Annotated in this window: 156 protein-coding genes, 4 tRNA genes, 2 rRNA genes, 17 pseudogenes, 1 riboswitch and 1 other annotated feature (2 of these 181 only partly in view); of the genes and pseudogenes, 107 read left to right on the top strand and 72 right to left on the bottom strand. The window is 65.9% G+C overall.

The features are described from left to right. From JHW48_RS12190 to JHW48_RS12175, 4 genes are all read left to right on the top strand, one after another. Positions 1-808 (top strand): 23S ribosomal RNA (locus JHW48_RS12190) (it extends 2,028 nt beyond the left edge of the window). Between the two features lie 96 nt (positions 809-904). Then, a 5S ribosomal RNA gene (gene rrf, locus JHW48_RS12185) occupies positions 905-1,019 on the top strand. Positions 1,020-1,078: 59 nt separating this feature from the next. Continuing rightward, positions 1,079-1,155, top strand: a tRNA-Met gene (locus tag JHW48_RS12180). 73 nt (positions 1,156-1,228) lie between these two features. Beyond that, positions 1,229-1,492, top strand: a complete 264-nt coding sequence (locus tag JHW48_RS12175; RefSeq protein WP_240637797.1) for a hypothetical protein — start codon at positions 1,229-1,231, stop codon at positions 1,490-1,492. Between the two features lie 300 nt (positions 1,493-1,792). Here JHW48_RS12175 and JHW48_RS12170 read toward each other — a convergent pair. The 11 genes and pseudogenes from JHW48_RS12170 to arsB form a co-directional block, all read right to left on the bottom strand. Then, a pseudogene (locus JHW48_RS12170) lies at positions 1,793-2,827 on the bottom strand (recombinase family protein); the annotation flags it as partial. Positions 2,828-3,376: 549 nt separating this feature from the next. Then, positions 3,377-5,587, bottom strand: coding sequence for an AAA family ATPase (locus JHW48_RS12165; protein WP_119885811.1), 2,211 nt, complete (start codon positions 5,585-5,587; stop codon positions 3,377-3,379). Positions 5,588-5,711: 124 nt separating this feature from the next. Further along, positions 5,712-6,254, bottom strand: coding sequence for a group I intron-associated PD-(D/E)XK endonuclease (locus JHW48_RS12160; RefSeq protein WP_147388073.1), 543 nt, complete (start codon positions 6,252-6,254; stop codon positions 5,712-5,714). 243 nt (positions 6,255-6,497) lie between these two features. Beyond that, on the bottom strand, positions 6,498-7,010 hold the full coding sequence (locus tag JHW48_RS12155) for a hypothetical protein (protein ID WP_272835605.1): 513 nt from the start codon (positions 7,008-7,010) through the stop codon (positions 6,498-6,500). Further along, entirely contained in the window at positions 7,000-7,371 is a 372-nt protein-coding gene (locus JHW48_RS18740; RefSeq protein WP_473093024.1) for a hypothetical protein, read from the bottom strand. Before JHW48_RS18740 ends, JHW48_RS12155 begins: the two co-directional genes overlap by 11 nt. Before the next feature lie 106 nt (positions 7,372-7,477). Further along, positions 7,478-9,490 carry a DUF927 domain-containing protein gene (locus JHW48_RS12145; protein ID WP_119885815.1) on the bottom strand — a complete coding sequence of 671 codons (2,013 nt, stop codon included), beginning with the start codon at positions 9,488-9,490 and terminating at the stop codon, positions 7,478-7,480. Positions 9,491-9,666: 176 nt separating this feature from the next. Then, complete coding sequence (locus JHW48_RS12140) at positions 9,667-11,502, bottom strand: relaxase/mobilization nuclease domain-containing protein (RefSeq protein ID WP_119885816.1); 1,836 nt, start codon at positions 11,500-11,502, stop codon at positions 9,667-9,669. Continuing rightward, positions 11,456-11,842 (bottom strand): plasmid mobilization protein, encoded by a 387-nt coding sequence (locus JHW48_RS12135; protein WP_119885817.1) that lies wholly within the window; start codon positions 11,840-11,842, stop codon positions 11,456-11,458. Before JHW48_RS12135 ends, JHW48_RS12140 begins: the two co-directional genes overlap by 47 nt. Next, complete coding sequence (locus JHW48_RS12130; protein WP_119885818.1) at positions 11,835-12,269, bottom strand: hypothetical protein; 435 nt, start codon at positions 12,267-12,269, stop codon at positions 11,835-11,837. Before JHW48_RS12130 ends, JHW48_RS12135 begins: the two co-directional genes overlap by 8 nt. Before the next feature lie 695 nt (positions 12,270-12,964). Then, a pseudogene (locus JHW48_RS12125) lies at positions 12,965-13,393 on the bottom strand (NAD(P)H-dependent oxidoreductase); the annotation flags it as partial. A 2-nt stretch (positions 13,394-13,395) separates the two neighbouring features. Beyond that, positions 13,396-14,368, bottom strand: a pseudogene (gene arsB / locus JHW48_RS12120) (ACR3 family arsenite efflux transporter); the annotation flags it as partial. Positions 14,369-14,428: 60 nt separating this feature from the next. On the opposite strand from arsB, the gene JHW48_RS12115 reads away from it, so the two are divergent. The 3 genes and pseudogenes from JHW48_RS12115 (at position 14,429) to JHW48_RS12105 (ending at position 16,928) form a co-directional block, all read left to right on the top strand. Further along, positions 14,429-15,097 (top strand): SDR family oxidoreductase, encoded by a 669-nt coding sequence (locus JHW48_RS12115; protein ID WP_119885819.1) that lies wholly within the window; start codon positions 14,429-14,431, stop codon positions 15,095-15,097. Between the two features lie 306 nt (positions 15,098-15,403). Beyond that, positions 15,404-15,847 (top strand): annotated as a pseudogene (locus JHW48_RS12110) (IS91 family transposase); the annotation flags it as partial. Between the two features lie 293 nt (positions 15,848-16,140). Then, positions 16,141-16,928 (top strand): IS5 family transposase gene (locus JHW48_RS12105; RefSeq protein ID WP_119885820.1). Its coding sequence is split into 2 segments (ribosomal slippage): positions 16,141-16,477 and positions 16,477-16,928, totalling 789 coding nucleotides; the frame shifts between segments, so codons are not numbered across the junction. Positions 16,929-17,077: 149 nt separating this feature from the next. On the opposite strand, the gene JHW48_RS12100 is transcribed toward JHW48_RS12105, so the two are convergent. Both JHW48_RS12100 and JHW48_RS12095 read right to left on the bottom strand, forming a co-directional pair. Then, positions 17,078-18,267 (bottom strand): IS3 family transposase gene (locus JHW48_RS12100; protein ID WP_119885821.1). Its coding sequence is split into 2 segments (ribosomal slippage): positions 17,078-18,009 and positions 18,009-18,267, totalling 1,191 coding nucleotides; the frame shifts between segments, so codons are not numbered across the junction. Between the two features lie 44 nt (positions 18,268-18,311). Next, positions 18,312-19,540, bottom strand: a protein-coding gene (locus JHW48_RS12095; RefSeq protein ID WP_119885822.1) for an IS3 family transposase whose coding sequence is annotated in 2 segments (ribosomal slippage) — positions 18,312-19,252 and positions 19,252-19,540 — 1,230 coding nt in all. Because the reading frame shifts where the segments join, the coding sequence is not laid out codon by codon here. Continuing rightward, positions 19,143-19,259, bottom strand: a sequence feature (AL1L pseudoknot). It overlaps the preceding gene by 117 nt. Positions 19,541-19,785: 245 nt before the next feature. Here JHW48_RS12095 and JHW48_RS12090 point away from each other — a divergent pair. The 6 genes from JHW48_RS12090 to JHW48_RS12065 all read left to right on the top strand — a co-directional run bounded on the left by JHW48_RS12090 (position 19,786) and on the right by JHW48_RS12065 (position 25,671). Beyond that, a complete protein-coding gene (locus JHW48_RS12090; protein ID WP_205961882.1) occupies positions 19,786-20,568 on the top strand; it encodes an ABC transporter ATP-binding protein in 783 nt (260 codons plus the stop codon). Beyond that, positions 20,565-21,332, top strand: a complete 768-nt coding sequence (locus JHW48_RS12085; protein ID WP_119885823.1) for an ABC transporter ATP-binding protein — start codon at positions 20,565-20,567, stop codon at positions 21,330-21,332. Before JHW48_RS12090 ends, JHW48_RS12085 begins: the two co-directional genes overlap by 4 nt. Beyond that, entirely contained in the window at positions 21,271-22,197 is a 927-nt protein-coding gene (locus JHW48_RS12080) for a branched-chain amino acid ABC transporter permease (protein WP_272835604.1), read from the top strand. Before JHW48_RS12085 ends, JHW48_RS12080 begins: the two co-directional genes overlap by 62 nt. Position 22,198: 1 nt before the next feature. Then, positions 22,199-23,209 (top strand): branched-chain amino acid ABC transporter permease, encoded by a 1,011-nt coding sequence (locus JHW48_RS12075; RefSeq protein ID WP_119885825.1) that lies wholly within the window; start codon positions 22,199-22,201, stop codon positions 23,207-23,209. Between the two features lie 38 nt (positions 23,210-23,247). Next, entirely contained in the window at positions 23,248-24,435 is a 1,188-nt protein-coding gene (locus JHW48_RS12070) for an ABC transporter substrate-binding protein (protein WP_119885826.1), read from the top strand. Between the two features lie 96 nt (positions 24,436-24,531). Beyond that, complete coding sequence (locus JHW48_RS12065; RefSeq protein WP_119885827.1) at positions 24,532-25,671, top strand: iron-containing alcohol dehydrogenase; 1,140 nt, start codon at positions 24,532-24,534, stop codon at positions 25,669-25,671. A gap of 16 nt (positions 25,672-25,687) precedes the next feature. Here JHW48_RS12065 and JHW48_RS12060 read toward each other — a convergent pair whose 3' ends face one another. Together JHW48_RS12060 and JHW48_RS12055 are read right to left on the bottom strand one after the other, a co-directional pair. Then, positions 25,688-26,431 carry a FadR/GntR family transcriptional regulator gene (locus JHW48_RS12060; RefSeq protein ID WP_119885828.1) on the bottom strand — a complete coding sequence of 248 codons (744 nt, stop codon included), beginning with the start codon at positions 26,429-26,431 and terminating at the stop codon, positions 25,688-25,690. A 68-nt stretch (positions 26,432-26,499) separates the two neighbouring features. Then, entirely contained in the window at positions 26,500-27,582 is a 1,083-nt protein-coding gene (locus tag JHW48_RS12055; protein WP_240637800.1) for an AraC family transcriptional regulator, read from the bottom strand. 31 nt (positions 27,583-27,613) lie between these two features. Between JHW48_RS12055 and JHW48_RS12050 the strand changes: the two genes are divergently transcribed. From JHW48_RS12050 to JHW48_RS12030, 5 genes are read left to right on the top strand one after another with little or no spacing between them, the layout of a single operon-like run. After that, positions 27,614-28,381, top strand: a complete 768-nt coding sequence (locus JHW48_RS12050) for an SDR family NAD(P)-dependent oxidoreductase (protein WP_119885830.1) — start codon at positions 27,614-27,616, stop codon at positions 28,379-28,381. A 13-nt stretch (positions 28,382-28,394) separates the two neighbouring features. After that, positions 28,395-29,621, top strand: coding sequence for an acetyl-CoA C-acetyltransferase (locus JHW48_RS12045; protein ID WP_119885831.1), 1,227 nt, complete (start codon positions 28,395-28,397; stop codon positions 29,619-29,621). Then, positions 29,618-30,505 (top strand): enoyl-CoA hydratase/isomerase family protein, encoded by an 888-nt coding sequence (locus JHW48_RS12040; protein ID WP_119885832.1) that lies wholly within the window; start codon positions 29,618-29,620, stop codon positions 30,503-30,505. Before JHW48_RS12045 ends, JHW48_RS12040 begins: the two co-directional genes overlap by 4 nt. Before the next feature lie 10 nt (positions 30,506-30,515). Continuing rightward, a complete protein-coding gene (locus JHW48_RS12035; RefSeq protein ID WP_119885833.1) occupies positions 30,516-31,280 on the top strand; it encodes an SDR family NAD(P)-dependent oxidoreductase in 765 nt (254 codons plus the stop codon). Positions 31,281-31,282: 2 nt separating this feature from the next. After that, positions 31,283-32,407 carry a CaiB/BaiF CoA transferase family protein gene (locus JHW48_RS12030; RefSeq protein WP_119885834.1) on the top strand — a complete coding sequence of 375 codons (1,125 nt, stop codon included), beginning with the start codon at positions 31,283-31,285 and terminating at the stop codon, positions 32,405-32,407. A gap of 14 nt (positions 32,408-32,421) precedes the next feature. Here JHW48_RS12030 and JHW48_RS12025 read toward each other — a convergent pair whose 3' ends face one another. From JHW48_RS12025 to JHW48_RS12010, 4 genes are read right to left on the bottom strand one after another with little or no spacing between them, the layout of a single operon-like run. Continuing rightward, positions 32,422-33,102: a nitroreductase gene (locus JHW48_RS12025; RefSeq protein WP_119885835.1), complete on the bottom strand. Its 681-nt coding sequence runs from the start codon at positions 33,100-33,102 to the stop codon at positions 32,422-32,424. 11 nt (positions 33,103-33,113) lie between these two features. Further along, entirely contained in the window at positions 33,114-34,787 is a 1,674-nt protein-coding gene (locus JHW48_RS12020) for an acetate--CoA ligase (RefSeq protein WP_205961883.1), read from the bottom strand. Next, positions 34,751-35,926 (bottom strand): acyl-CoA dehydrogenase family protein, encoded by a 1,176-nt coding sequence (locus tag JHW48_RS12015; RefSeq protein WP_119885836.1) that lies wholly within the window; start codon positions 35,924-35,926, stop codon positions 34,751-34,753. The genes JHW48_RS12020 and JHW48_RS12015 overlap by 37 nt, the downstream gene beginning before the upstream one ends. Positions 35,927-35,943: 17 nt before the next feature. Beyond that, positions 35,944-37,023, bottom strand: coding sequence for a phosphotransferase family protein (locus JHW48_RS12010; protein ID WP_147388076.1), 1,080 nt, complete (start codon positions 37,021-37,023; stop codon positions 35,944-35,946). A 219-nt stretch (positions 37,024-37,242) separates the two neighbouring features. Between JHW48_RS12010 and JHW48_RS12005 the strand changes: the two are divergent. Then, positions 37,243-38,413 (top strand): annotated as a pseudogene (locus JHW48_RS12005) (IS5 family transposase); the annotation flags it as partial. A 246-nt stretch (positions 38,414-38,659) separates the two neighbouring features. Here JHW48_RS12005 and JHW48_RS12000 read toward each other — a convergent pair. Together JHW48_RS12000 and JHW48_RS11995 are read right to left on the bottom strand one after the other, a co-directional pair. Continuing rightward, positions 38,660-39,154, bottom strand: a complete 495-nt coding sequence (locus tag JHW48_RS12000) for an RES family NAD+ phosphorylase (RefSeq protein ID WP_119885838.1) — start codon at positions 39,152-39,154, stop codon at positions 38,660-38,662. Between the two features lie 6 nt (positions 39,155-39,160). Next, positions 39,161-39,511: an antitoxin Xre/MbcA/ParS toxin-binding domain-containing protein gene (locus JHW48_RS11995; protein ID WP_119885842.1), complete on the bottom strand. Its 351-nt coding sequence runs from the start codon at positions 39,509-39,511 to the stop codon at positions 39,161-39,163. 142 nt (positions 39,512-39,653) lie between these two features. Between JHW48_RS11995 and JHW48_RS18695 the strand changes: the two genes are divergently transcribed. Further along, positions 39,654-39,959: a phage integrase N-terminal SAM-like domain-containing protein gene (locus JHW48_RS18695; protein WP_240637799.1), complete on the top strand. Its 306-nt coding sequence runs from the start codon at positions 39,654-39,656 to the stop codon at positions 39,957-39,959. Here JHW48_RS18695 and JHW48_RS11990 read toward each other — a convergent pair. Next, positions 39,928-40,919: pseudogene (locus tag JHW48_RS11990) on the bottom strand (IS481 family transposase); the annotation flags it as partial. The gene JHW48_RS18695 and the pseudogene JHW48_RS11990 overlap by 32 nt on opposite strands. After that, positions 40,862-41,143, bottom strand: a complete 282-nt coding sequence (locus tag JHW48_RS11985; RefSeq protein WP_170152243.1) for a hypothetical protein — start codon at positions 41,141-41,143, stop codon at positions 40,862-40,864. The gene JHW48_RS11985 and the pseudogene JHW48_RS11990, both read right to left, overlap by 58 nt. 34 nt (positions 41,144-41,177) lie before the next feature. Here JHW48_RS11985 and JHW48_RS11980 point away from each other — a divergent pair, with 34 nt between their 5' ends. The 27 genes from JHW48_RS11980 (at position 41,178) to JHW48_RS11850 (ending at position 68,080) form a co-directional block, all read left to right on the top strand. Continuing rightward, positions 41,178-41,750: a histidine phosphatase family protein gene (locus JHW48_RS11980; protein WP_119885577.1), complete on the top strand. Its 573-nt coding sequence runs from the start codon at positions 41,178-41,180 to the stop codon at positions 41,748-41,750. A gap of 63 nt (positions 41,751-41,813) precedes the next feature. Then, a complete protein-coding gene (locus JHW48_RS11975; protein WP_119885578.1) occupies positions 41,814-42,401 on the top strand; it encodes a LysR family transcriptional regulator in 588 nt (195 codons plus the stop codon). Positions 42,402-42,434: 33 nt separating this feature from the next. Beyond that, positions 42,435-43,571: a TRAP transporter large permease gene (locus JHW48_RS11970; protein WP_119885579.1), complete on the top strand. Its 1,137-nt coding sequence runs from the start codon at positions 42,435-42,437 to the stop codon at positions 43,569-43,571. 217 nt (positions 43,572-43,788) lie between these two features. After that, positions 43,789-45,042 (top strand): flavin-containing monooxygenase, encoded by a 1,254-nt coding sequence (locus JHW48_RS11965; RefSeq protein ID WP_119885580.1) that lies wholly within the window; start codon positions 43,789-43,791, stop codon positions 45,040-45,042. Further along, positions 45,039-45,485 carry a type II 3-dehydroquinate dehydratase gene (locus tag JHW48_RS11960; RefSeq protein ID WP_119885581.1) on the top strand — a complete coding sequence of 149 codons (447 nt, stop codon included), beginning with the start codon at positions 45,039-45,041 and terminating at the stop codon, positions 45,483-45,485. The genes JHW48_RS11965 and JHW48_RS11960 overlap by 4 nt, the downstream gene beginning before the upstream one ends. After that, positions 45,482-46,417, top strand: a complete 936-nt coding sequence (locus JHW48_RS11955; protein ID WP_119885582.1) for a 2-hydroxyacid dehydrogenase — start codon at positions 45,482-45,484, stop codon at positions 46,415-46,417. The genes JHW48_RS11960 and JHW48_RS11955 overlap by 4 nt, the downstream gene beginning before the upstream one ends. Before the next feature lie 238 nt (positions 46,418-46,655). Beyond that, the gene (locus JHW48_RS11950; protein WP_119885583.1) at positions 46,656-47,678 is read left to right on the top strand and encodes an ABC transporter substrate-binding protein; all 1,023 of its coding nucleotides are present in this window, start codon (positions 46,656-46,658) and stop codon (positions 47,676-47,678) included. Between the two features lie 55 nt (positions 47,679-47,733). Continuing rightward, on the top strand, positions 47,734-48,585 hold the full coding sequence (locus tag JHW48_RS11945) for an ABC transporter permease (protein ID WP_119885584.1): 852 nt from the start codon (positions 47,734-47,736) through the stop codon (positions 48,583-48,585). Continuing rightward, complete coding sequence (locus JHW48_RS11940; RefSeq protein ID WP_119885585.1) at positions 48,585-49,394, top strand: ABC transporter permease; 810 nt, start codon at positions 48,585-48,587, stop codon at positions 49,392-49,394. The genes JHW48_RS11945 and JHW48_RS11940 overlap by 1 nt, the downstream gene beginning before the upstream one ends. Continuing rightward, on the top strand, positions 49,384-50,493 hold the full coding sequence (locus tag JHW48_RS11935) for an ABC transporter ATP-binding protein (protein ID WP_119885586.1): 1,110 nt from the start codon (positions 49,384-49,386) through the stop codon (positions 50,491-50,493). Before JHW48_RS11940 ends, JHW48_RS11935 begins: the two co-directional genes overlap by 11 nt. After that, a complete protein-coding gene (locus JHW48_RS11930; protein ID WP_119885587.1) occupies positions 50,490-51,488 on the top strand; it encodes an NAD(P)H-quinone oxidoreductase in 999 nt (332 codons plus the stop codon). The genes JHW48_RS11935 and JHW48_RS11930 overlap by 4 nt, the downstream gene beginning before the upstream one ends. Continuing rightward, positions 51,485-52,090 (top strand): glutathione S-transferase, encoded by a 606-nt coding sequence (locus JHW48_RS11925; RefSeq protein ID WP_119885588.1) that lies wholly within the window; start codon positions 51,485-51,487, stop codon positions 52,088-52,090. Before JHW48_RS11930 ends, JHW48_RS11925 begins: the two co-directional genes overlap by 4 nt. A 28-nt stretch (positions 52,091-52,118) precedes the next feature. Then, a complete protein-coding gene (locus tag JHW48_RS11920; RefSeq protein WP_119885589.1) occupies positions 52,119-52,556 on the top strand; it encodes a RidA family protein in 438 nt (145 codons plus the stop codon). Then, a complete protein-coding gene (locus JHW48_RS11915; RefSeq protein ID WP_119885590.1) occupies positions 52,553-53,227 on the top strand; it encodes a DUF1028 domain-containing protein in 675 nt (224 codons plus the stop codon). Before JHW48_RS11920 ends, JHW48_RS11915 begins: the two co-directional genes overlap by 4 nt. Positions 53,228-53,241: 14 nt before the next feature. Then, positions 53,242-54,168 (top strand): LysR family transcriptional regulator, encoded by a 927-nt coding sequence (locus JHW48_RS11910; protein ID WP_119885591.1) that lies wholly within the window; start codon positions 53,242-53,244, stop codon positions 54,166-54,168. Positions 54,169-54,181: 13 nt separating this feature from the next. Beyond that, positions 54,182-55,372, top strand: a complete 1,191-nt coding sequence (gene argE, locus JHW48_RS11905) for an acetylornithine deacetylase (RefSeq protein WP_119885592.1) — start codon at positions 54,182-54,184, stop codon at positions 55,370-55,372. Between the two features lie 311 nt (positions 55,373-55,683). Further along, positions 55,684-56,010 carry a hypothetical protein gene (locus tag JHW48_RS11900; RefSeq protein WP_119885593.1) on the top strand — a complete coding sequence of 109 codons (327 nt, stop codon included), beginning with the start codon at positions 55,684-55,686 and terminating at the stop codon, positions 56,008-56,010. 93 nt (positions 56,011-56,103) lie between these two features. Further along, entirely contained in the window at positions 56,104-57,267 is a 1,164-nt protein-coding gene (gene pip / locus JHW48_RS11895) for a prolyl aminopeptidase (RefSeq protein WP_119885594.1), read from the top strand. After that, positions 57,254-59,038, top strand: a complete 1,785-nt coding sequence (locus JHW48_RS11890) for a S9 family peptidase (protein WP_170152246.1) — start codon at positions 57,254-57,256, stop codon at positions 59,036-59,038. The genes pip and JHW48_RS11890 overlap by 14 nt, the downstream gene beginning before the upstream one ends. A gap of 9 nt (positions 59,039-59,047) precedes the next feature. Beyond that, positions 59,048-60,472 (top strand): M20 family metallopeptidase, encoded by a 1,425-nt coding sequence (locus tag JHW48_RS11885; RefSeq protein ID WP_119885596.1) that lies wholly within the window; start codon positions 59,048-59,050, stop codon positions 60,470-60,472. A gap of 32 nt (positions 60,473-60,504) precedes the next feature. After that, positions 60,505-62,109, top strand: a complete 1,605-nt coding sequence (locus tag JHW48_RS11880) for an ABC transporter substrate-binding protein (protein WP_119885597.1) — start codon at positions 60,505-60,507, stop codon at positions 62,107-62,109. A 63-nt stretch (positions 62,110-62,172) separates the two neighbouring features. Then, a complete protein-coding gene (locus JHW48_RS11875; RefSeq protein ID WP_119885598.1) occupies positions 62,173-63,228 on the top strand; it encodes an ABC transporter permease in 1,056 nt (351 codons plus the stop codon). 7 nt (positions 63,229-63,235) lie between these two features. Next, a complete protein-coding gene (gene nikC / locus JHW48_RS11870) occupies positions 63,236-64,147 on the top strand; it encodes a nickel transporter permease (protein WP_119885599.1) in 912 nt (303 codons plus the stop codon). Then, complete coding sequence (locus JHW48_RS11865) at positions 64,140-65,003, top strand: ABC transporter ATP-binding protein (protein WP_119885600.1); 864 nt, start codon at positions 64,140-64,142, stop codon at positions 65,001-65,003. The genes nikC and JHW48_RS11865 overlap by 8 nt, the downstream gene beginning before the upstream one ends. Continuing rightward, positions 65,003-65,785 (top strand): ABC transporter ATP-binding protein, encoded by a 783-nt coding sequence (locus JHW48_RS11860; RefSeq protein WP_119885601.1) that lies wholly within the window; start codon positions 65,003-65,005, stop codon positions 65,783-65,785. The genes JHW48_RS11865 and JHW48_RS11860 overlap by 1 nt, the downstream gene beginning before the upstream one ends. Next, a complete protein-coding gene (locus JHW48_RS11855) occupies positions 65,782-66,696 on the top strand; it encodes a serine hydrolase domain-containing protein (RefSeq protein ID WP_119885602.1) in 915 nt (304 codons plus the stop codon). Before JHW48_RS11860 ends, JHW48_RS11855 begins: the two co-directional genes overlap by 4 nt. 1 nt (position 66,697) lies before the next feature. Continuing rightward, positions 66,698-68,080, top strand: a complete 1,383-nt coding sequence (locus JHW48_RS11850; RefSeq protein ID WP_272835603.1) for an MmgE/PrpD family protein — start codon at positions 66,698-66,700, stop codon at positions 68,078-68,080. On the opposite strand, the gene JHW48_RS11845 is transcribed toward JHW48_RS11850, so the two are convergent. Together JHW48_RS11845 and JHW48_RS11840 are read right to left on the bottom strand one after the other, a co-directional pair. After that, entirely contained in the window at positions 68,034-68,954 is a 921-nt protein-coding gene (locus tag JHW48_RS11845) for a LysR family transcriptional regulator (RefSeq protein WP_170152247.1), read from the bottom strand. The genes JHW48_RS11850 and JHW48_RS11845 overlap by 47 nt on opposite strands. A gap of 267 nt (positions 68,955-69,221) precedes the next feature. Then, a protein-coding gene (locus JHW48_RS11840; RefSeq protein WP_119885604.1) for an IS3 family transposase occupies positions 69,222-70,309 on the bottom strand; the annotation gives its coding sequence in 2 pieces (ribosomal slippage) (positions 69,222-70,048 and positions 70,048-70,309; 1,089 coding nt in all). 327 nt (positions 70,310-70,636) lie between these two features. Between JHW48_RS11840 and JHW48_RS11835 the strand changes: the two genes are divergently transcribed. Next, positions 70,637-71,059 carry a type II toxin-antitoxin system RelE/ParE family toxin gene (locus JHW48_RS11835; RefSeq protein ID WP_119885605.1) on the top strand — a complete coding sequence of 141 codons (423 nt, stop codon included), beginning with the start codon at positions 70,637-70,639 and terminating at the stop codon, positions 71,057-71,059. Here JHW48_RS11835 and JHW48_RS11830 read toward each other — a convergent pair. Both JHW48_RS11830 and JHW48_RS11825 read right to left on the bottom strand, forming a co-directional pair. After that, complete coding sequence (locus tag JHW48_RS11830) at positions 70,964-72,685, bottom strand: recombinase family protein (protein ID WP_170152249.1); 1,722 nt, start codon at positions 72,683-72,685, stop codon at positions 70,964-70,966. The genes JHW48_RS11835 and JHW48_RS11830 overlap by 96 nt on opposite strands. Before the next feature lie 32 nt (positions 72,686-72,717). Then, a complete protein-coding gene (locus JHW48_RS11825; protein WP_170152250.1) occupies positions 72,718-72,918 on the bottom strand; it encodes a hypothetical protein in 201 nt (66 codons plus the stop codon). Between the two features lie 442 nt (positions 72,919-73,360). Here JHW48_RS11825 and JHW48_RS11820 point away from each other — a divergent pair, with 442 nt between their 5' ends. From JHW48_RS11820 to JHW48_RS11805, 4 genes are all read left to right on the top strand, one after another. Continuing rightward, positions 73,361-73,975, top strand: a complete 615-nt coding sequence (locus JHW48_RS11820) for a DUF262 domain-containing protein (protein WP_119885607.1) — start codon at positions 73,361-73,363, stop codon at positions 73,973-73,975. Between the two features lie 27 nt (positions 73,976-74,002). Next, positions 74,003-74,760 (top strand): IS5-like element ISPaes2 family transposase gene (locus JHW48_RS11815; RefSeq protein ID WP_119885608.1). Its coding sequence is split into 2 segments (ribosomal slippage): positions 74,003-74,327 and positions 74,327-74,760, totalling 759 coding nucleotides; the frame shifts between segments, so codons are not numbered across the junction. Between the two features lie 52 nt (positions 74,761-74,812). Then, the gene (locus tag JHW48_RS11810; RefSeq protein WP_147388066.1) at positions 74,813-75,262 is read left to right on the top strand and encodes a hypothetical protein; all 450 of its coding nucleotides are present in this window, start codon (positions 74,813-74,815) and stop codon (positions 75,260-75,262) included. Further along, entirely contained in the window at positions 75,255-76,178 is a 924-nt protein-coding gene (locus tag JHW48_RS11805) for a HEPN domain-containing protein (protein WP_147388067.1), read from the top strand. The genes JHW48_RS11810 and JHW48_RS11805 overlap by 8 nt, the downstream gene beginning before the upstream one ends. Positions 76,179-76,553: 375 nt before the next feature. On the opposite strand, the gene JHW48_RS11800 is transcribed toward JHW48_RS11805, so the two are convergent. Both JHW48_RS11800 and JHW48_RS11795 read right to left on the bottom strand, forming a co-directional pair. Next, positions 76,554-76,979 carry a hypothetical protein gene (locus JHW48_RS11800; protein ID WP_119885609.1) on the bottom strand — a complete coding sequence of 142 codons (426 nt, stop codon included), beginning with the start codon at positions 76,977-76,979 and terminating at the stop codon, positions 76,554-76,556. Continuing rightward, positions 76,979-77,536 carry a hypothetical protein gene (locus JHW48_RS11795; protein WP_119885610.1) on the bottom strand — a complete coding sequence of 186 codons (558 nt, stop codon included), beginning with the start codon at positions 77,534-77,536 and terminating at the stop codon, positions 76,979-76,981. Before JHW48_RS11795 ends, JHW48_RS11800 begins: the two co-directional genes overlap by 1 nt. Positions 77,537-78,197: 661 nt before the next feature. Here JHW48_RS11795 and JHW48_RS11790 point away from each other — a divergent pair. The 5 genes from JHW48_RS11790 to JHW48_RS11770 all read left to right on the top strand — a co-directional run bounded on the left by JHW48_RS11790 (position 78,198) and on the right by JHW48_RS11770 (position 85,236). Beyond that, the gene (locus JHW48_RS11790; protein WP_119885611.1) at positions 78,198-79,685 is read left to right on the top strand and encodes a plasmid recombination protein; all 1,488 of its coding nucleotides are present in this window, start codon (positions 78,198-78,200) and stop codon (positions 79,683-79,685) included. 80 nt (positions 79,686-79,765) lie between these two features. Beyond that, positions 79,766-81,352 carry a site-specific DNA-methyltransferase gene (locus JHW48_RS11785; RefSeq protein WP_119885612.1) on the top strand — a complete coding sequence of 529 codons (1,587 nt, stop codon included), beginning with the start codon at positions 79,766-79,768 and terminating at the stop codon, positions 81,350-81,352. Further along, positions 81,352-83,589 carry a DEAD/DEAH box helicase gene (locus JHW48_RS11780; RefSeq protein ID WP_119885613.1) on the top strand — a complete coding sequence of 746 codons (2,238 nt, stop codon included), beginning with the start codon at positions 81,352-81,354 and terminating at the stop codon, positions 83,587-83,589. The genes JHW48_RS11785 and JHW48_RS11780 overlap by 1 nt, the downstream gene beginning before the upstream one ends. 36 nt (positions 83,590-83,625) lie before the next feature. Then, a complete protein-coding gene (locus JHW48_RS11775) occupies positions 83,626-84,585 on the top strand; it encodes an IS481 family transposase (RefSeq protein WP_272835848.1) in 960 nt (319 codons plus the stop codon). Positions 84,586-84,891: 306 nt separating this feature from the next. Then, positions 84,892-85,236 carry a hypothetical protein gene (locus JHW48_RS11770; protein ID WP_205961935.1) on the top strand — a complete coding sequence of 115 codons (345 nt, stop codon included), beginning with the start codon at positions 84,892-84,894 and terminating at the stop codon, positions 85,234-85,236. 208 nt (positions 85,237-85,444) lie between these two features. On the opposite strand, the gene JHW48_RS11765 is transcribed toward JHW48_RS11770, so the two are convergent. From JHW48_RS11765 to JHW48_RS11750, 4 genes are all read right to left on the bottom strand, one after another. After that, a complete protein-coding gene (locus JHW48_RS11765; RefSeq protein ID WP_272835602.1) occupies positions 85,445-86,473 on the bottom strand; it encodes a 2,3-butanediol dehydrogenase in 1,029 nt (342 codons plus the stop codon). Positions 86,474-86,559: 86 nt separating this feature from the next. Next, complete coding sequence (locus JHW48_RS11760; protein ID WP_119886761.1) at positions 86,560-88,356, bottom strand: NAD(P)/FAD-dependent oxidoreductase; 1,797 nt, start codon at positions 88,354-88,356, stop codon at positions 86,560-86,562. A 131-nt stretch (positions 88,357-88,487) separates the two neighbouring features. Then, entirely contained in the window at positions 88,488-90,215 is a 1,728-nt protein-coding gene (locus JHW48_RS11755) for a sigma-54-dependent Fis family transcriptional regulator (protein ID WP_119886762.1), read from the bottom strand. A 277-nt stretch (positions 90,216-90,492) separates the two neighbouring features. Continuing rightward, positions 90,493-91,797, bottom strand: coding sequence for a voltage-gated chloride channel family protein (locus JHW48_RS11750; RefSeq protein ID WP_119886763.1), 1,305 nt, complete (start codon positions 91,795-91,797; stop codon positions 90,493-90,495). Positions 91,798-91,869: 72 nt separating this feature from the next. Here JHW48_RS11750 and JHW48_RS11745 point away from each other — a divergent pair. Next, a tRNA-Arg gene (locus JHW48_RS11745) sits at positions 91,870-91,946 on the top strand. Positions 91,947-91,954: 8 nt separating this feature from the next. Here the strand turns inward: JHW48_RS11745 and JHW48_RS11740 are convergent. Beyond that, positions 91,955-92,695, bottom strand: a complete 741-nt coding sequence (locus JHW48_RS11740; protein ID WP_119886764.1) for an N-formylglutamate amidohydrolase — start codon at positions 92,693-92,695, stop codon at positions 91,955-91,957. 120 nt (positions 92,696-92,815) lie between these two features. Here JHW48_RS11740 and pyk point away from each other — a divergent pair, with 120 nt between their 5' ends. From pyk to JHW48_RS11710, 6 genes are all read left to right on the top strand, one after another. Further along, positions 92,816-94,261, top strand: coding sequence for a pyruvate kinase (pyk, locus tag JHW48_RS11735; protein ID WP_119886765.1), 1,446 nt, complete (start codon positions 92,816-92,818; stop codon positions 94,259-94,261). Positions 94,262-94,293: 32 nt separating this feature from the next. Beyond that, positions 94,294-94,518: a hypothetical protein gene (locus JHW48_RS11730; protein ID WP_119886766.1), complete on the top strand. Its 225-nt coding sequence runs from the start codon at positions 94,294-94,296 to the stop codon at positions 94,516-94,518. A 112-nt stretch (positions 94,519-94,630) separates the two neighbouring features. Next, positions 94,631-94,831, top strand: coding sequence for a 50S ribosomal protein L35 (gene rpmI / locus JHW48_RS11725; protein WP_119886767.1), 201 nt, complete (start codon positions 94,631-94,633; stop codon positions 94,829-94,831). 15 nt (positions 94,832-94,846) lie between these two features. Further along, positions 94,847-95,206: a 50S ribosomal protein L20 gene (gene rplT / locus JHW48_RS11720; protein WP_119886768.1), complete on the top strand. Its 360-nt coding sequence runs from the start codon at positions 94,847-94,849 to the stop codon at positions 95,204-95,206. Positions 95,207-95,326: 120 nt separating this feature from the next. Further along, positions 95,327-95,686, top strand: a complete 360-nt coding sequence (locus JHW48_RS11715) for a DUF4440 domain-containing protein (RefSeq protein ID WP_119886769.1) — start codon at positions 95,327-95,329, stop codon at positions 95,684-95,686. A gap of 85 nt (positions 95,687-95,771) precedes the next feature. Further along, positions 95,772-97,124 carry a cytochrome P450 gene (locus JHW48_RS11710; protein WP_119886770.1) on the top strand — a complete coding sequence of 451 codons (1,353 nt, stop codon included), beginning with the start codon at positions 95,772-95,774 and terminating at the stop codon, positions 97,122-97,124. A gap of 139 nt (positions 97,125-97,263) precedes the next feature. On the opposite strand, the pseudogene JHW48_RS11705 reads toward JHW48_RS11710, so the two are convergent. Further along, a pseudogene (locus tag JHW48_RS11705) lies at positions 97,264-98,020 on the bottom strand (IS5 family transposase). Positions 98,021-98,098: 78 nt separating this feature from the next. Between JHW48_RS11705 and JHW48_RS11700 the strand changes: the two are divergent. Beyond that, complete coding sequence (locus tag JHW48_RS11700; protein WP_240637888.1) at positions 98,099-99,436, top strand: alanine/glycine:cation symporter family protein; 1,338 nt, start codon at positions 98,099-98,101, stop codon at positions 99,434-99,436. Between the two features lie 73 nt (positions 99,437-99,509). Next, positions 99,510-100,592: a phenylalanine--tRNA ligase subunit alpha gene (pheS, locus tag JHW48_RS11695; RefSeq protein ID WP_119886772.1), complete on the top strand. Its 1,083-nt coding sequence runs from the start codon at positions 99,510-99,512 to the stop codon at positions 100,590-100,592. Positions 100,593-100,648: 56 nt separating this feature from the next. On the opposite strand, the gene lon is transcribed toward pheS, so the two are convergent. Continuing rightward, on the bottom strand, positions 100,649-103,066 hold the full coding sequence (gene lon / locus JHW48_RS11690) for an endopeptidase La (RefSeq protein ID WP_119886773.1): 2,418 nt from the start codon (positions 103,064-103,066) through the stop codon (positions 100,649-100,651). A 234-nt stretch (positions 103,067-103,300) separates the two neighbouring features. On the opposite strand from lon, the pseudogene JHW48_RS11685 reads away from it, so the two are divergent. From JHW48_RS11685 to JHW48_RS11665, 5 genes and pseudogenes are all read left to right on the top strand, one after another. Continuing rightward, positions 103,301-103,998: pseudogene (locus JHW48_RS11685) on the top strand (transposase family protein); the annotation flags it as partial. A gap of 78 nt (positions 103,999-104,076) precedes the next feature. Next, a pseudogene (locus JHW48_RS11680) lies at positions 104,077-104,520 on the top strand (transposase); the annotation flags it as partial. 63 nt (positions 104,521-104,583) lie between these two features. After that, positions 104,584-105,341 (top strand): IS5-like element ISPaes2 family transposase gene (locus JHW48_RS11675; protein WP_119884594.1). Its coding sequence is split into 2 segments (ribosomal slippage): positions 104,584-104,908 and positions 104,908-105,341, totalling 759 coding nucleotides; the frame shifts between segments, so codons are not numbered across the junction. A 37-nt stretch (positions 105,342-105,378) separates the two neighbouring features. Then, positions 105,379-106,087 (top strand): annotated as a pseudogene (locus tag JHW48_RS11670) (IS3 family transposase); the annotation flags it as partial. A 182-nt stretch (positions 106,088-106,269) separates the two neighbouring features. Further along, a pseudogene (locus JHW48_RS11665) lies at positions 106,270-106,551 on the top strand (integrase core domain-containing protein); the annotation flags it as partial. Positions 106,552-106,735: 184 nt separating this feature from the next. Here JHW48_RS11665 and JHW48_RS11660 read toward each other — a convergent pair. From JHW48_RS11660 to JHW48_RS11645, 4 genes are all read right to left on the bottom strand, one after another. Continuing rightward, positions 106,736-106,812 (bottom strand) — tRNA-Arg (locus tag JHW48_RS11660). A 51-nt stretch (positions 106,813-106,863) separates the two neighbouring features. Beyond that, positions 106,864-107,610 (bottom strand): triose-phosphate isomerase, encoded by a 747-nt coding sequence (tpiA, locus tag JHW48_RS11655; protein WP_119886663.1) that lies wholly within the window; start codon positions 107,608-107,610, stop codon positions 106,864-106,866. A 66-nt stretch (positions 107,611-107,676) separates the two neighbouring features. Continuing rightward, positions 107,677-108,048, bottom strand: coding sequence for a HesB/IscA family protein (locus tag JHW48_RS11650; RefSeq protein ID WP_119886664.1), 372 nt, complete (start codon positions 108,046-108,048; stop codon positions 107,677-107,679). 64 nt (positions 108,049-108,112) lie between these two features. Continuing rightward, the gene (locus JHW48_RS11645; RefSeq protein WP_042250045.1) at positions 108,113-108,469 is read right to left on the bottom strand and encodes an SUF system Fe-S cluster assembly protein; all 357 of its coding nucleotides are present in this window, start codon (positions 108,467-108,469) and stop codon (positions 108,113-108,115) included. Positions 108,470-108,595: 126 nt separating this feature from the next. Between JHW48_RS11645 and tgt the strand changes: the two genes are divergently transcribed. The 3 genes from tgt (at position 108,596) to JHW48_RS11630 (ending at position 111,600) form a co-directional block, all read left to right on the top strand. Beyond that, a complete protein-coding gene (tgt, locus tag JHW48_RS11640) occupies positions 108,596-109,726 on the top strand; it encodes a tRNA guanosine(34) transglycosylase Tgt (protein ID WP_119886665.1) in 1,131 nt (376 codons plus the stop codon). A 56-nt stretch (positions 109,727-109,782) separates the two neighbouring features. Then, positions 109,783-109,914: riboswitch (FMN riboswitch) on the top strand. A gap of 72 nt (positions 109,915-109,986) precedes the next feature. After that, on the top strand, positions 109,987-110,457 hold the full coding sequence (locus tag JHW48_RS11635) for a 6,7-dimethyl-8-ribityllumazine synthase (RefSeq protein ID WP_119886666.1): 471 nt from the start codon (positions 109,987-109,989) through the stop codon (positions 110,455-110,457). A gap of 12 nt (positions 110,458-110,469) precedes the next feature. Further along, positions 110,470-111,600 carry an iron-containing alcohol dehydrogenase gene (locus JHW48_RS11630; protein ID WP_119886667.1) on the top strand — a complete coding sequence of 377 codons (1,131 nt, stop codon included), beginning with the start codon at positions 110,470-110,472 and terminating at the stop codon, positions 111,598-111,600. Positions 111,601-111,607: 7 nt separating this feature from the next. On the opposite strand, the gene JHW48_RS11625 is transcribed toward JHW48_RS11630, so the two are convergent. Then, on the bottom strand, positions 111,608-112,339 hold the full coding sequence (locus JHW48_RS11625) for an arylesterase (RefSeq protein WP_336390886.1): 732 nt from the start codon (positions 112,337-112,339) through the stop codon (positions 111,608-111,610). On the opposite strand from JHW48_RS11625, the gene JHW48_RS11620 reads away from it, so the two are divergent. Together JHW48_RS11620 and JHW48_RS11615 are read left to right on the top strand one after the other, a co-directional pair. Further along, the gene (locus tag JHW48_RS11620; protein WP_119886668.1) at positions 112,338-113,018 is read left to right on the top strand and encodes an ABC transporter ATP-binding protein; all 681 of its coding nucleotides are present in this window, start codon (positions 112,338-112,340) and stop codon (positions 113,016-113,018) included. The genes JHW48_RS11625 and JHW48_RS11620 overlap by 2 nt on opposite strands. Beyond that, positions 113,015-115,549: an ABC transporter permease gene (locus JHW48_RS11615; RefSeq protein ID WP_119886669.1), complete on the top strand. Its 2,535-nt coding sequence runs from the start codon at positions 113,015-113,017 to the stop codon at positions 115,547-115,549. The genes JHW48_RS11620 and JHW48_RS11615 overlap by 4 nt, the downstream gene beginning before the upstream one ends. A gap of 12 nt (positions 115,550-115,561) precedes the next feature. Here JHW48_RS11615 and JHW48_RS11610 read toward each other — a convergent pair whose 3' ends face one another. Continuing rightward, positions 115,562-115,783: a small membrane protein YohP gene (locus JHW48_RS11610; RefSeq protein ID WP_147388113.1), complete on the bottom strand. Its 222-nt coding sequence runs from the start codon at positions 115,781-115,783 to the stop codon at positions 115,562-115,564. Between the two features lie 176 nt (positions 115,784-115,959). Between JHW48_RS11610 and copM the strand changes: the two genes are divergently transcribed. Together copM and JHW48_RS11600 are read left to right on the top strand one after the other, a co-directional pair. Beyond that, positions 115,960-116,361 (top strand): CopM family metallochaperone, encoded by a 402-nt coding sequence (gene copM / locus JHW48_RS11605; RefSeq protein WP_119886670.1) that lies wholly within the window; start codon positions 115,960-115,962, stop codon positions 116,359-116,361. Between the two features lie 238 nt (positions 116,362-116,599). After that, a protein-coding gene (locus JHW48_RS11600) for an IS5-like element ISPaes2 family transposase (RefSeq protein WP_119886671.1) occupies positions 116,600-117,357 on the top strand; the annotation gives its coding sequence in 2 pieces (ribosomal slippage) (positions 116,600-116,924 and positions 116,924-117,357; 759 coding nt in all). 19 nt (positions 117,358-117,376) lie between these two features. Here JHW48_RS11600 and JHW48_RS11595 read toward each other — a convergent pair. From JHW48_RS11595 to JHW48_RS11585, 3 genes are all read right to left on the bottom strand, one after another. Next, positions 117,377-117,580, bottom strand: coding sequence for a hypothetical protein (locus JHW48_RS11595; protein WP_119886672.1), 204 nt, complete (start codon positions 117,578-117,580; stop codon positions 117,377-117,379). 1,129 nt (positions 117,581-118,709) lie between these two features. Then, positions 118,710-118,783, bottom strand: a tRNA-Gly gene (locus tag JHW48_RS11590). A 35-nt stretch (positions 118,784-118,818) separates the two neighbouring features. Then, positions 118,819-119,283, bottom strand: a complete 465-nt coding sequence (locus JHW48_RS11585; protein ID WP_119886674.1) for a nucleoside deaminase — start codon at positions 119,281-119,283, stop codon at positions 118,819-118,821. Positions 119,284-119,395: 112 nt separating this feature from the next. On the opposite strand from JHW48_RS11585, the gene JHW48_RS11580 reads away from it, so the two are divergent. Beyond that, entirely contained in the window at positions 119,396-120,832 is a 1,437-nt protein-coding gene (locus JHW48_RS11580) for a pseudouridine synthase (RefSeq protein ID WP_119886675.1), read from the top strand. Positions 120,833-120,888: 56 nt separating this feature from the next. Here JHW48_RS11580 and hemP read toward each other — a convergent pair whose 3' ends face one another. After that, complete coding sequence (gene hemP / locus JHW48_RS11575) at positions 120,889-121,065, bottom strand: hemin uptake protein HemP (protein WP_119886676.1); 177 nt, start codon at positions 121,063-121,065, stop codon at positions 120,889-120,891. Between the two features lie 165 nt (positions 121,066-121,230). Continuing rightward, positions 121,231-122,286 (bottom strand): zinc ABC transporter substrate-binding protein, encoded by a 1,056-nt coding sequence (locus JHW48_RS11570; protein WP_119886677.1) that lies wholly within the window; start codon positions 122,284-122,286, stop codon positions 121,231-121,233. 113 nt (positions 122,287-122,399) lie between these two features. On the opposite strand from JHW48_RS11570, the gene JHW48_RS11565 reads away from it, so the two are divergent. The 4 genes from JHW48_RS11565 (at position 122,400) to JHW48_RS11550 (ending at position 124,891) form a co-directional block, all read left to right on the top strand. Then, positions 122,400-122,912 (top strand): Fur family transcriptional regulator, encoded by a 513-nt coding sequence (locus JHW48_RS11565; RefSeq protein ID WP_419182387.1) that lies wholly within the window; start codon positions 122,400-122,402, stop codon positions 122,910-122,912. Further along, complete coding sequence (locus JHW48_RS11560; protein WP_119886678.1) at positions 122,909-123,697, top strand: metal ABC transporter ATP-binding protein; 789 nt, start codon at positions 122,909-122,911, stop codon at positions 123,695-123,697. Before JHW48_RS11565 ends, JHW48_RS11560 begins: the two co-directional genes overlap by 4 nt. Before the next feature lie 9 nt (positions 123,698-123,706). Further along, entirely contained in the window at positions 123,707-124,489 is a 783-nt protein-coding gene (locus JHW48_RS11555; RefSeq protein WP_119886679.1) for a metal ABC transporter permease, read from the top strand. Positions 124,490-124,687: 198 nt separating this feature from the next. After that, positions 124,688-124,891: a hypothetical protein gene (locus JHW48_RS11550; protein ID WP_419182386.1), complete on the top strand. Its 204-nt coding sequence runs from the start codon at positions 124,688-124,690 to the stop codon at positions 124,889-124,891. 161 nt (positions 124,892-125,052) lie between these two features. On the opposite strand, the gene JHW48_RS11545 is transcribed toward JHW48_RS11550, so the two are convergent. The 3 genes from JHW48_RS11545 to JHW48_RS11535 all read right to left on the bottom strand — a co-directional run bounded on the left by JHW48_RS11545 (position 125,053) and on the right by JHW48_RS11535 (position 128,605). Next, positions 125,053-125,721, bottom strand: coding sequence for a YjbF family lipoprotein (locus tag JHW48_RS11545; RefSeq protein ID WP_240637880.1), 669 nt, complete (start codon positions 125,719-125,721; stop codon positions 125,053-125,055). Then, positions 125,718-127,898, bottom strand: a complete 2,181-nt coding sequence (locus JHW48_RS11540; RefSeq protein ID WP_272835601.1) for a YjbH domain-containing protein — start codon at positions 127,896-127,898, stop codon at positions 125,718-125,720. The genes JHW48_RS11545 and JHW48_RS11540 overlap by 4 nt, the downstream gene beginning before the upstream one ends. Before the next feature lie 98 nt (positions 127,899-127,996). After that, positions 127,997-128,605, bottom strand: a complete 609-nt coding sequence (locus tag JHW48_RS11535; RefSeq protein ID WP_170152366.1) for a COG3650 family protein — start codon at positions 128,603-128,605, stop codon at positions 127,997-127,999. A 249-nt stretch (positions 128,606-128,854) separates the two neighbouring features. Between JHW48_RS11535 and JHW48_RS11530 the strand changes: the two genes are divergently transcribed. After that, positions 128,855-129,943 carry a sensor histidine kinase gene (locus tag JHW48_RS11530; RefSeq protein WP_205961984.1) on the top strand — a complete coding sequence of 363 codons (1,089 nt, stop codon included), beginning with the start codon at positions 128,855-128,857 and terminating at the stop codon, positions 129,941-129,943. Here JHW48_RS11530 and JHW48_RS11525 read toward each other — a convergent pair. Further along, the gene (locus tag JHW48_RS11525; protein WP_119887605.1) at positions 129,940-131,322 is read right to left on the bottom strand and encodes an L-serine ammonia-lyase; all 1,383 of its coding nucleotides are present in this window, start codon (positions 131,320-131,322) and stop codon (positions 129,940-129,942) included. The two genes, JHW48_RS11530 and JHW48_RS11525, sit on opposite strands and share 4 nt — an antisense overlap. 244 nt (positions 131,323-131,566) lie before the next feature. On the opposite strand from JHW48_RS11525, the gene dusB reads away from it, so the two are divergent. The 9 genes from dusB to hflX all read left to right on the top strand — a co-directional run bounded on the left by dusB (position 131,567) and on the right by hflX (position 143,682). After that, positions 131,567-132,568, top strand: coding sequence for a tRNA dihydrouridine synthase DusB (gene dusB, locus JHW48_RS11520; RefSeq protein WP_119887604.1), 1,002 nt, complete (start codon positions 131,567-131,569; stop codon positions 132,566-132,568). Further along, positions 132,565-133,674 carry a two-component system sensor histidine kinase NtrB gene (locus tag JHW48_RS11515; RefSeq protein ID WP_119887603.1) on the top strand — a complete coding sequence of 370 codons (1,110 nt, stop codon included), beginning with the start codon at positions 132,565-132,567 and terminating at the stop codon, positions 133,672-133,674. The genes dusB and JHW48_RS11515 overlap by 4 nt, the downstream gene beginning before the upstream one ends. Positions 133,675-133,686: 12 nt before the next feature. Continuing rightward, a complete protein-coding gene (locus JHW48_RS11510; RefSeq protein ID WP_272835600.1) occupies positions 133,687-135,132 on the top strand; it encodes a response regulator in 1,446 nt (481 codons plus the stop codon). 73 nt (positions 135,133-135,205) lie between these two features. Next, entirely contained in the window at positions 135,206-137,467 is a 2,262-nt protein-coding gene (locus JHW48_RS11505; RefSeq protein WP_119887756.1) for a sensor histidine kinase NtrY-like, read from the top strand. Next, positions 137,464-138,855: a nitrogen assimilation response regulator NtrX gene (ntrX, locus tag JHW48_RS11500; protein ID WP_119887757.1), complete on the top strand. Its 1,392-nt coding sequence runs from the start codon at positions 137,464-137,466 to the stop codon at positions 138,853-138,855. Before JHW48_RS11505 ends, ntrX begins: the two co-directional genes overlap by 4 nt. A gap of 64 nt (positions 138,856-138,919) precedes the next feature. Next, positions 138,920-140,296 (top strand): Trk system potassium transporter TrkA, encoded by a 1,377-nt coding sequence (trkA, locus tag JHW48_RS11495; RefSeq protein WP_119887758.1) that lies wholly within the window; start codon positions 138,920-138,922, stop codon positions 140,294-140,296. A 10-nt stretch (positions 140,297-140,306) separates the two neighbouring features. Next, entirely contained in the window at positions 140,307-141,929 is a 1,623-nt protein-coding gene (locus JHW48_RS11490) for a TrkH family potassium uptake protein (protein ID WP_272835599.1), read from the top strand. Between the two features lie 121 nt (positions 141,930-142,050). Then, positions 142,051-142,284 (top strand): RNA chaperone Hfq, encoded by a 234-nt coding sequence (gene hfq, locus JHW48_RS11485; RefSeq protein ID WP_119885907.1) that lies wholly within the window; start codon positions 142,051-142,053, stop codon positions 142,282-142,284. Next, on the top strand, positions 142,285-143,682 hold the full coding sequence (gene hflX, locus JHW48_RS11480; RefSeq protein ID WP_119885908.1) for a GTPase HflX: 1,398 nt from the start codon (positions 142,285-142,287) through the stop codon (positions 143,680-143,682). It abuts the gene before it with no gap. An 18-nt stretch (positions 143,683-143,700) separates the two neighbouring features. Here the strand turns inward: hflX and JHW48_RS11475 are convergent, their stop codons facing one another. From JHW48_RS11475 to JHW48_RS11430, 10 genes and pseudogenes are all read right to left on the bottom strand, one after another. Next, positions 143,701-144,612: a carbohydrate kinase family protein gene (locus JHW48_RS11475; protein WP_119885909.1), complete on the bottom strand. Its 912-nt coding sequence runs from the start codon at positions 144,610-144,612 to the stop codon at positions 143,701-143,703. Between the two features lie 1,035 nt (positions 144,613-145,647). Continuing rightward, positions 145,648-146,598, bottom strand: a pseudogene (locus JHW48_RS11470) (SPFH domain-containing protein); the annotation flags it as partial. 50 nt (positions 146,599-146,648) lie between these two features. After that, entirely contained in the window at positions 146,649-147,668 is a 1,020-nt protein-coding gene (locus JHW48_RS11465; protein WP_272835598.1) for a DUF2927 domain-containing protein, read from the bottom strand. Further along, positions 147,668-148,840 carry a toxic anion resistance protein gene (locus JHW48_RS11460; RefSeq protein WP_119886723.1) on the bottom strand — a complete coding sequence of 391 codons (1,173 nt, stop codon included), beginning with the start codon at positions 148,838-148,840 and terminating at the stop codon, positions 147,668-147,670. The genes JHW48_RS11465 and JHW48_RS11460 overlap by 1 nt, the downstream gene beginning before the upstream one ends. Positions 148,841-149,011: 171 nt before the next feature. After that, positions 149,012-151,180 (bottom strand): 3-hydroxyacyl-CoA dehydrogenase NAD-binding domain-containing protein, encoded by a 2,169-nt coding sequence (locus JHW48_RS11455; protein ID WP_119886724.1) that lies wholly within the window; start codon positions 151,178-151,180, stop codon positions 149,012-149,014. Between the two features lie 11 nt (positions 151,181-151,191). Then, positions 151,192-152,403, bottom strand: coding sequence for an acetyl-CoA C-acetyltransferase (locus JHW48_RS11450; RefSeq protein ID WP_119886725.1), 1,212 nt, complete (start codon positions 152,401-152,403; stop codon positions 151,192-151,194). After that, a complete protein-coding gene (locus tag JHW48_RS11445; protein WP_119886726.1) occupies positions 152,400-153,041 on the bottom strand; it encodes a glutathione S-transferase family protein in 642 nt (213 codons plus the stop codon). Before JHW48_RS11445 ends, JHW48_RS11450 begins: the two co-directional genes overlap by 4 nt. Before the next feature lie 275 nt (positions 153,042-153,316). Continuing rightward, positions 153,317-155,092: an acyl-CoA dehydrogenase C-terminal domain-containing protein gene (locus JHW48_RS11440; RefSeq protein ID WP_119886727.1), complete on the bottom strand. Its 1,776-nt coding sequence runs from the start codon at positions 155,090-155,092 to the stop codon at positions 153,317-153,319. 11 nt (positions 155,093-155,103) lie between these two features. After that, positions 155,104-155,496 carry a MerR family transcriptional regulator gene (locus JHW48_RS11435; RefSeq protein ID WP_119886728.1) on the bottom strand — a complete coding sequence of 131 codons (393 nt, stop codon included), beginning with the start codon at positions 155,494-155,496 and terminating at the stop codon, positions 155,104-155,106. Positions 155,497-155,616: 120 nt separating this feature from the next. Beyond that, positions 155,617-155,994, bottom strand: a complete 378-nt coding sequence (locus JHW48_RS11430) for a MerR family transcriptional regulator (protein WP_119886729.1) — start codon at positions 155,992-155,994, stop codon at positions 155,617-155,619. A gap of 81 nt (positions 155,995-156,075) precedes the next feature. Here JHW48_RS11430 and JHW48_RS11425 point away from each other — a divergent pair, with 81 nt between their 5' ends. The 3 genes and pseudogenes from JHW48_RS11425 to JHW48_RS11415 all read left to right on the top strand — a co-directional run bounded on the left by JHW48_RS11425 (position 156,076) and on the right by JHW48_RS11415 (position 158,318). Continuing rightward, positions 156,076-156,501, top strand: coding sequence for a PaaI family thioesterase (locus JHW48_RS11425; RefSeq protein WP_119886730.1), 426 nt, complete (start codon positions 156,076-156,078; stop codon positions 156,499-156,501). Positions 156,502-156,504: 3 nt separating this feature from the next. Then, on the top strand, positions 156,505-157,002 hold the full coding sequence (locus tag JHW48_RS11420) for a PaaI family thioesterase (RefSeq protein ID WP_119886731.1): 498 nt from the start codon (positions 156,505-156,507) through the stop codon (positions 157,000-157,002). Then, positions 156,999-158,318, top strand: a pseudogene (locus JHW48_RS11415) (MATE family efflux transporter). Before JHW48_RS11420 ends, JHW48_RS11415 begins: the two are co-directional and overlap by 4 nt. Here the strand turns inward: JHW48_RS11415 and JHW48_RS11410 are convergent. After that, positions 158,302-158,616, bottom strand: coding sequence for a DUF1476 domain-containing protein (locus JHW48_RS11410; RefSeq protein WP_119886733.1), 315 nt, complete (start codon positions 158,614-158,616; stop codon positions 158,302-158,304). The pseudogene JHW48_RS11415 and the gene JHW48_RS11410 sit on opposite strands and share 17 nt — an antisense overlap. Positions 158,617-158,753: 137 nt before the next feature. Here JHW48_RS11410 and purC point away from each other — a divergent pair, with 137 nt between their 5' ends. The 8 genes from purC to JHW48_RS11370 all read left to right on the top strand — a co-directional run bounded on the left by purC (position 158,754) and on the right by JHW48_RS11370 (position 165,858). Then, positions 158,754-159,515 (top strand): phosphoribosylaminoimidazolesuccinocarboxamide synthase, encoded by a 762-nt coding sequence (gene purC, locus JHW48_RS11405; RefSeq protein WP_119886734.1) that lies wholly within the window; start codon positions 158,754-158,756, stop codon positions 159,513-159,515. Positions 159,516-159,528: 13 nt separating this feature from the next. Beyond that, positions 159,529-159,768, top strand: a complete 240-nt coding sequence (gene purS, locus JHW48_RS11400; protein WP_119886735.1) for a phosphoribosylformylglycinamidine synthase subunit PurS — start codon at positions 159,529-159,531, stop codon at positions 159,766-159,768. Positions 159,769-159,849: 81 nt separating this feature from the next. After that, entirely contained in the window at positions 159,850-160,647 is a 798-nt protein-coding gene (locus tag JHW48_RS11395) for an ABC transporter ATP-binding protein (RefSeq protein WP_119886736.1), read from the top strand. Positions 160,648-160,672: 25 nt separating this feature from the next. Beyond that, positions 160,673-161,407, top strand: coding sequence for a transporter substrate-binding domain-containing protein (locus tag JHW48_RS11390; protein WP_119886737.1), 735 nt, complete (start codon positions 160,673-160,675; stop codon positions 161,405-161,407). A gap of 51 nt (positions 161,408-161,458) precedes the next feature. Then, complete coding sequence (locus JHW48_RS11385; RefSeq protein ID WP_119886738.1) at positions 161,459-162,340, top strand: ABC transporter permease; 882 nt, start codon at positions 161,459-161,461, stop codon at positions 162,338-162,340. Beyond that, entirely contained in the window at positions 162,337-163,161 is an 825-nt protein-coding gene (locus tag JHW48_RS11380) for an ABC transporter permease (RefSeq protein WP_119886739.1), read from the top strand. The genes JHW48_RS11385 and JHW48_RS11380 overlap by 4 nt, the downstream gene beginning before the upstream one ends. Before the next feature lie 4 nt (positions 163,162-163,165). Then, positions 163,166-164,497 carry a glutamine synthetase family protein gene (locus tag JHW48_RS11375; RefSeq protein ID WP_119886740.1) on the top strand — a complete coding sequence of 444 codons (1,332 nt, stop codon included), beginning with the start codon at positions 163,166-163,168 and terminating at the stop codon, positions 164,495-164,497. A 71-nt stretch (positions 164,498-164,568) separates the two neighbouring features. Beyond that, positions 164,569-165,858 (top strand): PQQ-dependent sugar dehydrogenase, encoded by a 1,290-nt coding sequence (locus JHW48_RS11370; protein ID WP_119886741.1) that lies wholly within the window; start codon positions 164,569-164,571, stop codon positions 165,856-165,858. 31 nt (positions 165,859-165,889) lie between these two features. On the opposite strand, the gene JHW48_RS11365 is transcribed toward JHW48_RS11370, so the two are convergent. From JHW48_RS11365 to JHW48_RS11355, 3 genes and pseudogenes are all read right to left on the bottom strand, one after another. After that, the gene (locus JHW48_RS11365) at positions 165,890-166,105 is read right to left on the bottom strand and encodes an acyl-CoA dehydrogenase family protein (protein ID WP_272835855.1); all 216 of its coding nucleotides are present in this window, start codon (positions 166,103-166,105) and stop codon (positions 165,890-165,892) included. 21 nt (positions 166,106-166,126) lie between these two features. Then, entirely contained in the window at positions 166,127-166,264 is a 138-nt protein-coding gene (locus JHW48_RS11360) for an acyl-CoA dehydrogenase family protein (RefSeq protein ID WP_240637887.1), read from the bottom strand. Between the two features lies 1 nt (position 166,265). Further along, a pseudogene (locus JHW48_RS11355) lies at positions 166,266-166,427 on the bottom strand (IS3 family transposase); the annotation flags it as partial. Positions 166,428-166,491: 64 nt separating this feature from the next. Here JHW48_RS11355 and JHW48_RS11350 point away from each other — a divergent pair. Further along, positions 166,492-167,249, top strand: a protein-coding gene (locus tag JHW48_RS11350; RefSeq protein ID WP_119886742.1) for an IS5 family transposase whose coding sequence is annotated in 2 segments (ribosomal slippage) — positions 166,492-166,816 and positions 166,816-167,249 — 759 coding nt in all. Because the reading frame shifts where the segments join, the coding sequence is not laid out codon by codon here. A gap of 8 nt (positions 167,250-167,257) precedes the next feature. Here the strand turns inward: JHW48_RS11350 and JHW48_RS11345 are convergent. The 5 genes and pseudogenes from JHW48_RS11345 to JHW48_RS11325 all read right to left on the bottom strand — a co-directional run. Next, positions 167,258-167,521, bottom strand: a pseudogene (locus tag JHW48_RS11345) (DDE-type integrase/transposase/recombinase); the annotation flags it as partial. Between the two features lie 112 nt (positions 167,522-167,633). Next, on the bottom strand, positions 167,634-168,593 hold the full coding sequence (locus JHW48_RS11340; RefSeq protein WP_272835848.1) for an IS481 family transposase: 960 nt from the start codon (positions 168,591-168,593) through the stop codon (positions 167,634-167,636). 264 nt (positions 168,594-168,857) lie between these two features. After that, positions 168,858-169,451: pseudogene (locus JHW48_RS11335) on the bottom strand (transposase); the annotation flags it as partial. 440 nt (positions 169,452-169,891) lie between these two features. After that, the gene (locus tag JHW48_RS11330) at positions 169,892-170,668 is read right to left on the bottom strand and encodes an alpha/beta fold hydrolase (RefSeq protein ID WP_119887658.1); all 777 of its coding nucleotides are present in this window, start codon (positions 170,666-170,668) and stop codon (positions 169,892-169,894) included. Then, the gene (locus tag JHW48_RS11325; protein ID WP_119887659.1) at positions 170,665-171,261 is read right to left on the bottom strand and encodes a 2-hydroxychromene-2-carboxylate isomerase; all 597 of its coding nucleotides are present in this window, start codon (positions 171,259-171,261) and stop codon (positions 170,665-170,667) included. Before JHW48_RS11325 ends, JHW48_RS11330 begins: the two co-directional genes overlap by 4 nt. Before the next feature lie 87 nt (positions 171,262-171,348). Between JHW48_RS11325 and JHW48_RS11320 the strand changes: the two genes are divergently transcribed. After that, the gene (locus tag JHW48_RS11320) at positions 171,349-172,368 is read left to right on the top strand and encodes a ribose-phosphate pyrophosphokinase (RefSeq protein WP_119887660.1); all 1,020 of its coding nucleotides are present in this window, start codon (positions 171,349-171,351) and stop codon (positions 172,366-172,368) included. Between the two features lie 69 nt (positions 172,369-172,437). Here the strand turns inward: JHW48_RS11320 and purD are convergent, their stop codons facing one another. After that, positions 172,438-173,694 (bottom strand): phosphoribosylamine--glycine ligase, encoded by a 1,257-nt coding sequence (purD, locus tag JHW48_RS11315; RefSeq protein ID WP_119887661.1) that lies wholly within the window; start codon positions 173,692-173,694, stop codon positions 172,438-172,440. A 62-nt stretch (positions 173,695-173,756) separates the two neighbouring features. Between purD and xseA the strand changes: the two genes are divergently transcribed. Then, positions 173,757-175,325 carry an exodeoxyribonuclease VII large subunit gene (gene xseA / locus JHW48_RS11310; protein WP_119887662.1) on the top strand — a complete coding sequence of 523 codons (1,569 nt, stop codon included), beginning with the start codon at positions 173,757-173,759 and terminating at the stop codon, positions 175,323-175,325. A gap of 6 nt (positions 175,326-175,331) precedes the next feature. Here the strand turns inward: xseA and JHW48_RS11305 are convergent. Beyond that, a pseudogene (locus tag JHW48_RS11305) lies at positions 175,332-175,492 on the bottom strand (MFS transporter) (it continues 1,038 nt past the right edge of the window).

Raw genomic sequence — 175,492 nt, 5'->3', positions numbered from 1 at the left:
ACAACTTCGCACTGGCATCAGGATTGCGATGTGCAGGATAGGCGGTAGGCTTTGAAGCGGGGACGCCAGTTCCCGTGGAGCCACCCTTGAGATACCGCCCTTCGCACTCTTGATGTCTAACCGCGGCCCGTTATCCGGGTCCGGGACCCTGCGTGGTGGGTAGTTTGACTGGGGCGGTCGCCTCCCAAACAGTAACGGAGGCGCGCGAAGGTTGGCTCAGAGCGGTCGGAAATCGCTCGTTGAGTGCAATGGCAGAAGCCAGCCTGACTGCAAGACTGACAAGTCGAGCAGAGTCGAAAGACGGCCATAGTGATCCGGTGGTCCCGAGTGGAAGGGCCATCGCTCAACGGATAAAAGGTACGCTGGGGATAACAGGCTGATGATGCCCAAGAGTCCATATCGACGGCATCGTTTGGCACCTCGATGTCGGCTCATCTCATCCTGGGGCTGGAGCAGGTCCCAAGGGTACGGCTGTTCGCCGTTTAAAGAGGTACGTGAGCTGGGTTTAGAACGTCGTGAGACAGTTCGGTCCCTATCTGCCGTGGGTGTTGGAGACTTGAGAGGAGTTGCCCCTAGTACGAGAGGACCGGGGTGAACGTTCCACTGGTGGACCTGTTGTCGTGCCAACGGCAGTGCAGGGTAGCTATGAACGGACAGGATAAACGCTGAAGGCATCTAAGCGTGAAGCCCCCCTCAAAACAAGGTCTCCCTTGAGAGCCGTGGAAGACCACCACGTCGATAGGCCGGAGATGTAAGTGCAGCAATGCATTCAGTTGACCGGTACTAATGGCTCGATAGGCTTGATTTGATCCGGAAGAAGCAGGATTACCCCCGCTTCCTCCAAAGCATCCTTGGACAATATCAGATCCCGCAAGGGATCCGACGCTGAGCGTTTCTTTCCTGGTCTGGTGGCCCTAGCGCGAGCAAAACACCCGATCCCATCCCGAACTCGGCCGTTAAGTGCCGCTGCGCCGATGGTACTGCGTCTCAAGACGTGGGAGAGTAGGTCACCGCCAGACCTGGAAAGAAACGCATATCTCTCTGAAACGATCAAAACACCCGATCAGGACAAAATTGGCGCGGGGTAGAGCAGCCCGGTAGCTCGTCAGGCTCATAACCTGAAGGTCGTAGGTTCAAATCCTACCCCCGCAACCAAAACTATTTCTTCAATGATATCAGTGCTATGAGAATCCGCTGCGGCGGATTTTTTGTCGTTTCCGGACCGTGCATGCGATATGCCGGCCCGGGCAAGCGGTTGGCCGATGGCCAGGCGCAACAGGCTCGCCAGGGCGCCATGCAGGTCGATCGCCAGGCCCTCGCCATCGGGCCCTGGGGTCAGCACGATCTTTTCGACCAGCGCCCGGAGCGCTTCCTTTGCTTCCTCTTGGCCCTCGGCGTCGGAGAGGCCGCGGATCAGCTGGCCGACGCGGTCGCGATAGGTCTTCGCCATGCTGGGATGAAACCGGACCGGGTCCGGGGCAGGGGAGGATGACAGCTGTCGCTCCAGGTCCTTGCGGCGCGCGTCCAGCTCGATCATCCGGTCCTTGACCTGCTCGGCCGGAACACCGGCGATGATGGCGTCGACCAGCTTCTTGTGGTCGCCCGTGACCTGACGCAGCTCCTTTTCCAATCCCGAGCGACCGGCATTGGCCTGGGCCTGCAGCCGGTTGCGCTCCGCCGCGTATTCCTCGCAGAAGATCTGCACCACCTCCGGGTCCATCAGGTGATGTTCGAGGGCGTTCAGCACCACACCATCCAGATCTTCGCGACGGATCACCGCCATGTTCGTGCAGACCGCCGGGCCCTTCTTGCGCGCCGCCGAGCAGCCGAAGGAATCCTTGTTGACCTTGGAGAAGCCCGAGCCGCAGCAGCCGCAACGCATCAACCCGGAAAACAGGAATCTGGGCCGGCGCCGGTCCCAGACCGGCACGTTGGTGTTCTTGGACTTCAGTGCACCTTGGCGGTTGCGTGCAGCCTCCCAGAGTTCGTCGTTGAGAATGCGCAGTTCCGGGACCTCGGTGATGACCCAGTCCGATTCCGGATTGAGCCGGGAGATGCGCTTGCCGGTGCTCGGATCCTTGACATATTTGAGCCGGTTCCAGACCTGGCGGCCGATATAGAGCTCGTTGTTCAGGATGCCGGTTCCGCGTTCGCGGTTGCCATGGATCGTCGAGCTGCCCCAATAGCCGTCCCGCGGTCCGGGGATCTTCTCGCGGTTCAACTGCTCGGCGATCTTCTTGGGGGACAGGCCCCTGGCGTAATCCTCGAAGATCCGCCGGACCACCTTGGCCTGGCCCGTGTCGATCTCGCGATCGCCGCGGATCGGTTCGCCATTCTCGGCATAGCGGATGATCGCCTTGTAGCCATAGGTCAGCCCGCCGGCGGACTTGCCTTCCAGCGCGCGTCCCTTGAGGCCGCGATGGGTCTTGGTGGCCAGATCCTTCAGAAACAGCGCGTTCATCGTGCCCTTGAGCCCGATATGCATCTCCGAGATCTGGCCCTCGCTGATGGTCTCGATCGCGATGTCCTGAAACTGCAGCCGCTGATAGATGGTGGCGATGTCGGCCTGATTGCGCGACAGCCGATCCAGCGCCTCGGCGATCACCACATCGAAACCGCCCGCCTGGCCATCGCGCAGCAGCTTTTGCAGGCCGGACCGCATCATGCTGGCACCGGAGACAGCGCGGTCGGAATAAACCTCGATGACCTCCAGCCCCTGGCGGGCCGCATAATCGCGGCAGGAGCGGATCTGGTCCTCGATCGAGGCGTCGCGCTGGAGGTCCGAGGAAAAGCGCGCATAGATCGCGGCGCGCAGAGCTTGGGTCATGGCGTGGTCTCCTCGTGGTGTCGGTCAGTTCAGGCGGCCCTCCCGCTCATGATCCGCCCGGGCGGCTTGGCGCGCAAGTGCGCGGATGAAGTCGAGATAGGCGTGCCGATCCTCGGGCACAGGGGAAGGCTTGGCATGACAGCGCGTGGGTGCGGCCGCTGCGGTCGCAGCATCCTGCCCTTCGGTCCTGCCGCCCTGCCTCTTCGCCACGTGATGTGCCTCTCCGGTCCGCGCGGAGGGGGCTCCGGCGGCTGATCTCGATATTGCGGTGATCGGACATGGGTCCGCTGCTCTTCGGATCAGTATACGTGGCGCAATGAGCGGTGAGCGGCTGAACAGGCCTGCTTCCGGTGCAAGACGGGGTTTGCGAGCGGTTCATTGTGGACAACTCAGCTGTTTGGGGGCTTTTGATGCGCGGAACCTGCCATGCGGCCATGGGTAAGGTCTTCGACGACGGCGAGGACCGGTGCCGGGGCCGAAAGACCCTCGTGAAATAGAATTGCGCATCCCCGTCGAGGATGCGCAGGGTTCGTGTGAGGCAAAGCCCCTTCACGGGCTGCCACTGCCGTCCGCGCCAGGGAACGTTCCGGCCGGGTTCATCCTGCCGGAGGCTGTGAATGCCGCGGCAGCAGGCCGCGGCTTCAGCAGCGCCAGCCGCCCCGCGAGCTCATCCTCGCCGATGAAGCCCCGCGCTTCGAGATCCGTGGCCAGTTCTTCCAGCAACTCGTGATGCTGGCAGAGAATCTCCTGCGCGTCGTGGCACGCGCGGTCGAGACGGCGCTGGAGGCCCGCGCGGGTGGCGGCAGGCAGGGTCGGGATCAGCCCAAGGTCGGGCATCGCCCCGATCGACAGATGCCCCTGTTCTCCGAGCCCGAGGCTCAGCTCGCAGGCGAGCAGCAGCCGACTGGCGCGTGCCAGATCGCTGTCGGGATGCCCACCGGCGCCGCCACCAGCATCGCCCAGCATCAAGAGTTCCGCAGCCCGACCGCTGAGATAGACGACGCAATGGCGGTGAACTTCAGCGGGGGTCAGATCGCCAGGGCGCCATTCCGACAGGGTCTCCCCGCCGGCGGGACCGAGCCGCAAGGCCTTCACCGCACCGAGCTTGAGCACCGCGGTGACGATGGCATGGCCGGCCTCGTGGATTGCCGCACGCTGGCGCATGGCGGGCGGCAGTTCCAGGTGATCGGGTGAGAGCGCGGAGATCAGGTCCTGATGCGTCATCGGGCGCCTGGCTCGCCGGGCCTTTGCCCGGGCCGCCCGAACCGCTGCGGCGCAGTCGGCGCCTGAGCGGCCACGGGCGAGCTGGCTGAGTGCCTGCAGGTCTGCCCCCGGCAGATTCTCTCCGAGATGCTGGCGTAAGATCCGCGCGAGATCGCGGGCGTCCGGCAGCCCGATCTGGACCAGCGCATCGAAGCGGCCGGCCCGGCGGATTGCCGGATCGATCTGGCCGGGATGGTTGCATGCCCCGATCACGGTAACGCCTTCGCGCCCAGCCAGGCCGTCAAGCTGTTCCAGCAGGCCGCTGATGACTTTGGTGTCGTAGCTGCGGATCCGATCGGACGACCCGCCGACTCGGCTGCCGAAGGCGTCGATCTCGTCGATGAACAGAACACTCGGGGCGTTCTTCGCTGCGTTGCGAAAGCTTGCCTGCATCGCCTTCAGCATGTCTCCCAAATGGCCCGCGGCCTGCCATCCGGCATAGCTCCCGGCCTCGAGATGAATGCCCGCCTCGCGCGCCATAGCCCGCGCAAGCTCCGTCTTCCCGCAGCCCGGCGGCCCTGCGATCAGCAGCCCACGATGAACGTCGCTCCAGTCCAGATCGCCTGCAGCCCAGGCCCGCAGATCCTCGGTGATGCCAAGCGCGATCTCGCGCGCAAGCCCAAGGCCTGCGAGCTCGGCGAGGGGGATGCCAGAGCCGTTTGCCGGGACCGTCCTGGAGGCCTTCGTCCTTTGCGTCCCGTCTGATGATGTCCGGAAGGACGGTCTGTCCGGCCAGTCGGCCTGCGCCAAAAGCCTTGCCCCCTCTTCCGCACTGCCGCTGCGCAAGGCAAGGGCGAAAGGCAGCAGCGCCATCTCTGCCAGGCGATCATCCGGCGGCAGCAGAGCACGAAGAGCCTCCGGGTCCGTCTCTGCCCAGGACAGGCGGAAGAACTCCACGATGATCTCGCGATCCACAGGATGGAACGGCCACGCCGTCACCTTCGCGGGGCCCAGAACGCTGTTGGGCTCCACCCCCTCGGGGAGAATCACGACGACGGGCGCGCGCCAGCGAAGTGCCGCAGTCAGTTCGCTTTCCAGTTCCTCCTCGGCGTGAAACTGCGAGACGCCCGGCTCTACGATGAACACAACGCCTGGTCTCTGAAGGCTCAACTTGGGCCGGGCGGTGATCCAGCCCGCTGGCATCGCTGCCGGCAGAAGCGTCACGAGGTCGCGGACGAGATCATAAGGCACTCCCGTAATCGCAGTGATTGCCCCCTGCGAAAAGCCCTCGGCCAGGCGGGCCTCACCGCCCTGCAGCGTGGCAGCCAGTTGCAGGGTGATCAGTTGCTGTCGATGTGACAGAACCGGAGCGGGGCGGTCGGGGTGGCGTGCATCGCCATCGAGCGCGGCGGAATTTGCGTTCTGGTCCTTTCCGGGGGGCAGGATCTTCTCGAGCTGAAGGGCAAGGGCTGCATTGCGGATCCGGGCTGCATAGGCCCGCCAATCCATGTCCTGGGGGGTGGGGGAAGTCGTGTCGATCATGGTGATCTCCAGCATGGGAATGAGAGGAGGGGATCAAAGCAAGACGCTGTGTCGGGCGGGCAGGTCGGCAGACCAGCCGGCACGGCGGTGCTCCGCACGGAAAAGGACGGAAATGAGAGACGCGGCCCGATGCTGCGGGTCAGTGCGCCGGCGTGAAGGCGCAGGCCTCATGGGAAAGGCCCAACGCTGAAAATGCCGCATGCAGGCTTTGCCGGGGCGCGACCTGAAAAGCTGCGATCTGGTGCAGGGCGATCCGGTGCGAGGCCAGCTTCCTCGCCGTGAAGATGACCAGATCCAGGGGCAGGATCACCAGCGCGGCGATGTCGTAGTCCTCCGGGCGATAGAGGCGAGTGCCTTGCGGATTGTTGCGATACCCTTTCCGCATCTCGAAGCGATAGAAGCCGTTCTGCGGTGATGTCGTGGTCTTCACCTGGACGCGCACGGTCATCTCGAGGCGCGGCATGAGCACGTCATAGGGCAGGCCGTCGCCGGCCTGGAAAACCGTTTCGCCCAGCCGCGTGAGCTTGGAGAGCACCAGCAGTTCACCGGCATGTCCTAGGGCCTTGGCCCGAAGGCAGAGGATACGAGGGTCGACGTCCGGATAGCTCGCGAGGCTTGCCGCCTCGGTCGCCTCTCGTTGGGGCCCATGGTTGAGGCCGGGCAGGGGAAGCTGAACGATCACTGGGTGCTTCCCCTGATCGATCCGCAAAAGGCGCCTGGGGCTGCATCGGGTGCAGCATGCGGGATGTTGCCCGCGCGTGTCGGGATGTGGTGGCGGAGATGGGCCATGGGATGCCCTCCTGTCGATATGCAACTGACCGGAAGCCGCGACCGACTGCGCCACAGGTGGAGGGCAAGGCATGTCAGCCCACAGCCCAGCCGGTAAAATGGAGCAGTCAGTCGGCGCGGTCAGGATGTGATGAGATCAGGCTGCGATCAGCTCGGGCACGGAGGCGGCGCCTTGGGTGCGATAGCAGGACAGCCGGGCCATCAACGAGATCCGTTTGTCGGCCGCCGCCAGCATGTCCCGGTGCCGCGCCGCGATGGGATCGTCGCCATGGACATGAAGGAAGGGCGCAAGATCTTCACGCAGTGCAGCATAGCGCGCAAAGGCAGAGGCACGCTCTCCGCGGATCAGGGTGGCGATCAGCAGGCTCATCCGGCGCAGGGGCGCATCCGGCTCGGTGGCACGCATCTGCAGATTGTCCAGGAGGATGTCGTAAAGCTTCTCGCGTTCAGTCTCGGCCTTCTCAAGGCGATCCGCATAGCCCGCATCGGAGAGGTCCGTCCGGTCGAGGTCGCCCTGGGCATGGATGTGATAAACGAGCGCGTTCAGCAGCACGATGAAATGCCGGGCATAAGGGCTCAGTGCGTGGAAGGGCGCTTTCACCGCGCCGGAACGGGTGGTAAGGCTAGCAGCAGCCATGTCAGTCTCCATCCAGATTGGCAGGGTTAGAGCCTTGGCGGGGAGGTGAGATGCCCTGCCAGGCTCGTCGAGGGTCAATCTCGACAACTGCATCATGGCTGTATAGAATTACGATGTCAACATCATAATTCGAAAGTTTGTTATGGCTCCCCCCAAAAAAGACACTGAGGCGCTTACGGTTCGCCTTCCCCGCGAGTTGATCGAGGCCCTTGATGATCGGCGACGCCTTGAGAAGGATCTGCCCACGAGACCCGAGATGATCCGGCGGGCGCTGGTCGAGTGGCTGGAGCTGACCGGCAGCAGGTAGGGTCTCAGGACTGTGCCTGCTTCTACCGGCGAGGCGTTCGAAGCCCTCAAGCTCGTCGATGAGCATTCTCGCGGAAAGTCATCATTCCGATAATCGCTGAATCTGGAGTCTTGGAACAATGCTGCCGACCGGGTGTCGGTCGGCAGGAGGATGTCCTCGGACCCCCCGGACCTCACTCGAGCGCAGATCTGTCGAAGCGATAGACGCGGGGCCTCTCCGTCACCTTCGCGGCCGGCATGCGATATTGCCGCGACCGGGCTTCGCCTCCGGGAACAAGAATATCGTCGATGGCTGCGAGCATCTCATCGAGTTCGGCAAGCTCGTCGCGCATCGGATCGCCGCGCAGATAGAGATGATCGCGGTCCTGCCAGCCGACCGGCGCCGCCTCTCCCGCCGGTGCGGCTTCGGCTTCGAGATCGATGATTTGTTCGCTCTTCTGCGCGATGAAGCGGCGAAGCTCTGCACGGGCGCGGGTCTGGTCCCAGCCCGAGGCCGGCGCGGCATGGTGAGCCAGTGACGCCATGCGCAAGGCGGCCTCCTGCGCCGTTCCGGTCTTCCAGGGCAGAAGGTCAAAGCCGATCGCCAGCTCGCCCGCGTAGCCGACCAGCGCAAACCGCTCTGCACCGGCAGTCTCCGCAGCGGGCGAAAGCGCCGCCGCCCGCAGGCAGTCGTCCTGCACCCGCCTGGTGAACTGCGGCAGCTTCGCCCGCAGCGATTCCGTATGGATATCAAAGCTGGCGACCAACTGATCCAGGAATGCCGGAAGGAGGTGGCCGTGATGCCGGTGCAGCGCGAGCTCCATGCCGCGGGCGAAGCTGGCACCGTCTGACTCCCCGTGGAGCTCTTCGATCACCCCATAGGTGCCAACCTCTGCAGGGAGGTCCATCATGCGCCGGAGCAAGGGGGCAGGGGCGTCCTGCTTGCCGCGCTGCAGGCTGTGGCTGACCGGGATCTCGGAGCTCGACAAGATCATCCGCCGCCACCGCTGTCCTCCATCGGGATCGCGATCAGAATGGGGCCGCCCGGCGCCAGCATCGTTGCCGAGGGCGAGGAGCGTCTTGGCCTGCCGCCCGTCTGGTTGCAAAGGGAAGCCGTCAAGCGCCAGCAGACCGTCCTGGGCTTCAGCACTGAGCCGCTGCAGCCCTGTCGTTGCTGCAGCCCAGGGATTGACCCGGTGCGGGTGGTCGAGGCAGCTCATCGCCACGTGCAGCAGCAGAGACTTTCCGCTGGCTTCCGAGCCGTAGAAGTTGAAGCCCGCCGTCTGGATTCCGGCAAGGCAGAGCAGCGGTCCTGCAAGTGATGCCGAAATCGCGAAGACCAGCGCCGGGTTGCCCAACGCACGGGCGGCGACCTCGGCGCGCCAGCCGTCGAAGCTGCCAGCCCGGCTGACCGAGCAGCGCGGCGAGCCGGCAAGGAACACCTCTTCCGCGGCCCTCGCCGGCGCAAAGCGCGTGCCGTCGGGACGCAGATAGCAGGAGGCGCCGGCAGGGCTCTCGAACCAGCCGGGATGATCGGCCCGCCAGCTGCGCGGGACGTGATCCCAGAGCCGCAGAAACACGGGCACGTCCTCTGGAAAGGAATGGATGCGAAAGCCGCGATCGGCAAACAAGGGCAGCAGCAGGCGCGGCTTGCACTCGAGGTCCGCCCGCGCGACCGACAGGCGCTGGAGCTGCAGGTCACCATCGAGGAACTCGATCTCGAGCATCCAGCCGGTGCCGTCCGCGCGCCTGGCATGCGACGCCACCCGGATAGGCGCCCAGAGCCTGTTGCCTTTGGCATCGCAGATGCAGGGGATCTCCTCGTCGAGCAGGAAGGGCTCCGGCAACGTGCGGTGGAGATCATCGTAGAACCGGCGCAGCGCGGCACCAAGCGCGTTCTGCGAGCCGCCCTGCGCGGCCCCATCGGCGCCCGCCCGAGGATCCGGATGCTCCGCGGCGGCCTGACCATGGACCGGCGGAGCAGGGTATGCCGCCGGCGTCACGGCCTCGCCCGCGCCAGAAGCGGTCGGACCGTTGGACTGTTGGACCGGGCAGGGGGAGGTGGAGAACTCCGCCCGGATACCGGACGCGGCGCTTGCCTGCTGGTTGTCCGCACCGGGCAGGAGGCTCGCCACGGACGTGCAGCACACTGCCTCGTGCTGCCGGCGCCTTTCGCGGAGAACCTTGACCGGGTCGTTGATCGTCATCTTGAGGCCATTCCTTTCCACGCCCGGTGGCCGGGCATCATCACGCTGTTCGGGGAGAGGGACCGGAATTCTTTCCGTGCTGGGGGTATTCTATGCCGGACGGCTCTGCATTTCAGGGAAAGATTGCCTGTTTCGGGCTCGGCTGCGCAGTTTTATGTGGACAACCAGGTCGAGACCTAGGGCTCCAGACCGTCCATGCCGGACTCAGGGGGCTGCACCGCATCATCACCGGGAGGAAGAGGGGGCGGAACGGTGGTTATCCCCACGGCATGATTGTCGGCCAGGTCGGAAACTGCGTGCTCGCTGGACTCCAGCAGGATCGCATGCGGCAGGAGCGCCATCACCTGGGCAACGAAGTCGCCTTCCGCTTCTTTTGGGCAGACAACATGGAGGGGCCGCTGGCCGATCACCGTCTGGAGGTGCTGGCCTGTCCAGGCCGTCAGGCTGGGCCCGGCGGCGATGACCAGGAGCTCGGGGTATTCGGTCGACAGGGTCGCGGCCGTGGCGGCGTCGGTCGTCACCATGCAACGGGGCGCGTCGCGCGGGCCGATCATGCTGAGCGCCAGATCCCGGCCGGAGATCGGGCGGGCAACGAGGCCATTCACCCCTTCCGTCAGCAGATCATAGCCGAGGATCGAGCCGCGCGGATCAAGACGCGGCAGAAGCCGGCGCTTCGGCCCAACGCGAAGCATGGCGGGCGTCGCGTCCGCCTCGGGTTCAGCCGCCACCGCACGCGCCGCCGCCTGCCGCCAGAGCTGCCGCGCCCGGGTATGGTCCAGCGCGCTGGCTGCGATTCGTCCGCCGGCTTTCCTGACGCTATCCTCGCGCCACAGATGCCGATGACGCCGACGCTCCTGTGCGCCCGGCGGGAGGGCATCAACCGCAGGCGGCGTCAGCCCGTAATCCGCAAGCCGGGGCAGGGGCGTCGCGCGAAACGCCTGTCGTTCCGCGCGCTGGTCCTTTGCAAGCACCAGCCGGAAGGCTGCGGCGACCTTGCGATCCAGGCCCCGCAGCTTGGCGCCAAGTTCTGCCGCCTGGTGCTTCTGTCTTTGGCGCAATTCCGCATACCGGCCGCGCCGACGGCTGCGGTCCGTCGCGTGCTGCCGCCGCGCGTTCACCATGGCGAGATCGGCCGCGTTCGGCGCATCCGGGCCCTGCGGTGGTCCGGGCCGGAATGCGCCGAGCAGGGCACAAAGCCGATGCAGTCCGAACGCGGATCCGAGATGACAGGCCGGCATCCAGCCGCCGCCTGCCACCTCCGCGATCCGGGCACCGGGGCCATGGCGCAGATAGCGCAGACCGAGGCCGAACAGCCCGGCATGGAGCGCGGCCCAGCCGGCTGCCTTCGCGATCACCCTGCGTGCCTGCCTGATCACGCCTGCAGAAAGGCGATCGCGCAGGGGTGCCTCGCCGCTGCGACGTTCGTCGCCCCGCACCCCGCGCGGATCGGGGCGCAAACCTTCGGCGCGGGCCACACGCCGGGCGTCCCAGTGGGCCTTCGGCCGGGGCACCAGCACCAGTTCACCGTCCACCAGCCGCGGCAGGAAGCGGCCGCGATCCGGCGGCCAGCCGAACTTCCGTTCGATCACCCGGCAGGCCCGCTCCAGCCGCGCATAGTCGTGACTGATCGAGCATGTCTTGCCGGTGAGCGGATCCACGCGGTTGAGCACGACATGGACATGGACGTTACGACGGTCGCGATGCACAGCAAGCACATACTGATACCGGAGCCATCCCATCTCGCGCAGCACCCCCCATGCTGCGGCAAGCGCTGCCTTGTCGCCGGGGTTTTCTCCGTCACCCCAGGACAGCACCATATGGTAGCACCGCCGCCGCAGGCGCTGATTCATGCCAGCCACGGCCACCATCTGGAACGCGGCATCCGTCCACAGGCCCGCCAGATTACCGAGCATGATCGAGCTCGCCTTGCCGCAGACATAAGCGATCCGCTTCGCGAAGCGGGACTCAGCGCCCGCGGCGCGGCGCCGGGGCGCGATGACCTTCGCCAGCATCCTCGTCCTCCATCAGCAGACGCTGCAGCCGGGCGATGCGCTGCGACGCTTTGCTACAGCGCAGCGACTCCTCATCCTCCCCTACGTGCTGCAGCAGGGCCGAAGCCTCCGTCATGATCGCGCCGAGGATCCCCAGCTCGCCGATCACCGATGCCGGCACGCGCGTTCCAGGCGTATCCTCGAGCGCGCGCTCCCGCATGTAATCCGCCGCGCTGCGATGGCCGCGACTGCGCGCCGCGGCCCGGATCCGGCTTTCCTCGTCGGGCGTGACCCGTGCCCGCATGATGCGGGTGCGCTGGCGCGTCGCGGAACGGGGCAGGCCGTCGCCCGCCTTACCCACGCCCCGGCTCCACCCTGCGCGGGCGGATGTCGTGGCCTTCATCCGTCAGGTCCGGCAGGTCCCCCCACACGATGTTCCCGGAGTTGCCCCGGGTGGAAGCCGCAGCCGGTGCGCTGCGCTTGGTCCGCGCCCGGCGCGGTGGCTGAGCGGCCGTCGCCGCCTGTGCATCATCGGCCTCCTTCTCGATCTTACGCAGGTAGCCCCGCAGCGTGCTCGGCCGGATCGCGAGGCCGTGGGGCTGCAGGATCTCGGCCAGCTCCTCGAGGCTGTAGCCCAACTCGGCGCGGGCGCGGCGGATCTCCTGCGCCATCGCGGTGATTGCCTCGCGGCTGGTGTAATCGGCCTTGGGCTTCGGCTTCAGCGTTTCCATCGCATGGCGCATCGCCTCGAGCTGCGCCGCGCTGATCTTCGGGGTAGGGGTCGACATCGTCGCTCTTCTCCTGTGAGACTATCGCGACAGGTAAAATATACACCGATCCTGAAAAGTCGGAAGAATTCGTTCGCTTGTCCACAATGACCTGTGCGGGCCAAGCGAAAGCCCGGCGCAGGGTCATCGGAGACGGGCAGTCACACCGAGGGGGAGTATGGCGATCACCCCAAAGGGTAAAATGCGAGTCACACTGAGGGATAAAGTGTTTTTGCCGTCTCTTTCCCGTTTTCCATGCTTCGGCAGTGACCCTGATACTGAATTGGCAGGGTATGTGCTTGCGGCCACCGTCCCGAGAGGCGTGAATGGACCGAACCGTGGACGGCTCCCGAGACCACCCGCCTTGGCCGGCAGCGCATCCTCCGGTGCAGGGGCGGTCCCGATCACGCTCAGCTGACCAATGCGCTGCCGAGGATCGGTGCCATGGGCGTGGGTCAGAATCGTGCCCTGCGCGGCCTGCAGACCCAGCGCATGGGTGTCGGTCACAGGCGTTGCGCGTCGCTGCGATAAACCGGGTCGAGAGCCGACTTTTTCAGCGGCCTGTTAGCGATACTGCTGTCACCTGATCAAAGGAGGTGACAGTGCTGGACGGAGAGGTTCCGGAAGAAGATGAGACGATCTGGGGCTTTGCCGTCCCGACCATGCCCAACGGGCGTCGCTCCTCAGGCGCTTCGAGCCATGGCAGTCGAGCGGATCTGGGACCCGCCCGACACCTGCATGACCGCCAGCACCCGCCCCTGGGTCGGCCTGATCGCGCCGAGCGCCAGCGGGATCCAGTCGATCTGCGATTTCATCACGCCCGACATCGCTCCATGCCGCTCGGGGCTGGTCCAGACCTGCCCTTCGGACCATTGGCACAACTCGCGCAGTTCCTGCACCTTCGGATGTCTTTCGTCCTCCCCATCCGGCAAGGGCAGGCCATGCGGATCGAACACCCGTGTTTCCGCCCCGAAATGGCGCAACAGGCGTTCCGCTTCCAGCGTCAGCAACCGGCAGTAGGAGCGTGCGCGCAGCGAGCCATAGAGCAGCAGGATGCGGGGTGGATGCGTGGCTCGCGGCAACGCGATATGCTGAAGGGTGGGGCTTTCGACCGAGTTGGGAAGAAGGTTCGGCAGATCCGGCAGGGTCATGCTTTCATCTCCCGGGCAGTAGCATCATGGGAAAACCATCGCCGCCCGAGCCGCAGCGCGACATGGACCAGCAGGATCAGCGCGGGCACCTCGACCAGCGGGCCGATCACCGCGGCGAAGGCCACGGGCGAGGCCAGACCGAAGGCTGCGATGGCAACCGCGATCGCCAGCTCGAAATTGTTGCCAGCCGCCGTGAAGGCGATGGCGGTGGTGCGCGGATAATCGGCCTCGATCAGCCGTCCCATGGCAAAGCTGACGCGGAACTGGATCACGAAATAGAGCGCCAGCGGCACCGCGATCCTGACGGTGTCGAGCGGCAGGCGCACGACATCGCCACCCTTCAGGCTGAACATCGCCACGATGGTGAAGAGCAGCGCGGCCAGCGTGATCGTGCTGATCTTCGGCAGGAACAGCTTTTGATACCACTCCTCTCCCCCTGCGCCGGATCAGCACATGCCGGGTCAGGAAACCGGCGGCGAAGGGAATGCCCAGATAGATCAGCACCGCCTCCGTCACGGTCCGGAAGCCCACCTCGATCACGCTGCCCTCCAGCTCGAACAGGGGTGGCAGCACGGTCAGGAACAGCCAGGCATAGGTCGAGAAGAACAGGATCTGGAAGATCGAGTTGAAGGCCACCAGCCCGGCGACATACTGCCCGTCGCCGCGCGCCAGCTGGTTCCAGACCAGCACCATGGCGATACAGCGCGCCAGCCCGATCAGGATCAGGCCGGTCATGTATTCCGGATAATCGCGCAGGAAGATCTCCGCCAGCGCGAACATCAGCACCGGGCCGATGATCCAGTTCTGGACCAGCGACAGGACCAGCACCCGCCGGTCGGCAAAGACGCGGGGCAGTTCCTCGTAGCGCACCTCTGCCAGCGGCGGATACATCATCAGGATCAGGCCGATGGCGACGGGAATATTCGTCGTGCCCACCGAGAGCGCGTCCAGCGCACCCGGCAGCCCGGTCGATCTGCGCTATGCCTTCGCCCTTGAGGGCGACCTGATCGCCGGGCTGGAGATTACGCCATGAGCTTCGATCTCGGTCTGGCGGGCAAGCGCGCTCTGGTTACCGGCGGAACGAAAGGCATCGGGGCCGCCGTCGTCGGAACCCTGATGAGCGCTGGCGCGCACGTGGTCACGACCGCCCGCAGCCTGCCGGCCGCTCCCATTCCAAGGGTTCATTTCGTCGCGGCCGACATCACCACAGCCGGGGGATGCGCCGCCATCGCCCAACGCGTTCTTGATCATCTGGGCGGTGTCGATCTGATCATCCATGCCGTCGGCGGATCGTCCGCCCCGCCCGGCGGCTTCGCTGCTCTGGACGATGCCGAATGGCTAAAGGAACTGAACCTCAATCTGATGCCCGCCGTTCGTCTCGACCAGGCCTTGCTGCCCGGCATGGTTGAACAGGGGTCGGGTGTCATCGTGCATGTCACCTCGATCCAGGGGCGCCTGCCGCTGCCGGAATCGACCACCGTCTATGCCGCGGCGAAGGTCGCGCGGTCCACCTACAGCAAGAGCCTGTCGAAGGAAGTTTCGCCCAAAGGCGTGCGGGTCCTGCGCGTCTCCCCCAGCTGGGTCGAGACCGAGGCGGCGGTCGCCTTGGCCGAGCGACTCGCGGCGGATGCGGGCACTCGTCATCGACGGCGGCACGGTGCCCACGGCATAGGGGCACCACGCCGGGCGGCGGGTTGAGGGAAGACGCGGCCCTTGGATGAAGCCGCTCGCGCGGCAATGGCGCCCGTGGCTGGTGTTCAGGGTTGTTGTGATCGTGGTGCATTTGGCGCCGGCCGCTTCTGTCTGTCGATTGAGGCCTCTCAATCGACAGACAGGAGGTTCTCATGGACGAAGAGAGGATTTCGCCGCTGCGCCAGCGGATGATCGAAGATATGCGCATTCGGGGGATTGGCGAGGAGGCGCAGGTCGCCCAGCCCGTATGAGATGCTGGCGCAGCTGCAGGATCAGACCGTGCAGCGAAGCCTGGAGTGATCGGCGCCGGCCGTGACCCGGTTGCGGCTGGAGATCTCTGACATCATCCGCACCCATGGCCCTGCGTGGCGACGGGCCAATGCCGGACATGTCAGCCTGACCCAGCTGAAGGTGATGTCGGCGATCGAGGCCTGCCGGACCGAAGCGCTCGGCGGGCATGTGGTTGCTTGCGGCAAGTGCGGCCATCACCACATTGCCTATAACAGCTGCAAGAACCGGCATTGCCCGAAGTGCCAGGGGCCGGCGGCACGCGACTGGATAGCGGCACGGGCCGAGGACCTGCTGCTGGTCGAATATTTCCACCTCGTCTTCACCCTGCCGGCCGGGATCGCGCAGATCGCTTTCTGGAATAAGAGGGTGGTATATGGGCTGCTGTTCAAGGGTGAGGGCATGACTGCCATCGGTCCAAAGGAATGCCCGAACGCGGAAACGGTGATAGCCATCGCCACCGGCCCAGTCAGCTCACAGCGCGATCATGGGGTCTAAGGCTGCACGGCGCCCAGAGCAGGGATGCCAACTGGAGCAGATCGAGCCGAAGCTGAATAAGGTCGTCTGGCGCGGTTGTTACACCGACGCTCCAGGCCGTCCGAGGGATAGCGCCTTCGTGAGGCCGAAGATGCGGGAAACCACAAGATGGACGATCCTGCCTTCTCCCGTCGGTGATGCAATGGAGCCAAGTTGCCTCCTAGGCCGTGTTGACAAAAGGGATTCACAGGGGGCGCTGCTCGTGATTCAAGCTGGTATCTACGATGGAGACCAGCTTGGCACGAGACCTGATGTCGGACGAGGAGTGGGCGTTCCATGAACGCTTCATCTTGGCTCTCCGCGCCCCGAACGGACGCAAACCCCTGAACCATCGCCTTGTTCTGGATGGCATTTTCTGGATCGCGCGGACGGGATCGCCTTGGCGTGACCTTCCCGATGAGTTCGGGAAGTGGTCATCCGTTTACCGCCAGTTCCGACGCTGGACGCTGGCGGGACTGTGGGAGCAGATCTTGGAAGCCCTGAACGAAAGCAGGTTGGTTCCGGATGCCCTGCAGATGATCGACAGCACCGTGGTTCGCGCCCATCATCAGGCAGCGGGCGCAAAAGGGGGACTCCGCGACAGGGTTTCGGCCGCTCGCGCGGTGGCTTCACGACCAAGATCCACCTCCGCATCAACGGCGCAGGCCTTCCCATGAGATCGGACATCACACCTGGGCAGACCTCGGATTATCTGGGCTTCGATCTGGTCATGGACGACAACCTGCCCGAGCCCTCAGTCCTGCTGGCGGATCGGGGCTATGACTCTGGCAAGGTTCGTAAAACCATGGAAGCGCGCAACGTCGTGCCCGTGATCCCGATGCGAAAATCCCGCAAGCTGCGCGTGGCCGTTGACCGCACGCTATACCGGCTCCGCAACCTCGTCGAGCGCTGCTTCAACAAACTGAAGAATGCCCGCCGCGTCGCCACTCGTTACGACAAGACCGCCGAGAGCTTCCTGGGCTTCATCGACATCACATCGATCCGCCTCTGGCTCCGCCATTTGTCAACATGACCTAACGACTAACCTTCTACCAGGCCGCTGAATTAGTCGCCGATCAGGGACGGTGTTCCTTGGGGTCTTTGGAACTGACCTGCCCCTTCCTCGGCAAAAACCGTCGATGTCGTCGAAAGTCTCGTCATCGATGACGTTGCCCCCGACTTTTATCCAGCGTGAGCGAGACTCGGGGTTTGAGTTTTGCCAATTTTGGCGGGTTGGGCAACGGGGGCTGGCGCGGAGCTTTGCGGACTGCGCAGCGACAGGCCCCGTTGCGGGGCGAAGGTTTGGGCAAACTCGGCTGGGGTCTGCCAGCCGAGACGGGAGTGGGGCCGTTCGGTGTTATAGTCCGTGCGCCAGGCCGCGAGCTTGGCGCGGGCATGGTTCAGTGACGGGAACAGCGTTTCGTTCAAAAGCTCATCGCGCAGGCGGCCGTTGAAGCTCTCGATGAAGGCGTTCTGTGTCGGCTTTCCTGGCGCGATGTAGTGCCAGTCGATCTTGCGGTCATCGGCGAAGGTCAGGATCGCGTTCGAGGTGAACTCGGTGCCGTTGTCACTGACTACCGTCGTCGGTTTGCCGCGCAGATCGAACAGCGTTGCCAATTCACGTGCCACCCTTGCGCCTGACAATGATGTGTCGGCGATCAGGGCCAGGCATTCCCGCGTGCAGTCATCCACCACGGTCATGATCCGGAAGCGACGACCATCCGTCAGTTGATCGGATACGAAGTCCAACGACCAGCGCTGGTTCGGCCTCAAAGGCAATGTCATCGGTGCCCGCGTGCCGATGGCCCGCTTCCGCCCGCCACGACGGCGCACGTGCAGCCGTTCCTCGCGGTAGATGCGGAACAGGCGCTTGTGGTTCACCACATGGCCCTCACGCCGCAGGAACACATGCAGGCGACGGTAGCCGAACCGGCGGCGCACCCGCGCCAACTCCTTCAGCCGCTCGCGCAGCACAGGGTCGTCCTGCCGGATCGCCTCGTAGCGCATGGTCATACGGCAGCAGCCGATCACCCGACACGCCCGCCGTTCGCTCATCCCGTGGCCCGCCACCAGATGCGCGACCGCTTGCCGCTTCGCGGCGGGCGTCACCACTTTTTTCCACGGAGATCCTTGAGCGCCGCATTGTCGAGCATCGAATCCGCAAGAAGTCGCTTCAGGCGCGCGTTCTCGTCCTCGAGCCCCTTTAGGCGCTTGGCCTCGCTGACATCCATGCCGCCATATTTGGCTTTCCATTTGTAGACGGTCGCATCGCTGACACCGTGCTTCCGGCACAGATCCGCAACGGAAACCCCGGCCTCGTGCTCTTTCAAAATGCCGATGATCTGATCTTCGGTAAACCTGCTGCGCTTCATCTCTGTGAACCGCGCCGGGTTTGCCGGAGGCTGATTTCGGTTAGTTACGCGGCCATGGCGTCAGTTTCCAGAGCGGCGTAGAAGTTGACCTCGGCTTCTGCGGGCGGGATGTTCCCGATCGGCTCGAGCAGGCGGCGGTTGTTGAACCAGTCCACCCATTCGAGGGTCGCATATTCGACGGCCTCGAAGCTGCGCCAAGGTCCGCGTCGGTGGATGACCTCGGCCTTGAACAGGCCTTTGATCGTCTCGGCCAGCGCGTTGTCGTAACTGTCGCCCACGCTGCCAACCGAAGGTTCGATGCCTGCTTCTGCGAGGCGCTCGGTGTAGCGGATGGACAGGTATTGGGAGCCGCGGTCGCTGTGATGAACCAGTCCCATGCCCTTGGCTGGCCGGCGTTCGTGGACCGCCTGTTCCAAGGCATCGAGGACGAACCCCGCATGCGCCGAGGTGCTGACACGCCAGCCGACGATCTTGCGGGCATAGGCGTCGATGACGAAAGCCACATAGGCGAACCCCTTCCAGGTTGCGACATAGGTGAAATCACTGACCCAGAGCATGTTGGGTGCCGGCACCCGGAACTGGCGGTTCACCTTGTCCAGCGGACAGGCTGCCTTCTTGTCGGGGATCGTCGTCCTGTGCGGCTTGCCCCGGACAATGCCTTGAATACCCATGACCTTCATCAGCCGTGCCACCGTGCATCGGGCAACGTCGAAGCCCTCGCGGCGAAGCTGCCGCCAGATCTTCCGGACGCCGTAGACGCGCCAGTTCTCCTCGAATACCCGCAGGATCTCGGGGCGCAGCGCCTCATCCCGGCGCGCCCGTTCCGACAGCCGGGACGGATCGGCCCGCTTTGCCAGATGTTCATAGTAGGTGGACGGGGCGATCGGCAGAACCGCGCAGATCGGCTCGACCCCGTGCGCATCCCGGTGCGCGTCGATGAAACCCACCATCACTTCGACCGGCGGTCGAGCTCCGCCATCGCAAAATATGCGCTCGCCTTCCTGAGGATCTCGTTGGCCTGGCGCAACTCGCGGTTCTCCCGCTCAAGCGCCTTCATCTTCTCGGCCAAATCACTCGGGATGCCCGCGCGCCGACCGCTGTCGACCTCGGCCTTCTTGACCCAGTCGTTCAGGGTCTGTGGCGTGCAGCCGATCTTCGCCGCGATCGACATCACCGCCTGCCAGCGTGACGCATGCTGACCCTCGTTGTCGAGAACCAGTCGCACGGCACGTTCGCGGACCTCAGGGGAAAACTTGTTCGTCGTCTTGCTCATGATGCTCCATCCTACTCAAGAGTTGGAGCCTCCGGCAAACCCGGCGCGGTTCAGTGTCATCTGCAGCGTCACGTTTAAGTCGGTCACTAACTGGGGCTTATGCGCCTCATCGACGATTTCATGCAGAAGTTCGGACGTTACTCTGGCAGCTCGCCGCAATAATTCCTTGACCGACGAAAAATCCGCGCTTATTGTCGGACAGTAATTCCTATTGTTCAGTGGCGCAGTGTAACGCGGGGGGAGCGGTGAACACGAAAAGGGGCCAGCTTTTGCGCGCCGACGGCATCACGATCCGCTTTGGCGGTCTGGTGGCGCTCGACAGAATATCCATGGAAATCGGCGAACGGGAAATCCTGGGGCTGATAGGGCCGAACGGGGCGGGAAAGACCACGCTGTTCAACTGCCTGAGCCGTCTCTACCGGCATTGCTCGGGCGATATCACCGTGCGCGGCGAGAATGTGAACATGCTCGGCCCGGAGGATATGGTCTCGCGCGGGGTTGGCCGAACCTTCCAGAATATCGCGCTTTTTGAAAGCATGACGGTGTTTGAAAACGTGATGACCGGGGCGCAGTTCGCCCTGGATTGCGGGCTTGTGGCGGATATTTTCCGCCCGGGCCGGGTCAGGCGAGAACGGGCTGAGACCCGGGACCGGATCATGCATCTCTTGTCGCTGTTGGATCTGGCCGACATCGCCCATCATGCCATCTCCGATCAGAATTTCGGTGTCCGCAAGCGGATCGAATTCGCGCGCGCATTGGCTGCCAATCCGGCCTTGCTGATGCTGGACGAACCGGCCGGGGGGCTGAATCGCGAAGAAGTGGCGCATCTGATGGACCTGATCCGCCAGGTCCGGGACGAGTTCGATGTCGCGATCCTGCTGGTCGAGCACCACCTGAATCTCGTGATGAAAGTCTCTGACCGCGTGGTGGCGATGGATTTCGGGCGGAAGATCGCGGATGGCCGCCCCGACGAGGTGCGGTCCCATCCCGAGGTGCTGCGCGCCTATCTGGGGGAGGAATCCGTATGACTGCCGCCCTCGAACTGAAACAGGTCACGGCCTCTTACGGGCATGGATCCGTTCTTCATGATGTGGATCTGGAGGTCGTCTCGGGCAAGGTCACCGCGCTTCTGGGCGCGAACGGAGCGGGCAAGACGACCGCTCTGCGCGCGATTTGCGGCATGATCCGCACCAGTGGCGATGTCCGGCTGTTCGGCGAAAAGATCACCGGGAAAAGCCCCGAAGCCATCGTTCGGATGGGGCTGGCCCATGTGCCGGACGGGCGCGGCACCTTTGCCGGGCTTACCGTCATGGAAAATCTGCGGCTGGGCGCCTTTACCGCGAAACGAAGCGATTTCCGGCGCACGCTCGATCAGGTCTTCGGCTATTTTCCCCGCCTGAAAGAGCGGATGAACCAGCAAGCGGGCACCCTTTCGGGCGGTGAACAGCAGATGCTGGCGCTTGGCCGTGCGCTGATGGCGACGCCGCGGCTGATCCTGCTCGACGAGCCTTCGATCGGCCTCGCGCCGGTCATTGTGAAGCAATTGTTCGGAATCCTGGAAGACATCGCCCGCAACGAAGGCGTTTCGATGCTTCTGGTCGAGCAGAACTCGAACCTCGCGCTGAAGCTTGCCGAAAATGCGGCGCTGCTGGAGGTCGGCCATGTCGTTGCGCGGGGCAGCGCGCGCGAGCTTGCCGAGAACAAGGAGATCGCGCGGGCCTATCTCGGCCATGACTCGGCCGATGAAGGTGGCAAGGCAGGGAGGGCGCCGCGGTATGATTTTCTTCTTTGAGCAGCTGTTCATCGGGCTGTCGCTTGGGGGTATCTATGCCATCCTCGCGCTGTCGCTGGTGGTGATCTACAAATCGACCGGCCATGTGAACCTCGCGCAGGGCGAAATGGCGGTGTTCTCGACCTTCTTGGCCTGGACGCTGGTTCATGCCGGCGTGCCGGTCTGGGCCGCCATCCCGATGACGATGGTTGCTTCGTTCTTCGGGGCCATCGCGCTGGAACGCCTCGTGGTGCGCCCGTTCAACGGTGCCAATGACCTGGTTGTCGTTGCGGTGTTCGTGGGCCTGTTTCTCGGCATCCACAGCATCGTCGGGGCCATCTGGAAATACGACGTGAAACCCTTCCCGAGCGCCTTTCCCAATGGGGCGGTCGATCTGATGGGCGGGCTGACCATCCGCATTCATACGTTGGGATCGCTGTTGACGACGTTTCTGGTTCTGGCCGCGACCTGGTTCTTCTTCAAGTATACGAGGACCGGACTCGCCTTGCGCGCCGTGGCCGACAATCACCAGAGCAGCCGCCTTTCGGGCGTCAATGTCTCGTTGATGCTGGCGCTTGGCTGGGGGCTGGCGGCGGCGATCGGGGCGGTTGCGGGCGTGATGATCGCGCCGGTGACCTTCCTCGACCCCTCGATCGGGCTCGCCCCGCTGATCTTCGCATTGGCCGGCGCGTTGCTGGGCGGGATCACCAGCCCGTTTGGCGCGGCCTTTGGCGGTCTGATCGTCGGCGTGCTGGAGGCGATGATCTCGGCCTATGTCCCTTACGGGGTCGAGTTCCGCGAGTTGCTGGCGCTGGGGCTGATCCTGTCGGTGCTGCTGGTAAAGCCTGCCGGCCTGTTCGGCGTCGTCGTGACCCGGAGGGTGTGAGATGAGCATGCATGATATCGAAATGACGCGGGAAGCCGGCCGCATTCCCCCGACGGCGGTGAAGCGGCGGATCGCCCAAGCGGCATTTGTGCTTGCCGTGCTTGCGGTCGCCGGCCTTTTCGAGGGGTATCACCTTTTCCTCGCCAGTTCGATCCTCGCCTATGCGATTGCGGCGATGGGGCTGAATGTGCTGATGGGCTATAATGGGCAGATCTCGCTTGGCCATGGGGCCTTTTTCGCCATCGGCGCCTATACGGCGGCAATCGGCATGGACCGTTTCGGCATCCCCTATATGCTTGCGCCGGTTATGGCCGGGATCGTGGGAATGGGGGCGGGCTGGCTGATCGGCAAGCCGGCGTTGCGCCTTGAAGGGGTCTATCTGGCGCTCGCCACTTTCGGGCTGGCGATTGCCATGCCGACGGTGCTGCGCTCGGATCTGTTCTCGCAATGGACCGGCGGCGTGCAGGGCCTATTCCTGTCGGTGGATGCGGCCCCGTCCTGGACCGGACTCGATCTCGATCAGACCATCTACCTGCTGGCCGCGCTCTATTTCCTGCTTTTCGTTTTCATCACCCTGCGGCTGGTTGGCGGGCTGAATGGCAAGGCCTGGATCGCCACCCGCGACAACCCGATCGCCGCGCGCGCCATGGGGTTCAACGTGACCCGCGCCAAGACCCGTGCCTTTGTCTTTTCGGTGCTTGCCTGCTCGGTCGGAGGGGCGTTGCAGGGAATTGCGGTGCAGTTCGTCGCACCCGACAGCTTTCCGTTCTTCCTGTCCATCTCGCTTTTCACGGCGGTGCTGGTGGGGGGGCTGTCCTCGCCTTTGCTCGGCCCAATTCTGGGCGCGATCTTCATCGTCGTGATCCCCAGCATCACGGAAGATATCTGGCAGGGAGGCAGCTGGGCTGTCTATGGCGCGATGATCATCGCCATCGTGGCCGTGCAGCCTCGTGGCCTGGCCGGGATGGTGGCCTGGGCAGGAGAGAAGATCGGAGCCCTGCCGCGCAGCTGAGCAGGGAAACTTCAAGACAGCAAGATGGGAGGAATGAAATGCTGAAATCCACGACCGCTTTCGTGCTGGGGCTTGGGCTTGCCTCGGCCGCCTTGGGCCAAAGCTACGATACCGGCGCCTCGGACGACGAGATCAAGTTCGGTGTGATCCTGCCGCTGAGCGGCCCGGCGTCGGCCTATGGATCGGCTGGCGCCTGCTTCGAGGGCTATTTCAACCGGGTCAACGACAATGGCGGTATCAATGGCCGCAAGGTGAGCGTCATTGTCCGGGATGACGGCTACAATCCCGCCAGAACGCTGGAACAGGCCCGTCGCCTTGTTGAACGCGACGGCGTTCTTTTCATCGCGGGCAATATCGGCACGCCGGGAAACTCGGCCATCCATTCCTATATGAACCAGCGCAAGGTGCCGCATATCTTCCTGATCACCGGCGCATCCAAATGGGATGACCCCGAGAACTATCCCTGGACCATGGCCTTCACCCCGAGCTATGCGGCCGAGGCGCTGATCTATGCTCAATATATCAAGGAGAACTTCCCGCAGGGCAAGGTTGGCATCCTCTATCAGAACGACGATTTCGGTCGCGATTACCTGGAGCCCTTCCTGCAGGAACTGGGCGAGGACATGGTGGTTTCCCAAGTCAGTTTTGACACCACGGCCGCGACCGTCGACAGCCAGATGTCGGCGCTCAAGGACAGCGGGGCGGACATCTTCTTCAATGTCGCCTCGCCGAAATTCGCGGCCCAGGCAATCCGGCGTGCCGGCGAGATCGGCTGGGCCCCGACCCAGTTCCTCGTTTCGGTGTCGAATGCGAAATCGGCGGTTCTGGAGCCGGCGGGGCTTGCCTTCTCGGATGGCATCATCACCACACAATATCTGAAAGAGCCGTCCAGCCCCGCCTATGCCGAAGACGCGGATGTTGCCGCTTGGCATGATTTCCGGGACAATTACTTCAGGGCCGGGTCCGAGGGGAACTGGTGGGACTGGTCCTGCTATTCGGCTTCCTTCGCGATCGAGCATGTGCTGAACGAGGCGGGCGATGATCTGACGCGGACCAATCTCATGGCCGTCGCATCGGGGCTGAAGGACCTCGAAACGCCGATGCTGCTGGACGGGATCACGTTGACCACCGGGCCGGATGACTTCGCGCCCATCGAGGCGATGTCGCTGATGCGTTTCAACGGCGATAGCTGGGAGCTGTTCGGCGACGTGATGAACGTCGACTGACGATTCCGAGGGTCGCGCGCCGGGAAGGCGCGCGACCGCCTTGACATGGCGGGCAGCAGCCGGGGGGAGATGATGGCAAGGGCCGGGCTTACGAATATGGAGGCGGTGATCTGGGGCGAGCCCGCGGCCGAGGCGCTTGCAGCCGAAGCCGCGAGACTTGACGCGCATAATGTGTTCGTGATTGCCAGTGCGACCCTCAATCGCAGGACGGATGAGGTCAGCCGGATCGCGGCAGCCCTGGGGCGTCGTTTTGCCGGGCTGTTCGACGGCGTCAGGCCGCATGTGCCGCGCGGGGATGTCGTCCGCGCCACTCTGGCCGCGCGTGATCTCCGTGCCGATCTGATCGTGACGGTCGGTGGAGGCTCTCCGACGGATGCCGCCAAGGCGGTCGCGCTCTGCCTTGCCAACCGGATCGACGATGTCGCGGCAATAGACGCCCTGCTGCCGGCCAGGGATATCCAGGGCCGGTCTCTGCCGCCCGTGATCGCCGCGCCCCGGGTGCCGCAGATCTCGATCCCCACTACGCTTTCCGCCGGAGAATTCAGCGCGATAGCTGGCGTCACCAATGAAATGACCGGCGTGAAGGATATTCTGCGCCACCCCGGCTTGATGCCCCGCGTCGTCATCCTCGATCCCGCGGTCGCGCGGCATACGCCTGAAGACCTGTTCCTGTCGACAGGGATGCGCGCCGTCGATCACTGTGTCGAGGGGGTCTGTTCGGCAGAGGCCAATCCGCTTGGCGATGCGCAGGCGCTGCATGGGCTGGCCTTGCTGGCCGGGGGCATGGAGGCGGTGAAAGCGGATCCGGGCAATCTGGCCGCGCGGCTGGACTGCCTGCTGGGGGCCTGGATGTCGATGGGGCCGCTGGCCAGTGGCGTGCCGATGGGCGCAAGCCACGGGATCGGGTATGTCCTTGGCGCGAAATACGCAATCCCGCATGGCCATACATCTTGCCTGATGCTGCCTGCGGTGCTGGAATGGAATGCGCATCGGACCGCCGAGCGCCAGCGCAGGATCTCGGCCATTCTGGGCGATGAGCGCGCGTCTGCCGCCGTTCTGGTGGACCGTTTGATCCGCAGGCTGGACCTGCCGCGAGGCCTTGTCGCCGCCGGGATCGCCGCCGAAGACTTCCCCGCCATTGCCGAAGCCGCGCTTGCAACCCCCTGGGTGCCCAGAAACCCCCGACCGATCTCAGGGGTGGGGGACCTGCTGGAGATCTTGCGGCTTGCGGGCTGATCTGGCGGTTGCCGCTTCAGGCTTCGCTGGCCTGAAGCGCGGCGGGTTGGCGGATGTCGAGGCTGGCAAGCTCATAGCCTTTGTGGAAATCGTTCAGGTGCCGGATCATCCATTCCCGCGCCTCGTCGGCTTCGCCCCATTTGATCGCCTGCAGGATCTTCTCATGCGCGGTCAGCAGCCTTTCGCCGGCATTCAGGCTGATCATGACCGCCTGGAAAGAGGGGTAGAACAGGTCGCTGATCGGTAGGCGCAGCGCCTGGATGACGCGGTTGTTCGCCGCCAGGGCAATCAGCTCATGGAACTCGATATCCAGCCGGACCAGCGCATCCGTGTCGCCCAGTGCCGCACGGGTGCGTTCGAGGTTTTCTTCCAGCGCCTGCAGGTTGGCGGTATTGCGGCGATGGGCGGCGGCCTCGGCCACGACAGGATCAAGGGCACGGATCGTTTCCCAGATCTCCTCGAAGGTGATCCCCTCCATGATCATGGGGGTGACCAGCTTGCGCGACAATGTGGCGGTGCTGGGCGTCGAGACGAAAAGCTTGCGCTTGCCCTCTTCGCGATAGAGCAGGCCCTGCTGTTCAAGCGAGCGGATGGCCTCGCGCACACTGGAGCGGTGGATGCCGTTTTCGCTGGCAAGCGCGGTCTCCGCTGGCATCCGCTGGCCGGGTTGCAGCTCTCCGGTCAGGATCTTCTTCCGCAATGCCTGGGCGACCTGGCGAAAGACCGGGATATCTTCATTTGCATCGAGGCTCAACTTCATCTGTCGACCCCTCACCGTCCAGATCCGCTTTATGCGATAGTAGGCGGCGAGGGGCGGAATGGCCAGAGCTATCCGGGGATTTGGCGATTTCTGTCCGACACTGTTGGGGGTCTTCGCAGGTTTTGCCTGTAGCGGGCCGGCGTCGTGCCGGTCGCGATGCGGAAGGCGCGAAAAAACGCGCTTGGTTCGGCATAGTTCAGGGCCTCGGCTATCGCGGCGACAGAGAGCTGCCCTTCCCCCAGCATCCGCTTTGCGCGGGCAAGTTGCAGGGCTGCGGCAATGTCGCGGTAACTGCTGCCTTCGGCCCTGAGCTGGCGGCGCAGGGTGCTGACGGACATGCCGTAGAGCGCCGCCATATCCTCGAAATCGGGCCAGTCGCCGGTCGGTCGGGCGGCGAGCATTGCGCGGATCCGCCCGGTCAGGTCATCCGTGCCGTGATAGCCGACCAGAAGATTGGCGGGCGCCTGTTTCAGATAGCGTTTCAGCGCCGCCTCGCTGCGATTGACCGGCAGGTCGAGATATGTCGCGGCAAAGCTGACCTGAAGCGCCCGGGCCTGAAAGCTGACGGGGGTGCCAAAGAGGCGTGAATAGGCGTTCGCCTTGGCCGGTTGCGCGCATGGGAAAGCCACCTCGGTCAGCGGGATCGGACGGCGCGCCAGCCAGCAAACCGGCCCCAGCAGGACAATCAGCAGCGTCCGGCAGGCAAAGGCGCTGACCGGCCCCGGGACGGTAACGGTCGCCATGTCGTTGCGGGTCGAGAGCGCGGCCTCCGGCAATCCGGTGACGACATGCATGAACCAAAGCGCCCGGCGCAGGGCTGTCCTCAGCTCGGGCGCGGCAAGGATCGTATGGCACATCAGTGCGAAACCGCCGGGGCGCAGCGGATAAGGCATGGTGCCGATCATCTCGTCCCCCATCATGCGCGCGAGTGAGAACCAGACCTGGCCATATTGGTTCAATGTAAGCGGCCCGGCCGCCGGCTGCACGTCGCGGATGATCTGCGCAACATCCAGACCTGCGCGTCCGGCGCAATCGGATATTTCCTCCACAAACAGCGGATCAATGGCCGAATCCAGATTTCCCATGCGGTGAATATGGCAAATCCGGTCACGGATTAAAACTGTAATGTCATTGCCGGATTCCAGAATCACCAATAAAAATCAATGAAACTAGGGGGAAGACATGGATATTGAGGGCAAGACGATCCTCGTGACGGGTGCCGCTTCCGGCTTGGGGGCTGCGGTGGCCGCACGGCTGGCCGCAGGCGGTGCGAATATTGTCGGGCTGGACGTCAATGCTGCGGCATCCGCCGACGGTCGGACGCAGCCCGGCGGGAAAATCCAGCTGATCGAGGCCGACGTCACCTCGGCAGAGGAGGGCGCGAGGGCCTTGGATGCGGCGCTGGTGCGTTTTGGTGCCGTGCATGGACTGGTGAATTGTGCGGGGATCGCCCCTGGCCGCAGGATCACGGGCCGGGAAGGGCCGCATGATCTGGATCTTTTTGCGCGCGCCGTAGCGGTCAACCTCACCGGCACCTTCAACATGCTGCGCCTTGCGGCTGCCGCGATGGAACGCAATGAACCCGGCAGCACCGGCGAGCGGGGCGTTGTCGTGAACACGGCCTCGGTTGCGGCCTTCGATGGCCAGGTGGGTCAGGCGGCCTATGCGGCCTCGAAAGGCGGGGTGGTCAGCCTGACATTGCCTGCGGCGCGGGAACTGGCGCGTTCGGGGATAAGGGTGATGGCCGTGGCGCCAGGCCTCTTTGCGACCCCGATGATGACAGGGATGCCGCAGGAGGTGCAGGATTCCCTCGGCGCGACAGTCCCGTTCCCGCCACGGCTGGGCAGGCCGGAGGAATTCGCCGATCTGGTCGCGGCAATCTTCGACAACCCGATGCTCAATGGCGAGGTCATCCGTCTCGACGGCGCGCTGCGCATGGCGCCGAGATAGGGGGGGCAAGCACATGACCTCGGTGCAGATATTCGATGCCGTTCGGACCCCGAGGGGGCGCGGCAAGGCCTCGGTCGGGGCATTGGCTGAACTGAGCCCGACCGAACTGGCCGCCATACCGCTGCGCGCGCTGCAACAGCGCTCGGGCCTGGATACGGCGGCCATCGGTGATGTCGTCCTCGGTTGCGTCGATCCGGTCGGAGGGCAGGGGGGCGACATCGCCCGCACGGCGGCATTGGTCGCCGGCTATGATCAAGGCGTTCCGGGCGTGCAGATCAACCGTTTCTGTGCCTCCGGGCTTGAAGCCTGTGCGATTGCCGCGGGCAAGGTCGCCAGCGGCGAAGCCGGGCTGGTGGTCGCGGGTGGTGTCGAGATGATGTCGCGGATCCCGATGCTGTCTTCGGGTATGCCGGTGCTGGCCGATCCGGCGATTGCCATTGCGCAGAAATCCATTCCCCAGGGGGTTGCGGCGGATCTGATCGCGACGCTGCGCGGCTACAGCCGCCACGATGTCGATATGCTGGCCGTCACGAGCCAGACGCGTGCCGCGCGGGCCTGGGCGGAAGGGCGTTTTGCGCGCGGTATCGTGCCGGTCACGGATCGCAACGGCTTGCTTGTTCTGGATCGTGACGAGGCGATCCGGCCGGACGCGGATCTTGCATCGATCGCGACGCTTAAGCCCTCTTTTGCAAGCTTTGCCGCGCAGATGGGGTATGACGCGGTCGCGGCGCAGAAATATCCCGGCCTTGATGCGATGAATTACGTCCACCACGCCGGCAATTCCTCGCAGATCGTCGACGGGGCCGCGGCTCTTTTGCTTGGATCAAGGGAGGCGGGCGCGGCCCAGGGTCTTTTGCCGCGCGCCAGGATAAGGGGGCTGGCGTCGGTCGGCTCGGAGCCCACGATCATGCTGACCGGCCCGAAAGCTGCCTGCGAACGCGCGCTGAAACAGGCCGGCCTCGGCTTCGGCGATATCGATCTGTGGGAGTTGAACGAGGCTTTCGCGGCGGTTGTGCTGTATTTCCTGGAACAGACCGGGCTTGATGCTGCCCGGGTCAATGTGAACGGCGGGGCGATCGCAATGGGGCATCCGCTGGGGGCGACCGGGGCGATGATCCTTGGCACGCTTCTCGATGAACTGGAACGGGCCGACCGGCAATTCGGCTGCGCAACACTTTGTGCGGCCACGGGCCAGGCTATCGCCATGGTGATCGAACGTCTTGACGGAGGCAGGAAATGAGCGAGGCAATTTCGGTTTCGGTCGATGCGGAGGGCATCGCCGAACTGCGCTGGGATGATCCCGCACGCAAGGTCAATGTCTTCTCGGCGGCGGAGATTGCCGAATTCGCCGCAATCGTCACCCGGATCCGCGATGACAATGCCATTCGCGGGGTGCTGATCACGTCGGGCAAGGGCTCGTTCCATGCGGGGGCCGACCTGAACATGGTGTCCGGCTTCTTCGATATGTCCGCAGCCGATCTGTGGGAGATCATGTCGCTGGTCATGACCAGCTTTTACCGGCTGGAAACATGCGGCAAGCCGGTGGTCGCGGCGCTGAACGGCCATTGCCTTGGCGGCGGGTTCGAAATGGCTCTGGCGGCTCATGCCCGCTTTGTCGCCGATGATCCGAGAATTCGCATCGGCCTGCCCGAGGCCGGGCTGGGGCTGATGCCGGGCTTCGGCGGCACTCAGCGTATGGCCAGGATCGCGCCATGGAAACAGGCTGCCGAGGATATCATGGAGGGCCGGTGCCATGACCCGCAGACCGCCCTATCGCTGGGGCTGGTCGGCGGAGTGGTCCCCGCCGACGGGTTGGAGGCTGCGGCGCGCGACTGGTTGTGGTGCACCTGCGAGGCAAAGCAGCCCTGGGCGGTGCGTGGCTATCGCCCGCCCGGGGCCGCCGCCGATTTCGAACAATATTTCACGGCGCTCAACGCCGCGTTGATACGCGATGGCGCCGCAGACCGGCCCGAACGCAGGCTGATCGCCGAGACGCTTTATCACGGCCTGCAACTGCCTATTGAACCGGCATTGCGTCATGAGGTGAGGTGCTTCATCGAACTGGCGGGCATGCCGGACGTGCGCAGCACCATGCGGCAGCGATTTTTCGGTGAGGCGGCTTAGGACTATGGGAATGGAGGAGGCCGTGATGCTTTCGGGAAAAACAGCTTTGGTGACAGGCGCATCGTCCGGTCTGGGGTGGCAATTTGCCAGGGTGCTTGCCGCGCAGGGGGCGAGGGTCGCCGTCGCGGCGCGTCGCGTGGACAAGCTGTCCGCACTGGTTGAGGAAATCGCCCGCTCGGGCGGCGAGGCCCGGGCTTTTTCCTTTGACGCGCTGGATCCGGCGGCACCGGATCAACTGATTGCGGCGATCGATGCCGCACTCGGCACGCCCGATATCCTGGTCAACAATGCCGGTATCAGCTTGCCAGCACGCGCGCACAAGGCCTCGCTCGACCAGTTCGAGCAGACGATGGCGGTGAATGTGCGCGCGCCTTGGCGACTGTCGCAGCTTTGTGCCGGGCGGTGGATCGATGCGGGCCGCGAGGGCGTTATCGTCAATGTCGCCTCCATGCTGTCGACCCGGGTGGCGAAAGGCGTCTCGCTGTATACGATGTCGAAAGCCGCGATCCGCCATATGACTGCGGGGCACGCGCTGGAATGGGCAAAGCACGGAATCCGCGTCAATGCGCTTTGCCCGGGCTATATCAGGACCTCGATCAATGAAGCGTTCTGGGAAAGCGATCAGGGCCGGGCGGAACTGGGGCGGTTGCCGCGGCCGCGAACCGGAATACCCTCGGACCTCGACTCGGCGCTGCTGTTTCTTGTCGATCCGCGAAGCCGTTTCGTGAACGGCGAATCCGTAACCGTCGATGATGCGCAAAGCTGGGCGATCTGAACATGACAGTTTCTTTTCCGAATCCGGCCGATCTCAAGCCAGGTGCCCTGAAGGGCCTCAAGGTCGTTTCCATGGCCGAGCAATATCCAGGCCCGTTCTGCACCTTGATCCTTTCGGACATGGGGGCCGATGTCATTCAGGTCGAGCGTCCTGAAACGGGCGATCCCTCGCGGTTTCTGGCAAGTTTCTATGAAAGCCTGAACCGCAACAAGCGCTCGGTGGCGGTGGATGCGCGGGTGCCGGAACAGAAAGAGGCCTTGCTGGACCTGATCCGCGAGGCCGATGTTTTCCTTGAGGGCTTCCGGCCGGGCAAGCTGGCGAAGCTGGGCCTTGGATATGAGGCGCTGGCGGCGATCAATCCCCGGCTGATCTATGCCTCGATCTCGGGTTTCGGACAGACGGGGCCCTACCGGATGCGCCCCGCCCATGACCTGAGCTTCAGCGGCCTCGGGGGGGCGCTGGACGAACGTATCCGGGGAGATGTCCAGGGCCGGCCTCCCGCGTTGCTGCTTGGGGATGCCACAGCGGGGCTTTACGCGGTGATCGGGGTGCTTGCGGCACTGCATGGCCGTCAGAGCAGTGGCGAAGGCAGCCATATCGACATCGCGATGAGCGATGCGGTCATGTCGTTGCAGTTGCCCTTTATCGGCACGGATCGCACGGATCAGGGCGCGGTCCCGCAGGCGGATCCGGGCTATGGGCTCTATGAAACCGCTGACGGGCGCTGGCTGACCACCTCGATCGCGCATGAGGATGCCTATTGGGATATGCTTTGCAGGGATACCGGGGTGACAGCGGGGATCGGGCTGAAGCGGGCCGAGCGGGTTGCGCGGCACGATGAAATGGTGGCGCAGATCGGCGCGAAAATCCGCGAGAAACCCTTCAGCCACTGGGAGGAGGTTTTCGAAGCTTCCGGGCAGATGTGGGGACCGGCCTTGACCCGCGAGGGGCTGGTGGATGATCCGCATCTTGCCGCGCGCGGCCTTTTCGGGAAACTGACCCGTCAGGACGGGGCGCAGCAGAGCGTTCTGCGCCAGCCGGTGAAGTTCTCGGCCTATGACAATGTCGCGCTTTCCCCGGCGCCGCAGGTCGGCCAGCATGATGGCGAAGGGTTCGGGGATACTTGACCGCGCCCTCCTGCCTATTTGTCGTGGAAGCGGGCGAAATCCTCCAGCGCCATGCGTTCTGTCTCCAGCGCGTTGGCGGGCATGTCGGGATCGGCCTCGCCAAGCGCCATGCCGCAGACCACCCTGCGGTTTTCCGGCAGCCCCAGTTCCTCGATGATCTGCGGCTCCCAAGCGGCGAGGGCCTGGATCGGGCAGGTGTGCAGACCGAAGGCCCGCGCCGCGATCATGATATTCTGCGCGAACATGCCTGAATCGAGCCAGCTGCCGATCCCCATGTCGCGCTCGATCGACAGGATCAGCCCGACCGGCGCATCGAAGAACAGGAAATTGCGGCGGTGCTGCGCCGCCAGTTTTTCCTTCTCATGCCGCTTGATGCCCAGCATGCCATACAGATCCCAGCCCAGCTTGCGCCGCCGTCCCAGATAGGGTTCGCGCCAGGTGTCGGGATAATAGGGATAGCTTTTCGTTCCGCGCTCGCCGGCGTCGAACAAGGCCGTGATATGCGAGGTCAGTCGCGCGAGGGCGAGATCCGTCACCACATCGACGAACCAGGGCTGGATATTCGATCCACTGGGCGCGCGGCCCGCCGCCGCAAGGATCCGCCTGATGGTTTCGGGCGCGACATCCGTGGGGCGGAACCCCCGTATCGCGCGGCGCGAGGTGATCGCATCGAGAATGATTTCGCTATCTTGCATCTCTGCCTCGATCAGGTGCTTGCGGCGGCGAATTCGCGCAGCTTCAGCACCCGGCGCTGGATCTTTCCGGTATTGGTTTTCGGCAGGTCCTGAACAAAGGCGATCCGGCGTGGATATTTATAAGGAGCGGTCAGGGCCTTGGAGAAATCCTGAAGCTCTTTGGCCAATGCCTTGCTGGGGATGATCCCGGGCTTGAGGATGACGAAAGCCTTGACCACCTCGCCCCGCGTCTCATCCGGGCTGGCGACGGCGGCACATTCCAGCACCGCCGGATGTTCCATCAGGGCATTCTCCACCTCCATCGGACCGATCCGGTAGCCCGAGGAATTGATGACGTCATCATCGCGCCCGGCAAAGAACAGATAGCCGTCCTCGTCCATCGACGCCGTATCGCCAGTGAGAAACCAGTTCGTGCCATCGGCAGCCCGCAGGTAACACTCGGCCGTTTTGGCCGGGTTGTTCCAGTAGCCCAGCATGATCTGCGGATGAGGGCAGCGAATGGCAAGCTGGCCCGGCTCGCCCGCTGCGGCTCGTTCGCCCGCTTCGGACAGGATCGCGGCTTCGGTGCCTGGCAGCGCCTTCCCCATCGAGCCGGGCTTCACCGGCAGGGGGGCATAGTTCAGCACCGTCATCAACGTCTCGGTCTGGCCATAGCCATCGAGCAAGGGCGCGCCGGACATCGCCGACCATGCGCGCACGATCTCGGGGTTCACCGTTTCCCCCGCCGAGACGGAAAGGCGCAGTGCGGAAAGGTCGCGCCCCGCGGTATCGAGCTGCACCAGCTGGCGGATCTCGGTCGCGGCGGCGCAATAGACGGTGACGCGGTGTTTCTCCAGCAGGTCAAGACGGGTTTCCGGGTCGAACGGCCCGTCGTAGAACAGGACCGTCGCCCCGCAGCTCCAGGGGCCATAAAGGATCGAGGTGCCGGCTTTCGACCAGCCGGTATCGGCGGTGCACCACATCACATCCGTCTCGGTCAGCGATAGCCAGTACCAGGCCGAGACCCGCCATGCGAAAAGCGCGCGGCTGCCGTGAAGCACCCCCTTGGGCATCCCGGTCGAGCCGGAGGTGTAGAACATGATCGCCGGATCGTCCGCCGCCATGCCGGCCGCGGTGTAATCAGGGCTGTGCCGCGCCATTTCGGCCTCGAAACTGTCCCAGCCCTCGACCTCGCCCACCGAAAGCCTGACCGGAAGATCCGTCGGGAATTTGCCGACCTCGTGGCGGGTGGTGACCGCGGCCACCGCACCGGAATGCTCCAGGCGATAACCGATATCCTTCGCGGTCAGCATGGTGACGCAGGGGATGGGGACCGCGCCGATCTTGTTGCAGCCGATCATCGCGATCTGCCATTCCGGCACGCGGGGCAGCATGATTAGCACCCGGTCGCCTTTCTTCACCCCCTTCGCGGTCAGGTAATTGGCAAGGCGATTGGTCAGGTCGCGTATATCGGCATAGGTGAAGCGGCGTTCCTCGCCCGCGCCGTTCACCCAGATCAGCGCCATTCGCGCGGGATCCTCGGCCCAGGCATCGACCACGTCCCTGCCATAGTTGAAATCCTCGGGAATTTTCCAGGCGAAGTTGTCGCGGGCGGCCTCGTATGTGACCATCTCAACGCGTTCCATGGCTGTCTCCTCCCCTGCAAATCTTAGCTGTTTTTCAGGATTTTGCGCGATATCGCCCATTTATGCACCTCGGAGGGGCCATCATACAGCCGGAAGGCACGGGTCTCGCGGAAGATCTGGGCAACCACCGTGTCCGAGGTCACGCCCATGCCGCCAAGGATCTGGACGCAGCGGTCAGCAACCCGGTATAGGGCCTCCGATACCATGGTCTTGACCATGGAGCTTTCATGGCGGGCATGGTCCCCCTTGTCGAGAAGCTTGGCCGCCCACCAGATCATCAGGCGGCATTGTTGCAGCTCCAGTTCATTATCGGCGAGCATGGCGCCGATTTCGCCATGTTGTCCAATGGGGCGGCCAAAGGCTTCGCGGCGGCGTGCATAGTCGAGTGCAATGCGATGCGCGCGCACGGCCCCGCCCAGCCAGCGCATGCAATGGGTCAGTCTCGCCGGCGCCAGCCGCACCTGGACATAGCGGAAGCCCTCGCCGATCTGGCCCAGCACATTCCCGATGGGCACACGGAGACCTGCGAAAGTGACCTCCCAATGGCCATTCGTGAACGAGCTGTCCAGCGTATCCAGCTCACGCGTAAGCTCGATGCCGGGCGCGTCCATATCCGAGATCAGCATGGTCGGGCCGCCGGGCCTGCCTTCCGAGGCTTCGACATGGCAGAAGATGATGGTGAAGCCCGCGCCCCGCGCCCCGGTGATCAACCATTTGACGCCGTGCACCACCAGGTCATCGCCATCATAGACGGCGCTGGTCTTCATCTTGGAAGGATCGGCCCCCGCGCCCCAGGGTTCCGTCATCGAAAAGCACGAGCGGATCCGGCCGGCGGCAAAGGGTTTCAGCCAGCGTTCCTTCTGTTCTTCCGTCGCGACCTTGTCGAGCAGATTCATGTTGCCCTCATCGGGCGCGGCGCAATGCATCGCAATGGGACCGAGCGGCGACAGCCCCGCCGCCTCGAAGACGATGGCCGTGGTGACATGGTCGAAGCCCATGCCCCCCCACCGCCGCGGCAGGTGCGGCGCAAAAAGACCAGCCTCGCGGGCCAGCCTGTTCAATTCGATCCTGAGCTCATCTGTCGGGCCGTGTGGCGTATTGCGGGGATCTTTCTCGTAAGGCGCTACGATATCCATCGTGAAGCCTTCAACGCGGCGCTTCAGTTCTTCCTGGGCGGGGGTCAGATCAAAGGAGATCATGGCTTGGGTTGTCCTTTTCAAAAATACCGGCCGCGCGCGATCTGCATTCCGAAGGCAAGCAGGTCGAGGGCGAGCTGGTTGAAACCGGCGGCGCGCGGATCCTTGTTTTCCGTGAGGCAGTTGCGCTGATAGAGTTGCTGGAAGACTACGGCGATGCGCAGCGTCGCAAGCACGCGGAAGAAGACGAAATTGCCAAGGTCGCGCCCGCTCAGCGCGACGTACAGGTCGGCGGCTTCGGCGCGGCTGGCAAAGCCATGCCCGGCGGTCGGCATCTGGCGCAGGGCATGCATGACCGCTGGATCGCCGCTTTCCGGCCAATAGCTCAGCAATACCGCAAGATCGTAGAGCGGATCTCCGAGCGTTCCCATATCCCAGTCTATCAGGGTGCGCGGGCGTAGCGTTGCGGGGTCAAGAATTATGTTGTCCAGCTTGAAGTCGTTGTGAATCAGTGTGGCACCGTCGGTCTCGGGCGGCAGGTTCGTCTGCAACCAGTCGAGCAGTGCCGGCAGAAGGGTGTTCGGGCTGTCCTTCCAGCTCAGCGCGGCCCGTTTGCTCCATCCCCGCAGGGTGCGGGTCAGAAAGCCTGCCGGCCGACCAAGATCTTCAAGACCGCAGGCCCGCACATCGACCTGATGCAGGCTGTTCAGCACCCGTATGACCTCGCCGCCAAGATGCTGGCCGATCGGTTCCGGTCTGTTCCAATTGGAAATAGTGTCCGACGTAATTTTGGCACCGACGACCAGCCCCGGCCGATATTCCATCAGTTGAAAAGGGGCTCCGATCACTTGCGGATCGCTGCAGAAGAGATGCGCCCGGGGGACCAGCGGGAAAACGGGATGAAGATGGGAAAGGATCCTGAATTCACGCGCCATATCATTGGCGCCGGGAGGGATCGGCCCCTCCGGAGGCCTCCGAAGAACAAAGAGTTGCCCGCCTGCCGAGATCAGGAAGTTCATATTTCCAAACCCAGAGGAAAATCGTTCCGGAACACGGCCGGGGTCGAGCTTCAGGCCGCGCGGGGACAGGTAGGCGTCCAGATTCGGCAGGTCAAGCCCGGCTACGGAGGTCCGGAATGCGCTCTGTTGCGAAGGTGTCAACTCGCTTCCTTACGTATTTAGTGTCGGACAATAATTATCTCACTCCTTCATTGTGGTCAATATGCTTATTATTGCCGGATCGAACCGTGGCTCGATTAGCATCCATCTCACCCGTGACGATTGTTGCGATGAGGGGCTAACAGGTCGCTGAAAAAGTCAGCCCTCGACCTGCCGCGCGGAACATGATTCACCCTGCGCAGGTCGATGGGGGCGATAAAGATGCGCGGGACGGACGAGGCGAGCGGATCGCTGTTCAACTATGTCGACCTTGAGGCCCGCATCCCCGCGGGCCACCCGCTGCGGCCGATCCGGCAGGTGGTGAACGAGGCGCTGGCCAGCCTGGATGCCGCGTTCGATGAGCTCTACACCGACTTTGGTCGCCCCTCGATCCCACCGGAGCGGCTGATCCGGGCGAGCCTGCTGCAACTCCTCTATTCGGTCCGGTCCGAGCGCCAGCTGATGGAGCAGATGAACTACAATCTGCTGTTCCGCTGGTTTGTCGGCCTCGGCATTGATGATCCCGTGTGGGTGCCGACCGTCTTCACCAAGAACCGCGACCGGCTGCTGAGCACCGAGATGTCGCGCAAGATCATGGCCGCGATCCTGGCGCACCGCCTGGTGGCGCCGCTGCTGTCTGACGACCACTTCTCGGTCGACGGCACGCTGGTGAAGGCCTGGGCCTCGATGAAGAGCGTCCAGCCGCGGACGAGCGAGACCCCGCCGGATGACGAAGCTGGCGATCCTCCCGGACTCGGGATCCCCGCCACCGATCCATCCGCCTTGACCGTAGCAGCCAAGACCGATCCGATGCCCCGCAACCAACGCCACAGCCGCAATGCCGAGGTCGATTTCCGGGGCCAGAGGCGGACGAATGCTACCCATGGCTCGATCACCGATCCGGATGCGCGCCTCTACAGGAAGTCTCCCGGCACCGGGGCAACGCTGTGCTTCATCGGGCATGCGCTGATGGAGAACCGGTCGGGCCTCATCGTGCAGGGCGATCTTACCCGTGCCGATGGCCGAGCCGAACGGCGCGCGGCGCTCGACATGATCCACCGCCACTCCCCGGGTTCGACCCGGAGGCTGACGCTGGGTGCTGACCGCGGCTTCGATGCCGCGGGGCTTTGTCGCCAACCTGCGCGAGGCATGCGTCACGCCCCATGTCGCGCAGAGATCACGATATTCGGCGATAGACGGGCGAACCACCCGACACGACGGCTACGCCAAATCCCAGCGTCATCGCAAACGCATCGAAGAGGCTTTCGGCTGGGCCAAGACCGTCGGCGGCATGGCCCAGACCGTCTATCGCGGCCTCGAGAAGGTGCGATCCCGCTTCATCCTCACCATGGCCGCCAACAATCGCGCCCGGCTCCCGAGGCTGCTTGCCGCCTGGCCATGGGAGCCGGCAGAACGCCGCTCGTCCGCTGAAACAGCCGCAAGGCGCCAAGCTCCTGAAGGCCTGAAGAGGAAAACATCCCGGCGGCGCGACTATTTCAGCGACCTGCTAGGTCCCGCATCGCTACCACAGCTGTCCGAGCTTTGCTGCGGCAACTTCCGAACTGCGACTTTGAAGCATGCTGCCGCGCAGCATCCCGGTCAGCTGAGCGGCGGTTAAGGGCCGAGTTTCCTGCGCGTGTCAGCGTAACCTTCCTTCATCATCCACGAGGGAGAGTTGGCTGGGCAGGGTATCGCGCCAGTTCCACAGGACCAGATTGCGATCAGCCTCTGTTGCGCCCTTGACGAAGCTGCGGACAAGCATGCCGCAATAGGCTTTCCGGATCAGTTGCTCCGCGAAGATCTGCGTCGGCGCCTTGCCATCCTCGCGCATCCGGATCCGCCACTCTTCAGCGGCCAGATCGGTCGTTCTCATGTCGTAGTCCTTCAGGGCTTCGGCATCGGTTGCGTCGAAGACTGGTTCCAGATCAGCGCGATACGCTACCAGCGTTGTGGGCTGGAGGGTGCCGATCTGGTTCGCCTCGCGGATCGCGGTCATGATCGACAGGGATGTATAGAGCGCCGGGGTGCCTTTCGGATTGAACCGTCCGCCGAAACGTCGCGCGCCTTCGCCCGACAGCGGTTCGCGTGCCCATACCGGATTGAGGGCGCGATAGAGAAGGCCGCGATAATGCATGATGCTTCAGGCGTGGATGCCGGCCTCGACCGCGTCGATATAGTCCATGACGTCTGCCGCATGGCCGTCACGCACCAGCTGCATCGCCGTCAGCCCTCCGAAACCTGCCAGCGGCTCGGAACGATACCAGGCATAGGCAATCAGCGAGGAGCCGAAACGGGGCTCGACCCTGTTCAGGATCTCGACCATTTCGCGCAGGCGTTTCTGGGTCTTGGCGCTGGCTACGCGATCAGGACGCATGACGGCGTCGCGACCGAGGCCAACCGTGCGAGCGACCTCGTCCTTGGTCGTGCGCAGGATCTCGGCGATCCGGCCGGGTGCAAACTGCCCACCCTCTGCAAGTGCTTCGATACGCATCGACATCTCCATTCTGACTGACATTATATGATGCCAGTATGCATGGCAAACAAGTACTGGATCACGCTGCGGCGGATTCTTCTTCGCCCTCGCTGACCGGTCGCGCCAGCGCCCGCGCCACGGCACTGAGGCCATAGAACTGATGGCCCGCGGGGCTTTCCTGAGGTCCACTCTCTTCCGGACCGCTACAGGCTACCTTCATGCCGTCACAAAGTTCAGCCGGTATTTCGACCGCTCGCCGGATCAATTGGGGCTGGAGGAGGTCCGCGCCTTCCAAGTCTATCTTGTATCGCAGGGCATTTCCTGGCCGGCGCTGAACCAGACGGTCTGCGCCCTGCGCTTTTTCTATGGGGTGACGCTGAACCTCGTCGATGACGATCGGTTTGCCGCTGCCTTTGTTTCTCTGGGCGTAATCTGTTCAGTCCCGGCATCTGGTGGATCGGATTGACGATGAATCTGTCTGGCTCTGAAGTCCAGACCTTGCAGATGTATTCGTAGGGTGTGACACCGCTCAGCGTCTTGAGCCTGCGTGCGAAATTGTAGGCGGCGATGAAATCGGCGAGGTGCGTGCGCAGCTGGCTGTGGCTGTCGTAGTGGTAGCGCTTGACGGTCGCGTCCTTGATCGTCCTGTTCATCCGCTCGACTTGGCCATTCGTCCACGGGTGGTTGGGCTTGGTCAGCCGATGCTCGATCCCGTTTGCCTCGCAAATCATGTCGAACCGCATTTGCCGAGAGTAAGGAGTGTTACGGTTTCGAGGCTGCTCTGCGAACTGGATGCCATTATCGGTCAGGATCGTGTGGATGCGGTAGGGCACGACGTCCAGAAGGTGCTCCAGGAACTCCCAAGCGGTTTTCCTGTTGGCCTTTTCCGCCAATTGAACGACAGCAAATTTGCTGGTGCGATCAATGGCTACGAAGAGGAAGAGCTTGCCTTCGGCCGTCTGCACCTCGGCGATGTCGATATGGAAGAAACCTATCGGGTAGCGCTTGAACTTCGCACGCTTGGGCTTGTCCCCGCCCACGTCCGGCAGTCGCGAAATGCCATTCCGCTGCAGGCATCGGTGCAGCGCCGAGCGCGTCAGATGTGGGATAGAGGGCTGAAGAGCGTAGAGGCAGTCGTCCAGCGGCAGCAGCGTATGGCGCCGAAACGCGACGATTGTTGCTTCCTCGGCCTCACTCAAGACCGTGGAGCGTGGCTCCTTCGGCCCAGTCTTACGGTCCTCAACTGTCTCGCGCTTGCGCCACTTCGCGACAGTCTTTGGGTTGATGCCGAGCTCCCGGCTCAGCTGCGCGAGCGAAGCTTGCGATCATTCGGGCGAGGCCCTCGGACCGATGGCGAGCCGGCCCTCATTATTGCAGCTCTGACAGCGTGCGTGGTCGTGGCGCTCCCGTGACGAACTTGTCCCATAATGCTTCCTTCCATTCCTGCGAAAGGATTGCACCATCAAACCATGGGATCAAACACCTAGTCGACAGCTCGCGCAGGGTCAGGGGCACGCCGCTGCTCAAAGGTGAAGTGTCCTCGACTTGATAGAAAGCCCATTGGAGGTTTAAAATAAAAGCTGTTCGCATCTGTGGCTGAAATGCGCTCCCCAAGCGCGTTTGATAGCGCAGCTCTGCCTCAATCGACAAGCGTTTGGTCAGACGGGCCGCAAGAGTTATTATCATGGTGATGGAGCAAAGTTTTCCCAACTCATATATTCTTCGTCATGGAGAAACGACTTGGAACAAAATGGGTTTGTATCAAGGCAGAAAGGATGCGCCTCTTACACAAAGGGGTGTATGCCAGGCAGTGCGGCAAGGGCATATACTTAAATCTCTAGAGGACAGGCCCGGAGTGGTGTTTTCAAGCCCCCAAGGCCGTGCGCTTCGAACCGCGCAGCTCGCTTTGGGCGACAGTGCTGACATCCGGCAAGATGAGCGCTTGTGCGAGATCGACTTCGGCGCGTGGGAAGGCGTGTCCAAGAATGAGGTGAAGCAGCAGGTTGGTGATGCCTTTGCCACTGGTGAGTGGAACTTCGAGAGCCCCGGTGGAGAAAGTTTTGCAGCGATCATCGGCCGGGTGTCATCATTCCTGGCTGACCTTGAAGAGCCTGCTGTGATCTTTACACATGGGACGACATCGGCTGTCATGCGGGGCTTGTGCATGGGCTTGGATAAAGCTGGAATGCTGCAGCTCGAGAAGGAGCAGGGCGTCGTATACAGGATGGCACATGGGAAAGAAACGATCCTCAGGTAGAAAGGTAACGCTTCACGCGCCGCTTTTGCGCGACATCACTACATTGTCTTCCAAGAACAGTCGGTGATAGATCTTCCGGTCTCGCTGCGGACGCTGCGCTATATCGTCGAGGTTGCCGATTGCGGCAGCGTCACCGATGCCGCAAGGCATCTGGCCGTTTCGCAGCCTTCGGTGTCTGCGGCGCTGTCTCAGGCCGAGCGCGATCTGGGCGTGCAGATCTTCGTGCGTCAGCATGCGCGCGGCATGAAACTTTCTGTGCCGGGGCGGGTGCTGGTCGATCAGGCACGAGAGCTTTTGCGGGCCGCCGGCGAGCTTGCCGACACGGCAAGGTCCCTTGGAGATCCGCTGAGCGGAGAGATCGTCGTCGGCAGCTTTCCGACCCTCGCCATGCGCTACATGCCCCGGATCATCGCAAGCTTCCGGAGATCCCTGCCGAACATCACCGTCCGCCTTGTCGAGGGCGATCATGCCGAACTCGTCGCGGGGCTCGAGAATGCCAGCATCGAGATTGCCCTAGGCTATGATTTTGCGCGGCCCGAGCACCTGTCCGCCGAGGAATTGGCGTCGTGTTCGGTCTGGCGACCATGGCGGTGCTGGCATGGTTCGCATGGCAGTATCTCGGGCTGTTCGGCGGCGATCGCTCGCCACTGATCGGGATGCCGAAGTCCGTGCCGATCAGCGGTCCTGGCGGGGGTGGGGGATAACCTGCTGATCACCCTGCCGCTGTTCATCCTTGCGGGCGGTCTGATGAACGCCACCGGCATCGCCGACCGCCTGTTCGCCTTCGGGGCGGCGCTTGTCGGCTGGATGCGGGGCGGGCTGGCCCATGTGAACGTCGCCTCCAGCCTGATGTTCGGGGGCATGATCGGCACCTCGGTCGCCGATCTTGCGGGCACCGGGTCGGTGATGATCCCGAAGATGAAGGCTAATGGCTATGCGGGGTCGTTCTCGGCGGCGCTGACCGCGACCTCTTCGGGGGTCGGAGTGCTGATCCCGCCCAGCTCGCCGATGATCCTCTATTCCGTGGTCACGGGAACCTCGCTCGGGGCGCTTTTCTTGGCAGGGGTCGTCCCCGGTCTGCTGATGGCGGGCATCATGATGGTGACGATCTCGATCCTGGCGCGGCGGAACGGGTGGCAGCCGATGAACAGCTTCGAATGGTCGCGCGTCCTGCACACCGGACGCCATGCGATCCTGCCGCTCGGGATGCCGGCGATGATCCTCGGCGGTCTGATCTTCGGCATCTTCACCGCGACCGAGGCCGGCGCGTTTGCGGTCGCCTATGCGCTGGCCCTGTCGCTGCTGGTCTATCGGACGCTGACAATCGCCAAGCTGCGGCAGGCGCTGGTGGATGCCGCGATCCTGACCGGCGAGGTTCTGATGGTCGTCGGCTTCTCGACCGCCCTGGGATGGGCCTTGTCGCAAGCGGGCGTGCCCTTGGCCTTGTCCGCCGGAGTCGACGGTCTGTTTCCGTCCGACAACGTGACCATCCGCATCTTCGCGCTGCTGCTGCTGGCGCTGATCGCGGGGATGGTTCTGGACCCGCTGATCCCGATGATCATGCCGGTGCTTCTGCCGACGCTGATCGGTCTGGACGTCGATCTGGTCCATTTCGGCGTCCTGATCGTGATGACGGTGGTCATCGGGCAGGTAACTCCGCCAGTGGCCGTCGCGCTTCTGGTCGCGGCCAAGATCGGGCGGGACGATGTCTGGGCGGTGACCCGCGCGAACATGCCTTTTCTTTGGGCATTGGTCGTCGCGCTGGTGATACTCACCTTGTTTCCCGCGCTGTCCCTGACGCTTCCCGGCCTGATGAACTGACGGCTCGGGCAGGGAAAACATGCCGTTCCGCCCGCCCCTGCGGGAGGAATGCGCAACAGCGCGGATCCCGGCGAATGTGGCAGTGGCTCAGCCTGATCCTTGCCTCGGAACTTACTTCTTTCATCTCGGGGCCGCTCCACGCACGTCTTGAGACATCAACACGACGGCGCAGGCACCACGGCGGGCCACGCGCCGCACAAACAGCAAAGACACGAACATGACAGAAAAAATCGACACCGTTGTCGTCGGAGCCGGCCAGGCCGGCATCGCCATGAGTGAGCATCTTCGCGACATGGGCGTTCCCCATCTGGTGCTGGAACGCAACCGCATCGCAGAGCGGTGGCGGTCTGAGCGGTGGGATTCGCTGGTCGCCAACGGCCCGGCGTGGCACGATCGCTTCCCGGGACTGGAATTCGACGACGTCACGCCCGAAACCTTCCCGCCCAAAGAGCGGATGGCCAGCTATTTCGAGGAATATGCCCGCCTGATCGACGCGCCCGTGCGCACCGGGGTCGAGGTGCAATCGGTGCGCCGCGCGCCCGGCCGGCCCGGCTTCATCGTGTCGACCTCGCAGGGCGAGATCGAGGCGCTGCGCGTCGTGGCCGCCACCGGGCCGTTCCAGGTGCCGGCGTTCCCGCAGATCGTGCCCGAGGATGCGGGCATCACGCAGATCCATTCCACGGCCTACAAGAACCCGGACCAGCTGGCGGACTGTGCGGTTCTGGTTGTCGGCGGCGGGGCCTCTGGCTCGCAGATCGCCGAGGAACTGCAACGCTCGGGCCGCAAGGTGTTCCTGTCCATCGGCGAGCATTACCGCCCTCCGCGGTCCTACCGTCAGCGCGATTACGTCTGGTGGCTGGGCGTTCTGGGCAAGTGGGACGAGATCACCATCCAGGCCAAGAAAAAGCACGTCGCCTTCGCGGTCAGCGGCTATGACGGCGGCAAGACGGTCGATTTCCGCCGGATGGGCAATGCCGGCGTGACCGTGCTGGGGATGACCCAATCCTATGAGAGCGGCAAGCTGCACATCGCGGACGATCTGGTCGCCAACATCGCCGCCGGCGACGAGGCCTATCTGGACGTCCTGCGCGAGGCCGACGCTTATGTGGAACGCAACGGCATCGACCTTCCGCCCGAGCCCGAGGCCTGGCAGATGCAGCCCGACCCCGACTGCGTAACCCATCCCGTCCGCGAACTGGATCTGGCCGCCGAAGGGATCGGCACGATCATCTGGGCGACCGGCTTCCGCTTCGATTTCAGCTGGCTGCAGGTGAACGCCTTCCACGAGGACGGCACGCCCTTCCACAAGCGTGGCATCTCGGCCGAGCAGGGGATCTATTTCCTTGGCCTGCCCGAACTGACCAACCGCGCCTCGTCCTTCATCTATGGCTGCTGGTATGACGCGAAGTACATCGCGACCCATATCGGCGTTCAGCGCAACTACGTTGCCTATGAGAAGGCAGACACATGACGCAGGTGATGTTTCTGAATGGCCCGAACGCCAATCTCTACGGTCTTGATCCCTCGGGAACCTACGGCACCGACAGCTTTCCGCAGATCGAGGCGGCGTGCATGGCCCGCGCCGCCGATCTCGGCCTGACGCTGGACTTCCGCCAGTCGAACCACGAGGGCGTCCTGATCGACTGGATCCAGGAGGCACGGCAGTCCTGTGACGGGCTGCTGATCAACGCGGCGGGGCTGACCTATACCTCGATCCCGATCCTGGATGCGCTGCTGGCATTCGACGGGCCGATCATCGAATGCCATATGAGCAATATCTGGAAACGAGAGCCGTTCCGCCATCACTCTTTCATCTCGAAAGCCGCCACCGGCGTCATTGCGGGGCTTGGAGTGCGCGGCTATTTGCTGGGGCTCGGCGCGATGGCGGACCTGATCGCCGAACGGTCCACATGACCGATACTCTGGTTTTCTACAGCGGCCCCGACCCGTTCCAGCCGTGGCGCGACGCCCTTTCGCCCCTGCTGGGGGACCGGGTCCGGATCGAGCGGGCCGATGCGGTGACGGACCCCGACACCGTGCGCTATGCGCTGGTCTGGATGCCGCCCGAGGGGTTCTTTGCCCGCTTCCCCAACCTTGAGCTGGTGATCAACCTTGGCGCGGGCGTGGACCGTCTGGTCGCGCGCAGCGATCTTCCCGATGTGCCGATCACCCGGCTGTCGGACCCGCAGATGGGCCGGATGATGGCGGGATATGTGCTGTTCTCGGTGCTGCGCCATGCCCGCGACATCCCTCATTTCGAGGCCGCGCAGGCACGGCGCGAATGGGCCTATCGCCATCCCCGCGCCGCATCCGAGGTCACCGTCGCCGTCCTGGGCCTGGGTGAGCTGGGCGCGATGGCCGCGGCCGAGATCGCGCGGATGGGATATGACACCCATGGCTGGGCCACGCGGCCGAGGGACCTGCCGGGGGTGACGGTGCATTGTGGCGATCAGGCGCTGGCAGGGCTGCTTGCCCGCGCGGACATCACGGTCTGCATGCTGCCGCTGACCCCTGCGACGCGGCGTCGGCTTGGGACCGAGGCGTTCGGGGCGATGAAGCCCGGCGCCGCGTTCGTCAACGTCTCGCGAGGAGAGGTCGTGGATCAGGACGCGCTGGTCGAGGCCTTGCGCAGCGGTCATCTGTCCGGTGCCACGCTCGACGTGTTCGACGGCGAGCCGTTGAGCCCCGATCATCCGCTCTGGACGCTGCCGGGGGTGCTGATCACGCCGCACCTCGCCTCGGTCGCGTTGCCCAAAAGCGCGGCGCCTCAGATCGCGGACAACATTCTGGCGATCCAGTCGGGCGCGCAGGTGGGGCAGCAGGTCTCCCGTCTGCGCGGCTATTAGGCAGAATGCCCGGGCATTCGCCAGTCAGGAGATGAAACGGCAACCCCGCCTGATTCTAAACCAAGCCTTATCAACTGGTTAGCCTGGTCGTTGGGCGAGCCTTCCTAGTGCATAGGCATTTACAGTGAGGTTACCCGAGGCTCGGTGACGCATGATCCCCTCAGACGGGCCGAATAACCACGGACCGATAAAAGCGGCGAGAAACGCCGCGTCACGACAACAGATGGAGTGCTTTGAAATGAAAAGACTTTTCCTGACATCCGTCGCGATCGGCCTGATCGCTGCCTCCGCTCAGGCGGAAACGCTGGTCGTCAGCAGCTGGGGCGGCAGCTTCCGCGACCTGATCGACGAGACGATCGCCGCCAAGTTCACCGAGGAAACCGGCGTCGAGGTCGAGTTCATCACCGGCGGCACGATCGACCGCTTGAACCAGGCCAATCTGTCCAAGGACAATCCCGAAAGCGACGTGACCTTCACCACCTCGCATATCGGCTGGCTCTATCGCAATCAGGGCCTGTTCGAGGAACTGGACATGTCCCGGATCCCGAATGCCGAGAACCTTGTCGATCAGGCGCGCATCAGCCCGTCGCATATCGGCGCATGGGCCTATGTCTACACCATCGGTTTCCTGCCCAACATGCTGCCCGAAGGCGTCACCTTCGACAGCTGGGAGGATCTGTGGTCGCCCGAGCTGGCCGGCATGATCGCGCTGCCCGATTTCGATCCCTCGCATATCATCGCCGCCGCCGCGACGCTTGAAGGTGTCGGGGTCGAGAACTGGCGCGATGCGACCGACAAGCTTCTGGCGCTGCGGCCGAACATCCGTGCCCTCTATACGAATGACGCCAATTCGCAGCAGCTTCTGTCGACGGGCGAGACGCCGGTTCAAGTCATCTTGTCGATGAATGCCTATCACATCCAGTCGCAAGGTCTGGACGTCGAGCTGGCCATTCCCGCCGAGGGGGCGGTTCTGGGCGTCGATACCATGGGCATCACCGCCGGCAGCGACAAGATCGACCTGGCCTATCAGTTCCTGAACGCGGCGCTTGACCCCGAGGTGCAGGCCCAGATCGCCGAGATCAAGAAGGGCAGCCCCGTCGTCTCGAATGTCGAGCTTCCCGAGGAACTGGCCGCGCTGCCGGGCATCTTCACCACGCCCGAGGAATGGGCCGAGCAGACGCTGGTCATCCCGGACGAGTTCCGCGCCGAGACGATCGGCGAATGGAGGCAGTGGTTCTCGGAAAACATGACCGCGAACTGATGACATTGCGCCCCGGAAGCGGGGCGCAACCCGAACCAAGGAGCAGACGTCCGCGATGACGAAGCGCCCATTTCTCGGCTGGTTTGCCTCGCCCTCGATCCTGATCGCCTTCGGGATCGCGGCGTCTTTCCTTGCCATCGTCCAATACAGCTTCCGCGCCAACATCCCTGGCGCGCTGGACCCCGGCGGTTTCACGCTGGAGAATTTCACGACCCTGTGGAAGGCCGTCTATGGCGAGGCCTTCCTGAACACCGTCCTTCTGTGCCTGTGGACCGCCCTGTTCACCCTGCTGATCGGCTATCCGCTGGCCTATGCGATGGTGCGCGCCCGGTCCGCCCGGCTGCGCAGCGCGATCCTGCTGATTTCCCTGACCCCGCTGTTTCTGGGCGAGATCGTGCGGACCTATTCCTGGATGATCGTTCTGGGCAATCGCGGCTTTCTGAACGCGGCGCTGATGCAGATGGGGCTGATCGACCGGCCCATTCCTTTCATGTTCACCATGACCGGGGTGGTGATCGCGCTGGTGCATTTCACGCTGCCGATCGTCGTGGTGATGCTGGCGGCCGCCCTTTCCCATATCGACCGGAACCTTGAGCGGGCGGCCACGTCGCTTGGCGCGGGGCGCGTGCGGGCGTTCCTAACCGTGACGCTGCCCCTGTCGATCCCCGGCATCGTGGCGGCGTCCTCGACGGCCTTCGCATGGACGTTTTCGGCCTTTGCCACGCCCCAGATGATCGGCGGCGGGCAGGTGCAGACGATCTCGACGCTGGTCTATCAGGTGGGCTTTGCCTCGTTCAACTTTCCGCTGGCGGCTTCGCTGTCGCTGACCGGGCTTTTGTTCACCGTGGCCGTGCTGGCCATTTTCAACACCGGCATCCGCCGTCTTGAGCGGATCGGAGGTCACTGATGCGCAAATCCCTGCTGGATCATCTTCTGGACTGGACCGGCCGAATCCTGCTGACCGCCATCCTGGGCTTTGTCCTGCTGCCGTTCTTCGTGGTCGCCATCGCGTCCTTCAACGACGGCGCGATCCTGTCCTTTCCGCCGCGCGAGTGGTCGCTGCGCTGGTATGCGAATGCGTTCCAGTATCGCGACTTCGGCGCCGGGCTGGTCAATTCGCTGAAGATCGCCGCGTTCGGTGCCACCATCGCGCTGATTGCGGGGGCGGGGTTCGCCTATGTCCTGAACCGCTATGATTTCAGGCTGAAGGGGGTGCTGAACGGCATCCTCATGTCGCCGCTGATCATTCCCAACTTCACCATCGGGCTTGGGCTTCTGATCCTGTCGGCCGCCGCGTCCCTGCCGCGCAACCTGTGGCTGGTCGTGGCGACGCATGTCATCATCGTGCTGCCCTTCGTCGTCCGCTCGGTCTATGTGTCGCTGCAGAACTTCGAGCGGCGCTACGAGCAGGCAGCCGAAAGCCTCGGCGGCTCGCCCTGGCATGTGCTGCGCACCGTTACGCTGCCGCTGCTGGTGCCGGGGCTTGCCTCGGGCGGGCTGTTCGCCGCGATCCTGTCCTTCAACGAATTCACCGCGTCCCTGTTCGTGGTGAACCAGAGCACGCAGACCCTGCCGGTCGCCATGTACAACTATGTCCGTGAATACGCCGACCCCACGCTGGCCGCCGTGTCGGTCCTTTACGTGCTGGCGGTCGCGGTGATCCTGCTGGTCGTCCACAAGTTCTTCCGACTAGAAAAGGTTCTCAATGTCGAGTGAAAGCCGCAACGATGCCGCCGTTCAGATCGACGGTGTCTCGAAATCCTTCGCAGGCACGGTCGCGCTGGAGCCGATCTGGCTCAAGATCCGGCGGGGCGAGTTTCTGACCTTGCTTGGACCCTCGGGCTGCGGGAAAACCACGCTTCTCAACCTGATCGCCGGCTTTCTGGAGGCCGATGAGGGCGAGCTGTTCATCGACCGCGAACTGGTCACGCAGGTCCCCCCGCACCAGCGCGAGATCGGGATCGTGTTTCAGAACTACGCGCTGTTTCCCCACATGACCGTCGCGCAGAACGTGGCCTATGGCCTTCGCACGCGCCGCGTGTCCAAGGCCGAGACAGCGCAGCGCGTGGCCGAGGCGCTGGCGCTGGTCAAGCTGCAGGATTTCGCGGATCGCCGCCCCAAACAGCTGTCCGGCGGCCAGCAGCAGCGCGTCGCCCTGGCGCGCGCGCTGGTGATCCGCCCGCGTGTCCTGCTTCTGGACGAGCCGTTTTCCGCGCTGGACCGGAACCTCCGCACCGCCATGCAGGTCGAGCTGCGCGAGATCCAGACGCGGCTTGGCCTGACCACGGTTTTCGTGACCCATGACCAGAACGAGGCGCTGTCCATGTCCGACCGGATCGCCGTGATGTCGCGCGGCCGCGTCCGCCAGATCGGCGCGCCCGCCGACATCTATGACCGGCCCCGGAACCTGTTCGTCTCGACCTTCGTCGGGGATGCGAACCTGTTCGACGCGACATTGCAGGGCGCAGAGGGCAGCGCGCTCGATCTGAGCGTGGGCGGCGCCCGCCTGTCACTGACCAGCTATCAGGACGACCTGCCGCAGCCCGGTCCCGTCACTCTGTTCGTCCGCCCTGAACAGTGCCGGCTGACCGACACGAACGAGCCCGGCGCCGTCCCCGCGACCGTGGCGCTGTCGGTCTATCAGGGCAGCTATGCCGAGCTGCATCTGGACTGCGCGGCCGCGCAGGGTGGCCGGGTCATGCTACGCGTTCCCGCAGCCGAGGCCTTGCCGGCGGGGGCGGCCGTGGGCATCGCGCTGCCGCAGACCGGACCGGCGATCTACGCCGCCGACGAAGCGAACAAGGAGGTGGCATGATGGACATGCAGGCAATCGTCGCGGAACGTCCGGGCGGACCCGAGGTGCTGTCGCTGGTGACCCGGCCCGTTCCCCGGCCCGCCGCCGGCGAGGTTCTGATCCGGGTGGCCGCGGCCGGCGTGAACCGGCCCGATATCATGCAACGCTCGGGTGCGCTGCCGGCGCCGGCGGATGTCTCGGACATCCTGGGGCTGGAGGTGGCAGGCGAGATCGTCGAAGTGGGCGAGGGAGTGGATGCCGCCTTGATCGGCACGCAGGCCATGGCACTGCTGAAGGCCGGCGGCTATGCTGGCCATGCGACCGCCTGCGCCGATCACTGCCTGCCTGTCCCGGCCGGCCTGTCGCTGGAACAGGCCGCCGTCCTGCCCGAGGGGCTGTTCACGATCTGGCACAACCTCTTTGACCGGGGCGCGCTGAAACCGGGCGAGACGGTCCTGATCCAGGGCGGCGCCAGCGGCATCGGCACGCTTGCCCTGCAACTGGCGCTGGCCTGGGGCGCAAAGGTCATCGTCACCGCCGGCGGTCCCGAGAAGTGCGGGCGCCTCACCGAAATGGGCGCCGCAGCAATCGACTATCGCAGCGGTGATCTGGTGGCCGAGGTTCAGTCCCTGACCGGGGGACGCGGTGTCGATGTGGTTCTGGACATTCTGGGCGGCGAGATGGTCGGCCGGCACCTGGAATGCATGGCCCCCGGCGGGCGGCATGTCGGGCTTTCCTTCATGGCGGGGGTCGAGGCGACCGTCAATCTGGGCCTTGTGATGCGCAAGGGGCTGTGGCTGACCTCGTCCACGCTTCGCCCCAAACCTGATGACGAAAAGGCCGCCATCGCGGCCGCCATCCGCACGCATCTGATCCCCCTGATCGGACCGGGCCGGGTGATGCCGGTGATCGCGCAAGCCCTGCCGCTGGCGCAGGCCGGGAAGGCCCATGCCGATCTGGAGGGCGGGCAGAATTTCGGAAAGATCGTCCTGACCGTCGCGGAGGACCGGACATGAGGCTTTATTGGGGCTCGGCCTCGCCCTTCGTGCGCAAGGTCATGGTGACGGCGCACGAGTTGGGCGTTCAGGACAGCATCGAGCGGCTGGACAGCGCCGCCCATCCCGTCCAGCGCGACAATCGGATCGCGGCCTTCAACCCGCTGGCCAAGGTGCCGGCCGCGATGACGGCCGATGGCATCGCGCTCTATGACAGCCGCGTCATCTGCGAATATCTGGATGCGCAGGCGGGTGGCGGGCTGTTCCCCGCGCCCGGTCCCCTGCGCTGGACCGCGCTGCGCCGGCAGGCGCTGGCGGACGGCGTTCTGGATGCCGCGCTGCTGATCCGTTACGAGCGGCTGGCCCGGCCCGAGGCGCAGCAATCGCCCGGCTGGATCGAGGCGCAGTCCGCCAAGATCGCGGACGGGCTGGATGCCATGGCCGCCGACCTGCCGGCGTCGGGCTGCGCTGATATCGGCGCGATCTCATATGGTTGCGCGCTCGGCTGGCTGGACTTCCGCTTTCCCGATCTGGACTGGCGGGACGGTCGGGGCGGGCTGGCCGCGTGGCAGGCCGAGTTCGACCAACGTCCCGCAATGGCCGCAACGCGGCCCTTCGCCTGAACGATCCCTTCAAGGAAAGACGACACCCATGGCCCATTACCGCCATCGCAAGTTCAACACCCGCGACACTTATCCCGAACAGAACCTGGACAACGACCTGTGCCAGGCCGTCGTGACCAAAGGCGGCACGACGATCTTCCTGCGCGGCCAGTGCCCGCAGGATCTGGACACCGCCGTCAACCTGCCCAGCCACGACCCGGTCGAGCAGACGCACAAGGTCATGCAGAACATCCGCCAGCTGGTCGAAGAATGCGGCGGCCGGATGGAGCATGTGACCAAGCTGGTCGTCTATCTGACCGATGTGCGCCACCGCGAGGCGGTCTATCGCACCATGGGCGAATATATCAAAGGCGTCTTCCCGGTCTGCACCGGCCTGACCGTCGTCGCGCTGGCCCGTCCCGACTGGCTGGTCGAGATCGACGCGACCGCCGTCATTCCCGACGATGCGGCGCAGGGGGCGGCATGACCTTTTCCATCATCGGCCATTGCCCCGACAGCGGCATGTTCGGGGTCGCGATCTCGTCCTCCTCACCCGCGGTCGCGGCGCGCTGTTCCTTCGCGCGGGCAGGCGTGGGCGCGGTGGCGACACAGAACGTCACCGATCCGCGCCTCGGGCCGCATGCGCTGGACCTGATGGCGCGCGGCGCCGCCCCGGCCGAGGCGCTGGCGATCCTGGAACGCGCGGGCGCGCACATGGCCTATCGCCAGGTGCTGGCCGTGGGGCGCAGCGGCGAAAGCGCGATCTATTCCGGCACGCAGGTTCTGGGCATGTGGTCCGAGGCGCAGGGTCGCGACACCGCCGCCGCCGGCAACCTTCTGGCCGATGCGGGCGTGCCCGAGGTGATGGTCCAGCATTTCGGCGCCTCGACCGGGCATCTGGGCGCCCGGCTGGTCGGCGCGCTGCGGGCGGGTCTGGATGCCGGCGGCGAGGCGGGGCCGGTCCACTCCGCGGGCCTGCTGCTGGTGGACCGCCAGAGCTGGCCCTTGGCCGAGCTGCGCATCGACTGGTCGGACGATTGTCCAATAGCCGCGCTTGAACGCGCGTGGGAGGTCTTTCACCCCCAGATGGACGACTATGTCACCCGCGCGCTTGATCCGCAGGCCGCGCCGTCCTACGGCGTGCCGGGCGACGAATAGGCCGGAGACACGCGATGCCGCTCAGGTTCACTCTGCGACAGCTTGAATATTTCATTGCCGTGGGCGAGGCGGGCAGCATCGCGCTGGCCGCTGAGAAGGTGAACGTGACGGCGCCCTCGATGTCGTCCGCCATCGCCCAGCTCGAGGCGGGCTTTGGCGTGCAGCTGTTCACCCGGCGGCACGCCCAAGGTTCGGCGCTGACACCGGTGGGCCAGCAATTCATGGAACAGGCGAGGATCGTGCTGGCCAGCGCGGCCAAGCTGAACGATCTGGCCCATATCCACACCGGCAGCGTCCTGGGATCGCTGCGCGTGGGGTGCCTGCGCACCTTCGTGCAGTTGATGGTGCCGCAGCTGCGGCGCAGCTTCGAGACGCGCTATCCGAATGTCGAGTTCAGTCAGCTGGAGCTGGATCAGGCGCAGATCTTCGACGCACTCGGCGCGTCTCGTATCGACCTTGCGCTGACCTATGACATGTCCATCCCGAGCGATATCGACTTTCACCCCCTGCGGGACCTGCCGCCCTTCGCGATCTTCGACGTGGATCATCCGCTGGCCGACAAGACCTCGGTCACGGCCGGTGACCTGCTGGAGCATGACATGGTGATGCTGGATATGCCGCACAGCTCGGACTACTTCCTGTCGCTGTTCCGAACCCTGGGCCGTCGCCCCCGCATCGCCGAGCGCACGAATGAGATCTCGATCCAGCGTGGCCTGATTGCAAACGGGTATGGATTCGGGATCGCCAATCTGCGGACGGTGTCGGAGTCTTCGATGGACGGCAAGCCGCTGAAATTCGTTCCGCTGAAGACCGATGTACCTCACTTGCGCCTTGGAATCGCCCTGTCGCGCGCAGCCCATGTCTCGCGCACGATTCAGGCCTTCATCGACCACTGCCACGAGATTTCCGACGCCGGTGCCTTACCGGGCATGAAAAGCTGAGACGAGGACACCGATGACGGCTGAAATCCTCAAGATCCTCGAACGTCTGATCGCATTTCCGACGATCTCGCGGCAGTCCAACCTGGCCTTGCTGGACTATGTCGAGGGACTGCTGCGTCCGGTGGGTGTGCGCCTGACCCGCTATCCCGACCAAAGCGGCACCTGCGCGAACCTGTGGGCCAGCACCGGCCCAGCCATTGCCGGAGGCGTGGTGCTGTCGGGCCATAGCGACGTCGTTCCGACTGAGGGGCAGCAATGGACGACCGATCCCTTCACGCTGCACGAACGGGACGGTCTGCTCTACGGGCGTGGGGCGGCCGACATGAAGGGCTTTCTTGCGGTGGCTATTCACGCCATGTTGCGCGCGGCCGAACGCCCGCTGAAGCGTCCTTTGCATCTTGCCATATCCTACGACGAGGAAATCGGCTGCGTCGGGGTGCGGTCCATGCTGGAGGCGCGCCGCGCGCATCCGGAACGTCCCGCCCTGTGCCTGATCGGAGAGCCAACCGGAATGCGGATCGCATCCGGCCACAAGGGCAAGCGGGCGCTCACCGCCAGCTGCCACGGCCAGGAGGCGCATTCAGCCTTGGCGCCGACCGCCCTGAATGCCCTGCATCTGGGCGCGGCGTTCATCGGCCGGATGCAGGCGCGTCAGGACGCGCTGCGGGCCGAAGGGGCTCGGGACCCTGCCTACGACATTCCGTATTCGACGATCCATGTCGGCACGATGCATGGCGGAACGGCGCTGAACATCGTTCCAAAGCGCTGCGACATGGAGCTGGAGCTGCGCAATGTCGCGGCGGACGATCCCGACGCGATCCTGCAGGCGATCCGCATGGACGCCGAGGCGGTTGCAGCCCCCCATCGCAAGCTTTTTCCCGAGGTGTGGATCGAGGTGCAGGAAGTCACGGGTTATCCCGGCCTCGACACCCCTGACACCAGTCCCGCCACTGCCTTTCTGCAGAAGCTGCTCGGCCAGGACGAGCCGCCGATCAAGGTGGCTTTCGGCACCGAGGCCGGCCTGTTCGCACAGGCCTTCAATGCGCCGACGCTGGTTTGTGGCCCCGGCCATATGGCCCAAGGGCACCGCCCGGACGAGTTCGTCGCCCAAGAGCAGCTGGTCCGCTGCCAAGACTTGCTTGCCCTGATCACGGGTACGCTGGAGCAGGATGCGGATCTGTGGCGGGAGCACAATTACCCGTAGCAACGTGCTGGCCCGTTGCGCACCTTTCACCCACATTTCAGCTCCGCATCTGAACCAAACGGCCGTTACGAGTAGGCGTAGGTGTCGCCCCAGTGATCAATTGCGCTGCGGCCGAGACAAGATGAACGTCTGGCGCCTGCAATGCAGCCCTATGCGCGCGCCTACTGATGCCCGTCCCACGAGCCCACCACATCGGTATTAATATACCAGTAAACGGATTTATGTCACTTTTACTTGGTAGCTGATGCTCTTTCCGTACTGAGTGCTGAGTGTTGATTTCCAGCGAGACGTGACACCTCGTGGAAGACGCGATGGGACGTAGCGGCGCGCTGATCCTGCCGGTGCCAGATTTGGGCGTCTTGCCACCGCAGCTGCAGGGAGGAGAGGTGCCCGGCGTGACCCACCTGTGCCTGGCGCCGCTCGATCGGGCGCTGCTGATCGCGCAGTTAAGACGCGGACATGGCCTCGCTGACGCGGCCGCCGAGGCGGCGTTGCGCGAGGCGTTGCCGGATGATGCGGTGCTCGACGTCAGTCTCGGCATCGACAACGTGACGAACCGCGACTACGTCCCCGCGACCTGGGTGACCGGCTCCGCGCCGGGGCGCAACGTCAAGCTGACCCTGACTCGCAGCTTCTGACAAGATGCTCTGCAGGTCGCGTTGAGCTTTTGCTTGTAGACGCGACCTGCACCAGTGCCTCGAGCGGAATCTTCATATTCTGCACGATTCCTGATGCCTTGCCTGAAAAACCGGCGCGGAGTACAGACGCACGCCCGGGCATTCCGTCTGGCCGCCAGCGTGGTTGCCCCTGCAACTGCAGGCGAATGGCCCAAGGGGACCACGACCGATCCGTTTAACGGATTGGTCATGCGAATTTCGCATTTGCTACCGGAATGTCCGGCTGAATACCCTTCCCGCATGGTAGACGCCTTTCATCAACCGGGCACTGTCTGTGGCACGCAACGCTCTGAGGAGCGCTTGGCAGTTCACTCCAGGCATGAGCTTCACCTCGAGCGGCACGGGACTGCCGGCGCCCTCCCGACGGTCTTTCTGCACGGCGGACCCGGAGCGGGCCTGTCATATGCCTGCTTGAACAGCTTCGATCTATCCCGCCACGACCTCGTGCTGTTCGACCAACGTGGCGCAGGCCGCTCGACGCCAAGCGCGGAGCTGGACGGCAACACCACCGCGCTATTGATCGAGGATCTGGAGCGAATTCGCACGCACTTCGGCTTCGACAGCTGGATGGTCGCCGGGGGCTCCTGGGGAAGCTGCCTTGCGCTTGCCTACGCCCAAGCGCATCCCGAACGGGTCCTGGCGCTGCGCCTGCACGGGATCTTCCTCGGCCGGCCGGAAGAGGTCCGCTGGTGGTTCCACGGCATCGCCTCGGTCTTTCCCGATGAGTGGGAGCACTTTGCCAGCCACGTCCCGGCCGATGAACGGGGCGACCTGCTGACGGCTTTCTACCACCGTTTGATCTCGGCAGATTTGGCAGTGCAGGAATCGGCGGCATGGGCGCTGCGGAACTTCTCGGCTCGGACGCAGACGCTGGAACCCGACGAAGCGCATGTCGCGCATCTTCTGAGCAGTCCGGCCCGGTACCTGCCGGTGGCGCGGTTGTTCACCCATTACTGCATGAACCGTTTCTTCCTGCCTGAAGGCGCGCTGCTGGCGGGCATCGACCGTATCCGCCACATTCCGGCCGAGATCCTGCAGGGGCGCTACGACATGGTGACGCCCATGACCTCAGCTTGGGATCTGCACAAAGCGTGGCCCGAGGCGAGGTTCGAGATCGTCACGCTTGCCAATCATGCCAGCTCACCCGCCATGCTCGCCGCGCAGCGGGCGGCGACGCAGCGGCTGCTCGAAAGGACCCACGCCGTTGGCCCAAATTGATCCAAGTTCCATCCTGCCGCTGGTCGAAATTCCCTCGGCGCGTGCTCCAGCATGCTCTCCCACCGGTGATGCGGTGGCGTTCATCGACGACCGCAGTGGGATGCCGCAACTCTGGATCATCGAAGATGGCGAGGCGAGGCAGCTGACGGATCATCCCGAGCCCGTCAACAGCTTTGCTTGGAGCCCGATCGGCACCCAGATCCTGTTTACGGCGGATTGCGGCGGGGACGAACGCTGGCAGCTGTATCTGCTGCAGCCGGAGACTGGTGCCATCCGGGCGCTGACGGCGGACCCGATGACTGTACATATGTGGGGCGCCTTTTCGCCGGATGGGCAGCAAATCGCCTTCACCGCGAACGACCGGCAGAAGGACCAGTTGGATCTGCGGGTGATGGAGCTGGCAACGGGTGCCGTGCAGGCGGTCGCAGAGGCGGCTGGCCATCAAGAGGTTCTGAGTTTTGCGCCGGACGGCGCAAGCCTGCTCGTGCGCCGTACTCTGGGTGCCGCCAGCGACCAGAAGCTTGAACTGGTCGAGATCGCCACGGGACGGCGCAGCCCGGTCCTCGACGCTGACCGCCGGGTGAAGTTTGCGGCGGCGCGAATGCTGAAAGCCGGTGGCGGTCTTGCGCTTTGCGATTTCGAGGGCGACCGTATGGCGTTGTGGGGCTTTGACCAGCATGGCGCCAGCACCGGTTGCGTCTTTCGCGCGGAGGGCTGCGATCTCGACGCATTTGCGCGGGAGCCGGATCAGGACAGCGCGGTCGTCACCATCAATGAGGATGGTTTCTGCCGGCTTGCGCGGGTGAACCTTACCACGGGAGAAAGTCGCCCGCTGGCGGTGCCGCTTGACGGGGTGGTCACCGGCCTGACGGTGCCTGCGGGCGGCAACGTCGCCCTCTGCGCCGTCGCAGGCGCGGCCAACCCCTCGGCCATATGGGAGCTGCCCTTGTCGGGCGACACCGCGGTGAAGCGGCATGGCGCCGAGCCGCTGCCGGGCGAGGTAGAGGCCGAACTCAGCGCCTTCAACAGCTTCGATGGGCTGCGCGTGCCCTTTTTCCTCTATCGCCCGAAGGGCGAGGCACCGCCCTCCGGCTGGCCCGCCGTCTTCATCATCCACGGCGGCCCCGAGATGCAGTGGCGTCCGGAATGGCGGGCCGACGTGCAATGGCTGGTCCGGCAGGGGATCATGGTCGTCGCACCGAACGTGCGCGGCTCGACGGGCTACGGGCGGCGCTATCACGGGCTCGACGACCGGGAGAAGCGGCTGAACAGCCTTGTCGATCTGACGGCGCTGCGGGCCTATCTGGTTGCTGACGGTACCGTGGACGGTGCGCGCACCTGCGTCTTCGGGCGCTCGTACGGCGGCTACATGGTCATGGCTGCGCTGGCCGAGACGCCCGATCTGTGGCGCTGCGGGGTCAACTTCTACGGGATTGGCAATTTTGCGACGCATCTTCTGGCGACCGGGCCTTGGGCGCGCCAGATCCGGGTTGCCGAGTACGGCGATCCCGCGACTGACGCCGAGATGCTGGCCCGCATCTCTCCGGTGAACCGGATCGACCGGGTCCGCGCGCCGCTGCTGATGGTCCACGCCGACCGCGACCCCCGCGTGCCCCCCTGCGAGAGCGAGATCATCAACTCGCTGATGTTCGGGCTGGGCAGGCGCTGCGACTTTCTGCGGATCTCGCACGAGGGGCATGGCTTCAAGCGCATCGACAACATCCGGCGCGTCTTCGGGACGCTGGCCGAATTCATCGCACAGGAACTTTGAGGAGCGAGCATGAAGAACGAAGCCGACATCTGGAGCAGCGTGGACAGGCACGCACCTGACCTCATCGGGCTGTCCGACCGGGTCTGGGGCATGCCAGAAATCTGCTACACGGAATATGCCTCGGTCGCCGAGCATGTCGCGATGCTGAAGGAAAAGGGCTTCCGGATCACCGAGAACGTCGCCGGCATCCCCACGGCCGTGATCGGCGAAGCCGGCGAGGGCGGGCCGATCATTGCCTTCCTCGGTGAATACGACGCCCTGCCGGGCCTCAGCCAAGAGGCCGGGGTGGCCGAGCCTCGCCCGCTGCCGGGCAACGGGCAGGGGCATGGCTGCGGGCACAACCTTCTGGGGTCGGCCGCGTTGCTGGCGGCATGCGCGCTGAAGGACTGGCTTGAGGAAACGGGCACCCCCGGCCGGGTGCGCTACTACGGCTGCCCTGCCGAGGAAGGGGGCGCTGCCAAGTCCTTCATGGCGCGCGAGGGTGCCTTCGATGGCGTTGCCGCCGCAATCACGTGGCACCCCCATTGCTTCAACGAGGTTGCGCCGGCGTTGTCGCTTGCCAACACCCGGATGGACTTCGAATTCACTGGCCGCGCCAGCCATGCCGCCGCCGCGCCGCATCTGGGCCGCTCGGCACTGGATGCGGCGCAACTGATGTGTACGGGCGTGCAGTACCTGCGTGAACACGTGCCGCAGGAAAGCCGCATCCATTACTCGTTCCTCGATGCTGGCGGCGTGGCGCCGAACGTCGTGCAGGCCAAGGCCAAGCTGCGCTTTGCCATCCGCTCGCCCGACCTGCCCGGCATGTTCGAGCTGAACGAGCGCGTGAAGCGCATTGCCGAGGGCGCGGCGATGATGACCGATACCAAGGTTTCGATGTCGATCATGAGCGCGGTGTCTAACCTGCTGGCGAACACGCCGCTGGAAGAGGCGATGCAGGCCAATTTCGAACGGCTCGGTCCGCCGGAATTCGATGATACCGACCGCGCTTTCGCCGCCAAGATTCAGGCGACGCTGTCTGCCGGCGACATCTCCAGCGCCTATCGCGGCGTCGGGTTGGCCGCAGCAGAGACACCGCTGTGCGACTTCATCGTCCCGCGCGACACCAAGCGCGAGCCGATGATCGGCTCGACCGATGTGGGCGATGTCAGCTGGATCGTACCAACGGTCCAGGCGCATGCGGCGACGCTGGCCATCGGCACGCCGGGTCACAGCTGGCAGGTCACGGCGCAGGGAAAGACCCCGCAGGCCCACAAGGCGATGACCTGGGTTGCTAAGGTCATGGCCGCCACGGCGCAGGACTGCCTGACCGATCCTGACCTTCTGACGCGCGCGCGCGCCGATCTGGACGCAAGGCTGGCTGAGGCACCCTACACCTGCCCGATCCCGGCCGAGGTCAGCCCCCCCATTCAGCCCCGCCCCGAAGCGGCCTGAAGAACAAGAAAAACGACCAACAGGAGAGAGAAATGAAACGCAGAACCAAGATGCTGACATCCGCGCTGGCCCTTGCCGGGGCCACCGCGATGCCGCTTGCCGCGGCGGCGCAGACCCCGCCGAACGTGATGGTGATGGCATGGAACATCGACGCCATCTCGACCTTCGATCCTGCCCAAGTGGGCGAGGTGGTGACGGTCGAGTTGCTGGTCAACGCCTGCGACCGGCTGATGGAGTACGACCCCGAAGACGAGACGAACGTCGTCCCCGGCCTTGCCGAAAGCTATGAGGTCTCCGAGGACGGCACTACCATCACCTTCACTATCCGCGAGGGGCTCACATTCCCCTCGGGCAATCCCGCCACCGCGCAAGAGATGATGTGGTCGCTGCACCGCGTTCTCAACATCGGGCTCGGCGCGGCAGCAGCGCTGACCGAATACGGATTCTCTGCCGAGAATGCGGCCGAGCGGATCACCGCGCCTGACGACCGCACGCTGGTGATGCAGTTCGACCAGCCCTATCCGACCTCGCTGCTGCTGCAGGCCATCGCCGCCTATCCGGTGGCGATCATGCTGGACCGCGACACGATCCTCGAGAACGAGGTCAATGACGATCTGGGCAACCAGTACCTGGCCACGCACACCGAATGCGTCGGCCCCTATCGGCTGGAGCGCTGGAACCCCGGCGAAGTCGTCATCCTGGAGCGCAACGACGACTACTGGGGCGAGGCACCCGGCATGCAGACCATCCTCGTGCGCCATGTTGCCGAGGCGGGAACGCAGCGCCTGATGCTGACCAGCGGCGACATCGACATCGCCCGCGACCTGACACCCGAGGACATCGCAGATGTCTCGGCGATGGACAACATCGAGGTCGTCACGACTATGAAGCCCCAGCTGACCTACCTGGCGCTGAACAACGAGTTCGGTCCCTTCACCGACCCTCGGGCGCGCCTGGCCCTGCGCTACCTGCTGGACTATGAGGCGATGGGCAATTCGTTCCTGCGCAACATCGGAGTAATCCGGCAGAGCCCGGTGCAGCTTGGCGCGTTCGGCGCACTGACCGAAGAGGAAGGCCGCCCCTTCTCGCTGGACATCGAGCGCGCGCGTGAGTTGCTTGCCGAAGCCGGCGTGGAAGAGGGCACGAGCATCTCGTTGATCCTCGGCACCCACCCGTATTCGATGCCCATCGGCCAGCATTTTCAAGAGAACGCGGCAGCGGCCGGACTGAATGTCTCGGTCGAGCGGATGGCGAACGCGCAGCTTTTCTCGCGCATCCGGGGCCGCGAATTCGAAATGGGGGTGATGAGCTGGCAGACTTCAGTCGGGGACGCACATGGCATGGCCTCGCGCCAGATCTACAACCCGGACAACGCCGCCGAGGCGCAGCTGACTCAGTATCCCAGCTGGCGCTCGGCCTATTTCTCGGAAGAGTACAACCAGCGCGTCATGGACGCCCTGCTTGAGCCCGACGCGGACACGCGCGAGGAGATGTATCACCAGCTTCAGCTGGACCAGATGCAGGAAGGCCCCCAGGTCTTCATGTTCCAGACGACCCAGAATGTCGCGCATCGTGCCGAACTGCAGGGCTGGAATGCCCATGGCTTCAAAGCCTTTTACAACCAGGTGACGAAGTAAGCCCCGCCCGGCCCGCCGGCGCCCCGCCGGCGGGCCACCCCAGACAGGAAAGGAGGCAGGACCATGCGGGCAGCAGCAGCGCAAGGCGGGTTTTTCACATCCCGGCGCAAGCGTCAGCTTCGCGGCGGCATTCGCACTATCGGGTCGGTGGGCGTGACGCTTCTGGGCCTCGTGGCCCTGACATTCTTCATCGGGCGGATGCTGCCGTTGGACCCGGTCATCAAGATCGTGGGCGAGAACGCCCCGCAGGCCGCCTATGACCGCGTCTACCGCGAGCTGGGGCTGGACCAGCCCCTGATCATCCAGTTCCTGAACTACCTGCGCGACGCGGTCACGCTGGATCTGGGCAATTCCCTGACCTCGGGGCGTCCCGTGATCGAGGATATCGCCCGCGTCTTTCCCGCAACGATCGAGCTGGCGACCGTCGCCATGATCATCGGCACCGGCCTTGGCGTGCCGCTTGGCGTCCTGTCGGCCATGTATGCCAATACCTGGATCGACCATCTCGTGCGCACGGTCTGCCTGATCGGCTATTCCGCCCCCAATTTCTGGCTTGGCCTGATGGGGCTGATGGTCTTCTATGCCGGCCTGGGCTGGGTGTCGGGACCGGGACGGATCGGCTTTATCCACGAATACGGCTTCGAGCAGCGCACCGGGCTTCTGCTGATCGACACCGCGATGGCCGGCAACTGGGCGGCCTTCCGCAACGCGGTATCCCATATCGTGCTGCCGGCCTCGATCCTGGCCTTTGGGGCAATGACCTATATCAGCCGCATGACGCGCAGCTTCATGGCCGCGCAGCTGACGCAGGAATACGTCATCACCGCCCGCGTCAAAGGCCTGTCATGGCGGCGCACCGTCTGGCGCCACGCCTTCCGCAACATCGCGGTACAGGTACTGACCGTCGTCGCGCTGTCCTATGCCTTCCTGCTGGAGGGCGCTGTCCTGACCGAGACCGTCTTCGCCTGGCCGGGATTCGGCCGCTACCTGACCAGCGCGCTTTTGGCGGGCGACATGAACGCTGTTGTCGGCTGCACGCTGATCATTGGCCTGATCTTCGTGACCATCAACCTGATCTGCGACGTACTCTACCGCGTCCTCGATCCCAGAACCCGGTAGGATTGCGATGACCCAGACCCTTTCATCTGGCATGCGCGGCTGGCTTCAGGCGCCTGTGCCGGCGTCGGCCGCGCAAGCGCGGGCCCAGCAATTCGTGCTGAGCTGCCGCCGCTTCGCAGCCAACCGATCCGCCCTGGCGGGCGCTATCTTCCTGCTGATCCTGGTGATCGTCGCCCTGCTGGCGCCAGTCATCTCGCCCTACAACCCGTTCCAGCAATCGCTTGCCAACCGCCTGCAGCCACCCTCGGCCGCGCATTGGTTCGGCACGGATGAGCTGGGCCGGGACATCCTGTCCCGGATCATCCACGGCACGCGCATCACGCTGTACATCGCAGTGCTGACGGCGGCCATCGTCGCCCCGGTCGGGCTGCTGGTCGGCACGCTGGCGGGATATTTCGGCGGCTGGATCGACCTGATCCTGATGCGCATCGTCGATGTCTTCCTGGCCTTCCCCTCGCTGATCCTGGCGCTGGCTTTCGTCACCGCCCTGGGACCTGGGATCGAGAACGCGGTAATCGCGCTGTCCCTTTCTGCCTGGCCGCCCATCGCGCGCCTCGCGCGAGCCGAGACGCTGACGATCCGCAAATCCGACTATGTCGCCGCCATGCGGATGCAGGGCGCCTCGCACACGCGGATCATCCTGTCGGACGTGATCCCGATGTGCCTGCCCTCTGTCGTCGTGCGCGTGACGCTGAACATGGCCATCGTCATCCTGACCGCGGCGGGCCTTGGCTTTCTGGGTCTGGGTGCGCAGCCCCCCAGCCCTGAATGGGGGGCGATGCTGTCATCCGGGCGCGAGTTCATGATGAACGCCTGGTGGGTCGCCGCCGTGCCCGGCATCGCCATCCTTCTGACCAGCCTTGCCGTCAACCTCGCCGGCGACGGGCTTCGCGACGTACTGGACCCCCGCCATGACTGAGCCGCTTCTGGAAGTCGAAGACCTGCGCATCCGCTTCGCAGGCAACCGCACGGGGCGCGACGCCGTGCGCGGCGTCTCGTTCGCGGTGGGGCGCGAGAAGTTGGGCATCGTGGGCGAATCTGGCTCGGGAAAGTCCCAGACCGGGCGGGCGCTTCTAAAGCTGACGCCGCGCTCTGCCACGGTGACAGCCTCGAAACTGCGCTTTCGCAGTGAGGACCTGCTGGCGGCCAGCGAGAAACGGATGCGGCAGATCCGGGGCCGCAAGATCTCGATGATCCTGCAGGATCCCAAGTTCTCGCTGAACCCGCTGATGCGGGTGGGCGAGCAGATCGTCGAGGCTTACCGCGTCCACCATCAGGTCGATGGAAAGACTGCCCGCCAACGTGCGCTTGCGATGCTGGAGGCCGTCCACATCCGTGATCCCGAACGTGTCTTCGGCCTTTTGCCGCACGAGGTCTCGGGCGGCATGGGCCAGCGGATCATGATCGCGATGATGCTGATCCCCGAGCCCGACATCATCATCGCGGACGAGCCGACATCCGCGCTGGACGTCACCGTGCGCAAGCAGGTTCTGTCGGTTTTGGACGAACTGGTCGAAGCCCGCGGCACCGGCCTGATCCTGATCAGCCACGACCTGAACCTGGTCGCCAGCTTCTGCGACCGCATCCTGGTCATGTACGCCGGCCGCGTGCTGGAGGAAATCGCGGCGAAGGACCTGCGCCGCGCCCGTCACCCCTATACCCGCGCCCTGCTGGACAGCCTGCCGCGCCTGGACCGGCAGACCGATGTGCTGCGCGTGCCGCAGCGCGACCCGGCGTGGCTGGACGGGCCCGTCTACCGGCTGGAGGATCATTGATGCCCAACCCCATCCTCGAGGCGGTCCGCCTCAACGTTTCATTCGGTGAGGAAGACGACCGTCATCACGTCGTCAAGGACGTCAACTTCCAGATCGGCCACGGCGAGTGCTACGGCCTGATCGGCGAATCCGGCTGCGGCAAGTCCACCGTCCTGCGTGCTGCCGCCGGGCTGAACCCCGACTACGAGGGCGCCATTGTCCTCGATGGTCGGGAACAGCCGAACGCGCGGCGGGGCGCGGACTTCCTGCGCCGCGTTCAGATGGTGTTCCAGGACCCCTATGCCTCGCTGCATCCGCGCAAGATGGTGGACAAGGTCCTGCGCGAGCCCTTGCAGATTCACGGCTTCGACCGCCAGCGCCAGCGCATCGACGAGGTGCTGGTGCAGGTCGGCTTGGACCCGGCCTTCCGCTATCGCTACCCGCACGAGCTGTCCGGCGGCCAGCGCCAGCGCGTGGCGATCGCTCGCGCGCTGATCATGGAGCCCGAGGTCCTCTTGCTGGACGAGCCGACTTCGGCGCTGGATGTCTCGGTTCAGGCCGAGATCCTGAACCTGCTGGTCCAGATCCAGCGCGACCGGGGGCTGACATATCTGCTTGTCTCGCACGACATGGCCGTGATTGCCCATGTCTGCCAGCGCATCGGCATGATGCAGCACGGCGAGATCATCGAAGAGCTGACTTCGGATGCTGTCCGCAAGGGGCAGGCCAGCCACCCCTACACAAAGGAATTCCTGGACGCGAGCGCGTCCTTCGCCGCTGCCCTGGAAGGAGACGCCGCATGATCGCCGCCCTGATGCCTCATATCGAAGCGCAACCCACAGCCGCGCTGACCGTCTGGCAGAACGACCGGACCATTGGCGAATTTGGCCCCCAGGATCACCGCTTCCTGTGCCACTCCATCCGCAAGAGCATTTTAGCAGCGCTGATCGGCATCGAGGTCGAGGCCGGCCGCCTGGACCTCGGCGCCACGCTGGAGAAGCTGGGCATCGACGACAACGACCCTCTCTCGCCAGTGGAGCGGCAGGCGACGGTCTACGACCTGTTGACGGCTCGCTCGGGGATCTACCACCCCGCCGGTTACGAAACCGAGTGGATGGGCATGATCAAGGAAAAGCGCCACTCGCATGCGCCAGGCACCTTCTGGTGCTACAACAACTGGGACTTCAATGCGCTTGGCACGATCTACGTTCAAGCAAGCGGCCATAGCGTTGCCGAAGGCTTCACCCGCTATCTGGCCGGCCCGCTTGAGCTGCAGGATTTCCGCCCGGACGGGCCTCAGCCAGACGCCTGGACCGAAAGCTTCAGCCAATCCCGCCACAACGCCTATCCTTTCCGTCTCTCCAGCCGCGACTTGCTGCGGTTCTGCCGGCTGTTCCTGCGGGGCGGCCAGTGGCAGGGCGTGCAGATCCTGCCGGAGGGCTGGACCGACCTCTGCACGCTGCGGAACAGCGATGCTGGGCCGAGGGGCGCCTACGGCTACATGTGGTGGCTGGAACGCGACGGCTGCGGCCTGCCACATGTCATCCTGCCCGAGGGCAGCTACATGGCCATCGGGGCGGGGGGGCACTACGCGCTGGTAATGCCCAAGCGTAACGCCATTGTCATTCACCGCGTCGACACGGATCAGGGTCACGAGGTTTCCGGCTTCCAGTTCGGCGCGCTGCTGCGCCACGTCCTGCAGCACCTGGATTGAGATGATGGGACATCACGACACGATCGCCGGCCAGATCGCCGGCTGGATGCATGCGCGCCATGACAACGGTTATTTTGCGGCTGGCCTCGAGGCGCGGAAGCTCGCGCAGACGGCCATCGCCGACACGCTCGGCTGCATGTATGCGGGCCGGACGGATGCCGCGACGCGGGCCGTGGCGCAGGCGGCAACGGCCGCGGGCGAGGCGTGGGTCGTTAACGGCCGCGCTGCCGACCCCGCAGCCGCCGCGATGGTCAATGGAACCGCGGCCCATGCGCTGGATTTCGACGACAACTTCATGCCGGGCATGTCCCATGCCTCGGCGGTCATCGTCCCGGCGCTGCTGGCCGCCGGGGGCCGTGGGCATTCGGGGCGCGAGCTCATCGACGCCTATCTGGTGGCCCTGCAGGCGCAGGCCTTCGTCGGGGCGGGGGTGGGCCCGGGACATTATGCGGCAGGCTGGCATGGCACCTCGACCATCGGGTCGGTCGGCACGGCTGCGGGCGTTGCGCATCTACTGGGCGCGGATGCCGAGGGGATGCGGCGTGCCCTGACCCTGGCCTGCAGCTTCGCCTGCGGGACAAAGGGCCAGTTCGGCACCCCGGCCAAGCCGTTCCACGCGGGCCTGGCCGCCCGCAATGCCGTCGAGGCCGCACGGCTTGCCATGGCGGGACTGGAGGGGCACCCGCGCGCCTTCGAGGGTGCCCAGGGCTTCGCCGATATGTTCCGCGGCCCCGGTACGCCCGGTTATGACAGCGCCGAGATCGCGGGAACGACCCGCCACGTCATCGAAACCGACGGCGTCGTACCGAAACTGCACCCGTGTTGCGGCTCGACGCACCTCATTGTAGACGCACTGTCGGACCTGCGCCGCGAAGTCACCTTTGCGGCCGACGAGGTCGAGGCGGTAGCAGTCAAGGTCGGCACCGCCAACCGCCTCAACCTGCCTTACACCCGCCCGGAAAATGAGATGCAGGCCCGCTTCTCGATGAACTACTGCGTCGCGGTCGCGCTGCGGAACGGGGCCCTCGCGCTGGATGACTTCACGCCTGCGGCTGTCCGGGCGCGGCAGGACGACCCGCTGCTGGAACGCCTCACGATGACCTCGTGGACGCCCGCGGAAGAGGCGGCGGCCGCCGATGCCCGGCTGCCCCATCAACTGCACCTGCGCCTGACCGGCGGCCGCGAATTGACGACCGAGCGGATGTTTGCCCGTGGCGATCTGCGCGAGCCCTTCGCGGCCGAGGAACTGCACGGCAAGTTCCTGGCCTGCTGTACCGATGCGCCTTGGGCGCAGCCGCTGTATGATACGCTGATGACGCTGGATGCGGCGCCGGATCTTACGCCATTCGCACCGATCTTCGGCAGATCTGGTGGCCGCTGCTGACGGCGTTCCACAAGCTGTGGGCATAGCGGCTCATGTTGTGCGAGCGGTAGAGCCGGATCTCGGTCGGCAGATCGAAATCCGGTCCCCCGGCGCGCACCAGCACGCCGGACCTCAGGTCGTCGTCGACCATGATTCTGGGCAGCCAGCACATGCCGTGCCCCTGCCGGACAAGGCCGTGGATGACCGCCGCCATCGAGTTGTCCCGCACCTTGCGCAAGCGGCTCCCCACGCGGTCGAAGCAGGGCGTCAGGGCCTGCTGAAAGAAGCTGCCCTTGGTATAGCCGCAATAGGCGATCTCGGCCTCGCCTTCCAGGGACCACAGCGGCGCGCCAGCGGCGTCCGGTCGGCTGACCGGTACGGCTGTCTCGTGCCCCAGGACGATGTAACGGTGGTGACGCAAGACCAGCAGGTCCGGCACCCGGTCGTCTGCGAATGTCAGCAGAAACTCTGCTTGGCCGCGCAGGAAGTTGCGGATGTTCGCGGCCAGCAGAGGCTCGGTGTTCAGCAGGTCCACCTGCCACGCCTCGGTCGTCTCGTACCTCGCCAGCCAGTTTGGGAAAAAGTGCAGCGCCAGGGTGCTCAGGGCGATCAGGTGGCACGTTTCGATACGGCGGGGCTTCGGGCGGCCGATCGCGCGGACTTCCTCCATCTTCTCGAGAATGTCCTGAGCCAGGGGCAAAAGCACCTCACCCGCCTCGCTCAGCGCGACGGGCTGGATCGTCCGGTCGAACAACTCACTTCCAACGAATGCCTCCAGCGCGGCGATCCGTCTCGACAGGGTCGACTGAGACATCCCCCGCTCGCGGGACGTGGTAGAGAAGTTGCGGCTCTGCGCGAGGTGTAGGAAATCTACGAATAGTTCCGTGCTAACCACAGTTCCTCCTTCGATACCTGGCGCAGCATACAATAAGACAATAAGGCGCAAGTCGGGCTCGTCATAGAATCATACATCATCCATTGCAGTTCCTCGGATTGTCCAAGAGATACTCCCGGATCATCCAACAGGAGAGACCCCTTGGACGACCTGACCCCAAGCCCGATCATGCGTAACCGACGGCTGAACCCCACATTGCTTGGCTGACGCGCTGCTGCGCAGTCTTTTGGTAATCCCCCCATTCTTAGCGGGGTGCATCCGTAGAATTCACGCGGCCATTTTCAGTTTCATGGCGGGTGTGATGCCGCCGATGCCCATGTTCGGGCGGTCGTTGTTGTAAGTCCAGAGCCATTGTGTGGCGAAGTCTTGGGCCTCCTCGATGGTTTCGATGATGTATTGGTCGAGCCATTCATGCCGGACGGTGCGGTTGTAGCGCTCGATATAGGCGTTCTGCTGCGGCTGTCCGGGTTGGATGTGCTGGATCGTGATCTTACGCTTCTCTGCCCATTCCATCAGCTTGCCGCTGATATATTCCGGGCCGTTGTCGACCCTTATAGTGCCAGGCTTGCCACGCCATTCGATGATCCGGTCAAGGCTCCGGATGACGCGCTCGGCGGGCAGTGAAAAGTCGACCTCGATGCCCAAGCCCTCCCGGTTGAAGTCATCCAGCACGTTCAAGAGCCGGAACTGGCGGCCATCCCCCAGGCGATCGGCCATGAAGTCCATCGACCAGGTCATGTTGGGCGCGTCCGGCACCGCCAAAGCCTCCGGTTTGTCCCGCTTCAGCCGCTTGCGGGGTTTGATCCGTAGGTTCAGTTCCAGCGCGCAATAGATGCGGTAGACGCGCTTGTGGTTCCACGGATGCCCCTTCACGTTGCGCAAGTGCAGAAAACACAGGCCAAACCCCCAGGTCTTGCGCGCATCGGTCAACCCGACCAGCAGATCGGCGATCTCCTCGTTCTCGTCCTTCAGCTTCGGGCTGTAGCGATAACAGGTCTCGCTGACCCCGAAGGCCCGGCACGCCAGCGCAATGCTGACCCCGTGTCGCGCCACCGCTTTCTCGGCCATCTCGCGGCGTTGAGATGGCCGCGTCACTTTTTTCCCAGCGCCTCTTTGAGCAGATCGGCCTGCATGCTGAGGTCCGCATACATCCGCTTCAGCCGCCGGTTCTCGTCCTCGGTGGCCTTCATCTGGCTGATCAACGACGCGTCCATGCCGCCATACTTCGCCCGCCACTTGTAGAACGACGCGCTGCTCATGCCATGCTCGCGGCACAGCTCGGCCACCGGCATCCCGCCTTCGGCCTGACGCAGGATCGCAAGGATCTGCGCCTCAGTGTATTTGCTTGTCTTCATTAAGAATCTCCTCGTTCATCTTGCCGAGAAAATTCTACTTATGCAGCCCCTTACTTTCGGGGGGGATTACCAAGACGACGCTGAGTTTCACCGATCGCCACCACCGCTTTCTGACGGAAAAGGTGAGTGCGGGTGTGTTCGCGTCCCAGTCTGCGATGGTTGCCGCGGCCTTGGAGCAGATGATCCAGGACGAGCTGGAACGCGAAGTCGCGCTGGGGTCTTGGCCGATGAAATCTGAAGCAGGCTTCAGACGTTGCGCGAGGAGTTCATTGATGCCGGCGATGCCTTTCGCCGCGTCCGTCGCCGTGTTTCGAAGAGCGGTCATCGTTGAGCTATCGTATACGCTTCCACCCTTTGGTGGTGGACGATCTTGAGCAGATCGCCGGATGGATAGCGGATTACGCGGGCGCATCTGCCGCTGCAGCAAAGCTGGCGGAGATCGAAGCTGTGATCCTTAGTCTTTCCGAGGTTTCGCACAAGGGCGACTTGCGCGATGAGATTACGCCGGGGCGCCGTGCCATCCCGGCAGGACGCAAGAGTGTGATTGTCTTCAAGGTTGAGGATGGCGCACGAGAAGTTCTCATCTATGCCGTCACCCATGGTGGGCCGACTGGATCAAGAGAAGTCGATCTAGGGGATGATGAATGGCAGTCTCTATGCGGATCGGGCAGTCCGTGCCGGGTAGGGGAGATTGAATGCCCTCGACATTACGGAACAGTGTCCAATGCGCGCCCCCGCAACCAGTCGTAGCGAAGATCCAGCCGCCTCATACGAGGCGGCTTTTTTGTTGTCCGCCGCCGACAGCAGCGCCACGAGATCGCCCTGCAGATCGAGATCGTGACGCGCCTCCTCCGTGTTCCAGGTGACCGTGATCCGCGCGATCAGCCGGTGCAGCTCGTCCGACGCACGGCCGACGACATCGCTGCCCGACAGCGTCTGCGCCAGGTCCTCGACATAGGCCCTGTAGAGCGCCGTCAGGTCTTCGGGAAGCTGGATCACCGATCCCGCGTCGGCCTCGGCCTCGGCCCGCAGCGCCGCCAGCTGCTGCTCCGTGTCGGTCAGCCACTCGAAGATCGACGGGTTGGCGTATCCGGCTCCGATGGCCTCGCGGAAGCCTTGCCGCTTCTGCTCCAGGCTCCGGACGGCGGCAGCGCGCCGCGAGATGCGCTGGCTGGCGCCACGGTTCTGCTCGGCCAGGTGGCGGGCGTAGTCCTTGCGGAACTGAGCAACGGCTTCCCGGCTCATCAGGGCCTCGCGCAGCCCGTCCAGCACGATGTCTTCGACCGCCGCCTTGCGCAGGCCCGGCATTCCCGGGCAGACCGCCGGGCCCTTCTGCTTGGCGTTGGCGCAGTAGTAGCCCTTCGAGTTGCCGCTGCCGGCGACGATCAGCGCCCCGCCGCAGCCACCGCAGTGCAGCAGCCCCGAGAGCAGGTATTTGCGCCGCTTGGCCGCGCCACGCGCACCAAGGCCCTGCCTCTCCGGTCCCTCAGCCCGAGCAATCGCCTTCGTCATCGCCAACTGGCGGGCCTTCATAGCGTCCCACAGTTCCTGGGGGACGATGCGAAGGCCGGGAATCTCCTGGCAGACCCAGTCTTTCTCCGGCCGCAGGCGGGAGACGCGCTTCGAGGTGGCGGGGTCGCGGCGATACTCCAGCCGGTTCCAGACCCGCCGGCCGATGTAGAGCTCGTTGTTCAGGATGCCGGTGCCGCGCCGGACATGGCCGTTGATGGTGTTCTGCATCCAGTGCCCGGACCCGGACCGCGCCCGCGGCGCCGGGATGCCGTCGCGGTTCAGCGCGGCGGCGATCTTCATCGGGGACTGGCCCTCTGCGTAGGCATGGAAGATCCGCAGGATGACCTCGGCCTCCTCAGGCACGATGACCAGTCCCCTAACAGGCCCGTCCTCGCCCTGAAGCACCGCTTTCGTGTAGCCGTAGGCGCGCCCACCGCCCGAGCCGCCGCCACTGACGCGCGCCGCCAACCCCCGGTGCGTCTTTACGCGCAGGTTGTCAATGAACATCTCGGCCATGGTCGAGGTGATGGCGATCCGCAGCTTGTCGATCTCGCCAGCATCCACCGTGTGGATACCGATGTCGTTGAAGGTCGCAATGGCGTAGAACTCGGCCGTGTCCTTCATCGAGCGGCTGATCCGATCGAGGCTCTCGGCAACCACCAGGTCGAAGCGACCGTTGGAAAGATCCGCCGACAGGCGCATGAAGTCTGGACGGTCCGAGCGCGAGCCCGACATCGCCTCGTCGGCATACTCCGCCACCACCCGCCAGCCTTTCGCCTGCGCCAGCGCACGGCAGCTGGCGATCTGGTCCTTGACCGAGTTCGGGTTCTGCAGGTCGGTCGAGTAGCGGGCGTAGATCGCCACGCGGAGGGGGCATGGTGCATAGGCAATGTTCCTCAGCTGATGCGACGATAACGGCCCACAGCGCGCCGCGCGAGCGCCACGATCGCGAGAATCTTCATCAAGAGCCCGATTGCCCGGCGGCCGCGGGGCGGATAGCAAGAACGCACTGCACCTGGCGCGTCCTCGGCTGTCCGCTTCGCGGCTTCCCTTGCGGCCTGCTCGGCGATGAGGTCGATGAGTGTCTTGAGGTGCATCTGCGTCTCCTTCCGTTCGGGCCACCCCAACACCCCGCAACGCGCCGGGAACGGAGCGCCGAAAGCATCAAGAACCCGCAGAGATGCCCGCGGCCATAGCCGCGGGCGTCGGCCACCCGCCATGGAGTCTACGCTCCGACCCTAAGGCGCCTATCAGGGTAGCGCGAATCCGCAAGGCGCAGTCGCTGGAAACGGGCGATAGCGCCGGCGACTTACTGCGGCCACCACTTCTATCTTCGCAACGATTTGGGCGCGGCGTGCCATCTGAAGGTGCGCGGCAAGAGGGTGTCCCATCCGCTATCGGAGGGGAGTCTTCAGAGACACGGCGAGAAATACGACGTGCACTTTTGAGAGGATAGGCTTGCGCCAGTTAACTCTTTACGTTTCAAAAAAAGTTTGTTTTTTTCACGGAAGCCAACGTCAATGCGAAGGGAAGCTTGACATGGAGTCGAGTAAGATACTCAAGAAATTCAAAGAGGCACAGCACAGCCTTGTGATTCAAAATTCCGATTTTTCATTGTCTGTGATGCGCGAAATGATCCAGAGCGGAGCTGTTGACGTTAATCCGCACTATCAACGACGTGATCGTTGGCCCAGAGCGAAACAGTCTCGTCTTATCGAGTCGTTCATTCTCAACGTTCCCGTCCCACCAATTTTCCTGTCCGAACACGAGTTTGGAAGCTATAGCGTTATAGACGGAAAGCAGAGGCTTACTGCAATAGATCAATATCTTGGTGGAGAGTTTGGGCTTGAGGGCCTAGAAAGTTTTCCAGAGCTCAACACCCTGAAGTTCAGGGATCTGCCCCGTGAAATCCAGAACGGACTAGTTATGCGGCCATACCTCCGGGTTACTACGCTGCTGAACCAGTCAGACCCAGAGCTAACATACGAAGTATTTCTGCGACTCAATACAGGTGGGGAAAGTCTAACCGCACAGGAAATAAGGAATGTTGCCTATGACGGCCCTTTCAATGCTGGACTTATCGAAGCTTCAACTAATGATTTGCTTGCTAGGGCGCTAGGCTCCAGACCCATTGATCTTACGGTCTTTGCATGATTCAGGCTCCGCAAGGAGACCTGATCGATGAGTAATCTTTACTGGCTGAGCGACGCCCAAATGGAGCGTCTGAAACCGTTCTTTCCCAAGAGCCATGGCAAGCCCCGGGTCGATGATCGTCGCGTCCTCAGCGGCATAATTTTCATCAATCGTAATGGGTTGCGGTGGTGTGACGCGCCGAAGGAATACGGCCCGGCCAAAACCCTCTACAACCGCTGGAAGCGCTGGAGCGATAACGGGGTTTTTGCCCGGATCATGGTCGGCCTTGCCGCCGAGAGCGCCGAGCACAAGACGATCATGAATGACGCGACCTATCTCAAGGCACACCGCACGGCCTCGAGCCTTGGGGTGAAAAAGGGGGGCGCGGGCGCCAGATCGGGCGCACCAAAGGCGGTATGAACACCAAGTTGCACGCTGTCGCCGATGCGAAGGGGCGGCCGATCGGGTTCTTCATGTCGGCCGGCCAGGTTAGCGATTACACCGGCGCGGCGGCGCTGCTGGGCAGCCTGCCGAAGGCTGAGTGGCTTCTGGCCGACAGGGGCTACGACGCTGATTGGTTCAGAGACGCTTTGAAAGACAAGGGGATAAAGGTTTGCATCCCCGGACGGAGGTCCCGCAAGAAGGTCGTCAAATACGACAAGCGGCGTTACAAAAGGCGTAACCGCATCGAAATCATGTTCGGACGTCTGAAGGACTGGAGGCGCGTCGCAACCCGTTATGACCGCTGCCCGGAAACGTTCTTCTCAGCGATCATGCTCGCCGCAACCGTCTTGTTCTGGCTGTGAAACTTAATGAGTCTGGAGCCTAAAGTTAACGGGTGGCCGCGTTTCGAAGGACATGAATGATGTGGAGATGGTCCTCCGCTTTCTCTACATGAACTTCGGCGAGCTCGACGTGAATTTCATGTCCCGCGGGATGGATGAGTTTATGAGAGCAAACAAGGAAAGTTGGCCTCGAGATTTTCAAGAGGCGTTTCATGTCAGCATAAGCCGGTGCTTTACACTTTGGGGCGATAATGCCTTCAATAAGCCTGTTGATAACGGTTGGCGTTCTCAATTTATCGCGCCGATGTACGATGCAGAGATGCATGCTTGCTGTTGTTTATCCACAGGTCAATTTGATGTTCTGGCCGATAGACCTGAAAGAGTGCGAGAGGCAACCAAAGAGCTTTTTCGACGCGACCTTCAGTTTGTGAAATCTGTTACTCAGTCCACTAATAACTTGTCGGCCATTAAGTACCGTCTGAACACCATGAGGCAACTCTTGCAGGAGCTCGCCAGTGAGTGAGGCAAGGAGCCAGCTTATAAGAAGACTGGCTGCTCTTGAACTCGGCCTATCCAGTGAAACGATAGCGCAAAAGTCACCGGCTGAGGTTGAGCATAATCAAGTAGCAGCTCTCTTCCGCCAAGGAATGGCCGTTGTGGCGTTTGTTGCGTTAGAGGATTTTGTGAAAAGAAGGGCTTCGGAAGCTCTCGACAAGATCGGGCATTGCGGGATACCCTTCGTAGAACTTCCGGACAAGCTGAAGAAGGCTACTACTTATGAAGCTTTCGGCTCGATAGCGTTTCAGTTGAAGATTAGGTCGCCCGAGGAGAAAGAGGTCTATGCGCAAGAATCTGCGGGGGCAATTTTTTCTACTGCCAGCGAGAGCTACAATCTCTACCGTCACGCATTCGGGTTCGACGCCTCGAATATTGGATCAGAATCTGTAAATAGATTTCTGTCTGCGGTTGGTGTTTCCTCTGCATGGCAGAACATGACTGCTTTGGCAGGTCAGCTCGATCTAGGCTTGGATCTCAAAGGCAGGTTCGAATCAAGCGCGCGGTTAAGGCACAAGGCGGCTCACGTGCCCAGCGCCAACATAACCGTTGGCGAACTTGAGACGCTGAGGAAGAACTGCATAGCCATATCGATATGTTTCGATGCTTTACTAGAAACTGCTTTGTGTGCGTTCGAGAGGCGTGACCATGACATCTTGTCTGGAAGGCGTCCACTGACGTCTGCAGACGTGATGTTCTGTAAGGTAAAATGGATCGACGATAGATGGAAAGTCTATCCTAAGGGCGCAGTAAGGGCGCTTAGGGCATTTCCGGATAAACCTAGCGCAGAGCAATTTGTTCTACAGAAAGCATGGGGATCTCGGTGCTGTGCCATTTTCTATGGCGAGGATCGTTTCGCGTCCGCCTGGAAAATCATCAGATGAGGCAGCAATGCACGTGATGACCGATAGCAAAGGGTGAGGCTATGCTTGGCAGCGTCTATCGGTTAAAGGTGAGGGCGGCATCAATGGTGGGCCCGGCGATGGCTAGCTCTTCGCTCATGCAGTCGACGCACACTGAGGCAAGGCTATGAGGCCGCAGGCGCGATGGGTGCACGGTAGGTTCTACATGGCGGTCGATGCTTTGCGATGCAGTTGCTGCCAAGTTTCAACTCCCTCGCCTGGTGAAGTGGCGCGCCGGCTTCGGTCGTAGCAGCGACGGAGCAGTGGTCGCCGGCGCGCCTGCCGCCGGATGATCCGGTGGCAGAGGGACCCGAAGGTCCTCAAGAGACGGCGCCAGGTGTCGGCGCCGTCGGTGGTTCACTCCGCATCCATCAGGCGGTTCGCGATGCGCTCCGCCTCGAGCGCGTCGATGACGGTGGTGATGGACATCCGGAAGCGCCGCAACTCAGCTGCGGATGCGGTGAGGCTTGCGGCACGTTCGTCGCGCCAGATTGTCGTCCAGCCGCCGCGGGAGTGGCCGTCGTCTGCCTCCCATCCGGTGCGGGTGCCGGCTTCTGCTTCCTGCTCCAACTGGGCGATCAGCGCGTCGAGGTCGTGCAGTGTCTCGGAGGCGAAGATCCGGCTCGGGATGAGCCGCCGGGCGACATGCTCGGCGGCGCTGCGCCTCGCCGGCGGCAGGTGCGGAACCACCTCGTCCAGGAGCATCGCACGGATGGTGCGGGACTGGCCGAGGACTGCTTCGACACGGCTGGTGAAGCGGGTGGCAGGTGTCATGTCGGTCATCAGGATGCCTTCCCGCTCCTGACGGCCTGCCGCTTCGTGCGGCGGATTTCCACGACGAGGGGCCGCGGTGCGCTCGGCTGGCGGCTGACGGACCGGCGACGGGAGGCGCGCCGGTCGGCGGCGATGTCGCGCTCCGCATGGAGGCGGGCGCGGATGGCCTGCATCCGCTCCCGGGTTTCTCCGGTGAGGCGGCCGAGGACCGGTGCCGCGGTCATCGCGGAGCAGGCGAAGCCGGCGCTTTCGAGCGGCACCAGCAGGCGCCGGGCCGCGACGAAGCGGGTCGGCTTGTGTAGGCCGGCTGAGGCCAGAGCCTCTGGAAAGCTCACGCGGATCTCGTAGCCGCGGTTCGCCCCGCCCGTTGCCGTCGTGCCATAGGCCAGCAGCGCGTAGCGCTGGCCGTTGATGGTCTCGATGTCGAGGACCAGGCAGGGCCTCGCCTTTGGCGTGTCGTCGTCCGTCGCGCAGGGGAAGCGGAACGAGACGACATCGCCAACGGCGATGCAGTCGCGCCAGTCGGGCGTCATCGCGGGCAGCGGGGCAGTGGTGGTGTCGAGCATGGTGTCCTCGGCTCTTGGTGAAGTTGAAACTGACGCGCTCGATCTCCTCACTCTCTCCGGCGGGGATGTTCCGTCGTGCGCGTCACAGGACGCGTGCACGACGGAACAGGCCGCGCCTTGCTCCCTGCCATCCCGTTCCCTCATGTCGTCTCTCCTGCCTGCGCTGATGGGGAGAGCGTCGAGAGGGCGCACCCTCTCGACCCCGCCGGGCAGGCGAGCGGAGATGGGTTCGGGAAGAGGTGCGGAACGATCTTCCCGGGAACGGGAGGGGCTTGGGGAGAGCGTGGAGCGGCCTCTCCGGGCGCCGGGGTCTCGGGGCGTGCAGAACGCCCGAGCCGTCGGAGACGCCGAGGAGGTGCAGGGGGCGTGGCGAGCGGTCCCCTGCGCGGGGGAGTCCAGAGGGGTGAGCGCATCCCTCTGGTCCGGCGGAAGGCCCGGAGAGGGTCAGGGAGAGCGGCGCGTCTCCCGGCCCCGCGCCAGCGGGGCAGGGGGTCTGGGGGCTTGCCCCCGGCGAACGGCAGCCCGAGCACCAAGCCGCCGTCAGGCGGCGACTGCGCGGGCTGCTTAGTGAGTAAGGTCCCTGCGCCTCGATCCTCCACGGCGATTTCCGTCCTCGACAAGATCCTCCGATGTCCTGACCTCACCGCGTCAGGACCCCGCCATGTCAGAACAGCAATTTGCCATCGTCGGCCGCATGGAGGGTCTGTGGCCCCACCAGCTTCCCACCTTCGAGATGCATCGCCATCGGCGCGGCGGCGATTGCGGTCATGTCGACCCCTCCCGCAAGAACAAGCTGCTCCACGGCAGCGAAACTTGGGCCGCCGAGGCAGCTGCCCGGATCGACGAGATCCGCTTTGAGAACTACAACCAGGAGCTTGCCGCGCTCGAGAAGCGCCGGCGCAAGACCGAGCGGCTGAACCGCATCGTCGAGGGGCCGCGCGATCCATGGCGTGCCAGCGAGCACGGCCCGATGCGCGAAATGATCCTGACGGCGAACAAGGACTTCTTCGCCAGCGACCTGAGCAGCTTCTTCGGCGAGGCCGACGGCCTTGAGCAGCAGTTCGAGGAGGTCGCGCTGGCGTGGCTGAAGCAGACCTTCGGCGACGATCTGGTCCACGCCCGCGCTGACCTCGACGAGACCTCCTACCACATCCACGCCGTCATCCTGCCGATCGAGACCGGCAAGGACGGCCGCAGGATGGTCCAGCCGTCGAAGCACGCCGTCATCGCGGATTACGAGCACTTCCAGGACGAGATCGGGAAGGTCTTCGCGCCACTGGGCCTCAAGCGGGGTGAGGAGCGGGCGAAGGCGGGGCGCGCGGCCTATGCGCGCGGCGAGACGCCGCCGCCGCCGCGTCGTCATGTCCGCCCGAAGAAATGGCGGGAGCAGGAAGATCTGCGTCTTGCCGCGGAGCGGGCTGCACTGGAGGCGGCTCAGGCCGAGCAGCAGCGGAAGACGGCGGAAGCGGAGGCGGCGCTAGCCGCGGAGCGCGAGGCGATTGAGGCCGCCGAGATCCGGCGGCAGCAGGCGGCAGCGGCGGCCGTAGCCGCGCTTGAGGCCGCTCAGGCCGAGCAGCAGCGAAAGACGGCGGAGGCCGAGGCTGAGCTTGCCGCAAAGCGCGAGGCGATAAAGACCGCCGAGATCCGGCGGGAGCAGGCGGCAGCGCAAGCCGAAGCCGCGCTTGAGGCTGAGCGACAGCGGTTGGCCGAGCAGGCGGAGGAACAGGACGCTATCCTTGCCGCCGTCGAAGCCCTTGGCACCGGCCAAATCGACCCGACGCAGGACACTGTGACGCTGGCGCCTGCCGCGCCCGAGAGTGCGGAGGCGACGGAGGTCGAGACGCGCATCGCCCGCTCGCCGCGCGGCTGGAACAGGTTCCTAGCCGCGCTGACGCCGGGCTGGCAGCGCCTGCGGCAGGCGGCGCGGGAGGAGGCTGACGCTGCCCTGGCGCTGGAGAAGGCGCGGGTCGCCCGCGAGCATTCCGAAATTGACGGCGCGTGGCAGGACCTCGCGCAGATGGCCCGGGAGTTCAGGATCGACACCGGCCCGTTCAAAACTGCCAAGGAGCAGGTGCGGAAGGTGCTTGCCCGGTGGCGCATCATGAAGGCGCGCGACGCCAAGCGCAGCGGGAAGAACCAAGGCGAGTAACCGTCTCCGCTCGGCGTCACGAACTGTTCCCCTGCCACGCAGGCTGAGCTAGACCCCACGCAAAAAGCACGGGGGACAGGATGCCGACATTGCAGTGGCTGACGGGCGACGCGGATCGGCGGGCGGCGGCGCGGGTGCCGTTCCGGCTGCTGACCGAGCAGCCGAACCTCTCCTATGGCGAGGGCGATGACGGCCTTCTGGTTCAGGGCGATAATCTGGAGGCGCTGAAGGCGCTGCTGCCGTTTTATGCTGGCCGGGTGAAGTGCATCTATATCGACCCACCGTATAATACCCGCTCGGCCTTCGAGCATTACGACGACAATCTGGAACATGCACAATGGCTGGGAATGATCGTGCCCCGGCTGATGCTGCTGCGCGAATTCCTGTCCGAAGAAGGCAGCATCTGGGTCAGCATCGACGACAATGAGGGGCATTACCTCAAGGTCGTTATGGACGAGGTGTTCGGGCGAAGGAACTTTATCGACACCATAACTTGGCAAATGATTTACACGCGCAAGAATTCAGCGCACTACTTCACAGGTCAGACCGAGTTCATTCTGCCCTATGCGAAAAACAAGAATTCCATGCTGTTTAATGTGCTCCCGCGTGGAGAGGAGCAGAACAAGAACTTTAAGAATCCAGACAATGACCCGAGAGGGCGTTGGATCGATAGTGCGGTCCATGCCCGCAATTTTTACAGCAAAGGAAATTACGAGGTAGTTTCTCCCTCTGGTAAGAAGTTCACCCCTCCGCAGGGGCGCTACTGGAGTGTTTCGGAGGAGAATTTTCGGCGGCTAGATAGTGAGTCTCGTATTTGGTGGGGGCCTCGGGGGTCCAACGCCCCTCGGAAGAAAACCTTTTTAGATGAAGTTAAGCAGGGAGTGGTTCCAGGAAATCTTTGGACATACTCAGATGTGGGGCATAACGCACAAGCCAAGGATGAAGCAAAAAGGCTTTTTTCGGAAGGCGAAATTTTTATTACACCAAAGCCTGAACGGCTTATCCAACGCATCCTCCACATTGCCACCAATCCTGGCGACCTCGTGCTCGACAGCTTCCTCGGCTCCGGCACCACGGCGGCCGTGGCCCACAAGATGGGCCGACGCTGGATCGGTGTCGAGATGGGCGATCATGCCCGCACCCACTGTGCCACCCGCCTGACGAAGGTGATCGACGGCGAGCAGGGCGGCATCAGCAAGGATGTCGGCTGGCAGGGCGGCGGCGGGTTCCGCTTCGTGACGCTCGGCCCGCGCGTCTATGACGAGAACGGCGTGATCGCGCCCGAGGTCCGCTTTGCCGACCTTGCCCGGCATGTCTGGTTCACCGAGACCCGCCGACCGCTGGAGAACATGCCCGACACGCCGCTCCTGGGCATCATCAGCCCGCCGCCGCCGGTAACGGAGGACCCCGAGGCCGAGGCGCCTCCGCCCGCGCCCGACCGGGCGGTGGCGCTGCTCTTCAACGGCATCCTGAAGGACCGCAGTTCGCAGGGCGGGAACGTCCTGACCCGGGCGACGCTTGCGCTGATCCGAGAGCACCTGCCGCAGGGCTTCGCCGGCACATTGACCGTCTACGCCACCGCATGTCGCCTGTCGCCGGCGACGCTGAAGGCGCAGGGCGTGCAGTTCCGCCAGACGCCCTATGACCTGAACGCGGGAGGCCTGTGATGGAGCTGAAGATCTATCAGCAGGCGGTGCTGGATGCGCTGGAGCGGTTTCTGACCCGCAGCCGGGCCACCGCCGGTCCCGCCGAGGCCTTTGCCCGCGAGGTTGCGCTCCAGGAGCGCGAGGCGCGGATGCTCGGCACGCCGCTGCCGGCGCGAAGGCCGTATCAGGCACTGGAGGGGTTGCCGGAGGTGCCCTATGTATGCCTGCGCCTGCGCACGGGGGGCGGCAAGACGCTGCTGGCTGCCGAGACGGTGCGGCTCTGGTCGGAGGTCGCCGTGCGCCCGCAGCCGCTGGTCCTGTGGTTCGTCTCCTCGACGCAGATCAAGGACCAGACGCTGGACGCGCTTGCTGACCGCACCCACGCCTATCGCCGGCGGCTGGATGCTGCCTTCGGCGGGCGGGTTCGGGTCTTCGACATCGAGGCCTTCGACATCCTGACCCCGGCGGATCTGGCGCAGAATGCCTGCGTCATCGTCTCGACGATCCAGGCGTTCCGGGTCGGCAACACCTCGGGCCGCCGGGTCTACTCCCATCACGAGGCACTGGAGCCGTTCTTCGCGACGCTGCCGACGGACGGGATGGAGCGGGTTTCTGCCGAGGAGGCCGCGGAACATCCGCTGCTGACGGAAGGCGCCGTCAAGTTCAGCCTGGCGAACCTGCTCCATCACCACCGCCCGCTGATGATCGTCGACGAGGCGCATAACGCCGTGACGGGCCTCTCCCGCGACGTTCAGGCGCGCGTCCGTCCCGCGGCCGTGATCGAGTTCACGGCGACGCCCAAGGACCGCAACAACATCCTCTGCAGCGTGACGGCGACCGCGCTGAAGGACGAGCAGATGATCAAGCTGCCGATCCGCCTTCGGCCGCACGGCGATTGGCGGTCGGCGGTCAATGGGGCGCTCAGCACGCAGAAGATGCTGGAGGAGAAGGCAAAGCGCGACAAGGATCACATCCGCCCCGTCGTGCTGTATCAGGCGCAGCGCAAAGGCCGCGAGCCTTCGGTCGAGCAGATCCGCGATTATCTGGTGGAGCGACTCGTCCCGCCGGCCTGGATCAAGATCGCCACCGGCGATCAGCGCGAGCTGGACGGCGTGAACCTCCGCGATCCCGGCGAGCCGACGCGCCATGTCATCACCGTGCAGGCGCTGCGCGAGGGGTGGGACTGCCCCTCGGCCTATGTCCTTTGCGCCACGCAGAAGCTGCGCAGCGCCACGGCGGTCGAGCAGCTGCTCGGCCGGGTGCTGCGGATGCCCTACGCCGAGCGGCGCAAGGACCCGGCGCTGAACATGGCCTATGCCCATGTGTCAGAGCCCGAGTTCAACGAGACGGCCGAGGCGCTGACGGACAAGCTGGTCGGCATGGGCTTTACCGACGACGAGGTGCGCGGCTCGGTCCAGCCAGACGGGCTTGGCGCCAATCAGGGGGTCCTGTTCGACCCGACGCCCGTGCGGCCGCAGCCGGTCTGGCAGGTGCCGGTGGCTGATACTGCCGAGACGCGTGGGGTGCTGAGGGATCTGGCCGAAGCCGGTGTGGAGTGGACGCCCGCACCCGATGGCGGGCTCTCGGCGGGCATCAAGGGTGAGGTGGCGGAAGCCGTCGCCGAGCGGCTGATCGCGCTGGCACCAGAGGCGGATCGCCCTGTCGCTCGCGCTGCGCTGGTGAAGCACCACGCCAAGGTCGAGCAGCGCCGTTCTCTTGCCGAGGGCGGCGCGGTGATCGACGTCCCGTTGCTGTTTGCCGAAGTCGGTGGTGAGCTCCTGCCGGCCGACACCGACAGCCTGATGGAGCTGTCGGACTGGACGCTCAGCGAAGCCTCCGCCTGCCTGGAGGAGGCTGACTTGAGCTTCCACCGCGCCGACGAGGTGATGCAGATCGACCTCGACGGCGAAAAGCTGGTCTACTCGCGGATGACGGTGACGCAGCCGCGACTGTCTGGTCTGGGCGCGGTCGACGACGACCACTTGGCCGCAACGCTGATCCAGTGGCTCGAACGCGCTTGCCGCGCGCCGGACCTGCCGCAGGATCAACTGCGCGGCTGGCTCAGCGCAGCGGTGGCATATCTTCGGTCGCGGCGCGGCATGTCGGTGCAGACGCTGGTGGAGTGGCAGGACGCCCTCTCGGCGAAGCTGCGGCAGCGGATCGCGGAGCAGCGAGAGGCGGCGCGCCGGCAGGTGCGCCAGGCGGCTCTCCTCGACGAAGGTGCGGCACCGAAGGTTGTGTTTGATCCCATGGTTTGATGGTGCAATCCTTTCGCAGGAATGGAAGGAAGCATTATGGGACAAGTTCGTCACGGGAGCGCCACGACCACGCACGCTGTCAGAGCTGCAATACAGCGATCGCAAGCTTCGCTCGCGCAGCTGAGCCGGGAGCTCGGCATCAACCCAAAGACTGTCGCGAAGTGGCGCAAGCGCGAGACAGTTGAGGACCGTAAGACTGGGCCGAAGGAGCCACGCTCCACGGTCTTGAGTGAGGCCGAGGAAGCAACAATCGTCGCGTTTCGGCGCCATACGCTGCTGCCGTTGGACGACTGCCTCTACGCTCTTCAGCCCTCTATCCCACATCTGACGCGCTCGGCGCTGCACCGATGCCTGCAGCGGAATGGCATTTCGCGACTGCCGGACGTGGGCGGGGACAAGCCCAAGCGTGCGAAGTTCAAGCGCTACCCGATAGGTTTCTTCCATATCGACATCGCCGAGGTGCAGACGGCCGAAGGCAAGCTCTTCCTCTTCGTAGCCATTGATCGCACCAGCAAATTTGCTGTCGTTCAATTGGCGGAAAAGGCCAACAGGAAAACCGCTTGGGAGTTCCTGGAGCACCTTCTGGACGTCGTGCCCTACCGCATCCACACGATCCTGACCGATAATGGCATCCAGTTCGCAGAGCAGCCTCGAAACCGTAACACTCCTTACTCTCGGCAAATGCGGTTCGACATGATTTGCGAGGCAAACGGGATCGAGCATCGGCTGACCAAGCCCAACCACCCGTGGACGAATGGCCAAGTCGAGCGGATGAACAGGACGATCAAGGACGCGACCGTCAAGCGCTACCACTACGACAGCCACAGCCAGCTGCGCACGCACCTCGCCGATTTCATCGCCGCCTACAATTTCGCACGCAGGCTCAAGACGCTGAGCGGTGTCACACCCTACGAATACATCTGCAAGGTCTGGACTTCAGAGCCAGACAGATTCATCGTCAATCCGATCCACCAGATGCCGGGACTGAACACCTAGCTCTAGCATCTTAAACATGCTTTCAGGGAATGTGGCCTGCGTTCCGTCAACGACTTGGCCGCTTTTCTCGGTCGATTCACATAGGGTATTAATTAGCAATCGCTCACTTTGTGCATTCAAATCAGACGTCATTTGGAGGATTGCCTCAAATACAATTTCGACCCTTCCATCTACGATATCCTCCAGCTTGAACTCTATGGATGCTCCATGCTCTTTTAGCTCAGTAGCGGCGTCGCCAAGGTCAGCGACAAGGAACGCGAGGCCGCGAAATCAGCGGCGCCCGCTAAAGGGCCGCTGACCTAGGACGTGATCAAGCCCACCTCGCGGCTGAAGACCGTGCTGCTGCCGCCGGTCTGGACGGGGCACGCGGACTACGTGAACCCGTTCGAGTTCGCGACCGTCATGCGGACCGCTCAAGGCCTGGAATTCGACGTGATGCTGGAGGCGAAAACAAAGGACCTTGCGCTGCAAAGGCTTCGCTCGGACCTGCGCCGCTATGCACCGGAAGTCGCCGAGCGCTTTGCTGTGGTGGAGGATGCTCAAACAAATGAGGACCTGCCGGTCGAGGCCGAAGCCGAGGTTGACCGAGGTCAGCGGTCAGGATGCCGGGTGGAAACGCGTTCCTTCAGGATCTTTTCGATCATGGCGTAAGAGGCCGCGTCGTCGGGGACTCCGGATGCTGGTGAGATCCGCATCCAGAGGGTGCGAACCTGCGCACCTAGGATGCGCACCCCGATTTTTGCCTACAGCTGGAGTGTTTACGCAACAATGCCCACCGCATGGAAAGCTGTTCCGAAAGGACCCAGATGGGGCAGGACCAGGGGACGGGCGCGGGTTCATCTCCCGCGCCTGGCAGCTTTCACTCAGGCGCTTCCACGAGGATTTTTACATGGGATTTCTCGGCCGCCAGCGCCTCGAACCCCTCGGCCACGATGTTATTGAGAGTGATCCGCTTGGTTACCAGCTTTTCCGCCCTGAAATAGCCCTGCGTCATGAGCTCCATCACGGCTGGATACACGTTGCGATATGCGATGGTGCCCTGAAGCAGGCGCTCTTTCAGGACAACCGTGTTAGGCTGGAAGGCGGCATCGGCCTCCCAGATCGAGACGATCAGGGTCTGGCCCTCATGCCGGGTCGCGTCGATGCACTGCGGCAGGACCTGTGGAACGCCCGTCACCTCGAAGGCGACATGCACGCCGCCCGTGGCCTCGCGGATCCGCGCAACGGCATCGGTGGAGGTCGGGTCCGTGGCCGTGGTCGCGCCAAGCTCCAATGCCTTCTGCCGCCGCACCTCTGATGGCTCTACCACATGGATCTGCGCTGCGCCGGCGACGCGCAGTGCCTCGACGACGAGAAGCCCGATTGGCCCGGCTCCGAAGACGGCAGCCGTGTCGCCCGCCCTTATTTTCGACAGCCGCACGGCATGCAGCGCCACGGCGGCGGGCTCGACCAGCGCGCCCTGTTCCATCGACAGGCTGTCCGGCATCTTGTGGACCATGCGCGCCGGCACCACCGAGAAGGCCGCGAAGCCGCCATGGCCGCCTGACAGGCCGACGAAGCCGAGCGAGTCGCAGAGGTTGTATCTGCCGTCCCGGCAGGCGGCGCAGGTGCCGCAGGCGAAGATCGGCTCGATCGCCACCCGGTCGCCGACGACAAGGTCCGCCACGCCCTCGCCGATTTCAGTCACGGTGCCGCAGTATTCATGGCCCATGGTGATCGGCGCCCTGTCATGGCTCAGCGGATGGTCGTGATCGACCGGCACGAAAATCGGGCCCGCGAGGTATTCGTGCAGGTCGCTGCCGCAGATGCCGGTCCAGGCCACCTTGACCTTGACCTCGCCCGCTCCCGGGCGTGGCTCTCCGACGTCCTCGACGCGGATGTCCTTCACGCCATGCCAACGTGCTGCTTTCATCGTCGTTCTCCAATGTTCTGCTGGGATGCTCCCGGCCTCTGAACCGGCCGGGCGCGGATGCATCACGACAGGTGATGCACCTGCTGCAAGCCGTAGACGGGGGTCTCCAGACCCTCCATACGGGCCTTGAGCTGAAGCGCCAGATAGAGCGAGTAGTGCCGCGACTGGTGCAGGTTGCCGCCGTGGAACCACAGGTTCTCCTGCTGCGTGGGTTTCCACATGTTGCGCTGCTCGCCCTCCCACGGGCCGGGGTCCTTGGTGGTGTCCGAGCCGAGGCCCCAGACCTTGCCGACTTTGTCCGCGACCTCCTGGCTGATGAGATCGGCCGCCCAACCGTTCATGCTGCCATAGCCGGTGGCCATGACGACCAGATCCGCCGGCAGCCGCGTGCCGTCCGACAGCACGACCGCATCCTCCTCGAAATGGTCAACCTGTCCCTTCACCAGCTTCACCTCGCCGTCGATGATCAGCTGACTGGCGCCCACGTCGATATAGTAGCCCGAGCCGCGCCGCAGGTATTTCATGAACAGGCCCGAGCCGTCATCGCCCCAGTCCAGCTCGAACCCGGCTTTCTCGAGCCCGGCATAGAAGTCGGCGTCGCGCTCGCGCATTTTGTCGTAGAGCGGGATCTGGAACTCGTGCATGATCCGGTAGGGCAGCGAGGCGAAGATCATGTCGGCCTTCTCGGTCGTCACCCCGTTCGCCACCGCCTCCTCGGAATAAAGCGCGCCCAGCCCGATCTCCATCAGGCTGTCCGACCGGACGATGTGAGTCGAGGACCGCTGCACCATGGTCACGTCGGCATCCGCCTCCCACAACGCCGCGCAAATGTCGTGGGCCGAATTGTTGGAGCCGATGACGACCACCTTCTTGCCGTTCCAGGCGTCGGGGCCGTCGTGCTGCGAGGAATGCTGGATCGTGCCCTTGAAGTTGTCCATGCCGGGAATGCGCGGCATGTTCGGCTTGCCCGACATCCCCGTGGCCAGCACCAATTGGGTGGGCCGCAGCGTCACCTGCTCGCCGTCGCGGTTGACCTGGACCGTCCACGTGCCTGAGGTCTCGTCAAAACGCGCCGACTGCACCTCGGACCGGGTCCAGTAGTTGATCTCCATGACCTTGGTGTACATCTCCAGCCAGTCGCCCACCTTGTCCTTGGGCGTGAAGACCGGCCAGTTGTCGGGGAACTTGATGTAGGGCAGGTGGTCGTACCAGATCGGGTCGTGAAGGCAGAGCGACTTGTAACGGCTGCGCCACTGATCGCCGGGCCGGTCGTGCTTGTCGAGCACGATGGTCGGCACCCCAAGCTGCCGCAGCCGCGCCCCAAGCGCGATGCCGCCCTGGCCCCCGCCCACGATCACGGTATAGGGCTGGCTGTCATAGCCAAGCCGGGCGTCGGCCTCGCGGCTCTCCTTCCATGTGGTGCGGTTCTTTCTGGCGCCGTGCTCGGCACCCATCGGGCGGCGCGTGCCACGGCTCTCCTCGAAGCCCTTCAGCTCCTGCAGGGCCGTCAGAAGCGTCCAGATCCGGTCGTCCTTGAGCCTCATTAGGCCCCAGCCGCGCCCGGCTTTCGTCTCGAAGGTGATCCAGGTGGTGATGACGCCGTCCTCCTCGGCGGGCATTTCCCCGGCCTGGATTTGGAAGTTGCCGGGCGCCGTGTGTTCGAGCTGCTGCGAGAGCATGTCGGCGACGCCCTCGGGGCCTTCCACGGTCTTCAGGTTCCATGTCAGCGCTACGAGATCGCGCCAGTAACTGTCGGCCGCGAACAGCGCCTTGACGCCGTCCACGTCCCCCGCCGCCAGCGCGGCGTTCAGCGTGTCCAGCACCTCCTGCGTGCGGGTGGTCACCGTTGAGTCAAGCATTACGTCTCCTCCTCTGCTGGGGAGGAGTATCGCGGGGGGCGCGGTCGCCCATCTACCGAAAGCTGCGTGCTGGGGGCCGATAATCCTCCGCCGCGCCGCGGCATGTTGCAGACGCAACGGCGTGCAACGCGCTAGACGGGCGACTGCAACCCCGCCCGGCGCAGGCGGCGCAGGATCGTGGAGCGGTTCACCCCGAGACGCCGCGCAGCGAAAGACATGTTCCATCCGCAGGCTTCCATGACTTGCTCGAGCGATTCCTCGACGGCGGGCGCGTCGCCGGCGTCGACGGGCGCCGGCAGGTCGGGCAGGTCGATCACCCGCCCCTCGCAGAGGGCGATCGCGACGTCCAGCACCTGCTCCAGCTCGCGCAGGTTCCCGGGCCACTGGCGGCCCAGCAGCGCCGCGCGAGCCGAGGGTGACAGGCGCATGTCGTCGGGCGCACGTCGCCGCAGCATCCGGTCCAGAAGTGCGCCCATATCCTGCCTCTGGCGCAGCGGCGGCAAGCTCAGCGTCGCGCCGACAAGGCGGTGGAACAGCGGGCGAGGCAGGCCGAGGGCACCCGGGGCGACGCAGCTGGTCGAGAGGGGTCTGAGGGACGCGTGGCTGTCCAGAAGCGCCGCGAGCGCGCCAGCCGTGTCCTCTGGCAGGTCCTCGATACGGCGGAGCACCAGTGTCGCCGGGCCGTTCACTCCAGCGCAAGTCTGTTGCAACGCAGCGGGTGACAATCCGGCGCAGTCGAGGCTCAGGAAGCCGCTAGCGGTTCCGACCATATGCATGGTTCGCGCCAGCTTTGCCTTGCCGGTACCTGTTTCACCGGAGATCAGCAGTGGCACACCAGTCCGCGCCAGCTTCGCCGCCCGCGCAAGAACCTGCTCCATCGCCGGATCGTCGCCGGCAAGGCCGGCCAGCGGGCCGCCCTGCCGGCTGCTGCGCAGTGCAGTCCGCGGCGCCTGCGGTGCAATAGCATGCCCGAAAAGCGCCCCGCCGTCCCTCAACTCGATGATGCGGTCTTCGGTCGGGCGATCCCGCATCAGGTCCGGCAGGTCGTCGATCGTCAGCCCAAGAACTTCATCGATGCGCCGACCAAGGATGTTGCCTTCCTCCATGAAAAGCCGCCGCGCACCGCGTGTGTAGCCAAGAACCCGCCCCGAGCCATCTAACCGAACCGCCGCCTCGGGATCGACATCGAGAAACTCCGGGCTGTCCGACAGTCGCAGCACCCAGTCCCGGCGGCTTTCGGCCATGAGGTTTGCCATCTCGACCCGCCGCGCCGCGTTGGTGACGAGGCTCATTGCAAGGTTCTGGCTGCGCTTCGGCGTCGGCGAGCGGAGCAGCGAGATGTCCAGCACAGCCGCCAAGCTACCAAGACTGTCGAAGATCGGGGCGGCTGTACAACTGAGAGAGACATGCGCGCTTCCGAAGTGGTCGTCCTGATGGATGGTCACCGGCTCCTGCGTCACAATGCAGGCGCCCACGCCGCAGGTGCCTGCAAGTTCCTCGGACCAATTTGATCCGAGATAGAGCCCGGCGCCGCGCAGGTCGTTCACGAAGAGGTCGTCGCCGAAGAAGTCGACGCAGACGCCCTTCGCATCAGTGAGCAGCAGGACGTAGTTCTGTCCCGCGACCTGCCGGAAAAGGCTCTGCAGGCTCGATCGCGCCGCTCCGATCATCCACTCCGCCTGCTTGCGGTGATCGCGCAGCTCCGCATCGGTAACGATATGGGCAGGTTCGTTTCGCGCCGGATCCATTCCATAAATTTCGACACAACGACGCCAGGATGCCGACACGAAACTGTCTCGCCCGGTCTGGGTGCCATCGAGCACCTGCTCGATCTCCTTGACGTGCTGCCGATCGGTCATTCCGCCCTCCCGAAGCGCAAGTTGAACCGAAACTTCACGCTAGCATGGTGAAGGCCCTTCAGCAGACCAGACTTTTGTCCTGTTCTTGGTGCCGGAAGCCCTTTTTTACAGAGCCAGTGGCTTTTGAGCTTACATGCCCACATCAGTCCCGTTTGGAGGTACGCACCTGCGCACCTAGGGTGCGGTGTGAATCCCTTTTGTCAACAGAGCCTAAGAAAAATGGAGCAAGCAATGAAGCAATGACGCTCGGTAAATCTGCGGCCGATAGATCGCCTGATCAGTGCCGGTCGCGCAGCGCGACATCTTGGTCGGGCGGCGGCGACAGGCGGGTCTTGGGCACCCCGATCCGCTGCGCGCCATAGATCGACCCGTGCCCCGAGGCCGCATAGGCCAGCACGCAGCCGATCGCCATGGGCACGGCATGGGTCGCGCCGAACAGCTCGACCCCCATCACGATGCAGGCCAGCGGCGTGTTCGTGGCGCCCGCGAAGACCGCCACGAACCCCACCGCCGCCATCAGGTCCGGCGGCACCCCCATCAGCGACCCCAAGGCCACCCCCAGCCCGGCGCCGATGAAGAAGAGCGGCGTCACCTCGCCCCCCTTGAAGCCCGCCGACAGGGTGATGACGGTAAAGACGAATTTCCAGAACCAGCTGACATAATCGACATGGCCCTGGAAGAAAGTCACCAGCGAGGGGTCGCCCGGATCTGCGCTCCAGACGCCCAGGCCCAGATAGGCGCGCGTGTCCAGCGCCCAGACCAGCGCGATCAGGATCAGCGATGCCAGCACCGGCCGCAGCGGCGCATAGGGGACGTATCGGCCCCAGAAACGCTGCGCCCGGTGCGAGGCATCGGCAAAGGCCCGCGCCACCAGCCCGAAGATCACCCCCGCCACCGCGATCTTGGCATAGAGCAGGATGTCCACCCCGAACCAGCCCGCCGGATCGGTGGGGATGAAGCTGATCTGGTAATGCACATGCGGCACGCCCCAAGCGATCACCGTCCAGTCGCCGACCAGCGCCGCCAGCATCGCGGGCAGCAGGGCGTCGTGGCGGATGCGGCCGATGGCCAGCACCTCCAGGGCGAAGATCGCCCCCGCCAGGGGGGTGCCGAAGACCGCGCCGAAACCCGCGGCGACCCCCGCCATCAGCAGCAGCCGCGTGGTGTCGGCATCCAGCCGCATCCGCCGGCCCATGCCGCCGGCCAAGGCACCGCCGATCTGGACGGCGGTCCCCTCGCGCCCGGCCGATCCGCCGACCAGATGGGTGACCACCGTCGCGATCAGGATGAAGGGCGCCATGCGCAGCGGCACGCCCGCGCCGGGGCGGTGGATCTCGTCCAGGATCAGGTCGTTGCCGCCGCCCGCCCGGCCGCCGAAGCGGCCATAGGCCCAGACCATCGCGAACCCCGCCACCGGCATCAGCCAGATCAGCCAGGGCTGGTCGAACCGGGTGCGCGTCGCCGCCTCCAGCGCCCAGAGAAACAGCGCCACCACCGATCCCACGGCCATGGCCATGGGGATCACCAGCGCGGCCCAGAAGGCCGTCCGCCGCGCCGCCTGCCAGGGATGGGAAAGGGTCATGGATCGGTTCCTCAGCCTGCCGGGCAAGGCCCATTGCACGATGGGCCCCAAGCCGTTATCACCGGGCGCACCGGCCCCGTAGCTCAACTGGATAGAGCAAGTGACTTCTAATCACTAGGTTGGGCGTTCGAGTCGTCCCGGGGTCGCCAATCCACCGTCACAGCCCGCTATCGGCCAGCACCCGCGCGATGACCGGGGCCAGCCGGTCGGCCCATTCGGCCTGGCCCTCGGGCGTGGCGATCAGGTCGTTGCGCAGCTCGATCAGCATGTTGGGGCGGCCATGGGACAGGGCATGGCGGTCGATGCTGTCGCCCTGCAGATGCCCGTCATAGGGCTGGTTCTCGCCTGTCACCCAGCCCTTGTCCCGGCAGGCCGCGACCATCGCGGGCCCGAGCCGCGCATCCGCATGGGAATAGAGGATACCGACCTGCCACGGCCGGGGCGGGCGGCCGCGCAGCTGGGGCGTGAAGCTGTGGATCGCGCAGATGCAGCGCGCCGGGTGCCGGTCGGCCAGCGCCGCCAAGGCCCGGTGATAGGGGCGGTGCAGCCGCTCCAGCCGCCGTTCGCGTTCCGCCTGATCGGCATGGCGGTTGGCGGGAATGACCGTCCCGTCATAGAGCCGCATCAGCAGCGTCGGGTCATCCTCGCCCCGGTTGGGGTCGATCACCAGGCGCGAGAAATCCGACAGGATCGCCGGGGCGTCCATGCGCCGGGCCAGCCGGTCGGTCAGCCCCGCCGCGCCCACGTCGAAGGCGATGTGGCGCGCCATGTCGCCCGGCGCGATCCCCAGATCGCCGCCCCCCACCCAGTCCGGCACCCGGTTCGTCGCATGGTCGCAGGTGATCAGCCAGCGCGAGGGCCGGTCCGCGCCGAGGATCGTGAAGGGTTGGTCGGTCATCAACGGTTCATCTTTCATGATGCATGATCTCTACGACGAAGACGGCGCGGACGCCAGTTGCCGCCCGGTCCGCTTTGCGGCATAGATAGCGCTAAACCTACGGGACCGAGGGGACGGAAGATGAGACGACATCGCAACGTGAAGATCGTGGCAACCCTGGGGCCCGCCTCCTCCAGCAAGGAGGTGATCCGCGCGCTGTTCGATGCCGGTGCGGATGTCTTTCGCCTGAACATGAGCCATGGCAGCCATGACGACCACCGCGCGCGCTTCGACACGATCCGCGCGATCGAGGCCGAGGTGGGCCGCCCCATCGCGGTGCTGGCCGACCTGCAGGGCCCCAAGCTGCGCGTGGGCCAGTTCACCGCCGGCGCCCATGACCTGGAGGAGGGCGACCGCTTCCGGTTCGATCTGTCCCCCGAGACGGGCGACAGCCACCGCGTCCAGCTGCCCCATCCCGAGATCTTCGCCGCCCTGATCGAGGGGTCGGAGCTGTTGGTCAATGACGGCAAGATCCGCCTGACGGTGGACAAGTGCGGGGCCGATTTCGCCGATTGCATCGTCACCGTGGGCGGCACGATCAGCGACCGCAAGGGCGTGAACGTGCCCGACGTGGTGCTGCCCCTGGCCGCGCTGTCGGACAAGGACCGCGCCGATCTGGAATTCGCCTGCCAGCTGGGCGTCGACTGGCTGGCTTTGTCCTTCGTCCAGCGCGCCGAGGACGTGGAGGAGGCCAAGGCCCTGGCCCAGGGCCGCGCCGCCGTGCTGTCCAAGATCGAGAAACCCGCCGCCGTGCGCGCCTTCGACGAGATCCTGAAGGCCTCCGACGGAATCATGGTCGCGCGCGGCGATCTGGGCGTGGAACTGCCCGTCCATTCCGTCCCGCCGATCCAGAAGCGCCTGGTCCGCCTGTGCCGCAGCGCCGCCAAGCCGGTGATCGTGGCCACCCAGATGCTGGAAAGCATGATCGACAGCCCCATGCCCACCCGGGCCGAGGTCAGCGACGTGGCCAATGCCATCTACGAGGGCGCGGATGCGGTGATGCTGTCGGCCGAAAGCGCGGCGGGCAGCTATCCCATCGACGCGGTGCGCACGATGGACAATGTCGCCCGATCGGTCGAGGCGGATCCGAACTATCGCTCCATCATCGAGGCCGCGCGCAAGGCCAGCCTGTCATCGGTGCCCGACGCGATCGTGACCGCCGCGCGCGAGATCGCCGAGACGACCGACGTGGCCGCGATCTGCGCCTTCAGCCAGTCGGGCAAGACGATCAGCCTGATCGCCCGCGAACGCCCGCGCGTGCCGATCCTGGCGCTGAGCCCGATCGAGCCGGTGACCCGCCGCATGTGCCTGACCTGGGGGACGCATTGCGTCATCACCCCGCGCCTGTCGCGCTTCAAGGAGGCGGTGGTCAACGCCACCCGCGCCGCCCGCGATTACGGCTTTGCCGACGAATCGCGCCAGGTGGTGGTGATGGCAGGCGTGCCCTTCAACGTGCCGGGCACCACGAACATCCTGCGCATCGCGCCCTGCGATGACCGCTTGATCTTCGCCACCGACCCGGAATAATCGGCGCTTTCACAGCCTGAAGGGGGCCTGCGATGTCCGATGTTCTTCTGTTGGCGGGGGTTGCCCTGTGCCTGCTGTCGCTGGTGCTGGCGGTGGTGCAGCTGCTGCAGACGCAGCCGCCGCGCGCCGCGGCGCTGGCCTTGGTGGCGGGGATATTCCTGCTGTTCGTGGGGGCCTGGACCAATCCCCAGCCCTTCGGCCCCGATACCATCCCCGCGGCGCTGGATTCCGTGACCGGGGGTGGGCTGCGCCCCTGACGGGGCTTGCCAAGCGACGCGCGCCGTCCTATAGGGCGCGCTTGCCTAACCCGTGCGGCCGGCCCTTCTGGCATTGCCGAGCCGCGCGTTCACTCTGATGAAGGAGATGAAAATGCCGAAGATGAAGACCAAGTCGGCCGCCAAGAAGCGGTTCTCGTTCACGGCCTCGGGCAAGGTGAAATCCGGCCAGGCCGGCAAGCGCCACGGCATGATCAAGCGCACGACCAAGTTCATTCGCGACGCACGCGGCACCACCGTCATGTCCGACGCTGATGCCAAGATCGTCAAGAAATACATGCCCTACAACCGCTGATCCGAGGACTGAAACATGGCACGAGTTAAATCCGGCAAGGTCACCCACGCCCGCCACAAGAAGGTCCTGGATCAAGCCAAGGGCTATTACGGCGCGCGGTCGCGCAACTTCCGCACCGCCACCCAGGCCGTCGACAAGGCGAACCAGTACGCCACCCGCGACCGCAAGAACCGCAAGCGCAACTTCCGCGCCCTGTGGATCCAGCGCATCAACGCCGCCGTCCGCATGGTCGATGCCGAGATGACCTATTCGCGGTTCATCAACCTGCTGGCGAAGGCCGGGATCGAGGTCGACCGCAAGGTTCTGGCCGACCTGGCCGTGAACGAGCCCGACGCCTTTGGCGCGATCGTCGAAAAGGCCAAGGCCGCCGCCTGATCCGAGGGCCGCGACCGCAGCGACAGGGCCCGCCCCCCGACCCGGGGGCGGGCCTTTCGCATGGCGGGAACCCCCGTCACCCCGCGCCGTTGTCCCCTGCAATCACCAGGAGAATGCAGCATGGATGACGACCGGGTCTGGAAATTCGAGGATGCGCTGTGGCGGGCCAGCGAGGACCGCTATCACGACCGCGTGGACGACGAATGCGTCATGGCGCTGCCGCATGCGCCGCATGTGCTGCAGGGGCAGGGCGCCATCGACGCGGTGTCCGGCACCCCGGAATGGGACGAGGTCTCCTTCGACGACCGCACCATCTCGCGCCCGCAGGAGGGGCTGATCGTCGTGGGATACACCGTCCGCGCCCGCAAGGACGGCACCGAATTCGCCGCCGCCTGCTCCTCGACCTATCTGCGCAAGGGGCACGAGGACTGGACCGTGATCCAGCATGCCCAGGTGCCGCTGCACGAGGCCAAGGGCTGAGCCGCGACAAGGGCGCGCAGGGGCGGCGGTTGATCCGCGGCCCCCGCGCGCCCAGATTGACGGGAACCGCGCGAAAGGGGACGTGATGTTCGATCTGCCCGCTGCCGATCCCGCCAAGGTGCCGCTGGCCACCCGGCCCCTTGGCCTGTGGGGCACGGCCATGACGGCGCGGCGCAACGTGCTGGAACTGATCCCCGCCATCGCCACCCGCCAGCCCATCGTGTCGGGCAAGACAGGGCTGCGCTGGCACATGGTCATGGACCCGGAGAGCCTGCGCCGCATCCTCAAGGAAAAGGTCGAGGATTATCCCAAATCGACCACCACCAAGCTGATCCTGAACCCCGCCATCGGCGACAGCCTGTTCGTGGCCGAGGGCGCGCATTGGCGCTGGCAGCGCCGCGCAGCCGCCCCCGCCTTTGCCCAACGCCATGTCGAGGCCTTGGGCCCGGTCATGACCGCCGCCGCCGAGGCATCCTGCCGCCGGCTGGAGGGCGCGACCGGCCCCGTCGATCTGTTCGAGGAGACCGTGGCCGCGACCTTCGAGGTGATCTCGGACGTGACCTTCTCGGGGCAGGGCGGGTTCGACCGGGACGCGGTGCATCATGCCATCGACGCCTATATCGCCCAGACCGCGCGGATCTCGCTGATGGATGTGATGGGGCTGCCCGGATGGCTGCCGCGTCCGGGGCGGCTGTTCGCGGGTCTGGGGCTGAAGCGGATGAAGGGCATCGCGGATCAGGCCATCGCCGAGCGTGCCGGGGCCGCCGAGAAGGACGGCCCGCCGGACCTGCTGGACCTGCTGCTGGACGCCCAGGACCCCGAGACCGGCCGCGCGATGAACCGCGACGAGCTGCGCGACAACCTGCTGACCTTCATCGTGGCGGGGCACGAGACGACGGCGCTGACGCTGGCCTGGGCGCTCTATCTCTGCGCCTTCGATCCCGCCGTGCAGGAGGCCGCCCATGACGAGGCTGCCCGCGCCTTGGGCGACCGCGCCGCCACCGCCGCCGATCTGGGCGCGCTGCCCCTGACCATGCGGATCGTGAACGAGGCGCTGCGCCTCTATCCCCCGGCGGCCTTCCTGTCGCGCACCGCGCAGGCGCCGGACAGGCTCTGCGGGCGCGAGGTTCTGCCGGGCGACACGGTCATGCTGCCCATCTATGCGTTGCATCGCCACCACCTGCTGTGGGACCGGCCCGATGCCTTCGACCCGGGCCGCTTTCTGACTGCGCCGGACCGCTATGCCTTCCTGCCCTTCGGCGCGGGGCCGCGCATCTGCATCGGCGCCAGCTTCGCCCTGCAGGAGGCGGTGATCATTCTGGCCACCCTGCTGGCGCGTTTTCGCTTCGAGCGTATTGCGGGCCGCGATCCGCAGCCGCGCATGATCCTGACCCTGCGGCCCCAAGGCGGGGTCTGGCTGAAGGTCCGCCGCCGCTAAGATGCTTGCGCCATCTCACGCGCCTGTTACAGACTGCACCAAATGCAGGCAGCGGAGCGCGCAATGATCGCCGTCATCGATTTTCTTAATAATATCTTCTGGGGCTATGTCCTGATCTAGGCTCCAGACTCATTGAGTTTCACAGCCAGAACAAGACGGTTGCGGCGAGCATGATCGTTGAGAAGAACGTTTCCGGGCAGCGGTCATAACGGGTTGCGACGCGCCTCCAGTCCTTCAGACGTCCGAACATGATTTCGATGCGGTTACGCCTTTTGTAACGCCGCTTGTCGTATTTGACGACCTTCTTGCGGGACCTCCGTCCGGGGATGCAAACCTTTATCCCCTTGTCTTTCAAAGCGTCTCTGAACCAGTCAGCGTCGTAGCCCCTGTCGGCCAGAAGCCACTCAGCCTTCGGCAGGCTGCCCAGCAGCGCCGCCGCGCCGGTGTAATCGCTAACCTGGCCGGCCGACATGAAGAACCCGATCGGCCGCCCCTTCGCATCGGCGACAGCGTGCAACTTGGTGTTCATACCGCCTTTGGTGCGCCCGATCTGGCGCCCGCGCCCCCCTTTTTCACCCCAAGGCTCGAGGCCGTGCGGTGTGCCGTGAGATAGGTCGCGTCATTCATGATCGTCTTGTGCTCGGCGCTCTCGGCGGCAAGGCCGACCATGATCCGGGCAAAAACCCCGCTATCGCTCCAGCGCTTCCAGCGGTTGTAGAGGGTTTTGGCCGGGCCGTATTCCTTCGGCGCGTCACACCACCGCAACCCATTACGATTGATGAAAATTATGCCGCTGAGGACGCGACGATCATCGACCCGGGGCTTGCCAGGCTCTTGGGAAAGAACGGTTTCAGACGCTCCATTTGGGCGTCGCTCAGCCAGTAAAGATTACTCATCGATCAGGTCTCCTTGCGGAGCCTGAATCATGCAAAGACCGTAAGATCAATGGGTCTGGAGCCTAAGGCCTGCTGGCCGTGGGCATCTATTTTACGGCCCGTCTCGGGCTGATCCAGTTTGTCCATTTCCGCGAGATGTGGCGCTGCGTGCGCGGCTCGGGGGAAACCGACCGCGACGGCATCTCGCCGTTCCAAGCGCTGTCCGTGTCGCTGGCCAGCCGCGTGGGCACCGGCAATATCGCGGGCGTCGCGGTGGCGCTGACCCTCGGTGGGCCGGGCGCGATCTTCTGGATGTGGATGGTGGCGCTGGTGGGCATGGCCACGGCCTATGCCGAATCGACGCTGGCGCAGCTTTACAAGGTGCATGGGCCGGACGGGATGTATCGGGGCGGGCCCGCCTATTACATCTCGCGCGGGCTGGGGCTGCCTTGGCTGGCGGGGCTGTTCGCGGTGGCGCTGATCATCAGCTTCGGCCTGGTCTTCAACGCGGTGCAGGCCAATTCCATCGCGCAGGCGGTCGAAGGGGCCTTTGGCATCAATGCGGGCCTGGTGGGTCTGGGCGTCGCGCTGATCGCGGGCGTGGTGATCTTTGGCGGCATCCCGCAGATCGCCAAGGTCGCGCAGCTGATCGTGCCGGTCATGGCGGGGATCTACCTGCTGGTCGCCGTTATCGTTCTGATCATGGATTTCAACGAGGTGCCGGGCATCCTGATGGGCATCATCCGCAGCGCCTTCGGCCTGCAAGAGGCCGTGGGCGGTGTCGCGGGCGGCGTCATGGCCGCGATAATGAACGGCATCCGCCGCGGGTTGTTCTCAAACGAGGCGGGGATGGGGTCGGCCCCCAACATCGCCGCGGTCGCGATCCCGAACCCGCATCACCCATCCAGCCAGGGCTTCGTGCAGGCGCTCGGCGTCTTCATAGACACGATCCTGGTCTGCACCGCGACGGCGGTGGTGATCCTGCTGGCCGACGTGATCCCCACGGACGAGCTGACCGGCGTGAACCTGACCCAGGCCGCGCTCTCCGATCATTTCGGGCCCTTCGGCCATATCTTCATCGCCATCGCGATCTTCTTCTTCGCCTTCACCTCGATAATCGGCAACTATTCCTATGCCGAGAATTCGCTGGTCTTCCTGGGCGCGGGCAAGCCGGGGATCATGGTGCTGCGCTTTGCCGCGATGGGGATGGTGCTGTGGGGGTCGCTGCAGGCGGTCGCCACGGTCTTTGATTTCGCCGATGCCAGCATGGGGCTGATGGCCACGATCAACCTGATCGCCATCGTCGCCCTGTCGGGCACGGTCGCGCATGTGACCCGCGACTATCTGCGCCAGCGCAAGCTGGGCCAGGAGCCGCAGTTCCACATCGCGGACCACCCCGGCATCGCGCCGGGCGTGAAACCCGACATCTGGAAATGACAGGTGCGGGCGCGCGGTCTTTTCCCGCGCGCCCGGCCATGCTAACGCGGGCGCAACGTGAAAGAGGCCCGCGATGGACGACCTGACCCCCCTGCGCCAGCAATGGCTTGACCGCATTTCCGCCGCCGCCGATCCGCAGGCGATCGAGGAGGTCCGCTTGGCCGCCCTTGGCAAGAAGGGCGAGATCAGCCTCAAGATGCGCGAACTGGGCCGCATGTCGCCCGAGGAGCGCCAGACCACCGGCAAGGCGCTGAACCAGATCCGCGACGAGATCGACGCCGCGCTCCGCGCCCGCAAGCTGTCGCTGGAGGATGCGGCGCTGGATGCGCGGCTGCGGGACGAATGGCTGGACGTGACCCTGCCGGGCCGACCGCGCCGTCAGGGGTCCATCCACCCGATCAGCCAGGTCACCGACGAGGTCACCGCGATCTTCGCCGATATGGGCTTTGCCGTCGCCGAAGGGCCGCAGGTCGAATCCGACTGGTACAATTTCGACGCGCTGAACATCGCCCCCGAACATCCCGCGCGGCAGGAACATGACACCTTCTTCATGCACCGCGCGCCGGGCGACAACCGCCCGCCGCATGTGCTGCGCACCCATACCAGCCCCGTCCAGATCCGTGCCATGCAGGACCAGGGCGCGCCCATCCGCGTCATCGCGCCAGGCCGCGTCTATCGCATGGACATGGACCAGACCCACACGCCGATGTTCCACCAGATCGAGGGCCTGGCCATCGACCGCGACATCAGCATGGCGCATCTGAAATGGACGCTGGAGGAATTCTGCCGCGCCTTCTTCGAGGTGCCCTCGGTCGAGCTGCGCTTCCGCGCGTCGCACTTCCCCTTTACCGAGCCTTCGGCCGAGGTGGATATCCGTTGCTCGTGGGAGGGTGGCCAGCTGAAGATCGGCGAAGGCAATTCCTGGCTGGAAATCCTGGGCTCGGGGATGGTGCATCCGCATGTGCTGCGCTCGGGCGGGATCGACCCGGACCACTGGCAGGGCTTTGCTTTCGGCATGGGGATCGACCGCATCGCGATGCTGAAATACGGCATTCCCGACCTGCGCGCCTTCTTCGAATCCGACCTGCGCTGGCTGCGCCATTACGGCTTTGCGGCGGGTGACGTGCCGGGCCTTGCGGGCGGTCTCAGCCGCTGATCGCCGAATATGAAAAAGGGGCCGGGTTTCCCGGCCCTTTTTCGCTGTCTGGACGGTCAGTGGGCGACCGTGCTGCCATGCCCTTCGGTGCCGCGTTGGGCGGCCAGGCGGGCGGCCTCGGCGGCCTCCTCGGCGGCCTCGTCCCATTCGATCGCCTTGGGCTGGCGGGTCAGGGCGTGGCGCAGGACCTCGCGGACATTGGCCACGGGGATGATGGTCAGACCTTCCTTCACGTTGTCGGGAATCTCGGTCAGGTCCTTTTCATTGTCCTGCGGGATCAGCACCGTCTTGATGCCGCCGCGCAGCGCGGCCAGCAGCTTCTCCTTCAGACCGCCGATCGCCAGCACATTGCCGCGCAGCGTGACCTCGCCCGTCATCGCCACATCCTTGCGGACGGGGATGCCGGTCATCACCGACACGACCGAGGTGACCATCGCGATCCCCGCCGACGGCCCGTCCTTGGGCGTCGCGCCCTCGGGGACGTGGACGTGGATGTCACGCTTGTCGAATTCCGGCGGACGGACCCCGATCTCGGGCGAGACCGAGCGCACGAAGCTGGAGGCCGCGTCGATGGATTCCTTCATGACGTCGCCCAGCTTGCCGGTCGTCTTCATCCGCCCCTTGCCGGGCAGCTTCAGCGCCTCGATCTGCAGCAGGTCGCCGCCGACCGAGGTCCAGGCCAGACCGGTCACCACGCCGACCTGATCCTCCTTTTCGGCCAGGCCGTAGCGGTGGCGCCGGACGCCCAGATAGGCCTCGGCCTTCTCCGGGGTGATCTCGACCGAAGTGACGCCGCCCTTCAGAATCTCGGTCACGGCCTTGCGGGCCAGCTTGGCGATCTCGCGTTCCAGCGACCGAACCCCCGCCTCGCGGGTGTAGTAGCGGATGACATGGGTCAGGGCCTCGTCGGTGACGGTGAATTCGCCCTTGCGCAGCCCGTTCGCGGCGATCTGCTTGGGCAGCAGGTGGCCGCGCGCGATCTCGCGCTTCTCATCCTCGGTATAGCCGGACAGGCCGATGATCTCCATCCGGTCCAGCAGCGGGCCCGGCATGTTGTAGCTGTTGGCCGTGGTCACGAACATCACGTTCGACAGATCGTATTCCACCTCCAGATAGTGGTCCACGAAGGTCGCGTTCTGTTCGGGATCCAGAACCTCCAGCATGGCGGATGCCGGATCGCCGCGGAAATCCTGGCCCATCTTGTCGATTTCGTCCAGCAGGATCAGCGGGTTGGTCGTCTTGGCCTTCTTCAGCGCCTGGATGATCTTGCCGGGCATCGACCCGATATAGGTCCGACGGTGGCCGCGGATCTCGGATTCGTCACGCACGCCGCCAAGCGAGATGCGGATGAATTCGCGCCCCGTCGCCTTGGCGATCGACCGGCCGAGCGAGGTCTTGCCCACGCCCGGAGGACCGACCAGCGTCAGGATCGGGCCTTTCAGCTTCTGGCTGCGCGTCTGCACGGCCAGATATTCGACGATGCGTTCCTTGACCTTCTCCAGCCCGAAATGGTCGGCATCGAGGATCGCCTCGGCCCGGCCCAGATCCTTGCGCGTGCGCGACTTGACGCCCCAAGGAAGGGACAGCAGCCAATCCAGATAGTTGCGGCTGACCGTCGCCTCGGCCGACATCGGCGACATCGACTTCAGCTTCTTCAGCTCGGATTCCGCCTTGTCGCGGGCCTCCTTGCTGAACTTGGTCGCGGCGATCTTCTCCTCCAGCTCGACCAGCTCGTTCTGGCCATCCTCGCCGTCGCCCAGCTCCTTCTGGATGGCCTTCATCTGCTCGTTCAGATAGTATTCGCGCTGCGTCTTCTCCATCTGGGTCTTGACGCGGGACTTGATCTTCTTCTCGACCTGCAGGACGGACATCTCGCCCTGCATATGGCCATAGATCTTCTCCAGCCGCGCGGCGACCTCCAGCGTGTCCAGCAGGTCCTGCTTGCGTGCCAGGTCGATCCCCATATGGCCCGAGACCAGGTCGGCCAGCTTTCCGGCCTCGGTCGCGTCGGCGACGGCGGTCACGACCTCCTCGGGGATGTTCTTGCGGACCTTCACATAGCGTTCGAATTCATCGGTGACCGTGCGCACCAGCGCCGTCACCGTGGCCTCGTCGCCCAAGGTCTCGTCCAAGACGCGGGCCTCGGCCAGGAAGTGGTCGTCATGGGGCAGGAATTCGGTGATCTCGACGCGCTCACGCCCCTCGACCAGCACCTTGACGGTGCCGTCGGGCAGCTTCAGCAGCTGCAGCACATTGGCCAGCACGCCGGTGCGGAAGATGCCGTCCTCCTCGGGTTCGTCGACCGAGGCGTCCTTCTGGGCTGCCAGCAGGATGGGGCTGTCCGATTCCATCACCGCCTCCAGCGCGCGGACGGATTTCTCGCGTCCCACGAAGAGCGGCACGATCATGTGCGGGAAGACGACGATATCCCGCAGGGGCAGCACCGGATAGGTGGATGTGGTCAGTTCCGTCATGTTCTTTCCTTTCTGCCCGAAGCCGCGGCCCCGTCATGGCGACGCGCGGCCCCTGCATCGCCCCAATCTAGGTCGGTCAGGGTCCGCGTTCAATATGACGAAAAGAATGCAACATATCCCGATACTCAGAGGGGGGGGGGGACATGTAGGCCCACATTATATAGACGATACAGCTAGTTGTTTGATCCCACGGTTTGATGGTGCGATCCTTTCGCGGGAATGGAAGGAAGCATTATGGGACGAGTTCGTCACGGGAGCGCCATGACCACGCTTGCCGTAAGAGCTGCAATAATGAGGGCCGGCTCGCCATCGGTCCGAGGGCCTGGCCCGAATGATCGCAAGCTTCGCGCGCGCAACTGAGCCGGGATCTTGGGATCAATCCCAAGACGGTTGCGAAGTGGCGCAAGCGCCAGACGGTCGAGGACCTCAAGACCGGGCCAAAAGGAACCGCGCTCGACGATCCTGACCGAGGCTGAGGAGGCGACCATCGTCGCTTTCCGACGGCACACGCTGCTGCCGCGGGAGTTCAAGCGTGAAGCAAACGATCCGGGGGATCGTTTGTAGCGCAGAACGCCTCTATGCCCTGCAGCCATCCATCCCGCACGTGACACGCTCAGCGCTCCATCGGTGTCTGCAGCGATGAGCCATTGCGGCGCCACCGGTTCAAGCCCAATGACGAATGCATCTCTCGGCTGCCTGACGTGGAGGGCAGCAAACCGAAGCGGCAGAAGTTCAAACGCTACCCCATCGGCTTCTTTCACATCGACATCGCCGAGGTGCAGACCGCTGAGGGCAAGCTCTTTCTGTTCGTTGGCATCGACCGCACGAGCAAGTTTGCCGTCACCCAGCTCGTCGACAAGGCAGACAGGAAGACAGCCTGGGAACTCTTGCAGCGCATGCTCGAAGCATTCGGCGGGTCGCCTCATCGTATCAGGTCCATACCATTCTGGACCTGCATCGGTTTCGTTCCGGTCTTTTGAGAGCGATAGTCGCCATCAAGAAGACCGGATATGGCAGCGATACACAGCGACGAGTTCAACGCGGGATGCGGTTCGCATCGCGCTCACCAGTGGCCTGACACGGCGTCAGGTTGCGTCTGGATTTGGGGATCGGGCTTTCGACGCTCGGCAAGTGGGTTCGGGCGGTTTCGGAGAAAGCCAAGGTGCCCTCGCAGGGTGCCGGTCTTCTGCGCGAGAACGAGCGGCTTCGCAAAGAGAACCGCATTCTCCGGGAGGAGAGGGAGGTGCCAAAAAAACGGCGATGTTCTTCGCGGCTCAAAAGCCGCGAAGTTTCAGCATATTGACGAGTATCGCGGCCCCCTGACCCGTAGCCATCTGTGCCGCCTGATGGGAGTTTCGGAACGCGGGCTTTATGCTTGGAAGCACCGGCCTCCATCGCATCGCCAGCGGCGCGACATGGTGCTCTTGGCTCATATCCGCGATCAGCATCGGTTAGGCTCCAGACCCATTGATCTTACGGTCTTTGCATGATTCAGGCTCCTCAAGGAGACCTGATCGATGAGTAATCTTTACTGGCTGAGCGACGCCCAAATGGAGCGTCTGAAACCGTTCTTTCCCAAGAGCCATGGCAAGCCCCGGGTCGATGATCGTCGCGTCCTCAGCGGCATAATTTTCATCAATCGTAATGGGTTGCGGTGGTGTGACGCGCCGAAGGAATACGGCCCGGCCAAAACCCTCTACAACCGCTGGAAGCGCTGGAGCGATAACGGGGTTTTTGCCCGGATCATGGTCGGCCTTGCCGCCGAGAGCGCCGAGCACAAGACGATCATGAATGACGCGACCTATCTCAAGGCACACCGCACGGCCTCGAGCCTTGGGGTGAAAAAGGGGGGCGCGGGCGCCAGATCGGGCGCACCAAAGGCGGTATGAACACCAAGTTGCACGCTGTCGCCGATGCGAAGGGGCGGCCGATCGGGTTCTTCATGTCGGCCGGCCAGGTTAGCGATTACACCGGCGCGGCGGCGCTGCTGGGCAGCCTGCCGAAGGCTGAGTGGCTTCTGGCCGACAGGGGCTACGACGCTGATTGGTTCAGAGACGCTTTGAAAGACAAGGGGATAAAGGTTTGCATCCCCGGACGGAGGTCCCGCAAGAAGGCCGTCAAATACGACAAGCGGCGTTACAAAAGGCGTAACCGCATCGAAATCATGTTCGGACGTCTGAAGGACTGGAGGCGCGTCGCAACCCGTTATGACCGCTGCCCGGAAACGTTCTTCTCAGCGATCATGCTCGCCGCAACCGTCTTGTTCTGGCTGTGAAACTTAATGAGTCTGGAGCCTAAGCCTGGGCAGCTAGGGCCGACCACGGATGACCGAGGAGCTGAACGAGCTGGGCATCCGCGTCGGCCAGCGCCGTGTGGGCCGTCTGATGCGCCAGAACGGCATCCAGGTCATTCGCAGCCGAAAGTTCAGGCGCACCACCGACAGCGATCACGCCTTCAACATCGCGCCCAATCTCCTGCAGCAGGATTTCACGGCGAGCGGGCCGAACCAGAAGGGGGCTGGTGACATCACCGTCGCCATTGTCGCTCGGACCGATGGCGCAACAATGGCGACTCTGGACGCGCGAGGGGCGGGTTTATCTGGCCGTGATCATCGATCTCTTCTCAAGGCGGGTCGTGGGATGGGCCATCAGCAACCGCATGAAGCAGGATCTGGCCTTGCGGGCCCTGAACATGGCGATCGCGATCCGGAGGCCACCGCCAGGTTGCATTCATCACACGGATCGCGGGTCGCAATACTGCGCTCACGACTATCAGAAGCTGCTGCGCAAGCACGGGTTCAAGGTGTCGATGAGCGGGAAGGGCAACTGCTATGACAATTCTGCCGTCGAGAGCTTCTTCAAGTCGCTCAAGGCCGAACTCGTCTGGCGCCGCAACTGGCAAACCCGTCGCGAGGTCGAGATCGCCCTCTTCGAATACATCAACGGCTTCTACAATCCGCGCCGGAAACACTCAGCCCTCGGCTGGAAATCACCCGTGGCCTTCGAACAAAGGGCCGCTTAACATGAGCGCCTGACCGGAACAGAGCCGGTGCAGGTCCAATACGATCCTGACCGACAACGGTATCCAGTTCGCAGAGCAGCCTCGCAACCGGAACACGCCTTATTCCCGGCCCATGCGCTTCGACATGATCTGCGAGGGCGAGACCTTGTCCGCCATTGGTCCGAGGACAATGGTCTAGCGGTATCGAACACCACCTGACCAAGCCCAACCACCCGTGGACAAATGGCCAGGTCGAGCGAATGAACCGCACGATCAAGGACGCGACACTCAAGCGCTATCACTACGCCAGTCACGACCAGCTGCGCGCGCACCTCGCCGACTTCATTGCAGCTTACAATTTCGCCCGCCGGCTCAAGACCCTTGGAGGGCTCACACCCTACGAATACATCCGCAAGATCTGGACATCTGAGCCAGACAGATTCATCCCAAATCCGATCCAACAGATGCCGGGACTGAACAATTAGATAAGCTGGCCCCAAGATGAACCGAATGTACCAGTTGAGGTGCGTGTCTCACGGTGTGGAGATTGGACAGTCGCCGCGCTCCCGGCAAAATCAGCGGAGCAAACAGAATCAGTAGTTTCTGTGCGGGTTTCTAGGCCAGTGGCGATATGGGGCCAGCCCGGTATCGCGCAAGCGCAGTTTATATTGGCGCACCCGAGAGGATTCGAACCTCTGGCCTCTGCCTTCGGAGGGCAGCGCTCTATCCAGCTGAGCTACGGGTGCCTGCCGTCTGATTACAGACAGCGCTGCGGGGGCGCAATGGCGAAATTGGCCTCAGGCGCGATCCAGGGCCTCGATGATGGGCAGGAAATCGGCGGCCTTCAGGCTGGCCCCGCCGACCAGCGCGCCGTCTACATGGGGCAGGGCGAAGATCTCGGCCGCGTTCGAGGCCTTGACGCTGCCGCCATAGAGCAGCGTCACGTCAGCGCCCGTGGCCAGCCGGTCGGAGAGGCGCGCGCGCAGCAGGGCGTGGACCTCGGCGATCTGGTCGGTCGAGGGGGTGCGGCCGGTGCCGATGGCCCAGACAGGCTCATAGGCGATGACGGTGTTGGCCGCGGTCGCCCCTTCGGGCAGCGATCCGTCCAGCTGGGCGGCGATCACGTCCAAGGTCTGGCCACCGTCGCGTTGGGCCTCGGTCTCGCCCAGGCAGATGATCGCGACCAGGCCCGCGCGATGGGCGGCGGCGGCCTTGGCGCGGATCTGGGCATCGGTCTCGGCATGGTCGGCGCGGCGTTCGGAATGGCCCAGGATGATATGGCTGGCGCCCGCATCGCGCAGCTGCTCGGCGCTGATGTCGCCGGTATGGGCGCCCTTGGCCTCGGCATGGCAGTCCTGGCCGCCGACCAGCAGGTCGCCCGCGCCGATACGCGCGACCATAGGATGGATCAGCAGGGCGGGGGGACAGATCAGCACGTCGCAGGACGCATCCTCGGCGCTGTTCAGCATCGCGTCGATCTGATCCATCGCGGCCAGATCGCCGTTCATCTTCCAGTTGCCAGCGGCCAGTTTGCGCGGTGCCATGAGTGCCTCCCCCTGATTGCCCGACCGGCTTAGCCAGACCGGGCAGGGGGCGCAACACCGATAGCGCTAGAGCTGGGCGCGGCTGCCCTCCAAGGGCGCGAAGTTCACCGATTCCCCGCAGCCGCAGGCATCGGTGACATTGGGATTGCGAAAGCGGAAACCCTGTTCCAGCAGACCGGTCTCATAGTCGATCTCGGTCCCGAACAGGAACATCTGCGCCATGGGGGCGATCATCACGCGGGCGCCGTCCAGTTCCACGACCTCCTCGTTGGGGGCGGGGGCCTCGGCCAGCTCCATCGTGTATTCCATGCCCGCGCAGCCGCCCTTCTTCAGGCCGATCCGCAGGCCATAGGCGTTCTTGCCCGCCATCAGCCGGGCGATCTGGGCGGCGGCGGAGGGGGTGATGGACACGGGCGGCGTGCCGGGAATGGCGAACATGGCGGAGTTCCTTTCGGGTTCTCCCTCAAGATAGGCGCGCGGGGGCGCCCTGTTCAAGATGGGCCTACATGAAGCCCAGTTCCAGCCGCGCCTCGTCGGACATCATGTCCATGCCCCATTGCGGCTGAAAGGTCATCTCGACATCGACCTGCTTGACGCCGGGCACGGCCTCGACCGCATCGGCGACCCAGCCCGGCATCTCTCCGGCGACGGGACAGCCGGGCGCGGTCAGGGTCATGATGACCCGCACCTCGGAGGCATCGTTGATCTCGACCGTGTAGATCAGGCCCAGATCGTGGATGTTGACCGGGATCTCGGGGTCGTAGACGGTCTTGCAGGCCTCGACGATCGGCTCGTAGAGCGGGTGATCGGTGCTCGAGGGCGCGATCAGCGGCGCGCCTTCCATCAGGGGTTCTGTCATCGCGGCATCCTTCAATTCCGACCGATTATATAGGGCACCGCATGCCCGCGGTCCAGTGGGGGCCGCATTGCACGCCCCGGCGCATGGCGCTACAAGCGCGCGGTTCAAAAGGGGCAGGGCGGCAGCATGACCACGCGTTTCAACTTCACCCTTCAGGCCACCGACGGGGCGGCGCGCACGGGCGTGATCGACACGCCGCGGGGGGCGATCCGCACCCCGGCCTTCATGCCGGTGGGCACGGCGGCCACCGTCAAGGCGATGCTGCCCGAAAGCGTGGCCGCCACCGGGGCCGACATCCTGCTGGGCAACACCTATCACCTGATGCTGCGCCCCACCGCCGAACGCATCGCGCGGTTGGGCGGGCTGCACCGTTTCATGAACTGGTCCAAGCCCATCCTGACCGACAGCGGCGGGTTTCAGGTCATGTCGCTGGCCGGCCTGCGCAAGCTGACCGAGGAGGGGGTGACCTTCTCCAGCCATGTGGACGGGTCCAAGCATCACCTGACCCCCGAACGCAGCATGGAGATCCAGCGCCTTTTGGGCAGCGACATCGTGATGTGCTTTGACGAATGCCCCGCGCTGCCCGCGACCGAGGCCGAGGTCGCGGCCTCGATGCGCATGTCGATGCGGTGGGCCGAGCGGTCGCGTGACGCCTTCGGCGACCGGCCGGGGCACGCGCTGTTCGGGATCATGCAGGGCGGCGTCACCCGCGATCTGCGCGAGGAAAGCGCCCAGGCCCTGCAGGCCATCGGCTTTGACGGATACGCCGTCGGCGGCCTCGCGGTGGGCGAGGGGCAGGAGGCGATGTTCGGCGTGCTGGACTACGCCCCCGGTTTCCTGCCGGTGGACAAGCCGCGATACCTGATGGGCGTGGGCAAGCCCGACGACATCGTGGGCGCGGTCCAGCGGGGCATCGACATGATGGATTGCGTGCTGCCGTCCCGCTCGGGGCGGACGGGTCAGGCCTGGACCCCGCGCGGCCAGGTCAACATCAAGAACGCCCGCCACCAGGACGACCCGCGCCCGCTGGACGAGGATTGCACCTGCCCCTGCTGCACCGGCTATTCCCGCGCCTATCTGCACCATGTCTTCCGCGCGCGTGAGATGATCAGCGGCATGCTGCTGACCTGGCACAACCTGCATTACTATCAGCAGCTGATGGCAGGGCTGCGCGAGGCCATCGCGGCGGGGCGGCTGGACGATTTCGTGGCCGATTTCCACGCCCGTCGGGCCGAGGGCGACATCGAGCCGATCTGACGCCGTTTTTCCGCCGCGTCCGGTCTTGGCGCGGACGGGCGGGGGCGCTATGTCGGGGATGTTCTCAGGGCGGGGTGCAATTCCCCACCGGCGGTGACAGCCCGCGAGCGCCCTTCCGCAAGGCAGGGGTCAGCAGATCCGGTGGAATTCCGGGGCCGACGGTACAGTCCGGATGAAAGAGAACCGCTGCCTGCGCCACCCCGGCGCATGCCGTGGTATGCCTTGGGGGCCTGACGAAACACACGTAAGGTTCCTGACAGATGACGAAATCCCCCCGTATCGCCTTCATCAAGGCCCGCTGGCATGCCGATGTCGTGGACCAAGCCCATGAGGGTTTCCTGGCCGAGGCAGCAGGCCTGATGCCCGGCGCCCAGGTCGAGCCCTGGGACGTGCCCGGCGCCTTCGAGATGCCGCTGCTGGCCAAGACCTTGGCCGCGACGGGCCGATATGACGCCGTCGTGGCCGCCGCCCTGGTCGTCGATGGCGGCATCTATCGCCATGACTTCGTGGCCCAGGCCGTGGTGTCGGGTCTAATGCAGGCCGGGCTGGAGACGGGCGTGCCGGTCTTCTCCGTCTCGCTGACGCCGCACAACTATCAGGAGACGGCGCTGCTGACCGGCTTCTATCGCGCGCATTTCGTGGAAAAGGGCGCCGAGGCCGCGGGCGCCGTCGCCCGGATGCTGGAGGTCGGCGCCCGCGTCGCCGATCTGGACCGCAGCGCGGTCGCCTGAGGGGGCGCCGCGATGACCGGTTTCGCCTTTGCCACCGCGACCGAGATCCTCTTCGGTCGCGGTCAGGCCCATGGGGCCGCCGCGCGGATCCGCGCCTTGGGGCGGTCGGTGCTGCTGGTCCATGGCGCGGACGGGCGCCGGGCGGATTGGCTGGCCGATGCGTTGACGGGCTGTGCGGTGACCCGCCTTGCGGTGCCGCGCGAACCCGACCTGCCGATGATCGAGGCCGCGCTGGACGCCGCGCGCGGGGCGGATGTGGTCGTGGCCTTGGGCGGCGGCGCGGTGATCGATGCGGGCAAGGCCTTGGCCGCCTGCCTGACCATGACCCGTCCCGTGATCGACCATCTGGAGGTGGTGGGCCAAGGCCTGGCGCTGGATCACGCGCCCTTGCCCTTCGTCGCCATCCCCACCACCGCCGGCACCGGGGCCGAGGTCACGCGCAACGCGGTGATCGGCGTCCCCGAGGCCCGGCGCAAGGTCAGCCTGCGCGACGCGCGGATGCTGCCCCGGCTGGCCATCGTGGACCCGGCCCTGACCGATGGCTGCCCGCGGGCGGTAACGCTGGCCTCGGGGCTGGACGCAATCACCCAGGTGATCGAGCCCTATGTCTCGACCCGGGCCAATCCGCTGACCGATGCGCTCTGCCGCGATGCGATCCCGCAGGGCCTCGCGGCGCTGATCCGGCTGATGGAGGCCGAGGACCCCGCGGCCCGCGACGCGATGGCCTGGGTCAGCCTTTGCGGCGGGCTGGCGCTGGCCAATGCGGGGCTGGGGGTGGTGCATGGGCTGGCCGGTCCCTTGGGCGGACTGACCGGGGCGCCGCATGGGGCGATCTGCGGGGCGCTGCTGCCCCATGCACTGATCGCCAACCGGCGGGCGGTGACGGATCCCGCGCGGCTGGACCAGGTGGGCGGCTGGATCGGCGCGGCCTTCGGGCGGCCCGCTGCCGGGCTGGAGGAGGCCGCCGCGCTGCTTTCGGACTGGTCGCGGGCCTGCGGCCTTCCGGGGCTGGGGGATCTGGGCATCGATGCCCGCGCCCAGGCCTTGGCGGCCGAGGCCGCAGCGGCATCATCCTCGATGAAGGCGAACCCCGCCCCCCTGCCGCCCGAGGCGCTGCGCGCGCTGATGCGCGCCGCGGGCTGAGGGGGTTTCAGGGTTCGGCGCGGGCTAGCAGCTCCTCGACCCGGGGGCCGATCGCATCGACGATCTGGCGCACGCCCTCGGCATTGGGGTGGATGCGGTCATCCTGCATCAGATCGGCCAGGGACAGGCCTTGGGTGGCCTTTTCGCCGATGGGACCCAGGAAATCGGGGACCAGGATCGCGTCATGCTGGTCGGCCAGATCGACATACATCGCCTCGAAGTCGCGCTTGAAATCCGGGCCGTAATTCCCCGGCGCGGGCAGGCCCGCCAGCAGGACCGGCACGCCCGCCGCCCCGGCCTTGTCCAGGATCGCGTCCAGATTGGCGCGGCTGGCGGCCGGGTCGATCCCGCGCAGCAGGTCATTGCCGCCAAGCGCCACGATCAGCGCGTCGGGCCCGTCGGCCAAGGTCCAGTCGATGCGCGCGGCCCCCCCCGCGGTCGTGTCGCCCGACACGCCCGCATTGGTCACGGTCACGTCATGGCCGCGTTCGCGCAGCCAATCCTGCAGCACGGGGACGAAGCCCTCGGCCTCGGGCAGGCCGTAGCCCTGCGTCAGACTGTCGCCCAGGGCGGTCAGCGCGATCCCCTGCGCGCCAGCAGGGGCGGCCCCGGCCAGCATCGCGGGCAGGGCCAGCACGGCCAGCGCCGCCGCGATCCGGTTGCCATTCCCGGCCGCGCGCCCATATCGTGCCGCGACCCATCCGCCCATCCGGCGCGACACCGAGAGGACCGACCCCATGGCCGAACCCGCGATCCGCCTGCAGGACGCCACGCTGACCCTGCAGGGCAATGCCGGCCCGGTCCAGATCCTGCGGGGCATCTCGCTGCAGGTGGCGCGGGGCGAGACGGTGGGGCTGGTCGGTCCTTCGGGGTCGGGCAAATCGTCGCTCCTCATGCTGATGGGCGGGCTGGAACGGGCCAGCGGGGGTCAGGTTCATGCGTTGGGCCAGGACCTGACCGCGATGGACGAGGACGGGCTGGCACGGTTCCGCCTTGGCAATATGGGGGTGGTGTTCCAATCCTTCCACCTGATCCCGACGATGACGGCCGTTGAAAATGTCGCGACCCCGCTGGAGCTGGAGGGCGCGGCCGACGCCTTCGACCGCGCGGCGCGGGAACTGGACCGGGTCGGCCTGGGGGCGCGGCTGGATCATTACCCCGGCCAGCTGTCGGGCGGCGAACAGCAGCGCGTGGCCTTGGCCCGCGCCGCGGCGGGGCGCCCGCCCATCCTGCTGGCGGACGAACCCACGGGCAATCTGGACGGCACCAACGGCCAGGCCATCATGGAGCTGCTTTTCGATCTGCATCGCGATCACGGCGCCACGCTGGTGCTGGTCACCCATGACCCGGCCTTGGCGGAGCGCTGCGACCGCGTGATCCGCCTGAATGACGGCCGCCTGGACGGGGTCCCCGCATGAGCGTCGCGCTGGCGGCCCGTCTGGCGCGGCGCGACCTGCGCGGCGGCCTGCGGGGGTTCTGGGTGCTGCTGGTCTGCCTGGCCCTGGGGGTCGCGGCGATCGCGGCGGTGGGATCGGTGCGCGCCTCGATCCAGCAGGGGCTGGCCCAGCAGGGCGCAGCGCTCTTGGGGGGCGATGCCCAGGTCAGCCTGACCTACCGCTTTGCCGAACCGGCCGAGCGCGCCTGGCTGGAGGATCGCGCCGCCACCCTGTCCGAGATCGTCGACTTCCGGTCCATGGTCGTGACCGAGGGGCCGGAGGGGCCGGAACGCGCCCTGACCCAGGTCAAGGGCGTGGACGCGGCCTGGCCCATGGTCGGCACGGCCGAGCTGGACCCGCCCATGCCCGTGGCCGAGGCCTTGGGCCCCCAGCCCGGCGGCCTGCCGGGCGGCGTCATGGCGCCGCTGCTGGCCGACCGGCTGGGGCTGGACCAAGGCGACGTCTTCCGCCTGGGCACCCAGGATTTCGTGCTGACCGCGCGGCTGGTGACCGAGCCGGATGCCGGATCGGCGGGCTTCGGCTTCGGTCCCCGCACCTTGGTCCTGCGCGAGGCCTTGGCCGACAGCCAGCTGCTGTCGCCGGGCACGCTGTTTGACAGCCGCTATCGCCTGATGCTGCCGCCGGGCGCGGATCCGCAGGCGCTGGTCGCGGATTGGCGCGCGGCATTTCCCGACAGCGGCGCGCGCTGGCGCGACAGCAGCCGGGGCGCGCCGGGGATCGAACGTTTCGTCGACCAGATCGGCGCCTTTCTGGTGCTGGTCGGGCTGACCGGGCTGGCGGTGGGGGGCGTGGGCATATCCGCCGCCGTGCGCGCCCATCTGGCCCGCAAGACCGAGACCATCGCCGTGTTGAAGACCCTGGGCGCGTCGGGCGGGCTGATCCTGCAGGTCTATCTGCTGCAGATCGGGGCGGTCGTGGTCATGGGCATCGCCGCCGGGCTGGTGATCGGCGCGGCGCTGCCCTTGGCGCTGGCGCCGGTCCTGTCGGCGCATCTGCCGGTGCCGGCGGTCTTCGCCCCCTATCCCGGCCCCTTGGCCGAGGCGGCGGTCTATGGCCTGCTGACGGCCTTCGTCTTTACCCTGTGGCCCTTGGCGCGGTCGCGGCGCATCCGCCCCGCCACCCTGTTCCGCGATCTGGAGGGCGAGGGCGGCTGGCCCGGCCCGGTCTTTCTGGCGCTGATCCTGGGGGCGGTGGCGCTGCTGGTGGGGCTGGCGGCCTGGCTGTCGGGGCTGTGGGTGCTGACCCTGTCGGTGGCGGGGGGCGTGCTGGCGGCCTTTCTGGTCCTGACCCTGGCCGCGCTGCTGGTGCGGCGCGTGGCGCGGGCGGCGGCGCGGTCGCGCGCGGTGCGGGGCCGGCCCGCATGGCGGCTGGCGCTGTCGGCCATCGGCGGCCCCCGGCAGGAGGCGCTGTCGGTGATCCTGTCGCTCGGGCTGGGGCTGACGGTTCTGTCGGCGGTGGGCCAGGTCGAATCGAACCTGCGCCACGCCATCCAGGCCGAGCTGCCGGACCGCGCGCCCACCTATTTCTTTCTGGACATCCAGCCGGACCAGCTGGACGGGTTCCTGACGCGGCTGCGCGACGATCCGCTAGTTTCGGAGGTCGAGACGGCGCCGATGCTGCGCGGCATCCTGACCGGCATCAATGGCCGCCCCGCGCGCGAGGTCGCGGGCGATCACTGGGTGCTGCGCGGCGATCGCGGAGTGACCTATGCCGACCAGCCGCCGCCGGGCACGACCATCACCGACGGCGCATGGTGGGATGCCGATCACGACGGCCCGCCCGTGGTCAGCCTGTCATCCGAGGTCGCGCGCGAGATCGGCATCGGCCCGGGCGACACGCTGACCGTCAATATCCTGGGCCGCGACATCACCGCGACCATCGCGAACCTGCGCGAGGTCGATTTCAGCGATGCGGGGATCGGCTTCGTCATGGCGCTGAACACCGGCGCGCTGCAGGGCGCGCCCCATACCCATATCGCGACCGTCCATGCCGAACCCGCCGCCGAGGCCGCGATCCTGCGCGATCTGGGCAGCCGCTATCCCAACATCACCGCCGTGCCCGTGCGCGAGGTGATCGACCAGGCGGCCGACACCCTGTCGGGCATCGCCGCGGCGATTGCCTGGGCGGCCTCGGCGACCTTGGTGACGGGGGTGGTGGTGCTGATCGGGGCGGCGGCCGCGGGCGAACGCGCGCGCGTCTTCGAGGCGGCGATCCTCAAGACCTTGGGCGCGACACGGGGGCGCGTGCTGGCCAGCTTCGCGCTGCGATCGGCTCTGCTGGGACTTGCCGCGGGCGCCGTGGCGCTGCTGGGCGGGGTTCTAGCGGGATGGGCCGTCTCGACCCGGGTGATGGAGGTCGCCTTCCGCCTGGACCTGCCGATCGCGGTGGCGATCGTTCTGGGCGGGGTGGTGGCGACGCTGGCCACAGGGCTCATCTTTGCCATGCGGCCCTTGGCGGCGCGCCCGGCCCGCGTGCTGCGGGCCCAAGACTGACGCCGCGGGGGATCAGAAGATCAGCGACAGGATGCCGATGACGACCAGCAGGCCGATGAGGAAGATGATGCCGGCGACGCTGCCGAGAAACCTGAACATGAGCGAACTCCTTGATGCGATTGTCGATGTGATTGCGTCAGGGTAACGGATCCGCGATCCGATCGTTCCGGCCCATGGGGAAAAGAAGGGAGTGAGGGGTCGCGCGGGTGACGCGCTCCAAGCCGGTCCGGTCAAGCGGTTTCATCTTGGCATTGCACATGCTGCATGACTTTGGCACATATTGATGCACAGTTCGGAGGTTCACGGCTTGGTCTGTTCCGGATGACCCGTCTGATCACACTTCCGTAGCCTCATTGACCTTACGCGCACCGCGCCGACACTATCGGACCGCGAATGGGGAGAACAGCGTCATGAAAATCTTCGTCCCGATCCTGATGACCACCCTGGGCCTCGCCGCCCCCGGATTTGCCCAGCATGCCGCAGACCACAGCGATCACGGCGCGGCGCATATGGATCACGCTGGCCACGGAGAGATGGCAGAGGCACAGCCAGGGGACACGCCGTCTACCATCGCCTATCGCGATGCCATGGCGGAAATGCACGACGAGATGAACATCGACTACAGCGGTGACGCCGATATCGACTTCATGCGCGGGATGATCCCGCATCATCAGGGCGCCATCGACATGGCACGGATCGTTCTCGAGCATGGGTCCGATCCGGAGGTCCGCGCCTTGGCCGAAGACGTCATCGAGGCGCAGGAGGCTGAGATCGAGATGATGGAGGCCTGGCTGGCCGAACGCGACAGTTGATCCGACATCGAGACATGCGATGAATGCGGCCCCGTCACGGCCGCTTTTGCTTACGGTTTTTGCGGGATGATCCCCGGGATACCGTTCAGCGCCTTGGCCAGCCGATCACGCGCGGCCAGGCCCCGTCTTGAGATCCTCGACCGTCTGTCTCTTTCGTCATTTTGCCACTGTCTTAGGCTCCAGACCCATTGATCTTACGGTCTTTGCATGATTCAGGCTCCTCAAGGAGACCTGATCGATGAGTAATCTTTACTGGCTGAGCGACGCCCAAATGGAGCGTCTGAAACCGTTCTTTCCCAAGTGCCATGGCAAGCCCCGGGTCGATGATCGTCGCGTTCTCAGCGGCATAATTTTCATCAATCGTAATGGGTTGCGGTGGTGTGACGCGCCGAAGGAATACGGCCCGGCCAAAACCCTCTACAACCGCTGGAAGCGCTGGAGCGATAACGGGGTTTTTGCCCGGATCATGGTCGGCCTTGCCGCCGAGAGCGCCGAGCACAAGACGATCATGAATGACGCGACCTATCTCACGGCACACCGCACGGCCTCGAGCCTTGGGGTGAAAAAGGGGGGCGCGGGCGCCAGATCGGGCGCACCAAAGGCGGTATGAACACCAAGTTGCACGCTGTCGCCGATGCGAAGGGGCGGCCGATCGGGTTCTTCATGTCGGCCGGCCAGGTTAGCGATTACACCGGCGCGGCGGCGCTGCTGGGCAGCCTGCCGAAGGCTGAGTGGCTTCTGGCCGACAGGGGCTACGATGCTGACTGGTTCAGAGACGCTTTGAAAGACAAGGGGATAAAGGTTTGCATCCCCGGACGGAGGTCCCGCAAGAAGGTCGTCAAATACGACAAGCGGCGTTACAAAAGGCGTAACCGCATCGAAATCATGTTCGGACGTCTGAAGGACTGGAGGCGCGTCGCAACCCGTTATGACCGCTGCCCGGAAACGTTCTTCTCAGCGATCATGCTCGCCGCAACCGTCTTGTTCTGGCTGTGAAACTTAATGAGTCTGGAGCCTAGGGTTCGATGGAGGAAAAAACTGTCCGATGGACCGTTTCGCCCGAGAACGGAACACGAAGCTGCATGCCGTCACCGATGCGGAAGGCCGTCCCATCCAGTTCTTCATATCGGCAAGCGCGCAGGTTCATCCGCGCGGCGCGCGCCGAGGATCCGCGTTTGGTGGCCGAGATCGTGACCGAGGCGGGGACCGACAGGATCATGCCAGAGCCAACTCAGGTTGCACCGAAGGCCGATCGGAACAACGATGGCAGAAAGCCGATCCCACGGACCTAAAGAATATAAAAATCGCTTATCCGGGCCTGCTGCGCGAGCTGCTGCTGGCATCCGGCTCGGCGCACTACCGGGTGCGGGTCGAAGGCGACAAGGCGCATCGCATTCCCCCTGTCGACCACGCCGGATCACCCCCAGTTTGTCAAGATCTATCTGGCAGCGCGTGTTGGGGTGAAGCGCGACCCCGCGGCGGCGGCAGAGGATAGGGCGTTCGCGGGTCTGTCGGACGGCTGGCAGGCAAGCATCTCGCGGCATTGGAACGGGCCGTAGGACGCGGCGCGACATCGCCGCTGACCCTGAAGAAGCGCCTATCGGTCATGAAGATCATGACCGCCAAGCATGCTGACTATGCCATGGAGGTCCCGACCGCCAAACTGGTCGAGGTGTGGGGTCAATCCTGCAATCGGCATTTCGCGAATTGACCGCGGCGGCGTCGGGGCGGCGCCCTGGACAGCAGGCGACCTGCGCAAGTATCGCGACCACCATAAACCGGGCATCACCGCGCATTGTCCCTGCCACTGTTTATGTTCACCGCCTTTCGTATTTTGGACGCTTTGCGCCTCGGCCGCAGGCATTAAGCCTTGGTCGAAGGGGTCCGGGCCCTCAGCTGGACGCCCACCAAGCGCGGTTCGGCCACAGTCTTGATCCCGATGATGCCGCCGCTGTATTAGGCAAACCGTGCCGTAACGTTCATCGGCGAAACGTACCTAATGAACAAGTAAGGAAAACCCTTCGCGACCTCCGACTTTCTCGGTCAAATGTCTCGGCGCCAGTCCCGCGAGGAAGGCTTGGACAACCGATCCTCTCACGGCGTCCGCAAGGCCGCGGGGCATCTGCTTGCACAAGAAGGGTGCAGTCAAAACCAGATCATGACCGTGCATGGCCATACGCAGGCCAGGACCTCCGAGGTCTATACAAGGGAGTCGAACGCAGGCGCATGGCCTGGGATGCGATGACGGCTTTGGAGAGCATGGACTGGTAAAGTGTCCCATGGCCTACTCCGACGTGCGACAAAAAAGCAGTTACCGCACTGAAATAGCATAGTTTTTTATGAATTATTGGAGCGGGTGACGGGAATCGAACCCGTGTCTCTAGCTTGGAAGGCTAGGGTCTTACCATTACACAACACCCGCGCTGACACCCTCTATAGGCCCCCCGCGCGGCGGGTTCAAGCACCGCTCTGGCGCCGGGGGGCGAAGAAATCGCGCAGCAGCGCCCCGGCCTCGGGCGCGGCCAGCCCGTCATAGACCTGCGGCCGGTGATGGCACTGGGGATGCGCAAAGACCCGCGCCCCATGCGCCACGCCCCCCATGCGCGGATCGCCCGCCCCGTAATAGAGCCGCGCGATCCGCGCCGCGGAGATCGCCCCCGCGCACATCGGGCAGGGCTCCAGCGTCACCCACAGGTCATGGCCGGGCAGGCGTTCGGACCCCGCCGCCCGGCAGGCCGCGCGCAGGGCCAGGATCTCGGCATGGGCGGTGGGGTCCGACAGCTCGCGCGTGCGGTTGCCTGCCGCGGCCACGATCCGGCCCGTGGGGTCCACGACCACGGCACCCACCGGCACCTCGCCGCGCAGGGCGGCAGCCCGCGCCTCGGCCAGGGCCTGCTGCATGAAGGATGTGAACCGCGTCATGCCGTCTTGTGGCCCGACTGCGCCCGGCCTGCAAGCGAATGGGGGCTTTTCGGACGGGGGCAAAGGGCGTAAGCCTCGGTCTTTGCCCCGCAGCGATGCGAAGGAGATGCGCATGACCGATGACACGAAACGCCCCGACGGGGCCGCCGATACAGGCAAGGACCGGATCGCCAAGGTGATCGCCCGGGCGGGCTTGGCCAGCAGGCGCGAGGCCGAACGCCTGATCATCGAGGGCCGCGTCTCGGTGAACGGCACCAGGATCGACAGCCCGGCGCTGGACGTCTCGCCCCGCGACCGGATCACGGTCGACGGCAAGAAGCTGGACGACCCGCAGGAGACGCGGCTCTGGCTCTATTACAAACCGCTTGGGCTGATCACGTCGGAATCCGACGAAAAGGGCCGCCAGACGGTCTTTGACGCGCTGCCGCGCGACCTGCCGCGGGTGATGACCGTGGGGCGGCTGGACCTGAATTCCGAAGGCCTGCTGCTGCTGACCAATGACGGCGAGCTGAAGCGGCGGCTGGAGCTGCCCTCGACCGGCTGGCTGCGGCGCTATCGGGTGCGGGTGAACGGCACGCCCTCGGACATGACCTTCGACCCGCTGCGCCGCGGCGTGACCATCGAGGGCGAGGATTTCGCGCCGATGGAGATCAAGCTGGACAGCCAGCAGGGCGCGAATGCCTGGCTGACCGTCGGCATCCGCGAGGGCAAGAACCGCGAGATCCGCCGCGCCATGGCCCATGTCGGGCTGCAGGTGAACCGGCTGATCCGCATCGGCTATGGTCCGTTCAAGCTGACCGGGATGGACAAGAACGAGGTCGTCGAGATCAAGCGCAAGGTCATGCGCGACCAGCTGGGCGGCCTGCTGACAGGCGAGGTCGAGGACAAGGCCCGCCCGATGCGCCCCCGCGGCGCGGCGGGCGAACGCGACGGCGCGCCCTTCGCCCGGCGCGAGGGCGGCGCCTTCGGCCGCCGCGACGGCGCCCGCCCCGCGCGCGAGGACGGCGACCGCCCGGCGCGCAGCTTCGCCCCGCGCGGCGATGGGCCCCGTGATGGTGCGCGTGAGGGGACGCGTGATGGGGACCGCCCGCGCTTCGCGGGCAAGCCGGGCGAATCCCGCAAGCCCTTCGGCGCCCCGCGCGGCGAGGGCGACGGCCCGCGCAAGCCGCGGACCGAAGGGGGCCGCAAGTCCTTTGCCGCCCGTGGCGACGCACCGGAAGGCGGGCGCAAGCCCTTCGCCGCGCGGGGTGATGCGCCCGAGGGCCCCCGCAAGCCCTTTGGCAAGCCGCGCCCCGGCGGGTCCGAGGGCGGGCGCAAGTCCTTCGGCGCGGGCGGGCCGGGCAAGCCCAAGGGACCGCGTCCCGACGGCCCCAAGGGTTCCCGGGGCGACGGCCCCAAGGGCGCGCGCCCGGATGGTGCCCGCGGGCCGCGGCCGGACGGGCCGCGCAACGGTCCCGGCGGCAACGGCCCCGGCGGCAGGGGTCCGGGGGGCAAGGGTTCGGGCCGCAGCGGGCCGCCCGCGAAGGGCGGCAAGCCGCGCCGTCCCTGATCGTGTCGGGATAGCATGGGGCCGGACCTGGCGCAGGTCCGGCCCTTGTCATGTCTTCACTTGGTCAGGATCAGCTTTCCCGCGCGGGTGATGCGCAGCTGATAGACTTGTTCGTCCAGGACGATCAGCGCCTGGTTGCCCCCGCGGGTCAGCTGGGTCGCGTCATGCTGGGGGATGCGGGCCAGGATCGAGGTTCCCGGACGGGTGAAATCGGCGGGTCGCGTGGCGGTCATGGTCAACCTCTCTGGGGTGGCAAAGATGATGCCCCTAAGCTGACAAATTGATTCAGGTTTGTCAAAGTAAATTAGTCAGGAATCTGCGCCGGGCGGAGTCCCGCAGTCGCGGCGACCCGCCGGGGGCCGCCGCGATGGGCGTCATGGAAAGCGTTCAGGGGGGCGTCATTCGCCCTGCAGGCAGTCGATCAGCGTGTCGGCCATGGCGGTCAGCACGGCCTCGTACTGGCCGGCGCCGGGTTCCAGCGCGCCGCCCTCGGGGCTCAGCTCGCCGCCGAGGCGGACGTCGCTGCCCTCGACCACGGTGCCGATCAGCGTGTCGTCATGCGCATATTCGGGAAAGGCGCAGACGGCGCCGGAATCCACGACCTGGGCACGGATCGCCTCGATCCGAGCGGCCGAGGGAGTCGAGGCATCCCCGAGCGAGACCGGGATCGCGGGGCTGAGGCCGTAATGGTCGGTGAAGTAGCCATAGGCGTCGTGGAAGACGACGAAGCGCTGGTCGGCGAAGGGGGCCAGCCGCTCGCGCAGATCGGCATCCAGCGCGGCGATGCGCTCGGCCGTGGCATCGGCGTTGGCGCGATAGGTCTCGGCATTCTCGGGATCCTGTTCCGACAGCTGCGCGGCGATGGCCTGCAGCCACGGCCCCGCATTGGCCGGGCTGAGCCAGGCATGGGGATCGGTGCCGGTGTGATCGTGGTCATGATCATGCGCGTGATCGTGGTCGTGCCCATGGTCAAGGCTGTGGTCATGAGCGTGGTCGTGGTCGTGGTCGTGCCCGTGATCGTGGTCACGGTCGTGCCCGTGCCCATGGTCATGCCCATGGTCATGCCCGTGATCATGCCCGTGATCTTGATCGTGCCCATGGTCATGATCGCCGTCCTCGGCATAGCTGCGCAGACGGGTGCCCTCGACCTCCAGCAGACGCAGCTGGTCGCCGCGGCCTAGATTGGTGGCGGCGCGGGCCAGCCAGGGGGTCAGCTCCGGCCCGGTCCAGACGACCAGATCCGCCGATTGCAGCGCCTGCGCGTCGGACGGGCGCATCTGGTAGTGATGCGCGCTGGCGCCCGAGGGCAGCAGCACGCGGACCTCGCCCAGATCGCCCATCACGTCCTGGACCAGGGCGCCGGTGGGCACGATGTCGGCGACCACCTGCGGGGCGGCAAGGGCGGGGGCGGCCATCAGCGTCAGGATGGCGGCGACGGATGCAGAGCTGCGCATCGGGTTCTCCTTCGGGTCGGTGCGGGTTTGTTGCGATGGCGGGGTTGTCCGTGTTACACGGTAACAAGTCAACCGGACAAGTTATATGATAACACGAGCCGTGAAGGAACGCCGTGACCCAGCCCGACACGCAGCCTGACGATCGCATCGCCGCGACCTTCGCCCCCCATGACCATCGTGAATGCGCCCATCGCGCCCTGGACGAGGCAGCCGCACGGCTGGCCGATCAGGGCGCGCGGCTGACCCCGGTGCGCCGCCGCACGCTGGAGATCCTGCTGGAGAGCCACCGCGCCATGGGCGCCTATGAGGTGCTGGACCGCTTGGCGGCCGAGGGCTTCGGGCGCCAGCCGCCGGTCGCCTATCGGGCGCTGGAGTTTCTGGTGACGCATGGGCTGGCGCATCGGCTGCAACGGCTGAACGCCTTTGCGGCATGCCTGCATCCGGGCCATGACCACCAGCCGGCCTTCCTGATCTGCCGCAGCTGCGACAAGGTGGCCGAGGCCGCCGCGGCCCCGGTGCGCGACAGCCTGCAGACGGTGGCGGGCCAAGGTGGGTTCCGCGTCGAACGCGCGACGATCGAGGCGCTCGGCCTCTGCGCGACCTGCGCGGCCGAGGGGCAGGAATGACGGCGCTGATCCGGTCGCAGGACCTGACCATCCACCGGCCCGGCACCTCCGAGCCGGTGCTGTCCCATGTCGATTTCCGCATCCAGCCGGGCGAGATCGTGACCGTGGTCGGGCCGAACGGCTCGGGCAAGTCGTCGCTGATCCGGGCGCTGCTGGGGCATGTGCCCTTGGCGCGCGGGCGGGTGGACCGGCGGGCGGGGCTGCGCATCGGCTATGTCCCGCAGCGGGTCCAGCTGGACACGGCGATCCCGATGACGGTGCGGCGGTTCCTGTCGCTGCCGCGTCGGGTGCCGGACGACCAGGCGCAGGCGGCGCTGGCGCGGACCGGGGTGCCGGGCCTGGGCGCGCGCCAGCTGACCCAGCTGTCGGGCGGCCAGTTCCAGCGCGTGCTGCTGGCGCGTGCGCTGCTGTCGGACCCGCATCTGCTGGTCCTGGACGAGCCGACGCAGGGGCTGGACCAGCCGGGCATCGTCGCCTTCTATCGCCTGATCGAGGATGTGCGCCGCCAGACCGGCGCCGCGGTCCTGATGGTCAGCCACGACCTGCTGGTGGTCATGCGGTCCTCGGACCGGGTGATCTGCCTGAACGGGCATGTCTGCTGCGAGGGCACGCCCCAGCATGTCAGCACCGCGCCCGAATACCGCGCGCTGTTCGGGGCGGGGGCGGAGGGGACGCTGGCGCTTTATCGGCACGATCACGACCACCATCACGACCTGGCGGGCCCCGAGGCGGACCACCTGCACGGGCCGGGCTGCACCCACGGCCATTCCCCGACCGCACATTGAGGCAGGCACATGCTGGACGATTTCTTCTTCCGCGCCATTCTGGCGGGGCTGGGTGTGGCGCTGGTGGCGGGGCCTTTGGGCAGCTTCGTCGTGTGGCGGCGCATGGCCTATTTCGGGGATTCGACCGCCCATGCGGCGATCCTGGGGGTGGCGATGGCGCTGGCCTTCGACATCTCGATCTATGCGGGCACGCTGGCGGTGGCCACGGCGATGGCGGTCCTGGTCTCGGCCCTGGTGTCGCGGGGCCAGGCGATGGACACGATGCTGGGGGTGCTGTCGCATTCCGCGCTGGCGGTGGGCCTGGTGGCGATCAGCTTCGTGCCCTCGGCGCGGTCGGACCTGACCAGCTATCTGTTCGGCGACATCCTGGCGGTGGGGCGGTCGGACCTGGTGCTGATCTGGACGGGGGCGGCGGTGGTCCTGGCCATGCTGATCCTGCGCTGGCAGCGGCTGGTCACCAGCAGCCTGAACGAGGAACTGGCCATGGCCGCGGGCATCGACCCGCGGCTGGAGCGTCTGGCCCTGTCCCTGGCCTTGGCGATCACCGTCGCCCTGGCGATTCGAGTGGTGGGGTCGCTGCTGATATCGGCCCTGCTGATCGTGCCGGCGGCGGCCGCGCGCGGATGGGCGCGCACGCCCGAGCGGATGGCCGCCGCCGCGACGCTGATCGCGGGATTGTCGGTTGTGTCCGGCCTGTGGGCCAGCCTTCGGCTGGACACGCCGGCAGGTCCCTCGATTGTGACCGCGGCGGCGATATTTTTCGTCCTGTCCCAAGGACTTCGCCGGGCCTAGTGCCAAATTGCCACAGGTTTTCCGGGGCTTCGCGGGGCTTGGAACGAAGCGCCGAAACAGGTGTTGGCCAATATGCAACAGTGACCGCGGACCCACGGTGGAATCAAATCAATGCAGCTTTTCAAGAGTTCGGGTTTGTGTAACTGTCGCACCGATGTTGCCGGAAACGGCAGCCGTCAATCGAAACGGAGCATGATCATGACCAAATTCGCTACCTTCGCGGCCGCCCTCGGCCTGACCACGACCTCGGCTCTGGCCGGTGGCTTCGTCGCCCCCGTCGTGGAAGTCGAGCCGGTGATCGTTGAAGAACGTCCCGCATCGACCAACGCTGGCCTGGTCGTCCCGGCCCTGCTGCTGCTGGGCGTCATCGCCGCCGTCGCTTCGGACAGCGACGACAGCTGATATCGGAACGGATCGCCGCAAGGCGGTCTGATCCAGGGGGGGTTGGCCCATCCGGCCAGCCCCTTTTTTCATGCCCGGATCCGTGATCGGACCTTCCGGGCGGACATGAAAAAACCGGCCCCCGCAAGGGGCCGGTTTTTCGCGTTCCGGGGGCGGGGCGGTCAGGGCCGCAGCGTCTGCACCGTGACATAGCCCAGGCCCGGGCCGATCCATTGCCGCGACACGGGGATCTGGCCGCCTTGGACCAGATAGTTGTTCTGGAAGCTCGTGCCATGGCCCTGACAGCTTTCCACGATCACGCCGGGATTGGGACCGGGCGCGGTGGTGCAGGCGAATTGCAGCGGCCGTTCCAGCCCGTCGCCGCCGAAATAGCGCATGACCCGCGTGCCGCTGCCCGCCTGACCGCTGCGGATCAGCGCCTCGGTCCCCGGCTCGGCCACCGACAGGTCCGATCCCAGGCCGCGCGTGCCCACCAGCATCCCGTCGCGCAGGATCAGCGCCTCCTGCGAGGGGGTCATGTAGGTGCGCATCGACCCGTTCTGGCCGGTCATCGCCATGATCTGGTTGCGGCCCAGGGATTCGAACCCGGCCTGGATCAGCGGGCCGGGATTGACGCGCAGCGCCTCGGCGGCGGCCTCCTCGGGGCTGCGGGCGGGGGCCGGGGCCTCCGCGCGCCGTGCGGTGACGGCCTGGGTCGCGGTCTGGGCCAGGATGGCCAGCGGGCCGCCGCCACCTTCGTCGGCGCTGCTGTTCCCGCAGGCGGCCAGCCCGGCCAGCGCGGCCATGCAGGCCACGGTCTTGATCGCGCGCATGTCGAACGCCCCCGTCATCGCCAGAACCTCCCCCAGCCTTCATAGAGATCGACCGTATGCGCCCCGCGCACCCGGTCATAGAGCTGCCCGTTCACGTTCACCCGCGACCCGCCGTCGCGCGACAGCGACCGGATGTTGGTCGAGACGCGGTCCCGCGACGGCTGGCCCGTGGCCCAGCCAAGCGGGATGGACAGGGTCACGCCCTTGTCAAAGCTGCCCTCGCCGAATTCCTCGGCCGAGAGGTCGGTCTTGGTGGCATAGGCCCCCACGCGCCAGCCATTGGCGAATTCGCGCGCCACCGTCACCGTCGCGCCGACATCGCCCGCCAGATACTGGCCCACATCCAGCTGGGCGGTGAAGCCCTGGCGGAATTCGTAATAGGCCGAGACATGGCCGGTCGTGACCTCGTAGTCGCGGAAATCCAGCAGCTGGTCGAAATCGCGCTTGCGCACGCGGTTGATCTCGGCCCCGAAGCCCAGGGGCGATGTCGCGGGCTTCCACAGCGCCTCGGCCGAGACGCCGCCATAGGCGCGTTCCAGCAGGCCCACGGTCACCCGGGTATAGACCGCGTCCGAGGGCTTGGCATACCAGGCCAGCGTGGCCTCGGGGATGACGGGGCTGAAATTGCCCGTATACATCCGCGTGTCGGACCGCACGCGCGGCACGCCTTCGGGCGTGGTCTCCAGCTCGGGGCGGGATTCGTATTCCTCGGGGCTGAAATACTGGCCGCGCTGGCCGGGGATGCCGGGGCCGCGCTGGCCGATATCACCGAAGGCGCGCTGGCGCAGCGCGCCGGTGGCGATCAGGCCGGGCATGATCTCGTAGCTGGCGCGGGCCTCGGCGCCGGCCTCATGGGTGACCCCGTCCTCGGCGTCGAAGATGCCGATCTCGACATAGGGTTTCAGCGACCAGCGAAAGCGCGGATAGGCGTCGGGCGTCTGGACCAGCCCCGCGACATTGGCGGATGCGTCGGTCAGGGTCGACGCGGCGGCGATGCGCCCGGCCTCGGTGTTCTCCAGCCGCTCGATATCGCTGCGGCGCAGGGTGACCGAGGATGTGGGCATCCCGTCGCTGGTCGAGGTGATGACGAAGGTTTCGACCGATGCGGGCAGGGCGCGGGTCATCAGGCGCGCGGTGCGGCCGATGGCCTGCGGCTGGTTGATGAAACGCTGGTTGCGCAGCCGCACCTCGGCCCGGGTCGCGGTCAGGACCATGCTTTCCAGGACCTGGCCCTCGGCGGCCATGGCGTCGGACAGCGCGCGCTGGATGGCGGGCTGGGCGGTCGGGTCCTGGGACCAGGCGCCGGACCAGCCCTCCGGGTCCTGGGCGGGGGCGGGGCGGGGCCGCACCGGGGCGGGCGCGCGTTCTAGTCCCGAGGGGAAGGCCGCGTCGCGCGGGTTCAGCGCGATGGTCAGTTGCGCGCCCACCGTGTCGCCGCCGATCGTGTAGACGCCGACCTCGTAATTCCGGCCCACGTGATAGTTCGCGCCGAAATTCAGCCGACTGGAGGGTTCGGACCCCTGCTGGAATTCGCTCCCGTCCGAATAGCGGGCGCGGTAAATGTCGTTGGAATATTCCGCGACCAGGTTCAGCCGGTCATTGACCTGCCAGCTGACCGAGCCGAAGGGCCGCGCGCCACCACTGAACCACTGGTCGACATTGGGCGTGCCGCCTTGATCGCCTGAATTGATGACCCGCGGGCGGCCCGCCAGCACGCCCCAGCCGAGGCCCAACGAGGCGCGGACAGTTGGCGTCACGTTGCGCGTGGCCACGACATATTCGCCCGAATAGACGCCGGTCCCCAGGAAATCCTGCAGGCCCACCGCGACGGCGGGGCGCCAGCCATCCTCGTCCACCACCTGATAGCGCAGATCGGCCGAGCGGTCCGAGATGAACCCCTCCTGCCGGAAATCCTGGATCCCGTCCACGCGGCCATAGCGCAGCACCGTGGTCAGCCCCGGCAGCGCCTGGAAGAACACGTTGCCCCGGCGCGCGTATTCCGACAGCGACACGGTCGCGCCCAGGCTGCCATCGGGCAGGGTCTCGGCGGTGGGGGTGTCCACGCCGCCCGGCAGGCCATAGCTGGACATGTTGCGCGCCAGCATCGGGTCGGCGACCGCCACCCCCGCGCCGATGATCAGGGCTGCGGGAAGGGTCGTGGCCAGCAACTGGCGGGTCAGGCGCGATGGTCGCATCGGCGGTATCCTCTGGGGGCGGGCAGGATGGGCTGGCCGCCAAGTGGCAGGGATTGACGCGCGGATCGACACACGAATGCGTGACCCGCGCATCGGGGTCAGCCCGCCTGCGCGGGGGCGGCACCGGCCGCGGCCTGGGGCGCGTCCTGGGATGCAGCTTGGGGTGCGGTGGGCACCACGCCGGGCGCCGCGCAGCCGGTGCGGGTCTGGCCCGTCACCGTCAGCCGCGCGGTCAGCGGAAAGCGTTCGTCCGACATCGTGTCCTGACAGGGGGCGGCGCGCATGTTGACCACGAAGGGCCGCCCGTTCAGCACGCCGATATATTCGACGCCCCGGTCGAAGACCAGGCGGTTCACCTGGATCTGGCGGCCGTTCGGCGTGTCGGGCGTGCGGTATGTGGCGGTGTTGCCGCTGATCTGGACGTTCCAGTCAGGCTCGTTCCCGCGGGCCACGAAGGCGGTCGCGCGATAGGTCAGCGGCTCGGCGGTGGACAGGGCGCGCGGCGGCTCGGCCCCGGTCTCGATCGGTTCCACCAGGGGCGAGACGGCGGGCGGGCGCGGACCCTCGGGCTGGGCGGGCTGTGCCTCCTCGGTGCGGTCCAGGCCCACGCCGCGGCGCAGGTCGGTCATCGCCTCGCTGTCGCAGGCGGCCAAGGGCAGGGTCAGCAGGGCAAGCATCGCAAGACGGGCGGAAGGACGGGCGGACATGGGGCTTTTGCCTTCTGGTTCGGTCGGGATCACTGTCACGCAAGGGTTATCAACCCGCCGCCCCCGGAGCAAGCGCCGCGCCCCGCGCCCGCGCGTGTGGGCAGGCGCCCGCCTGAACCGCACAGGCCGGTCCGATTCTTGATAAATGTTTGTTACGGTGGCGATTTCCTGCCTTTGGCCAGGGTATTCGTTGGACAGCACTTGCAAGGAGTGAAAGTATGGTAGGCGACAGAAAAGGGAGGATGCGTGATGAGCTTCGTCGACCTGGCACGGACAGCGCATGCGCCCTTGGGCGATGCACGCTTCCGGTGGGACGACACCATCATGGGCAGCCGCATCCGCGCCTTCGACTGGTCCCGCACCTCGCTCGGCCCGATGGAGGGCTGGTCGCCCGCCCTGCGCGCCGCGGTGCGGATGATGGTCGCGCAGGGGCATGCCGCATCCATGTTCTGGGGGCCGGACCTCGTCATGCTCTATAATGACGGCTACATGTCCGTGCTGGGCGGCAAGGAGGAACAGGCCCTGGGCCAGCCCTTCCGCCGCATCTGGGCGGATGTCTGGCACGATGTCGAACCCATGGTCGAACGCACCCTGGCCGGATACAGCACCCGGACCGAGGAGATGCGCCTGGTCATGACCCGCAACGGGTTCGACGAGGAGACCTTCTGGACCTTCAGCTACACGCCGCTTTTCGACGACGACGAAAGCGTGGCGGGGCTGTTGAACATCACCGTCGACGTGACCGAGACCGTGACCGCAAGGCGCAACCAGCAGGTCATGCAGGAGGAGCTGCTGCACCGCATCAAGAACATCCTGGCGGTGACCTCGACGGTGGTCTCCTCCAGCCTGCGCAACGCCCGCACCATCCAGGAGGCGCGCGACACGGTGGGCGCGCGCATCATGGCGCTGGCCAAGGCCCAGGGGCTGTTCACGGGCCTGGGCGACAGCGCCGACATCGCCGATGTCATGGCCCGGTCGATCGGCGCGCATCTGGTGGGCAATGACCGCATCCGCCTGTCCGGCCCGCCCGTGCCGCTCAGCAGTCAGCAGGCCGTGGGCCTGTCCCTGGCGCTTTACGAGCTGGCGACCAATGCGGCCAAGCACGGCGCGCTGGCTGATGCGAACGGGATCGTGGACCTGACCTGGTCGCGCGAGGGCGATGTCTTTGCGCTGGACTGGCGAGAATCCGGCGGCGGGCCGGTCTCGCCCCCCACGCGGGAGGGGTTCGGATCGCGGTTGGTGAACATGATCGTGCCGGCCTATTTCGACGGCACCGGCCGGGCGGAGTTCCGGCCCTCGGGGCTGCATTACAGCCTGCGGGGCCAGCTGACCCCCTAGCAGTTGGGCACGTTCACGGCCAGGCCGCCAAGCGAGGTCTCCTTGTATTTCTCGGACATGTCGCGGCCGGTCTGGCGCATCGTCTCGATGGCGGCGTCCAGCGGCACGATGTGACTGCCGTCGCCGCGCAGCGCCAGGCTGGCCGCCGCGACCGCCTTGATCGCCCCCAGTCCGTTCCTTTCGATGCAGGGCACCTGCACCAGGCCCCGCACCGGGTCGCAGGTCATGCCCAGATGGTGTTCCAAGGCGATCTCGGCCGCGTTCTCGATCTGGCGCGGCGTGCCGCCCAGAACGGCGGCCAGGCCCGCGGCGGCCATGGCGCTGGCGCTGCCGACCTCGGCCTGACAGCCGCATTCCGCGCCCGAGATGCTGGCATTGTGCTTGATCAGCCCGCCCACCGCCGCCGCCGTCAGCAGGAAATCGGGCAGCGCGCGTTCGGATGCCCCCGGCACATGATCCAGCCAGTATCGGATCACCGCGGGCACGGTCCCCGCCGCGCCGTTGGTGGGGGCGGTCACGACCTGGCCGCCGGCGGCGTTTTCCTCGTTGACGGCCATGGCATAGGTGGACATCCAGTCATTCACCACATACGGCGCGGTCATGTTCAGGCCGCGTTCGGCGATCAGCTTGGCATGGATGCCCGGCGCCCGACGGCGCACGTTCAGCCCGCCGGGCAGGATCCCCTCGGTCGCAAGGCCCCGGTCCATGCAGTCGCGCATCGCCGTCCAGATCCGGGTCAGCCCGTCCGACAGTTCGGCGTTGGAGCGGAAGCACAGCTCGTTGGCCTCCTTCATCCGGGCGATGGACTTGCCGGACCGTTCGGCCATGTCCAGCATCTCGGCCGCGGTGGCAAAGGGGAAGGGCACGCTGGAGGAGGCGTCGCTGCGGTCCTGGCCCGCGCGAAGGGCCAGCTCCTCCTCGGTCAGCACGAAGCCGCCGCCGATGGAATAATAGACCTGCTGCAGGATCACGTCGCCCTGCGCGTCGGTGGCCGAGACGGTCATCCCGTTCGCATGGCCGGGCAGGCTGCGGTCGTAATCAAAGCGCAGGTCGCGGTCGGGGTCGAAGGCCAAGGGCCCCAGCCCCGGCGGGGTCAGCAGGCGGTCGCGGCGGTTCTCCTCCAGCACGCGCTCGGCGGTGTCGGGGTCCATCGCGGCGGGGGTCAGCCCCGCCAGCCCCAGGATCACCGCGCGGTCGGTCGCATGGCCCTTGCCGGTGAAGGCCAGGCTGCCATGCAGGCTGGCGCGCAGCCCATGGGCGCGGAAGGGCTGGACCCGCAGCAGGTCCAGAAACCGCGCCGCCGCGATCATCGGCCCCATCGTATGCGAGGATGACGGGCCGACCCCCAGCTTGAACAGATCGAAAACCGACAGAAACATGACTTCCCCCCTTGCATATGTCTGCCCATCCAATCACGACCCGCCCCTTGCCGCCACCGCCAAGCGCGACCATCCGGGGCATCGGATGCGACATCGGCCCGCTGGCGGGCCCGGCGCGAGGGGTGCTTAAACATGCCGCAGAGTGCCTGTATGATAGGCAGCGGCCCATCGCCTGCGAAATGGGCAGGCGCCGGGCCGGGTGCCGTTCTTGCGGGCGCGGCGCGGCAAGGTGAAGGAACAGGATATGCGATTGCCCGACCCGATCATTCTTGGCGACACGCCCTTGGGACCGCCGGTGTTTCTTGCACCCATGGCGGGAATCACCGACGTGCCCTTTCGCCGCGCCGTTGCGCGCTTCGGTGCGGGGCTGATGGTCAGCGAGATGGTCGCCTCGACCGAGATGGTGACGCCGCGCCCCTCGACCCGCGCGGCGGTGCGCGCCAAGGCCCTGACCGAAGGCGCGCTGCCCGTCAGCGTCCAGATCGCGGGCCGCGAGGCCGCCCCCATGGCCGAGACCGCCCGCATCGTCGAAGGCATGGGCGCGCGCATCATCGACATCAACATGGGCTGCCCGGCCAAGAAGGTCACGGGCGGGCTGTCCGGCGCGGCGCTGATGCGCGACCTGGATCACGCGATGAGCCTGGTCGATGCGGTGGTGGGCGCGGTCGCGGTGCCGGTGACGCTGAAGATGCGGTTGGGCTGGGACGATGATTGCCTGAACGCGGCCGATCTGTCGGCGCGGGCGCGCGATGCGGGGGTGGCGATGCTGACCGTGCATGGGCGCACGCGGGCGCAGTTCTACAAGGGCCGGGCGGATTGGTCCGCGATCCGGGCCGTGGCCGAGCTGGCCGCCCGCCCGCCGCTGGTCGCCAATGGCGACGTGACCGATGCCGACAGCGCCCGCGCGGCCTTGGCGGCGTCGGGGGCGGATGCGGTGATGGTCGGGCGCGGCGCGCAGGGGCGGCCCTGGATCCTGGCGCAGATCGCGCATCAGCTGTGGGGGACGCCCGCGCCGCAGGTTCCCCAAGGCGCCGCCTTGGCCGATCTGGTCGAGGAGCATTACGAGGACATCCTGGATTTCTATGGCGCCGATCTGGGCCTGCGCGTCGCGCGCAAGCATCTGGGCTGGTATGCGGATGCGGCCGATGCGCCCCTGCGCGACCAGATGCTGCGCGCGCCCAGCCCGGCCGAGACGGTCGCCCTGATCCGCCGGGCCTTTGCCGATGGCGCAGGGGTGGCCGCATGACCCATCCGCGCCCGCCTGGGTTCCGCGAGGCCCGGCCCGGTCCGGGCTGGGGGGCGCTGCCGCTGCCCGCGCTGATCCTGGATCGGGCGGGGCGCATCGCCGCGATGAACGACGCGGCCGAGATCTGGCTGAACATGTCGCGCAACTCGACCTTGGGGCGGGTTCTGCACGGGGACGAGCTGGGCGCACGGCTGCGCATCCAGCCCGACCTGACGGCCCTGCTGTCGCGGGTGCGCGCCAGCGACGAGGCGCTCTATCAGGCGCAGGTGCATTTCCAGATCGGCGACCGGGCGGGCGGCCATCACGCGCGCCGCGCCGCCGTCCATGCGGGGCCGGACGGCGATGGCGGCGTCACCCTGCTGATTGTGCCGCAGGACGATGACGGCATTCACCAGGCCCGCCATGTCCGCAGCGCCGCCCGCAGCGTCATCGGCATGGCCGAGATGCTGGCGCATGAGATCAAGAACCCCCTGGCGGGCATCCGCGGCGCCGCCCAGCTGATGGCGATGAACGCCACCCCCGAGGATCGCGAGATGGCCGACATGATCGTCAGCGAATCCCGCCGGATCGTGGCGCTCCTGGATCAGGTGGAGCGGTTCGGCGACACCTCGGCCCCGGATCTGGCGCCGGTCAATGTGCATGACGTGCTGGAACAGGTGCGCCGGTCGGCGCAGGTGGGCTTTGCCGCGGATGTGCAGATCGTCACGGATTACGACCCCTCGCTGCCGCCGGCGCTGGCGGATGCCGACCAGCTGACGCAGGTCTGCCTGAACCTGGTCAAGAACGCCGCCGAGGCGCTGGCCGGCAAGGCAGGCGGCACGATCCGCCTGCGCAGCCATTACGACCACACCCTGCGCCGCCCCCCCGACGAGGCCGACCCCACCGGCCGCCCGCTGCCCCTGCAGATCGAGATCGAGGATAACGGCCCCGGCTTTCCCCCCGCCATCGCCGACCAGGTCTTCGAGCCCTTCGTGTCGGGGCGCGAGAACGGCACCGGCCTGGGGCTGGCGCTGGTCAGCAAGATCATCACCGACCACGGCGCGCTGATCCGGGTGGACAGCCGCCCCGGTCGCACCGTGTTCCGCATTTCCCTGCCCAAGGCATAAGGACCAGACACCATGGACGGCACCGTTCTGATCGCCGATGACGACCGCACCATCCGCACCGTGCTGACGCAGGCGCTGACCCGCGCGGGGTGCCGGGTGCATGCCACGGGCAGCCTGGCGCAGCTGTCCAAATGGGTCGAGGAGGGGCGCGGCGATCTGGTCATCACCGATGTGATGATGCCCGACGGCAACGGCATCGACCGCATCCCCGCCATCCGCGAGGCGCGGCCCGACCTGCCGGTGATCGTGATCTCGGCCCAGAACACCATCGTCACCGCGATCCGCGCGACCGAGGCCGAGGCCTTCGAATATCTGCCCAAGCCCTTCGATCTGCCGGACCTGATGTCCAAGGCGGGCCAGGCCCTGTCGCGCCGTCCGCGCAAATCCGACCCGGTGCCCGAACCGCTGCCCGTCCCGCGCGAGGCGGCCGATCCCGCCATGCCGCTGATCGGCCACGCCCCCAGCATGCAGGCCCTGTTCCGCATGGTCGCCCGCGTGCTGAACGCCGATCTGCCCGTCATCATCGCGGGCGAGGCGGGGGTCGGCAAGACCACCATCGCGCGCAGCTTTCACGAGCTGTCCGACCGCCGCGACCGGGGGCTGGCGGTCCTGACATCCTCGGATGCGGGCGAGGAGGCGATCGCCCGCGCCGCCGACCGCGCCCGCGCCGGCACCATCGTGATCGAAAACCCCGCGGGCTTCGACGCCGCCGCCCAGGCCCGGCTGATCGGGTTGATCGAGGCGATGGAATCGGGCCCCGACCGCGCCCAGGCCCCGCGGGTCGTGGCCACGACCGGCCCGGACCCGCAGGCCGATGTGGCGGCGGGGCGGCTGCGATCGGATCTCTATTACCGGCTGGCGGGGGTGACGGTCAGCGTCCCGCCCCTGCGCGCCCGGGTGGACGACATCCTGCCTTTGGCCGCGCATCTGCTGGCGCGCGCCGCCGCGCAGGGCCTGCCCGACCGGGGCCTGTCCGACGATGCCAGCGCCATGCTGCGCGCCCATCCCTTTCCCGGCAATGTGCGCGAGCTGGAGAACATGATGCGCCGCCTGGCCCTGACCGCCAGCGGCACGGCCATCAGCGCCTCCGAGATGCGCGAGGCCTTGGCCCAGCAATCGGGCGGCCGCCTGCCCGGGCCCGCCCAGACCGCCGCCGCCCCCCATGCCCCCGAAAACGCCGCCGTCCTGCCCCTGCCGCAGGGGGGCGCGCGCCTGTCGGATTCGGTCGAGGCGCATCTGCAGCGCTATTTCGACCTGCATGGTGACGCGCTGCCGCCGCCGGGCCTTTACGACCGCATCCTGCGCGAGGTCGAACGCCCGCTGCTGCAGGTGGCGCTGGACGCGACCGGCGGAAACCAGCTGCGCTGCGCCGATCTGCTGGGGATCAACCGCAATACGCTGCGCAAGAAGCTGACCGAGCTGAATATCGAGGTGACACGGCGCCGCAAACTGATGTAAAACCGCCACAGGGGGCAGCGCCACGGACACGCGCCGCCCGCAGCAAAGCCGCGAAAGACGGCAGGTGGGGGTAATGGCAGGCCTTGCGACGGGGCTCAGCTGGGACAGGCTGGCCCGTATCAGATTGCCGCGGCAATGGCGCGGTTTCCTGACCTGGGGGATCGTCTCGACCGGCCTGGTGCTGGCCGTGGCGACGCTGGCGGTCATGGGACCCTTTGGCCGGGGCATGCAGAGCCAGGCGCTGCGCGTCGTGCTGCTGGCCGACCTGGCCTATCTGATCGTGCTGATCGGATTCATCCTGGCGCGCATGGCGCGGCTGATATCGGCCCGGCGCAGCACGTCGCCCGCATCGCGCCTGCATGCCCGGCTGGTCGCGGTCTTCGGCGGGCTGGCCTTGGTGCCCACGGTGCTGGTCGCGCTGTTCGCGGGGTTTCTGGTCAATATCGGGCTGGAGGGGTGGTTTTCCGACCGCGTCCAGCAGGTCGTCACCACGTCCCAGGCCGCGGCCGAGGCCTATCACGCCGAACATCGGGGCGATCTGACCCAGGATGCCCGCGCGCTGGCGGCCGTGCTGACCCAGGCCGGACGCGCCAATCCCCTGATCGAGGATGGCGAGATGCGCCAGCTGCTGGCCCAAGGCCAGTCCCTGATCCAGCGCGGCCTGCGCGAGGCCTATATCATCAACGGCGCGGGCGAGATCCGCGCGCGGGGCGAACGCAGCTATCTGTTCTGGTTCGAGGCCCCCAGCCCCGAACAGCTGGACGAGGCCCAGTCCGAAGGCATCGTGCTGATCGAGGATTGGGAAAACGACGAATTCCGTGCCCTGGTCGCCCTGCCGCCCTTGGCGGACCGCTACCTCTATGTGACGCGGGACGTGGATGGCAGCCTGCTGGGCCTGCTGGACGACACCCGCGCCACGGTCGGCGATTATCGCCAGTTGGAGGAGATGCGCGCCCAAGTGCTGCTGGAATTCTCGCTGGTCTATCTGGGGTTCGCGCTGCTGCTGGTCTCTGGCGCGATCTGGCTGGGGCTGTGGTTCGCGTCGCGCCTGTCGCGGCCCATCGGCCTCTTGGCGCAGGCGACGGACCGGGTGGGGCGGGGCGATCTGGACGTGCAGGTCCCCGAACCCCGCACCGGGGACGAGATCCAGACCCTGGGCCTGGCCTTCAACCGCATGACCCGCCAGCTGAAGACGCAGCGCGCCGAACTGATCGAGAGCTATCGCGTCTCGGACGGGCAAAGGCGGCTTTTCGACAATGTGCTGACCTCGGTCACCTCCGGGGTGATCGGGCTGGACGCGGCCGGAGAGATCGACTTCGTCAACCGCTCGGCCAGCCGGCTGCTGGGGTTGGATGCCGAGGCCGATATCGACCGGCTGCTGTCGGATGTGGTGCCTGAATTCGCGCCGCTGTTCCAGCGCCTGAGCGCCTCCGTGGCCGAGACCCTGCAGGACGAGGTCCGCCTGATGCGCGAGGGCCGGGTGGAAAGCCTGCTGGTCCGCATGGCCGTGCGCCGCAGCAAGGATGGCGCGCTGGAGGGTTTCGTGGTGGCCTTCGACGACGTGACCGAACTGGTCAGCGCGCAGCGCATGGCCGCATGGGGCGACGTGGCCCGCCGCGTGGCGCATGAGATCAAGAACCCCCTGACCCCGATCCAGCTGTCGGCCGAACGCCTGCGCCGCAAGTTCGGCCCCCTGGCCCCCGAGGCCGACCGCGCGGCCCTGGACCAATATACCGAGGTCATCATCCGCCAGACCAACGACCTGCGCCGGATCGTCGACGAATTCAGCCGCTTTGCCCGCATGCCCGAACCCGACCGGGCCGAGACCGACATCGCGGCCCTGCTGCGCGAGCTGATCCTGCTGCAGCAGGACGCGCTGCACGGCGCGCTGGTGCTGGACATTCCCGATGCCGCCGTCATCGTCGATTGCGATGCCGGAATGATGCGCCAGGCGCTGACCAACCTGCTGAAGAATGCGGGCGAGGCGGTCGAGGAGCGCCGCGCCGACGCGCCCGAGGGCTGGGCCCCCGCGATCCATGTCGCCCTGCTGACCCAGCCCGAGGCCGTCTGCATCCGCATCCGCGACAACGGCCCCGGCCTGCCCGCCGACCGGTCGCGCCTGTTCGAACCCTATGTGACGCTGAAGAGCCAAGGCACCGGCCTGGGCCTGCCCATCGTCAAGAAGATCGTCGAGGAACATGGCGGCAGCCTGTCCCTGACCGACGCGCCCGATGGGACGGGCGCCCTGGCCGAGATCCGGCTGCCGCGCGAACGCCACCCCGTCCGCGCCCCCAAGACCAAGAGCAGACAAGAAAAAGACGAGGCGACACCATGACCGACATCCTGATCGTCGATGATGAACGCGACATCCGCGAGCTGATCGCGGACATCCTGAAGGACGAGGGGTTCGAGACCCGCACCGCCGCCAATTCCGACGAGGCGGTGGGCGCGCTGAACGACCGCGAACCGGCGCTGATGATCCTGGACATCTGGCTGAAGGACAGCCGCATGGACGGGATCGACATCCTGAAACAGGTCAAGCGCAACAATCCCGACGTGCCGGTGATCATCATCTCCGGCCATGGCAATATCGAGATCGCGGTCGCGGCCATCAAGCAGGGGGCCTATGACTTCATCGAGAAGCCCTTCAACATCGACCAGCTGATGGTGGTCATCAACCGCGCGATGGAGACCGCCCGTCTGCGGCGCGAGAACAGCACCCTGCGCCGCGGCGGCGACCGCGCGGCCGAGATGCTGGGCCAGTCGGCATCCTTCCGCAGGCTGCGCGACGGGCTGGACAAGGTCGCGCGTTCGAACGGCCGCGTCATGCTGACCGGCGAGCCGGGCACCGGCAAGGAGATGGCCGCCCGCTACATCCACGCCCACAGCCCCCGCGCATCCGCGCCCTTCGTCACCGTCCCCTGCGCCACGATCGAACCCGAACGGATGGAGGAGGTCCTCTTCGGCCGCGAATCCCCCGAGCGGGGGATCGAGCCGGGCCTTTTGGAACAGGCCCATGGCGGCATTATCTATTTCGACGAGGTGGGCGACATGCCCATGGGCACCCAGCCCAAGATCCTGCGGGTGCTGACCGAACAGCAATTCGTGCGCGCGGGCGGCGCCGACAAGGTGCGGGTGGATCTGCGCGTCCTGTCATCGACGAACCGCGACCTGGTGGCCGAGATCGCCGCAGGCCGCTTCCGGCAGGAGCTGTTCGACCGGCTGAACGTGGTGCCCATCGCGGTGCCGTCCTTGGCGGACCGGCGCGACGACATCGCGGGTCTGGCGCGCCATTTCATCCAGCAGTTCCACAAGCTGCAGGGCCTGACCCCGCGCGATCTGCCCGAGGACACGGTCGCCGCGCTGCAATCCATGCGCTGGCCCGGCAACATCCGCCAGCTGAGGAACGTCATCGAACGCGTGCTGATCCTGGCCGAGGGCGCGGGCCCCATCCAGCCGGGCGAGCTGGAGCCGCAGGGCGCCACCCCCGACAACAGCGACACGCTGAGCCTGGGGCCCGCCGTCACCGCCATGGCGCTGCGCGAGGCGCGCGAGCTGTTCGAGCGGGAGTATCTGGTCGCCCAGATCAACCGCTTCGGCGGCAATATCAGCCGCACGGCGCAATTCGTCGGCATGGAGCGCAGCGCGCTGCACCGCAAGCTGAAATCCCTGGGCGTGGTCGGCGGCATGCGCGGCGAGGACGAGATGGTGATGGGTAAATAGCCTGCCGCTTGCGCGGACCGCGCGCCCGGCATAGGCAAGGGGGCGCGGGACGAAAGGGTGACGCATGAAGATCATCATCTGCGGGGCAGGGCAGGTCGGCTGGCAGATCGCCCGTCATCTGGCGGGCGAGCGCAACGATGTCACCGTCATCGACAACAATCCCGACCTGGTGCGCCGCGCCACGGAATCGCTGGATGTCCAGGGGGTGACGGGCTTTGCCAGCCATCCTGACATCCTGGACCAGGCGGGTGCGCGCGATGCGGACCTGATCATCGCCGCCACCCATTCCGACGAGGTGAACATGGTCACCTGCCAGGTGGCCCATTCCGTCTTCCAGGTGCCGCGCAAGATCGCGCGCCTGCGGTCGGGCGCCTATCTGGACGCGATCTATTCCGACCTCTACCGGACCGAGCACCTGCCCATCGACGTAGTCATCAGCCCCGAACGCGAGGTCGCGCTGGCGGCGCTGCAGCGGCTGTCGGCGCCATCGACCTTCGATGTCGAGACCTTCCTCGACGGCAAGGTCCAGCTGCTGGGGATCGACCTTGAACCCGACTGCCCGGCGCTGAACACGCCGCTGCGCCAGCTGACGGAACTGTTCTCCAGCCTGAGGGCCATCGTGGCGGGCGTGCGGCGCGAGGGGCGGCTGTTCGCCCCCGAGGCGGGGGACCAGCTCTTCGCGGGGGACCAGATCTATGTCTTTTCGCATGCCGATGACGTGGCGCGGACCTTGGACATCTTCGGCAAGCCGCCCCAGAAGCAGGAACGCGTGGTCATCATCGGGGCGGGCAATGTGGGCCTGGCCGTGGCCCAGAACCTGGAAAGCCGCCCCGACCGCATCCGGGCCAAGCTGATCGAACGCGCCCGCCCGCGCGCCGAATTCGCCGCCGACCGGCTGGAACGGACCATCGTGCTGAACGGCGACGGGCTGTCGGCCGAGATCCTGGACGAGGCCGCCGTGTCCAAGGCCGATGCCGTCCTGGCGGTGACAGACGACGACAAGACCAACATCCTGGCATCGGTGCGCGCCAAGCAGGCCGGGGCGCGGCTGGCCATCGCGCTGATCAACGATCCCACGCTGGTGCCCCTGATGGGGGCCTTGGACATCGACGCCTATATCAACCCGCGATCGACGACCGTGTCCACGATCCTGCGCCACATCCGCCACGGGCGGGTGCGCGACATCTATTCCGTGGGCGATGCCGAGGCCGAGGTGATGGAGGCGCAGGTCCTGTCGACCAGCCCCATGGCGGGGCGCATGATCCGCGACATCGAATTTCCCGAAGGCGCGCTGATGGGTGCGCTGCGCAAGGGCGACCGCGTTCTGAAGCCCCTGGCCGACACGCGCATCGACGAGGGCGACATCGTGCTGATCTTTGCCCTGTCCAAGGACGTCCCCGAGGTCGAGCGCCTGCTGCAGGTCTCGATCGACTTCTTCTGACGGGGGCGCGATGATCGGCTTTCTCCAGCGGCTGCCGGTCCTGGTCATCCTGGCGGCGGTGACGGCGCTGATGATGATGATCCCGGCCGCCAACGCGTCCGTCGCGGGCCATGCGGCGATCGCGCGCAACTTCTTCTATGCGGGGCTGTTGATCCTGGTCTTCTGCGGGCTGATCGGCATCGCGACCCAGGCCAATCCCAGGCCGCCGCGGTCGCGCGCGACGCTGCTGACGATGCTGGGCGTCTATGGCATCCTGCCGCCGCTGATGGCGCTGCCCTTTGCCGAAAGCCTGCCCGATACCGGCTTCTTCAACGCCTGGTGGGAGATGGTGTCGTCGCTGACCACCACCGGCGCGTCGCTCTATTCGGCGGATCTGCTGCCGATGCCCCTGCATCTGTGGCGGGCGGTGGTGGGCTGGATGGGGGGGCTGTTCGTGCTGGTCGCGGCGGTGGCGATCCTGGCGCCCCTGCGCGTGGGCGGGTTCGAGATCATGTCGAACCCCTATGGCCGCGAGGAATATCGCGAGGCGCTGCCGCAATCGGCCGATCCGCGCCGCCCGGTCCTGCATCTGTCCGATCCCGGCTTTGACCGCCGGGGCGAGGCGCCCTCGCACCGCCTGGCCCAGGCCGCGCTGCAGATCGGGCCGGTCTATGCGGGGCTGACCCTGGCGTTGTGGGTGGGGCTGCTGCTGATGGGGGATCCGTCCTTCCTGGCGCTGATGCGGGCGATGGGGACGCTGTCCACATCCGGCATATCGCCGGTCATCGGCCCGTCGGGCGCCGTGTCGGGCATCGGCGGCGAGGTGCTGGTCTTTCTGTTCCTGATCCCTGCCCTGTCGCGCCGCTTCTGGCCCGGCGGGGGGGAGTTGCGCGCCACCGACCGGCTGTCCACCGACCCGGAGCTGCGCATGGCCCTGAGCCTGATCGTGTTGGTCAGCCTGGTCCTGTTCCTGCGCCATTTCCTGGGCGCGATCGAGGTCGATGCCGACGAGGCCCTGTCGCCATCGGGGATCGGCGCGGCCTTGGCGGCGCTGTGGGGGGGGCTGTTCAGCGCGCTCAGCTATCTGACGACGACGGGCTGGACATCGGTCGAATGGGCGGGCGCGCAGGCCTGGTCGGGGCTCAGCGCGCCGGGGCTGATCCTGGCGGGGCTGGCCATGATGGGGGGCGGCATCGCGACCACGGCGGGGGGCGTCAAGCTGCTGCGCGTCTATGCCTTGGCCCGCCACGGCCAGCGCGAGATGGAGCGCATCATCCATCCCCATTCCGTGTCCGGCGGCGGCCGCATCGCCCGGCGCCTGCGGCGTGAGGGGGCCTATCTGGCCTTCATCTTCTTCATGCTCTTCGCGATCTCGATCGCGCTGGTGGTCACGCTGGTCTCGATCCATGCGATCGAATTCGAGACGGCGACGATCCTGTCCATCGCAGCCCTGACCAATGCAGGCCCCTTGGCCGGCGCCATCCCCCTGACCCCGGTCTTCGAGGGCACGGCCGGCATCGCCTCGGCCCCGTGGGAGGGGTGGTCCGGCCTGCCGGACTTCACCAAGGCCGTGCTGGCCGCCGCCATGGTCCTGGGACGCATCGAGACGCTGGCCGTCCTGGCCCTGATGTCGCCGGAATTCTGGCGCAGGTAGGGCACAGGGGGTGTGGCCCAAAAGCCTGATTGATCTTTGTCCGATCACGCAAGCTTGCATGGGGTCGGGCTTGGGCTTAGATGTGAAAAGGCACAGGGATAATAAAAACGGACGATAACAAATGGCTGGCGACAAGCAGAACCTGCAGGACGCGTTCCTCAACCACGTCCGCAAGGCCAAGGTGCCTGTCACCATCTTCCTGATCAACGGCGTCAAGCTGCAGGGCGTCATCACCTGGTTCGACAACTTCTGCGTGCTTCTGCGCCGCGACGGACAATCCCAGCTGGTCTACAAGCATGCCATCAGCACGATCATGCCCGGCCAGCCCATCACCCTGTATGAAGGCGACGACTGATTGGCGGATCTGACGGAAACCGAAGCCAAGCCGACCCGCGCTTACGTCATTCACCCTGACCTCGGCCGCGCCCGCACGCAGCGGCGCGAGCCCGAACATGCGCTGGCCGAGGCGGTCGCGCTGGCCCTGGCCCTGCCGGGCATCGAAATGGTCGGATCCGAGGTCGCCAACCTGCGCGAACCGAACCCCGGAAAGCTTTTCGGCAAGGGCAAGCTGGCCGAGATCAAGGAGCGTCTGGAGGCCCTGGAGGTTGAGCTGGTCCTGGTCGACGGCCCCGTGACCCCCGTCCAGCAGCGCAATCTGGAAAAGGAATGGGGCGTCAAGCTGCTGGACCGGACCGGGCTGATCCTGGAGATCTTTGCCGACCGCGCCCGCACCCGCGAGGGCGTGCTGCAGGTCGAACTGGCCGCGCTCTCCTATCAGCGCACGCGTCTGGTCCGCGCCTGGACCCACCTGGAACGTCAGCGGGGTGGCCTGGGCTTCGTGGGCGGACCGGGCGAGACGCAGATCGAGGCCGACCGCCGCGCCATCGACGAACAGATGACCCGCCTGCGCCGCCAGCTGGACCGCGTGGTCAAGACCCGCAGCCTGCATCGCGCGGCCCGCGCCAAGGTGCCCTATCCGATCGTGGCGCTGGTGGGCTATACCAATGCCGGGAAATCGACGCTGTTCAACCGCATGACCGGGGCCGAGGTCTTTGCCAAGGACATGCTGTTCGCGACGCTGGACCCGACCATGCGCGCCATCCGCCTGCCCGATGCGGGCGGCGGCGGCGCGGGGCGCAAGATCATCCTGTCGGACACGGTGGGCTTCATCAGCGACCTGCCCACCGAACTGGTCGCCGCCTTCCGCGCCACGCTGGAGGAGGTGCTGGAGGCCGACCTGATCCTGCATGTCCGCGACATCAGCCATCCCGAGACAGAGGAACAGGCCGCCGACGTGGCCGAGATCCTGGACAGCCTGGGCGTGGATGAGGACGTGGCCGCGATCGAGGTCTGGAACAAGATCGACGCGTTGGGTCCCGACACCCGCGCCGCCCTGCGCCGCACCGATGCCCGGACCGAGGGCGTCCAGGCCGTCAGCGCCCTGTCGGGCGAGGGGCTGGAGGATCTGATCGGCGCCATCGACCGCGCCCTGGGCGAGGCCTTGGACGAGGAGCGCCTGCCCGAGGACCTGACCCTGGATTTCGCCGATGGCCGCGCCCGCGCCTGGCTGCACGAGGCCGGCGTCGTCGAGGCCGAGGAGGCGGGCGAGGACGGGCTGCATCTGCGCCTGCGCTGGACCGCCCGTCAGAAGGGCGCCTTCGAGGCCTTCACCGGTGCCGAACGCGCCGTCGAGGAGGATGACGAGGACGACGATGCCGACCGCCGCCCGGGCGGCTGGCACCCCGCCGACTAGGTCAGCCCGCCTGCGCGGTCAGGACGGCATCTCATGCGCCCAAGGCGGGTTCGCCCCGGGCCGCGACACGGTGACCGCCGCCGCCTGCGCCCCTTGGGTCAGGGCGGCGCGGATCTGATCCGCGCCCAACCCCGCCAGCCCGTCCTTGGTCAGGAGGCCCTGCGCGTCCAGGCTGGCCAGCACCCCCGCATTGAACGTGTCGCCCGCGCCGATCGTATCGGAGACCTGCGTGCGGATCGCGGGGGCATGGACCGGCTCGCCCGCCCAGATGGCGCGCGCCCCGGCCTCGCCCCCGGTCAGCAGGACCAGGCGCGGCCCGGTGGCCAGGATCCGGGCCGCCGCATCCTCGGCGGGCATGTCGGGATAGAGCCAGTCCAGATCGTCGGCGGACAGCTTGACGATGTCGGCCATGGGCATCATCCGCGACAGCCGCGCGCGATAGGCCTCCGCATCGGTGATGAAGAAGGGCCGGATGTTCGGGTCCAGCATGACCGGCAGGCGGTCGTGGTGCTGGGCGATCAGCGATTCGATCGTCGCGCCGCAGGGGTCAGGGACCAGGCTGATTCCGCCCGTGAAAATGGCCGAAACCGTGCCCGGCAGCGGCCCGACATCGTCGGGGCGCAGCATCCGCCCGGCCGACCCCTCGTCATAGAAGGAATAGCGCGCCTCGCCATTGGTCAGCGTGACCAAGGCCAGCGTGGTCAGCCGGTCGGTGCGCGGGCAGAGGTCGGTGATGACCCCGGCCTCGGCCAGGGGGCGCAGGATCACCTTGCCGAAGGGATCGCGGCTGATCGGCCACAGATAGCCCGTCTGCCGCCCGAGGCGGCCGAGCGCGATGGCGGTGTTATAGACCGCGCCGCCCGGTAGGGGGCGGAACATGCCGTCCTGCGGCACCATGTCGATCAGCGATTCACCGGCGCACAGGATCATGGGGCCCCCCTTTGGCATTCCTCACTGGGTCAGATACAGGATCGCCGCTAACGCTACCAGTGCCGCGGCGACGGCTGCGGAAATTTTCCAGACCGACCAAGGCCGGTCGCCCATGACCTTGCCCGTCCGGCCGTTCACCACCATCCGGTAGCTGTGCCCGTTATAGCGATAGGCCGCCATCCACAGCGGCAGCAGCACATGCTTGAAGCCCTCGTTCGCATGGCGGCTGTCGACATGCGCGATCCGCTGTTCGGCGCCGCCGATGTCGCGCTGGACATCCTGGCGGATCACCCGGGCCATGCGGTCGCGGGCGACCTGATGGGCATCGGCCAGGGGGATGGTATAGAGCTCGGCCTCGAAACCCGACAGAAAACCCGGATCGAACCCGGTCAGCGCGTCCAGGTCCCAAGGCTGCATCCCGTCGGCGAATCGCTGCGGCAGTGCGGTCGAGGCCGCCACGGGCAGGTCGTCGAACTGGCGCGCGACCCGGCCCGTGACCGGGGTCCAGCGGATGCGGCGTTCCTGCCGGCTGACCGGTTGGGGGCGGCCGTTCACCGTCTGCGTGACGGTCACCGTGACGTAATAGGCATCGCCCCGCTGGCCGCGATAGGTGGTGACCGTATCCGCGTCGAAAGTCCAGAAGGGCGAATAGACCCCCGTCAGCCGCCGGTCCTTGCGCGCATAGGCGGCCAGCCGCGACGGCGCGAACCACAGCCCGCCCAGCCAGGCCTTCATGGCGGCGCGGGCCTGATCCTCGGTCAAGGCAAAGGGCAGGACGGCCTGGGGCGCGATCCGGCGGCTGACGCCCGCATCCGACACGACCGGCGTCGCGCAGAAGGGGCAGGCGCTGGCGTGATGGGTCGCATCCGCCATGACCCGCGCGCCGCATTGCGGGCAGGCCAGTTCGCGCACCGCGTCCAGGACGGGCGCGGCGGCGTCCAGGTCCAGCCCCTGGGCCAGCGGGATCTCGGTCAGGCCGGCGCGGGTGGGGGCGATGTCCTGTTCATGCCCGCACCAGTCGCAGACCAGCCGCTGCTGGCCCGGGCGAAACCGCAGGCTGGCCCCGCATTGCGCGCAGGGAAAGCGGTGATCGCCGCCATCCGTCACGGGCGTCACCGCGGCAGGGGCGGGGGCCGCGCCCCAAGGCCCGCGCATCGTGGCGCCCATGGCCGCGCCCATCGCAGCGCCCATGCCTGCGCCCGCGGCCCCTTCGTTGCGCGCGGCGCTCAGCATCGCCTCGGAGGCGGCATATTGGCCGAAGCGGTCCAGATCGCCGATGATCCCCATGCTGGTGCGCTTGTCCAGCATCGCCTCGACCTCGGCGGGCAGGCTGATATTCTCGATCCAGAATTCCGGCAGGACCAGGCCATAGGTCTCGATCACCGGGGCGATGGCCTTGGCGACCAGCTGGGCCAGCTGGTCGGTATTGGCGGCCATGTCCAGGACCGGGATGTTCGCCGCCGCGATCGCGCGGGAAAATTCCTGCACGATCACGTTGCGGATCTGGAAGGCGATCTCGTCGCGGGTGAAATCGCCGTCGGTCCCCACGATTTCCGACATGAAGCGGGCCGGGTCGATCACGCGCATCGCATAGGTGCCGAAGGCGCGCAGCCGCACCGGGCCGAATTCGGGATCGCGCGCGATGACCGGGTTGCGGGTGCCCCATTTCAGATTGGTGAAGCGGGTCTTGTTGACGAAGTAGATCTCGGACTTGAAGGGGCTGCGGAAGCCGTGATCCCAATGCTGCAGGCGCGTCAGCACCGGCATGTTGTTCGTCTCCAGCATGTAGAGGCCGGGGCCGAAGACATCCGCGATCTGGCCTTCATGCACGAAGACCGCGGCCTGGCCCTCGCGGACGGTCAGCTTGGCGCCGTATTTGATGGCGCGGCCGACGGTCTCGAACCGCCAGACCATCGTGTCGCGCGCGTCCTGGGTCCATTCGATGACCTCGATGAACTCGCCGCCCAGAATGTCGAAGATGGACATGGTATCCCCCGTATGGCTCGGCCCAATCTAGGGCCGGGCCGGGGGGCGGTTCAAGCGGCCTCGCCCATCAGTTCGGCGGCGATGCGGCGGATGATCGGGGCGGCCTCGGCCTCGGACATGCCGGGATGCAGGCGCGGGTCATAGAGCATCTGCAGCAGCAGCTCGTCATGCCGGGTCAGCAGGGCGAATTCCTCGTCATCGTTGAAGATCGAGGGGCGGGCATCGGGGCTGTCATTGGCCAGGCCCATGCCCTGGGCCAGTTCCTCATGGATGCAGCTGCTGCGCAGCAGGGGGGGCAGCTCGGCCCGGATCACCGCCACGGCGCGGGCATAGTCAGGGCGCCCGCCCTCGGAATAGGCGAAGACGGCGCAGCTGATGGTCGCGGGCAGTTCCGCCACCATCGACAGGTCGCGCGCGGGGATGCCGGGGACCAGCTGGGCCAGGCGCGGGCCGATGGCGCGGCGTTCATCCTCGGTCAGGACCAGGATGGTGAAATTGCCGCGTTCGGCCGTCATCGACACGGGATGGCCGGTGATCGAGGACAGGCGGGCGGCGTAATCGCCGACCTCGGCCCGCCAGGCCGGGCGCGCGGCCATGTCGATCGAGGCGCTGAATTCGATCTGCATCCTGACCGGCACCTGCCAGCGCCGCAGGGGCGCCGCCGCGCCGCCGCGCGCCAGGCCGCCACCGGCCAGGTATTCGTCGCGCAGCGCGATCTCGATGAAGTTGCGGGCCAGGATCTCGGCATTGATCGGGGCGTCCAGCGGCACCCGGTCGCGGCGCAGGCGGCCCTGCGCCACCAGCCGGCGCTCGGCGGCGGCATAGAGGTCGCGCTGCGACTGGCTGGCCGGGCTGGGGCGGGCGGCGGCCTGACGCGCGGCGGCATTGGCCTCGCGGTTGCGTTCCGCGCGGGCGCGGCGCAGCTCGGCCTGGGTGTCGGGGGCCTTGGCCTGCTGTTCGGGGCGGGGCAAGGGCCGGGGGCCTGTCGCGGGGGCGTCGCCATCCGGGCCGGGCGCCGCGCAGGCGGCCAGCCCCAGGATCAGCGCGGCGGCAAGGGCGCGGCGCATCATCAGCGCCCCCCGATGGCCGCCGGGTTGCGCGCCGATGCCGATGCCAGCGCGTCGCGCAGCTCGGCCTCCATCCGGGTCAGCTCGTTCTCGGCGGCGGCGCGGCGGGTGCGGCCCTCGTCGGCGATGCGCAGGCTGTCCTCGATCGTGGCGATCAGCTGGGCATTGGCGGTCTGCACGGCCTCGATGTCGAAGACGCCGCGCTCGGTCTCGGTGCGGATCTGGGCGTTCGCCTGGCGCAGGTTGTCGGCATTGCGGGTCAGCAGCTCGTTGGTCAGGTCGCTGGCCTCGCGCACCGCGCGGGCGGCCTCGGCGCTGCGCTGGATGGTGACGGCCTGGGCCAGCTGCGTCTCCCACAGCGGCACCGTGTTCACCAGGGTCGAGTTGATCTTGGTGACCAGCGACTTGTCGTTTTCCTGCACCAGCCGGATCGAGGGCAGGGATTGCATCGTCACCTGCCGCGTCAGCTTCAGGTCATGGATGCGGCGTTCCAGATCGTCGCGCAGCGTGCGCAGGTCGCGCAGCTCCTGCGCCTCGATCACCTGGTCGGGCTCGGACTTGCCGGCCAGTTGGGCCTCCTTGGCGGGGATGTCGGTGCTGTCCAGCTCGCGCAGGCGCTCCGTGCCCGCCGCGATATAGAGCGCCAGTTCGTCATAGAAGGCCAGCGTCCGGTCATAGAGGATGTCCAGCGAGCGGATATCCTTCAACAGCTTCTGCTCGTGGGTCTCCAGCTCGGCGGTGATGCGGTCGATCTGGGTCTGGACCTGTTCGTAATTGGCCACGAACTTGGCAAAGGGGGCGGATCGGCCCAGCAGGCGTTCCCACCAGCTGCGGCTGCGGCGCATGTCCAGTTCGCTGGTGGAAAAGCCGCGGATCGTGGTGACGACCTCGCGCAGGCTGTCGCCGGCGGGGCCGACCTCCTTGGCCTTGACATCGGCCAGCATGGATTGGCTGATCTGTTGCAGGTCGGCTTGGGCGCGGGTGCCGAAGCGCAGGATGGACTGGCTGTCCTTCAGGTCGATCTCGGCCATGCGGGCGCGGATGGCGGCCTGGGTCTGGGGGTCGGCATCGGCCAGACGGTCGGGTGCGGGGGCGGGCTCGGCCAGGGGCGTCGCGGCCAGCGCGTCGATCTGGGCCTGGGCCGCCTCGGCGCGGCGCTTGATGTCGTCACTCATGGCACTATCCCCTTGTCGGCCATCCGCCGCGGGCGGAGGCGCCGCTGCAGCATATAGCGAATTCTTGCCCGTTCAACGACATCTGGACGGGAAAGTTTCAATCCATGGCGCCTGCGCCACAGGGGGTGGTGCGGATGGGCCACGCGGCGGCGCGGCCCATCCAATGTCGCCTCAGGCGGCCTTGCGGGAATAGAAGCCCCGGCCCTCGGCGGCCATGTCGCGCAGCATCTGCGGCGCCTTGAAGCGCGCGCCGTGCTGCGCCTCCAGCGCGTCGCAGATGGCCACGGCGCGATCCGCGCCCAGGATGTCCAGCCAGCCGAAAGGCCCGCCCGACCAAGGCGCATAGCCCCAGCCCAGGATGGCGCCCACATCGCCCTCGCGGATATCCTCCAGCACGCCTTCCTCCAGCGCGCGGACGGCCTCCAGGGTCTGGGCGAACATCAGGCGGTTCTGCACATCCTCCAGCGCGGGCTGATCCGGGCTGCGCGGATATTGCGCGTCCAGACCCTCCCACAGGCCCTGCCGCTTGCCGTCCTCATAGGCATAAAAGCCCGCATTCGCCTTGCGGCCCATGCGGCCCTGATCGGCCATCCAGAACAGCACCTCATCGACCGCGCCGTCGGGATAGGCGTCGCCCATCGCGGCCTTGGTCGCCTTGGCGATCTTGACGCCCAAATCGATCGAGGTCTCATCCACCAGCTGCAGCGGACCGAGCGGCATGCCCATCATCTTGGCGGCGTTCTCGACCAGCGTGGGGTTCACGCCCTCGGCCACCATGCGGATCCCCTCGTTGATATAGGGGATGATGCAGCGGTTGGCATAGAAGAACCGCTCGTCATTGACGACGATGGGCGTCTTGCGGATTTGGCGGACAAAATCCAGCGCCTTCGCGACGGCGACGGGCCCGGTCTCCTTGCCCTTGATGATCTCGACCAGCGCCATCTTGTCCACGGGGCTGAAGAAGTGGATGCCGATGAACTGCTCCGGACGGCTGCTGGCACGGGCCAGGTCGCTGATCGGCAGGGTCGAGGTGTTGGTCGCGAAGATCGCGTCCTGCGGGATGACGGCCTCGGCGCGCTTGGTGACTTCGGCCTTGACCGAGGGGTCCTCGAAGACGGCCTCGACGATCAGGTCGCAGCCCTCCAGCGCGGCGTAATCCGTGGTCGCGGTGATGCGGGCCAGCAGTTCGGCCTTCTTCTCCTCGGTCGCCCGCTTGCGGCTGATGGCCTTGTCCATCAGGCCCTCGGAATAGGCGCGGCCCTTGTCGGCGCTGGCCTGCTGGGCGTCGATCAGCACAACCTCGATGCCCGCGCGCGCGCTCACATAGGCGATGCCCGCGCCCATCATGCCCGCGCCCAGGATGCCGACCTTGCGGACGGTCTGGTCGGGGGCCTCGGGGCGGTTCGCGCCCTTCTCCAAGGCTTCCTTGTTGATGAACAGGCTGCGGATCATCGCCGCGCTGCTGGGATTCATCAGCACGTTGGTGAACCAGCGCGCCTCGATCTTGAGCGCCTGGTCGAAGGGCACCTGCGCGCCCTCATAGACCGCGCTCAGCAGTGCCTTGGCGGCCGGATAGACGCCCATGGTCTTGCCATGCACCATCGCGGAGGCGCCGACGAAGGTCATGAAGCCCGCCGGGTGGAAGGGCTCGCCGCCGGGCATCTTGTAGCCCTTGGCGTCCCAAGGCTTCACCAGATCGGCCTCCTTGGCCTCCAGCACCCAGGCCTTGGCGGCGGCCAGCGGGTCGTCCACCACCTCGTCGATCAGGCCGGCGGCCTTGGCCTTTTTGGGTTCCGACAGCTTGCCCTCCAGCAGGAAGGGGGCCGCGACCATGGCGCCCAGCTTGCGCGCCAAGCGGGTCGTGCCGCCCGCGCCGGGGAAGATGCCGACCATGATCTCGGGCAGGCCGATCTTGGCCTTGGGGTTGTCGGCGGCAAAGATCCGATGCGTGGCCAAGGGCAGCTCCAGCCCGATGCCGAGCGCGGTGCCGGGCAGGGCCGCCGCGATGGGCTTGCCGCCCTTCTTGGTCTTGCGGTCCATGCCCGCCAGCTCGATCTTGCGCAGCAGGTGATGCAGCGTCATCACGCCGTCGAACACGCCCTGCGCGCCATTAGCGTCCTTCATCCCCGCGATGACCTTCAGGTCCATCCCGGCGGCGAAGTCCTTCTTTCCGCTGGTGATGACGATGCCCTTCACGGCCTCGTCGGCCAGGGCGTCGTCGATCAGCCCGTCCAGCGTCATGGCGCCGTCCATGGACAGCACGTTCATCGACTTGCCCGGCACGTCCCAGGTGATGATCGCGACGCCGTCGGCGCCTTTTTCCATCGTGAAATCGGTCATGTCCGGGCTCCTCACACGCGTTCGATGATGGTGGCCGCGCCCATGCCGGACGCGATGCACAGGGTCGCCAGACCCACCTGTTTGTCCTGGCGCTCAAGCTCGTCCAGCAGGGTGCCGATGATGATCGCGCCGGTCGCGCCCAGGGGGTGGCCCATGGCGATCGACCCGCCATTCACGTTGACCTTGGAATGGTCCACGTCGAAGGCCTGCATGAAGCGCAGCACGACCGAGGCGAAGGCCTCGTTCACCTCGAAGAGGTCGATGTCGCCGATCGCCATGCCGCTGTCCTTGAGGATCTTTTCGGTCACGGGGACCGGGCCGGTCAGCATGATCGTGGGATCGGTGCCGATCTTGGCGGTGGCGCGGATGCGGGCGCGGGGCTTCAGACCATGCGCCTCGCCGAATTCCTTGCTGCCGATCAGCACGGCCGCGGCGCCGTCCACGATGCCCGAGGAATTCCCGGCATGGTGGATATGGTCGATATGGGTCAAATGCGGGTATTTCAGCATCGCGACCTTGTCGAAGCCGGGCATCATCTCGCCCATCTCCTTGAAGGCGGGGCGCAGCTTGGCCAGGTCATCGGCCGTGGTGCCGGGGCGCATGTATTCGTCGCGGTCCAGGATGGTCAGGCCGTTCTGGTCCAGGACCGGGACGATGGATTTGGCGAAGCGGTTCTCCTCCCAGGCCTGGGCGGCGCGCTTCTGGCTCTCCAGCGCCAAGGCGTCGGCCTCCTCGCGGGTAAAGCCGTATTCGGTCGCGATGATGTCGGCGCTGATGCCTTGGGGCACGAAATAGGACTTCATCGCGAGGCTGGGATCGACGGCGATGGCGGCGCCGTCGCTGCCCATGGCCACGCGGCCCATCATCTCGACCCCGCCGGCGATATAGGCATGGCCGGCGCCGCCCTTGATCTGGTTGGCGGCCAGGTTCACGGCCTCCATGCCGCTGGCGCAGAAGCGGTTGATCGACAGGCCCGGGATGCGCTCGTCCAGGTCGGACGCCAGCACGGCGCTGCGCGCAAGGCAGCCACCCTGTTCCTTGACCTGGGTGACATTGCCCCAGATGACGTCCTCGACCGCGTGACCTTCCAGGCCGTTGCGCTCCTTGACGGCGTTCAGCAGGCGCGCGGAGAGCGCCAGCGAGGTGACCTCGTGCAGGCTGCCATCTGGGCGGCCCTTGCCGCGCGGGGTGCGGGCGGCGTCATAGATGTATGCGTCGGTCATTGGTCCTCCTTGGGCGCCCGGTCGGATGGATTGCCGGGCATCAGATCATAGGGATGGGTCCAGCCGGGCAGGGCGGCGATGCCCTGCAGCCAGCGGTCGATATGGGGCCAGTCCCCGCGGTCGAAACCGAAGGGCTCGGGATAGTAGAGATAGCCGCAGAGCGCGAGATCCGCGATGGTCGGACCGCCGGGCGCGACCCAGTCCCGGTCGGCCAGATGCGTGTCCAGCACCCGATAGGCACCCTTGAGCCGCGCCTGCAGGTAATCCGCCACCCCCGCGGGCCGCTTGTCCTCAGGCAGAAAGTTCAGCAGGAACCGCGCCGGCCCGGCCTGGCCCGACAGCTTGTGGTTGTCGAACATCAGCCAGCGCATCGTCTCGGCCCGGTCGGTGCCGAGGAACCGACCCGTGCGTTCGGCGACATGCAGCTGAATGACGGCCGATTGGGTCAGGGTCAGGTCGCCCTCGCGGAAGACCGGCACCTCGCCCATCGGGTTCAGGGCACGGAAGGCGGGTGTCCGCGTCTCGCCGCCGAAGAAGTCGACAGGGACCGGATGCCAGTCATAGCCCGCCAGCTGCATCGTCAAGGCGGGCTTGTAGGCATTGCCGGATTCGCCGAAGCACCAGAGCTGTGCGGTCATGTTTCCTCCTGACGCCGGGGGGCTTCGCGCCCCCCGGACCCCCCGCGGGGTATTTGCACAACGAAGAAGACGTGGCTTTACCGTTCCTTAACCATGGGCCGCTAGGATCGGCGCTGCGGTACAGGCTGGGGAGCCGATGACCGTCAACGGAGAAGCCGCCCCGGCTCTTGGGCCGATAACGTCTTGCCTCTCGGAAGAGCGGGGGGGCCGGGGCGCACCGCTGGAATTCTCCGTTGTGCAAATACCCATGCGACCTCTCCGCCCTTCCGACGGTTTCAGAAAGCCTCGGCTTCCAGTTCCATCACCGTCGCTGCGCCGGACTGGATGCGCGCCAGATGGGTGGCGGTCATCGGCAGCTGGCGCTTCATGTAGTAGCGCCCGGTGGCCAGCTTGGTCTGGTGGAACGGCTCGGACGTGCCCGCGTCGATGGCGGCCTGGGCCGCGACGGCCATGCGGGCCCACATGAAACCCAAGGTCACGTGACCGAACAAGTGCATGAAGTCATAGCTGCCCGACAGCGCGTCGTTGGGGTTCTTCATCCCCCGCTCCATGAAGAACATGGCAGCGGATTGCAGGTCCTTGGACGCGGCCTTCAGCGGGTCGATGAAGTCGGCGGCGATGGCCTCGTTGCCCGACTGCTCCTTGCAGAAGGACTTGATCATCTCGAAGAAGGCCATGACGTGCTTGCCGCCGTCCTGGGCCAGCTTGCGGCCAACCAGGTCCAGCGCCTGCACGCCGTTCGCGCCCTCGTAGATCATGGTGATGCGGGCGTCGCGGACAAACTGGCTCATGCCCCATTCCTCGACATAGCCGTGGCCGCCCAGCACCTGCTGCGCCAGCACCGTCGTGTCGAAGCCCTTGTCCGTCAGGAAGCCCTTGATGACCGGCGTCATCAGCGAGACCAGCCCTTCGGCATCGGCGTCACCGGCCAGGTGGCTGCGATCGACCAGATGCGCGCCCCAGATGGTCAGCGCGCGGGCGCCTTCCAGGAAGCTCTTCTGATCCATCAGGCTGCGACGGATGTCGGGATGCACGATCAGCGGATCGGCCGCGCCCTGCGGGTTCTGGGCGCCGGTCACGGCGCGGCCCTGCAGGCGGTCCTTGGCATAGGCCAGCGCGTTCTGATAGGCGGGCACCGCGCAGGCATAGCCCTGCAGGCCGACGCCGATCCGGGCCTCGTTCATCATGGTGAACATGGCGCGCATGCCCTTGTGCAGGTCGCCCAGCAGCCAGCCCTTGGCCCCGTCATAGTTCATGACGCAGGTCGCGTTGCCGTGGATGCCCATCTTGTGTTCCAGCGCGCCCACCGACACGCCGTTGCGATCGCCGAGCGAGCCGTCCTCGTTCACCAGGAACTTCGGGACGATGAACAGGCTGATGCCCTTGGTGCCCTCGCCGCCGCCCGGCGCCTTGGCCAGGACCAGATGGATGACGTTCTCGGCCATGTCGTGATCGCCGGCCGAGATGAAGATCTTCTGGCCCGTGATCAGGTAGCTGCCGTCGTCCTGGGGTTCGGCCTTGGTGCGCAGCAGGCCCAGATCGGTGCCGCAATGCGGCTCCGTCAGGTTCATCGTGCCGGTCCAGTCGCAGCTGACCATCTTGGGCAGATAGGTCTGCTTCTGCGCATCCGTGCCATGGGCGTGGATCGCGGAATAGGCGCCGTGGGTCAGGCCCTGATACATGTTGAAGGCCATGTTGGCCGATACGAACATCTCGCCCGTGGCGACGCCCATGGTGTAGGGCATGCCTTGGCCGCCATATTCGGGGTCGCAGTCCAGCGCGGTCCAGCCGCCCTCCTTGACCTGGTCGAAGGCGGCGCGGAACCCTTCGGGGGTGCGCACGACGCCGTTCTCCAGCACGCAGCCCTGCTGGTCGCCAATGACGTTCAGCGGCGCCAGGACCTCAGAGGACAGCTTGCCTGCGGCCTCCAGCACGGCCTCGGTGAAATCCGGGGCCAGCTCGTCATGGCCGGGCAGGTCGGTCTCGGAGATCTTCAGCACCTCGTGCAGCAGGAACTGCAGGTCGCGGATCGGGGGGGTATAGGTGGGCATGGCGTGATCCTTTACGGCTGTTCGCAGGTCGCGGCGGAAAGTCGGGTCTGGGCGTCCCTGATCTGGTGGCGCAGGTCGTCGATGGCCAGGGCCAGTTCGGCCTGCTGGCGTTCCATGTCGGCCAGGCGCGCGCGTCCGATGTCGATGGTCGCGGCGATCTGGTCGCGATTGGCGCCGCCGGGCTGATACAGCTGCAGCAGCTGCCGAATCTGTTCCAGGCTGAAGCCGAAGCGCTTGCCGCGCAGGATCAGCGTCAGCCGCGCCCGGTCGCGCCGGTCATAGAGCCGGTGCTGCCCGCGACGCTGCGGAAAGATCAGCTCGCGCGCCTCGTAGAAGCGAAGCGTGCGGGGCGTCACCTCATAGGTGTCGCACATCTGGCGGATGGTCATCAGATCGTCGGACATTGGGTGCGGCTCCTCCTCAAACCGGCTTTCCGTCCTTGGGATGAATGTAGGTCAAGGTTGACGCGAACGTAAGCAGGACGCGGCGTCACGACGCCCCGTGCCGCCGCGTCATGGGGCGCCTCAGGGCAGGCGTTCCAGTTCCGCGATCCCGGTCTGGCGCAGCTGGTCCAGATCGGCGCGCGCGGCCTGCAGATCGGCGATCTGCTGGTCCAGCACGGCCAGCTGCCGCCCGGCCATGTCGATCCAGACCTGATACTGTTCCCGCGATCCCTGCTTGTCGTAGATCTGCAGCCATTGGCGGATCTCCTCCAGCGAGAATCCGAAGCGGCGGCCGCGCAGGATCAGCGTCATCCGCGCCACCTCGCGCGGGCCGTAGAAGCGCGCGCGCCCTTCCTTGCGCGGCTGCAGCAATTCGATGTATTCGTAATAGCGCAGCGTGCGCGGCGTCACGTCGAACCGCGCGCACATCTCCTTGAAGCTGATCAGGTCTTCGGTCATCGACGCCTCCTCGAAGATTTCCCTTTGCGTCAACTTAGGCGCTGCCGCATCCTTTCTCAACCGAATCGCGCAAGGACCCCGATGACCGATCCCGACGATCACGCCCGCATCGCCCAGCAGTTCATCGAGGCCATCCCCCATGCCCGCGCCCTGGGGATGCGGGTGGACCAGATCGGCGCGGGCCGCGCCGTCATCAGCATGCCCTGGGCCGATCATCTGGTGGGCGATCCGCGCACCGGGGTGATCCATGGCGGCGTCGTCTCGGCGTTGATGGATACCTGCTGCGGGGCGGCGGTGATGGCGCATCCGACGACGCCGCGATCGACCGCGACGATCGATCTGCGCATCGACTACATGCGCGCCGCGACGCCGGGGCAGCGGATCACCGCGCGGGCCGAATGCTATCACATGACCCGCAGCGTGGCCTTCCTGCGCGCCGTCGCGCTGGATGACGACCAGGACAATCCGGTGGCCACCGCCACCGGCGCCTTCACCGCGGAGCGCTGATCCATGGACCGCAACGAGCCGCTGCACCTGATCAAGTCCCGCCGCGACAGCGCCCTGAACGCGCTGGTCTCGGGCGTGCCCTACATGTCCTGGCTGGGCATCCGCTTCGACCGCCGCGGGGATGAGCTGACGGCCATCCTGCCCTTTGACGACAAGCTGATCGGCAATCCGATGCTGCCCGCAATCCATGGCGGCGTCACCGCCGCCTTCCTGGAGGTCACGGCCATCATCGAGCTGTCCTGGGCCGCCATGTGGGAGGATCTGGAATCGGGCCGCATCGCCCCCGATGCCGCCGTTCCCGACAGCCTGCCGCGCCTGCCCAAGACCATCGACTTCACCGTGGATTACCTGCGGTCCGGCCTGCCGCGCGACGCCTATGCGCGGGCGCGGGTGGTGCGGTCGGGGCGGCGCTATGCATCGGTCCATGTCGAGGCCTGGCAGGACAACCGCGCCCGGCTGATCGCCCAGGCCACCGGGCATTTCCTGATGCCGCAGCCGTGACAGCCCTGACGCATGGGCGGGTGCTGAACATCGCCCTGCCCATCGTGCTGTCGAACCTGACCGTGCCGCTGCTGGGGCTGGTGGACACGGCCGTGGTGGGCCGTCTGGGCGGGCCCGCGCCCATCGGGGCGGTGGGCCTGGGGGCGGTGATCCTGACATCGGTCTATTGGGTCTTCGGCTTTCTGCGCATGGGTACATCGGGGCTGGTGGCCCAGGCCCATGGCGCGGGCGACGGCCCGGAGGTGGGGGCGCATCTGCTGCGCGCTGACCATCGGGCTGGGGGCGGGGGCGGTCTTCATCCTGCTGCAGGCGCCCATCGCGGCGGCGGCCTTTCGGCTGGCCCCCGCATCGGATGCGGTCGAGGCGCTGGCCCGCGACTATCTGGCGATCCGCGTCTGGGGGCGCTTACGACGATCGGCCTCTATGCGCTGACCGGCTGGCTGATCGCGGTGGAACGCACCCGCGCCGTGCTGGGCCTGCAGCTGATCCAGAACGGGCTGAACATCGCGCTCAGCATCGCGCTGGCCTTGGGGCTGGGGATGGGGGTCGCGGGGGTCGCTTGGGCCACGCTGGCGGCCGAATGGGCGGGGCTGGCCGTGGCGCTGTGGCTGGCGCGCCATGTCCTGGCCGAGGCGCGGCGCGCGGCGGGGATCTGGGCGCGCGACCGGATCGCGCGGCTGGCGCGGGTCAATGGCGACATCATGGTGCGGTCGGTCCTGCTGCAGGGCTGCATGACCAGCTTTCTGTTCCTGGGGGCGGGGCAGGGGGACGTGACACTGGCGGCCAATCAGGTGCTGCTGCAGTTCCTGGCGCTGACGGCCTATGCGCTGGACGGATTTGCCTTTGCCGCCGAAAGCCTGGTGGGCCAGGCGGTGGGCGCGCGCCGCGCGGGCCAGGTGCGCCGCGCCAGCCTGATGACATCGGGCTGGGGCCTGGGATTCGCGCTGCTGCTGGGGGCGGGGTTCCTGCTGGGCGGCGGGGCGATCATCGACATGCTGACCACAGATGCGCAGGTGCGGGCGGTGGCGCGCGACTATCTGCCATGGCTGGCCGTCGCACCGCTGATCGGGCTGGCAGGCTGGATGCTGGACGGCATCTTCATCGGCGCCACCCTGACGCGCGAGATGCGCGTGGCGATGATCCGATCGGTCGCGGTCTTCGTGGCCTGCGTGGTGATCCTGCCGCCCATCTGGGGCAATCACGGACTGTGGGCGGCGCTGATGGCGCTGAACCTGGCGCGGGCGGCCACGATGCTGCGGCTCTATCCCAGGGCCGAGATCGCCGCCGCGCCGGGCGGGATCAGTTCTCCTCGATGATCTGGCGGCGGGCCTCGTCCATCAGTCGGGCCATCTGGGCGCGGATCGTGGCCGCATCGGCGCGGCCCTGCAGGTCGGCCTCGACCTTGCGGAACACGTCCTCCTCGCCCGGCTCGTCGAAATCGGCGGTGACCACAGACATGGCATAGGCGCGCGCATCGTCGCCGGTCTTGCCCAGCTGATCGGCCGCCCATTCGCCCAGCAGGCGGTTGCGGCGCGCCTCGGCCTTGAAGCGCAGGTCGGCATCATGGGCGAATTTCGCCTCGTAGGCGCGTTCACGGTCGTCGAAGGTGGACATCGGCGGGGCTCCCTGGTCGGCTGCTCTTCTCCAAGGATATGCCCATCGGCCCGGCTTCTCGCAAGCCTCGTATTGCCCCCGGTGGGCAATCCGGGGTAAGCGGCATCTTCAGGGACATGCGAAAGGACGGTGGGCCCATGGCACCGCGGCGCAAGAAAGTATACGAAGGCAAGGCCAAGATCCTCTATGAAGGCACCGAGCCGGGCACGCTGGTCCAGTACTTCAAGGACGACGCGACCGCCTTCAACGCGCAGAAGCGCGCGACGATCGAAGGCAAGGGCGTGCTGAACAACCGCCTGTCGGAATTCTTCATGAACGGGCTGACGAATATCGGCGTCCCGAACCACTTCATCCGCCGCATCAACATGCGCGAGCAGCTGATCCGCCAGGTCGAGATCATCCCGCTGGAGGTGATCGTGCGCAACTTCGCGGCCGGATCGCTGTCCAAGCGTCTGGGCCTGGAGGAGGGGACCCTGCTGCCGCGGCCCATCGTCGAATACAGCTACAAGAACGACGAGCTGGGCGACCCGATGGTGTCCGAGGAATATGTCATCGCCTTCGGTTGGGCGACCCAGCAGGACCTGGACGACATCGTGTCGCTGGCGCTGCGGGTGAACGATTTCCTGTCGGGGGTCTTCTACGGCGTCGGCATCAAGCTGATCGATTTCAAGATCGAGATCGGCCGGGTCTGGGACAATGACTTCATGCGCCTGATCGTCGCCGACGAGATCAGCCCCGACAGCTGCCGGCTGTGGGACGTCAAGACCGGCCAGAAGCTGGACAAGGACGTGTTCCGCCGCGACCTGGGCAACCTGACCGACGCCTATACCGAGGTCGCCCGCCGTCTTGGCCTGATGCCCGCCAACACGACCAGCCTGAAACCCACCGCGATCAACTGAGGAAAGTGCCGCCATGAAAGCACGTGTGACCATCATGCTGAAGGACGGCGTCCTGGACCCGCAGGGCGAGGCGATCCGCCATGCCCTGGGCGGGCTGGGCCACAAGGACGTGGCGGGCGTGCGCCAAGGCAAGCTGATCGAGCTGGACCTGACCGCCACCGACCCCGAGGCCGCCCGTGCCGAGGTCGCCCGCATGTGCGAGGGTCTGCTGGCCAATACCGTGATCGAGAAATATTCCATCGAGATTGCCTGACGTTGCGGCAGCCTGCCATTATCGGCAGGTTGCCCGACGGACCCCGTTGCAAAACGGACGCAATTGTCGCCCAATGCGCGGATGATGAACCAGACGACCCCACCCCATTCCGCCGCCCCGGTGATCCGCATCGAGGGGCTGCACAAGTCCTATGGCCCGCTGGAGGTCCTGAAGGGCGTGTCCATGACCGCGCCGCGCGGCCATGTGATCAGCCTGATCGGGTCGTCCGGTTCGGGCAAATCCACGCTGCTGCGCTGCTGCAACCTACTGGAGAACAGCCAGGCGGGCGACATCCTGTTCGAGGGTGAACCCGTGCGCTGGAAGGGCCGGGGCCAGGACCGCAGGCCCGCCGACCGCGCCCAGGTCACGCGGATGCGCACCAACCTGGCCATGGTCTTTCAGCAGTTCAACCTTTGGGCCCACATGACGATCCTGCAGAACGTGATGGAGGCGCCCGTCACCGTCCTGGGCGAGGATCGCGCCGTGGTCGAGGACCGCGCCCGCGCCCTGCTGGCCAAGGTCGGCATCGGTGACAAGGCGGATGCCTGGCCCGCCCAGCTGTCGGGCGGCCAGCAGCAGCGCGCGGCCATCGCCCGGGCGCTCTGCATGCAGCCCAAGGCGCTGCTGTTCGACGAACCCACCAGCGCGCTGGACCCCGAGCTGCAGCAGGAGGTCGTCAAGGTTATCAAGGATCTGGCCGGGGAACATCGCACGATGATCCTGGTCACCCATGACATGCGGCTGGCCGCCGATGTCAGCGATCACGTCGTCTTCCTGCATCAGGGCGTGATCTGCGAGGAAGGCCCGCCGGACCGGCTGTTCGGGGACCCGCAGACCGAGCGTCTGCGCGGCTTCCTGTCCGCCACGATGGCGACATAAGAAACCAACAGGAGAGACTTCCGACATGAAATCGCTGACCATCGCCGCAGCCGCCCTGGCCCTGACCGCGGGCCTCGCCCAGGCCCAGACCATCCGCATGGGCACCGAGGGCGCCTATGCCCCCTACAACTTCATCAACGACGCCACGGGCGAGGTGACCGGCTTCGAGATCGAGCTGGGCAACGCCTTGTGCGAACGCGCGGGCCTGGAATGCACCTGGGTGCGCAATGACTGGGATTCGATCATCCCGAACCTGGTTTCCGGCAATTACGACACGATCATGGCCGGGATGAACATCAACGAGGAGCGCAAGGCGGTCATCCAGTTCACCCAGGCCTATACCCCCGCCATGCCCTCGGCCTATGCGGCCCTGTCGGCCGATGTGGATGTCGAAGGCGGCATCGTCGCGGCCCAGACCAACACCATCCAGGCGGGCCATGTGGCCGAGACCGGCGCCACGCTGCTGGAATTCCCCAATCCCGACCAGACCGTCGCCGCCGTCCGCAACGGCGAGGCCGACGCGGTCTTTGCCGATCGCGACTTCCTGGCGCCCATCGTCGCCGAATCCGGCGGCGAGCTGGTCTGGGTCGAGGGCTTCGACGCCGTCTCCCTGGGCGAGGGCATCGGCATGGGCCTGCGCCAGTCCGACGCCGAGCTGCGCGAGACCTTCGACGCCCAGATCACCGCGATGAAGGAGGACGGCAGCCTGAACGAGCTGATCGTCAAGTGGTTCGGCGACGACGCCCTGACCTTCGAGTGATGTGACCCGCCGCCGCGGCCCGGTCCGCGGCGGCCCCTCGCGGGGAATGCGATGTTTTCCTATTGCGCCGATCCATCCTCGCTCGAGGGGCTAGTCTGGCTGTCCTGCTATCTAACGACGGCCACGCATATGATGTTCTATGCCAGCTTCGGCACGGTGCTGCTGCTGCTGGCGATCACGGCGCCGATCGCGCTGCTGTTCGGGTTCGGCGGCGCGATGGCGCTGCGGTCCCGCATCGCGCCGCTGCGCTGGTTCGGGGGGATCTACACCTCGATGGTGCGGGGCGTGCCGGACATCATCTTCTTTCTGTTCGTGCCGATCGCGCTGGATCAGGGCTTCGAATGGGTCCGCCACCAGATCCTGTGCGACAGCGACGCGCCGGTGCGGCAGGGCAACGATTTCGTCGTCTGCGCCGCCGCCAAGCTGCCGCTGAACAGCGCCGCCCCTTGGGTCCATGACGCTTACGGCATCTTTCTGGCGGTCATCGCCTTTTCCGTCGTCTTCGGGGCCTTTGCGGCGAATGTCCTGTCGGGCGCCATGGCCGCCGTGCCCCGCGCCCAGCTGGAGACCGCCGAGGCCTATGGCATGACCCCCCGCCAGGTGAACCGCCGCGTGCTGATCCCGCAGATGTGGACCTATGCCCTGCCGGGCCTGTCGAACCTGTGGATGATCCTGATCAAGGCCACGCCGCTGCTGTTCATCCTGGGGGTCGAGGACATCGTCTATTGGGCGCGCGAGCTGGGCGGGTCCAAGACCAGCGCCTTTGCCTATCCCCATCCCGACTGGCGGCTGTACTACTTCCTGGGCATCCTGGTCTTCTATCTGTTCATGACCTGGATCTCCGAACGGGTGCTGGGCCGCGTCACGCGGCGCCTGTCGCGCGGCCAAGCGACGATGGGCGGCGAGGCGTTGCGCAAGGGGGCCCCGGCATGAGCTGCCTTCAGACCATCCAGGATTACGCCCTGCGCTCGATCGGCTATGGCGAGCGGCTGCTGCCGCGCGAGGGCTATGACCTCTGCCAGCAATTCACGCTGATCGGGTCGGGGCTGATCTGGAACCTCTATTTCGCGGTGCTGGCGCTCAGCTTCGGCTTCGTGCTGGCCAATGCGGTGGCCTTGGCCAAGGCCAGCGGCAACCGCTGGCTGCGGGGACCGGCGAACGGGTTCATCTTCCTGTTCCGGGGCAGCCCGCTCTTCATCCAGTTCTTCATCGCCTACGAGGCGCTGGTCCTGCTGCCGCGTGCGGGGATCGACGTGATGGGCATCACCGTCCAGACCAGCTGGCTGACCCGGGCCTGGGCCGGGGCGCTGATCGTGCTGACGCTGAACACCGCCGCCTATTCGGCGCAGATCTTTCATGGCGCGCTGATGTCCGTGCCCAAGGGCGATGTCGAGGCCGCCGACGCCTATGGCATGACCGGCTGGACGCGGTTCCGCCGGGTGATCTGGCCCACGATGATGCGGCTGGCCTGGCCCAGCTATACCAACGAGGCGATCTTTCTGTTCCACGCTACGACGCTGGTCTATTTCTCGGGCTTTCCGGCCTTTCAGCAGAAGGGCGACGCGCTTTACTATGCCAGCTATTTCGCGGACCGGACCTTCAACCCCTTCGTCGCCTATCCGATCGCGGCGGGCTATTTCATCCTGGCGACCTTGGCATTGATCTGGGCCTTTGGCAGGGTGAACCGGCGGCTGAACCGGCACCTGCCGGGGGCCGCGACCCGGATCCGATACAGACCTCTTATGACGAGATAACCCCATGGAATGGCTGCGCGATCACCCCGAGGTCAAGACGATCCGCGTTGCGGCCGCCGACCTGAACGGCGTCGCCCGCGGCAAGCGGATCGCGGCGCGCTATGCCGACAAGCTGCTGGGCGAGGGGACCAAGTTCCCTTATTCCGTCCTGAACCTGGACATCTGGGGCGAGGATGTCGAGGACAGCCCCCTGGTCTTCGAATCCGGCGATCCCGACGGGCTGCTGCTGCCCACGGAACGCGGCTTTCTGCCCATGCCCTGGCTGGACGCGCCGACCGCGCTGCTGCCCTTGTGGATGTTCCATCCCAACGGTCGCCCCTATGACGGCGATCCCCGCCAAGCCCTGGCCCGCGTGGTCGAACGCTATCACGCCGCGGGCTTGACCCCCGTCGTCGCGACCGAGCTTGAATTCTTTCTGATCGACGACAGCGGCAAGACCCTGCGCGTGCCCCCCAGCCCGCGATCCGGCAAGCGCCGCACCGGGGGCGAGGTTCTGTCCCTGCGCGCGCTGGACGCCTTCGATCAGTTCTTCTCGACGCTTTACGACGCCTGCGAATCGATGGACATTCCGGCCGATACCGCGATCTCGGAGGCGGGGCCGGGCCAGTTCGAGATCAACCTGATGCATCAGGCCGATCCGCTGAAGGCCGCCGACGACACCTGGCTCTTCAAGATGCTGGTCAAGGGGATCGCCCGGTCCTACGGCTTTGCCGCCAGCTTCATGGCCAAGCCCTACGAGGCCTTTTCGGGCAACGGGATGCACATGCATTTCTCGATCCTGGACCGCGAGGGGCGCAACATCTTCGACAATGGCGGCGAGGAGGGGACCGAGGCGCTGCGCCAGGCCGTCGCGGGCTGTCTGCGGGCGATGCCCGGATCGACGCTGCTCTTTGCCCCGCATGAAAACAGCTATGACCGCTTGGTGCCCAATGCCCATGCGCCGACCGGCATCGGTTGGGCCTATGAGAACCGCACCGCGGCGATCCGCATCCCGTCCTCCGGGCCCAAGGCGCGGCGGATCGAGCATCGCGTGGCGGGGGGCGACGTGAACCCCTATCTGACCATCGCCGCGATCCTGGGCGCCGCGCTGAACGGCATCGAGGACCGGTTGGAGGCGCCCGCGCCCTTCAGGGGCAACGCCTATGACAAGAACCTGGCCCAGCTGCCCGGCGATTGGGGCGCGGCCATCGAGGCCTTCGACGCCTGCCCCGAGATCCGGCGCATCCTGCCCGCGCATCTGGTCGACAACTACCTGATGACCAAGCGCCAGGAGCTGCATTACATGGCCGAGCTGTCCGACGAGGAGACGGTCGAGCTCTATCTCGACACGGTGTGACTGCGGCCCGGGCGTTGACGCGCCCGCTGCCCTTGCTACTGTGTTAGCGATCACGAAGAGCGAGGCGTTCGATGAACATGTTGGCACGCGCGACGGCGCTGGTGGGCGGGGCGATGGTGCTGATGCGGCGGCCCTTCGCCGCGCGGACCCCCGCGATCGGGGGCGCCCCCACGATCCCCGAGGCCAAACCGCAGAAGATCATGACGCTGAAGATGCCCGTCGCCAAGGGCTGGCAGGGCGATCACGTCCCCACCGTGGCGCCCGGCCTCAGGGTCAACGCCTTTGCCCGCGACCTGGACCATCCCCGCTGGATCGAGGTCCTGCCCAATGGCGACGTGCTGGTGGCCGAATCCAAGGAACAGCCCGGCAGGCCGCGCAGCCTGATGGATCACGCCGCGCAGGCCGTGATGCGCCGCGCCAAGGCCATCGGCGACAGCGCGAACCGCATCACCCTGTGGCGCGACGCCGATGGCGACGGGGTGGCCGAACGGCGCGAGGTCTTTGCCGATAACCAGAACCAGCCCTTCGGCATGGCGCTGGTCGACGGCACCTTCTACATCGGCAATACCGACGGGATCGTGGCCTATGATTATCAGGACGGCGCGACGCGGCTGACCGGGCCGGGCCGCAAGCTGGTCGATTTCAAGCCGCGCGGGCACTGGACGCGCAGCCTGCTGGTCTCGCCCGATGGGGGGCGGATCTATGCGGGCGTCGGATCGCTGAGCAATATCGGCGATTTCGGGATGGAGACCGAGGAAGGCCGCGCCGCCATCTGGGAACTGGACCTGGCATCGGGCCAGGCGCGGATCTTCGCCTCGGGGTTGCGCAACGCGGTCGGCATGGCGTGGGAGCCCTCGACCGGGGTTCTGTGGACGGTGGTGAACGAACGCGACGGGCTGGGCGACGAGACGCCGCCCGACTACCTGACCTCGGTCCGGGAGGGGGGGTTCTACGGCTGGCCCTATTGCTACTGGGACCGGATGGTGGATGACCGCGTACCGCAGGATCCCGCCATGGTCGCGCGCGCGATCACGCCCGATTTCGCGCTTGGCGGTCATACGGCCTCGCTTGGGCTGTGCTGGATGCCGGATGGCACGCTGCCGGGCTTCGGCGCGGGGATGGTGATCGGCCAGCACGGGTCATGGAACCGATCGACGCTGAGCGGATATCGGGTGATCTTCGTGCCCTTCGCCGATGGCAAGCCTTCGGGCCCGGCGCGGGACCTGATGTGGGGGTTCCTGTCGGATGACGAGAAATGGGCCTATGGCCGACCGGTCGGCGTGACCTTGGGCGCGGATGGCCGGTCGCTCTTGGTGGCCGATGACGTGGGCGACGTGATCTGGCGGGTGACGGCGGGATAGGTCCCGCCGCGACCATTTCTGCATTCGCGCCTTAGAGGCTGCGCATGACCTCGGCAAGGCAGTGGTCGGTATCGCCAAGCTGATGGTCCAGCATGGTCAGCCGCTTTGCGTAATGCGATGCGGCATAATCCCATGTCATCGCGATGCCACCCTGCATCTGGACGGTTTCCTCGGCGACCTGTCGGGCGGCGCGGCCGATCAGCGTCTTGGCCATTGCGCAGGTGGTCGGGCCGTCGGGACCGTCCAGTGCGGCCGCAATGGTGGTTGATCACGTGCGCTCGATCTTGGTCATCAGATCGACGGTTCGGTGTTGCAGCGCCTGGAAGCCGCCGATGGAATTGCCGAACTGGCGACGTGTCTTCAGGTGATCGCACCTGCGCCGGTTTCGTCCCGGCCAGTTATTCATATCAGGCTGCCCTTTGTTCGAAGGCCACGGGTGATTTCCATCCGAAGGCTAAGTGTGTGCGGCGCGGGTTGTAGAAGCCGTTAATATAGTGGAAGAGGGCGATCTCGACCTCTCGGCGGGTTTGCCAGTTGTGCCGCCAGACCAATTCGGCCTGGAGCGATTTAGGGTCAGGATGCATTGATTTCCTTTTCGCGGCGTGATTCACGGCCGGGAAACGGAGCGGTGACATGAGCGACCTTTTCTGGCTGACCGACGCGCAGATCGCACGTCTCGCTCCCTATTTCCCGAAGTCCCACGGCAAGCCACGCGTTGATCACAGGCGCGTTCTCAGCGGGATTATCTTCATTATCCGCAATGGCTTGCGCTGGCGTGATGCACCCACCGCCTATGGGCCTCACAAGACGCTCTACAGCCGTTGGAGGCGTTGGAGCGGGAAGGGAATTTTTGCCCGGATGATGGCCGGGCTCGCTGCAGAACACGGTGAGGGGACGACCGTGATGATCGACGCGACATACCTGAAGGCTCATCGCACAGCGACCAGTATGGCCGTTAAAAAGGGGGGCGTGGCCGCCTGATCGGTCGCACCAAAGGCGGCATGAACACCAAGCTGCACGCCATCTGCGATAGCCAAGGACGACCGCTCGACCTGTTCATCACCGCCGGGCAGGTGAGCGATTATATCGGAGCGCGGGCGCTGCTCAGCGGCCTGCCGAAGGTCAAATGGCTGCTTGGCGATCGCAGTTATGATGCTGACTGGTTGAGAGAGGCGTTGCAGGACAAGGGGATACGCGCCTGCATCCCCGGTCGGAGGCAACGCAAGACGCCGGTCAAATATGACAAGCGACGCTACAAGCGGCGAAGCCGCATCGAGATCATGTTCGGCAGGCTCAAGGACTGGAGGCGTGTGGCAACGCGATACGACAGATGTCCGAAGATCTTCCTCTCGGCCATCGCCCTCGCAGCAACCGTCATCTATTGGTTATGAATCCTGACCCTAAAGAAGCTTTCGACGGCGGAATTGTCGTGGAAATTGGGCTCGCCACTCATGGGCACCTTGAACCCGTTATTGCGCAGCAGTTTCTGATAGACATGAGTGCAATATCGCGATCCGCGGTCCGTGTGATGAACGCAACCTGGCGGCGGCCGGCGGATCGCGATGGCCATGTTCAGGGTCCGCAAAGCCAGATCCCGCTTCATGCGATTACAGGTGGCCCACCCAACACCGCGCCGGTATAACAAGTAAATAATAACAGGTAGACCGACCTATCCCTCCCATGGGCGTTGTTGCAGAACTCCAGCCTGCCGCGGGATTCACGCGGGCGGGCTGGTAGGGTAAGCGTCTCGGCATGAGCAAACCTGAGGCTGCCCGCTAGGTGTTCAGTCCCGGCATCTGGTGGATCGGATTGACGATGAATCTGTCTGGCTCTGAAGTCCAGACCTTGCAGATGTATTCGTAGGGTGTGACACCGCTCAGCGTCTTGAGCCTGCGTGCGAAATTGTAGGCGGCGATGAAATCGGCGAGGTGCGTGCGCAGCTGGCTGTGGCTGTCGTAGTGGTAGCGCTTGACGGTCGCGTCCTTGATCGTCCTGTTCATCCGCTCGACTTGGCCATTCGTCCACGGGTGGTTGGGCTTGGTCAGCCGATGCTCGATCCCGTTTGCCTCGCAAATCATGTCGAACCGCATTTGCCGAGAGTAAGGAGTGTTACGGTTTCGAGGCTGCTCTGCGAACTGGATGCCATTATCGGTCAGGATCGTGTGGATGCGGTAGGGCACGACGTCCAGAAGGTGCTCCAGGAACTCCCAAGCGGTTTTCCTGTTGGCCTTTTCCGCCAATTGAACGACAGCAAATTTGCTGGTGCGATCAATGGCTACGAAGAGGAAGAGCTTGCCTTCGGCCGTCTGCACCTCGGCGATGTCGATATGGAAGAAACCTATCGGGTAGCGCTTGAACTTCGCACGCTTGGGCTTGTCCCCGCCCACGTCCGGCAGTCGCGAAATGCCATTCCGCTGCAGGCATCGGTGCAGCGCCGAGCGCGTCAGATGTGGGATAGAGGGCTGAAGAGCGTAGAGGCAGTCGTCCAACGGCAGCAGCGTATGGCGCCGAAACGCGACGATTGTTGCTTCCTCGGCCTCACTCAAGACCGTGGAGCGTGGCTCCTTCGGCCCAGTCTTACGGTCCTCAACTGTCTCGCGCTTGCGCCACTTCGCGACAGTCTTTGGGTTGATGCCGAGCTCCCGGCTCAGCTGCGCGAGCGAAGCTTGCGATCGCTGTATTGCAGCTCTGACAGCGTGCGTGGTCGTGGCGCTCCCGTGACGAACTTGTCCCATAATGCTTCCTTCCATTCCTGCGAAAGGATTGCACCATCAAACCATGGGATCAAACAAGCGGATGGTGGCGCTGATCGGCATCCGGCGGCTGATGCAGGCCATCAAGGAATGATTGCCGCTCCGTAGCCCCTTGCGGTGCCTCCGGGGCACTCATGCCAGCCATTCGGCTGAACGACCAGCTCAGCTGCCGGAAACCGGTGGAGCAACTCAAACCACCCGGAAGCGTCACGCCGCGCCGCCGCGCTGGCCGAGTTTTGACACGGGATCGGCCAGCAGGATACAAGGCTCCGGCAGGTTGTCGTTCATGACCAGAGCAAAGCCCAGGTAGCCCGATGTCTGTCCCGGCGCGATGTCCGAACTCATTGGCAGCCCGGCAGCATTGACGCGCAGGTGGACCTTGGTCGTGAAAATGGGAGGTGGTCCAGAAAACGATCCAGTGGATCGTTTTCCCACCGGACGTTCTCGAACGGCCAGAACCCTGTCTTGGTGTCCCCCTTTGGCGCCCGCTACCTGACGAGGGGGCGGATCACAGTGCTGTCGATCATCTGCAGCGCATCTGGCACGATACGACTTTCGTTGGGCGCTTCGAGGATCTGCTCTCACAACCCCGCCAAGGTCCAGCACCGGAACTGGCGGTAGACACTGGAACACTTCACGAACTCTTACGGGAAGTCACGCCAGGGAGAGCCGGTCCGCGCTCGGCATGGCCTTGAACCAGTGGCGGCTCATGCCTCACTCCAGAACAACGCGGTGATTTGCGGGCTTGCGTCCGTTCGGGGCGCGCACGGCCAGAATGAAGCACTCGTAAAACGCCCATTCCTCATCCGACATCAGGTCTCGTGCCAAGCTGGCCTTCATCGCAGATACCAGCTTGAATCACGATCGGCCCACCCCATGAATCCCTTTCGTCAATACTACCTCGATCCCGCAAGCGTCATCATGGCGCTGAACAAACGGGCTTGCGAGCTGCCGCGCGACCTCTACTGGCCCTGACCTGAGACCGCGGATGATGGATCGTACGAAGTTTACCATGGCAACGAGGCTCAAGGTCCACCTCTGCGGCCCGCAATCACCTTGGCACCGCTGCACCGACGAAGACACGATCCGGCATCTGCGCCAATACTTCCCAAAGGGCATCGATTTTTCTACCCATAGCCAAGCCGGTTTCAGCGCTATCGCACGAAGAGTTGAACGAGCGTGCCAAGAAGACGCTCTAGTATCAGGCCACTGCAGAGATGTTTGCACGGACTGTTACGCCGACACGTCGGAACCGCACACGGCAACGGTCCTTCATTATCCTATGCCCGGTCCAGGTTCGCGCCGATCAGCCCCGCGACCTGGGCGGGATGGGTCAGGGGCAGCATGTGCCCCGCCCCCGGCACGACCGCGCGGCCCACATCGTTCAGGCGGTGGGCCAAGGCGTCGCCGATCGCCTCGATGACCGGGGGGCTGTCCGCACCGCGGATCAGCAGCACCGGCGCGTCCAGCGATTCCAGCCCGCCCTCGCGCAGGATGCGGCCGCTGTCCTCGCGCAGGGCGGGGGCGGTCAGGGAGACCAGCCGGATCTGGCGCGTCAGCTGGGCCTGGATCGGGGCGGGCAGGGCGGCCAGGTCCTGGCCGTTCCAGGCGCGCAGGAACAGCGCCGCCGCCTCGGCGTCGCGGTCATCGGCCAGCAGATCGCCCAGGGCGGCATCCAGCCGGTCCTGATCGGCCGAGGGCGCGGCGGCGAACAGCACCGGCTCGATCAGGGTCAGGCTGCGGATCGCGTCGGGGGCGGCCACCGCGATGCGCAGCGCCACCGTCGCGCCGAAGCTGTGGCCGATCAGGTCCAGCGGCCGGTCGATCATCGCGGCCGCCATGCGGGTGACGGCCGTGTGGTAATCGGGATCCTGCGCCCCCGGCATCCAGTCGCCGCTGCGGCCATGGCCGGGCATGTCGAAGGCGCGCAGATCCACGCGGCCCGCCAAGGCCTCGGCGACGGGCCCCCAGCTGGCGGCGCTGCCCATCATGCAATGAAGCGCCAGGGCGGGGCCGTCGGCATCGCCCGGCCAATGGCGGATGTTCACCCCGGTCATGCGGCGGCCAGCGCGCGGTCCAGGAAATCCAGCCGGTCCTGGCCCCAGAAGCGCTGGTCCGTCTCGCGCATGATGTAGAAGGGCGCGCCGAAGGCGCCGGCGGCCACGGCCTCCTCCAGGTTGCGGCCATAGGTCTCGGCGCCGATGAAGAGGCCGCTATCGGCCAGGCCCGCGTCGAAACCCTGTTCGGTCAGGATCGCGCGGATGGTGGCGTCGTCGCTGATGTCGCGCTCCTCGGCCCAGACCGCGCGCAGGAAGGCCTGGACCAGCCCGCCCACATCGCCGCCCCTGGCCTGGGCCGCGATGATCGCATAGCTGGACGGCGCCATGTTCACCGGCCAATGCGCGGGCCGCAGGGTCAGGGGCATGCCCAGATGATCGGCCCAACGCGGCAGCTCCTGCGCGCGATAGGCCATGCGGCTTTCATGGCGGTCGGCGGGGCGCACGCCCCCCGTGCGGTCGAAGAGCTGCAGGAGGTCCAGCGGTTTGTAGGTGATCGTCGCGCCGTGGCGGGCGGCGATCCGTTCCAGCCGGTCGCCCGCCAGATAGCACCACGGGCTGATCGTGCCGAGGTAATAGTCGATATGCGCCATGGTCCTGTCCTTTTACGGGTTTGCCCGCAGGCTAGCGCGGTGCTAAGGCAGCCGCAATCTGACGCAACCGCCAAAGGCCAAGCCCCCATGCCCGTCATGACCGAACCCAAGCTGATCTCCGGCAATGCCAACCGCCCGCTGGCGCAATCCATCGCGCGGCGCATGTCCATGCATCGCGGCATGAGCGTGAACCTGCTGGATGCGCGGGTCGAGCGGTTCAACGATGCCGAGATCTTCGTCGAGGTCTATGAGAATGTCCGCGGCGAGGACATGTACATCATCCAGCCGACCTCGAACCCGGCCAATGACAACCTGATGGAACTGCTGATCATGGTCGATGCGCTGAAACGGTCCTCGGCCGCGCGCATCACCGCCGTGATCCCCTATTTCGGCTATGCCCGCCAGGACCGCCGCGCCAAGGCCCGCACGCCGATCACCGCCAAGCTGGTCGCGAACCTGCTGACCAATGCGGGCATCGACCGGGTGCTGACGCTGGACCTGCATGCGGCGCAGATCCAAGGGTTCTTCGACATTCCGGTGGACAACCTCTATGCGGCGCCGGTCTTTGCGCTGGACGTGCAGCATCATTTCAAGGGGCGGATGGGCGATCTGATGGTCGTGTCGCCCGATGTGGGCGGCGTGGCCCGCGCGCGCGAACTGGCGACGCGGATCGGCGCGCCCCTGGCCATTGTCGACAAGCGCCGCGAGAAGGCGGGCGAGGTCGCCGAGATGACCGTGATCGGCGATGTGGCGGGCAAGGCCTGCATCATCGTGGACGACATCTGCGACACGGCCGGCACGCTGTGCAAGGCGGCGCAGCTGCTGGTCGACAATGGCGCGACCGAGGTGCATTCCTATATCAGTCATGGCGTGCTGTCCGGCCCGGCGGTCGAGCGGGTCGAGAAATCGGTCATGAAATCGCTGGTCATCACCGATTCGATCCAGCCCACCGAGGCCGTGAAGGCGGCATCGAACATCCGCATCGTGCCGACCGCGCCGATGTTCGCCCAGGCCGTGCTGAACATCTGGAACGGCACCTCGGTCTCCAGCCTGTTCGAGACGGACACGCTGCTGCCGATCTATGAGGGCCTTTATTCGACGGGCTGAGCGGGTCCGCCTCCGGCGGGGGTATTTGGACAACGGAGAAGCCGGCCCGGTGTGGGTCGGCTTCTTGCGTCAGAGCGCGCGCCAGCCGATGTCGCGGCGGCAGAAGCCCTGCGGCCAGTCGATGCCGTCGACCAGGGCATAGGCGCGGGCATGGGCCTCGGCCAAGGTGGCGCCGCGGCCGGTGCAGGCCAGGACCCGGCCTCCGGTGGCGATGATCGCGCCGTCGCGCGTGGCGGTGCCTGCGTGGAAGGTCATCTGGAAGCTGGTTTCAGGAAGACGGTCCAGATTGTTGATCCGGCTGCCTTTTTCATAGGCGCCGGGATAGCCCTCGGCGGCCATGACCACGGTCAGGGCGTGATCATCGGCCCAGGTGACGGCGGCCTGGGCCAGCCGCCCCTCGGCGCAGGCCAGGAGCAGGTCGAGGGCCTGCGCGCCGAGCCGCATCATCAGCACCTGGCATTCGGGATCGCCGAAGCGGACATTGTATTCGACCAGCCGCGCCTGACCGTCCTGGATCATCAGCCCGGCATAGAGGATGCCTTGGAACGGCATGCCCCTGTCGGCCATCGTGGCGATGGTGGGGCGCACGATCCGGTCCATCACCTGGTCCTGGATGGCCTGCGTCAGCACCGGGGCGGGGCTGTAGGCGCCCATGCCGCCGGTATTGGGACCGGTATCGCCGTCGCCCACGCGCTTGTGGTCCTGGGCCGTGCCGATGGGCAGGCAGTCGGTCCCGTCCGAGAGGATGAAGAAGCTGGCCTCCTCGCCCGCCATGAACTCCTCGATCACGACCGAGGTGTCGCCGAATTCGCCGTCGAAGATCGCGTCGATGGCAGCGAGCGCCTGATCGAGGGTCTCGGCCACGGTGACGCCCTTGCCCGCCGCCAGACCGTCGGCCTTGATGACGATGGGCGCGCCTTGGGCTGTGACGTAATCGCGCGCGGGGCCGGCCGTGTCGAAGCGCGCCCAGGCCGCGGTGGGGGCGCCGCAGGCATCGCAGATCTCCTTGGTGAAGGCCTTGGAGGCCTCGAGCTGGGCGGCGGCCTGCGACGGGCCGAAGACCAGGAAGCCGGCATCCCGCAGCGCGTCGGACACGCCCGCCGCCAGGGGCGCCTCGGGGCCGATGATCACGAAGTCGATGGCATTGCCTTGGGCGAATTCCAGCACGTCGGCGCGCGAAAGGATGTCCAGATCGGCGCATTCCGCGACGCCAGCGATGCCCGCATTGCCCCGTGCGACGATCAGCCGGTCGCATTTCGGGTTCTGCCGGATCGCCCAGGCCAGCGCATGTTCGCGCCCGCCGCCGCCCAGGATCAGGATATTCATCTGCCGCCCTTTCGCTTGATCTTGCGGCGTTCTAGTCTGGCCCGGACAAGGGAACAAGACGCATGGATCTGTTGGACGACGACATGGACGAGGGCCCCGAGGCGGGCAGCAACGCGCATGAATTCACCGTGTCGGAACTGTCCGGCGCGGTAAAGCGCAGCATCGAGGACCAGTTCGGCCGCGTCCGCGTGCGGGCCGAGATCGGGCGTGTCTCGCGGCCGGGGTCCGGGCATCTCTATTTCGATCTCAAGGACGACCGGGCGGTGCTGGCCGCGGTGACCTGGAAGGGCCAGGCCGCCCGCCTGGCGCAGCGCCCCGAGGAGGGGATGGAGGTCATCGCCACCGGGCGGCTGACGACCTTTCCGGGCCAGTCGAAATACCAGATGATCGTTGATCAGATCGAGCCTGCGGGCGCCGGCGCGCTGATGGCGATGCTGGAGAAGCGTCGCAAGGCGCTGGCAGCCGAAGGGCTGTTCGATCAGGACCGCAAGCGGCCGCTGCCCGCGCTGCCGCGGGTGATCGGGGTGGTGACCTCGCCCTCGGGTGCGGTGATCCGCGACATCCTGCACCGGTTGCGCGACCGCTTTCCGACCCATGTGCTGATCTGGCCGGTCGCGGTGCAGGGCCAGGCCTGCGCGGGGCAGGTGGCGGCGGCGATCCGCGGCTTCAACGATCTGCAACCGGGGGGCGCGGTCCCGCGGCCCGACCTGATCATCGTGGCCCGTGGCGGCGGCAGCCTTGAGGACCTCTGGGGCTTCAACGAGGAGATCGTCGTGCGCGCCGCGGCGGACAGTGCGATCCCGTTGATCTCGGCCGTGGGGCACGAGACGGACACGACGCTGATCGACTTTGCCGCCGATCGCCGAGCCCCCACCCCCACCGCCGCGGCCGAGATGGCCGTGCCCGTCCGCGCCGATCTGGCCGCGCGGCTGGCCGAGGCCTCGGCCCGGATGGCGCGATCCAGCGCGCTGGCGATCCAGCGGCCGCGCCAGCGCCTGCAGGACCTGGCCCGCGCGATGGGCCGTCCCGCCGCCCTGGTCGAGGGGCCGCGCCAGCGGCTGGACATCTTCGGCGCCCGGCTGGAGCCCGCGCTGCGCCAGCTGGTCCAGACGCGGCGGCACCGGCTGGCCTCGCGCCCGATCCCGGCGGCGACGCTGCGCCAGTTCACCCAGGCCAAGCGCCACGGGCTGGACCGCGCGGCGGCGCGGCTGGATCAGGCCCGGCTGCGGCGGCTGGAACGCCCGCGCGACAGGCTGGCCCAGATGCAGGAACGGCTGGACCGCTCGCTGGCGCGGGTGACCGCCACGACACGGCGCGCGATCGACCAGCAGGGCGCGCGCCTGGCGGATCTGACCCGCCGCCTGAGCGCCGCCCAAGGCCGCATCCTGCAGGCCCGCAAGGACCGATTGGAGCGGCTGGACCGGATGCGCCTGACCTTGGGTTACCACGAGACGCTGAAGCGCGGATTTGCCGTGGTCCACGGTCCCGACGGGCTGATCACCAGCGCGGCCAAGGCCGGGGTCACCCCCCAGTTCCGGGTGGAATTCGCCGATGGCGCGACCGAGGCGCGGCCCGTGGCCCCGCGGGCCAGGCGCGCCAAGCCTGCGCCAGAGCAGAAATCCCTGCTCTGACCCACATCACGCTGGCTGCGGGCGCATCCGCAGCCAGATCAGCGCCCCGCCCGCCAGCACCAGGAAGGGCAGCATCGCCAGGTTCACCGCGTTCCACCCGGCCACCACCGACCCGCCCGCGCAATTCATCAGCCCGCCCGATGACAGCGAGGCCAGGAAGACGCCGG

Source organism: Paracoccus aestuarii, assembly GCF_028553885.1.
GTDB classification, from domain to species: domain Bacteria; phylum Pseudomonadota; class Alphaproteobacteria; order Rhodobacterales; family Rhodobacteraceae; genus Paracoccus; species Paracoccus aestuarii.
This window is presented reverse-complemented; position numbering and strand designations above follow the sequence as displayed.

Coding starts and splice junctions, on each gene's coding strand:
- JHW48_RS12175 (WP_240637797.1), top strand. CDS start 1,229: ATGCGATATGCCGGCCCGGGCAAGCGGTTGGCCGATGGCCAGGCGCAA.
- JHW48_RS12165 (WP_119885811.1), bottom strand. CDS start 5,587: ATGCTGGAGATCACCATGATCGACACGACTTCCCCCACCCCCCAGGAC.
- JHW48_RS12155 (WP_272835605.1), bottom strand. CDS start 7,010: ATGGAGACTGACATGGCTGCTGCTAGCCTTACCACCCGTTCCGGCGCG.
- JHW48_RS18740 (WP_473093024.1), bottom strand. CDS start 7,371: ATGCTCATCGACGAGCTTGAGGGCTTCGAACGCCTCGCCGGTAGAAGC.
- JHW48_RS12145 (WP_119885815.1), bottom strand. CDS start 9,490: ATGACGATCAACGACCCGGTCAAGGTTCTCCGCGAAAGGCGCCGGCAG.
- JHW48_RS12140 (WP_119885816.1), bottom strand. CDS start 11,502: ATGCTGGCGAAGGTCATCGCGCCCCGGCGCCGCGCCGCGGGCGCTGAG.
- JHW48_RS12130 (WP_119885818.1), bottom strand. CDS start 12,269: ATGTCGACCCCTACCCCGAAGATCAGCGCGGCGCAGCTCGAGGCGATG.
- JHW48_RS12115 (WP_119885819.1), top strand. CDS start 14,429: ATGAGCTTCGATCTCGGTCTGGCGGGCAAGCGCGCTCTGGTTACCGGC.
- JHW48_RS12085 (WP_119885823.1), top strand. CDS start 20,565: ATGACTGCCGCCCTCGAACTGAAACAGGTCACGGCCTCTTACGGGCAT.
- JHW48_RS12080 (WP_272835604.1), top strand. CDS start 21,271: ATGACTCGGCCGATGAAGGTGGCAAGGCAGGGAGGGCGCCGCGGTATG.
- JHW48_RS12075 (WP_119885825.1), top strand. CDS start 22,199: ATGAGCATGCATGATATCGAAATGACGCGGGAAGCCGGCCGCATTCCC.
- JHW48_RS12070 (WP_119885826.1), top strand. CDS start 23,248: ATGCTGAAATCCACGACCGCTTTCGTGCTGGGGCTTGGGCTTGCCTCG.
- JHW48_RS12065 (WP_119885827.1), top strand. CDS start 24,532: ATGGAGGCGGTGATCTGGGGCGAGCCCGCGGCCGAGGCGCTTGCAGCC.
- JHW48_RS12060 (WP_119885828.1), bottom strand. CDS start 26,431: ATGAAGTTGAGCCTCGATGCAAATGAAGATATCCCGGTCTTTCGCCAG.
- JHW48_RS12050 (WP_119885830.1), top strand. CDS start 27,614: ATGGATATTGAGGGCAAGACGATCCTCGTGACGGGTGCCGCTTCCGGC.
- JHW48_RS12045 (WP_119885831.1), top strand. CDS start 28,395: ATGACCTCGGTGCAGATATTCGATGCCGTTCGGACCCCGAGGGGGCGC.
- JHW48_RS12040 (WP_119885832.1), top strand. CDS start 29,618: ATGAGCGAGGCAATTTCGGTTTCGGTCGATGCGGAGGGCATCGCCGAA.
- JHW48_RS12035 (WP_119885833.1), top strand. CDS start 30,516: ATGGAGGAGGCCGTGATGCTTTCGGGAAAAACAGCTTTGGTGACAGGC.
- JHW48_RS12030 (WP_119885834.1), top strand. CDS start 31,283: ATGACAGTTTCTTTTCCGAATCCGGCCGATCTCAAGCCAGGTGCCCTG.
- JHW48_RS12025 (WP_119885835.1), bottom strand. CDS start 33,102: ATGCAAGATAGCGAAATCATTCTCGATGCGATCACCTCGCGCCGCGCG.
- JHW48_RS12020 (WP_205961883.1), bottom strand. CDS start 34,787: ATGGGCGATATCGCGCAAAATCCTGAAAAACAGCTAAGATTTGCAGGG.
- JHW48_RS12015 (WP_119885836.1), bottom strand. CDS start 35,926: ATGATCTCCTTTGATCTGACCCCCGCCCAGGAAGAACTGAAGCGCCGC.
- JHW48_RS12000 (WP_119885838.1), bottom strand. CDS start 39,154: ATGCATTATCGCGGCCTTCTCTATCGCGCCCTCAATCCGGTATGGGCA.
- JHW48_RS11995 (WP_119885842.1), bottom strand. CDS start 39,511: ATGCGTATCGAAGCACTTGCAGAGGGTGGGCAGTTTGCACCCGGCCGG.
- JHW48_RS18695 (WP_240637799.1), top strand. CDS start 39,654: ATGGCCCGCGGGGCTTTCCTGAGGTCCACTCTCTTCCGGACCGCTACA.
- JHW48_RS11980 (WP_119885577.1), top strand. CDS start 41,178: ATGGTGATGGAGCAAAGTTTTCCCAACTCATATATTCTTCGTCATGGA.
- JHW48_RS11965 (WP_119885580.1), top strand. CDS start 43,789: ATGACAGAAAAAATCGACACCGTTGTCGTCGGAGCCGGCCAGGCCGGC.
- JHW48_RS11960 (WP_119885581.1), top strand. CDS start 45,039: ATGACGCAGGTGATGTTTCTGAATGGCCCGAACGCCAATCTCTACGGT.
- JHW48_RS11955 (WP_119885582.1), top strand. CDS start 45,482: ATGACCGATACTCTGGTTTTCTACAGCGGCCCCGACCCGTTCCAGCCG.
- JHW48_RS11950 (WP_119885583.1), top strand. CDS start 46,656: ATGAAAAGACTTTTCCTGACATCCGTCGCGATCGGCCTGATCGCTGCC.
- JHW48_RS11945 (WP_119885584.1), top strand. CDS start 47,734: ATGACGAAGCGCCCATTTCTCGGCTGGTTTGCCTCGCCCTCGATCCTG.
- JHW48_RS11940 (WP_119885585.1), top strand. CDS start 48,585: ATGCGCAAATCCCTGCTGGATCATCTTCTGGACTGGACCGGCCGAATC.
- JHW48_RS11935 (WP_119885586.1), top strand. CDS start 49,384: ATGTCGAGTGAAAGCCGCAACGATGCCGCCGTTCAGATCGACGGTGTC.
- JHW48_RS11930 (WP_119885587.1), top strand. CDS start 50,490: ATGATGGACATGCAGGCAATCGTCGCGGAACGTCCGGGCGGACCCGAG.
- JHW48_RS11925 (WP_119885588.1), top strand. CDS start 51,485: ATGAGGCTTTATTGGGGCTCGGCCTCGCCCTTCGTGCGCAAGGTCATG.
- JHW48_RS11920 (WP_119885589.1), top strand. CDS start 52,119: ATGGCCCATTACCGCCATCGCAAGTTCAACACCCGCGACACTTATCCC.
- JHW48_RS11915 (WP_119885590.1), top strand. CDS start 52,553: ATGACCTTTTCCATCATCGGCCATTGCCCCGACAGCGGCATGTTCGGG.
- JHW48_RS11910 (WP_119885591.1), top strand. CDS start 53,242: ATGCCGCTCAGGTTCACTCTGCGACAGCTTGAATATTTCATTGCCGTG.
- argE (WP_119885592.1), top strand. CDS start 54,182: ATGACGGCTGAAATCCTCAAGATCCTCGAACGTCTGATCGCATTTCCG.
- JHW48_RS11900 (WP_119885593.1), top strand. CDS start 55,684: ATGGGACGTAGCGGCGCGCTGATCCTGCCGGTGCCAGATTTGGGCGTC.
- pip (WP_119885594.1), top strand. CDS start 56,104: ATGCCTTGCCTGAAAAACCGGCGCGGAGTACAGACGCACGCCCGGGCA.
- JHW48_RS11885 (WP_119885596.1), top strand. CDS start 59,048: ATGAAGAACGAAGCCGACATCTGGAGCAGCGTGGACAGGCACGCACCT.
- JHW48_RS11880 (WP_119885597.1), top strand. CDS start 60,505: ATGAAACGCAGAACCAAGATGCTGACATCCGCGCTGGCCCTTGCCGGG.
- JHW48_RS11875 (WP_119885598.1), top strand. CDS start 62,173: ATGCGGGCAGCAGCAGCGCAAGGCGGGTTTTTCACATCCCGGCGCAAG.
- nikC (WP_119885599.1), top strand. CDS start 63,236: ATGACCCAGACCCTTTCATCTGGCATGCGCGGCTGGCTTCAGGCGCCT.
- JHW48_RS11865 (WP_119885600.1), top strand. CDS start 64,140: ATGACTGAGCCGCTTCTGGAAGTCGAAGACCTGCGCATCCGCTTCGCA.
- JHW48_RS11860 (WP_119885601.1), top strand. CDS start 65,003: ATGCCCAACCCCATCCTCGAGGCGGTCCGCCTCAACGTTTCATTCGGT.
- JHW48_RS11855 (WP_119885602.1), top strand. CDS start 65,782: ATGATCGCCGCCCTGATGCCTCATATCGAAGCGCAACCCACAGCCGCG.
- JHW48_RS11850 (WP_272835603.1), top strand. CDS start 66,698: ATGATGGGACATCACGACACGATCGCCGGCCAGATCGCCGGCTGGATG.
- JHW48_RS11825 (WP_170152250.1), bottom strand. CDS start 72,918: ATGCACCTCAAGACACTCATCGACCTCATCGCCGAGCAGGCCGCAAGG.
- JHW48_RS11820 (WP_119885607.1), top strand. CDS start 73,361: ATGGAGTCGAGTAAGATACTCAAGAAATTCAAAGAGGCACAGCACAGC.
- JHW48_RS11810 (WP_147388066.1), top strand. CDS start 74,813: ATGAATGATGTGGAGATGGTCCTCCGCTTTCTCTACATGAACTTCGGC.
- JHW48_RS11800 (WP_119885609.1), bottom strand. CDS start 76,979: ATGACCGACATGACACCTGCCACCCGCTTCACCAGCCGTGTCGAAGCA.
- JHW48_RS11795 (WP_119885610.1), bottom strand. CDS start 77,536: ATGCTCGACACCACCACTGCCCCGCTGCCCGCGATGACGCCCGACTGG.
- JHW48_RS11790 (WP_119885611.1), top strand. CDS start 78,198: ATGTCAGAACAGCAATTTGCCATCGTCGGCCGCATGGAGGGTCTGTGG.
- JHW48_RS11785 (WP_119885612.1), top strand. CDS start 79,766: ATGCCGACATTGCAGTGGCTGACGGGCGACGCGGATCGGCGGGCGGCG.
- JHW48_RS11780 (WP_119885613.1), top strand. CDS start 81,352: ATGGAGCTGAAGATCTATCAGCAGGCGGTGCTGGATGCGCTGGAGCGG.
- JHW48_RS11775 (WP_272835848.1), top strand. CDS start 83,626: ATGGGACAAGTTCGTCACGGGAGCGCCACGACCACGCACGCTGTCAGA.
- JHW48_RS11760 (WP_119886761.1), bottom strand. CDS start 88,356: ATGCTTGACTCAACGGTGACCACCCGCACGCAGGAGGTGCTGGACACG.
- JHW48_RS11755 (WP_119886762.1), bottom strand. CDS start 90,215: ATGACCGATCGGCAGCACGTCAAGGAGATCGAGCAGGTGCTCGATGGC.
- JHW48_RS11750 (WP_119886763.1), bottom strand. CDS start 91,797: ATGACCCTTTCCCATCCCTGGCAGGCGGCGCGGCGGACGGCCTTCTGG.
- JHW48_RS11740 (WP_119886764.1), bottom strand. CDS start 92,695: ATGACCGACCAACCCTTCACGATCCTCGGCGCGGACCGGCCCTCGCGC.
- pyk (WP_119886765.1), top strand. CDS start 92,816: ATGAGACGACATCGCAACGTGAAGATCGTGGCAACCCTGGGGCCCGCC.
- JHW48_RS11730 (WP_119886766.1), top strand. CDS start 94,294: ATGTCCGATGTTCTTCTGTTGGCGGGGGTTGCCCTGTGCCTGCTGTCG.
- rpmI (WP_119886767.1), top strand. CDS start 94,631: ATGCCGAAGATGAAGACCAAGTCGGCCGCCAAGAAGCGGTTCTCGTTC.
- rplT (WP_119886768.1), top strand. CDS start 94,847: ATGGCACGAGTTAAATCCGGCAAGGTCACCCACGCCCGCCACAAGAAG.
- JHW48_RS11715 (WP_119886769.1), top strand. CDS start 95,327: ATGGATGACGACCGGGTCTGGAAATTCGAGGATGCGCTGTGGCGGGCC.
- JHW48_RS11710 (WP_119886770.1), top strand. CDS start 95,772: ATGTTCGATCTGCCCGCTGCCGATCCCGCCAAGGTGCCGCTGGCCACC.
- pheS (WP_119886772.1), top strand. CDS start 99,510: ATGGACGACCTGACCCCCCTGCGCCAGCAATGGCTTGACCGCATTTCC.
- lon (WP_119886773.1), bottom strand. CDS start 103,066: ATGACGGAACTGACCACATCCACCTATCCGGTGCTGCCCCTGCGGGAT.
- tpiA (WP_119886663.1), bottom strand. CDS start 107,610: ATGGCACCGCGCAAACTGGCCGCTGGCAACTGGAAGATGAACGGCGAT.
- JHW48_RS11650 (WP_119886664.1), bottom strand. CDS start 108,048: ATGTTCGCCATTCCCGGCACGCCGCCCGTGTCCATCACCCCCTCCGCC.
- JHW48_RS11645 (WP_042250045.1), bottom strand. CDS start 108,469: ATGACAGAACCCCTGATGGAAGGCGCGCCGCTGATCGCGCCCTCGAGC.
- tgt (WP_119886665.1), top strand. CDS start 108,596: ATGACCACGCGTTTCAACTTCACCCTTCAGGCCACCGACGGGGCGGCG.
- JHW48_RS11635 (WP_119886666.1), top strand. CDS start 109,987: ATGACGAAATCCCCCCGTATCGCCTTCATCAAGGCCCGCTGGCATGCC.
- JHW48_RS11630 (WP_119886667.1), top strand. CDS start 110,470: ATGACCGGTTTCGCCTTTGCCACCGCGACCGAGATCCTCTTCGGTCGC.
- JHW48_RS11620 (WP_119886668.1), top strand. CDS start 112,338: ATGGCCGAACCCGCGATCCGCCTGCAGGACGCCACGCTGACCCTGCAG.
- JHW48_RS11625 (WP_336390886.1), bottom strand. CDS start 112,339: ATGGGGTCGGTCCTCTCGGTGTCGCGCCGGATGGGCGGATGGGTCGCG.
- JHW48_RS11615 (WP_119886669.1), top strand. CDS start 113,015: ATGAGCGTCGCGCTGGCGGCCCGTCTGGCGCGGCGCGACCTGCGCGGC.
- copM (WP_119886670.1), top strand. CDS start 115,960: ATGAAAATCTTCGTCCCGATCCTGATGACCACCCTGGGCCTCGCCGCC.
- JHW48_RS11595 (WP_119886672.1), bottom strand. CDS start 117,580: ATGATCCTGTCGGTCCCCGCCTCGGTCACGATCTCGGCCACCAAACGC.
- JHW48_RS11585 (WP_119886674.1), bottom strand. CDS start 119,283: ATGACGCGGTTCACATCCTTCATGCAGCAGGCCCTGGCCGAGGCGCGG.
- JHW48_RS11580 (WP_119886675.1), top strand. CDS start 119,396: ATGACCGATGACACGAAACGCCCCGACGGGGCCGCCGATACAGGCAAG.
- hemP (WP_119886676.1), bottom strand. CDS start 121,065: ATGACCGCCACGCGACCCGCCGATTTCACCCGTCCGGGAACCTCGATC.
- JHW48_RS11570 (WP_119886677.1), bottom strand. CDS start 122,286: ATGCGCAGCTCTGCATCCGTCGCCGCCATCCTGACGCTGATGGCCGCC.
- JHW48_RS11560 (WP_119886678.1), top strand. CDS start 122,909: ATGACGGCGCTGATCCGGTCGCAGGACCTGACCATCCACCGGCCCGGC.
- JHW48_RS11555 (WP_119886679.1), top strand. CDS start 123,707: ATGCTGGACGATTTCTTCTTCCGCGCCATTCTGGCGGGGCTGGGTGTG.
- JHW48_RS11550 (WP_419182386.1), top strand. CDS start 124,688: ATGACCAAATTCGCTACCTTCGCGGCCGCCCTCGGCCTGACCACGACC.
- JHW48_RS11545 (WP_240637880.1), bottom strand. CDS start 125,721: ATGACGGGGGCGTTCGACATGCGCGCGATCAAGACCGTGGCCTGCATG.
- JHW48_RS11540 (WP_272835601.1), bottom strand. CDS start 127,898: ATGCGACCATCGCGCCTGACCCGCCAGTTGCTGGCCACGACCCTTCCC.
- JHW48_RS11535 (WP_170152366.1), bottom strand. CDS start 128,605: ATGTCCGCCCGTCCTTCCGCCCGTCTTGCGATGCTTGCCCTGCTGACC.
- JHW48_RS11530 (WP_205961984.1), top strand. CDS start 128,855: ATGAGCTTCGTCGACCTGGCACGGACAGCGCATGCGCCCTTGGGCGAT.
- JHW48_RS11525 (WP_119887605.1), bottom strand. CDS start 131,322: ATGTTTCTGTCGGTTTTCGATCTGTTCAAGCTGGGGGTCGGCCCGTCA.
- dusB (WP_119887604.1), top strand. CDS start 131,567: ATGCGATTGCCCGACCCGATCATTCTTGGCGACACGCCCTTGGGACCG.
- JHW48_RS11515 (WP_119887603.1), top strand. CDS start 132,565: ATGACCCATCCGCGCCCGCCTGGGTTCCGCGAGGCCCGGCCCGGTCCG.
- JHW48_RS11510 (WP_272835600.1), top strand. CDS start 133,687: ATGGACGGCACCGTTCTGATCGCCGATGACGACCGCACCATCCGCACC.
- JHW48_RS11505 (WP_119887756.1), top strand. CDS start 135,206: ATGGCAGGCCTTGCGACGGGGCTCAGCTGGGACAGGCTGGCCCGTATC.
- ntrX (WP_119887757.1), top strand. CDS start 137,464: ATGACCGACATCCTGATCGTCGATGATGAACGCGACATCCGCGAGCTG.
- trkA (WP_119887758.1), top strand. CDS start 138,920: ATGAAGATCATCATCTGCGGGGCAGGGCAGGTCGGCTGGCAGATCGCC.
- JHW48_RS11490 (WP_272835599.1), top strand. CDS start 140,307: ATGATCGGCTTTCTCCAGCGGCTGCCGGTCCTGGTCATCCTGGCGGCG.
- hfq (WP_119885907.1), top strand. CDS start 142,051: ATGGCTGGCGACAAGCAGAACCTGCAGGACGCGTTCCTCAACCACGTC.
- JHW48_RS11475 (WP_119885909.1), bottom strand. CDS start 144,612: ATGATCCTGTGCGCCGGTGAATCGCTGATCGACATGGTGCCGCAGGAC.
- JHW48_RS11465 (WP_272835598.1), bottom strand. CDS start 147,668: ATGATGCGCCGCGCCCTTGCCGCCGCGCTGATCCTGGGGCTGGCCGCC.
- JHW48_RS11460 (WP_119886723.1), bottom strand. CDS start 148,840: ATGAGTGACGACATCAAGCGCCGCGCCGAGGCGGCCCAGGCCCAGATC.
- JHW48_RS11455 (WP_119886724.1), bottom strand. CDS start 151,180: ATGACCGATTTCACGATGGAAAAAGGCGCCGACGGCGTCGCGATCATC.
- JHW48_RS11450 (WP_119886725.1), bottom strand. CDS start 152,403: ATGACCGACGCATACATCTATGACGCCGCCCGCACCCCGCGCGGCAAG.
- JHW48_RS11445 (WP_119886726.1), bottom strand. CDS start 153,041: ATGACCGCACAGCTCTGGTGCTTCGGCGAATCCGGCAATGCCTACAAG.
- JHW48_RS11440 (WP_119886727.1), bottom strand. CDS start 155,092: ATGCCCACCTATACCCCCCCGATCCGCGACCTGCAGTTCCTGCTGCAC.
- JHW48_RS11435 (WP_119886728.1), bottom strand. CDS start 155,496: ATGTCCGACGATCTGATGACCATCCGCCAGATGTGCGACACCTATGAG.
- JHW48_RS11430 (WP_119886729.1), bottom strand. CDS start 155,994: ATGACCGAAGACCTGATCAGCTTCAAGGAGATGTGCGCGCGGTTCGAC.
- JHW48_RS11425 (WP_119886730.1), top strand. CDS start 156,076: ATGACCGATCCCGACGATCACGCCCGCATCGCCCAGCAGTTCATCGAG.
- JHW48_RS11420 (WP_119886731.1), top strand. CDS start 156,505: ATGGACCGCAACGAGCCGCTGCACCTGATCAAGTCCCGCCGCGACAGC.
- JHW48_RS11410 (WP_119886733.1), bottom strand. CDS start 158,616: ATGTCCACCTTCGACGACCGTGAACGCGCCTACGAGGCGAAATTCGCC.
- purC (WP_119886734.1), top strand. CDS start 158,754: ATGGCACCGCGGCGCAAGAAAGTATACGAAGGCAAGGCCAAGATCCTC.
- purS (WP_119886735.1), top strand. CDS start 159,529: ATGAAAGCACGTGTGACCATCATGCTGAAGGACGGCGTCCTGGACCCG.
- JHW48_RS11395 (WP_119886736.1), top strand. CDS start 159,850: ATGATGAACCAGACGACCCCACCCCATTCCGCCGCCCCGGTGATCCGC.
- JHW48_RS11390 (WP_119886737.1), top strand. CDS start 160,673: ATGAAATCGCTGACCATCGCCGCAGCCGCCCTGGCCCTGACCGCGGGC.
- JHW48_RS11385 (WP_119886738.1), top strand. CDS start 161,459: ATGTTTTCCTATTGCGCCGATCCATCCTCGCTCGAGGGGCTAGTCTGG.
- JHW48_RS11380 (WP_119886739.1), top strand. CDS start 162,337: ATGAGCTGCCTTCAGACCATCCAGGATTACGCCCTGCGCTCGATCGGC.
- JHW48_RS11375 (WP_119886740.1), top strand. CDS start 163,166: ATGGAATGGCTGCGCGATCACCCCGAGGTCAAGACGATCCGCGTTGCG.
- JHW48_RS11370 (WP_119886741.1), top strand. CDS start 164,569: ATGAACATGTTGGCACGCGCGACGGCGCTGGTGGGCGGGGCGATGGTG.
- JHW48_RS11360 (WP_240637887.1), bottom strand. CDS start 166,264: ATGAATAACTGGCCGGGACGAAACCGGCGCAGGTGCGATCACCTGAAG.
- JHW48_RS11340 (WP_272835848.1), bottom strand. CDS start 168,593: ATGGGACAAGTTCGTCACGGGAGCGCCACGACCACGCACGCTGTCAGA.
- JHW48_RS11330 (WP_119887658.1), bottom strand. CDS start 170,668: ATGACCGGGGTGAACATCCGCCATTGGCCGGGCGATGCCGACGGCCCC.
- JHW48_RS11325 (WP_119887659.1), bottom strand. CDS start 171,261: ATGGCGCATATCGACTATTACCTCGGCACGATCAGCCCGTGGTGCTAT.
- JHW48_RS11320 (WP_119887660.1), top strand. CDS start 171,349: ATGCCCGTCATGACCGAACCCAAGCTGATCTCCGGCAATGCCAACCGC.
- purD (WP_119887661.1), bottom strand. CDS start 173,694: ATGAATATCCTGATCCTGGGCGGCGGCGGGCGCGAACATGCGCTGGCC.
- xseA (WP_119887662.1), top strand. CDS start 173,757: ATGGATCTGTTGGACGACGACATGGACGAGGGCCCCGAGGCGGGCAGC.